188 protein-coding genes (2 of these 188 cut by a window edge) are annotated in these 230,686 nt (G+C 51.7%); 119 read left to right on the plus strand and 69 right to left on the minus strand.

The genetic code is table 11. The features are described from left to right. From HW115_RS05520 to HW115_RS05645, 26 genes are all read right to left on the minus strand, one after another. A protein-coding gene (locus HW115_RS05520; protein WP_178931600.1) for a LamG-like jellyroll fold domain-containing protein crosses the window boundary here: on the minus strand, positions 1-1,053 show its 5' portion. 525 nt of this gene lie to the left of the window's left edge; only the first 1,053 of its 1,578 coding nucleotides appear in the window; the start codon lies at positions 1,051-1,053; its stop codon lies off the left edge, out of view. Between the two features lie 3 nt (positions 1,054-1,056). Further along, complete coding sequence (locus HW115_RS05525; protein WP_178931601.1) at positions 1,057-1,602, minus strand: sigma-70 family RNA polymerase sigma factor; 546 nt, start codon at positions 1,600-1,602, stop codon at positions 1,057-1,059. Between the two features lie 119 nt (positions 1,603-1,721). Further along, the gene (locus HW115_RS05530) at positions 1,722-3,236 is read right to left on the minus strand and encodes a sulfatase (RefSeq protein ID WP_178931602.1); all 1,515 of its coding nucleotides are present in this window, start codon (positions 3,234-3,236) and stop codon (positions 1,722-1,724) included. Positions 3,237-3,658: 422 nt separating this feature from the next. Next, a complete protein-coding gene (locus HW115_RS05535; RefSeq protein WP_178931603.1) occupies positions 3,659-6,118 on the minus strand; it encodes a family 20 glycosylhydrolase in 2,460 nt (819 codons plus the stop codon). Between the two features lie 86 nt (positions 6,119-6,204). Further along, on the minus strand, positions 6,205-7,569 hold the full coding sequence (locus HW115_RS05540) for a sulfatase family protein (protein WP_178931604.1): 1,365 nt from the start codon (positions 7,567-7,569) through the stop codon (positions 6,205-6,207). A 265-nt stretch (positions 7,570-7,834) separates the two neighbouring features. Continuing rightward, the gene (locus tag HW115_RS05545) at positions 7,835-8,614 is read right to left on the minus strand and encodes a LamG-like jellyroll fold domain-containing protein (protein ID WP_178931605.1); all 780 of its coding nucleotides are present in this window, start codon (positions 8,612-8,614) and stop codon (positions 7,835-7,837) included. A 66-nt stretch (positions 8,615-8,680) separates the two neighbouring features. After that, positions 8,681-13,291 carry a sulfatase-like hydrolase/transferase gene (locus tag HW115_RS05550; protein WP_178931606.1) on the minus strand — a complete coding sequence of 1,537 codons (4,611 nt, stop codon included), beginning with the start codon at positions 13,289-13,291 and terminating at the stop codon, positions 8,681-8,683. Between the two features lie 36 nt (positions 13,292-13,327). After that, positions 13,328-13,771, minus strand: a complete 444-nt coding sequence (locus tag HW115_RS05555) for a hypothetical protein (RefSeq protein WP_178931607.1) — start codon at positions 13,769-13,771, stop codon at positions 13,328-13,330. A gap of 444 nt (positions 13,772-14,215) precedes the next feature. Next, a complete protein-coding gene (locus tag HW115_RS05560; protein ID WP_178931608.1) occupies positions 14,216-14,866 on the minus strand; it encodes a PEP-CTERM sorting domain-containing protein in 651 nt (216 codons plus the stop codon). A gap of 25 nt (positions 14,867-14,891) precedes the next feature. Then, the gene (locus HW115_RS05565) at positions 14,892-16,409 is read right to left on the minus strand and encodes a LamG-like jellyroll fold domain-containing protein (protein WP_178931609.1); all 1,518 of its coding nucleotides are present in this window, start codon (positions 16,407-16,409) and stop codon (positions 14,892-14,894) included. Then, positions 16,406-16,993 (minus strand): sigma-70 family RNA polymerase sigma factor, encoded by a 588-nt coding sequence (locus tag HW115_RS05570; protein WP_178931610.1) that lies wholly within the window; start codon positions 16,991-16,993, stop codon positions 16,406-16,408. The genes HW115_RS05565 and HW115_RS05570 overlap by 4 nt, the downstream gene beginning before the upstream one ends. A 92-nt stretch (positions 16,994-17,085) precedes the next feature. After that, entirely contained in the window at positions 17,086-19,842 is a 2,757-nt protein-coding gene (locus tag HW115_RS05575; RefSeq protein WP_178931611.1) for a sulfatase-like hydrolase/transferase, read from the minus strand. Positions 19,843-19,948: 106 nt separating this feature from the next. Beyond that, positions 19,949-20,665 carry a PEP-CTERM sorting domain-containing protein gene (locus HW115_RS05580; RefSeq protein ID WP_178931612.1) on the minus strand — a complete coding sequence of 239 codons (717 nt, stop codon included), beginning with the start codon at positions 20,663-20,665 and terminating at the stop codon, positions 19,949-19,951. Positions 20,666-20,709: 44 nt separating this feature from the next. Then, entirely contained in the window at positions 20,710-22,221 is a 1,512-nt protein-coding gene (locus tag HW115_RS05585; RefSeq protein ID WP_178931613.1) for a LamG-like jellyroll fold domain-containing protein, read from the minus strand. After that, complete coding sequence (locus HW115_RS05590) at positions 22,218-22,760, minus strand: sigma-70 family RNA polymerase sigma factor (RefSeq protein ID WP_178931614.1); 543 nt, start codon at positions 22,758-22,760, stop codon at positions 22,218-22,220. The genes HW115_RS05585 and HW115_RS05590 overlap by 4 nt, the downstream gene beginning before the upstream one ends. A gap of 216 nt (positions 22,761-22,976) precedes the next feature. After that, positions 22,977-23,591 (minus strand): PEP-CTERM sorting domain-containing protein, encoded by a 615-nt coding sequence (locus HW115_RS05595; protein WP_178931615.1) that lies wholly within the window; start codon positions 23,589-23,591, stop codon positions 22,977-22,979. Beyond that, entirely contained in the window at positions 23,584-24,999 is a 1,416-nt protein-coding gene (locus HW115_RS05600; protein WP_178931616.1) for a FecR domain-containing protein, read from the minus strand. The genes HW115_RS05595 and HW115_RS05600 overlap by 8 nt, the downstream gene beginning before the upstream one ends. Then, positions 24,996-25,535, minus strand: a complete 540-nt coding sequence (locus HW115_RS05605; RefSeq protein ID WP_178931617.1) for a sigma-70 family RNA polymerase sigma factor — start codon at positions 25,533-25,535, stop codon at positions 24,996-24,998. The genes HW115_RS05600 and HW115_RS05605 overlap by 4 nt, the downstream gene beginning before the upstream one ends. Before the next feature lie 152 nt (positions 25,536-25,687). Further along, positions 25,688-26,608 carry a glycerophosphodiester phosphodiesterase family protein gene (locus HW115_RS05610; protein WP_178931618.1) on the minus strand — a complete coding sequence of 307 codons (921 nt, stop codon included), beginning with the start codon at positions 26,606-26,608 and terminating at the stop codon, positions 25,688-25,690. 43 nt (positions 26,609-26,651) lie between these two features. Beyond that, positions 26,652-28,028, minus strand: coding sequence for an MFS transporter (locus HW115_RS05615; protein WP_178931619.1), 1,377 nt, complete (start codon positions 28,026-28,028; stop codon positions 26,652-26,654). Between the two features lie 31 nt (positions 28,029-28,059). Next, on the minus strand, positions 28,060-29,556 hold the full coding sequence (locus HW115_RS05620; protein ID WP_178931620.1) for a hypothetical protein: 1,497 nt from the start codon (positions 29,554-29,556) through the stop codon (positions 28,060-28,062). A gap of 38 nt (positions 29,557-29,594) precedes the next feature. Further along, on the minus strand, positions 29,595-31,448 hold the full coding sequence (locus tag HW115_RS05625) for a glycerophosphodiester phosphodiesterase family protein (protein ID WP_178931621.1): 1,854 nt from the start codon (positions 31,446-31,448) through the stop codon (positions 29,595-29,597). A gap of 229 nt (positions 31,449-31,677) precedes the next feature. After that, positions 31,678-32,376 carry a PEP-CTERM sorting domain-containing protein gene (locus tag HW115_RS05630; RefSeq protein ID WP_178931622.1) on the minus strand — a complete coding sequence of 233 codons (699 nt, stop codon included), beginning with the start codon at positions 32,374-32,376 and terminating at the stop codon, positions 31,678-31,680. 54 nt (positions 32,377-32,430) lie between these two features. Continuing rightward, positions 32,431-33,132 (minus strand): PEP-CTERM sorting domain-containing protein, encoded by a 702-nt coding sequence (locus tag HW115_RS05635; RefSeq protein ID WP_227021301.1) that lies wholly within the window; start codon positions 33,130-33,132, stop codon positions 32,431-32,433. 23 nt (positions 33,133-33,155) lie between these two features. Further along, a complete protein-coding gene (locus HW115_RS05640) occupies positions 33,156-34,757 on the minus strand; it encodes a LamG-like jellyroll fold domain-containing protein (RefSeq protein WP_178931623.1) in 1,602 nt (533 codons plus the stop codon). Next, complete coding sequence (locus tag HW115_RS05645; protein ID WP_178931624.1) at positions 34,754-35,284, minus strand: sigma-70 family RNA polymerase sigma factor; 531 nt, start codon at positions 35,282-35,284, stop codon at positions 34,754-34,756. Before HW115_RS05645 ends, HW115_RS05640 begins: the two co-directional genes overlap by 4 nt. A 775-nt stretch (positions 35,285-36,059) precedes the next feature. On the opposite strand from HW115_RS05645, the gene HW115_RS05650 reads away from it, so the two are divergent. From HW115_RS05650 to HW115_RS05675, 6 genes are all read left to right on the plus strand, one after another. Then, on the plus strand, positions 36,060-39,530 hold the full coding sequence (locus HW115_RS05650) for a PA14 domain-containing protein (RefSeq protein ID WP_178931625.1): 3,471 nt from the start codon (positions 36,060-36,062) through the stop codon (positions 39,528-39,530). A gap of 55 nt (positions 39,531-39,585) precedes the next feature. Beyond that, positions 39,586-40,521 (plus strand): HEAT repeat domain-containing protein, encoded by a 936-nt coding sequence (locus HW115_RS05655; RefSeq protein WP_178931626.1) that lies wholly within the window; start codon positions 39,586-39,588, stop codon positions 40,519-40,521. A gap of 44 nt (positions 40,522-40,565) precedes the next feature. Next, positions 40,566-46,319 (plus strand): RHS repeat domain-containing protein, encoded by a 5,754-nt coding sequence (locus tag HW115_RS05660; RefSeq protein ID WP_178931627.1) that lies wholly within the window; start codon positions 40,566-40,568, stop codon positions 46,317-46,319. Further along, on the plus strand, positions 46,300-46,701 hold the full coding sequence (locus HW115_RS05665; protein WP_178931628.1) for a hypothetical protein: 402 nt from the start codon (positions 46,300-46,302) through the stop codon (positions 46,699-46,701). The genes HW115_RS05660 and HW115_RS05665 overlap by 20 nt, the downstream gene beginning before the upstream one ends. Positions 46,702-46,992: 291 nt before the next feature. Continuing rightward, a complete protein-coding gene (locus HW115_RS05670) occupies positions 46,993-47,259 on the plus strand; it encodes a hypothetical protein (protein WP_178931629.1) in 267 nt (88 codons plus the stop codon). A 244-nt stretch (positions 47,260-47,503) separates the two neighbouring features. Beyond that, complete coding sequence (locus tag HW115_RS05675; RefSeq protein ID WP_178931630.1) at positions 47,504-49,861, plus strand: X2-like carbohydrate binding domain-containing protein; 2,358 nt, start codon at positions 47,504-47,506, stop codon at positions 49,859-49,861. Between the two features lie 463 nt (positions 49,862-50,324). On the opposite strand, the gene HW115_RS05680 is transcribed toward HW115_RS05675, so the two are convergent. Both HW115_RS05680 and HW115_RS05685 read right to left on the minus strand, forming a co-directional pair. Next, entirely contained in the window at positions 50,325-51,227 is a 903-nt protein-coding gene (locus HW115_RS05680; RefSeq protein WP_178931631.1) for a hypothetical protein, read from the minus strand. A gap of 50 nt (positions 51,228-51,277) precedes the next feature. Next, a complete protein-coding gene (locus HW115_RS05685; protein WP_178931632.1) occupies positions 51,278-52,147 on the minus strand; it encodes a hypothetical protein in 870 nt (289 codons plus the stop codon). Positions 52,148-53,004: 857 nt separating this feature from the next. Between HW115_RS05685 and HW115_RS05690 the strand changes: the two genes are divergently transcribed. Together HW115_RS05690 and HW115_RS05695 are read left to right on the plus strand one after the other, a co-directional pair. Beyond that, positions 53,005-55,542, plus strand: a complete 2,538-nt coding sequence (locus tag HW115_RS05690) for a beta-galactosidase (protein WP_227021302.1) — start codon at positions 53,005-53,007, stop codon at positions 55,540-55,542. 53 nt (positions 55,543-55,595) lie between these two features. Next, entirely contained in the window at positions 55,596-56,864 is a 1,269-nt protein-coding gene (locus tag HW115_RS05695; protein ID WP_178931633.1) for a DNA polymerase Y family protein, read from the plus strand. Between the two features lie 222 nt (positions 56,865-57,086). Here the strand turns inward: HW115_RS05695 and HW115_RS05700 are convergent, their stop codons facing one another. The 5 genes from HW115_RS05700 to HW115_RS05720 form a co-directional block, all read right to left on the minus strand. Further along, entirely contained in the window at positions 57,087-57,296 is a 210-nt protein-coding gene (locus HW115_RS05700; protein ID WP_178931634.1) for a hypothetical protein, read from the minus strand. An 80-nt stretch (positions 57,297-57,376) separates the two neighbouring features. Next, positions 57,377-60,310, minus strand: coding sequence for a polysaccharide lyase family 8 super-sandwich domain-containing protein (locus tag HW115_RS05705; protein WP_178931635.1), 2,934 nt, complete (start codon positions 60,308-60,310; stop codon positions 57,377-57,379). Positions 60,311-60,705: 395 nt separating this feature from the next. Continuing rightward, a complete protein-coding gene (locus HW115_RS05710) occupies positions 60,706-61,680 on the minus strand; it encodes a hypothetical protein (RefSeq protein ID WP_178931636.1) in 975 nt (324 codons plus the stop codon). Positions 61,681-61,873: 193 nt separating this feature from the next. Further along, a complete protein-coding gene (locus HW115_RS05715; RefSeq protein ID WP_178931637.1) occupies positions 61,874-62,092 on the minus strand; it encodes a hypothetical protein in 219 nt (72 codons plus the stop codon). Between the two features lie 84 nt (positions 62,093-62,176). After that, the gene (locus HW115_RS05720) at positions 62,177-64,222 is read right to left on the minus strand and encodes a DNA gyrase/topoisomerase IV subunit A (protein ID WP_178931638.1); all 2,046 of its coding nucleotides are present in this window, start codon (positions 64,220-64,222) and stop codon (positions 62,177-62,179) included. Between the two features lie 162 nt (positions 64,223-64,384). Between HW115_RS05720 and HW115_RS05725 the strand changes: the two genes are divergently transcribed. Together HW115_RS05725 and HW115_RS05730 are read left to right on the plus strand one after the other, a co-directional pair. Then, positions 64,385-66,481, plus strand: coding sequence for a serine/threonine-protein kinase (locus HW115_RS05725; protein ID WP_178931639.1), 2,097 nt, complete (start codon positions 64,385-64,387; stop codon positions 66,479-66,481). A gap of 48 nt (positions 66,482-66,529) precedes the next feature. Continuing rightward, the gene (locus tag HW115_RS05730; RefSeq protein WP_178931640.1) at positions 66,530-68,947 is read left to right on the plus strand and encodes an alpha-galactosidase; all 2,418 of its coding nucleotides are present in this window, start codon (positions 66,530-66,532) and stop codon (positions 68,945-68,947) included. A gap of 775 nt (positions 68,948-69,722) precedes the next feature. Here the strand turns inward: HW115_RS05730 and HW115_RS05735 are convergent. Next, positions 69,723-70,355 carry an RNA polymerase sigma factor gene (locus HW115_RS05735; RefSeq protein ID WP_178931641.1) on the minus strand — a complete coding sequence of 211 codons (633 nt, stop codon included), beginning with the start codon at positions 70,353-70,355 and terminating at the stop codon, positions 69,723-69,725. A 129-nt stretch (positions 70,356-70,484) separates the two neighbouring features. On the opposite strand from HW115_RS05735, the gene trpS reads away from it, so the two are divergent. Then, a complete protein-coding gene (gene trpS / locus HW115_RS05740) occupies positions 70,485-71,450 on the plus strand; it encodes a tryptophan--tRNA ligase (protein WP_178931642.1) in 966 nt (321 codons plus the stop codon). A 134-nt stretch (positions 71,451-71,584) separates the two neighbouring features. Here trpS and HW115_RS05745 read toward each other — a convergent pair whose 3' ends face one another. Further along, complete coding sequence (locus HW115_RS05745; RefSeq protein ID WP_178931643.1) at positions 71,585-72,532, minus strand: hypothetical protein; 948 nt, start codon at positions 72,530-72,532, stop codon at positions 71,585-71,587. A gap of 3 nt (positions 72,533-72,535) precedes the next feature. Next, positions 72,536-73,150 (minus strand): hypothetical protein, encoded by a 615-nt coding sequence (locus HW115_RS05750; RefSeq protein WP_178931644.1) that lies wholly within the window; start codon positions 73,148-73,150, stop codon positions 72,536-72,538. A 155-nt stretch (positions 73,151-73,305) separates the two neighbouring features. Here HW115_RS05750 and HW115_RS05755 point away from each other — a divergent pair, with 155 nt between their 5' ends. From HW115_RS05755 to HW115_RS05770, 4 genes are read left to right on the plus strand one after another with little or no spacing between them, the layout of a single operon-like run. Next, a complete protein-coding gene (locus HW115_RS05755) occupies positions 73,306-73,848 on the plus strand; it encodes an RDD family protein (RefSeq protein ID WP_178931645.1) in 543 nt (180 codons plus the stop codon). 24 nt (positions 73,849-73,872) lie between these two features. Further along, positions 73,873-75,600 (plus strand): DUF3592 domain-containing protein, encoded by a 1,728-nt coding sequence (locus HW115_RS05760; protein WP_178931646.1) that lies wholly within the window; start codon positions 73,873-73,875, stop codon positions 75,598-75,600. Between the two features lie 8 nt (positions 75,601-75,608). Further along, positions 75,609-76,022 (plus strand): hypothetical protein, encoded by a 414-nt coding sequence (locus HW115_RS05765; protein ID WP_178931647.1) that lies wholly within the window; start codon positions 75,609-75,611, stop codon positions 76,020-76,022. A 23-nt stretch (positions 76,023-76,045) separates the two neighbouring features. Beyond that, a complete protein-coding gene (locus tag HW115_RS05770; RefSeq protein WP_227021303.1) occupies positions 76,046-76,642 on the plus strand; it encodes a hypothetical protein in 597 nt (198 codons plus the stop codon). Between the two features lie 357 nt (positions 76,643-76,999). On the opposite strand, the gene HW115_RS05775 is transcribed toward HW115_RS05770, so the two are convergent. Continuing rightward, positions 77,000-77,761, minus strand: coding sequence for a PspA/IM30 family protein (locus HW115_RS05775; protein ID WP_178931649.1), 762 nt, complete (start codon positions 77,759-77,761; stop codon positions 77,000-77,002). A gap of 249 nt (positions 77,762-78,010) precedes the next feature. On the opposite strand from HW115_RS05775, the gene typA reads away from it, so the two are divergent. From typA to galK, 4 genes are all read left to right on the plus strand, one after another. Beyond that, positions 78,011-79,840, plus strand: a complete 1,830-nt coding sequence (typA, locus tag HW115_RS05780; RefSeq protein WP_178931650.1) for a translational GTPase TypA — start codon at positions 78,011-78,013, stop codon at positions 79,838-79,840. 276 nt (positions 79,841-80,116) lie between these two features. Next, entirely contained in the window at positions 80,117-80,821 is a 705-nt protein-coding gene (locus tag HW115_RS05785; protein ID WP_178931651.1) for a PEP-CTERM sorting domain-containing protein, read from the plus strand. A 148-nt stretch (positions 80,822-80,969) separates the two neighbouring features. Continuing rightward, on the plus strand, positions 80,970-82,307 hold the full coding sequence (locus HW115_RS05790) for a PEP-CTERM sorting domain-containing protein (protein WP_178931652.1): 1,338 nt from the start codon (positions 80,970-80,972) through the stop codon (positions 82,305-82,307). Positions 82,308-82,452: 145 nt separating this feature from the next. Next, positions 82,453-83,670, plus strand: a complete 1,218-nt coding sequence (gene galK / locus HW115_RS05795; protein WP_178931653.1) for a galactokinase — start codon at positions 82,453-82,455, stop codon at positions 83,668-83,670. Here galK and HW115_RS05800 read toward each other — a convergent pair. From HW115_RS05800 to HW115_RS05815, 4 genes are read right to left on the minus strand one after another with little or no spacing between them, the layout of a single operon-like run. Continuing rightward, a complete protein-coding gene (locus HW115_RS05800) occupies positions 83,667-85,244 on the minus strand; it encodes a SpoIIE family protein phosphatase (protein WP_178931654.1) in 1,578 nt (525 codons plus the stop codon). The two genes, galK and HW115_RS05800, sit on opposite strands and share 4 nt — an antisense overlap. Positions 85,245-85,297: 53 nt before the next feature. Beyond that, positions 85,298-86,026, minus strand: coding sequence for an alpha/beta hydrolase (locus tag HW115_RS05805; RefSeq protein ID WP_178931655.1), 729 nt, complete (start codon positions 86,024-86,026; stop codon positions 85,298-85,300). A 16-nt stretch (positions 86,027-86,042) separates the two neighbouring features. Then, positions 86,043-86,927, minus strand: a complete 885-nt coding sequence (locus HW115_RS05810) for an NAD(P)-dependent oxidoreductase (protein ID WP_178931656.1) — start codon at positions 86,925-86,927, stop codon at positions 86,043-86,045. Positions 86,928-86,959: 32 nt separating this feature from the next. Further along, positions 86,960-87,589, minus strand: coding sequence for a DOMON domain-containing protein (locus HW115_RS05815; protein ID WP_178931657.1), 630 nt, complete (start codon positions 87,587-87,589; stop codon positions 86,960-86,962). A 487-nt stretch (positions 87,590-88,076) separates the two neighbouring features. Between HW115_RS05815 and HW115_RS05820 the strand changes: the two genes are divergently transcribed. From HW115_RS05820 to HW115_RS05830, 3 genes are read left to right on the plus strand one after another with little or no spacing between them, the layout of a single operon-like run. After that, complete coding sequence (locus tag HW115_RS05820) at positions 88,077-88,835, plus strand: DUF1287 domain-containing protein (RefSeq protein WP_227021304.1); 759 nt, start codon at positions 88,077-88,079, stop codon at positions 88,833-88,835. 42 nt (positions 88,836-88,877) lie between these two features. Further along, positions 88,878-89,966 (plus strand): DNA polymerase III subunit delta, encoded by a 1,089-nt coding sequence (gene holA / locus HW115_RS05825; protein WP_178931658.1) that lies wholly within the window; start codon positions 88,878-88,880, stop codon positions 89,964-89,966. A gap of 10 nt (positions 89,967-89,976) precedes the next feature. Continuing rightward, positions 89,977-90,339: a sulfite exporter TauE/SafE family protein gene (locus HW115_RS05830; RefSeq protein WP_178931659.1), complete on the plus strand. Its 363-nt coding sequence runs from the start codon at positions 89,977-89,979 to the stop codon at positions 90,337-90,339. 263 nt (positions 90,340-90,602) lie between these two features. Here HW115_RS05830 and tsf read toward each other — a convergent pair whose 3' ends face one another. Continuing rightward, positions 90,603-91,469: a translation elongation factor Ts gene (gene tsf / locus HW115_RS05835; protein ID WP_178931660.1), complete on the minus strand. Its 867-nt coding sequence runs from the start codon at positions 91,467-91,469 to the stop codon at positions 90,603-90,605. A gap of 75 nt (positions 91,470-91,544) precedes the next feature. After that, complete coding sequence (gene rpsB, locus HW115_RS05840; RefSeq protein WP_178931661.1) at positions 91,545-92,228, minus strand: 30S ribosomal protein S2; 684 nt, start codon at positions 92,226-92,228, stop codon at positions 91,545-91,547. Between the two features lie 453 nt (positions 92,229-92,681). On the opposite strand from rpsB, the gene HW115_RS05845 reads away from it, so the two are divergent. After that, on the plus strand, positions 92,682-93,296 hold the full coding sequence (locus HW115_RS05845) for a 3-keto-disaccharide hydrolase (protein WP_227021305.1): 615 nt from the start codon (positions 92,682-92,684) through the stop codon (positions 93,294-93,296). A gap of 297 nt (positions 93,297-93,593) precedes the next feature. Continuing rightward, positions 93,594-94,214 (plus strand): hypothetical protein, encoded by a 621-nt coding sequence (locus tag HW115_RS05850; RefSeq protein ID WP_227021306.1) that lies wholly within the window; start codon positions 93,594-93,596, stop codon positions 94,212-94,214. Between the two features lie 217 nt (positions 94,215-94,431). Here the strand turns inward: HW115_RS05850 and HW115_RS05855 are convergent, their stop codons facing one another. The 11 genes from HW115_RS05855 to HW115_RS05905 all read right to left on the minus strand — a co-directional run bounded on the left by HW115_RS05855 (position 94,432) and on the right by HW115_RS05905 (position 107,613). Next, on the minus strand, positions 94,432-95,424 hold the full coding sequence (locus HW115_RS05855) for an HAD family hydrolase (protein WP_178931663.1): 993 nt from the start codon (positions 95,422-95,424) through the stop codon (positions 94,432-94,434). Positions 95,425-95,523: 99 nt separating this feature from the next. Next, positions 95,524-97,086, minus strand: a complete 1,563-nt coding sequence (locus HW115_RS05860; protein WP_178931664.1) for an arylsulfatase — start codon at positions 97,084-97,086, stop codon at positions 95,524-95,526. 81 nt (positions 97,087-97,167) lie between these two features. Beyond that, the gene (locus HW115_RS05865) at positions 97,168-98,508 is read right to left on the minus strand and encodes a BatD family protein (RefSeq protein WP_178931665.1); all 1,341 of its coding nucleotides are present in this window, start codon (positions 98,506-98,508) and stop codon (positions 97,168-97,170) included. Continuing rightward, positions 98,505-99,173, minus strand: coding sequence for a tetratricopeptide repeat protein (locus HW115_RS05870; protein ID WP_227021307.1), 669 nt, complete (start codon positions 99,171-99,173; stop codon positions 98,505-98,507). Before HW115_RS05870 ends, HW115_RS05865 begins: the two co-directional genes overlap by 4 nt. Positions 99,174-99,197: 24 nt before the next feature. Continuing rightward, positions 99,198-100,088 carry a vWA domain-containing protein gene (locus HW115_RS05875; RefSeq protein ID WP_178931666.1) on the minus strand — a complete coding sequence of 297 codons (891 nt, stop codon included), beginning with the start codon at positions 100,086-100,088 and terminating at the stop codon, positions 99,198-99,200. Continuing rightward, positions 100,085-100,978 carry a vWA domain-containing protein gene (locus HW115_RS05880; RefSeq protein ID WP_227021308.1) on the minus strand — a complete coding sequence of 298 codons (894 nt, stop codon included), beginning with the start codon at positions 100,976-100,978 and terminating at the stop codon, positions 100,085-100,087. The genes HW115_RS05875 and HW115_RS05880 overlap by 4 nt, the downstream gene beginning before the upstream one ends. 434 nt (positions 100,979-101,412) lie before the next feature. Continuing rightward, positions 101,413-102,054 (minus strand): transposase, encoded by a 642-nt coding sequence (locus tag HW115_RS05885; protein WP_178931668.1) that lies wholly within the window; start codon positions 102,052-102,054, stop codon positions 101,413-101,415. Between the two features lie 270 nt (positions 102,055-102,324). Beyond that, positions 102,325-102,819: a DUF4381 domain-containing protein gene (locus tag HW115_RS05890; protein ID WP_178931669.1), complete on the minus strand. Its 495-nt coding sequence runs from the start codon at positions 102,817-102,819 to the stop codon at positions 102,325-102,327. After that, positions 102,809-103,753 (minus strand): DUF58 domain-containing protein, encoded by a 945-nt coding sequence (locus tag HW115_RS05895; RefSeq protein ID WP_178931670.1) that lies wholly within the window; start codon positions 103,751-103,753, stop codon positions 102,809-102,811. Before HW115_RS05895 ends, HW115_RS05890 begins: the two co-directional genes overlap by 11 nt. A gap of 12 nt (positions 103,754-103,765) precedes the next feature. Next, positions 103,766-104,734 (minus strand): AAA family ATPase, encoded by a 969-nt coding sequence (locus HW115_RS05900; RefSeq protein WP_178931671.1) that lies wholly within the window; start codon positions 104,732-104,734, stop codon positions 103,766-103,768. A gap of 347 nt (positions 104,735-105,081) precedes the next feature. Beyond that, entirely contained in the window at positions 105,082-107,613 is a 2,532-nt protein-coding gene (locus HW115_RS05905) for a family 20 glycosylhydrolase (protein ID WP_178931672.1), read from the minus strand. A gap of 101 nt (positions 107,614-107,714) precedes the next feature. Between HW115_RS05905 and HW115_RS05910 the strand changes: the two genes are divergently transcribed. The 5 genes from HW115_RS05910 to sufD are packed head-to-tail and all read left to right on the plus strand — an operon-like array spanning position 107,715 to position 112,189. After that, positions 107,715-108,257, plus strand: a complete 543-nt coding sequence (locus tag HW115_RS05910; RefSeq protein WP_227021309.1) for a Fur family transcriptional regulator — start codon at positions 107,715-107,717, stop codon at positions 108,255-108,257. Between the two features lie 37 nt (positions 108,258-108,294). Continuing rightward, the gene (gene sufC, locus HW115_RS05915; RefSeq protein WP_178931673.1) at positions 108,295-109,050 is read left to right on the plus strand and encodes a Fe-S cluster assembly ATPase SufC; all 756 of its coding nucleotides are present in this window, start codon (positions 108,295-108,297) and stop codon (positions 109,048-109,050) included. A 32-nt stretch (positions 109,051-109,082) separates the two neighbouring features. Next, positions 109,083-110,513, plus strand: coding sequence for a Fe-S cluster assembly protein SufB (gene sufB / locus HW115_RS05920; protein ID WP_178931674.1), 1,431 nt, complete (start codon positions 109,083-109,085; stop codon positions 110,511-110,513). Between the two features lie 48 nt (positions 110,514-110,561). After that, positions 110,562-110,957, plus strand: a complete 396-nt coding sequence (locus tag HW115_RS05925; protein ID WP_227021310.1) for a four helix bundle protein — start codon at positions 110,562-110,564, stop codon at positions 110,955-110,957. A 23-nt stretch (positions 110,958-110,980) separates the two neighbouring features. Beyond that, positions 110,981-112,189 (plus strand): Fe-S cluster assembly protein SufD, encoded by a 1,209-nt coding sequence (gene sufD / locus HW115_RS05930; RefSeq protein ID WP_178931676.1) that lies wholly within the window; start codon positions 110,981-110,983, stop codon positions 112,187-112,189. Here sufD and HW115_RS19720 read toward each other — a convergent pair. Further along, positions 112,186-112,359 (minus strand): hypothetical protein, encoded by a 174-nt coding sequence (locus HW115_RS19720; RefSeq protein ID WP_227021311.1) that lies wholly within the window; start codon positions 112,357-112,359, stop codon positions 112,186-112,188. The two genes, sufD and HW115_RS19720, sit on opposite strands and share 4 nt — an antisense overlap. A gap of 280 nt (positions 112,360-112,639) precedes the next feature. On the opposite strand from HW115_RS19720, the gene HW115_RS05935 reads away from it, so the two are divergent. The 4 genes from HW115_RS05935 (at position 112,640) to cysN (ending at position 115,837) form a co-directional block, all read left to right on the plus strand. Next, complete coding sequence (locus HW115_RS05935; protein WP_178931677.1) at positions 112,640-112,894, plus strand: DUF2061 domain-containing protein; 255 nt, start codon at positions 112,640-112,642, stop codon at positions 112,892-112,894. Positions 112,895-112,944: 50 nt separating this feature from the next. After that, positions 112,945-113,547, plus strand: coding sequence for an adenylyl-sulfate kinase (gene cysC, locus HW115_RS05940; protein WP_178931678.1), 603 nt, complete (start codon positions 112,945-112,947; stop codon positions 113,545-113,547). 23 nt (positions 113,548-113,570) lie between these two features. Further along, on the plus strand, positions 113,571-114,476 hold the full coding sequence (cysD, locus tag HW115_RS05945) for a sulfate adenylyltransferase subunit CysD (RefSeq protein ID WP_178931679.1): 906 nt from the start codon (positions 113,571-113,573) through the stop codon (positions 114,474-114,476). Between the two features lie 77 nt (positions 114,477-114,553). Then, positions 114,554-115,837 (plus strand): sulfate adenylyltransferase subunit CysN, encoded by a 1,284-nt coding sequence (cysN, locus tag HW115_RS05950; protein ID WP_227021312.1) that lies wholly within the window; start codon positions 114,554-114,556, stop codon positions 115,835-115,837. Between the two features lie 1,037 nt (positions 115,838-116,874). Here the strand turns inward: cysN and HW115_RS05955 are convergent. Continuing rightward, positions 116,875-117,054: a hypothetical protein gene (locus HW115_RS05955; RefSeq protein ID WP_178931680.1), complete on the minus strand. Its 180-nt coding sequence runs from the start codon at positions 117,052-117,054 to the stop codon at positions 116,875-116,877. On the opposite strand from HW115_RS05955, the gene HW115_RS05960 reads away from it, so the two are divergent. The 52 genes from HW115_RS05960 to ssb all read left to right on the plus strand — a co-directional run bounded on the left by HW115_RS05960 (position 117,042) and on the right by ssb (position 174,923). After that, positions 117,042-118,154 carry a DegT/DnrJ/EryC1/StrS family aminotransferase gene (locus HW115_RS05960; protein WP_178931681.1) on the plus strand — a complete coding sequence of 371 codons (1,113 nt, stop codon included), beginning with the start codon at positions 117,042-117,044 and terminating at the stop codon, positions 118,152-118,154. The two genes, HW115_RS05955 and HW115_RS05960, sit on opposite strands and share 13 nt — an antisense overlap. Positions 118,155-118,179: 25 nt before the next feature. Beyond that, entirely contained in the window at positions 118,180-119,565 is a 1,386-nt protein-coding gene (locus tag HW115_RS05965) for a UDP-glucose 6-dehydrogenase (protein WP_178931682.1), read from the plus strand. A 70-nt stretch (positions 119,566-119,635) separates the two neighbouring features. Next, on the plus strand, positions 119,636-120,565 hold the full coding sequence (locus HW115_RS05970) for a UDP-glucuronic acid decarboxylase family protein (protein WP_178931683.1): 930 nt from the start codon (positions 119,636-119,638) through the stop codon (positions 120,563-120,565). Between the two features lie 209 nt (positions 120,566-120,774). After that, positions 120,775-121,893 (plus strand): GDP-mannose 4,6-dehydratase, encoded by a 1,119-nt coding sequence (gene gmd, locus HW115_RS05975; RefSeq protein WP_178931684.1) that lies wholly within the window; start codon positions 120,775-120,777, stop codon positions 121,891-121,893. A gap of 160 nt (positions 121,894-122,053) precedes the next feature. Continuing rightward, a complete protein-coding gene (locus HW115_RS05980) occupies positions 122,054-122,986 on the plus strand; it encodes an NAD-dependent epimerase/dehydratase family protein (protein WP_178932127.1) in 933 nt (310 codons plus the stop codon). Between the two features lie 64 nt (positions 122,987-123,050). Further along, positions 123,051-123,413, plus strand: a complete 363-nt coding sequence (locus tag HW115_RS05985; protein ID WP_227021313.1) for a four helix bundle protein — start codon at positions 123,051-123,053, stop codon at positions 123,411-123,413. Between the two features lie 223 nt (positions 123,414-123,636). Then, positions 123,637-124,716: an adenylyltransferase/cytidyltransferase family protein gene (locus tag HW115_RS05990; RefSeq protein ID WP_178931685.1), complete on the plus strand. Its 1,080-nt coding sequence runs from the start codon at positions 123,637-123,639 to the stop codon at positions 124,714-124,716. 370 nt (positions 124,717-125,086) lie between these two features. Next, positions 125,087-125,737: a hypothetical protein gene (locus tag HW115_RS05995; protein WP_178931686.1), complete on the plus strand. Its 651-nt coding sequence runs from the start codon at positions 125,087-125,089 to the stop codon at positions 125,735-125,737. Positions 125,738-126,145: 408 nt separating this feature from the next. Beyond that, entirely contained in the window at positions 126,146-126,940 is a 795-nt protein-coding gene (locus HW115_RS06000; RefSeq protein WP_178931687.1) for a WecB/TagA/CpsF family glycosyltransferase, read from the plus strand. Positions 126,941-128,377: 1,437 nt separating this feature from the next. Then, positions 128,378-128,590, plus strand: a complete 213-nt coding sequence (locus HW115_RS06005; RefSeq protein WP_178931688.1) for an addiction module protein — start codon at positions 128,378-128,380, stop codon at positions 128,588-128,590. A gap of 184 nt (positions 128,591-128,774) precedes the next feature. Next, positions 128,775-130,070, plus strand: a complete 1,296-nt coding sequence (gene aepX, locus HW115_RS06010) for a phosphoenolpyruvate mutase (RefSeq protein WP_178931689.1) — start codon at positions 128,775-128,777, stop codon at positions 130,068-130,070. 220 nt (positions 130,071-130,290) lie between these two features. After that, entirely contained in the window at positions 130,291-130,716 is a 426-nt protein-coding gene (gene mntA, locus HW115_RS06015) for a type VII toxin-antitoxin system MntA family adenylyltransferase antitoxin (RefSeq protein WP_178931690.1), read from the plus strand. Beyond that, positions 130,709-131,122, plus strand: coding sequence for a type VII toxin-antitoxin system HepT family RNase toxin (hepT, locus tag HW115_RS06020; RefSeq protein WP_178931691.1), 414 nt, complete (start codon positions 130,709-130,711; stop codon positions 131,120-131,122). Before mntA ends, hepT begins: the two co-directional genes overlap by 8 nt. A 301-nt stretch (positions 131,123-131,423) precedes the next feature. Further along, a complete protein-coding gene (locus HW115_RS06025) occupies positions 131,424-132,536 on the plus strand; it encodes a phosphonoacetaldehyde reductase (protein WP_178931692.1) in 1,113 nt (370 codons plus the stop codon). An 8-nt stretch (positions 132,537-132,544) separates the two neighbouring features. After that, complete coding sequence (locus tag HW115_RS06030) at positions 132,545-134,008, plus strand: lipopolysaccharide biosynthesis protein (protein ID WP_178931693.1); 1,464 nt, start codon at positions 132,545-132,547, stop codon at positions 134,006-134,008. Further along, positions 134,005-134,700, plus strand: coding sequence for an SGNH/GDSL hydrolase family protein (locus HW115_RS06035; RefSeq protein WP_178931694.1), 696 nt, complete (start codon positions 134,005-134,007; stop codon positions 134,698-134,700). Before HW115_RS06030 ends, HW115_RS06035 begins: the two co-directional genes overlap by 4 nt. Before the next feature lie 2 nt (positions 134,701-134,702). After that, on the plus strand, positions 134,703-135,701 hold the full coding sequence (locus HW115_RS06040; RefSeq protein WP_178931695.1) for an N-acetylneuraminate synthase family protein: 999 nt from the start codon (positions 134,703-134,705) through the stop codon (positions 135,699-135,701). Then, positions 135,698-136,450, plus strand: coding sequence for a cytidylyltransferase domain-containing protein (locus HW115_RS06045; protein WP_178931696.1), 753 nt, complete (start codon positions 135,698-135,700; stop codon positions 136,448-136,450). Before HW115_RS06040 ends, HW115_RS06045 begins: the two co-directional genes overlap by 4 nt. Then, positions 136,440-137,474, plus strand: coding sequence for an N-acetylneuraminate synthase (gene neuB, locus HW115_RS06050; protein ID WP_178931697.1), 1,035 nt, complete (start codon positions 136,440-136,442; stop codon positions 137,472-137,474). The genes HW115_RS06045 and neuB overlap by 11 nt, the downstream gene beginning before the upstream one ends. A 1-nt stretch (position 137,475) precedes the next feature. After that, entirely contained in the window at positions 137,476-138,648 is a 1,173-nt protein-coding gene (gene neuC / locus HW115_RS06055; RefSeq protein ID WP_178931698.1) for a UDP-N-acetylglucosamine 2-epimerase, read from the plus strand. After that, positions 138,641-139,693 carry a GNAT family N-acetyltransferase gene (locus tag HW115_RS06060; protein ID WP_227021314.1) on the plus strand — a complete coding sequence of 351 codons (1,053 nt, stop codon included), beginning with the start codon at positions 138,641-138,643 and terminating at the stop codon, positions 139,691-139,693. Before neuC ends, HW115_RS06060 begins: the two co-directional genes overlap by 8 nt. A 1-nt stretch (position 139,694) precedes the next feature. Beyond that, positions 139,695-140,813 carry a nucleotidyltransferase family protein gene (locus HW115_RS06065; RefSeq protein ID WP_178931700.1) on the plus strand — a complete coding sequence of 373 codons (1,119 nt, stop codon included), beginning with the start codon at positions 139,695-139,697 and terminating at the stop codon, positions 140,811-140,813. A 15-nt stretch (positions 140,814-140,828) separates the two neighbouring features. Beyond that, positions 140,829-141,302, plus strand: coding sequence for a NanQ anomerase/TabA/YiaL family protein (locus HW115_RS06070; RefSeq protein ID WP_178931701.1), 474 nt, complete (start codon positions 140,829-140,831; stop codon positions 141,300-141,302). A 33-nt stretch (positions 141,303-141,335) separates the two neighbouring features. Next, positions 141,336-142,337, plus strand: coding sequence for an NAD-dependent 4,6-dehydratase LegB (locus HW115_RS06075; protein ID WP_178931702.1), 1,002 nt, complete (start codon positions 141,336-141,338; stop codon positions 142,335-142,337). 9 nt (positions 142,338-142,346) lie between these two features. Next, complete coding sequence (locus HW115_RS06080) at positions 142,347-143,528, plus strand: aminotransferase class I/II-fold pyridoxal phosphate-dependent enzyme (RefSeq protein WP_178931703.1); 1,182 nt, start codon at positions 142,347-142,349, stop codon at positions 143,526-143,528. Next, the gene (locus HW115_RS06085) at positions 143,521-144,918 is read left to right on the plus strand and encodes a hypothetical protein (RefSeq protein ID WP_178931704.1); all 1,398 of its coding nucleotides are present in this window, start codon (positions 143,521-143,523) and stop codon (positions 144,916-144,918) included. The genes HW115_RS06080 and HW115_RS06085 overlap by 8 nt, the downstream gene beginning before the upstream one ends. Before the next feature lie 6 nt (positions 144,919-144,924). Next, positions 144,925-146,010, plus strand: coding sequence for a hypothetical protein (locus HW115_RS06090; RefSeq protein WP_178931705.1), 1,086 nt, complete (start codon positions 144,925-144,927; stop codon positions 146,008-146,010). Positions 146,011-146,353: 343 nt separating this feature from the next. Next, complete coding sequence (locus tag HW115_RS20175; protein ID WP_343219696.1) at positions 146,354-146,602, plus strand: DapH/DapD/GlmU-related protein; 249 nt, start codon at positions 146,354-146,356, stop codon at positions 146,600-146,602. Then, complete coding sequence (locus tag HW115_RS20035; RefSeq protein ID WP_319609277.1) at positions 146,599-147,033, plus strand: serine O-acetyltransferase; 435 nt, start codon at positions 146,599-146,601, stop codon at positions 147,031-147,033. The genes HW115_RS20175 and HW115_RS20035 overlap by 4 nt, the downstream gene beginning before the upstream one ends. 5 nt (positions 147,034-147,038) lie before the next feature. Beyond that, complete coding sequence (locus tag HW115_RS06105) at positions 147,039-148,586, plus strand: O-antigen ligase family protein (RefSeq protein WP_178931707.1); 1,548 nt, start codon at positions 147,039-147,041, stop codon at positions 148,584-148,586. 86 nt (positions 148,587-148,672) lie between these two features. Beyond that, entirely contained in the window at positions 148,673-150,079 is a 1,407-nt protein-coding gene (locus tag HW115_RS06110; protein ID WP_178931708.1) for an MBOAT family O-acyltransferase, read from the plus strand. An 8-nt stretch (positions 150,080-150,087) separates the two neighbouring features. Then, positions 150,088-151,053: a hypothetical protein gene (locus tag HW115_RS06115; protein WP_178931709.1), complete on the plus strand. Its 966-nt coding sequence runs from the start codon at positions 150,088-150,090 to the stop codon at positions 151,051-151,053. Between the two features lie 46 nt (positions 151,054-151,099). Continuing rightward, the gene (locus HW115_RS06120) at positions 151,100-154,111 is read left to right on the plus strand and encodes a glycosyl hydrolase family 28-related protein (protein ID WP_178931710.1); all 3,012 of its coding nucleotides are present in this window, start codon (positions 151,100-151,102) and stop codon (positions 154,109-154,111) included. 208 nt (positions 154,112-154,319) lie between these two features. Then, a complete protein-coding gene (locus HW115_RS06125) occupies positions 154,320-155,663 on the plus strand; it encodes a hypothetical protein (protein WP_178931711.1) in 1,344 nt (447 codons plus the stop codon). Between the two features lie 189 nt (positions 155,664-155,852). After that, positions 155,853-156,899, plus strand: a complete 1,047-nt coding sequence (locus HW115_RS06130) for a glycosyltransferase family 4 protein (protein WP_227021315.1) — start codon at positions 155,853-155,855, stop codon at positions 156,897-156,899. Further along, positions 156,900-157,724, plus strand: coding sequence for a glycosyltransferase family 2 protein (locus tag HW115_RS06135; RefSeq protein ID WP_178931713.1), 825 nt, complete (start codon positions 156,900-156,902; stop codon positions 157,722-157,724). It abuts the gene before it with no gap. 221 nt (positions 157,725-157,945) lie between these two features. After that, a complete protein-coding gene (locus HW115_RS06140) occupies positions 157,946-158,788 on the plus strand; it encodes a hypothetical protein (RefSeq protein WP_178931714.1) in 843 nt (280 codons plus the stop codon). Beyond that, positions 158,785-159,891 (plus strand): glycosyltransferase family 4 protein, encoded by a 1,107-nt coding sequence (locus tag HW115_RS06145; protein WP_227021316.1) that lies wholly within the window; start codon positions 158,785-158,787, stop codon positions 159,889-159,891. The genes HW115_RS06140 and HW115_RS06145 overlap by 4 nt, the downstream gene beginning before the upstream one ends. Positions 159,892-160,070: 179 nt before the next feature. Further along, entirely contained in the window at positions 160,071-162,494 is a 2,424-nt protein-coding gene (locus HW115_RS06150) for an O-antigen ligase family protein (RefSeq protein ID WP_178931716.1), read from the plus strand. Positions 162,495-163,009: 515 nt separating this feature from the next. Next, positions 163,010-163,705, plus strand: coding sequence for a glycosyltransferase family 4 protein (locus tag HW115_RS06155; protein WP_178931717.1), 696 nt, complete (start codon positions 163,010-163,012; stop codon positions 163,703-163,705). Between the two features lie 42 nt (positions 163,706-163,747). Next, complete coding sequence (locus tag HW115_RS06160) at positions 163,748-164,491, plus strand: CDP-alcohol phosphatidyltransferase family protein (RefSeq protein ID WP_178931718.1); 744 nt, start codon at positions 163,748-163,750, stop codon at positions 164,489-164,491. A gap of 64 nt (positions 164,492-164,555) precedes the next feature. Then, positions 164,556-164,927, plus strand: coding sequence for a four helix bundle protein (locus HW115_RS06165; RefSeq protein WP_178931719.1), 372 nt, complete (start codon positions 164,556-164,558; stop codon positions 164,925-164,927). Positions 164,928-165,073: 146 nt separating this feature from the next. Continuing rightward, positions 165,074-165,979, plus strand: coding sequence for an exosortase/archaeosortase family protein (locus HW115_RS06170; protein ID WP_178931720.1), 906 nt, complete (start codon positions 165,074-165,076; stop codon positions 165,977-165,979). A 271-nt stretch (positions 165,980-166,250) separates the two neighbouring features. Beyond that, positions 166,251-166,778, plus strand: coding sequence for a hypothetical protein (locus HW115_RS06175; RefSeq protein ID WP_178931721.1), 528 nt, complete (start codon positions 166,251-166,253; stop codon positions 166,776-166,778). A 1,171-nt stretch (positions 166,779-167,949) separates the two neighbouring features. Further along, positions 167,950-168,447 (plus strand): hypothetical protein, encoded by a 498-nt coding sequence (locus tag HW115_RS06180; RefSeq protein WP_227021317.1) that lies wholly within the window; start codon positions 167,950-167,952, stop codon positions 168,445-168,447. Between the two features lie 214 nt (positions 168,448-168,661). Then, complete coding sequence (locus tag HW115_RS06185; protein WP_178931722.1) at positions 168,662-169,429, plus strand: exosortase-associated EpsI family protein; 768 nt, start codon at positions 168,662-168,664, stop codon at positions 169,427-169,429. Positions 169,430-169,763: 334 nt separating this feature from the next. Continuing rightward, a complete protein-coding gene (locus HW115_RS06190; protein ID WP_178931723.1) occupies positions 169,764-171,173 on the plus strand; it encodes a sugar transferase in 1,410 nt (469 codons plus the stop codon). A gap of 355 nt (positions 171,174-171,528) precedes the next feature. After that, a complete protein-coding gene (locus HW115_RS06195; protein ID WP_178931724.1) occupies positions 171,529-172,464 on the plus strand; it encodes a ribose-phosphate diphosphokinase in 936 nt (311 codons plus the stop codon). A gap of 117 nt (positions 172,465-172,581) precedes the next feature. Then, complete coding sequence (locus HW115_RS06200; RefSeq protein WP_178931725.1) at positions 172,582-173,199, plus strand: 50S ribosomal protein L25; 618 nt, start codon at positions 172,582-172,584, stop codon at positions 173,197-173,199. A 141-nt stretch (positions 173,200-173,340) separates the two neighbouring features. Beyond that, positions 173,341-173,967 (plus strand): aminoacyl-tRNA hydrolase, encoded by a 627-nt coding sequence (gene pth / locus HW115_RS06205; protein ID WP_178931726.1) that lies wholly within the window; start codon positions 173,341-173,343, stop codon positions 173,965-173,967. 68 nt (positions 173,968-174,035) lie between these two features. After that, positions 174,036-174,323 (plus strand): 30S ribosomal protein S6, encoded by a 288-nt coding sequence (locus HW115_RS06210; protein ID WP_178931727.1) that lies wholly within the window; start codon positions 174,036-174,038, stop codon positions 174,321-174,323. A 117-nt stretch (positions 174,324-174,440) separates the two neighbouring features. Beyond that, positions 174,441-174,923, plus strand: a complete 483-nt coding sequence (gene ssb, locus HW115_RS06215) for a single-stranded DNA-binding protein (protein ID WP_178931728.1) — start codon at positions 174,441-174,443, stop codon at positions 174,921-174,923. Positions 174,924-175,156: 233 nt separating this feature from the next. Here ssb and aroE read toward each other — a convergent pair whose 3' ends face one another. Together aroE and gltX are read right to left on the minus strand one after the other, a co-directional pair. After that, positions 175,157-176,086, minus strand: a complete 930-nt coding sequence (gene aroE / locus HW115_RS06220) for a shikimate dehydrogenase (protein WP_178931729.1) — start codon at positions 176,084-176,086, stop codon at positions 175,157-175,159. 74 nt (positions 176,087-176,160) lie between these two features. Further along, positions 176,161-177,495 carry a glutamate--tRNA ligase gene (gltX, locus tag HW115_RS06225; RefSeq protein ID WP_178931730.1) on the minus strand — a complete coding sequence of 445 codons (1,335 nt, stop codon included), beginning with the start codon at positions 177,493-177,495 and terminating at the stop codon, positions 176,161-176,163. 106 nt (positions 177,496-177,601) lie between these two features. Between gltX and HW115_RS06230 the strand changes: the two genes are divergently transcribed. The 6 genes from HW115_RS06230 to HW115_RS06255 all read left to right on the plus strand — a co-directional run bounded on the left by HW115_RS06230 (position 177,602) and on the right by HW115_RS06255 (position 181,380). After that, entirely contained in the window at positions 177,602-178,783 is a 1,182-nt protein-coding gene (locus HW115_RS06230; protein ID WP_178931731.1) for an alpha/beta hydrolase, read from the plus strand. Positions 178,784-178,870: 87 nt separating this feature from the next. Next, a complete protein-coding gene (locus HW115_RS06235) occupies positions 178,871-179,221 on the plus strand; it encodes a cupin domain-containing protein (RefSeq protein ID WP_178931732.1) in 351 nt (116 codons plus the stop codon). A 62-nt stretch (positions 179,222-179,283) separates the two neighbouring features. Further along, positions 179,284-179,478 carry a hypothetical protein gene (locus tag HW115_RS06240; protein ID WP_178931733.1) on the plus strand — a complete coding sequence of 65 codons (195 nt, stop codon included), beginning with the start codon at positions 179,284-179,286 and terminating at the stop codon, positions 179,476-179,478. Beyond that, a complete protein-coding gene (locus HW115_RS20180) occupies positions 179,459-179,725 on the plus strand; it encodes a type II toxin-antitoxin system RelE/ParE family toxin (protein ID WP_178931734.1) in 267 nt (88 codons plus the stop codon). The genes HW115_RS06240 and HW115_RS20180 overlap by 20 nt, the downstream gene beginning before the upstream one ends. 245 nt (positions 179,726-179,970) lie before the next feature. Beyond that, complete coding sequence (locus HW115_RS06250) at positions 179,971-180,411, plus strand: NfeD family protein (protein ID WP_178931735.1); 441 nt, start codon at positions 179,971-179,973, stop codon at positions 180,409-180,411. A gap of 48 nt (positions 180,412-180,459) precedes the next feature. Further along, positions 180,460-181,380: an SPFH domain-containing protein gene (locus tag HW115_RS06255; protein ID WP_178931736.1), complete on the plus strand. Its 921-nt coding sequence runs from the start codon at positions 180,460-180,462 to the stop codon at positions 181,378-181,380. Positions 181,381-181,783: 403 nt separating this feature from the next. Here HW115_RS06255 and HW115_RS06260 read toward each other — a convergent pair whose 3' ends face one another. Then, positions 181,784-182,065, minus strand: coding sequence for a hypothetical protein (locus tag HW115_RS06260; protein ID WP_178931737.1), 282 nt, complete (start codon positions 182,063-182,065; stop codon positions 181,784-181,786). A gap of 92 nt (positions 182,066-182,157) precedes the next feature. Between HW115_RS06260 and HW115_RS06265 the strand changes: the two genes are divergently transcribed. Next, the gene (locus HW115_RS06265) at positions 182,158-182,754 is read left to right on the plus strand and encodes a methyltransferase domain-containing protein (RefSeq protein WP_178931738.1); all 597 of its coding nucleotides are present in this window, start codon (positions 182,158-182,160) and stop codon (positions 182,752-182,754) included. 59 nt (positions 182,755-182,813) lie between these two features. Then, positions 182,814-184,013: a nucleoside/nucleotide kinase family protein gene (locus HW115_RS06270; protein WP_319609278.1), complete on the plus strand. Its 1,200-nt coding sequence runs from the start codon at positions 182,814-182,816 to the stop codon at positions 184,011-184,013. Between the two features lie 280 nt (positions 184,014-184,293). Here HW115_RS06270 and HW115_RS06275 read toward each other — a convergent pair whose 3' ends face one another. Next, positions 184,294-184,527, minus strand: coding sequence for a hypothetical protein (locus HW115_RS06275; RefSeq protein WP_178931739.1), 234 nt, complete (start codon positions 184,525-184,527; stop codon positions 184,294-184,296). A gap of 498 nt (positions 184,528-185,025) precedes the next feature. Between HW115_RS06275 and HW115_RS06280 the strand changes: the two genes are divergently transcribed. Then, a complete protein-coding gene (locus HW115_RS06280) occupies positions 185,026-185,790 on the plus strand; it encodes a hypothetical protein (protein ID WP_178931740.1) in 765 nt (254 codons plus the stop codon). Positions 185,791-185,828: 38 nt separating this feature from the next. On the opposite strand, the gene HW115_RS06285 is transcribed toward HW115_RS06280, so the two are convergent. Further along, a complete protein-coding gene (locus tag HW115_RS06285) occupies positions 185,829-186,356 on the minus strand; it encodes a hypothetical protein (protein ID WP_178931741.1) in 528 nt (175 codons plus the stop codon). A gap of 175 nt (positions 186,357-186,531) precedes the next feature. On the opposite strand from HW115_RS06285, the gene HW115_RS06290 reads away from it, so the two are divergent. The 14 genes from HW115_RS06290 to HW115_RS06355 all read left to right on the plus strand — a co-directional run bounded on the left by HW115_RS06290 (position 186,532) and on the right by HW115_RS06355 (position 203,203). Then, positions 186,532-187,263 (plus strand): cytochrome c3 family protein, encoded by a 732-nt coding sequence (locus tag HW115_RS06290; protein ID WP_178931742.1) that lies wholly within the window; start codon positions 186,532-186,534, stop codon positions 187,261-187,263. A 97-nt stretch (positions 187,264-187,360) separates the two neighbouring features. Further along, on the plus strand, positions 187,361-190,792 hold the full coding sequence (locus HW115_RS06295) for a TAT-variant-translocated molybdopterin oxidoreductase (protein WP_178931743.1): 3,432 nt from the start codon (positions 187,361-187,363) through the stop codon (positions 190,790-190,792). 104 nt (positions 190,793-190,896) lie between these two features. Further along, positions 190,897-192,363, plus strand: coding sequence for an NrfD/PsrC family molybdoenzyme membrane anchor subunit (gene nrfD / locus HW115_RS06300; protein WP_227021318.1), 1,467 nt, complete (start codon positions 190,897-190,899; stop codon positions 192,361-192,363). Between the two features lie 35 nt (positions 192,364-192,398). Then, on the plus strand, positions 192,399-192,950 hold the full coding sequence (locus HW115_RS06305; protein ID WP_178931744.1) for a DUF3341 domain-containing protein: 552 nt from the start codon (positions 192,399-192,401) through the stop codon (positions 192,948-192,950). 56 nt (positions 192,951-193,006) lie between these two features. Continuing rightward, positions 193,007-193,630 (plus strand): c-type cytochrome, encoded by a 624-nt coding sequence (locus HW115_RS06310; protein ID WP_178931745.1) that lies wholly within the window; start codon positions 193,007-193,009, stop codon positions 193,628-193,630. Between the two features lie 45 nt (positions 193,631-193,675). Continuing rightward, positions 193,676-195,031: a hypothetical protein gene (locus tag HW115_RS06315; protein ID WP_178931746.1), complete on the plus strand. Its 1,356-nt coding sequence runs from the start codon at positions 193,676-193,678 to the stop codon at positions 195,029-195,031. 21 nt (positions 195,032-195,052) lie between these two features. After that, positions 195,053-195,952 (plus strand): c-type cytochrome, encoded by a 900-nt coding sequence (locus HW115_RS06320; RefSeq protein WP_227021319.1) that lies wholly within the window; start codon positions 195,053-195,055, stop codon positions 195,950-195,952. Positions 195,953-196,008: 56 nt separating this feature from the next. Continuing rightward, positions 196,009-197,451: a cbb3-type cytochrome c oxidase subunit I gene (locus HW115_RS06325; protein ID WP_178931748.1), complete on the plus strand. Its 1,443-nt coding sequence runs from the start codon at positions 196,009-196,011 to the stop codon at positions 197,449-197,451. 35 nt (positions 197,452-197,486) lie between these two features. After that, positions 197,487-198,209: a cbb3-type cytochrome c oxidase subunit II gene (locus HW115_RS06330; RefSeq protein WP_178931749.1), complete on the plus strand. Its 723-nt coding sequence runs from the start codon at positions 197,487-197,489 to the stop codon at positions 198,207-198,209. 57 nt (positions 198,210-198,266) lie between these two features. Beyond that, positions 198,267-199,013 (plus strand): c-type cytochrome, encoded by a 747-nt coding sequence (locus HW115_RS06335; protein ID WP_178931750.1) that lies wholly within the window; start codon positions 198,267-198,269, stop codon positions 199,011-199,013. 374 nt (positions 199,014-199,387) lie between these two features. Continuing rightward, on the plus strand, positions 199,388-200,122 hold the full coding sequence (locus tag HW115_RS06340; protein WP_178931751.1) for a 5-oxoprolinase subunit PxpA: 735 nt from the start codon (positions 199,388-199,390) through the stop codon (positions 200,120-200,122). A 1-nt stretch (position 200,123) separates the two neighbouring features. Next, positions 200,124-200,828: a 5-oxoprolinase subunit PxpB gene (pxpB, locus tag HW115_RS06345; protein WP_227021320.1), complete on the plus strand. Its 705-nt coding sequence runs from the start codon at positions 200,124-200,126 to the stop codon at positions 200,826-200,828. After that, the gene (locus tag HW115_RS06350; RefSeq protein WP_178931752.1) at positions 200,788-201,783 is read left to right on the plus strand and encodes a 5-oxoprolinase subunit C family protein; all 996 of its coding nucleotides are present in this window, start codon (positions 200,788-200,790) and stop codon (positions 201,781-201,783) included. Before pxpB ends, HW115_RS06350 begins: the two co-directional genes overlap by 41 nt. A 43-nt stretch (positions 201,784-201,826) precedes the next feature. Beyond that, a complete protein-coding gene (locus HW115_RS06355) occupies positions 201,827-203,203 on the plus strand; it encodes a sulfatase family protein (RefSeq protein WP_227021321.1) in 1,377 nt (458 codons plus the stop codon). Here HW115_RS06355 and HW115_RS06360 read toward each other — a convergent pair. Then, positions 203,200-203,667 (minus strand): hypothetical protein, encoded by a 468-nt coding sequence (locus HW115_RS06360; RefSeq protein ID WP_178931753.1) that lies wholly within the window; start codon positions 203,665-203,667, stop codon positions 203,200-203,202. The two genes, HW115_RS06355 and HW115_RS06360, sit on opposite strands and share 4 nt — an antisense overlap. Before the next feature lie 264 nt (positions 203,668-203,931). On the opposite strand from HW115_RS06360, the gene HW115_RS06365 reads away from it, so the two are divergent. From HW115_RS06365 to HW115_RS06390, 6 genes are all read left to right on the plus strand, one after another. Next, entirely contained in the window at positions 203,932-205,428 is a 1,497-nt protein-coding gene (locus tag HW115_RS06365) for a sulfatase (protein WP_227021322.1), read from the plus strand. Between the two features lie 56 nt (positions 205,429-205,484). Further along, a complete protein-coding gene (locus HW115_RS06370) occupies positions 205,485-207,095 on the plus strand; it encodes a M60 family metallopeptidase (protein ID WP_178931755.1) in 1,611 nt (536 codons plus the stop codon). Between the two features lie 104 nt (positions 207,096-207,199). Then, the gene (locus HW115_RS06375; RefSeq protein ID WP_178931756.1) at positions 207,200-207,670 is read left to right on the plus strand and encodes a hypothetical protein; all 471 of its coding nucleotides are present in this window, start codon (positions 207,200-207,202) and stop codon (positions 207,668-207,670) included. Beyond that, on the plus strand, positions 207,667-208,809 hold the full coding sequence (gene dprA / locus HW115_RS06380) for a DNA-processing protein DprA (RefSeq protein ID WP_227021323.1): 1,143 nt from the start codon (positions 207,667-207,669) through the stop codon (positions 208,807-208,809). The genes HW115_RS06375 and dprA overlap by 4 nt, the downstream gene beginning before the upstream one ends. A gap of 163 nt (positions 208,810-208,972) precedes the next feature. Further along, a complete protein-coding gene (locus HW115_RS06385; protein WP_178931757.1) occupies positions 208,973-209,320 on the plus strand; it encodes a P-II family nitrogen regulator in 348 nt (115 codons plus the stop codon). A gap of 60 nt (positions 209,321-209,380) precedes the next feature. Beyond that, entirely contained in the window at positions 209,381-209,815 is a 435-nt protein-coding gene (locus HW115_RS06390) for a hypothetical protein (RefSeq protein ID WP_178931758.1), read from the plus strand. Here HW115_RS06390 and HW115_RS06395 read toward each other — a convergent pair. The 4 genes from HW115_RS06395 to HW115_RS06410 form a co-directional block, all read right to left on the minus strand. Beyond that, complete coding sequence (locus HW115_RS06395) at positions 209,812-210,396, minus strand: sugar O-acetyltransferase (protein WP_178931759.1); 585 nt, start codon at positions 210,394-210,396, stop codon at positions 209,812-209,814. The two genes, HW115_RS06390 and HW115_RS06395, sit on opposite strands and share 4 nt — an antisense overlap. Positions 210,397-210,428: 32 nt before the next feature. Further along, positions 210,429-212,699 carry a glycoside hydrolase family 31 protein gene (locus HW115_RS06400; protein ID WP_178931760.1) on the minus strand — a complete coding sequence of 757 codons (2,271 nt, stop codon included), beginning with the start codon at positions 212,697-212,699 and terminating at the stop codon, positions 210,429-210,431. Positions 212,700-212,867: 168 nt separating this feature from the next. Next, positions 212,868-213,662: a PEP-CTERM sorting domain-containing protein gene (locus tag HW115_RS06405; protein ID WP_178931761.1), complete on the minus strand. Its 795-nt coding sequence runs from the start codon at positions 213,660-213,662 to the stop codon at positions 212,868-212,870. A 214-nt stretch (positions 213,663-213,876) separates the two neighbouring features. Then, positions 213,877-214,698, minus strand: a complete 822-nt coding sequence (locus HW115_RS06410; protein WP_178931762.1) for a PEP-CTERM sorting domain-containing protein — start codon at positions 214,696-214,698, stop codon at positions 213,877-213,879. Positions 214,699-214,963: 265 nt separating this feature from the next. On the opposite strand from HW115_RS06410, the gene HW115_RS06415 reads away from it, so the two are divergent. Next, positions 214,964-215,851 (plus strand): helix-turn-helix domain-containing protein, encoded by an 888-nt coding sequence (locus HW115_RS06415; RefSeq protein ID WP_178931763.1) that lies wholly within the window; start codon positions 214,964-214,966, stop codon positions 215,849-215,851. 183 nt (positions 215,852-216,034) lie between these two features. On the opposite strand, the gene HW115_RS06420 is transcribed toward HW115_RS06415, so the two are convergent. The 3 genes from HW115_RS06420 to HW115_RS06430 form a co-directional block, all read right to left on the minus strand. Continuing rightward, a complete protein-coding gene (locus tag HW115_RS06420; protein ID WP_178931764.1) occupies positions 216,035-220,057 on the minus strand; it encodes a lamin tail domain-containing protein in 4,023 nt (1,340 codons plus the stop codon). Positions 220,058-220,159: 102 nt separating this feature from the next. After that, on the minus strand, positions 220,160-220,891 hold the full coding sequence (locus HW115_RS06425; RefSeq protein ID WP_178931765.1) for a DNRLRE domain-containing protein: 732 nt from the start codon (positions 220,889-220,891) through the stop codon (positions 220,160-220,162). A 341-nt stretch (positions 220,892-221,232) separates the two neighbouring features. Next, on the minus strand, positions 221,233-221,988 hold the full coding sequence (locus HW115_RS06430) for a PEP-CTERM sorting domain-containing protein (protein ID WP_178931766.1): 756 nt from the start codon (positions 221,986-221,988) through the stop codon (positions 221,233-221,235). A gap of 193 nt (positions 221,989-222,181) precedes the next feature. On the opposite strand from HW115_RS06430, the gene HW115_RS06435 reads away from it, so the two are divergent. From HW115_RS06435 to HW115_RS06450, 4 genes are all read left to right on the plus strand, one after another. Continuing rightward, positions 222,182-223,042 carry an AraC family transcriptional regulator gene (locus tag HW115_RS06435; RefSeq protein WP_178931767.1) on the plus strand — a complete coding sequence of 287 codons (861 nt, stop codon included), beginning with the start codon at positions 222,182-222,184 and terminating at the stop codon, positions 223,040-223,042. A gap of 121 nt (positions 223,043-223,163) precedes the next feature. After that, entirely contained in the window at positions 223,164-225,338 is a 2,175-nt protein-coding gene (locus tag HW115_RS06440; RefSeq protein ID WP_178931768.1) for a sodium:solute symporter family protein, read from the plus strand. Positions 225,339-225,406: 68 nt separating this feature from the next. After that, positions 225,407-228,553, plus strand: coding sequence for a glycoside hydrolase family 2 protein (locus tag HW115_RS06445; RefSeq protein WP_178931769.1), 3,147 nt, complete (start codon positions 225,407-225,409; stop codon positions 228,551-228,553). Positions 228,554-228,591: 38 nt separating this feature from the next. Next, on the plus strand, positions 228,592-230,686 hold the 5' portion of the coding sequence (locus tag HW115_RS06450; protein ID WP_178931770.1) for a DUF5703 domain-containing protein. Its footprint extends 179 nt past the window's final position; only the first 2,095 of its 2,274 coding nucleotides appear in the window; the start codon lies at positions 228,592-228,594; the stop codon falls past the right edge of the window.

Consider the following 230,686-nt stretch of genomic DNA (forward strand, 5'->3'; position numbering starts at 1 on the left):
CAGTAGCCGGTCTCCCTTGCCGTTGAACGAAAGTGCCTTACCGTGTTTTCCGGGCACTAATCTCTCGTTGGCTTCACGGGAATCATTTTGGACAGGCTTGGCAGTGATGGTCTCCCTTCCGGACAGTGACCCTTGCGGCAAAAACGGATGGTCTCCATCAAACGACCAGTGCAGATGGGGTAATGATTTCGGGAGCGTGGTATGGAAGGTTCGGGCTGCCACGGGGATGGTATTCAGGCGCCCGACGGGGTCGATACGGCGCGCTTGGCCGGCAGTGAGTGTGTCCGACTCCTTGCGGACGCGCAGGGCGGTGACCTGAACCTTTCCTTTCAGGACATGGACCTCATCGTGGTCGTTGGTTTTGGCCAGCACGCCAAATTCAGTTCCGAGATCAATGATGTTGAGGTCCCGGGTGGTGACTTGGAAGCCTTCCGCTCCCTTGGGAACGTGGAACCAGGCATGGCCTTGACCGAGGTAGAGTTGATCATCCGCGTGCAGGGTGAGATCCGCCGGCGCGGTGATGACGGATGTGACTCCGGAGGAGAAGGTCAGTTCGATGGCTCCCTGACTGAGTTGAAGTCGTGAGCCGGGGTGCATGGTTTGTCCCTCGGTTTGGTCTCCTGTGCTTGTGTGGCTTGAATCATGGGTGATGGTGAAGAGGCTTCCGGGGGAAGTTTGGAAAGCGAGCGACGGTGCTTGTTCCGAGTCGACAAAAAACAGCCGCATCAGCGCCAGAGAGAGCAGCAGAATGGCGGCAGCTGAGACCAGGGCAATCTTGAGGGATCTTTTTTTCTGGTCTCGCAGCAGTTCGTCGATGCTTTGGACTCGTTGGTCGAGGATGTTCGTGTCCTGCTCCCGTTCAAGCGGATGCTGTCGGGATGCCCAGCGGTGCAGTGCTGCGTGGATGCGTACCTGTTCGAGGTAATATTTCCGGGCTTCGGGGTTGTTTTGCAGGATGAGGTCGAGTTCATGCATTCCCTGCTCATTGATGGATTCATCGATGAGCTGGCGTATCCTTGTATTGAGGAGGGTATTTTTTTCCGGTGGGAGCATGAGCTATTTCAATGTGGTCGGGGCGCTTGTTTTGATTTGCACGCATTGTTTCAGTTTGTTGCGAATCAGGTAGAGTGCCTGGGAAATCGATGAGGCCGGGCGGTCCAGTTGTTCAGCCATAGAGTGGACGCTGATGTCATCGAAGTAGCGGGCCTTGACCAGCGCCTGTTGCTTCGGCGTGAGCAGGGCGATACACTCGGCGAGTGATTGTTCCCTCTGGTTCGGGAGGTAGACCTGACTCTGCTCGGATTCCTGGGCGAGTAGCTCCATGGTTTTTCGACTGAAGACCAGTCGGTCGCGAGAGGCATCCCGGCTGGCGGCGCGGACTTGGTTCCATGCAATGCCACGGGCCCAGGGGAGAAATGGGCGGGATAAGTCGTATTCCGATGCCTTACGCCAGAGCACGAGGTTGGTTTCCTGTAGGATGTCGTCTGCCAGTGTGGCGTCCTGAATCAGGGCAAAAATATAGTCGTGTAGCACCACCTGATGTTTAGAAATCAGGCCGATCATACGCTCCTCGGCGTCTGCTGCTATCGGTGGATTGGGCATGGCGAGAGATTGTCCTCACCTTGTATTACCACGTTTGGGTGCCTATCTCACTATGGAGGTGTAAAAAAATGATTTTTTTTGAAGCGATGAGCAGATGCGTGATGGGGGGTGTCGCGCTTTTACGGTTGTTGCTTCGGCAGGGTGAAGGGGTCTTCTTTTGGTGGTTTGGTGGCGTGGGTCGGCCACTGGGCGCCATGCGTTTTCAGGGCAGCTTGCATGTTGAGGGCCATTTGCATGACTCGCTCTGGTTGCTTGGCAGCCAGGTTGTTTTTTTCTCCGATGTCTTTGGTCAGGTGGTATAGCTCGTAGCTGTCATCGGCAAAATTGTAGATCAGTTTGTAGTCGCCTTCGTGGTAGGTGGTGAAGTAATCCGACCGGTGGTCGTGGGGGAAGTGGATCAAGAGTTGCTGGGGGCGGTGGTGGCCGGGTTTTCCGGAGAGGTAGGGGCTGAGGTCGTGGCCGTCGATGTTTTGGCGCGGGTTGATTCCGGCGACCTTTGAAATCGTCGGGAAGAGGTCGAAGCAGGTGACGAGATCGTTGGTGCTGCTGTTGGCCGGGATTGGCAGTGCTTGTTGCAGTTTGTTTTCTGAATTGGGTTTTGCCCAGGATGCAATCATCGGCACACGGATGCCGCCTTCGTATTTGTCTCCCTTTTGAGCCCGGAGCGGAGCACTGAGCATCGGGGAGTCGCTGCCGTTGTCCGAGATGAAGATAACGAGGGTGTTTTCTGCGACACCGAGCTCATCCAGGTGGGCGAGGATATCGCCGAGTGACTTGTCCATGCCTTCGATCATGGTGGCAAAGGCGAGAGAGTCACCTTTGAGCGATGGGTAGTTTTTGGTGAAGCGGGGATCCGGGTCAAAGGGGAAGTGGACCGCGTAGTGAGCCATGTAGGCAAAAAACGGTTGTTTGTCTTTTACCGATTGGGTGATGGCCTTGTTTATTTCCAGGGTGAGAGCCTCGGTGAGAAAGATGTCTTTGCCATGGTAGGCATCGAGGTGGGGAACCTGATACAGCCCTTTGCCGAAGTTTTTGGTGCCGTAGTAGCTGCCCGGGTGGCCGGTTTCCTTACCGGCAATATTGACATCGAAGCCGAAGCTGAGCGGATTTTTATTGGTATCGATGTTGCCAAAGTGGGCTTTGCCGGCGTGGATCGTTCGGTAGCCGGCATGGTTGAGCAGGCGGGGCAGTGGAGGCTCGGAGGTATCGAGGCCGCCACGTTGCCAGTTGCTGGGGGAGTTGTGAGATTTGGTCGTGTTGTTGCCGGTTTCGCCGTTTGGGTAGGGGCTGGTCCAGTTGGTGACGTGATGGCGGGCTGAGTTCAGGCCGGTCATCAAACAGACCCGGGTGGGGGAGCAGACGGGCATGGCATAGGCCCGGGTGAACTTGATTCCTGACTCGGTCAGTGACTTCATGTTCGGAGTGCGGAACAGTCGGTTGAGTGGTGTGGTGATATTGTTGCCATGGGCATCGATGGTGAAGGGAACCGAGGTGTCCTGGATCCCCATGTCATCAACGACAAAAAGCAGGATGTTGGCTTTGCTGGCAGTGGCGCTGGCTGCGGAGGATGATAGGGTAGCGAGACCTGTCAAACAGATCAGGCTAAGGTGGAGAATGAGTCGGAGACGGAGCATGGCGGAGCTGGATCAGGGTGAGTTCAGAAACGGCGCTATAATGTGTGCGCCGAGGCTGAGAGTAATGATTTTGCCTCAAGTCGCAATGCGTGAGATCCCGGGGTCGTGCCGTAATGCAAGTGGTCACTGCAGCTTTGCCATGCGGGGTGGGAGTTGCTTTGAGTTTTAAATCTTTAGCAGGTGTCGGAGTTTGGGGAAGTGGCCGGGGTGAGGCTGCCTGCAGGATGTTCGAACAGGTGAGCGAGATGAGGGTGAGTCAGTTTCCCGGCGAAGTCATGGAACCCATCTTGTAAATCGGTTAGAAGTTTTCAGGCATGTTCTCCGGCTCCGTCAGAAAGAGAGGGAGGGGTGTCGTTGGTTTTTAAAAACTAACAGCATCATGAATAGAGCTCATGCCTGTAAGCGCTGCATCAACCAAATGCTTAATCCTTTGGATCGGTTGAAAACTTGAGCCCTTCGACCTCAGTGAAACCTTTGCCGTCCAGCTGGATCGGGAGAAAGCTGACCGTCCAAGGTTCGAAAAGGTCGGTCGCTTTAAACATCACTTTGTTCCAACCTTTTTTCAGGGTGAGCGTCTGAGGCTGGCGGTAGATGTAGCTTTCCTCGGTCACGGGAGCTCGGTAGCGGCCAGGTTTCTCCCACTTCGGAGGTTTGACTTCCTTGTCGTTGATCCATACCCGGCTGCCTTCACAAGCCCAGTGCCCTTGTTCGGGGTTGCGGCCTTGTGGCCAAGCGAGGTATTTTCGGCTGAAGTTGATCCAGGCTTTTACTTTCATCGCTTTCGGGCTGTAGACATGGGTGAGTGCGTAGCCGGTGTGAGCGACTCCTTTGCCTCCTTCCGAGAAGAGGTCTGCCATGTTGACGGTGCCTCCCCATGTTTGTTGCCATTCCATGGTCTCGCCATTGACCGTGTAGGACTCATTGATTTCTTTTTCTGGACCAAAGACGGCATTGGCATCTCCGTTGTTAGCGAAGGGACCAATCACTTTCCATTGGATCTGGGCATTTTGGACATAGGGGAAATGTTCGGGGCGGAAGGGTTTGAAAAACTTCTCGCGGTGAACGATCAGGCGCTGCTCAAACTCGGTGAAGGCTTGGTGACGTCCGCCATTGATCGGGGTGTTTCCGTCATAAGCGAATTCTTTGTGCCCGGTCGGCCAGTCATTTGGGTTGCCCTGCCAGATACGCTCACCAAAGGCGACGATAGACGAATAGACGGGGGCTATGCGCATTTCTACGTCTTCGTTGACCACCGGTTCATCTGGCCAGTAGCAAAGGATACCGCCGAGGCTTTGGTCGTTTCCCTTTGCGACATCACAGTATTGAGTAAAAAAGTAGGCGCGTGCCTGCGTGATCGGATCATCGACGTTGACATAGCCACGGGAGTCGATGATTGGGTTTTGATCTCGGGGAGCATTCCAAAGCTGATGAATCGTTTCTCCATCGTAGGGGTGAAGGCCATGATGCCAGCTGAGCGTCTTTTTACCTTTGGCTCGAATGTATTTAGTCATCTCAGCGACGAAGGTGGGACGCGTCAGTCTCACTTCGTCCGTGCCGAGGTGGAACATCGGGGCATCAAAAATCTCGATCCACTCGTCAATGAGTTCTTTCAGGACGCGAACGCCGTCGTCGGATTGCATGCCAAAGCCGAAGACCTTGTTGAAGTAAGCGCTGTGACCAGGCATGTCCAGTTCAGGAAGAACCATCATTTCACGTTCTTTACAGTAGGCAACGAGGTCTTTGAGCTCTGCTGCGGTGTAGTATTTCCCTTGCCAACGCGACATGGCTTCTGGGGAGTTGAGTTTCGGATACTTTTTACTTTCCACACGATAACCTTCGTTTTCGGTGGGGTGAAAATGGAAGACGTTGAGTTTGTAGAGGACCATCATGTCGATCTGTTTCTTCAGCTCGTCGATGGAGATGAAGTTACGTCCCACATCGTGCATGAAACCGCGGATCTTGAAGGCGGGGTAGTCGACAATGGAGCAGAACGGCACGGCTACCTTGCCATGCTTCACGCTGGCGAGTTGTCTGAGTGTTTGCACTCCGTAGAAAAGGCCCGCTGAGTCATTGGCAACGATGCTGATTCCTTTGGGGGAAACGTTCAGGTGGTAGGCTTCCTTGCTTGAGCTTTCTTTGACCGTGCCAATTTTCAGGCTGACATTGGCAAATTTTCCGGTTTTGATAGAAATGCGATGCGCTTTGCCATAGCGCTTCAGAGCGTTGATAGCATTTTGGGCCTGCTCCTCTGTGGCGCTTGTGACGGTGAGCTGCCGGCTACTGAAAACTCCTTCTCCCCACCGGGCGTTGACCGGGTAAGGAATGAGGGCTGCTTTTGCTTTGGCGAGCTCTTCTTTGGGAGTGATCCACTGCCATTCGCCATAGAGTGAGACGGCCGGAGCCTCTCCTGTATAGAGAATTTTGGCATCACACCAGTTGGCGTGGTCGCTCCCGATGGTATTGCCGCCATCGGTGACGATGAGTTCCATCAGCTCAGCCCCTTTGAGCTCGAGGTCCACTTGTTTGCCAGTGTCTCCTTTTTTCAGGATGCCGCTTTCCCAAGCTACTTTGCCATCGAGTTTGATTTGAAATTCTACCTGACCTGTAGATCCGTCATCCACCCCGACAACAGCCTGAAAACGGCTGGCTGTTTGGTGGAGTCGGATTTTGCCATAGAACTCAGCATGTGTTCCGAGCCCCCTTTCGTAAACTTTACCATCAACACTGAGAGGTTTGCCGTTGATGTTTTTGTTTTTCTGCGTCTTGCCCCAACCGGAGTGAAAGCCACTTAGCTTTAAAGTATCGAGGTGTTTGGTCTGCTCTGCACTTTGGCCATGAAGCAGCATGATGAGGCCGAAGAGTGTGGATAAAATGGTTTTCATAGATCGTGTGTGTTTTTTGAGGGCGACTCACCGGATTTAAGATACGCACGTTAGAACATGCGGACGCCGGAAGCGGGAGCGGAGTGTTAGCTCTTGCTGAGAGGATCATCTTTGAGCGCTTTCATGCGAGAGTCCATGCGGGCCTGTAGCTTGCTGATCACCTTTGCGTGTTTCTTCTCATTGATAAGGTTGATCGTCTCACCGGGATCGTTTTTGAGGTCGTAGAGTTCATCTTTGTTCTCTACTTTGTAGTGACGAATGAGTTTCCAATCCTTGGTGCGGATCATGCGCATGGAGTGTTTTGCATCGTTGATCATCTGATACTGACCAAAGACTTCGGTGCGCCATTGAGCTGGTTTCTCGCCTTTGAGCAATGGGGTAAAGTCATAGCCGTGGTGTGGTGTTGCTGATTGGAGTCCTAGCATACCAGTGATCGATGGAAGCATGTCGATGTTGGCGGTCATGGCATCGACTCTGGTGCCTGGTTTGACGACTCCAGGCCAGCGAATCATAAGCGGCACGCTAATGGAAGTTTCGAACATGTTCGGTCGGCAGCCTTTCTTGTCTGTGGTGATCCAGTAGCCGTTTCCTTTGAACCGGAGTCCGTGGTGACCAATGTTGTAGCCGTGGTCACTGGTGAAGATGACGATGGTTTTTTCTTCCAGACCCTGTTCCTTGAGAGTCTCAAGAATACGTCCCAGGTTACGGTCCACAGCGCTCACCGCAGTGAGGTAGTTTCGCATAAGCTTGGCGGTGTTTTTATTGAGGTTCGGGTAGTCAGAGATGGCTGGCTTGAGGTCTTTTGTCTTCGCTTCATCAATGCTTGGCATTGGGCCATAAGGCGCGTGTGGCTCACGGTAGTGGACTAGGAGGGAAAAGGGCCTGGACTTGTTCTCTTTGATGAAATCAATGGCGATGTCCGTGCAGATATTGACCGAGTCTCCCGTGATCGGTTCGGTTTTATTTTGGTTGTCAGTGAAGATCGTTTTCTTAGGGTGCCAGCCACCAGCTGGGTTGCCCTTGAAGTAAGTGAACCCGTTGTTTTTAGGGAGTGAGGCTTCACGGCTACCTAGATGCCATTTACCGATGAGACCTGTGGTGTAGCCGTTTTGACGGAGGATTTCTGGCCAAGAGGTGAATTTATTACTGATTCCGTTTTTCTGTGATTGGCCACCTGTAAGCCAATCTGTGACGCCTAGTTCCGTGGAATGGCGTCCGGTCAAAAACGTGGCTCGGCTCGGGGAGCATACTGGGGAATTGACAAACGCGTTGGTGAAGATCGCTCCATCTTTGGCTAAGCTATCCATGTGGGGTGTCTGGATGTCGGATTGACCATAGCAGCCAACAGACCATTGAGATTGGTCGTCAGTCACCACGGTGATGACATTCCATTTTTTCTGAGAAGCCTGCGCAGAAGCGAGTAGTAAGAAGGTGAAGAGTATCGTTTTCATCGAGTTGTGATTCATGGGAATATCTTGGTGGCTTCAATCTGAATGGTTTGCAGTTGTTTTACAAATGTTTATTGCTCTGTGAAGCTTTGGCTTATGCCCACGTGGCATGGTGTGTGTGACCCTCCATTGATTTTTCTAACGATGTTGGACGAGAGAGTGTTGGGTGAACGAATGTCTATTGAATATTCTGAGCCAAGAAAAATCCCACCCAGCCGAAGCTGGATGGGATCAAATCAATACAAATGATGAATGAAGGCGGATTTATTTATCTGCGCCTACGAAGTATCAGTGAAAGTCCTGCGAGGCTGAGGAGTGCGGACGAAGAGGGCTCAGGGATAGTATTGAGCTGCGGGCCTTCAGCGAGCAAGGTATCGAGGGATATGCTGGCATCATCGTAGATTTTTACATTGGCCATATCCATGCGCAAGAAGGAGTCATCCCCACGATTCACCCCTAAACGAAATTGTTGAAGTCCGCCCGGAGTGGTGTCTATATCCTCGGCCACTTTAACAGCACTGCCGACGCCTTCTTCGGTGATCCAGAGTTCGGTGGCGGTACCTGTTTTTCTTACGATGAAATTATACCATTTGTCTGCTGTGAGATTGCTGGTCGCATAGGTAACCCCTGAGACGCTTGAATTCGAGACAACACGGATATTTCCTCCTGAGGAATCCAGTTGCCAAGAGAAGTCAGTGCCCGCCCCTCCCGTATTGTTGGAGAAAATCCCCTGATAGTTTCCTTGGGTCCAATCATCGGTTCGCACCCACAAGGAGACGGTAAAATTACTCGCTCCTCCCGGCCCTGCGGCCTCGAGGTGAGCCTCGTTTGTCCCGTCGTTGCCGGGGAAGGTGGCAAAGCCTTCGGCATCCAGGCCGACGTTGGCTGTGCCGTTGGTGGTTTCTGTGAGGTCATAGGTCCCTTGTTCGTCATCCAGTAGGTTACCATCGGCAAAGTCGTAATGGGCAATCAAGGCTGCTTGGGAAGGCAGGAAAAGGGCCGTCGACAGTGTGGCGATCAGGGTGTTTTTGGAGAAGGGGAATGTCATGGTGGATATAAGAATTTCAGATTGCTTTAAATCCTATCGGAAAGGATAAAGTGAAGGCAAGTACAATTATTCAAGCTCGACACGGAAGAATATTTTTGAGCTGGAGGTGATTCCCAGATTGTAGGTGGTCATTGATCCAGGGGAGGCCGAAATCGCATTCGCTACTATGGTAGTCCAATCCTCGAGGTCAGTGCTGGAGCGGATAAGAAAGGAGTTGCCGGGTGAAGATGGCCACGTAATTTGTAGGGAGCCGTCGGGTAAATTGGCGGGGTGACAGAAAAAGAAGCTATTGGAATCGAGAGGGTCGGTGCCGATTTTGGCTTCCTCGCCATCGTTGATGTTGTCGCCATCGGTGTTGTCATTGTCCGGATCGGTTTCGCCGGGGTCAACGAGGCCATTACGATTGGGGTCTTCGATGTTGTCGTCCAGTGAGTCGTTGTCGGAATCGACACCCGCAAGATCGGGCAGGATGACTGGATGAGTGTCGTTGGCAGCAGAAGGAAGTCCGAGTCCATCCAGGTCGGGGTCATAGGCTCTGAGAATTGGATAGGGGGCGCCGAGGCGCTGGAGTTCCTTGGCCATACCACGGGCCATGGTCATGACGCGTTCGGGATGGGTGGCTGCTAGGTTGTTGGCCTCATGGATGTCGGTAGCGAGGTTGTAGAGCTCGTAGGTGCCGAGAGGGACATTGGTGGAGGTGACGGGGGAACTGGTGGTGTAGTTGTAAATCAGCTTCCATGTTCCTTCGTGGTAGGTGGTGAAGAAGCTGCTGCGACTACTACATGGGGCGTGGGTGATGAGTTTTTGCGGGCGGTGGGTTCCTGCCACACTTTTGAGGTAAGGGCTGAGGTCGGTTCCATCGATCACCAATGGGGCGCCATCATCATCTGTGGTGGGTAGAGGGATTCCGCAGGTGGCAAGAATCGTTGGAAAAAGATCCTCCACGGAGACGATATCGTTTTCCCGGCTGGCTGCAGGGATGGTGAGTTTTTGTTGGTGGATGTTGGTCCCATCTCGTTTTGCCCATGAGATGATCAGGGGGACGCGGATACCGCCTTCATAACGCATGCCTTTTTCTCCACGCAGCGGGTTCGTCATGGTGAGGGTAGGCGGGTTATTTGGGCCGCGTGGTTTGGAGTCGCTACCATTGTCTCCGAGGAAAATGACGAGGGTGTTTTCGGCGACCCCCAGTTCGTTGAGTTTAGTAAGCACATCACCGAGTGATTGGTCCATACCTTCGATCATGGTGGCGAAGTCGAGCACGTCACCGCTCAGGCCCGGGTAGTTGGCGGTGAAGCGTGGGTCGGGGGTGTGGGGGTCGTGCACGGCAAAGTGGGAAAGATAGGCAAAGAAGGGTTTGCCTTGATTGACGCTGTCTTCGATCCGCTCGTTGAGTTCACGGGTGATCGCCTCTGTCACAAACACAGGCTCGTTGGCATGAGGGTGGCTGGTAGGGTAGGTGGTAGGATCAATATCGTTGTAGGTTTTGTTTTGATATTCGGCAATGAAGTGAGAGGGTGGGCCAGAGTTGGGTAGACCAAAGGCGGTGGAGTGGTTTGAGTAATTGCTTCCCTGCTGGCCGTTGGTGGAGGCAGAAATGTTGACTTGAAAGCCGTAGTAGTCGTCGGCGGGTGATGCTGGTGTGATGTAATTGCCGGCATTGGCATTGAATGCATTGCCGATGTGGCCCTTGCCGGAGATGATGGTTCGGTAGCCGGCATCGCGCATGACCTCGGCCAGGGTTTTGTTGAATGCCTTGAGTCCGGGGTTCGGTGGAGCTTTGAGGTTGTGCAGGTTGCCGCCTCCACTGATGTATTGGATGGTGCCGTGACGCGCCGAGTTTTGACCGGTGAGGAAGGTGACCCGTGTCGGTGAACACACCTGGCAGGCATAGGCACGGGAGAACTTCATTCCTTGCGAGGCCAGGGTTTCCATGTTCGGAGTGCGGAAGTGCCGATTGTCAGTGGTGAAGGCTGCAAGCCCGACCGAAGTGGGGTCGATGCGATCGATTTTATTTCCTGCGTCGTCATAGTTGAAATCCACCGAACAGTCCTCGGTTCCCATGTCATCGACAAGGACAACGAGAACATTCGGAACCGTCGGGTTCAAATAGATTGGGAGGTTTTCGACGATGCTACCATCGCTGTTGATTGCTGTTAAGCTATAGGTCGTGGCCTCATTGACGGTCACCGCGATTTGTTGGTCCGGGTCATTACTGACATCGATATTGCCCGGGTTGATGGTCAGAATATCGGCATCAGAGACGTTCCATGAGAGTGTGATCGTTTGGCCTGCGTCGATCAGGGTGTCACTTGCGCTGAAAGCATTAATGGTAGGCAAGGTGACGGTTGTTGTCCTCCCACTCAAGGTGAGATCGTCAATCGTATGAGCCCGTTGAGCCAGCGTGTTGGATCGACCATCCGGGTTACTGAATTTCCATTGTATCGTGAGTGTTTTGTTGGAAATGTTTTGAAGTGCTTGCTCTGCTGAGAGATCGAGGAACACATCTTCTGAGTAAAACAGATCCGTTCCCGAAGTGTGCTGGGGTAAGTTTCCTGTCGTACTATAAATGTCGTTGATCCCATCATTGATGGATAATGTATACGTAGGGGTTAGGCTATTGCTGCCTTTTTCATTGAAACCGTGTTCGAAGCTCAGCGAATTAAAATCAAAAGATTTTCCGGAAGGAATCGTGAGGGTGAACGACATGGCTTGTGCCCCGCTCGTAGCTATATCGGAGTCGTTTCGGGCGGCTACGCCAGCTCTTGTTTCTGATCCGAGGGAGCCTGAAGTTCCTTCATCTGGAGCATCGGGGAGCACCGTAATGTAGCCTGCACCTGCTGGGGCTGTGAGTGTAAAGTCGCTGACCACGAGCCCTGTGTCATTGCTGGTTGCGACTTCAGGAGAGGTAGGGTCTTCGAAATCCCATGACACCGATGACTCATTGGATCCTGCCGCAAAATCGGCACCAAGCTGAAGTTGCCCTGCGGTATCATAGTGAACGGTATCTGATTTGAGGCTATAGCTATCCGTGGAAATCATCCGGCAGGAGGGGATCGCGTTAGGCGACCCAGAATCCATATCGGCGGAGGCTTGCTGGGAACGGATCAAGTTGCGGTAAGCAAAGCGAGGGGCACTTGGGCTGTAGGGCAATACCTGACCAAAGACCATCGGCAAATCCGTGGGGTTAGCTAAACCCAAATCCTCAGCCAAGCGATCACGAAGACGTTTGAGGTTAGCGGCATTTCGTCCCGCAGAAAGTTCCATTTTACTGTCCTGCTCACCCTGCATCCAAAGAAATTTTCTAATCACCGGGGTGTAGCCTGTGGCTGTGATGTCAGCGATCCCTGCTTGAAAAATGGGTAACAACTTGTTTTTATACAAGGTTCCTTGATTGGGATCGGTTGAGCTTATTCCTGGATAAAAAGTGAGCCGACCAGGGCCAGGCGGATCACCCTTCCAGGTATTGGTATGATCATCATAACTACTGCCGCTCCATGCTGAGTCGAGAGGCATACCTGAAGAGGCATACTTGATAATATAACTCTTGCGCTTGGGGTTTGAGACGGCATGGGCGAAGGCGAGTTCGGGACCGAACTGGCCCGCAGAGGCCGTTACGGTAGTGCCCGGGATGAAAGGCTCGAAGCTGCTGCCATTCCAGTAATAAACGTTGGCGGGAGCGGTGAGTTGCTGGGGTGTCAGCTCGCTGATCTTGCCAAGCCCTTGCATGTTGGACTGGCCACCAAACAGATAGACGTCCACGTCCTGTCGCATGGTTACGGTGGCCGAAGCTGTGGCGGGCAGGGCTCCATTGAGGGCAGTGAGTGTGTAGGTAGTCGTATCTTCAGGTGAGAGAACCAACGAACCGGAAGCCGCGACTGAGCCGATTCCCTGGTCGATTGAAACAGAGGTGGACCCGGTCACATTCCATGAAAGGGTGATGGTTTCTCCTGAATCAAAAAGGGCGGGGGTGGCTGTGAACGATGAAACGACGGGTGGGGGAGTCCCAATGTAGCCGTCCAGGGTAATCCCATCGAAGGAGGCATAAGAGCCGCCGTCACTGCCGGTCTGATAGATTTCCAGAGTGTAGGCGCCGGCACCAAGTGTCGTTCCCGACAGGTCAAATCCGACGCTGTGGTATGCGGGGTTGCTGCCATAGTTTTCTGTCGAGCTAGCAGTGACGGGGGCACCCAAGGTGCCTCCGCTGAGCTTGTAAACAAGATCGGAAGAAAAAGATTGATCGCCGCCTGCTCCGTTGGCGTGTCCGGATAGCACGGTCAAGGTCGTGGGATGGCAAGTATCATTGAGGGTGAAAGTGAAGCTGAAACCGCGGTTCCTGGGGGTCGTTCCCGCGTTGTGGTTTTCATTGATAAAAACCGTGTTGGCGTTGGCCATGACGGCGGTGCCATTGCTTAGCTGGGCGAAACCTCCATCTGCGGCGACACCGCCGTTGCTGTTGATTTTGGTGAGATTCGAAATCGAGGTAACGATCGCATTATTTGTCCAATCTGTAATTGTTAGGGATGTGGAGCCGCTTGAGTTATCAGCATTGCCAGTGAGCACTGTGGCTCCTGTGTTGGCCGTAAAATCAGAGCTGAACAGAGTGGTCTGGGCTGCACCTTTCAGGCTGAGTGTCAGAAAAATAAGTAATGTGAAGAAGTGAGTTATTGATTTCATAGGAAAATGAGGAAGTTGGAAATGGCAGAGGGGCCTTTATCGACAAATGAGAGAAACGCCTCCAATACTCAGAAGGGTGGATGGTTTGAAATGGGATAACCTTGTTCCCGACAAAAGAATATGATCGACGATGTGAGAGCGGTTAAGTCCACCGTGTCGCTTTTCTTGGGTATGAAATGTCAGCGTGAAGGTGACCTCAGTGTTACTGAGATTTTTCAGGCCGTTGAGTTTTACTTTTTCTTTGCGGGAGCGATTTTCTATACGAGAAATCGTTGTCAGGGATCCGGTTGGCGGACGGGCTTGTCCCTGAGAAATCTGAAGTGACCAGGATGGAGTAATGTCATTGGGATGGAACTGCTCATCGAAGCCGTAATCGAAACTGATCTGGTCGAGTGATATTGAGGTAGCGGCATCGATACTGACCTTGAACGAAAGTGTATGATTGGGTTCACGAGCAGAGAGTTTGGCTTTATGGTTCATGAAAGACGCATACAGCGTGGGTGATGAGTCAGCCCCCCCGATGACCATTGGGGATATTTCGACACCAGATGAAAATGTGTGTTGACTGACTTTTCCGGTGTTAGAATTAAAGTCAAACAGAACGCTCGGCGGATTAGCCTTCAAAGCTGGAGAAGTGATGAGGGATAAGCTCAGGATGGATTTAAGCATAAGGACTAGTGCCGGATAAATTAGGTTTTCGAACAGGATGATAAAATAAAGCTAGGCAGCTCATGTGTTTCACACGAAGGCGCTAAGCCGCAAAGTGATCAACCCATTCTTTCCTTGGCGGCTTTGCGTGAGTTTTCTAACTGCGATGAGATCACCCCGACACGGTTGGAAATTTTACAGCCAAAGAGTAAATAAAAATCGGTGACCAACCAGAATGATTGACCACCGATTCAAAACAGTATGGTTATTGGGTTGTTACTTACGGCGACGCAAGATCAGTGCAATTCCACCGAGACCGAGAAGGGCTGTGGAGGATGGCTCTGGAACCGCAGTGTATGACACTGCTATATTATCAATTCTATAATCATTACCACCAATTGTGGATTGAAAACTGAGGTCTCCGGTTGTGACTCCGTCTGAAGTAATTACGAAATTAAATGACTGAGAGCTGATAGATTGAGTAACCCCACTGGCTGCTTGTGTGCCAAGCCCTGCGAAATTAATAAGTAAAGTGCTACCGTTACCAGCATTACCCCTCCATACATCAAATTCGACTGTGACAGTGTCTCCGGTATTCAGAATGAAGCCGCCGAGATTCTGACTAATGGTTTGATTCATGACCAAAGCAGCATTGTTCCCCTCTGTAGGTTGAGTGAAACCTGAGCCAGGGTTGATTACATAACCAAGTTGGGTAGTCGTATTGGATTCAGTCCATCCTGTGATCGTTCCATCACCGGAATTACTTGTAGTTGCGTCATAAAAACTAGTAGATGATTGAGAGTTATTTTGTCCATCAGCTACAGTTTGAGTTTCAAATCCAGCATTCAGCACAGTGATTGTGGTAGCTGCATTGACGAAGCTAGCACCCGCAAGGAGAGCCGCTGATAATAGTATGGTTTTTTTCATAATAGTAGTTTCTGTTTTGGTTTAATCACTGGGCGAATAGATGTTTGGCTTCTTTTTCAGACATATATCCATCAAAGATTTTCAGTTCATCGATTTCTCCGGTGAAGAATTTTCGTTTACCTATGTCGGGGTAGAGGTCGCAGCCGATCATGAGGGGCACGGCTTGATTCGTGATGATGGTGGTTTTTGGAGCGGTGGCTTCGCGTGCCCCCTGGGCGCCGGGGATAGTTTTGGCTTTGTGCCCATTGAGGTAGATATCCGCTTGGGGCAAGCCCTTGGCGTTGAGCTTGCCGGTAGAAGTGATGGTGATGTGTTGCCATTGATCCGGCTGAATCGGCTGGTTCGCTGTGATCCAGCTGTTCCCCCATGAAAGACGCATTTGGGTGGGTGTATGCGGGCCTTCGTTATCGAGAGTAACTTTCCATTTACCGTTCTTTTGAGTGCGGTCACCCCAGCCGACGATTCCGGGGTTTTTCCGGTAATCGGCATGAGCAGGGATTTTCAGCCAGAAGGCAACGGTGCGTGGGCGCTTGCCGGCAAAGCCTTGCCAATCGGTGATCACGTGTTGCCCCTTGCCGTTGAGGGATAGAGCTTCTTTGTTTTTCCCCGGAACGGGCAGAGGAGAGCCGATGGCTTTGGTGTGGATCTCACCCGCTGCCGGGTGGTTGCCCGATACTTGATAGCCACGTTGTTGATCAAACGACCAATGAAGGAAGGGCAATGACGAGGGTAATGAGGCGAGAAAATTTTCGCGTTTGGTGGGGATGGTGACTAGTCGGCCGACAGGGTCGATGCGGCGCGCCTCGCCGGCGATCAGAGTCGTTGATTCCTTCCGCAGCCGGAGTGCGGTGACTTCGATCTTCCCATCCAATACGTGCACTTCATCGTGGTCGTTGGCCTTGGCGAGAACCCCAAACTCCGTGCCGAGGTCGACGATGTCGAGCTCTCTGGTTTTCACCGTGAAGCCTTCGGCTCCTTTGGGGACGTGGAACCAGGCGGTGCCTTGCCCTAGGTAGAGTTGTTTATCGCTGTGTAGGGTGAGGTCGGCGGGCGCCATGACGATGGCTTTGACGCCGGAGCCGAAGTTGAGCTCGGTGCAGCCTTGGCTGAGCCGGAGTCGGGAGCCAGGCTGCATGCTCTGGCCGACGGGTTGATTGTTTGCCCCGTCATGGGTCAGGGTGAACTGGGTGCCGGGAGATGTCTGAAATGCCACTGATGGTGGCTGTTCGGAATCGACAAAAAACAGGCGCATGACGACCAGTGAGATGGCAAGGATGGCGGCGGCAGAGAGGATGGAAACCCTCGCCATTTTCTGCTTTTGAGAGCGCTGTGCGAGCTCGGCAAAGTTCTCAGCATCACTGCTCAGGCTGAGTTCCCCTTTGGCGAGACGGGAGAGGCCGGTGTCCATGGCCGAACTCAGGCAGTAGAGTCGCATGGCTTCGGGGTCTTGTTTCAGATAGCTGAAAAGTTCCCGTTGCTCGGTATCGCTGAGCCGGCCGTCCAGGCAGTCTTGAATTTGCTGTTCGAGCTGATGGCGGTTCATGCGGTTTCTCCTTTCGCTGCGAGTTTGGTTTCGATGCAATGACGCAGCGAGGTTCGGATTCTGAACAAGGTGACGCGGAGCGATCCGGAGCTACGACCGGTGATGCTCGAGCACTCTTTGATGGATTTTTCCTGTTGGTAGTAGTGCATCACCAGCGAGCGTTGTTTGTCATTCATGCCGGCCAGACAGAGTCGGAGGGCGCGAATCACGGAGCCATCGCCGTTGGTCTCCACATCGGGAAGCTGCTCTGACTGCTCGATGATGTGGTCGGTCAGCTCGTCATCGAAGACCAACCAGTTCTGGCGTTTCTGGGAGGTGAGCCAGGCCCGGGCTTCCCAGCGGGCAATGGCAAAGGCCCAGGCTTTGAAGTTGGTGCCGATTTCGAAGTCCTGGCGTTTTTTCCAGAGGGTCAGATTGGTGCGTTGCAGGACATCTTCCACACCAGGGTCACCGGGAAGCAGGCTGTGGAGAAAGGCGTGCACGGCCCCCTGATGGGCTGTCAACAAGACAACAAAATCATCACCATCCTGAGCCTGATTTTGGGCCGGTGGTGTGCTGCTTGTCTGTTTCTCGGAGATTTCCACTGCATAAGGATACAGCAGAAATGACGACGCCTGTTAACAAAGTGCAGAAATTTGGCAAAAAAAAATGATCAAGGCCCGTGTCGGGCTCCAGATCAGGAGTCGGTGGCGGCATCCAGTTCGACCCGAAAAAAGAGGGGCCCGCTAAGCGGTGGGCTGAGCCTATAGTTTGTGCTGCTGCCAGCGGAGGCCGGCAGACCGCTGGTGACAACGGTGGTCCAATCGACCAGGTCCGTTGAGCTCAGGATGGTGAAGCTGGTGCCGGCGGCGGACGGCCAGGTGAGGAGCAGCGAGCCGTCGGCTTGCTTGGTCGGAGTGCAGAAAAAATGGCTGTTGGCATCCAGGGGGTCGGTGCCGAGTCGGACCTCATCGCCGTCCGGAATGTTGTCGCCATCCGAATTGTCGTTGTCCGGGTTGGTTTCCCCCGGGTCTACCAGGCCGTTGAAGTTCGGGTCTTCGTTTGTATCGGGCAGGCCATCGTTGTCGCTGTCGACGGTAGGGTCATGGGGGATCGAGACCACGTTGCCGCTGGGGGCGGTGGTGCTGGTCGTCGGGATCAGCGCGCCACGGTCACCCCAGCGCTCGGCGAGCCCCTGGGCGAGAGCGCGGGACATTTGCATCAGGGTTTCGGGTTGGCTTCCGGCGAGGTTGTTGCTCTCAGTCGGGTCGGAGGCGAGATGGTAGAGTTGGTGACTGTTGTTTTGGAAGTTGTAGATCAGTTTCATGTCACCCTGACGGATCCACGAGAAAAAGTCGCTGCGGTGGTTGTGGGGGTAGTGGATGACGATCTCTTGGGGGCGGTGGGTGCCGGGTGTGGCGGAGAAATAGGGAACCAGGCTGTGGCTGTCCTCGCCAAAGTCATTGGCTGACGGGAGCCCGGCGGCATTGAGGAAGGTGGCGGGCAGGTCCCAGGAGGTCACGATATCGGTTTCGATGCTGTTGGCCGGGATCGGGATGGCTTGTTGGAAGCGGTTGGTGGCATCGGTTAGTGCCCAGCAGGCAATCATCGGAACCCGGCTGCCGCCTTCCCATTTGGAACCTTTTTTTCCCCGCATGGGAAAGTCACTGAAACTTCCAGATGGCAGGCCGTCGACGGTGACTGCCGGGCTGTCGCTACCGTTGTCTCCGAGAAAAACAATCAGGGTGTTTTTAGCAACATTCAGGTCGATGAGTTTCTGCCGGATTTCTCCCACCGCGATGTCCATGCCTTCGATCATCGTGGCAAACTTGGTGTGATTGGATCCGGTGGAGCCGCTGTAGTCACCACTGGCATCCGGGTTGGTGGTGAACGGGGCATGCACGGCGTAGAAGGACATGTTCAGGAAAAAGGGTTGGCCGCGGCCGACGGCTTCATCCAGTGCCTTGTTGGCTTCGATGGTGAGGGCTTTGGTGAGAAACATCGAGCCGTCATAGGCTTCAAGGCCGGGCATGCCGCCGTAGCCTGCGGTTCCGATGTAACCGCTGTATGGGTGCCCCCAGCGACTGCCGCCGATGTTGACATCAAAGCCGAGATTCAGCGGGTCAGCTCCGGTGGTGCCGGATTGGCCAAAGTGCCCCTTACCAACGTGGATGGTGCGGTAGCCGCCTTGTTGCAGCAGTTTGGGTAGGGTGACATCGGTGTGATCGAGCCCCTGGCTACGCCAGTTTGTCGGGGAACCGTTGCCTCCGCCGCCCACCCAGTCGGTGACGGCGTGGCGGGCGCTGTTTCTACCTGTCATCAAGCCGGTGCGGGTGGGACTACAGACCGACTGGGCGTAAGCATTGGTGAAACGCATCCCCTGGCTCGCGAGTGTCTCCATATTCGGGGTGATGTAGAAGTTGTTGAAGTTGTATTTTTTCGGGGCACCTTCGGCGTCAAGGTTGAAGGGGACGGAGGTGTCCTGGGGGCCCATGTCATCGACGAGGAAAAAGACGATGTTTGGTCGTGGCGGGCCAACGAAAATGCTTACGCTTTGTGTCACGGTTCCGTTGAGATTTTGTGCACTGATTGTGTAGGTTCCACTGGTGTTCACTGTTATGTCGGTGCTTCCGTCACCATTGGTTGAGAAGGGTAACAGACTGATGTTTCCTGGGTTAAGTGTGAGGTTGGTCGCGCCATCGGTGATCCAAGAGAATGTGACGCCGGAGCCCGGTGTTACGTAGGCTTTGCTTGAGCTAAAGGAGGTGATACTTGGTGTAGGGGGGAGCCCATTGTCACCCGAGAGTGTGATGCCGTCATAGATGGCATAGGCGCCGCCACTGGTCATGTCGCTTTGGTAGACTTCCACTGTGTAAGTTCCCGCTCCCAGAGTATGACCGCTCAGGTTGAAGGCAACGGAGTGATAGGCTGGAGCGGTTCCGTAGTCTTCGATGCTATTTGCCGTGATCGGGGTGATGAGATCTCCCCCTGAAATGGAGAGGTTGAGCTTGGATGAGTAACTCTGATTTGAGTTTCCTGTATTGTTGGTATGGCCGGAGAGAACGGTGAGGGTGGCCAGATCCCAGGAATCCGTGAGGGTAAAGGTGAAACTGTAGCCACGCTTGGTAGTGGATCTGTCGGAATCAAGATTGTGATTGCGGCTAAGAAAAATATTGTTGGCGTTGGCGTAAGTAGCCGATCCATTCTGAAGTCGAGCAAAACCACCTGCAGTTCCGCTGTCGCCCGTACTAATAGCTGTTAGGTTGGATAGATTCCCGACCGATGCATGTTTGCTCCATGTTACTCCAAGTGTTGGAGCTCCCGAGGTATTGTCTGTGTTGCCCGCCATCACCGTGGCTCCAGTATTGCCATCGAAATCTGATGAAAAGATTGTGGTCTGAGCGTGGCCCTCGAGGGGAAGTAGAAGAGAAACGAAAAAGGCTAACAGTTTCATAAAAAATGATGGGAAATGGTGATAGGTTCGTTGTGAAAAAATCGCCCGGTAGACGAAGTCCACCGAGCGATGTATAAGATGTGATAGCTCTCGCAAACGCCGGCAATTACTTGCGACGACGTAAAATGAGTGAGATGCCACCGAGGCCGAAAAGGGCTGCCGAGGTCGGTTCGGGAACGGCGGTTGCTTCTAGTGTGACGCCGTTATAAATGGCATAAGAGCCACTGGCATTATTATTTTGAAAGACCTGAAGAGTATAAGTCCCAGCGCCAAGTGTAGTTCCAGTCAGGTCGAAGTTCACAGAATGATAGGCCGGAGCAACTGAGTAATCTTCTGTCGATATACCTGTTACCGCCGCGCCAAGCGTTCCTCCGGAGATAGAGAAATTAAGATCGGATGTGTAACTCTGATCTTGAGTGCCAGTGTTAGTCGTATGCCCCGAGAGAACATTTAGATTAGTAGCGGCCCATGAAGTATCAATCGTGAACGTCAAACTGTATCCATGATCAGCGGTGCCTTGGTTATGATTCCTACTTAGATAAATATTATTAGGCCCAGCATAAGTTGCTGTGCCACCTCCGAGTTGGGCAAATCCACCACCACCTGTAGCAATGGCCGTAAGACCAGAAATAGAGGTTACCGAGGAATCCTGAGTCCAGTCCGTGATCGTGACGTTGGCACTACCACTGGTATTGTCGGTGTTTCCGGCAAAGACGTGAGCCCCGGTATTACCGTCAAAATCACTCGAAAAGAGTGTTGTCACGGCCGCATTGGCAAAGCCAGCACTCGCGATGAGGCTGGTTGTTAGTATGGTTTTTATCATATTCGTATTGGGTTGTATTTGGTTTTGGTTTCTTCTTTGTGTTTTCATGGTTTCAAAAGCTGCTTTACCTCTTTGGTGGTCATATGACCGTCAAAAATGTAAAGCTCGTCGATTTGACCACGGAAAAGATTTCGGTCTTTGGGGGCTACGAAGAGATCGGAGCCGATCATAAGTGGAGATGATTTGAGATTGGTTGTTGAGGTTTGTATCGGACTATCGAGAGGGCTCTGTCCTTGTTTTTCATAGGATGATTTTTGTTGGATTCCATTGATGTAAAGTTGAGCTTGGGGGAATCCGAAGTCATCGAGTAGGTCTGAGCTTGTCACTGTGATGTGTTGCCACTGATTTGTCGCTAGCGGAGATGTAGCCGTTAACCATATATTGCCCCAAGAAAGTCGAAGGCGGGGGGTGCCAGAGGTAGAGCTAGGAGCTAATGCGACTTTCCACTTTTTGTTTCCATGAGTGCGGTCACCCCAGCCAAGAATTCCCGGCGTTGCTCGGTAATCTTCATTGGCGGGTAGTTTTAACCAAAAGGAAACTGTCCGTGGACGATTTTTAGAAAAACCAGGCCAATCCGTAATGAGATGCTGGTTTTTTCCGTCAAAAGAGAGTGATGTGCCTAAGCGACCATCTACAAACTTGGTGGGTGCCTCGGCAGAGGTTGAAATGTGAGGAACGTCCGGATGGGTTCCCGAGACTTGCATATCGCGGTCGAACGACCAATGAAGGTAGGGCAGGGTGTTGGGAAGTTTGCTTGGGAAGCTTGCGTCTTGCGTGGCGATGGCGTGGAGCCGTCCAACGGGATCGATTCTGCGGGCTTCCCCTTTGCCGAGGGTGGTACTTTCTTTGCGCAGGCGTTTGGCGGTGACCTGGACATGGCCTTTGAGGACGTGGACTTCGTCGTGTTGGTCGGGGTCTGCCTTGACACCGAACTCGGTGCCGAGGTCGACGATGTGGAGGTCCGGAGTATCCACGGTGAATCCCTCGGCTCCTTGGGGCACCTGAAAGCGGGCAACGCCTCGACGCAGGTAAAGCTGCTCTTCGTCGTGTAATGTCAAGTCCGCCGGGCCGATGACGATGGATTGCACACCATTGGGAAATCGGAGTTGGGCACTCCCTTGTTTGATTTGCAGGCGAGACCCCGGAACCAGCCGTTGGCCCAGTGGTGCGTCGGCGGATTCATCGTGACTGATGGTGAACTGGGTGCCGGGCGAGGTCTGGAATGCCAGACTGGCGGGTTCCACCGGATCGACAAAAAACAGCCGCATGGTGACCAGCGAGATAATCAGAAGGGCTGCCGCAGAGGCGAGGGCGATGCTGAGATTGCGCCGTTTCTGACGTTGGATGATGCGATCGATGGGGATGATATTTTTTGCCAGCGGGTCAGGTGTCAGCGCCTGGAGCTCGATGATATTCTGCAGGTGGATGAAATCGCGGTAGAGGTCACGGGCCTCCGGGTTGTGGCGTAGTTCATGCTGCAGGGTCTCCAGTTTTTCCTCGGCGAGCGAACCGTCGAGAAAATCCTGGATCAGGTTTTCGAGTTCACGTGGTTTCATGAGGTGGTATTGATTTGGTAGGAGACGCATTTGCGCAGGCTGTTGCGGATGCGGTGCAGGGTGACGCGTAGTGAGCCTGCCGGGCGGCCCAGATTTTGAGCATATTGTTTCAGGCTGGTGTTTTTGGCGTAGCGCTGTTTGACGAGCTCGAGCTCTCCGGGGTTGAGTTTTTTCAAGCAGTGCTCAAGTGCCTGCATTCTGGATTCGGTGTCTTCAGCTGGAAGCTGGCAATAGGCGGCCAGGTCATCGTTGAGTTGCTCATCGAGACACAACATCGGTTGCTTCCGGAGCATTTTCCGTCGATGGGTTTTGACCTCGAAGCGCGCAATGGCAAAGGCCCAGGCTGCGAAGTGGCTGCCGGGCTCGAAAGATTTTCGTTTTTCCCAGAGGACCAGATTGGTTTCCTGGAGCACGTCGGAAACTCCGTCCATCCCCGGCATGAGGGAAATGATATAGGCACGCAAGGACACCTGATGCTGGGTGATCAGCCCGACAAATTCGCGTTGGAACTCAGGAGTATGTTCGTGGGTGGACGACATTGCTTAACACTAGCATACGTCACATTACCCATCGGCGTTAACAAGAAGATGTTTTTTTATACCAATGAGGAAAATACTACCAGTTACTTTTCCTCATTGGTTATAGGCAGGTTCTTCCCCATTTTTCCGTTTCCTGCACAAAAAACCCGGAGAAAGCAGGTCTTTCTCCGGGTTTGGTTTCCTGCTTATGCGCGAGGAAGATGAGTGGGTTGATGTTTATTTCCTGCGCCGCAAGATCAGGCTGAGACCTCCGAGGCCAAGGAGAGCCGCGGAGCTGGGCTCGGGGACTGCCTGCAAGGTCAGTTCATCGAAGCGGACAGCTGCGTAGTTATTGGATTTTTCATCGTAATTCAGATGGACCTCCCACTGGGTGGCATCGCCTTTTTCAATGGAAAGGTCAAAGGCTGTCCAATTATCGTTGCCAATGGTTGAACCGGAAAAGGTGAAGGATGTTTCCCGGTCACCAGCGGCGCCGCCGAGAGCCTTCAGTGTCACCGTGCCTACATCAGCTGGGCCGGAGTTGATGACGGCCCAGGCCCATCCCTTCAAGTTGATGGTGGGTTCGGTGATTCCGGTCAGTGTGCCTCTTTGGTAGATATAGGCATCTCCTGTTCCCCGGACGAGAACTCCGCGGCTGTTGTAGCCGTAGGAGTTATCAGCACGATACAGGTTGGTTCCTGTCCAATTGGCAGGGCGGTTAAGGTTGGCTTTGCCGGTGCCCGTATTCTGGAAGTCTCCATTGAGGAGAGGTAGAACGGTCGCAGCAGAGGCACTTTGGCACAGAGCGGCGAGGCTTATGGTCAGTGCCGTGGTTAATATGGTTTTATTCATGCGTTGTTTTGCTTGTTTTTTGTTGTGGGGGATTTTTGTTTTTTCCTTCAGAGGATGTTTTGGCCGGGCCGCTGCTTACGAGCACGCTGTCCAGCAGCAGGTCTGCGGCCTTGCCTCTTGAGCCTTCGTCATCGATGGTCAGTGTTGCAAGGCCAGAGGTTTTGGGGGTGAAAGAGAAGGATGCTGAGGCCCACAGTTGTTTGGGGGCTGGCATCAGACCGGTGCCGGAAGACTGGTCGCCGAGTGAGAAGGTCGCCTTGATCTGGTGGAGTGCATTGTGGCTGCCGGCGTATCGGAAATAGACCGTGTAGGTTCTGCCGGCAGATACTTCGATCTCCTGGGAGACGCTGTTGATGGGTCTGGCGTTTCCGCTGCCTATGGCGAGAAAGCTGTTGCCTTGGGCTGTGATTTCATGACCCTGGTGATCAAAATGGACGTCGGAGTGGTCATCTTGCCCCGTGGTATTGATGGCGCAGCCAGTGCCCTGATAATGACCTCTGACGACGGCGGCTCGGCCACGGATTTTCCAGTTCAATTTGTAAGCGTTAAACTGGTCTTCGAAGACGACCATGGGTGTCGAGTCGTCGGGAAGGGCGACTCGGAAACGTTGATGTTTTACGGGGATTTCCTTGAGCCTTCCCGCCGGATCTACCACCAGAGCCTCAGTGGAGGTAAGCAGCTTTTCTTGTTTGGCTGCACCGATGCTGGCAATCTGGACACGGCCTTCGAATACGTGCACTTCATCGAGGGCTTTCGGGGAACTCATGATACCAAATTCCGTGCCGAGGTCCGTGACGAGCATACTGCGAGTCTGGACTTGGAAGCCGGAAGCCTCAGGGGGAACATGAAACCATGCGGTGCCTTCGCTGAGTTTCAGCTTGTCCTCGTTGCTCAAGGTCAAGTCTGCGGGGGCTTCGATGATCGAGCGGACTCCGGAGGGGAAGCTCATTTCGACTACACCTCGCCGGAGTTGGAGCCGGGATCCTGGCAGCAGGGCTTGCTCATTGCTGAGTGTGGCATCGGATGGGAGCTCATCGTGGGTCAGCGTGAAAAGTGTATCAGGTGCGGTGCGGAAAGTGAGAGGACGGATCTCCGGTTCCGGGACAAAAAACAGGCGCATCAGGACGGCACAAAGCAGAAGCACGGCGGCGGCAGCGAAGGTGGCGATGCGGACCGATCGGCGTTTTTGTTTGGCAAGAATACGTTCGATGGGGATGACATGCTGATGTGCTGATGGGGGGATGGACTGGGATCGGCCCAGATAAGTGTGGATCTGAGCCATTTCCACGTAGAGGATGGCGGCCTCCTTGTTGTGTTCAAGCTCTTGCTCCAGCGTGCTTAAATCATCAGCCTGGATGGAGCCATCGAGCAGGTGTTGGATGAGTTCGGTCAATTGGTGTTCGTTCACGGGCTAGCTCCTTCCGTGGTGAGTCGTTTGTTGACACATTTGCGGAGCTTGTCACGGACACGGAAGAGTTCGACTCTCAGGCCATTGGCAGAGCGGCCGGTGCGCTTGGCGTGCTGTTCCAAGTTGTCGCCCTTGTTGTATCTGGCGCGGATCAACTCCTGATCAGCTGGTTTGAGCGATTCTACGCAGCGATCGAGTGCCCGCTGACGCTGCACCGTGCTCTGAGGTGTGTGTTCGTACCAGATGTCGCAGACGGCTTTGATGACTTTTTCGTTGAGCTTGGGTGAGAGGTTGCGACGGTTCGACTGAAACTGAGCTTTGGCTTTGTTCCGTGCGATGGCGAAGGCCCAGGCTTGAAAATCCGAGCCTGCCCGATAGCTATTCATCTTTTCCCATATCACCACATTGGTGTCCTGAAGCACATCCTCCACATCATCTGACCCTGGCATAAGGGATACGATGAAGGCGCGCAGAGCGTCCTGATGTTGAATCATCAGCTTGACAAACTCATGCAATTCTTTTGGAGGTGATTCCATGCTTCCCTAGGATATCAATCTCCGATGCAATGTCTTAGCAGACAATTTCTTTTTTTTTAGGGATTCTTTTATGTGGGCACAAAAAACCCGGAGAAAGCAGGTCTTTCTCCGGGTGAGCTTTGTTGTTGATGGTTCGATCGATATCGTGGGAGTTATTGATGGAGACCTTTTTTTCTCAGGTACTGGAGTAGAAACTCAGGTTCGTCGGTTTGGAAAATGCTTACGCCCATATCAATCATGGACCCCCAGACTTTTTCCGGGTCGCGCAGGGCATTGGCATCGGCATGGCCGGATGGGTGGCAAACTCGCAGCGTGTTAATCCAGACTCGAACCTTGCGTTTCTTGAATTCATCCATGAAGGCTTTGGAAAGTGCGGGTGAATGGATATCACGCACGATCACCTCCACCATACGGACGCGCTCGTTGATCGGGTAGACATCATCAAAACCAAGCTTTTCCCCTGCGGCAATGGCTTTGCCTTTTTTATCCACATTAAAAATGGGCATGTAGATGACTTTCCGGTCTTTGCCCAGCATTTGGTCGACTTTTTCCATGCTGTGTCCACCTTTGAGGACCACTTGGCTAGCTGTTCCGGTTTTTTCCAGAATCGGGTTGATCTCCGCCAGATGGCTGTGGATTTTGTCGAGGTTGACCAGAATCTTGCCTTTGCATACAGCGAGGGCCTCCTCAAGGGTGGGGATACGCTGGTCGCTTGCTTTGCCCTGATGTTTCAGTCGGAATTCACGAAGTTCGGCCAGCGTGTATTGCGAGACCTTGCCTTTGCCTGTGGTGGTGCGGTTGATGGTAGAATCGTGCATTAACACAAACCGGCCGTCCTTGGTTTTACGGACATCCACTTCGATCATGTCAACACGCATGGCAATGGCATCGAGGATTGATTGGATTGAGTTTTCCGGTGCTTTTTTCCATGCGGCACGATGGGCGACAACCAGAACGTTTTTATTGGCCGGGTCTTCGGCCATCCGGCGGATTTGCTCGGAGCTTTGCTCGGCGGCGTGTGTGATCGCGATGGACAGGGCTGCGATGGTCAGTGTTGTGAATTTGAGCTTCATGGTGAGTGTTGTTAACTTTGGATGGTGTCTGATGGTTTGCCGGTCAATCTCCGGCGATTGATGAATCGGAGGCTTGTTTCTTTTTTCGCATGGAAAGATAGAAGAAAAGGGAGGCCAGAATGATTGAGACCAGAGAGGCCCCGATCCAAAAAGTGATGACGGTGGTAAAATCGTAGATTTTGGTTTCGACGCCATCGACGACGGTGGGGGTTGACTTGATCAAGGCGCCACTGATGCCTTCCTGGCAGCCGGCACCGATGTAGCTGAAGATCCCGATGATGCCCATGGCGGCGCCTGCGGCTTTTTTACCGGCGATATCGACGGCGATCAGACCTCCGAGCAAGACGAGCAGGCCTCCCGTCGCGAAACCGAACAGCCCGAGCCCGAGTTTGTCCGCCCAGAACCAATGAGCGGGGGTCAGGAAAACCAGGCACATGCCGCCTGTTTGCAGCAGGCCATAGAAGATGGTCACGGGGCCGCGTCGGGAATGGAAAAACATGTCGGATATCCATCCCGCGCTGATCGAGCCGAAGATACCGACGATGGCGTAGATCGACATGGTGCCGCTGGCATCGAGCAGCGAGTATCCTTTCTGTTCCTGAAGGAAGAGAATACACCAGTTGTTGACGGCGTAGCGACTGACATACATGAGGGCGCTGCTGAGGCCGATGATCCAGACCAAGGGGTTGAGCAGGACTGCGAGTTGCTCTTTGCCAATGGTTTTGCCCTGGTGCTCTTTGCCCTGGTAGGTATTGACGGGCGGGAGTCTGTAGGTTTCCGGTTTATCCGATAGCATCCAGTAGAGGAAGACGGAGCCAATGACACCGGCGATGCCGGCGCCGATGAACCCCCAGCGCCAGCCCATGGCGCCGACGAGCAGGGCGGTGCAGACAAAGCTCAGCCCTTCTCCAATATTGTGGCTTACACTAAACCAGCCATAGACGGTCCCCATTTGTTTTCTTGGCACCCAGTTGGAAATGGAAGAGATGGCCGGAGCTGCACCCATCGATTGGAACCATCCGTTCAGCCCCCAGAGAACGACAAAGGTAAAGAAGCCGGAGGTGAAACCCAGAGCGAGATTGAGTAAGGCTGAGATCAGCAGGCCAAACGACATGAAGCGTTTGATATTCGCGTAGTCTGCTAGAAACCCGTTTGTGAATTTGCCTAAGGCGTAGGCAAAAAACAGGGCGGCTCCAATTTGCCCTAATTCATCAGTGGTCAGGATGCCCTCGTCCAGAATGGGCTTTTTGACTACGGACATACTGAGGCGTGCCACATAAAAAATGCCATAACCAAGGGTGGTTCCAATGATGATTTTCCACTTGCGCGTGGTGAGCTGACGCGAAATTTCTTTCGGATCCCTGTCCGTGCAGGGCAGAGGTGTGCCGGTCTTGAAGAAGGACAGAAGGGATCTGATCATATGATGTGCTCTCTATTGGACGGTTGCGTGTTTATTCCGTGATGATTCCGTTGAATTCATTTTCAAGAATGCGGCGGAGCTCGGTTTCGATGTCCTTGCCAAGGGTGTGATTGGCAGAAGAGATGTAGCTTCTGACAACACCTTTTTCGTTGGTTGCGATCCGGATGTATCCTGAATACCAATTTTCATTGAGCTTGATACCGCTATTGGTGATTTCCACACCATTGTAGATCACCACACCACCCAGATCGATGCCCTCCGGGGTTTCCGTCGCCATTGTCGAGCCGGTTTGTTCGAAGAAGCTGAGGATGGCGGCCATCGCCCGGTCTCTTATCTCATCGGTTTCGAAGGCATAGTTGAACTCGCCGGAGGTAAAGACTTGCTCTTGCATGGCTCTGACTTCCTTGATCCAGTCCGGGTTCTTTTTGACGGCATCCAAAAACAGCAGGATGGTTAGCAGCGAGTTTTCGCTCCATACGCGGATATCACCTAAATCGAGACGGTTGTAGAAGTGGCCGGACTCCTCGGCTCCGGCGATGGCATCGATTTCCCGCATGAAATCTTTGATCTGTGAGTGCCCGTTTCGGAATAAAACCGGCTCCACATTGAGTTTGCTCCATTGTTCCAATGCGAGTGGGTTGACCTTTGGATCATAGAGGACTTGGATGCGTTGGTTTGATGTTTCGCGGGATAGCAGGGCCTTGAGGATGGGAATCATCACAAAGCCCGCGCTGAATATCCCCTGTTGGTCTCCGAAGACGACCCGGTCACCGTCACCGTCGATGCCCATGACCAGCTGGGCATCCTGTGATTTTGCCACTTCAATCGCAGTGTCCATTTTGTTCTGGCTTGCCGGATTCGGGGAGCCGGTTGGGAATTCACCGTTGGGAACCAGCCGCTGGGGAATGACCTTGACCCCAGCGCGGGTCAGAGCGCGGAACAGTTCGGGGCCGGCCGAGCCGTTGAAGCAGTCGAGCACCAGGGAAAGGCCCTCTAACGATCCATCTTGAACTCCCGCGGTTTGCATGGAATAGCGGATGTATTGTTCGGCTGGGTTTTCAATGACGGACAGGCTGCCTCCTGGTTTGTTTTCGAGTGAGAACTCGGAGCGATAGAGTTCTTCGACTTTCGCCAGGCCGTTGAGCGGACCGCAGTCGTAACCAATCGATTGAACGGTGGGGACGGTAAATTTTACCCCGACGTACTGGGCGGGGTTGTGGGATGCCGTGATGGCCAGCCCCATGGTGTTCGGGTGTTGTGAGCTGAGTTGCATGGAGGCGAAATAGCTCATCGGTGTGCTGATCGGGTCAAAACATGTAAATACCTGGAAGCCGGCTTCCACTGCCAGTTCGATGCCGATGTCCATCACTCTGGCGCAGCCAAGCCGGGTGTCGCGGGTGATGCTGATGGTATCGACTCCGATCTGGGAGGCGTATCCCAGAGTGGCCTCGAACAGGCGCCTGACGGCCGCGTCGTCGAATTCGTTGACTTCCCATCGTGCGTCATAGACTTTTATCGGTGTGTTCATTGAGTTGATTGGACTTGTTGTAATGGAGTTAAACTTGCTTAGTTAGATGCGGGGGGGCTGGGCTCGACGAGGAGCCGCAGAAATAATCGTGGAGGTTGTTCACCGGTGGAGGAGTGAAAGGAGGTTTCGATGATTTGCGGGTTGTCGTCCTCGTTGGAAGTGACGGTTTCCTGCATGGTGATGGTGTGGTTGCCGTCACTTTCTCCGGAGGCATGCCAGGTGGTCATATCCGAGCTCCAGAGGATTTGGCCGCTGACGCCGGTCCGCTGAAGTGCCCGGAAGTGACGGGTGGTCGTGGTTCCGTCCGCAGAGGTGAGAATACTGAGTTGGATGTTATCTTGTGTATTTTGAAGATCTGCGCCGCAGTAGTAGCTGAGCATGTTGTCGGGTTTGGGGATGAGACCTTTGATCTCGATGCTGTCGAGCATCACCCATCCCCAGGAGCCATGGTTTTGATCGATGAAGTCGAGTTGGTAGGTTTCTGCCGGGTCATCGTCGGACAGGGCATCGGCAATTTCTTGTTGGCTCCAGCCACATGCTTGCCAGTCCGCGTTTTGAGCACTTGTGATACGGTGGTCGTAGAGAAGGTAGGCGCCATCGCTGACCCGGCGCAGGGCGACACCGGCAAAACCTTCAGATTCGCTTGCCGGGGCCAGCGTTTCCCGGGATGTGGGTGTGGTGCTTGTGTTTCCGGTTCCTCCGAGAAGATGGAAGGTAATGGCCCATTCAGCGGTCAGACTTTCATCGAAATCAAAGGCAGGGGAGGTGCAAACGAGAGTCGGGTGGGCAACATCACGGCCATCCAGCCAAGTGCCGTTGCCGCTGTGCATCAGGGCGTATGCGCTATTCTGGCCGCCGCCTCGGCCTTGATCGGTTTGAGGGGCGAAGCTTGCCGGATTGTCTGTGGCGTTTCCGGTCAGCGTGTTTGTCCAGCCCTGCAGGGATCCATCGTCAAAGTCGTAGCTGTGCTGGGTGAATGGATGAGTGGGTGTCGGTTCTTCCGGAGGGTCGCTTGTACGGTTTGCAAGGTAGTCGATGAGTTGCGGTGCGTTGTCCGTTTGAATGATGGTAGCCCCCTGGTCGATGAGCCATCCCCAGGATCCGTCCGGATTGCCACTCAAGGCAACGGCATCGTGGTGGCCGGCACAGAGGCTGGACCAGAGCGAGTTGATCCAGATGTGGGTATCGGTCTCGGTGGCCTTGCTGCGGGATGCGCTGCTCAGCATGCCGGTGCTGGAGTTGTTGAAAATGATTTCTGTGGCGTGCGGGCTGTGGGCAGTGAGCATGCTGATCATGCCGGACTCCGAGCTGTTGGATAGAATCGGCATGTAATGGATGCTGTGCCCGGGGTAGGTGGCCCGCATGGCGGCCACCTGACTGGCAGAGGCCCCTCCCTTGAAGATGGCATGATCGACAGTTCCGGTGGCGATCAGAACATCCATGATGGCATTGCGCAGAGAGAGATCGTTGATGTTGACCTTGTCGAGGTTGACCATCGCCCGACCTTTGACCAGAAGCATGAGCTCTTCCAGCGTCGGGACCGTCTCATCACTGAGGGCACCACCTGACCCCTTGAGCTTCAGGCTCGTGACTTGGTCCAAGGTCATATCACTGACGTTGCCGCTACCGTTGGTGGTGCGGTTCACGGAGCTGTCATGCATGAGGACGAGGCCGCCGTCCGAGGTCATGCGGATGTCGACTTCGAGAATCTCGACCCCGAGGTTCATGGTGAAGTCCGCCGCGGAGAGTGAGTTTTCCGGATGGGTGATCTGGCCGTTGGACATGTAGCCACAACGGTGGGCTGCAATCATGACGTGGTCCGGGTCGATATCGGTGTAGGCCGTGATGGCGCTGGTTTCCGCTTGGCACGGCAGGGGTGCAGAGAGTGCCACGCAGCATGCTGCCCTGAGTAAAGCGTATAGGGGTGTTACAGATGGCAGGTGCGAAAAAGTCATGGAAATAGAAAGGCAGAAGAAAGGCGGGCAGCGCGAATGCACGCAGTCCCCAATGGGGGTGGACGGAATTTTGGCGGTTAAAAAGCACCGGCGTGCGATGACACCGGTGCTCACTGAGTTGGATGGGGTTGCTGTTGGTATTACTGCAACCCCAGGTGTTGGAGAATTACTTGCGACGACGCATCATCAGACTGAGTCCACCAAGTCCGATCAAGACCGCGCTGGATGGCTCGGGCACGACTGTGACATTTTCCATGGTGACTGTATCCATGGAGACCCATCCCCAGCCATCGGAGAAGGTATCGATGAGATCGATTTGATACGTTTCATTAGCGGCATCTCCTGAGATTGCATTGGAGATTTCAGTTGTATTCCAGCCCACTTGTTGCCATCCGCCAGAATACTGCCCGTTAGTGGCTTTTCGGTCAAAGAGCAAATATTCTCCGTCACTTACGCGACGAAGGGCTACACCCAAGTAGCCTGAGTCAGTAGCTGAGCTGGGTAAGTTGGAGTAGTTGCTCCAGGTCGGAGTTGCTGTCGATCCCATTCCTCCGTTTAAGTAAAGGGAAATGGTAGAACTGTTATTCATCGTGAATAATTCAGAACTGATCACTTTGACGGTCGTGTCGGTGCCATCCCTGTCACTAAAATCAGATTCAAGAACAGAGTAGGATCCGCTTTGGCCAGGTGAACGGGTTACTGAATTTGATGAGATATAATCTTCACCAGTGGTTCCACTGGGAACATTATTGGTCCATCCCTGTAGTGTGCCATCATCAAAATTATAGTTGACTGTCGCAGCATAGCACGGCGATGCGGTGAGCATGCCGAGGGCGCTTAGTTTTGTTAGCATTCGTTTATTCATGTTGGTTGTGTGGTTATGTGGTTATGGTCTTGGGTTCTATTGTTTGGTTTTTTGTTATTTACGCCGGCGCAGGATGAGGGCAATTCCTCCGAGACCGATTAATGCGGTGCTGGATGGCTCAGGGACGGCTTCTGCTAGGGTTGTGGCGGCTGTCAGTTGACTGACAGAGATCGTATCATTGGTTCCAATACGAATCTGAGACCAGTCAGCGGAGTTCGGAGTGATATCGGTTCCGGACCATGCTTTGTCAGCAACTCCAAGCGCAGCGACACTGGAAGTGTCGCTGGGGTCAACCCACATATCGACGCTCGTGCCGGTAATGTGCAACACCAGACGAGCTTCGGTTCCTGTGAAACATGTAATGCTCGATGTTTGGTCGCTCATGCCGTCGGTATCGAACTCCCACTTGTTGGAAGCTCCGTCAGCTCCAAGAGCGAAATCTTCATTACTTCCGGCGTAGATGGAAATAGCACCCCATTTTGATGCGTTCGTGCCCAAGGTTACATCGGCAATGAGCCAGAAATCCATGGTTGTGGTATTAATCGGACTCGAAAGCTGACGGAATGAGGTGTCATTGTTGACTGCGATGCTTCCTCCGGAGATGGTGCCCTTCGTCCAATTATTAGAAAATCCCGATCCTGAAGTTGTGGATGAAAAATCATCCGTGAAGAGGACGGCGGCTTCTGTGTGCGTGGCCAGCAGGCATAAACTAGCACATGCCGTTGCCGTAATTTGTTTATGGGTTCGTTTAATCATAGTGAGTTATGTTTCTATTACTGTTATTTATGGTTCTCATTCATGAGAGGGGGGCGTTCAAAAAGTTCTGAGACTTCCTGTGCTGAGAGTTGGCCAAAAAAGACATAGACCTCATCGAGGTCGCCATGGAAGTAGGATGGCTTTTTGGGGTGGGGATGGAGGCTGCGTCCGAGGGTGAACGGGTGCGAATATCGGTTGTTGGTGCTGGTGTTGACCTTGCTTTGTCCGTTTTCCAACAGATCCAAAGGTTGATTGTGGACCCACTTACTGTTTTCCCGTTTGCCGTCGAGATAGACTTGAATATCGGGTTTGCCATCGGAGTCGTGTTTCCCTGAATAGGTTACACAGACTTGATGCCACTGGCCGTCGTTGACTGCTGTGGAGCCCTCGAGCCAGAGCCCTCCGAGGGTGCAGTTGATGATGCTTTTCTTAGGATCGCCGGATCGTTTTCTACCCAACTGGATGTTCCATTTGGTATTCTTGGTTTCCCGGCCTGGGAATCGGGTGCCCCATGCGACGACACCAGAATCATATTTTGGTGAGGCCTCATTTGGGATACGGAACCAGAAGGCGATGCTGCGGGGAGCGTCCCCATGGATACCGGGCCAGTTGCTGGTGACCGCTTCATTTTTTCCATTGAAGCGCAGGCCCTTACCCTGAGGGCCTGGAATAAAGCGTTGATCAACGGGTGTTGCTTCAGCCTGAATGAGCGTGGATTCGATTTCTCCGGCAATTGGATGGCTGCCCTCGCAAATCAGCTTGTCTCCGCTGTGTTGGTCGAAGGACCAGTGCAGATAGGGTAGGCTGGATGGAAGCCGGGAGAGGAAGGCTGCTGGCTTGGGCTCGAGAGGGACCAGACGCCCAATCGGGTCGATACGTCTGGCTTCACCAGTGTTGAGAATGGTGGACTCTTTACGAAGTCTTTGAGTGGTTACCTCCACCTTGCCTTTGATCACGTGGATTTCATCATGGTCGTCAGGGTTGGCAAGCACACCAAAGCGGGTGCCGAGGTCGACAATGCGCAGGTCACTGGTTTTGACTTCGAACCCAATGGCTTGTTTCGGCACGTGAAACCAGGCAGTCCCTTGGTGTAGGTGGATCTGGTCGTCGCTGTGCAAGGTGAGGTCGGCAGGGGCCAAGACGACGGATTTGACGCCCGACTTGAAGGTGAGTTCGGCCACTCCCTGGCTGATTTGCAGGCGGGAGCCAGGTTGCAGCATTTGTCCTTCGGGGGCGGTATCAGGTCCATCGTGAGTGATGGTGAAGAGGGTGCCGGGCGAGGTTTGAAAGGAGAGAGTCGGCGGGCTTGTGGGATCGACAAAAAACAGCCGCATGGCGATCAGGGAAAGGACGATCACGGCGGCGGCTGCCATCAAGGCGATGCGGCGTGTCCTGCGGCTTTGCAGTTGAATGACTTTATCGACGGGCACCACCGGGCTGTCACTCATAGAGATTGAGTGGCTGTGCTGGGTTTCGAGTGAGCTGGAGAGCCAGGCGTACTTCCGGTAGGAGGCAAGGGCCTCGGGATCCACGAGCAGGAGTTGTTCGAGTTCGGCAAAATCATCGGTGGAAATCTCACCGTCGATCGCTTGCTGGATCAGCCATTCGGTCCGGCGGGCACTCATGCGGGATCTCCTTCCACAAGTTGCCGATCGACACATTTTTTCAGGGCAGCCCGCACCCGGAACAGCGAGGCGCGCAGGGCACCGGCAGATTTCGATTGGTGCTGGGCAAGGTCTTCGAGGCTGCAGCCCTTGGTGTAGCGGTGGCGAATGAGCTCGCGTTCGGCTGCACGGAGCCGGTTCATGCAGTGTTCTAGTGCCCGCAGCTGTTGTTCATCGTCATGATCCTCCGTATCGGGTTCGGAGAGAGAATGCATTAATTCATCGCAGAAGACGAGGCGGCCGTCGCGCTTGGCCTTGTCCCGCTGCTGCATGACCTGGTAGCGTGCGATGGTAAATGCCCAAGCAAGGAACTTGGAGCCTTTCTCGAATTGTTCCCGTTTTTGCCAGAGCACGAGGTTGGTTTCCTGCAGGACATCGCCGACATCGGGGTTTCCTGGCATCAGCGACACAATAAACGCCCGCAACGCACCTTGGTGCTGCGTCATCAATTGGACGTATTGTTGTAAGGATTCCGAATTTTCGCTCATGGTCTACCTATACACCAAGAAGCGGAAGAAAACGTTACTCGATTTTTTGAATCTTTTTTCGATGCCTCGAAATTACCGGCAGCTCCGGATGCGCTGTATCGGTCCCCAGCCCTCGATTTGAGCACCTTTTGAGCACAGTTTGAGTGCCTCGTCACCCCAGCGAGGATGTGACTTTTCGTTTCTGTAGGCTGCTGGTGGTGCTCGGATCAGGTTCACCGTCAGCTGGAGCCTGGACAGTTCGACCAAGAATTTGGTGAGGGTTGGGTCAGGACCATGAGTCAAGCCGCCAATTGCCAACTCATGGGCACTGTTTGACCCTGCCTATGTTGTGATCATGGAATATGCCGACTGAGTATGCTCCAGGCTCGGCTGGTGAATAAGGAGAGGGGGGGATTTAGAATGTAGAATGCTGACCCGCTCTAGGTGGCTGCAGATACCTGATGACGAATTTTATTTTTTCAACCTGTATGATGGATTTATATGAAATGTTAGTATTCTGATAGATTAAATTTGACTAGACTTGTTAGTTTGCCTAGAACGCGATCAAGTTTCAGTTAGATTGTGCGCAGGCATGATGTGAATGGTTCCAGAAAATCTGGTTCTAAGGATCAACGGAAAACCCCGGATTGTTGTTATGGATCGTCTAGTTAAATTGAAGAGTGTGTCGATGAGTATGCTCGCTGCATCAGGTATGATGCTTCTCCCTGTTTTCTCACAGACCTCAGGTCATCTAAATTATGAACGGTGGGACGGTTTGCCGAAACATTGCTCGATATTGACACTACAGCAGGATGGCATCGCCGTGAGAGATGCGGATAGCTCCGGCTTGCTTGCCGGGGCAGCATGGGCGGCCAGGCAAGGTGATCATTACGGACTTCGTTTGCGAGGTTCATTAACGGCTCCAATCACAGGTGACTATACGCTTTTTGTTGCTGGCGACGACAATGCATCGCTCTACCTTTCTTCTGATCATTCGCGGTTTCATAAGCAGTTGATTGCTTGGTCACATCGATGGACTGCGCCCACCCAGTGGGATAAGTATTCGAGCCAAAGGAGTAAGACGATACGTTTGCAGGCGGGGGAAACCTACTACATTGAGGCCTTGATGAAGGAGCTCACCGGGGGGGATCACTTGTCCATTGGCTGGTCATATGAAGCTCCGCAGTCTTTGCAGGAGCTGGCAGTTGGAGGAACGGTGACTCAGACTTGGTCCGCGACCGACGGTGGCTATGCCTTGGAGGTTGAGGGGGGAGACATTTGGGGCACGTCGGATCGATTTGGTTTCAAGTATCGAACCTGGACGGGTGACGGGGAGTTTGTCGCCAGAGTAAAATCAATGAACAACCCCTATGGCTGGGCCAAGGTGGGCGTCATGCTCAGGGCATCGCTCGATGCCGATAGCGCACAGGCGTCGATGTTGCGATCAGGGTCGAACGGAATGGCTTTTCAACGTCGGGTGTCCGTTGGAGCGGGGTCGGCCCACACCGGATACGGTCAAACCTGGGAATGGGTGAAGCTCCGTCGTCAGGGAGATCAGATAAAAGGATACATATCCCAGGATGGAACGAACTGGGTGCAGGTGGGTAAGGATACATTGAGCGCTTTGCCGGATACCGTTTATGTGGGCATCGCAGCCACAGATAATGTGGGTGCCAATCCGGTGCTTGCAAACGTCGGCGCTTTGAGCTTTCAGCCACTAACGGCATCAGAGTTGATTCCCGCTTCCCATCTTCGTTCTTTGGTGGCAGATGCCAATGATTTGAACGACGATGGTTTACCAGACGACTGGGCCGAGCAGCATGGCATCACGGTGGCCTCCGGTGACAGCCCCCTGAACCAACTCGGCGAGTATGGTGATTTTGATCACGACGGAATCAGTAACTTCAGAGAGTATCAGCTCGATACAGATCCCACCCGGAAGGAAGCACTCATGGATGGGCTAAGCCGTGAGCGATGGGAAACGCTTAGCGGAACCAGAATTACGGATCTGACACATGGGGGGAGTCGGTTCCTGCTTCAGCCAGATGAACGCAAGCACGTTGCCCAGATTCATGAATTTGCTCACGGTGACCAGTATGCGAGCCGGTATCGAGGAACGGTGACAGCTCCAGTGAGTGGTGAATACACCTTTTGGATATCCGGTGATGACGAAGCGGAGTTGTGGCTGGCCGATGGCAGTGTGGAGCAAGAGGTCGAAGGTGTGGTTTCTCCCATGACGAATCGATACGGGAAACAAAAAATCGCCTGGATTCAGGATCAACGATTTGGTCAGGATTACACCTCGGACGAGGATTTTGACCGTTTTCCCAGCCAGCAGAGCCGCAGCGTTTCCTTGCAAGCCGGTCAGGCGTATTACATTGAGGTTCTACACAAGGAAAACCTCGGTGGTGATCACGTTGCCGTTGCCTGGCAGGTGCCGGGTCAGGGAAGGGAGCTGATACCATCGTCGGCCTTTTCCAGTGATGTTCCTGAGGATGATGATACGGATGACGACAATTTACCGGCAGCCTGGGAAATCCAGTATGGTCTCAACCCCGATGATAACGGCCTGACGGATGCCCGCGATGGTCAGTATGGCGATTGGGATGGTGACGGATTGACTAACTTTGAGGAATGCCAGCTTGGGACGGATCCCACGGTGGGGGATACCGATGGTGATGGCTTGAGTGATCGCGAGGAACGTGATTATTATGGCTCGGACCCACTTGTTTCTAACCAGATAAGCAGCACCCTGCACACCCGGGTGGAATTGGAACAATTTCAGGATACGAGTAATGCCTGGTCGCGGGATGATGAAGGGGCGTTGGTTTGTTCGGATTCCCGAGGCGTGATCGAATACCAGTTGATTGTCGCTCCTGGAGAAGAGGGCCTGTTTGAAGTAATGATTACCGGTGGGGCATCCGGTTCGGTTCGCAGCACTGAAACGCTGCCCCTCGACATACTGATCAACCAGGTATCGATTGGTAAGCTGGATTTGCTGAGTGAAAATGGTGGCTCATCCTCGGTGCAGTGTCTCACACCATGGCTGAAAGCCGGGAGCTATACCCTCGCCATTCACCATGTCAACTACCTCGCAGCTCTGCGTTTGAGGCTGGACGAGGTGACCGTTACCCGACTCGGCGGGATCGACTCGGACAGCAATGGCATTGCCGATTGGATGGATGCCAAGTTCCCACGTGAAAATCGTATCGTCCATTTGCCCCTGGAAAGTGCAACCTCACCACTCTGCGTTGAGGCGGCTACTTCCGCTCCAACGTTTGCTTCCTTGTCCCGCCTTGCTCTGGATACTCAGACGGGTCTGTTCGTCCAGCAGCCTCATGTCTGGCAGGAAGGAATCGACAATGGCTTGTTTGCTGATGTGCCTCTCCATGTGGATGGCCCCACAGAGATCCGTGTGGATTTTCAACATGGGGCAGTGAGTGAGTCCCGGCAGGTGACCTGGACGGCAACCAATATGTTGGAAGCAGATGGGATTACGATCCGCAAAGGGGACGCTCTTAAACTCACGGCATGGTCCGGTGATGCCGCTGAGGGAAGTTTCACCCTGAGTATGAACGGTCAACCGCTCGCAGATCAGAATGGTCATCTGAGCTATCAGTCAAACTCTCCGCTGGTGTTGTCCTTTGATACCGCCGGAACCGTCGAGTTTGAAGCCTCATGGCGGTCGGCTGATGGCAATATCAATCTAACCAGTCCTTTTACGGTGACTGTGCTTGAAGCTGACTTTGGCGGGGGGATTGATCTGATGGCATGGAACCAACGGCACTGGACGATTGCTGGCTTGGGGCCGGATGTGCTTGTGCAGGCGGATAGCAGGCTCGGCTGGTTGGAGACTTCCGCCCCTGGATCCTCTCCCCGTGAATTTGATGTGAATATCTACGACCCGGCGGACTATCATGTGCTTGCCCGATTGCCTGACGGCGGCGGCATCCTCGCGCGTGGAGAGGTGCGGGGAATGTATATCGCTTCTGTGGCTGAAACCGGAGATGCTTCGTTGAGTGCACAGTATGACGATGGGACTTGGTTGATGCGTATGAGTTATGTTGCTGAGAATTTACCGCCCAATGCGGTGATTCGTCTGCGATCCTACCATCAGGGCACGGTGTTTATGAACGGAGGCAACGTGCTCGATCTGACGGCTGAAGATTTCGATGAAAATGGGGTCGCCATCATTTTCATGGAGTGGGCCAATGGAACGAGTCAGCCGAAACTCTGCCACTATGTGGATGTGCTGCTTGTTGAGTAGGTGCTGTCTGCAGTCGTTTTGTTGTTAGTCCAAGCATTGATTGATACCGGTGAACTTGTCTCGTCCAGTTTCTGTTTTTCTCCTGACCTCCGCGATGCTGGGGGGAGGCCTCAGCCTGTTCTGGCATCGAACGAACAAGCAAGGTGGGGAATCTCAAATTCATGTAAATGAGCCGTTTGTTGATGCCTCTTCATCCGCACGAATAGAGGAGCCCAGGAAAAACCGCCTGCAGGTTTTAACTTCCGGTGTGAGTGGTGAGGCGCTCACTCGTGCTTTGGAGATTGCCGATACAATCGCCCGTGAGCATACAGCATTTTCAGATGCCGAGGCATCCCATCTGTTGGATTTTGTGAGCGGATCAAAACCGTCTGGTCTTACGCGCAGTGATTGGCAGCATCTGGTGAACTCTTTGTTCAACGCCTTGCGAACCCGTCCCGCAGCGCCAGCACGCGAACGCCTTTCACTGGTTTTTGCGAATATGGCTGAGAAGGATGCCGACCCGGTGATGCGTCTTTACGCTCTGCAGCATATTTCGTTCTGGCTGCCTCATGAGCAACACCCGGCTCGTAAACAACAGCTGGCCGACCTTCTGCTCCGCATGTCTCAGGCCGGTGACCAAGCGGGTTGCGCCACGATGGTGATGAGTGACCTCCAACGTGCAGGAAGCCTGCCACAGAACCAGGAAACGAATACGATGATCGATCAGGCAGCACTGCGCCTGGCCTCCGATCCAGACGCGGTAACCACCGCCCGGGTGTCGGCGATCCACACACTGGCCGACCGGGGGCAGACAGAATCCCTGCCGGAACTTCGGAGCATTGCCATGGCCCGCCACGAACACATCGTGTTACGCAAGGCTGCCATTTTTGCGATCGGCCGACTTGGAAACCTCTCCGACGACCGAGATCGTTTGAAGCGACTCGCTAGTGAACACCGCCGCTTGGCCCAAGCAGCAGAACCCGCAATCCAGTCTCTTGTTTCCCGCAAGTGACGTCAGACCATCACCACTATTTTTTCCACTATCCATTGATTATCATGTTCCAGAAATTGAAACCCGCCATCGTTGTTTTCCCTCTCGTGATTGCGGCTGCTTTGATGTTCGCCCTGACACAGCAAGGCTCGGCCGAATCCACAGAGGATATCCAAACCAACCCCACGGACTCGGTCCATAACCCGGGGCCTCAAAAGTGCTGTGCTTGTTTTGAGCCGGAACTTGAAATGGTTTATACCGGTACAACGCAGAACATCGATCCTCGCAGTGATTCAGAGAAATCGGCCAGCGAGTCCTGTATGGCCATGCCATACGCAAACGGTGGAAAATATAAGATCACCGTGAACGTGAAAAAGAAGTCGGGAGTCACAGGCTGCGATAGTGCGATGCCCAAAGTCTCGATCTACAAGGGAAAGGATAAAGATACGCCGATGGGGGCTCCCGTGTCAGGGCCATCAATAGGATGGTCGACCCAGCACGAGTTGAGCGGAGCCGAAGGCGATGTTTTTATCGTAAAAGTAGAGTGCGAAGGTGCTTCTCATTCGGATAGCTACAATTGCCCAAAGGCATGTATCAAAATTGGTTGTGGAGGATGTGGAGATGATAGCTGCAATACGGGAGTTTGTGGAAATACGGCAACCCCGGGCACTCCTAATGTGTCCGATACCATGGGGACATCCAATCATGGCGACAGCGCTGGCCTTGGGTTCACTTATGGTGCTGATCAAATAGCCAATGTGGGGGTTGCAGGACTCCGCTTCCGAGGACCCAACGACGGATCAGTAACGGTTACCCGTGATGCGCAGGGGAATCTGGCATCGGTCCGGACCGGTAATCTTGTGGCGACCATTGCAACGGTAGGCACAGCCGAGGACCCAATGGCATTTACCATTACAAAAAGCACCAACCTGGCGTCTCCTAACCAGGATGTCTTTCGCGTCACGAAGTTTGAAAATAAAACCATCGATGGTCAGTTAGTCTTTCATGTTTCGTCAACCTATAAAGGCGAGGTAACCAGTTTGTATTACGCCCAGCCAGTTACAGGAACCTGGGATCTGGTGACGGGTGTTTCGGGTGATTCTCCACAAGGCCTGCGGAAGCAACGCACGGTCATCAACGAAGTCGGCGATGTGCGCACCGAGCGCTTGACGACAAGTGATATTCCAACCGGCGATACCATCGGAGATGTTGAAACGACGTATACCACCTTCCCGTGGGGTGTGCGTAGGACCCGTCAGGTTGATTTCTCCGGTGCGGATGACTTGGTTTCTACCTGGGATTACTACGAGCCGGGAGAAGTGAGCGGACTCAACGGAGGAACCCATGGCTATGGCCGACTCCAGACATACAGCCGTTATGATGGATACGAGGAAACCCACCTCTACGATTTAAATACTCACACGATCTTCAAACCTTTTGCCGGAACGGATGGTGGCTTGGTCGAAACCCACGAGTATCATCCACAAAGCAAAACACAGACGATTAGTAAAAACGTCGGAGGCGTGCTGATCTCGAAAACCGAAACCGTGGATGAGTCCGAAACCTTGACCCGGACCCGGCGCTACACCCGCCCGGATGAGTTTCTCGAAACCGTCATCGAACGTTACCCCTACGGTCAGGATTTCGGAGGCCAGATGAAAAAAATCAGTCGCCCGGATGGCACCGTTACCATCTATGAATATGTTCGCGACACCGACAGCAAAACCACGACGACGTGGGAAGGTGTTGCCGAAGGAGATTCTATCAGTGAGGGAACCAAAACCCAACGCATCGTCAACCTCTCTGGGGAGTTGGTTTCATCGATCACCTGGGCCGTAGGCGGAAGCGGAGCCGGCTTGGTGCTGAATCATCAGGTGACCGAAACATATGACTTACACCGTCCGACCCGTATCGGCTATTTCCCCCAGGATGGTGGAGGCTATGCCTACTCCACATCCCGTCATTACGGTTGCTGTGGACTGGTGAACGAAACCGACCGCTATGGGATCACCACCCATTATGCGTATGATGCACTGCGCCGTGTGATCAAAACAAACCGACTGGGAGTAACGACAGAAACTCAGTACAAGGGACTCACCACCCACACCTTGCGCTTCCCTGAGGTTGGCTCGGTTGCTGAAGTTGGCAACCCGTCAACGTCCTTGCAGCATGAGGTTTCCCGCACGGTTCGCACCATGACCGGCCTGACCACGACCTGGACGGCTGACGCCGACAGCGATGGAGATATGGAAAAGACCACACGTCAGGTTCGCTATCAGGTAGCCCCTGAGAATATTCCTGCGAATTTGATGCCTGATACTCCTGAATACGACGCTTATATGAATCGGACGACCGGAGCTTCAGTTGTCACCACCACCTATCCAGACAATAGTGGCAGTATTACCCGCACTTGGTTGGACGGACGCACCCGTTCAACCACCAGCCAGGGTGGGGGGACAACGAGCTATACCTACGCAGCCCATTCGGAACATGGTGGTGGAATCAAAACCCGCACGACGCTTTCCGGTGGAAGCCAGTGGACGGATACCTATACCGACTTGGCAGGACGCAGGTTGAAAACGGAATACGCTGACGGCGCCCTGGCGAGCCATACCTACTATGGAAAATCGGCCACTCCGGCTGCCGCGATTGGTAAACTCGCCAGCAGCACCGACCCTGATGGCATCACGGTCAACTACACCTACAATAACAAAGGGGAGCGCATCGTGGCCCAAGCTATTGCCGGAAGTCAGACTCGGACATCCACTAGTGAATCATCCATTGTGAGTGACCCTGACCTCGGAACAGCCCACCAGTCGGTGACAATCGTCAATGGCAAGACCGTCAGTACGTCCTTGCGCTCGATCGATGGTATGTCGAGCAAGTCCATCACCCTTGGTGGCACCTCCACCTCGCAGCAAGTGCTTACTGGCTCAGGGGCATGGACGGTGACTTCCACTACCCCAGACGGGCAGAAATCCGTGCAAACTTACACGGGAGGGCGTCTCCAGCGCAGTGAATCATTCGACAACAGCCCAACACCTGTAAGCATTGCCTTCACAACCTACCATTACGATGCTCTTGGCCGGGCTTACAAAAGCACCGACTCCCGGACCGGGGATACGGAAGTAACGTCCTACACCGATACCGACGCCCCTCTGTCGGTTACTACAAACGGAGGCAATGACACAACATCTTATGCGTATGATTCCATGGGGCGCCGTATCGCCGTGACCCTGCCGGACAGCAGTGTCACTTCCACATCCTACACCGATGGCGGTCAGGTGCTCGCTACTTGGGGAAGCCAAACCTACGCCCGACTCTACCAGTATGACCTACAAGGAAGAATGGTCGAACTGCGAACGTATCAAAACCTGCCCGATGGAACCGAGCCAACGGTTGCCACGGCTGATTACGCCTCAACCGAGTGGGTCTATGATCCCCTGCGAGGCTGGCTTAGCGAGAAAAATTACGACGGGGAATCCAGCCCGGGCGACGGTGCTGCGCAGCAGGGTGGAGCGCAAGCGAATTCAACCGCCGACTACACATACACTGCCGCTGGCCGCCTGAAAACCCGCACTTGGGAGCGTGGTGTCACCACAACCTACACCTACGATGCGGGGATGCTCGCAAAAACCGATTACTCGGATAGCACACCCGACGTTGAGCAGGTCTATGATCATTTTGGACGTCAGAAGATCGTCACTCAGATCAAAACCATCGTGAAGAAAGATGATACGGGTATGCCCACGATAGGTGAGTATCCGATCTCCAAACACGTTTATGCCTATGATGACGCCACAATGGCGCTCGATACCGAAACGGTTTCCTACGATACCGATGATGACGGCATTCTGAACTTCACCCGCGTCATCGACCGCAAACAAGACACGTTCCTCCGCCCTATCGGATACGAACTTAAAAATGGAACCGGCACCGAAAGCTCCGTGACCTACGGTTTTGACTCAGCCAATCGTTTGTCACAAATCACAAACCATCAATCACAAATCTTCACCTACGGATACGTGGTCAACTCCTACGGGCTTGTCCACACGGTTACCGGTCCGGCGCATACTGTCACCAACACCTACGAGCCGAAGCGTAATGTCCTGACGAACAAAGAAAATGCCGTGCCATCTGTGTCTTCCGTGGTCAGTAACTTCGCCTATAACGTGAACAAGCTGGGTCAGCGCACGAACCTGACCACCAGCGGAACGGCATTCGGTACCGCGCCGGACTACACCTGGACATACAACGCCCGGGGAGAGTTGGTGGAAGCCATGGATGCCTCACAGGCTGACAACAACAGGGCCTACCTGTATGATGGCATAGGCAACCGAAAGGCAACAACTCACGGCTTACGTATTGACTTGCCAGAAGATTCTAACTACATTGCCAATGCTTTGAATCAGTATACCTCCATCGGCAGTGTTCTTCCTGCCTATGATTTGGATGGCAATGCCACCGCCTATCCGCTCCCCGCGGATACAAGCGCAAATGCCACCCTCGTCTGGGACGCTGAAAACCGCCTGACTGCAGTCACTCGACCCGATGCCGAGATCATTACCTTCAGTTACGATTACCTCTCCCGTCGCATCAGTAAGCAGGTCAATGCCCAGACGAAAACCCTCTACCTCTACGATGGCTGGAACCCGATCGCTGACTACACAAGTCAAAACTCACAGCCCAACATTCAAAACTCCTACACTTGGGGAATGGATCTCAGTGGCAGCATGCAAGGTGCGGGTGGAGTCGGAGGCCTGCTCGCCGTGCATCAAGGAGCATCGACCTACTACCCGACGCATGATGGTAATGGCAATGTTTCCGAATACCTTGATAGCACCGGCACCGTACAAGCCCACTACGAATACGATGCCTTTGGCAACACTCTGGAGACAAGCGGAGTCAAAGCCAACGACTTCGCCCACCGCTTCAGCACCAAGCCACTGGATACCGAGACCGGACTGTATTATTACGGATACCGGTATTATGATCCAGTGACGGGAAGGTGGCCCAGCAGGGATCCCCTTGGGGAACGTGGCGGTCTAAACGTTTATGGTTTCGTCAATAACGATGGAATTAATATTACTGATAGGTTAGGGCTTGAGGAAAGAGTTTCTGCGGAGTATAAGGGAGAAGCTTATTTTACAGCTTATTATAAACTTTATCAGCGCCAGCCGTTTAAACAGAAATTGATAGCCACGGGACACATCAACTCTGATCATTTAGCAACCTTACGAGGAAAATTATCTGGAACGTACATTGTGGATGATCTAGGCCAAGGTATTATTAAGAAAGGAGGAAGACGTTTTCAAGAAGTGTTTATTAATGCTCTAGGAACTGGCACAGTAAATTCTGAAGTATGGGCTGGTATATTTGATTCTCAGCACGCAGGGGTTGGTTATTCCATTTCGAAAGGCGATATTTACGCAATAAACAGTAGGTGTGACATGTGTGTAACCGGAACGATAACTTATTTAGTTAAGTTAACAGAGAGAAGTATGGCGTTAACTCCTGGAGGCGGAGGGAGCTTCTCCGAAAAGGGCGTAAGTTATTCGGTGGGGCTGTCACTCTCTTTATCAGAAGGGGGCTCGTTACTGGCACAGCGGACAAATGAGGTGAGTTTTAAAATATGCACCGATGGAACATCTGAAGTAACGGAGAATCATGGGCAATATGAGACCTATAATGATTTTAGTAGCACAACTCTTGCAAGAATTAGGGCTAGCAGTGCCGTCTTGGATCGACATATGGATGATTTGAATGGATTTGGTGCCACAGAGATAAAATTAGGTGGTTTTGAAATTACTTTTCAATAAAATGAGGCTATATAAATTTCTTTGTATTTTCTTGATCGTCTCTAGCTGTGAAAGAGCCAGCACAGATTATCGAGGAGAGGGTAGTACTATTGTCTTGGATGATGGAAGACGATTTACATATATGCCATGGAGAGATGGCAAGGTTACAACTCAGTTCATAATAAAAGCCGATAGCGTATTCTTCAATCTTAATGAGACCAGCATTACAGTTGAAGGTCAGCGTATTAGTGTAAATGAATATATTGGAAATAATGCCAAGGCAAAGTACGTAGTGATTAGTCGAAATTTGAAAGAGTCACATGATTTTCAAATTTTTGAGATAACAGAGGATCATTTTGAAGCTGAGTATCTTCCAATTATCCGCAAATTTTCAGATAAATGAACCCAGAGAGATAACAGGGAATGGTCTGTCCGAAAGGGGGTATGAACCGAGGACAGAAAAGGGGTCAACGAAAAGGGGTCAGGAAGAGATTTGTTGCATTACCTCAGAGATGTCATTCGGATAGGGATCGGTTTATGAAATATGCAGCCTGTTTTATATGCCTGTTCTGTATAACTGTAAGCTTCCCCGTCAAGCGGACAGTCCAAAGTGTAAATTTAAATGAGACAAAGGAAGGGGTCAGTCCGTGGATTGTGGATTGACTGATAAGGAAAGCCCTGGTTGATTGAACATGTGAAAGATTACTCGCTGTCTCTCGAGGAAGCTGAGGCTTCACTGAATGATTACTTACGAGAAAATAACAAAAAGTATGTTTACCACCCATGTCAGGTGATTGCAGCTTTTGACGGTGGGTATCTTTTTGTTCAAGGAGACTTTAAGCTGAATATTCAATTGCGAGGGTATTTTGTTGATGCCGAAGGTGTTGTTTTCATCGATACCGGGGATGCGATCAGTGTGGAGAAATACCACAAGAAAATCGGGAGGGAAGGGTGGCCTTGATGATGGGAACACGCGGTAGGAAAGACATCCTTTTTCTCTGATTTGACATCATTCGGTATGAGTTGGCAGTAGAAGTTGGCTGTAGAGCCTGATGTGGCACAAAGTGCGGGTGGGTATGCGGATTCGGCAGTGGCGAATCGCTTTGCTGGCGAGATGGGCATGCGGGGGCTCCGCTTGGGTTGACCTTGGGTCACTTTCCCGATAATTCCGGCCTTGAGGGGAAAATTAACGCCCTGATACGATTATGAACACGGGGAAAATCATGAAGAGTATGGTGCTCACGGCTGTTGTGGGTGCGGCTTGTCTTTCCAATTCAGCGATGGCCGACGGAAAAATCCGGGATAAACGCATCCGACCAGCAAGCGGGCTTGAAATCACATCCAGCAATCCCGAGTTGGATATCGCGCTCAAGAATTCGATCAATTACGTCTATGATTACCTGGTGGTCGGGCCGAAACAATACCCGACAACCGAAATTGAACCGCGGGTTCTTCAGTCGCCCAAGGCTGGAATTCCAGCTATTCCCGCGCTCTGGGGAAGTTACCATGGCACTCCTCACAAAAAGGCGCACGGATACCGGGAGCTCTTTTGTTTGCGCGATGTGCTGCACCAGGCGGAGGGGGCGGCACTTTTGAGCTTGAATGAAGAGAATATCAGCATGCTTCATCGTTTTGCTTATGATGCATTGCAGCCGAAGCGGGTATCGGTGAATGTGCGCGGCTTTGATCCGCTTGACCCATGGGCCAGCGCGCAAAAAAAGACCTTTTGGCAGGAATATTGGACCCTCTGGTCGTATGATTTTTACGGTAAGCCGCACTACATGGGGGCTGGCTTTCAGGAGCTTCCGGCACCTCTTGAGTGTCTGGAAAAAATCTACACCATGTATGAATACACCGGTGACGAGCGTTGGTTGTCGGATGAGTTCATGGCATTTGGAAAACAAATCCATGAGAAGTTCATCCCACGTTATGATTTCGACGGAAATGGGAACGTGGACAACCGGGGATCCGGGATTCTGCCAACGCTCTGGGAGTTCGAAGGTGCCAGCCACCTTGGCCCTGAGGAACTGAACTTTAAACTCAACGAGGATGGTGTGACGGGCAGCCTGACGATCAGCAAAGCTTACTTCAAACGTATTGGTGTTCAGGATCTCGCTCTGCAGGTTCGTTTTAAAAATGGTGGAGAAGACTACCTGACGGTGCGTGTGAATAATCTCGTTAGATCTGACGGATCCAAGCCTATCCTGAGCCGCGATTACGTGTTCACTGAAAACACCGAAGAGGCCCGGGACATTCCGGTGACATTTACGGTGCCTGCCGGCGTGACACTTCAATCAGTCAAGGACGGTGCGGCGGCACTGGTTGCTGGAACGGATTACTTGGTGGAGGGCAATACCGTGACTCTGAAGGGGGCTTACATTTCCAAACAACAAAAGACGAAGTCGAGGCGTTATAAGATGTCGTTTGGCTTTCACTTTTCGAATGGGCAGTCACCGCGGGTGGTGGTCGAATCGAACGACCGTGGCCATGCCAAAGACATATTGGCCCAAAAGGAGGTTACGTTGGATTGGGCGAATCTTGAAGATATTCATCTGAAGTTCAATTTGGCAGAAACCTCCGAGCAGCGCCGTGAGATCTATCGGATTCAAAACAACATGAACCGGGTGGCAGAAGCCGGGGACACCCTGGGGGTTCAGTACCAGGCGACACTTTCATACGAAGGCATGCTGCGGGCGAAGGCCAAGCTTGTTGGAGCAGAGCAAAAAGCCGCTCTTCTTGAAGAAGCCGATGTTTACCAAAAGAAGGCTGCGACGCTTCTGAAGAATTTCCGGGAGCAATGGTATAACCCAAGGACAAAAACCTATGCTCGTGCGTACGACGCCTATGGCAACGCGATTTATGGTTGGGGGCATGAAAATAGCTTTTTTATGCCGATGAAAGAACTTCTTGAGCCGGGTGAGAAAGCCAATGCTTACCTGCAGTTTATCCATGACCATTCGGAAGATCTGAACGAGGAAGCAAAAACCTATCTTCCCGAGGCGTTTTACAATTACGGGCAAGTGGAAAAAGGCTGGTATTGGATGCAAGCGGGCTTGGACCGTTTCACATCTAACCGCTCTCATGAGCAACAGATCCGGACTTACCCTGAAATCGCCTTCACCAATGTTTCCAACACAATCACGTACATGATGGGATACGATCCCAAGTTGAATGAAAACACGATCGAAACACTCTCCATGTTGCCAAAATCGATTGGCTTCGTGGAGGTGAAGAACATCCCGCTTGGCCAGAGTATCATGAGCACGGAGGACTATCAGCGTGACATTGAGAAAATGGTGAACCTCAGGCACGACGGTCAGTATCAATCCAGCTTCACGAATAGCGAAAAGTCGAAGGGGGCCATCACTTGGAGAGCCGAGTTTCTCGGCAAGTATGCATCACTCAAGGTGAATGGAGTCGACAAAAAAGCCACTGTGACCAGCGAAAATGGTGTGGAGTATTCCTACGTCAAGGTGGATGTTGCTCCCGGCCAGACTGTTGTTGTGACCACCGGGCAAGTGACCGAAAAATCAGCTGACGACTGGCCGAAGAAAAGGCGATAGGCTTTGTTTGTCTGGCGGATCATTTGCAAGGGGCGAGATTTTTTTTGTCTCAATCTCTGAGTTTGCTTGTTACTTATTGTGTAGTTGGTGGCTCTTTCTTACAATTTATACTGGCAACATACTGAGTAGATTCTTACTCTACGAATCTAGTGATGAAGATTTTGAGTAGGGCAGTTGTCGTTTTGTTCCTCGTGTGTAGCGTTGCCTATGCTGAAGGTAAAAATGAACTTTGGAAGGAACTGAAGGAGATTGCTTCCGCAATACAACACTTGTATGTGCTTATCTTTTGTAAAAGAACGTGTAAAGGAGTCAGGAAGAGATTTGTTGCCTACGTGTAAAGTGATAGTATTCACCTGACACGAACCGCTAGCATTGTTACCTGTCATAGGGGTGCAGCCATCAAAAAAGCCCCGCCAATTGGCGGGGCTTAGGCATTACTTGGTTCTAAACCACAGACCGATTGTTAACGGTTCGGCCTCTCTGGCTTAGCAGGTTTCTCGGGGCGCTCGGGCTTCTGTGGACGCTCGGGCTTTTGGGGACGCTCTGGTTTTTGAGGGCGTTCTGGCTTGGTTGGGCGCATTGGCTTCTCAGGCTTTGCAACCTTTTCTGGTCGTGCTCCCCTCTCGGGACGTTTGCTTTTTTCGGGACGCGTGATTTTTTCGGGACGTCCCGCACTGGCTAAATGCTCAGACTTCATCCCAACCTTTTCCTTGGGCAGACGAGCAGATTTATCCCGCAGACTTTTATTGTGACCAGACATTAACTCGCCCACCTTAACCCCGAGCAACTCCTTACTAATATCACCCCAGCCCGAACCTGCAGCTCGCATTTCAAGAATGCCATCAGCCAATGCTGGATCAAGCCCAAACAGCGCACCGGAAATGTTATCCATTGTGCCGTCCAGGCCTTTATCGGATAGCATCCGTTCCGCCATCAGCATACTCAGTTTGACATTTCCCACCCCCTGCGCACCTACCGTATTAGTCACCACGATATTCTCCACCACAGTCTGTTGTTCAATAGTGGTTTCAGGAATAGGGTTGCCATCCGCATCAAGTAATTGGACACCCTCGGCGTCGACTTTATAAACGGGGTTGCCATCAGAATCTAACACTGGAACTTCCACCTCGATTTGAGTTTCCACATCGTAGTTAAGATCCTGTCCCAAGCGCAGAGCTTCGACTAAAGGCAGTGCGTTTTCACCTGCAAAGTCCTCAAAACCTGAGGCCACTTTCTGTAAAACATGCTTTTCACCTAACGATTCTCCTGCGGCAGGATCTATGTTTTCAGTTTGCCCCATTGCTGTACCGTAACTGATTAGTCCGGTAAGCAGCATCCATCTATACTTTTTATATTTACAGTTCATTATATTCTTATGTTTATGGTTCCTGGGGAGAAATCTTCAGTCGCCAGCCCCTAAAAGGTAAAGCGAAGTTGTGCACCTCCACCAATATCAGGACTACCATTGGTAAATCCGGTGTAGCCGTAGCCGGTCACAAGAAAGCTGTCCGAAAAACGATATCCAAGATAAGCAAACAGCTCCAGTGCATCGTCGGACTGCGAACTACTGGCTTCCTGAAAGTCGAGAGTTGCACCAAAGTTAATCTCCTTATTGTAACGATAATCAGCTCCTACCGATAGATAGAATACGTTATCAATTTCATAGTCGTCCGGATCTCCCTTGATTTTATATGCAAGCGTAGCCATTGGGCTGAACTTCCCCAGGGATTTGAAGTAATCCACTTGCAAGGTGTAGTCCATTTCACCTGTACCAAGTCCTCTATCTTCATCGGCAGTTGGAAACTTCACTTTTCCTATCAGGTCCAAATACCCCCACTCTGTGGGAAAACTCTGTAGACTGTAACTAAGGGATGCCCATATATCCCCAAGCCCCGATTCTGTATTGACTTCGTCTTCTCCCCCTCCGATAACCACACCTCCATCACCTGCACCAATCACCGAACCCGGCCCCTTGATTTGAATCCATGGAACCGAAAGTTTGGCTACCCATTGATCGTGATGATAACTCAAGTTAAATGGAACATACATGATGTCTGTGTCCACAGAGTCACCATAATCTCCGGTGCTGTAATCAAAGCCGGTTCCCACCCGCCATTTACCATCGCCTTCTGGATAAAAGCGCTTCAATACAGGTGAGATAACCTCGACCGCACGGTCAAAGCCATTCATTTCCTCCTCGTTCATAGGCGCCGATTCTTTTCCACTTCCGGGAAGCATCATCAGCGTCCACGTCATTCCTGCCAGTATGGTGTTCGTACCTGTCATACTGGCTGAACTAACGATCCCAAGACCCTACGTCAACGTCTCTTTTTGCAAAAAAGAAAATATTTCCCGGTCTTATAAGTTAGATTCTAACCATCCTAGAATAATTGATTCTTTTCAAAAAACAGGCCTGATAAAACTTACAAAAAAACAAACAAGGAGAGGGGATTATGGATAACAATCTGAAACAAAGATCCGTTGCACCGACGATCGGCCGACACATCATGTAAAACGAATTTAAATTTTCACAGAAGGTAAAGCGAATCGCTTATCCATGACCCTCATAACATCACCATCTTACATAAATCACGCCCGGGGATGTGCAGGAGGAGGAAATTTTGAAAGGGCGTCACTTGAATGATTTCATCCATCTACTTTGAGCCTGGCAACAACAACCACAAGGAACGAGTCAAAAGAAAAAGGTCTGTCCCTCTATCAACGGTCTCAAGGAGGACGTTGCGTCCGGCCAGACTGTTGTTGTGACCACCGGGCAAGTGACCGAAAAATCAGCTGACGACTGGCCGAAGAAAAGGCGATAGGCTTTGTTTGCCTGGCGGATCATTTGCAAGGGGCGAGATTTTTTGTCTCAATCTCTGAGTTTGCTTGTTACTTATTGTGTAGTTGGTGGCTCTTTCTTACAATTTATACTGGCAACATACTGAGTAGATTCTTACTCTACGAATCTAGTGATGAAGATTTTGAGTAGGGCAGTTGTCGTTTTGTTCCTCGTGTGTAGCGTTGCCTATGCCTGACTCCTGTGAAAGGCTTCAGGGCTGTCTGCAGTAGATGTCAATACCGTGGAGCTTGTCGTTTGATGATTCGGGCGTAGCTTTCATTGGAAAACACACACATACAGAGACATGAGCACACAGAAATGGACGGCTTGGAGGAAACCCGTTGGCCTGATCTTGGCAATGGTTCAGATCGGGGGAGCAATGCTTGCGACAGCAGATGAGGCAAACAACACGCCGGAGCGGCCGGCGAAGCAGTTTAGTCACCCGGAGCGAATTCGCTACGACGGCGATTGTTTTCAGATCGAGGGCAAGGATACTTTTGTTTACAGTGCGGCTTTTCACTACTACCGCACGCCCAAGGAGCTTTGGCGCGAGCGCCTCGATAAGATCAAGCAGGCCGGGTTCAACACGATCGAGACCTATGTCCCGTGGAATTGGCACGAGCGGGAGCTGCCGAAGGGGCTGGATGATTATTCCCAGGTGGATGTCCGTGAGCTCGAGGCCTTTCTCAAGCTGGTTCACGAGGAGTATGAGATGTATTCAATCGTGCGCCCCGGACCGTTTATCTGTGCCGAATGGGCTGGTGGCGGCTACCCGCGTTGGCTGGCCAAATTTATCCCGGACATGAGCAAGGAGGGGATGCCAAAACTTTGGCTGCGCAGTGATGATCAGGCACACATCGATTGGTCGGTTCACTGGTATCGTGCAGTTTGCCCTTTGTTTGCAAAGCATCAACTGAGTCGGAAGAAGCCGGGTGAAAAAGGAATCATTCTGGTGCAGATTGAAAATGAATACAACCACCACGGGACGCCGGGTAAGGAGAAGGTGATGCGCGCCTTGTTCCAGGCTGTGGTCGATTCCGGTGTGGATGTGCCGATTTTTACTTGTCTGACCAATGAATGCCGCGGCAGCTCCGATCCGGTGTTGTCTCAGGTGTTCGACAGCGATAACTATTACATTGGCCACAGCAAGGCCGGGGACTGCGCCTATCGTATGGCCAGTTTGAAGAAGGCGCAGCCGGACGCACCCGGACTGGTGTGCGAACTGCAAGGGGGGTGGTTTTCGACTGTCGGCGGTGGCTTGAGCGAAGATCACTACTCGGATGCCAAGCATTATCAGGCGATCAATATCATGTCGATGCTCGGTGGGGCGACGTGTCTGAACCCCTACATGTTTGTCGGAGGCACCCACTTTGCCGGTTGGGGGGCACGTGGCCAGACGACCTCTTATGATTACAATGCGGCGATCCGTGAGTCGGGTGCCGTGGGGGACAAATATCTTGCCGCTAAAGCGCTTGGCGGATTTATCCGAGAGCACGAAGCTCGACTGGTCAGAGCCCACGGTGGTCCTTGCGAGATTGAATCGGCACCGAAGTCATTGACCGGAGGCGTGCGTGTGGCACCTGACGGGACTCGTTTTGTGTTTGTGCACAATGCTGATAGCAAGCAGAGCGTGAAGGGCACCTTTACGCTGAAGCCCGGAGCCGGAACCCGCCCACGTGGCCCGGTCTACAACATTGACCAGCACGGCAACAAGGTGCTGATCGAGGTGGACAAGGAGTCCGCACAGGCAACCGACATCGCATCGTTTGCGGTGGAGTTGTCGCTTGCGCCGATGGATTCGAAAATCCTGGTGATTGAGCCTGGGAAAAAAGCCGGGCAGGGAAGCTGGTATCCCAAGACACAGAAGGACATCGCGCGCCCTCAATCGCTACCGAAGTCGGTCCGAATCGCAACAGCCCTGAAACAGGAAGATCCGTCGTCCGGAGAATGGAAACCGTTTGTGGACGGAACCTCGCTGTCGGAGATGATGGTCAGCGACCACCGGTACGTGCGTTACAAGAGTCAGGTGACATTAAGCGCTGATGAAGTGAAGGCGTTGAGCCAACTTAATATTCGTTCGTTCAGTCGCGATATGATCAATGCCCGGGTGAATGGGAAAGTGGCCAAACGCCTGAGCCCGGACACCAAGGTGGCGGATATTGCAGGTCGGCATTTGAAGACCTCATTCGAACGGATTGGGGCCAAGGAATACGACAACCAGTTTAGCGTGGAGGGCCTGCTTCAGGCGGGAGAAAATACGATTGAGCTGGTGTATGAAAATATAGGTCACGAGCATGGTTATGTGCCGATGGAGCAGCTTTCCGGGGTGGATCACGCCGGCTTGTCGGCATCGTCTGATGACATTCAAAATCCGCTTTCTTTGCAGGTTTCCCTGGATCTGGGTGGCGTGCAGGCCGGTTGGACGGCTCCCGGTTTTGTTGCCAAAGGAAACGGTTGGCAGAAGGTGGCATTGGATACCGAAATGGAAATCCCACGGAAGGGGCGGGAGCTGCAGCCGAAGGATCAAACTCAGGATGGATTGCTGACATGGTACCGCCTGGAGTTCGAGTTGCCGGCGGAGGATCCCAAGGTCTGGGTGCCCTGGCTGCTGAGAATCAATGCCTCGGGCAATGGCTACATGTGGATCAACGGCCACAATATCGGTCGCCACTACCAGCACGGGCAGCAGCGCGATTACTTTTTACCCGGCTGCTGGCTGAAGTTCGGTCAGGGGCAGAAAAATGTGATGATGCTCGGTCTGCGCCAGACCTCACACGGTGCCCAGCTCAAGGCGGCTGAAATATGCCCCTACCCCGATGCGGCGGAAGTGATTGAAGATTGAAGATTGAACTTGCGTGGTCTGGGGTTAGCGATTAGCTGTTCATTAGAACAGTTATGAGTGAGCTACCCTTGACCGCCTTGTTTGTGGATTTTGATGCGTATTTTGCCTCTGCGGAGCAGCACATGCGGCCGGAATTGCGTGGGCAGGCGGTTGGTGTTGTGCCGGTAATGGCGGAGAGCTCATGCTGTATCGCGGCGAGTTATGAGGCGAAGGCTCAGGGAGTGAAGACGGGGACCCGGGTCAGTGATGCGCGGCGGATGTGTCCGGGGATTCGGATCGTGCAGGCACAACCGGCGCGTTATGTGGAGCTTCACCATCGACTTGTGGCGGCGGTGGAAACCTGCATTCATGTGGAGGCCGTGTTATCGATCGACGAGATGTGGTGTTGGTTGCCTTATAATTGGCGGGAACACGAGACGGTGTTGCGGGTGGGTCGAGAAATCAAAGAGGCGGTGTGCCGGGATGTCAGTCCATGGATTCGGGCCTCGGTAGGGGTAGCACCCAATCGTTGGCTCGCAAAAATGGCATCAAAGATGCGGAAGCCGGATGGTTTGCTGGTGATTGAAGAGAGAGACCTGCCGGAAATTTTATATGACCTTTCCCTGAGGGATTTGCATGGAGTGGGGCAGGCGATGGAACTGCGCCTGCATGCACATGGGATCCATGATGTACGGACGTTGTGTGGGCTCGATCGTCAACGCTTGCATACGGCCTGGGGGAGTGTGGAGGGAGACCGTTTGTGGCTTCAGCTTCGGGGGCAGGAAGTTCCGGATGATCCGTTGATTGGTCAGGTGCAGCGCAGTATTGGCCATAGCCATGTGTTGCCTCCCGACAAGCGGGGCCCCGACGGAGCTCTGGCGGTGTTGCACAAATTGACCCAGAAGGCGGCTCAGCGTTTGAGGCATCATGGTCGGCTTGCGGCCAAACTCGGTATTTCCCTGCGGTATGTACGTGGAGGGAAATGGGGGCGGGAGATGGGTTTTGAGCCTTGTGATGATTCCCTGGTTTTTGCCAAAGTTCTGGCTCACCTATGGAAGATGCGACCGGCGCACGAAGCGAAATTGTTGAAGGTGTCGGTGGTGTTGGACCGCTTGACCCATCAGGGTAATTATACGCCTTCTTTGTTTGGTATGGGGGATGGCGGAGGAGGGACCGTGGGGGAAGATGTTGAGTGCCGCAGTGATCTGAATGCCTCGATGGATGTTTTGGTAAGAAAATTCGGGAGACAGGCGATTTACCTTGGCGGAGCGCATGCTGCTATTGATGCGGCACCGATGCGGATTTCGTTCAGCCACGTGCCGGATCTGGATGTGGAGCAGTGAAGATGGAAGATGGAAGATGGAAGATGGAAGATGGAAGATGGAAGATGGAAGATGGAAGATGGAAGATGGAAGATGGAAGATGGAAGATGGAAGATGGAAGATGGAAGATGGAATTTAAATGTTAGGTTTTGAAGGCGGCAGGGACAGAGCTCCGAGCTGTCCGGCTGAGAGAGAGTGTTTGGGTAAGAGACGATCAATATGCTTAAACGGGTGCCATTTGGGTTAGACCCCATGAAGTAGGATCAACGCAAGAGGTGTGGGAATGCCACTTTTTGGATTGAAGCTCCCGGCTTCTCCATAGCCTTGATCATCAGCCAGAATGTAGACGATATTCGGGGCTTTTACATTTTCTTCTGCGGTGGCCGCATTGCAGGCGATCATCAATGCCGCAATACAGAATGTCGAAGCCGTTATTCGTCTCCTTAGAATCATGGCTGTATGAACGCATTTAATCGATCTTATCTTTCAATGCGTTTGGTGGTATGGCGAGGGATAGCCATGTTTTCTTTGGCTTAGCGCTTGTTGAGATATAAGGTATGGGACTCTCCGTGTAGCACCGGGACGGTGATGCTGGTGTGGTCGTTTTCATTCTGCACGATGCTATAGGATGCTTGCTCATCCGTTGTTCGAGAAAGGGTGCCACGCAGGGTAATACGGATGTTGGTTGGAGTCTTCTCTTTCGGTCGGATGTTTGGATCTGTTAGGCTAACGATGACTTGTTGTTCATTTTCCTCGATCATGACCAGACAGGTTTGGGAGACGCTGGCAAGCGGCCCTTTTGAGAGCCATGGTTCGGGTTGATCGGTGGTCGGGGTTTCGAAGATAGCGTAGCCGATGGTATTGCTGCTCCGGTGGTAAACGACATGGGCCTGTTGACTCTGGTGGAGGACTTGATAGGGGGCTGGATCCGACACCTTGAGTTGTTTGGCAAACGTTTGTAGTTCTTCCTCATTGGTTTGGGGGAGAATGACGTACTCGTATTGTGCGTTTTTGGGGTTGGGTCCATGGTCGATCCAGGCGGTGGCATAGGCCCCTTGGGTATCGACTTTGTCGTAGCCGCTGCGCGACTGCTGTTGGCCAACGGTGAGCTGGATGGGATCTGAGTTGCGGACGATGTAGCCGTTGCCATAAGGGTCGGTGAAGGTGGCGTGACCTTTGGGGAAGGAGCGGATGTTTGTTTTTTCACCAAGGGTAATGGTTTCAGCATTGGCGATGGTCGTTGTGTGTTCGCCGTTAAGATGTTTTTGAAACAAGGTGGTGCGGACAGGATATTGAATTTGATCTGTCTGGATTCCGGTGCCGAGGCAGATGATATGCTGATCGAAAAAGAACCATGATTTACGAGCTTTAAAGGGGCCACCCTTGCTTCCTTTTTCACGGCAGCGATGGGCCTGCATCGGGCTGTCGAGGTTGAGCACAAACAGACCGTTCCTTCCGTCGTGACTCAGTCCGCCGTTGAAGCTGCCCCCGCTGCGTTCGATCCGGGTACCGTTGCCGTTGGCAATGTTCGAGAGTGGAGCATGGATGCTGGTGGTCCCATCCAAGGCGCACCAATTCCATCCTTGATCAGGAAGCGTACCGCTCCCGTGAACCGATGGCAGCGGTCGGGGGTGGCTGTGGATTTCGAGGAAACCATTGGAGAGATACATGCCGAAGCGGTTGGCATTCGCATAGCTTTCACCAGCTGAAACATACTGACTGAAGCCTTTGACTCCGGCGAGCCAATGCGAACGTCGGTGCAGGCCGAGCCCCGCATAGGGCATGCTGACATGGCCATGAGGGTGACTCTCTTGTTGGTATCCATGGAAGCGTTTTTCCACGGCTTTTGCAGGTCGGAACCTGAGGTAGGCGGCGACCATTTCGGGATCCCATTTTCCTTCCAGATAGGGAGCATAGGCCTGAGCCAACTTGAGGAACGCCTCGGCAGGGATCCGTTGGGTTCCACTGGGGTGACGACCGCAGAGGGCGAGCATGACGGTGTCGCCCCCGGAGTACCAGCGCATGCGCATGATACCGAGCTTGATGGCGTCGAGGGCGGGGCGGCTTACCGGGAGTCCTGCTTTGGAGAGTTCGAGGAGAGTGCCCGAGATGGAGTTCATCCCCATGGTGCCATAGGCAAAATAATGAAACCCGTGATGGAAGAGTGAACCGTCGGGTTTGATGCTGGCTGTGATTTGATTGGAGAGGACGGTTCTGAAGTGATTGACATGGTGGAAGCGCTCGGTGGTATCTCGATGCATGAGGGCGATTTGCAGCATGCGTCTGGCTTCGTTGTGAAGGTAATCCATGGAGACGACCTGCCCGATGCCGAAGTCGGATTCCTCTCCCTTCTTTCCCGGCCGGAAAAAGCGGTCGTCATAGTGGTAGGACCATTTGATGTAGGCGAGTGAGCGTTGCAAGGAGCCATCTTTAGCCAGGGCTTCTCGAGCTTTGGTGACGGCATCAACATAAGTGCGGCCGACATAGTTATTGGCTTTACCGCAGCTACCGTTGACGACGAGCCCTTGTTCCTGCATCCAGTGATTGATGGTGATGAACTGTTTGGCGAATTGGTTTTTGTATTCCGGGCTGGGGCAGGTGGCGTAGCGGTCGGCGATCAGGTTGAGGAAGCCGAAATAGTGACCGAGATTTTTGCTGATTGGGTTTCCATGGCCCAGGGATTCCTTTTCGATGCGCTGGTTGATGCGCTTGATTTCGTTCTGCCAGTGTTTTGCAGAGGCTCCGGTGTTGGGGCGTGGGGTAAAAAAGGTTTCCAGAGTCTGGAGTTTGGCCAGCTCCTCGGGTCCGGGATTGGGTTTGCCTGTGAAATTTGGTTTTTTGGGAGCCCAGGCTTGGAGGACCGGGTTGCGGGCATCACGAAAATCCCTCGGGTGATTGAAACGGATGGCATCGAAATAGGCATGGGTGCTACCTTCGATACCACTGGCACGGATGACGATGTTGTCGAGTTTGGAGCGAAGGTTTCCCTTGGTCCATTTGATCTTGGTATGCCATGTGTAATGGTGGACGAGTTGTTGCCAGCCGACGTGGGCGAAGGGGATGTCATAGTGGCCGGCCGCCTCGTCTCCAGCGCGAAATTCGACGGTGAGTTTTGCCGTCTTTGATAATCCAGTGAGTTTGACGGGCAGGGTGAGAGAGGACCGGGAATATCCGCCGTAGCCAGTGTAGACGTTGACGTTGCCGAGTGGACCGGTGGCAAATTTCAAGCTGGCCCCATTCTGAAGTGTCCATTTCAGCGACTGTTTGCCGTCTTGAATGTGTTCACTGCTGAGTTCGATACTACTTTTTTCCGACGTAACATAGGCAGGGAGGGATTTTCCCTCGAAGGATTCGACATCCGGCCATGATGTTTTTGGTTCAGCGGGGGGCGCCGCATTGCAGGGAAGTAGCGCGGGGATCGAGATGAGGCAGAGGGATACAATCGTGGGGATTTTGATATTGGACATGTTGAGCGTTCAACTAAAACGTGAAGCTCGAGCCGTCCTTTCATCAATGAACACCATGCGTTTCAAATATGAATGCAGGCCCATACCGTCTGTTTTACTACTTGGTCTAACTCAAAAAGATTACTGGCTTTCAATCGTGGGCTGAGCCTTCGAATCTTCAGGGGCAGTGTTATACCAAGTAGTAAAACAGACGGGACGATAGCCGAGATGAATAAGTTCTTTGGCAAGGCGCGACGAAGGAATGGTGCGGGCACCATGACTAAGGAGAAACAAAGCCAAAGGAGTCATTCATCCGGAACTCTCATGGATCACGCAGTGCTTTTCCAAATACCTCAACAACGATCAATCGTCTCGTCTGTTTTGCGGAGTGGTATTAGCCTGGCGGAATCCATGGTTTATTGTTCCATGCCCTGGATCATCATATTGAAGAGGCCTCCTTTGCTCTCAAGGTGGCTGCGGTATTGTTTGAGCTGGTTTTCGTTGAGGACCGGAGCCATCCGCTCGACCTTGGCATCGATTTTTTTGGTGCGGTCTTCTTTCATTTTGGCGATGACCGAAGATTGGTCGATCGGCTCGCCATTGTTTTGGGCCGGATCGAGTTGCATTAATCCATCGAAATCCATGTCGCCGAGGTCCATCTCCATTCCCATGCTTTTCATCATGCCATCCATCACAACCGTTGTGTCGCTTTGATTTTCAAGGTTTTTGGCGGCATCCTCAACGAGAATACCGTAGACGGCGTCCCGCTGCTCTTCGGAGAGATCGAGGGCTTGTTGGATTTTTGCCAAGTCTTTCATCGCCATCCCTTCGGTTTTGTTTTTCTTCTGTCGTGTTTCGAACGCTTCAAGCTTGTCGATCTGTTCTTCGGACAGGTGATTGGCCATGTGTTCGTTCAGGCCGTCACCGCGCATGGCAGCGGCAAGTTTTTTCATTGCCTCCGGATCACTGGCCATTTCCATGGGGTTGGATTCACTCAGGACATCAAGTTGTTGCTCGAAGAAATCACGCAAGGCTTTTTCCTGCTCGGCATCGAGCCCTAACTCTTCGACCATGGCTGCAATTTTGAGGTCGAATTTTTTCTTCAATTGATCGCGGACCATTTTTTGTTGGCGCGACTGTGCTTCATTGATTTGCTGTTTGGTTTCTTCGTCGAGCTCGTCATCGCTGCTGTAAACCTCGACGGAGGAGCGTGTTCGCGGACGGGTATCCGGCGTGGTGGCTACAGACTTGGGACTGGCTTTTTTGTTTGCTCTGGTGACCGGAGCGGGGTCCTCTTCAGGAGGAGCCGTGGTCGTTGCGGGTTTGGCGAGCCACCCGGCGGAAAAGCCGAGAGCGAGACAGAGAATGGCGAGGAGAATGGTGTTTTTCATAAGAGCGCTATGGGTGCTTCATAAGCGTGAGCGTCCTAGCCGGATTGATTTGTTTGAGCCATTCTGCAGGATGGGTTCTGCAGGATGGGTTCTGTTGGATCGGGCGATCCTCGGGCTCTCCCTCGTTGGATATCCTGTTCAAGGTCCTATTCAAGTCCCTGCCCAAGGTTATCCTGTTCACCCTGATGGCGTTCTAGCGGTTCCAGCGTTGGACCGGAGTGTGGGAGAGTGGCAATTCTAATTGTTGCCATCGGGGGGTGAGCCGTGGGCGGTAAGGTTTACGCCGCAATTTGCAAGTGACACGGGCAAGCCACTCGCCACAGGCGGGGCGGAATTGATCAAAGGCACGCCAGAAGATACGGCAGCAGGAGGTATAAGCACGGTCAATGTGAGCAATCAGCAATTTGTTCATGCGAACAGTATTGCAAAGATTGCAAATGACGTCAAGTCTCTGGCTGCGGAAAGTGATGTTATGATGGTTTCGCTCCAGTCCCGGCTATTCCAAGGTGAAGGAATCCGGGTCCTCTTTTGAGGCGTCCGTGGATTCTTTGGGCATACGGACAACGCGGTCGACGAGGTGTTTGGTGACAATGTTGCCTTTGACCCCTCTGCCTTTGATGGCGAGTTCGCCGAATTGGTATGGGCGGGAGATGTTACGCAGTCGCAGAGCAGGTTTCAGGTGGACCAGCACGGTATTGGCGGCGCTGTCTTCCTCACTGTCGTGGACAGCGAAGTAAAGTACGCGCGATCCTTTGGAGCCTTTGGTGAGGTTGTATTCCTTGCCGCGGGTGACTCCGCCGACGCGGAAGCGTTTGGCATAGACTGCGCCCTGGCGTCCGTCGCGGTAGATCATGGAATAAATCTTATCCTCATCCTTGCGGAATACGGCAATGTGTTGGACGCGTTTGCCGACAAAGACCTTGTCGGAGGCCTTGACCACACGCATCACCCCTTCGCCGTCAAAGGCGATGATATCGTCGATGGATGAGCATTTTTCGATGCTTTCATCCTTTTTCATCGAGCTGCCGTAGCCGGCGAATCCGTCCTTGCGGTTGACGTAGAGGGTTTCATTGGCGGCGACGACCTGAACGCGGTTGACCACGCCGAAACTGGCGATTTCGGTGCGTCGCTCGCGGCCTTTACCGTATTTTTTCAGCAGGTTTTTGTAGTAGGCGACGGCGTAGCGGGTCAAGTTGCGGAGGTTTTTTTCGACCTCGGCGATTTCCTCTTCGAGTTTATTGATTGCTTCGTCGGCTTTGAAGCTGTCGTATTTCGAGATCCGTTTGATTTTGATCTCGGTGAGGCGCACGATGTCCTCTGTGGTCACTTCGCGGTTGAGGAGTTTTTTGAAGGGGTCGAGGCCTTTGTCGATGGCTTCGATCACGGCCTCCCAAGTTTCACATTCTTCGATATCGCGGTAGATCCGGTTTTCGATGAAGATGCGTTCCAGCGAGCTGAAGTGCCATTTGTCCTCGAGTTCTCCGAGTCGGATTTCGAGTTCAAGTTGGAGCAAGTCCTTGGTTTGCTGGGCGCTGTGTTTGAGGATTTCGCTGACCCCCATGAAGCGAGGTTTACCTTGGTGAATGACACAGGCGTTGGGAGAGAGAGAGACTTCGCAATCGGTGAAGGCAAACAGGGAGTCTCGGGCGACCTCCGGATCGCTGCCTGCCGGAAGGTGGATGAGAATATCGGCTTCCGCCGCCGTGTTGTCCTCGATTTTGGAAATTTTGATTTTCCCTTTTTCATTGGCGGCGACGATGTTGTCCATCAGGCTGCCGGTGGTGACGCCAAAGGGAACCTCTCTGATACGCAGGACCCGTTTTTTCTCGATTTCGATTTTGGCTCGAACCCGGACCTTGCCCCCACGCAGGCCGTCATTGTAGTTGCTGGCATCCATGATGCCGCCGGTTTGGAAGTCGGGGACCAATTCGAACGGTTGCTTGCGCAGGGCACAGATGCTGGCCTCGATCAGTTCACAAAAATTGTGTGGCAACATTTTGCAGGCGAGGCCGACGGCGATGCCTTCGACTCCCTGGGCGAGCAGCAGGGGGAATTTAAGCGGAAGCGTGACGGGCTCTTTGTTGCGGCCATCGTAGGAGGATGTCCATTCGGTGGTTTTCGGATTGAAGGCGACGTCGAGAGCGAAGGGGGTGAGTCGGGCCTCGATGTATCGAGGGGCGGCGGCTTTGTCACCGGTCAGGACGTTGCCCCAGTTCCCCTGGGTGTCGATTAAAAGCTCTTTCTGACCGAGTTGGACCATGGCATCTCCGATGGAAGTGTCACCGTGCGGGTGGTACTTCATCGTGTTGCCGACGACGTTGGCTACCTTGTTGTAGCGCCCGTCTTCGAGTTCGCGCATCGAGTGCAGGATACGTCGTTGCACGGGTTTCAAGCCATCCCCGAGGTGGGGGACGGCCCGTTCCATAATGACGTAACTTGCGTAATCGAGGAAGTAGTCCTCGTACATGCTCGGTAAATTGGCATGTTCGTGCTGGGTATCCTCATCGGGGGTCAGCTCGGGTGATGTATCGGTATCGTCCATGGGGATGAAAGCTGCTGCGCAGGGGCTGCGGTCATTTATTTAAGCATTCCTAAACACCTATGCAAGGCCAGAGTTGTTCTAACCTTCGGCCTGGGACGCCTTGTCGGTGGAAGAAGAATGCTCCTGACAGCGTAAGGAGCTTCTGATATGGGAGAGGGGAGCATGGCAGAGCATGAATTATCCAGGCAGGCGTTGATCCAGGCGTTTCAGGATGCGGCGGAGCATTTTTCCGAGGTTCGCAGTTTGGAGCGCAAGTTGAGCGAGCCGCGGTACGAGGATCAGGACTTGCTCGGCGAGGGTGGGGCCAAGCTGGTGTATTTGACCTTGGACCGGGTAACCGGCCGGCGATTGGTCAGGGCGTATCCCAAGAATAAAGAGTTGGAGGATGATTTTCTGAGGGAGGCGACCTTGCATGCGCATCTGGAGCACCCGAACATTGTCCCCTTTTACGATATGGGCTTGGAAGATGGGCGGCCGTTTTTTTGTATGAAGCGTATTCAGGGGGATACCTTGCAGCGCGATGTGCAGAAACATCGACAGAATTTGAACCAGCCGGCGGTGCGCAATGATTTGTTGGATGCTTTTATCAAGGTGTGTGATGCGGTTTCTTATGCGCATGCGCACGAGGTGCTCCATTTGGATTTGAAACCGTCGAACATTCAGTTGAGTTCCTACGGGGAAGTGTTGGTGGGTGATTGGGGCTTGGCCCGCTTGTCGGGTGATGAAGTTGCGGGTGACGGGGCGGTTCCTCTTATCGAGCAGAGCACGGGGCAATTCACCCGTCATGGATATTTGTCTGGGACGCCTGGGTTTATGGCTCCGGAGCAATGCAAGAAAGGGACACGTAAAACGGCCCAGACGGATGTTTATGCCTTGGGGGCGATCCTTGTGTATATCATCACTGGAAAGCAGCCGATATCGGCAAAAACGAATGACGATGTGATGGCCGCCACGTTGGCGGGTGAGTGGAGCTTTTCTCTGGATGCCATTCCCGAGGGCCTGCGGGCGGTGGTGAGCAAGGCTCTTGAGGTTGATTGCTCGAATCGCTATGTGTCTGTTCAAGACCTGCGCAATGATATCAATGCTTACCGGGCGGGTTATCTGACCTCAGCGGAAGATTATAGCAGTCGACGGTTGTTGCAGTCGCTTTACCGGCGGAACAAGGCGGTTGTGCGTATTGTTGCCTCGGCGCTGGCGGTGTTATTGTCGATGACCGCTGTATTTATTTATCACCTGCGTTTATCCGAGCGGGCGGCTCAAGATGCCAAGGGAGAAGCGGTCAATGAACAGCACAACACCCAGAAAGCACTGGATTTACTTAAGCAGGCTCAAGCGGAAAAAGAGCAGCAGGGTGAGGTGTTTGCCAATGATTATTTAGAGGAAAGTATCAGCTACTATCAGGCGAATGAGAGAGGGCGCTATTTCTATTCGAGGAGGTATGATAAAAAAGCTTATCAGATGGTGAATAAGGCGTTGGAGTTGAATCCTGACGACCCGGAAGCCTGGGCCCTGAAGGGACGCTTGGCGATGTTGACGAATCGTTTGGGTGTAGCAATTCAGGCATTTCAGCGTGCGGGTGAAAAATACAGCATCCACAGTGAGGTTTGTGAGAAATACCGATCCAAGGATATTCAGGATCCGAGGGTTTTGAGTGCGATGCTTTGGCAGCTGTTACCCAGCAATGACTTGAGATTGGTCCATGACTTTATGTATAAGACGATCTATGATCGCAGCTTGCCAAAGGAGGATGTGATCTATTTCATCGAGGAAAGTCTGAACATGCGCAATCTGGGGCCCAAACCTCGATTGCATTTTGAATATGATACAGGGAAGCAGGCCCTGGACATGTCCGACAATAAGCAGTTGCAGTTTATCTTTATGATTAAGAACCTGCCGTTGCGTGAGGTGAATTTTTCCAACACTTCGATAGGACATGATTTCTATCACCTTGACCGCATGCCATTGGTGAAGGTGAATGTTGCCCATACTGGAATGAACAACAGGTTGTTGAGTTACTTTACCGGGCGTCCGATACGGGAATTGATTTTGACGGGTTGTAACGTTTCTGATTTGAGTGCGCTTCGGGATTTGCCTTTGGTGAAAATTGATGTGCGGGGTACGAAGGTGACTGATTTTTCTCCGATTGCAGCTTCGCCGGAATTACGTGAGGTTTGGTGTCATGAGGGCCAAAAAGAGAACTTGCTGCGATCGGGGATTTCGGTTGAGAAGCTGGTTATTCACGATGACGGGGGGCAATAGTTTATTTTTTTATCAAGTACAGCTGATTGTTGCTGTTTGAAGGGGCATATGAGACACACATTTCTTTTTTCAGCTTTTTCGGTCACGGCCCTGGGTCTTGTTTCGGCCGAGACCTTGACGCTTGAAAACCAGAGTATTCAGCGGGTATTGAATATTGATAAGGCGGGGGTGACGACTTCCGGGATTCACAACAAGCAGGCGAAACGGGAACTTCAACCGACGGCTTGCGCTGAGTTTTCTTTGCGACTCTCCGAGGGAACTGACAAGGAAGGGACGGATTTTACGCTGACATCGAAGGACTTTGCCTACAGCAAAACCCTGAAGAAAGACAAAGGGCACGTCGCAGTTGAGCTGCTGAACGAAAAACACGGGCTCAAAGTGGTCGCCCATTACACGCTGGAGGACGATGCGTTTTATATGCGTAAGTATCTGGAGATCACGAGCCGGAAAAAAGTGTGCCTCGAGCGGGTGGATGTGGAGGCCCTCTCATTGACGGATGCCTATCAACCGTATCAGGAAAAGAAAATCACGGCACGTGCACCCTGGCAGTGGAAACCTGGTTTGGGGCAGCCCTTGTTTACCACCAAAACGGGAACCTTCTGGGGTATCGAGTTTCCAGCATCCTATAACTATGTGGATGGCGAAAAGCTCCGCTGCGGTTACCTGCATGGACGTATGCTCGAGCCGGGGAAAACCTACACGAGCTACGCTGCCGTCATGGGTGTGAGTGATGATCCGGCATTTACATCGGATGCTTTTTACGAATACATCGATCAGGTGCGTGTGCGCCCGCTCCGATTGCAAACCCAATACAATTCATGGTTTGATTACCACGGTGGGGTAACACGTGAAGCCTTTGCCAAGAGTGTGAACAAGGTGAATGAGGAACTCTGTGTCAAACGGGGTGTGACACCCTTGAAGGCCTATGTGATTGATGACGGATGGCAGGATTCCAACAAAAAATCAGATTGGTCTGATCAGGTTTGGAAAGTGAATGGTAAATTTGATTCAGATTTTGGATCGAGTCAAAAAACGGTGAAGTCGGCTAAATCGACGCTTGGATTATGGTTGAGTCCGGGCTGCAACTTTGGTGCCCGTGGTGCGGTTCCTGCGATGCGGGAAAAAGGCTGGGGAGGCCTGACCAATTACATGTCTCTGGCCAATACCAAGTACATGGACATGCTGGAGAAGCGGATGGTACAGCTGGCCAAGGAGGAAACCACCTACTTCAAACTTGATGGATGTTTTGGTCACCTCAATATCCGGGATTTTGATATCGATGGCGCTGCCAATGGTGTGCCGACGATGCCCCAGCTCGGAACCAAGGGGTGGAGCAGCGATGATAAGCGGCTCAACGATCCAAAATACGATGAGCTGAAGTCGTATTATTTGGTCGTGGGCACTGAGCGGATGATGAAGATTTTCGAGGGCATGGGTAAAGCCAACCCTGATGTGTACATCGTGATTTCCAATGGAGCCTATCTCAGCCCTTGGTGGTTGATGCATGTGGATGCCGTCTGGATGATCAATGCCGGTGATGCCGCAGGAGGATCGAGCCGGACCAAGGAATTGGTCTATCGGGATGGAGTTTATCACAACATTTGGGCGAAGGAGCGAACCCACTATCCGATGAATTCGTTGTTTAATCACGAACCGAAAAAAACCAAATCACACGAACCCAAGGATGTGTTCCGCAAATACCTGTACATGAACATGTCACGGGGAACCGGCTTCGTGGAGCTTTACTTGAAAACCTTCAATCTCAAGGAATACGACTGGGATGTGCTCGCCGAAGGCATGCTCTGGGTGGAGGACGTTTTCCCCACGTTTAAGCGATCCCGAATGCACGGTGGGGACCCTAAAAAGGGTGAGGTCTATGGATTTACCGCTTGGCTGGAAAAGCGTGGATATATCAGCATTCATAACCCGTCGGATTCGGCACAAGACTACAAGATCACACTCAATCGTAAGTTTGGTTTGATCCCCGGGGCGCAGTCGTATGTGCTCAGTTCTCCGATCGATGATAGTTTGCAGGGGCTGAAAAAACAGTATGCCTATGGTGATGTGATTCAGCTCACACTCAAGCCGGGTGAAATCCGGATTCTAAACTTCGATCATGAGAAGCGTGATTGGAGCAAGCTCAAGGCCCTACAGACCCGGACGGCTGCGGACTTTGTTCCCGGTCCGAATGCTGGTAAGAAGAAAGTAGAAAATAAAAAGCATGTGGCGGTTAGTCTTGCTGGTCACCCCTTGCTGGGCCGTTGGTATTACGAGGCAGGAGGAAAGCACAGCCGCGAGTTCACGGCTGATGGTAAATGCATTCTGCGTAAGGGGAACAAGGAAATCTGGACCAAAACATGCACGTCCAAAGATGCGGACTCCGTGACCGTAGAGAATCGTTATCAACACCATCTGAAGGGTAACACCCTAGTGATCGAGGGGCGCTATCGGGCGAAGAAACGTTGATCAGATTTGTTGTTCATTGATGGAGGCGTTTTCCATCAAAGAGTGGTGTCTGTACAGGTTTATAACCACTCCGCAAAACAGACGAGACGATTGATCGTTGTTGAGGCATGTGGAAAAGCACTGCGTGATCCATGAGCGTTCCGGATGAATGACTCCTTTGGCTTTGTTTCTCCTTAGTCATGGTGCCCGCACCATTGCTTCGTCGCGCCTTACCAAAGAACTCATTCATCTCGGCAATCGTCCCGTCTGTTTTACTACTTGGTATTACGCATCCACGGCTGATTGAGGCCAATCAGCCCTACCGCTTGCCGTTGCCTATCTTTTCCTTTGTTTGTGGCGGCATCCTTCTAGCCCCAAAGGGGCGATTCATCTCAGCTCGGGGCAGAGCCCCGGGTTCGGTGTTGTTTTTTGGATTGAGCCCTGAAGGGGCGGGCTAACTCGAATAAGGTAAAAACAGGTGGTTTCTTTTGGATCGCCCTTACAGGGCTTTTGAACTTTTTGCTGGCTCAGGTTTCCCAGGGCGTTGCCCTGGGCTACGTTTGGCCGCCCCTTTGGGGCTTTATTCAGGTTGATCTGCCAGGGGAGGTATGTCGGTTGATCGCCTGTGATCGATTGATTACCTGGCAGGTTTTATGCTGATAAGATTACCAATGAACTTTGTTTTATCTGCCGATTTGTGGACTCGACCTTGCATGCCTTTGTTTGAGTGTGGGCAATGAATGTGACTCGTTTCTGAGTGAGCACTCAGCAAGGTCTCGCGTGCTTGAGACTTTCCCTAGGCGTCCAGTTCGGAGTTAAGGCGTTTGATGGTTTTTCCCATCTCATTTTGCACAGCCTTACGGTAGACGTAGGCTGTGTTCTCTTTGATGCCCAGGGCATTGGCTACCGCGGCTGCGGACTCGCCGGCGGCCATCCGGGAGTAAATGTCCAAGTGGAGTTGGTTAAACTTTTGTTGGGCTTGTTGCCAGGCTTTGCCGGCGATGAAGAGCTGCCATTCGATTTCTTCGTTTTCCTCGATTTTCGCCTGCTGGCAGAGTTGGATGACAGCGTTTTCGCCGTCATCGATGTGCATTGCTTTTTGGCGGGTGCTTTTTAACTTGAGAAAGTTAATCGAGGTATTTTTGCAGATCCGGGCAAGCCAGGTGCGGAATCGGCAGCGTTCGGGTTCGTAGAGAAAGTCACCGAGGGCTTTCCAGACCTTGACCATGACATCCTGGACGAGTTCTTCGGCATCCTCATGAGCGATCCCGCGTTTACGGATCAAGGCGTAGATGTAGCCGTGATAGGCTTTGGTGAATTCCTGCCAAGACGCGTCATTTCCCTGATCTTTGACCAGCATCAGCAGGGTGCGGCTTGTCATATCACTGCTCACGCTGCCAGAGTAGGCGGCACGCTTGGGGAGTTTCAAGTTTCAAGTTTTCAGCCTCATCGTTGTGCAGCAGTGATGGCTAGTGATGGCCATAGGCACCGTGAGAAAAGCCGATGGCGGAAATCTTGTCTCTTGACTCTTGGGCTGTGATTCTTAACGCTCCGCCCCATGCGAATTCTTACCGGACTTCAGCCCAGCGGCAAACTTCACATTGGCAATTACTTTGGAGCCATGGAGCCTGCTGTTCATCTTCAGGATCAGGGGGAAGCTTTTTATTTTATTGCGGATTATCATGCGATGACGACCACTGGGGATGCGGCCACCTTGCGTGGTAACATCCAGGATCTGGCGATTGATTTTCTCGCCTGCGGACTGGATCCGGAGAAGGCGACGATTTTCCGCCAGAGTGACATCCCCGAGGTGAACGAATTAGCTTGGGTGCTTTCCACGGTGTGTCCGATGGGTCTGCTGGAGCGGTGCCACTCCTACAAGGACAAGGTGGCCAAAGGCTTTGCTGCGAACCACGCCCTGTTTGCCTATCCGGCGCTGATGGCGGCTGATATTTTACTCTATGATGCGGATCTGGTGCCGGTGGGCAAGGATCAGAAGCAGCATCTGGAGGTGACGCGTGATCTGGCGGGAAAAATCAACGACCGCTACGGTGAGGGCACTTTGGTGATTCCCGAGGCTCAGATCAAGGAGCACACGGCAGTGGTGCCCGGGCTGGATGGCCAGAAGATGTCGAAGAGTTATAACAACACGATTCCACTGACCGGGGGCAAGAAAGCGATTCGTAAATCGATCATGCGGGTGGTGACGGACTCCACCGCGGTGGAAGACCCGAAGCCAACCGATGGCTCCACGGTGATTGCTTTATACAAGTTATTTGCGGATGACGAGCAGATGGCGCAAATGATTGCCGACCATGAAGCCGGTGGGTTTGGTTACGGAGATTTCAAACAGCGGGTCTTTGATGCCTACTGGGAGTACTTTGCTGAGGTGCGCTCCAAGCGTGAGGAACTGGAAAACAATCTCGACTACGTCAACGGTGTGATTGCCCAAGGTGCTGAAAAAGCCCGCCAAGAGGCCAGCAAGGTGCTCGATCGGGTGCGCCACGCGGTTGGCTTGAGATAGGTTTGGTTTTCTCTGTTTGTTTGGAAACCCGGCTGTTGCTTGATTGAGCCAGGTCCCGACGGAGGATTGAGGGCAATCCTCCTACCACTTGTATAGGTTTGAACAGTGGATGCGGTTCGTGGGCCTCGTTCAGATTAAAATCCGTATTTCCAGGCGATGCCTGCGAAGGCGGCGGTGTCGTGGTCGCTGCGGGAGAGACGCTTGCCCGAGGCATTTTCCAGTGTCATTTCACCCGAGAACTGGGCGCCGGCATAGACGGAAAGTTCAGAGAACCTTGAAGTGGCGTAGCTTGCTCCGAGATAGACCGGGATACCTCGGTGTTCGCCGATGCCATCGGGATTGGACGTATCATCATCCAGACGGAAGCGGAGTTTTTCATAGCGGCTGCCGAGAGTGATCTTCCAGTCAGCGGATGCTTGCCAGACCAGATTCAGTCCGGGGCCTCGGCTGGCACCAAAGCCACGCCCGGTTTCGAGCTGCAGGCTGTCGGTGATTTTCCAGTTGATGATCAGGATGGGAAAGACGGAGGTGGAGTCCTCGAGTTGGGAAAGTACCCCGATGCCGGGACCGAGGCGGAGGTGATCTCCGAAGGCATAACTGAACCCGCCAAAGAACCCGCCGGTGATGGAATCGGAAAATCCCGCACCGCTTTCTGCAGAACTTCGCACGGTTGGAATGGCAAACAGTTTCCATTGATCATCGATCGCCCAACGAATCGGAACCGAGAGGCTGAAGCGGTGGATGTCCGACCACGGTTCGGGGTGAAGGTCGGAAAAATCGTATGCGTCCAGTCCGTATCCCAGCGAGAGGCCAATGCTACGTTCGCGGTCGAACACCCGGTTGATGCCGAGGCGTAGGTTGATGCGGTCGACGGAAAAGGATCCTCCGTCGTCGAGATCGGTGTCGAATTGATGCAGGTAGCCGAGACGCACCGAGGGAACCCAATCCGGGATGGAGGCATCGGGGAGAATCGGGGCGGGGTCATCGCCGCCGAGCAGAGGGGTGGAAATAAGGCAGGTCAGAAGGGTGGATTGGAAGAGGCCGCGGGAGAATCGGAAGTGGGAGAACCGGATGGATGTCATGGGTTAGCGCATTTGTTTTTTGAGAAATTGGCGGAGTGAGGATTCATTTTCTTTCGAGTGTTTCCCCTGACAGCGCCAGACGACCTTGCCTTGTTTATCGACGAGGAATAGATGAATATCCTTTTCGTTGGGAATATGCAATGATTTACGGAACGGCCATTTATCGATGTAGATCGTGTAGGTGCGCTCCCTGGCGGCTTTGGTTTTGACACCCCTGCGCATCCCGCTGTTGAGCATGGAGCGCCGGATCGGCCCCATCGGATAGATGGTGGGGATTTCATAATAACGGAATGTTTTTCCCGTTTGTTTGTATTGCTGTTCGAGCAGGTCACCGGCGGGGAACCAGGTATCAACCAGTTCCTGATGCCAACGTTGGAAGGCAACAATCATGAGTTTGTAATCGCCATCGAGTTCGTTGGGGATGTTTCTCTTTTGTTTGGCGAGGTTGCGGAACTTGTGAACGGGAAAGGGCATGCCGGTTTTGCTAAGGTCGAGGGCGACGGCCTTATCGGTGGCAGGTTCTGCCGTGAGGGAGGGAGAGGCGATCAGTCCGATGATGCTGCACAACAACCAACAGAGGGAGCGAACCAGGGGTGGGGTATGGGTGGGGGTAACCATCCTGCACGGTGTACTTGAACTCGGGATACCGCAAGTGGGATTGTTTTTAAGCTGCGACTCTGCTTGGTGATGGCAGTGGTAATGAACATGGAAAACGATCGCTTTCCCGAGGTTTTTCGCTTGTTGTTGGAGCAGGGGCTTATCAGTCTGCGTCCATGTCAGAAAATCCGTATCTTGCGCCGCAGACAGATGTGCAAAATATCACCAATGAAGAAGCTCCCCGCTATGTCGAACTCGCATCCCGTTGGGCCAGATTGGGTGCCTTGATTTTGGACAATTTGATTCTTTCCGTGGTGTTTATTCCTGTAGTGTTTTTAGTGATTTATTTGGATGATATGTCGGGAAGCGGTACCATGCTGGACAAAATGATTGTCATGAGTGGGACGTGGACCTGGACTGTGCTGACTGCAGTTGTCGGGGTCGTGGCTTATGTGGCTTTGAATGGGTATCTTTTGGTGAATTCCGGCCAGAGCATCGGTAAAAAGGTCTTGGGGATTCAGATCGTCGATTATGAGACCTATCAGCTTCTTCCTTTTGGTAAGGTGATTGGATTACGCTATGTGCTGGCTCAGGCAATCATGCACCTTCCCTTCGTTGGTTGGCTCTTTGCCTTGATTGATGCCATCTGTATTTTCTCATCCGACAAGCGTTGTGTGCATGATATGTTTGCCGGTTCTTCGGTGATCAAGGCTCGCTAGTTTTTAATTCAACGCCCTTCACTTATGGCTCGCAATCAAAAGCAAATGTCCGGCAAAGGCGCTTTGGTCTTTGGCTTGATCTGGACGGCATTCAGTTCGATTTTCGTCGTGGTTGGTTTGGTATCCACCTATCAGGCGGTGCATCGATCGACTTGGCCGGCGGTGGATTGTGAGTTGACGCGTTTTGAAGTGAAGTCGGATCCGAAGCTGGATCCCGCATTCCAACCTCAGGTTGAGTTCACGTATGAATGGGAAGGGCAATCGTATCAGGGCGACAAGGTATGGGTGAGTCAGAAGGGGGAGGATGATTATGAAGATTTAGGGGAGTTGATCGAGCAATACCGCCGCGGGGATTTGTCCCGGTGTTATGTCAACCCGGACCAACCAGGCGAAGCCGTTCTGCTTGCCGAATCCGATGACCTTTGGGGTGGTTTGGTGTTTGCTTTGTTTGGCGGAGGTTTTGTAGCGATTGGTATTGGGATTATGTTTAGCAGTCGCTGGATGAAAAAGCAGGAGAATGCGCCGCTGTCATCCAAATCCAGTGGAGAGGAGGGGGCACCGAATGTGATCTTGGTTCCCTTTTTCTTGTTGTTTGGCTTGGCGGGGCTCGGTGTGCTGCTCTTTGTCGTGCTGCCCCAGGGGATGAAGTACCAGGATGCCCGGGGGTGGGATGAGACACCGGCGGTGGTGGAGTGGAGTCGGGTACAATCCCATAGCAGTGACGATGGCACAACCTACAGTGTGGATATTTTTTACCGCTATCAGTATCAGGAGAAGGAATATAAATCCAACACGGTGGACATTTTTTCGGGAAGTTCGAGCGGCCGCTCCGGCAAGCAGGAAAAAGTAAATCAACATCCTGCCGGAAAAGAGATTGTTTGTTATGTGAATCCGGAAAAACCCTGGCAGGCATTGTTGCATCGTGATCTCGGTTGGTGGGCGTTGTTTGCTCTGTTCCCGCTGCCTTTTCTTGCGGTTGGCTTTGGCGGGTTATGGTGGTTGTATAAAAAGCGGGCCAAGGCGTCGGTGGAGTTGAGTAGTAGTGATGCTTTGGGGCGCCGAACAAGTTCCTTGCGGCACGAAGCCGGAGTGAGGGATGCCTTTCATGGTGGTGGGAGCTCATCTGTGTCCGGCGAAAAAACCTTTAGCCCGTCGGGAAGCCGGGTGAAGGGGCTGCTGGGCATTTTGTTTTTTGCCCTGTTCTGGAACGGGATTGTTTCGGTGTTTGTCACGATCGCGGTCAAAGGATGGTTGGCTGGTAACCCGGAATGGTTTTTGATGGTGTTTCTGATTCCATTTGTATTGGTCGGTCTCGGGACCATGGTGTTCAGCATGTATTCGTTTCTTGCGCTGTTTAATCCGTCTCCGCGCATCACGCTTAAGCCGGGGGCGCTTACTTTGGGGGGGTCTGCCACCCTTCGTTGGAGGATTCCGAGTAAAGCCCAGCGCTTGAAACAATTCCGTCTCTATCTGGTGGGGGAGGAAGAAGCCCAGTACCGCCGGGGAACCAACACGGTAACGGACACCGAGGTGTTTTTTGAGCAATTGCTCTTTGAGACTGCGGATCCGAGGCAGGCGTCCCGGGGCGAGCTGCAGTGTGTGGTTCCCGTCAACACGATGCCGAGCTGGAAGAGTCAGCATCATGAGATCAAGTGGTCGCTGGTGGTCAAGGGGGACATTGCCCTCTGGCCGGATATCAACGACACCTATGCGCTTGAGGTCGTGGCCCCCGATTTTACTCCCCAACACTAACAAAAACGATGTCAGCCCATTTTCAAATCCAAGTTGATTATAACCACACTGCATTCACTCCGGGGGATACCATTTCCGGAAAACTGCAATGGACGCCGACCAGTGACGCTAAAACGGTGGGGTTTCGCTTGTTCTGGTATACCAGTGGCAAGGGGACCCAGGATATCGAGGTGATCGAAGAGCTCGAGTGGCCGGCAAACCAGGGTGAGGGGTCATTTGCGTTTACTCTGCCCAACAGCCCTTACAGTTTTTCCGGCACCTTGGTCTCCTTGATCTGGGCATTGGAGGCGGTGTTATTGCCTGACCAGGAATCCGAGAGTTATGTATTCCAATTGACGCCTGACGGGCGGGAAATACATTTGCAGCCAGTGGAGAATAGTCAGGTCGGTGGAGGAAAGAAAAAGTGGTTCCGTCAGCGGTAGCGAATCACGTACATAAAAGAGTGATGAGGGCGCATGATAACCCTTTTGCAACAGACCGGGTCGAGCAGTTGCTTGTCTTTCGTCCCGAGTGGTCGGGGACGAGTTGGTCGGCAATCGAGGATCGCTGGACGAAGCTGGGGCAACGTGGAGCTTTGATCGGGCCGCATGGTTCGGGTAAAACCACCTTTTTGGACGCCTGGGAAAAACGTCTGATGGAGCAGGGGGGCGAAGTGCTGCGTTTGTTTCTCAACCGGGAGTCGAGGGAGCTGGATGAGATCGCTTGGGAGGCGCTTGAGGACGCCTCGGGGAAGATCGTCATCCTCGATGGTGAAGAACAGCTTGGCTGGTTGCAGCGACGTCGGTTTTATCAGTGCACGGCCAGTGCGGCCGGTGTGCTTGTGGCTCGCCATCGTCGGGGGAAGTTGCCGGTTCTGTTGGAATTTGAACCCAACATGGAGCTGCTCATCCGCTGTGTGCATGAGTTGGCACCCCAACAAGTTGAGGCGCTCTCCGAGCATTTACCCAGCTGGTGGCGCGAGCACCATGGAAATATCCGGGAGGTGCTGCTGCGTTGTTACGATTATGGGGCGGGGACTTCCCAGTCCCCGGTTGGAGAATGATTGTAGGGCCGGTTTCTAACCTGCCGGCCCTTATACCACTCCGCAAAACAGATGAGACGATTGAAAGTTTTAAAGCTGTGAGGAAATGCACTTCGTGGTCTACCAGAGTTCCGGATAAATTTCTGTTCTGGCTGCGTTTCTCCTCAGTCATGGTGCCCGCACCATTCCATCGTCGCGCCTTGCCAAAACAGAAATTTATCTCGGCAATCGTCCCGTCTGTTTTGCTACTTGGTATTATGGGGTAAGGCGAGGAGACTTGTTTGTTCCTTGGCTTGTCGACAGGATGGAATCCTGTCCTACTTTGCTGGAAGCAGAGTTCGGGCTTCGCACGACAGGAAGCCGGGGACTGGGTAGGTTCTACTCACTGACACCTGGGCCCATCGTGCTTTTCGTGGTGCCGGTAGAGCTCTCTTTCTCGCTTGCTTTGGGCTCCGTGGATTCGAGCTCGATGCCTTCAGCTGCCGCAAAGTCGGCGAGGGCCATCTCGGCGAGGGCGTCCTGTTCGGCAGCCTTGATGTTGATATCATCCATGTCCATCGAGTCGCGGGCGACACGGGCGCGGCCGGCGGCCTTGTTGCGCTCGTCTTCGACCATTTCTTCGAGTCGGTTCAGGGTGTCGCCGGATCCTCCGATCTCGGTGACCATACCGGAAGCCATTTCGTTGAGTTCAGCCATGGCTTTCTGGACTTTCATATCGTCGATATTGCGGGAAAGCTCCTCGATTTTCTTTTTGGCCGTTTTGACACTGACGTCGCGGGCTCGGACGAGTTCTTTGTAACGGGCTTCGGCACCTTCGAGTTGCTTGACCATTTCGTCGTGTTCTTTATCGACGGTTTGCAGCTTCATGGCGAGTTCACCGGCTGCCTGGCGGTTGCCGGCTTTGAGGTTGGCGGTGGTTTTGGCGCGTAGTTCGGTTTCCTGTTTATCGAGCTTTTTAGTTTGGGAGATGAGTTTTTCGACCAGAGCGGCGTGGGTGGCCAGGCCTTTGTTGAACTCGGATATTTGTTTGCGCAGGTTTTCTTTTTCGACATCCAGAAGGGCTTCTGGATTGCGTTTTTCGATACCGCCGATGAACAGGCCGAGGAAGCCTTTGATGAGATTGCCGATGCGTTTGAACATGATAGGGTAGGTTGATTGGGCGAACTATGACGAAAAAATCAGATGACGACAAGTATAAGTGACCGGGGATATTGTAATTTGGTGCATTGCGGGCGGGTGTGGGATTTTGATTCCCGGACTGCTGGCGGTCTTTTTGAGATTCGGGATTGCAATTTCCTCGAAATCAAGGAGTCTCCGCGCTCGCCCACGGCCCTTCAGCGCTGCCGACCGGGTTTTTGTTGACCTTTTTACCACCCCCTTTTTTGTGCCATGACTAAGAATATTCGTAATATCGCCATTATTGCCCACGTCGACCACGGGAAAACGACCTTGGTGGATGAGCTGTTGAAGGCCGGAGGAGCCTACGGTGAACACCAGCAAGCCGGGGAGCGGGCGATGGACTCTATGGACCTTGAGCGTGAGAAGGGGATTACCATTAAATCGAAAAATACGTCGGTGAAGTGGAACGATTACACCATCAACATCGTGGACACCCCCGGACACGCCGACTTCGGTGGCGAGGTTGAGCGGGTGATGAAGATGGTCGATGGGGTGCTCTTATTGGTGGATGCCCATGACGGCCCTCAGGCCCAGACGCGTTTTGTATTGCGTAAAGCCCTGCAGCAGGGGCTTACCCCCATTGTGGTCGTGAATAAAATCGACCGCGAGCACAGCGTCCCGGAAATGGTGCATGACCGGGTGCTTGAACTGTTTCTGGAGCTTGAGGCATCGGAAGAGCAATTTGAAGCCCCCTTTGTTTACGGCTCCGCCAAAAACGGTTTTTTTGTCAAATCACTGGATGACGAGCAGAAGGATGTGTTGCCCTTGCTTGAAACGATCGTGGAGCATGTGGAGGCACCGGATTCCGACCCCGAGGCTCCATTCAAGATGTTGGCCTCCAATATTTCATGGGATGATTACGTCGGCCGTGTGGCACTGGGTAAGGTGCAATCCGGTTCCGTGAAGAAAGGGGACAGTATCTTCCTCATCCGCAAAGATGGCACCCAGGTCCGGGGCAAGGTGACCAAGGTCTTTGAATACAGCAGTTTGTCGAACCAGGAATCCGCCGAAGGGGAAGCCGGAAATATCGTGGGTGTTGCCGGATTCGAAGATATCGATATTGGTGAAACGCTTTCTGCTGACCCTGAGGCCGAAGCTCTTCCCTTCGTGGAAATTGATCCGCCAACGGTGAAAATGCAGTTTTCCATTAACGACGGCCCCTACGGTGGTCGCGAAGGTAAACACGTCACCTCCCGGGCGATTCGTGAGCGACTGTTGCGTGAGGTGAAAACCAACGTATCGATTGAAGTCAATGATACGGATGCGGCCGGGGTGTTTGAAGTGGCTGCCCGTGGCGCGATGCAAATTTCCGTTTTGGTGGAAACGATGCGCCGTGAAGGATACGAAGTCCTGGTTTCACGTCCGATGGTGATTACCCACAAGGGAGAAAACGGAGAGGTTGAGGAGCCGTTTGAAACGCTCTTTGTCGAGGTCCCGGATGAATACACCGGAGGCGTGATGAAAACTCTGGCCAATCGCAGGGCAAGGATCGAGGACATGGGAACCAATGCCCACGGCGCCACGATTGAAGCCACCATTTCTACCCGTGGACTGATTGGTTTTGAATTTGAGCTTCTGAACCTGACCAGTGGTCATGGGGTGATGTCGCACTTGTTTAAAGAATACGCACCTCACTGCGGGCATATCAATACCCGTAACACCGGAACACTGGTGAGTATGTCGACGGGAACCGCCATGGCGTATTCCTTGCTTCCACTTGAAGAGCGAGGGAAGCTTTTTGTCGCTCCTGGTGAGGAAGTGTATGAGGGGCAAATCATTGGAGAAAACCCACGTAAAGATGACCTTCCGGTCAACCCGGTGAAGGCGAAAAGTTTGACCAACCACCGATCGGCAACCAAGGGAATCACCGTTGGCCTGGCCCCTCCCATTAAGATGTCCCTCGAGCGGGCCATTGAGTATATCGCCCATGATGAACTGTTGGAGGCGACCCCGAGCCATTTGCGCCTACGGAAACGCATCCTCGACCCCCATGAGCGTAAGCGTGCGGTCAAAGCTGCCAAAGCCGAGGCCGGGGTGTAAGCGGAATCGGGCTCATTGAATCAACGTGTTTTACTAAAGAGGATCGCTGAGAGCCGATCCATTCTTCGGGCGTACTTCAAATCGGAGCGTTCTGCTTTGATATGGCTGTCGGTTATCAGGGGCTGATAATCCGTTCAAAGCTTACTTTTCGGACATGGCTTATATTGGGAGCAGGCAATGCCTCCTGTGTAAAATTGACGATGGGAGGTAAAATAATCAGTTGATTGTATTGTGCATGAGTGGGTTATGATCCCCTTGGTAAACCCATAGCGTATAATGAAAATGAAACAAATAATGACTTTGGCTGGTTGCGGTTGCTTGATGGTGGCGCCTACCCAGGCTGCGACTGTACAGTTCAACGTTATCAATCTCTTTGGACACAATCCGGGAAATGATCTTACATCGGCAGCTCAATTTTCATCTCAGGTTGATATCGGAGCGTTGTCGGGTGATTTGCTTTTATCTGGAACTTCTTTTGATCTGACCTTGAGGGGGGTAGAGAGTAATGGCTCTACTACAGATGTAACATGGAAAGATTCTACAGATTCGTATGCCCCTGGGGCTGGAACTGCTGGTTCACAGGAAAAAACGCGCTGGGCTACAGATGAAGAAATGAATTTTACATTCAGCAATTTTGATATACTTGCTGATAATCCAACGGTTCAGGTTACCGATATTTTAGTCGTAGAGACTTACTATACCCAGTCTAGTAACAGCGATGGCAAGCAAATGGATTATTGGTTAAATAATGGGACTGTGACCAATGGAATGATTCATGCATCTGATGGAACGATGGCATTAACAGGCTTGAGCATTGAAGAGGATGATGTTTTGAATTTTAAGTATAAGGGAACGAATTACGCCCGATTAGATTACAAGTTATTAAAATTCGAAGTTCAGTATGAAATCATCCCCGAGCCCTCTTCAGCCGCCTTGCTCGGTCTCGGTGCCATGGGCCTACTGATGCGTCGCCGCAAATAAACCACTCTTCATTGTGTTATCGTTTCCCGGTAGGTGGGCTTCGGCCTGCTTGCCGGGTTTTTTCTGGGTGTGATTTGAGTGAAAATGAACGATATGGCGGTAAAATGATCGCTTGCCTGACCGTCTGTGTCTGAATAGGTTGATAGCTATGAAATTGGCTTCCCCTCTTAGCTTCATCATCGGCATGCCTTTTGTTGCTCTTGCTCCTCTTTGCACAGGGGCAGTGCTAACTTTTGACAACTCTGCAGGTGATGGCAGCATTCAGAATAGTGGGAATTGGGCTCCAGGTTATGATGCCTTGCCTACCACGGGTGTGCATATCGGTGAGGTGATAGATCAGTCAGCGCAGCTGGAGGATCGTCAGGTGAATGATCTGGAAATCACGTTTAAAGGTTCGAGTGCTTTTATTGCCAACGTGAACTCTGCGGTGCGGCTTGATGATGTTCACTTTACCTTTCAAGATACCAGTTCCTGGACGAACAACAATGGCTCAGGGACGGAAAACTTGATCATTGGCCGGGTGAGTGGAGCCAACAGTTCATTAACCTGGAACAGCAGCGGGAGTTTGACCAATGTGAGCCAGCTTGACGTTGGCCAGACGGGAACTGGAACCTTGACTCAGTCGGCGGGCTCGATCAGTGCCTCGACATTCAATATCCATAATGGAACTTACACCTCGACGGGGGGGGGAACGTTAACTGCAGGAAAGGCTACGGTGACAGGAGGAACTGCATCCATCGGTGGAACATTGGAAACGACAGCCGCTTCCGGGGCGGCAATGAGCATCAGTGCGGGGAATTCGGTGGCAATCAAATCCGGTGGAGAGCTCAAAAACACCCAAAGTGGGGCATCTATGACGATTGATGGTGGCTTACATCTGGATCTAGACGGTAAACTCAATCACAATGGAACGATTAATGTGAATGCCGGAGGAACCTTGAGCGCTGATAGTAAATTGGATATCAGGGGTAGCACCCTCATCCATAATTCTGGAACGATCTCCGTTGTGACGACCTTGGACCTGGCTTCTGGAACTGACGCCTCCCTTTATTTTTCGGCAGAGGCTATCTTTGCGGGTAACACGCTGGAGGTCCTGCAATTGCGTAATGGGACGAGCCTTGGCTTTGAGATTGATGGGGCTGGTAATCACTCAACGATCACAGGAAATTCGTTACAAGTCCGGATGGGGAGTACCCCTGATTTGGTCGTGGATTTTCTTGTCGCTCCAACCATAGGTCAATCCTTCGACCTGATTACCGGAGTAGAGAAATTTTCCAATTACCAAGGTGTAGGCTCTGGCTATGAGTTTAACACGGTGACGGTCAATGGACTGGAAGCTGGTCAGGAATACGATTTAATTTATGATACAACGTTGGCGAATCAGGGCTTTCTGAGGTTGGAAATTATTGACTCTATCCCTGAGCCCTCTTCAGCCGCCATGCTTGGTCTCGGTGCCATGGGCCTGCTGATGCGTCGCCGCAAATAAACCACTCTTCATTGTGTTATCGTTTCCCGGTGGGTGGGCTTCGGCCTGCTTGCCGGGTTTTTTATTTCCGAGTGGGTCACGCTGTCGCGATTATTTGACTCATGGCACTCTTTTGGCTGGTGGTTGTGTGACGATCAGGTAAGTCATGGACGACCAACGAGGTAATCTAATGATTGAGCATAATGACGATGCTTTTCAGCAGCTACAATCAGTAGCCAAGGAAAAGTTTGTGGAAGAATTCGGGATCGACCCGTTTTGGATGGTATCCGCGCCGTCCAGGGTGAACCTGATCGGTGAGCATATCGATTATTGTGATGGTTTTGTTCTGCCCTTGGCAATCAACCGGCATATCGTGATTGCAGCCGCACCCAACGGCACTTCACAGGCGAATATGGTATCGACCTTATTTCCCGGGGAACCCGCTGTTGTGATGGTGGATGAAGACCCGGTGATGGGAGAGCCTCGCTGGGCCAATTACATCCGCGGGGTCTTGGACGGTTTTCGATTGAAGGATTTGTGGCCTTTGCCTGGCTTTGACGCAGTGGTGCATTCCAATATTCCGCTCGGAGCCGGACTGTCGAGCTCGGCGGCGATAGAAGTGGCCTTGGCGACGCTGGTGGAAGGTCTTTTGGGGATTGAGATTAATCCGAAAAACAAAGCCCTGCTTTGTCAGCGGGCCGAGCAAAAATTTGCCGGGGTTCCCTGTGGTATCATGGATCAGTTTGTTTCGGTGTTTGCCCAGCCTGATCACGTGGTGTTGATTGACTGCCGGTCACAGCAGGCGCAACCGATTCCACTGGCGGACACGTCGGTGGCGGTGATTATTGCCGATACGAAAATTCAGCATGAGCTCAGCGACGGCAGTTATGCCAATCGGCGAAAGCAAACGGAGATTGCCTTGATGATTTTGGGTAAGGACTCCTGGCGCGAGGTGTCGATGGCGGACCTGGAGGAAGCGAAAGGTGAGATGAGCGAAGTGGTGTTCCAACGTGCCAGACATGTGATCACGGAGATTGAGCGCACCCAGAAGGCGGCGATGGCGATTGCGCGTGGCAAAATGGATGAAGTGGGCGGCTTGATGCGCGCCAGTCACTTGTCGCTGCGTGATGATTTTGAAGTATCGTGCCGGGAGCTCGATATCATGGTTGAGGGTGCATGGCACATCGGCGAGGCCGGTGGTGTGCTCGGCAGCCGGATGACGGGAGCCGGATTCGGGGGTTCCACGGTTACTTTGGCCCGGGCTGAGCAAGCGGAGTCCGTGATGGAAGCGATGAGCCGCAATTATAAACAAGAGACCGGAATCGAGCCTCACATCTTTTCTACCAAGGCTGTGGGTGGGGCCGAGCTGAGCGATTTGCTTTAGTGCACATCCATCGCCAGCAGGCAGACGTCATCGTCAAATTCACCGTCTTTGGAGTGGAGCCGGGCAGAGGCGAGCAAGGTGTCGAGGCTGTTGCCGAGTTTCTCTGAGCTCGATGCCTGGAGGCTTTGGAGGATGTGTTCGATGCCAAAGGCTTCGTTATTTTCATTCTCCACTTCATAGAGCCCGTCGGTGAAGAGGAGCAGTCGGTCGAGTTCGTCGAGGGGGATCGTTTTGCTGGTATAAGGGGTTTTGGCGATCAGTCCGAGTGCGGGGTTTCCTTTGCCCGAGTTCATGGGAACCTGGCGGGCTTTACCGTCTTTGATGATGATTGGAGCCGGGTGCCCGGCACAGGAATAGGTGAGGGTTGCCTTTTTCAGATTAACCACACAGTAGATTGCGGTAGCGAAGAGCGTGACATTGGCACGCTCAAGGATGGAAACCAAGCCGTCATTGATGCCATAAAGAAACCATTCCGGGCTGGTTGCCGCGTCCCTCTCTTTTTCCATCAGCCCGCGCAACATGGAAACCACGAGTGAGGATCGGACACCGTGGCCCATGACATCGCAGATCAGGATGCCGGTTTTGTGTTGTGAAATGGGAATGATTTCGAAGAAGTCCCCTGCCAGATCGGATGCCGGGGCATACCGGCAATCAAAGGAAATTTCCCGGTCGTATCCACGCAAGGTGTGTTCATCCAGTCCGAGGGGGAGGAGCGCCTGTTGAATTTCTCTGGCGAGCTTGAGTTCCTCTTCGATCGCCTGGTTACGGTGGTGAAGTTCGTTGGCGACTCTGGCGAGTTTCCGTTGGGTCTTGACCAGTTTGGTGATGTCACTGGTGATGCCAAAGATCCCCTGGACATTGCCCTTGTGATCGAGCCACGGTAGTTTTGAAGTTTCCGCCCAAGTGTCATCTTTGCCTTCCCATGTTTCGCATTGAATCACATTGATCTGAGGCTCGAGGCTTTGCATGATCTCGAGTTCGTTCTGGCGAGCGATGTCCGCATGGGAGGCGTCAAAAAAATCGTAGTCGCTTTTTCCTAACAAATCTTGGACTGAAGCCGCTCCGAGTTTTTCCGCTGTGGAGCTGTTGGAAAGCACAAACCGTGAGTCTGTGTCCTTGTAGTAGATATTGACCGGAATGTTTTCAACCAGTTGTTTGAGCCGGTGTCGTTCTTCTTCCAGCGCGGTTTCCGCATTTTTGCGTTTGGAGATATCGATGACGGAACCAACAATCCGGATGGCTTTCTGGTTGTAGTCGCGGATGACGATCCCACGCACGCGGAACCATCGCCAGGATCCGTCCGGGTGGCGGTAGCGGAGGTCGACGGCTAACAGGTCGTTGTTGTTCGGGGTGAGGGCTTGCTCAAATGAGGTTTCGAAGCTTTCGAGGTCATCGGGGTGAAGGTATTTCTTGGCGTCGATGGCAAGATTGGGAGCCGCCTGGGCGTCGTAGCCGAGAAATTCAAGCGCACGATCCGAGTAATAAATGTCCTTGTCGCCAACGTACCAATCCCAGACACCCTCGTTCGAGGCACGGAGTGCCAGATTGAGTCGGTCCCTGGAATCTGTTTTCATCGTCTGGTATATAAACGTTGCTTGTTCTGAGAATCAACCTTGAAGCTGAAAATTTAGAAATGTTTTTCCAACCAGTCGAGAATCTTGGTGCAGACTTCATGGTGATATCCTTCAAACGAGTGGTCTGCACCGGGGATTTCGACCAGTTCGCGGGGGGCTCGTAGTTTTTGGTAGAGCTCCTGGCTGTCTCCGGGCAGGACCACATCGTCGTCGAGCCCGTGGATCAGTAGCCAGGGGAGGCGTAGTTCCTTGACGGCATCCAGAGTGGAATCAACCTGGCGAAGGTCGTTGACGTAGGTGGAGGACAGCGGACATGCGGCTTCGTCCCACATCAGGTCGTGGTCAGGTGTAAGTTCTCCAAATTCCCGTTCGACAAAGTTGGAGGTGTGAACCATGCCGGCAAGGTGGACCATGAGCTGGATGCGTTCGTCGCGAGCTGCGGTCAGGGTGCCGACTGCTCCTCCCATGCTATGGCCGATGTAAGCGATTTTTTTGCCTGGGCCGTGTTGGTCGATCACGGCGGTGAGGTCTTCGATTTCCTTGCTGATGTTGGAATCTGCGAATGCCCCTTCCGATTCTCCGTTGCCAGAAAACGAAAGCCGAAGACAAGGCCAGCCATTTGCGGCGAGGTGTTCGGCCACAGCGATGAGCAGTGGCCGGTCCTTGTTGCCGGTGACACCATGGCCAAGGATGACCAGATGATCGGGATGGCACGATGCCCCTTGCCCCGGGTGAAAGCTGAGGTCGAGGCGTTCGCCGTGGCGGTTGTGGGTGGGTGTCATAGGTGTCGGGGGTGGATTAGGAGCGGCCGGGGAAGGTGAGTTCGGCGATGCCGGATTTGTCGAGTTCTCCGAGACCGGCGTCGATCATGCGTTGATATTGATGTTCAGTGGCTTGGGAAAGAGGAACCTCGACTCCGGCCTCGGCCGCTAGGCTGTTGGCGATGCCGCTGTCTTTGGCCGCGTGAGACGCGGAGAACCAGCACTCGTGGTCGCGGTCGATCATGTCGTCGGCATCGGTTTCCAGCACTCTGGAGTTGGCTCCGGTCTGAGCAAAGACCTCACATAGCATTTTGGTGTCGAGTCCGAGGGCATCGCCCAGACCCAGCCCCTCGGCGAGGGCGGCGGTATTGATATTCATCACCATATTGACCAAAGCCTTGACCTTGGCTGCTTGACCGGCGGGGCCGATATAGCGCAGGTTGGTCGAGAGGGTTTCGAGCAGCGCTTGGTGTTGATCAAAGACAGCTCGCTCACCGCCGATCATCAGATAGAGTTTGCCTTCCCGGGCTTGGCTGATGCTGGATGCCATACAGGCTTCAAGCGAATGGGCTCCGGCGGCCTGGCATGCTGCTTCCACTTCCTGGTGAACCTCCGGACTGACGGTGGCACAGTTGATGAAGGTTTTTCCTGTTGCTTGTGTAAGCAATTGGTCGGGCGAGAAGAGCTCGCGCATCGATGTGTCATCGGTGACCACGGTCAGGATGACGTCGGCCTCCTCACATACCTGGGAGGGCGAGGTGGCGGCGGTGCTGCCAAGTTCGTTGGCGAGTTCCTGAGTGGTTTGCGGAAGAATATCGTAGACGCTGGTGATGGTATAGCCGCAGTCGGTGAGATGGCGGGCCATGTTGGCGCCCATACGGCCGAGACCGATGACGGCAATGCGGGAAGTGGTGGTGGACATGTTGGTTTTGAGTAGGAGGTTAATAAATCGGTTTAGACTGATGGAGTCTCATTGTGAAATGTCAAGCCGCCGTCGTGGATTTGTACAGGCTGGAGTAAGTCGGGGTGGTGAAAATCCGGTTCGATGCCTGCAGGCGCTGGTGAGGCCGTAAGAAAACGTTGTTGCGGGGATTCGACGATAAAGGTGACATTGATTTTGGTTTCCGAACCAAAGTCGAAACGCGCTTTTAGGATTTCGAGCGGGATGCAGGCTGCCGTCAGCCATGAGCCGTCCGGTGAAAGGTCGGCATAGGTCTTTACTCCGGGAACCGGAAGATCTTCCTCTTGCGCTCGCACACGAGGCGCCGTGAACTCGGCGCTCCACCAGGCACCATTGGGAGCCAAGTTGAACTCCAGATAGCGTCCGGACGCAGGGTGGCTCAGGAAAAACTCGGCGACGTCATACTTCCATAATTCAGGTGTGAATTGACCTGGCCGGGCGTCAGGGTGGATGTGTGCAGGAGAGCGCCGACTGGCGACAAACCAGAAGTTTTCCGTGTCCGTGGCCAGTCCAAAGGCGGCAGGCACGTCAAGTGGAGCCCCTTCCCAGTCTCGATCAATTCCAAATAAGGCGAGGTCTAAGGCGCCCCATTGCAGGGCTGTGTGTTTGTGTTCGATCAACATGATGCTGTAGAGTGATAGATGAATGCTGTAGCCTAGCGTGCCGAATCGCAAGCTCAAGTTCCCATCGACCCCCGGGAGCATGAGACAAATGCAACTAGTTAAGATGTCTTAAGTATTCAATATGCGTGACTTGTCTTTTTTTTATGGAAGTGGCTTGCCGGAAAAGTGGTGGGCAGAACGCACGTTTGTTTTTTAAGATTTTATTTCACCCCGGCGGAAGAGTTGGCGGATTGGGAGTCTAACATCAAAAATTAGAAGTGTGATTTTGCCGTGAGTCTTAAAGAATCTTAAAAACAATGAGAGGGGTGAAAAAAATCATAAAGACTGAGTTGGGTCTGATTGGGATAGGTTGGTGTATGGCGAGGTCATTTTTATTGAGATACTTGAAAAACACTCGTCAGGCGGACGCGTATTTGATAAAAATTCCACGCCCTTTAGAACATGAATCCCGAGCTGATTCCTCCGAGCTCGCACCTTTACATCAAGAATGCGCCGCAGGCAGAATAATAGGCATAACCTACATGCCATCGAATACATCGGACCGCGCCCCAAGAAGCCGGCCCGTAAGCCGTGGGGCGGCGGATGGTTGATGGTTTTATTGGTGATCGTCGGAGTGGGTTATGTTTCCCGTCCCTTTGTTGGCAAGATACTGGCTCAGGCTCAGCCGGTGACGGATTTGAAAGTGGAAAAGACGGTCGCTTGGTTGGACATCGGAGATACCTTTGGTCATGCCTTGGCGAAGGTCGCTTTGGAGCGAACGCATCAGGAAGTCCAATACGATGCGGCCTATTTTAAAATTGATTATCCGGGTGGGGATGTGCCGGGGAACCGTGGAACCAACACGGATGTGATAGTTCGAAGCTATCGGGCTCTGGGGATTGACCTGCAGCAGCTGGTGCACGAGGACATGAAAAAGAATTTTCGGATCTACCCGCAGCTATGGGGGGCTCAGAAACCGGACACCAACATCGACCACCGGCGGGTTGAGAACCTGCAGCGGTTTTTCACTCGCCATGGATCGGAGTTCGAAATCCCGGTTGAGGGAGTGAACATGCATGATGTTGCCTGGGGGGATGTGGTGGTCTGGTTGCTGCCCAATGGTGACTCCCATATTGGGATTGTGGTGCCGGGTCCGGAGGATCGACGCAATGAAATGTGGGTGGTTCACAACAATGGTGAAGGACCGAAGTGGGAGGATGTGTTATTGGAGTATCAGGTCATCGGCCATTACCGCTACGACGGGTAGATCCTCCTTGCCTAATGGTATTGCCCCAGTAGACTGCAGCGCGTGAGTCAATTACACGTCATTGTCGGCACGGATGAAGGCACGGTTTCAGAGGAGGCTTTGAAGACCTTTACCCGATTGAAGCCGGAGGGCGGTGATGAGTTTTCCACCGAAATCATCGATGGGGTTGCCGCGAATGCAGACGAAGCGTATTCAGCTTGTGGTAAGGCGATCGAGGCTCTGCAGACCTTGCCTTTTTTTGGAGGAGGTAAAACGGTGTGGCTTAAAAACGTGAATTTCCTCGGAGCAGACCGCACAAGTAAGGCGGAGGCTACCAAGGCAGGAACGGAAGCCTTGCTCGAGTGTTTGCAAGCCGGCATGCCCGATGATGTGCATTTTGTGTTCAGTTGCTCGAGTTTTAACAAAAGCCGGTCGCTGTGTAAATTTCTCGCCAAGGAAGGGGACTTTCGCAGTTTTGACAAACCGGATGTTTCCAGAGATGGCTGGCAGGAGCAGGTTGCCCAGTTGGTGCGTAGCTTGGCTGCGGAGAAAGAGATTCGATTCACAGCGGAAGCTCTGGATCTGTTTGTGATGCTCGCCGGTGAGGACACGCGTCAGATCCGGTCGGAGCTGGAGAAAATGGATATTTACTTGGGAGATCGGCGGGAGGTCAATGAGGAGGACGTGCGTTTGATGGTCCCCTTGAGTCGGGCTGGAGTGGTGTTTGAAATTGGCAATGCCCTGCAGAAAAAAAACGGGGCGAGGGCCTTGGAGCTCGTGGATCAGCAGATGGCGCGGAAGGAAAGTGCCGTTGCCATTTTGCGGGCATCGATTATTCCCACGGTACGCAATCTGTTTATGGCAGCAGCAGCGGGAGACGGGCGCAAGATTCCGAATAACAATTATAATCAATATGCGGCAGCACTCAATGCGATCCCTGAGCGGGAGCGTGCCTGGCTTCCGCAGAAAAAGGCCGGCGGAGTGAATGCCTATCCATTGTTTCTCGCAAGCCGGAGTGCCGCTGGGTTTGGTTTGGAGAAGCTTCGGAAGTCGATGCAGTCCTGCCTCGAAGCAGACCGTTGTCTGGTGACGACAGGTTTGGACGACCGGATGGTCTTGCATCGATTGATTGTTAGTATTTGTTCACCCTGATCGCGAAAATATGAAAACTTTTATCGTAGCCGCACTCATCGGTATGGCAGCTGGATTGCTGGGCGCCCTGTGTGGTGTTGGCGGTGGGATTGTTATGGTTCCCGCTTATGTCACCATTTTAAAATTGGAGCAAAAGCAAGCGGTAGCTACGTCCTTGGCCTGCATCGTGATCATTGCGATTATCAGCACGTTGAATAATGCACGTAAACCGGATTTGATTGATTGGCGCATGGTGGCGCTGACCGCAGGTGCTGCCGCCTTGGCTGCGTGGTTTGGTACTGATTTGATGCATAAACTCAGCAACCAGCATTTGACCCGTCTTTTTGGTGTCGTGTTGTTGGTTTTTGGTGTGAAAATGCTGATGGGTAAGTAATACCATTTAACCGGGAGAATGGTATAAGCTTGGGTTTCTGTCGGCAGGTAAATCGCGCATCGCCAGTGTGCACCTTCGATGGATCAGCCAGCCTGCCGACAGCTTAAAAAGCTGTCCTACCTTGGTTTGTGCCAAGTTGCAGGGCCAATCTGCCTTGGTTGTCTTAAGCTTGGGGCGCAAAAAACCCCGCCGTGCACTCTGGCAGGCGGGGTTGGAAATAAGGTGGTTGAAAACGCCCTTAGAGCGAATTCATCATTGGGCCCTTAGGCGCCGATGGTGTAGCGCTCGTAGCGGGCGATGCTCAGGCTGTCATCAAGCTCCTTGCCTTTGGCTGTGAGGAGTTCGGTGATGCTGACTTTGTCGTCCTTAACAAAGGCTTGGTCGACGAGGCAGACCTCGGAGTAGAACTTGTTGATTTTGCCAACCAGGATCTTCTCGATGATTTGCTCAGGCTTACCTTCGTCCAGTAGCTGCTTACGGCTGATTTCCTTCTCTTCCTCGATGGTCGAAGCGTCGATGTCATCGCGGTTCAGGCCGGCAGGGTTGGAGGCTGCGGTGTGCAGGCAGAGGTCGCGGGCGAGCTCTTGGAAGGTCTCGGTTGCAGCCGTTTCGGCTTTGCCGCAGGTGAGTTCGAGGATCACACCGACTTTGCCACCCATGTGGATGTAGCTTGCGATGGTTCCGTTGGCAGCAAGGCTGTAGCGGTTCAGGCGCTTGATCTTGATGACTTCACCGAGTTCGGCGAACTTGGCACCCATGGCGTCCTGGACAGTGCCGTCGCCGTGGGCGACTGCAGCGGCAGCTTCGGCGTCGGTGACGTCGGAGTTGGCGATGGTGTTGGTGATGTCTGCGACAAATGCCTGGAAGTTATCGTTTTTGGCGACGAAGTCGGTTTCGCAGTTGACTTCCACGATGACACCCTCGGTTCCACCGTTCACTTGAGCGGCGACGAGACCTTCGGAGGTTTCACGGCCGGCACGTTTGACGGCTTTGGTCATGCCTTTTTCGCGGAGAATCTTGGCAGCGGCGTCGAGATCGCCGTCGGATTCTTTGAGGGCTTCTTTACAGGCCATCATGCCTGCGTTGGTCATTTTGCGCAGCTTCTGCACAACAGATGCGGTAATTGCCATAATAAGTTAATCGTTAATGGTTAATGGTGGTCAGAAAAAGCATTGGGCGGCCGATGCCGCCCAATGAGATAAAAGTTAGTCTTGCTTGGCGAGGGCCACGGAGTCCACCAGATTCTGGAGAAGCAGACGGATGGAGCGGGTGGCGTCATCGTTACCTGGAACCGGGTAGTCCACAGCGCTCGGGTCGGCATTGGAGTCGACGATGGCGATGACCGGGATGTTCAAACGGCGGGCTTCAGCGACGGCGATGGTTTCGCGTGCGGAGTCGACGATGACCATGGCGGCAGGAAGCTTGTCCATTTCACGGATACCGCGAAGGTTACGAAGCAGCTTGGTGCGCTCACGTCCGAGTGCGGAGAGTTCCTTCTTGGACATTTTCTTGAAATCAGGGGATTTCTCGATGTCTTCGAGGTACTTCAGACGCTCGACTGAGCGACGGATGGTGGAAAGGTTGGTCAGGGTGCCACCGAGCCAGCGGTGGTTAACGTAGTACTGTCCGATTGCTTCAGCAGCTTCAGCGACGGCGTCCTGAGCTTGGCGTTTGCAGCCGACGAAAAGAATTTTTTTACCTTTGCCGGTGGTTTCGGCGAGGAAGTCCGAGGCCTTATCGAGGCACTTTACGGTTTCTTCCAGGTTGATGATGTAGATCCCGCCTTTGTCCTTCATGAGGAAGGGCTTCATTTTCGGGTTCCATTTGCGGGTCTGGTGTCCGTAGTGGACTCCAGCGTCGACCATTTCGTTGATGAGTTCGTTTACCATGGGTATAGGTTGTCCACCCTTGATTCAGGATGGCTCTGGGTATGTTGGAAAATCCGCCGCTCTCGGAGAGCTCAAGTTGAGCTAAGTCCTTCAATTTCCCGTAGTTGTTAAGGCGGCGTAGCGAAGGCTGGCGGGTTCCTAGGTGGTGGCGCCGACTTTGGCAAGCTAATTTTGGGTCTAGCGAAAAAAAAGAGTCGTTCTGTCTGTTGGCGGGGGCTGATAGTTTGGGTTGCCTAATAATTCAGTGGCTGTGGATGTCAGACCAGCTTCAGTGAGTAACAACGAATTGAGGGAAAATTGCTGGAGCTTCTGAAAAATGACCGTGGACATTGCCGTATGGAGGGAGAAGATTGGTGAGGCATTCGAAGTGTTTGACCAGGGGGGACCCCCGGTCGGATGCTTTTGCAGATGCCCACCACCATTGATGACAAAACCAAACCACTATATTTTTAGATGATGAAACGCACTTTATGGCTCTATGCTCTTACGTCACTGTCCTTGCTGGCAGAACCCGTCAGTTTGTTTAATGGCAAAGACCTGAGTGGTTGGAAAGGGGAAGGATATGTTGTGGAGAATGGCGTGATTGCTTGTACTCCCAAAGGTCGTAACCTGATGACCGAGAAGCAGTACACCAACTATGTGTTGGAGTTTGAGTTTAAGCTGCCTCCTGGTGGCAACAATGGTTTAGGTATCCACTACACTGGAAAAGGGAACCCCGCCCAGACCGGGATGGAGCTGCAAATTCTTGATGATACGCATCCGAAATATAAAAACCTGAAGCCTTACCAATTCCACGGGGGGGTGTATTTTATGCAGGCTGCCAAAAAGGGATTTCTCAAACCGGTTGGCGAGTGGAATCGTGAGAAGGTGACGGTCAATGGATCCATGGTAACGATTGAGCTCAATGGCACGGTGATCAACGAAGCCAATCTGGATGAATTGGCCAAAGCCCATCCCAAGCATCAAGGGGTGAAGCGCCGTAGCGGACATATTACTTTCTGTGGCCACGGTGACCGGGTGCAGTTCAAAAACATCCGGATCACGGAATTGCCGGCACCGGAGAAATAATCCAGGGGTGTTTAGTTCTGGCGGGGGGCAGGCGACCGTTGTTCGCGGAGGATTGAGGCCAATCCCCCCCCTGTTATACCATTCTCCCAGTTAAATTGGCAGAATGGTTTGAGTTTAAGATGATGAGTCAGTCAGCAAGCTGAATGGCAAGGGGGCACTGAATCTTATAGATTTTACCGTTGTTGCGCGTCAGTTGCATAGCCCGCTATGCGCCTTCCTTGTGCCTAGTTAAAATCGAAAACCTTCAGTGCCATTCAGCCAATTTAACTGATCAAATGGTATTACTTATGGTCTGTGATGGAGTCTTCCTTCTCGGGGGTTGCCTTTAGAGACGATGTGGGGCAGAACGTGGGGGAGACGATGGAAGCTGATGAATCATGGAGTGGGAAGGTGCGTCGGGCGGTGTTGCCGTCCGGGCCCAAAAAGCTAGCCGAACCTGAGAAGGAACTTCGCTTTACCCGGGCGGCTCAGGCACCTTTGTTTTATGCCGCCTCGGTGGTCTTCTTTGCTCTATCCGTGGCTCTGTTTATTCTTTCGACCCAGGATTGGGGGATGAAGGGGCCATTCTTGGATGGTTGGTGGTGGACTTGCATCCCCTGTTTGTTGGTGAGCTACGGCTTGTTACGCATTGGCTTGCGTTGCACTCGCCATGCTTATTTGATTGTCAGCCCATTGGGGGTGGAGATTTTCCCCTTTTTTAAACCTCAAAAAAACCTGCAAATCCTCTATTGGACTGAAATTGCCGATGCCGAATGCACCCCGGGGGCCAAACAGTTGATTTTCCATTTTACCGAAAAGAAAAACAGCGGAGTGGTGGTGTCGCTGCACCCGATCCCGGCCAGCCGGAGGCATTTGTTGGAAGAGGCGGTGCTGGGTGTGATCGAACAGCGTGAGCAGCAGGCAGCTTGCAACGCTTGATCTTATGCCATTTGATCAGTTTAGACTTCCCGATGGTGGTGACGCAACGGTAATGAAAGTAGGGCAGGATTGAATCCTGCCGACAACCCGAGGCATCATCAGGCCAAGAGGAGAGGTTCCCGTGTCAGGTCGTTCGTCGACGGCTGATTGAGACCAGCCAGCCTTGCCAACGATCATGTTGCGACCTGCAAATTGAGGGCACGGGTTCCCTCCGTTTTTACTTGGCCTTTGCAGGTTCGTCGGTCGAAGGGAAGATTTGGTTCCAGTCGTTTTTCATACTCAACACCAGCCAGTTGCGCTTTGGCGCTTCACTCAGTCCTCGTTTGAGCTGACCGATGTGTGATGGGTGATCGTATTGCCATTCTCGTTGGGCATCGTCGTGGTGGACGAAGGCTCCGAGTCGAGGGCCGTCTCCAGAGGTGGTCCATTCGATCATTTCGAAATCGCCATCTGAGTTACCAAAGGCGGCAACGGGGCGAATCCCGATATGTTGGTGAATACCTACAGGTTTACCGGCTTTGTCGTCGATGAAGTTGAGTTCGGGGATTTTGACGATCACGGGTTTTCCATTGCGGAGCTCGTATTTGGCTTTCAGGCTGCTGCCGATGACTTGTTCGGGTGGGATGCCGTAGGTTTCTTCGGCAAAGACGCGCATGAAATCGATGCCGCCACCAGAGACAATAAAGGTTTTGTAGCCCTTGGCCCGGAGGTGTTCGAGAAGCTCGAGCATTGGTTGATAGACCATTTCGTTATAGGCGCGTTTGGTTTTTGGGTGGCGGGCCGTGTTGAGCCAATCGCGGACGGATTGTTCAAATTGCTCAGTTGTGATGTTGGCATGGGTGGCGGCAGTCATTTTCAGCAAGGCCTTTTTACCACCAGCCAGAGCCTTTTTGGTATCGCCCTTGAGAACAGAGGCAAAGGGTTCCTGGGTTTTCCACTCAGGGTGTTGGGGGGCCCGTTTTTTGATTTGGTCGAAGATAAAGATCGCCTGAAAATAGAGTGGTTGCTCGGCCCAGAGGGTGCCGTCGTTATCAAAGACGGCAATCCGCTTGCTCGGCGCAATAAAATCGGGGGAGCCTTTGGTGGTGGTTTTTTTGATAAAAGAAAGAACGGCCTGTTTGTTACCGCCGTTGTTCCATGATGGCAGGGGGTCTACTGCGAACCCTTGAGAACAAAGAAGCAGGGAGCTGAGCGCGATGACGGTTTTCATAGGATGGGGCATATTGAGTGTGAGACGGGGGGAGAAAAAATGGCCGCGCTCCGATGGATACCAGAGCACGGCACTGTTGCGTTGGATTCACAGCACAAATTAACGTTCGCCGGAGGCTCCTTTGTTCATTGCTTCCATGACTTGGTCCAGGTTGAAGGATGCTGCTTTTTGGCGCGGCGGGTATTCCTGGAAGGTTTTCAGGAAATTGCCGACGTAGGCCTGAGCGGGAACGAGCATAAAGACACGGTCGATCATCCAGTCATAGTAAGTGTTCGACGTGAAGTAGGCCCGCTCGTAGGGGTCGCGGCGCAGGTTGAAGATCAAAGGTACGCGCAGCGGTGTCCAGGGTTCAATCCAGGCACGGAGTGTTTCTTTCTTTTTCTGCTCCATGAACATGATTTTCCAGTCCTGATAGCGCAGGGCGGTGAGATCGCCTTCGTCAGAGAAGTAGAAGATCTCCTTACGTGGGCTTTCTACCTTTTGTGGGTCCTTGAGGTGATCCATCAGATTGTATCCATCGAGGTGGATCTTGTAGTCGCGCTTCAGGGCGGAGGAAGTGTAGCCATCGAGCAGGTCTTCCTTGATGTCGGTTTTGCCAGCAGCGGCGACAAAGGTCGGCAACCAGTCCATGTGGTGTACGATGCCGTTACTGATGGATCCGGCTTTGACGACGCCAGGCCAGCGAACGGCACAGGGGACGCGCCAGCCGCCTTCCCAGTTGGTATTCTTTTCACCTTGGAAGGGCGTGGCGGCAGCATCGGGCCAGGTGTTGTAGTGCGGGCCGTTGTCGGTGGAGTAATGAACGATGGTATTGTCGGCAATCTTGAGCTCGTCGAGCACCTTGAGGAATTCTCCGATATGCATGTCGTGCTCGATCATACCGCAGGTGTATTCGTCAGCCTTTGGGTTATGCTTTTTAATCGCAGCCATTTTTTCTGCACTGACGTGGGTGCGGAAGTGCATGCGGGTGCCGCTCCACCAGACAAACCATGGTTTGCCGGCTTTATTGGCGCGGCGGATGAAGTCAATGGCTGCAGCCACTGTTTCGTCATCCACGGTTTCCATACGTTTTTTGGTCAGTGGGCCGGTGTCCTCGATTTTGCCGTCGGCAGAGGATTTGATCACACCCCGTGGGCCGAATTTTTTACGGAATTCAGGGTTTTTCGGGTAGTCTTCGTTTTCAGGCTCTTCCTCGGCATTGAGGTGATAAAGGTTGCCGAGGAACTCATCAAAGCCGTGGTTGGTAGGAAGATGTTCGTCGCGGTCGCCAAGGTGGTTTTTACCGAATTGACCTGTCATGTAGCCTTGATCCTTGAGTAGTCCGGCAATAGTGGGGTCTTCGACCATCATGCCTTCTTTGGCTCCCGGTAGTCCCACTTTCGAAAGGCCGGTGCGGAAGACGCTTTGTCCCATGATGAAGGAGGATCGACCGGCGGTGCAGCTCTGCTCACCGTAGTAGTCGGTAAAGAGAATGCCTTCGTTGGCAATTCGATCAATGTTAGGTGTTTGGTAGCCCATCAGTCCACGAGTGTAAGCGGAAATGTTGGATTGTCCGACATCGTCACCCCAGATGACCAAAATGTTGGGTTTTTTGTCCGCCGCAAAAAGGGCGGTGCAGCTGACGAGGCAGCTGAGTGCAGTAGTTAGTAGGGATCTTTTCATTGCGTCTATAATAGTTAGTAAGAGCATGCACTATGGACCTCGATTCCTTGTGTTGTCAAAAGAAAACTTCTATCGTTGCTGTCATTTTGGGTTTAAGGGTTTGAGTTTAAAAGGTTTCGATTTGTTAGTAGTTAAGCGATCTTGCTGTTTTATTTGTTTTCTGAGTAGAGAGAGCTCTTTGATGAGTTCGGTTTTATTCCAGTCTGATCCTGGATGGACAATCGCGTATTGCAGCTTTTGGAGTTCTTGGCTGAGATTGTCGTGCGCATGGGGCCGGCTCCATTGTTCGAGTGTTTGCCCGGGTGTTAACTTAGTCCATTTTTGCTGCCATTGTTGAATGGCTTGATGGGTGGTTGTGGCAGTGGGTGCCAGGGTGATGCGTTTGAAGTAGGCGGACTCCCGGTGTCGGTAGTGCTGGATTGGGCATTGAATCCATGAGGTGATCTTTGCTTGGAAGCGGATGAGGAAAAAGATCAAGACCAACAGCACGCCGGAGACCCAACTGAGGGTGAGCCATGGAACGGTCTTGGACTGGGGGGGCTTGGCATGGCTGCTGGCATGCTGTGGGGCCTGAACGACGGTTAAGTTGATCTCCGGCAGGGTGATGGTATTGAGCTTATTCTGTTCGATGTTCCACCAATGGATGGTGATTGCAGGCAGGGTGTAATCTCCAGCTTCCTGAAAGAGATAGGTCAGGCTGTCGGTCCGGTGTCCGGTGAGTGCCCCACGGTTAACGGAGTCGTCGATTTGTGCACGCTTGCGGTAGACGCGCAGGCCGGGGGGTTCCTCGATGGTGATATGCGGCAGCGCCATACCGGGAACATCCTCGGCTGAGATCCGGAGCGTACGTTTGATGCTGTTGCCAGTGGCCCATGTTGTTGTCTTTTTTGTTGGATCCGGGTTCCAGGTTTCTTTGATCTGGAGCTTGGTGGTTGAAATGAGTGAGTGTATTCCCTTTGCTTCGTCGGGAAGGTCAGCCTGGATTTCGAGAGGAAGTGTCTCGGATTGGTGATCGCTGGCTTTTTCTCCGGGACGACCCGCGATGCCATAGCGAACGGAAATGGGGGGAATGCGAAATGAGCCCGGACGAAGCGGATAGAAGTAAAATTCATGTCGTTGCACACTGTAGCTGGTGCCGTCGATGTTGCGGGACATGACCACGGCCCGTTGTTCGGCGCGGTAGCAGACAGCGCCATTGACATCGGGCAGGGAAAAGCGGGTGGGGCCGCTGAAATGAGTGGGTGCCAGAACCTCGACGATGAGCGGGATTTTTTGGCCGACCCAGTAGGTGTTTTCCTTCGGAGGCTTGGAGGACTCGGCGATGAACAGGCGAACGGGCTCGGGCGCAGCGTGGAGAGATAGCATTCCGAGGCCATGTAGGATCAGGATGATAAACCATCCGAGGTGTTTGATAGGGCTCATGGTTTGGCTTCTCCTCTCAGTTCTTGATCCCGTTGGGCTTGATAGGAAAATTTGGCACGCAAAAAGTCGCTGGGTTTGGTTTGCACCTTGCGTAGCCAGAGTGCCCGCATTTCCTCGTCGTTCATACTTTCTCCCCCTTCACCCGTTTCTGTGTTGTTCGCATTTTTCGCACGGTCATCGAAAACAATTTCGTCGGCTCCGAGTTTGCCACCAGTCCCCTCGGACGGGTTTTCCGGGGGGGCGAGTGCCGCTTTGCGGGCGATGGCAATTTTACGGTTGGTTTGGGCAGCCTCCCAGTCAGGGCGCTGCTCTAGTGTGCGGGTGTAGAGCTCGATGGCGGCATCATATTTTCCTAGCATCATCTGGCAATTGCCACGGTTGTAGATGGCCTCATTGGAGACCTGGGTGTTGTAGACGGCGAGTGCTTGTTTGAATTCGCCCGCTTTGAAGAGGGCCTCCCCGCGGCGCATGGGGTCGGTGAAGATCTCCGCGGCATCGAGGTAGCGTTTTTGCTCCATGAGCTTCTGTGCTTGTTGGTCCGGGGTCTGCCAGAGCCCTGCAAAGGATCGGTCTGCTTTCTGCCAAGCGATGAGGATGGATACGAGCAGCAGCATGGAGACAAACATGCTTGCCTTGCTGATAGGGAGTGATTTTCGGGTTTGCATGATTCTCGGTTCGTTATCCACATTTTACCATTCGATCACCCATCCTGGGCGGAACCACCAGAGTGCGAGCATGGCGATGATGGGAGTGAGCCACCAACCGTTGTCGAGCCAGTGTTGGCCGTGGTCAGAAGGGCGAGCGGCAAAGGATGTCTCGATCCGCTGATTGAGTTGTTTGACGTCCTGGTCGTCAATGCTGATCGGGGTAAAGTGGGCACCATTGGACTGGCAGTTGGTTTTGATGGTTTCCCGAGTTTCGGTGCCTGCCACAGCGAGAACCTCGACCGGAGTAGTCGTGGCTGGAAGTTGTGCCGGGATGGTGTCGCAGATAAAAAGGATGGTGCCGCTTGTCTGACTGCGTTGGAGTTCTTTTTCGGCAAGTTGAAGGGCCTCGAGAGCCGCATTTCCGTCACGGGGCATGATGGCAGGGCTCAGGTCGGCGGCAAAGGTATTGATGATGCCTGCATCCTTGGTGAGGGGTATCACGAGGTGGGCGGTGCCGGAGTAAGCGATGAGTGCGCTACGTGCTCCTGCCCGCTGCTTGAGTAAATCCTGGATTTTCTGGATCGCGCGTTCGGCCCGGGAGGGCTGCACGTCCTGTTCGTCCATGCTGGGGGTGACCTGGAGGATGATGACGAGGGCTGACTGGTCTTCTGAGAAGGGGGAGGGCTCGAGTTTCCAGCTGGGGCCGGCAAGGGCGATGGAGCCGAGGATCAGAATCATACCCAGCAAGGTGGCTGGGCGGAGGGTTTCTTTTTGCTCTTGTCCCGTTGAGAGGGCTTTGAGCAGATGGGGATCCATGATGCCTGACCACGCCCGTGAAGCATCCTGGCGACGGATAATCATCCAGACGGTGACGACGGACGGGATCAGAAGCAGCAACCACCAAGGGCGGATGAAATGGAAGTTTTCAATCATGGGGTGCTTGGATCGGGCAGTTTCGCGGTTCTGGCGCGGTGGCGCAGAGCCATGAAAATTTGGAAGAGAATGGCGAGGATGATGGCGGTGGCCAGAGGCCAGACGTAGAGGTCGCGACGTGGACGATAGCTGATTGTTTCCGCTTTGCGGGTATCGAGAGCGTCGATTTCCTGATAGATGTTTTCGAGTTGGTCGCGGTCAAGCGCTCGGTAGAAGGACCCATTGGTCGTTTGGGAAATTTCACGCAGGCTGTCCTCGTCGAGTTTTTCTTCCCCGGCAGCTTCCGGGTCCCCGATGGCGATGGTGTGGATGACAATTCCCTTATCGCGAGCGATCCGTGCGGCGTCAGTCGGGGGAACCTTGCTGCTGGTGTCATTGCCATCGGTGAGCAGAATGAGGACTTTGTTTTTTTGTTCACTGCGGTTGAAAACGTGGATGGAAAGACCGATGGCATCACCAATCGCCGTTTTGGGGCCGGCCATCCCAACCTGAGCTTCGGCGAGAAGTTCCCGGCAGACGTCCAGATCGTTAGTGAAGGGGGCTTGGACGAAGGCTGCCGAGCCAAACAGGATCAGCCCGACGCGATCGTTTTCGCGGTGCTCCAGAAAGGTATCCACGACTTGTTTAACCGCAGTTAGGCGATCCCGCATCTGGCCTTTTTCATCTTTAAAATCTTCGACTTGCATCGATCCGGAGAGATCGATGGCGAGGAGTAGATCCCGGGTGGGGAGGGTTCGTGAGATCGGTGGCTCGAAGAATTGGGGGCGTGCCATCGCGGTGATGATGAGAATCCATGAGAGCCAGGCGACGGTGTGTTGTGCCGTGCTGCGGCGGGTGATCGTGGAGCCTTCAGATGGTTTTTGACCTGTGATCCGGGACATTCGATTCATGAAGGGAACCATCACCGCGGTGCGCCTTTCCCGGTGAACGGGGAGCAGGAACCTCACTGCCAATGGAAGTACCAGCAGGATAAAGCACCAGGGATGGGCGAAGGTGAACATGGATGAAAGTTGGATGATAAGGGGATGTGCGGCTTGGGATGTGTGCTTGGCTTGTCGACAGGTTGGAAACCTGTCCTACCTTGCGAGTTGCTGTGGGTAAAAGTAGGACAGCTTTTCAAGCTGTCGGCAGGATGTGTGCTTAGTCAGGATGAGTGGCTTGGGTTGTGTGCTTGGCTAGTCGACAGGTTGAAAACCTGTCCTACCCTGCGAGTTTGTGTGGGTGAAAGTAGGACAGCTTTTTAAGCTGTCGGCAGGATGTGTGCTTAGTCAGGATGTGTGGCTTGGGATGGGTGCTTGGCTAGTCGACAGGTTGAAAACCTGTCCTACCTTGCTTTGTGGTAATGGTAGTGCTTGGGTTTGAGCCCTTTCGGGTTGTGTTTGATGTATTTTTTGATGCGTTCAAGCTGCACTTCGTTTCTGACGATGTGGTCATAAGATTCAGGCTGCCATAAGATACCGGTGCGTTGGTTTTGCTTGTTGATTTCGTGGGAGGAAAACCGTTTCCATGAATGGAGAAGTTGGGACAAGGACCAACCCACGGCGGGGCAGACCAGCAGATGGACATGGTTTGGCATCACGATGAAATCTCCCATGGTGTAACGCTCACGGTCAAAAAACAACAAGCTGTCGGCAACAATTTGGGAGTTGTTGGTTTGTTTCAAAAGGCAAGATCCGGAGCCGCTGTCGAGCAATGCGTGATAGTAGTGGATAAAGCGTTGATCGTATTCTTTTTGTTGTTGCGGGCTCAATTGCTTGGTGAGATCCGAGGATGGGGTTTCGGGGTCGAAATTCTGGCTGCGCAACCATAATTTTCTGCGCTGGTTCCAATCTTCTAATTTGGATTTCGGGATGGCATCATGGAGACGGAATGTCACAAAATAGGTGCAACCTGTCTGTTCCCAATGAGGTAGCTTCCTCTTGGTTTTTTCGGTAGACGAGGACAGGTTGTAGGGTTTGAACGGCATAGGTGAAAGGTAGGATGTGAGGCTAGGGATGTGTGCTTGGCTTGTCGACAGGTTGAAAACCTGTCCTACCTTGCGAGTTGGTGTTGGTGAAAGTAGGACAGCTTTTCAAGCTGTCGGCAGGATGAGTGGTTAGTCAGGATGAGTGGCTAGGGTTGGGTGCTTGGCTTGTCGACAGGTTGAAAACCTGTCCTACCTTGCGTGTTGGCGTGGGTGAAAGTAGGACAGCTTTTCAAGCTGTCGGCAGGATGTGTGCTTAGTCAGGATGTGTGGCTAGGGCTGGGTGTTTGGCTTGTCGACAGGTTGGAAACCTGTCCTACTTTGTTTGATCCAGAGGCTTAGGGTGTGGATGAGCTGTTGGTATTCGGGTTGATGTTGTTCGATCTCAGCATGAGGTTGGTACGAGAGCTGCAGAAGTAAGCGTCCGGGGCCCTGGCTGAAGGCTTTGGTGTTGCCGGTGTGGTCGAGAAAGCTCAGCCAGGCTTCACCGGAGAGTGAGGCGACCTCTTCCCTCGGTGCAAGATGAAGGGCGACCCGCTTGATCAATGCCGGCAAATCTTCAGGAGGGAGTTGCTGGAGTTCGCTGAGAGCGTCCCGCCGGAAGAGGTTCCGCCTCCGCTTTTGTATGGCTTTTGTGAGTTGATGGCTGGCAACAATGAGGATGGCCAAAACGACGACATACCACCCAGGGGCCGCGGGCCACCAGGAGACGGGGTCCGACACCACGATGTCATGCATGTCATCAAACCCGGGGGTGTTAGCGGCCATGGTTTCCCTTTCTACCTTGGCCGGTGCTGGCACCCATCAGGTCACGGACCTGTTCGGGAACCGGGCGGCTGGTTTCGATGGGTAAAACCGGGATCGAGCGACCCCGTGAGATGGATTGGATGCGGTTCAGCCGTTCATTGAATTCGCGGGCAAATGCGCTGCGGATCTTTTTTGATCCAGTATCCACCTCCATTTGTTTGTTTCCTTCGGCCATGGTGAGTTTGCCGGCATCCGGAAGATTGGCTTCGAGAGGATCATAAATGAAGGCGTTGATCACATCGTTGTGGGCACTGAGCAGGGTCAGCAGGCGTTTGGTCTCGGGGTTCATGCCATAAGCATCGCTGATCACGCAAATCAGGTAATCGTGTTTGGCCATTTGAAGCGCCTGCTTCAGCACTTCGTTGAATTTTTCCGGATTGGCTGGTGGCGAGTTACCATTCAACTGATGGTTCATCTCCACCATGGATCCTAACATTTGACGGACTCGGGTCCGGCTGCGATGTGGTTGGATATTGATCACCTCGCGGTCGTTGAAGATTAGAGCACCCACTCGATCCCCTTGCTTTAGCACTCGCCAGGCCCCGAGCGCGGCCACTTCACAGGCGGTTACGGATTTCATCGTTCGCCGACTTCCGAAAAACATGGAGGATCGCTGGTCGACGATGAAGAGAACCGGTCGGTCCCGTTCCTCGGTGTAGACCCGGATATGAGGTGAGCGTGTGCGGGCCGTCACTTTCCAATCCATGGTGCGGACGTCATCCCCGGGGAGGTAGTTGCGAATTTCTTCAAAGTTAAGGCCCCGCCCTCTAAGGCGCGATGCGTGGCGACCCGCGAGAATACTGTGGATCGGTTGACGCGGCAAAAAACTGAATCCCCGGGCCTTGGCCGAAAGACGAACCAATGCATCCAGATCGGCATGGATAAATGAGGACATGGAGGATGTGGGTTAGGCGACGGCGATTCGGGGGATCAGCTGTTGCAGAATATCGGTGGCTGTCATGCCGTCGGCCTGGGCTTCGTAGCTGGGCATGATCCGGTGGCGTAAGCAATCGTATGCCACGGCGGTGATGTCATCCGGTGTGACGTAGTCCCGTTCATGCAGCCAGGCATGGGCTCGGGCGCATTTGTCGATGGCGAGTGACCCCCGTGGGCTGGCGCCGACGTCGATCAGGCTGCCGAGTTCTTCGCCATAGCGATCCGGGTGGCGGGTGGCGGTGATGAGATCGACGATGTAGCGGTCCATATTTTCCGCCACGCTAACGGCATCAATTTCCTGTCGGGCATCGAAGACGCTTTGTTGGGGGATTTGTTTATCTTCGGAGGGCGTTCCGCCGTGGGTTTTCTCTCCCCGGACCAGGCGGATGATTTGTATTTCGTCATCTTCAGAAGTGTAGCTGATATTGACGTGCATCAGGAAACGGTCCATCTGGGCTTCGGGGAGAGGATAGGTGCCTTCCTGCTCCACCGGGTTCTGCGTGGCGAGAACCATAAACAGATCCGGCAGGTTATGGGTGTTGTCGCCAACGGTGACGGTGCGTTCTTCCATGGCTTCCAACAGAGCAGCCTGCACCTTGGCCGGGGCACGGTTGACTTCATCGGCGAGGATCAAATTGCCAAAAATAGGTCCGGGTTGGAATCGGAAGGATCCATGTCCGGACTCTTCGAAATACATATCGGATCCAGTGATGTCGGCGGGCAGTAGATCGGGGGTAAATTGGATCCGGCTGAAGTCGGATTCAAGGTTAGATGCCAGGGCTTTGATGGCTCGGGTCTTGGCCAAGCCTGGAAGGCCTTCCATCAGAACGTTGCCGTTAGCCAGCAAGGCAAGAACCAGGCGCTCGACGATGTGTTCCTGCCCAATGATGGATTGGTTGACGCGGGATTGGAGCTGTTGGATGGATTGGAGCGCAGACATAACAGATAGCACCATAAAAAGAAATGGTGTCTGCGCAATGAAAAAGGATCCCGGACTCTGCCAAGGAGGATACACCAGGGTATAACAGCCTGCGGCGCTGACAGGAGTCACATGATTAAAGAGGATTTATAGGATTTTTTTAGAAGATAGCGATAGGTTTTGGGCAAACTTTGATCTTTGAAAATTAAAAATCCTGACAATCCTGACAATCCTGTCAACACCGCAGGCATCACCGAGATAATCTCCCTAACGTAGGATCCCGGACTCCGCAGCTGCAGAATCCGGGATTTTTCCTACGAAGAGGAAACACTCTTGCGAATAAAAAAGGCGAGAGTGTTAGGTGATGGTTACTTCATCTCCAGATCGCGGACGATGATCCAGGTCTGGTGGTCGGCATCCAGAGTGACCCGCACGGCCTTGACTTCGGTCGGTCGGTCGAATTTGGCTTTGCCAGTGCCGTAGGCGAAGCTGCCGACGTTGCGGAAGGTCTTGCCGTCGGCCGAGACTTCGATGCTGGCATCGACGATGATGTCGTCGTTGCTGTTGGGTTTGCCGGTAGGCACGTGGATGCTGGTGACCTTGATGGGTTTGGCAAAGGTGTATTCCCAGCGGTCACCTTTTCTGCCGGGGCGGTCACTCCAGAACCAGTCTGATCGCACCCAGTTGGCGGCCTTGGCCGGGGTGTTGTTGCCGTAGTGGCTGACCTTGGTGCTGACCTGGGTGTCGGGTTCGATCCAGATGGAGCGGTCCAGCAGGATGGCCCCACGCGAGTCCTTGCCCTCGACACCTTCCAGGGTGAGCGCGAGCGTGTAGGTGGCTCCTTGCTGTAGGGATTTGACGGGTAATCGGAGCCGGGCATTGCGTTGTTTGCCGTGGATCGTTTGGCCGTTGGCCTCGCTGATGACTTTGCCATTGGCAAGCAGTTTCGCGGAGTGAATCCGGGTCGCTTGTTTCCCCCGTTGGTACTGGCAGTCGAGGATCCAGTTGCCGGCTGCGGTGACGGTGTTGGTGACATCGATGTCGAGGGTGGTTTTTCCTTTGGCGAGGATGGACGGATCCCACTTGCCAATGGGCTCGCGGATGGCGCCTTTCATGATTTTACTGCTGCGTCCGTTCGGTCGGAGCGTCAAGTAGCGGAGTTTGGATGCCTCGGAGGCATCAAAGGATTCGCCAGCGTAGGTTTTGGCTGAGCCGACCTGGGGATCGCTTCCGTCGGTGGTGTAGAGGATCTTGGCAGGGCCGTTAAACGGCTGGTTGATGGTGACTTTCCCTTGGGCAATCACAGCTTGGGGAGGTTTCACCCGGTAGCCAACCTTGAGGGCGTCAAGATAGTCGAGGTGTTGGTTGAGGCGGCCGCTGAAGGACGTCCATTCGCGTTGGTTTTGCTGGGTCCAGCCCACTTCCGCGGTGGCGCAGGCTCGTGGCCAGAGTTTGTAGTCGGCATTTTCCGGATCGGGCACGAATTCGGTCCAGAGTGCGCAGTGCACGCCGAGGATGTTTTTTTGTTGTTCGGGTTTGAGCTGATCTTCGAACAGAGGATTCCAAGAGTAGGCGCGTTGGGTGTCGACGATACCTGCCCACCAGTGGCCGGTTTCACTGTGCCCTGGGTATTTCATATCGAAATAGTTGTGGGGGCCGACGGCCATGACGGTCGGGTAGCCGTGTTTGGCGGCGTTGATGCCTGCGCCGATGCTGATCCAGGCCATGACTCCGGTGTCATTGGAGAGTTTGCCGCCGTGCATAATTTCGTTCCATCCCATCAGGGTTTTGCCGTGGGATTTGAGGATTTTTTCGAGTCGGAGCATAAACATGTTTTGCAGCTGGCTCGGGTGTTTCATCCCATGTTTTTCCATATATTTCCGGTGTTCCGGTGAGGCTTTCCAAGCATTGACGTTGACCTCGTCGCCACCGACGTGGATGTAGGGGCTTGGGAACAGAGCGGCAATTTCACCAAAAATATCATTCAACATGACGTAGTTCTTTTCATCAACTACGGAGAGCACGTTGCCTTTCAGTCCGTGTACGTCTTTGCCGGTTTGTCCATCTTGTTTCGGCAGCACCTGAGGGTAGGCGATGGCAATGGCCATGGCGTGGCCGGGGACATCGATTTCCGGCATGATTTCGATATGCAGCGAACTCGCGTAGGCGACGATCTCTTTGATATCCTCCTGGGTGTAGAATCCACCGTATTTTTTCTTGGCAAGCGGCGTGTCTTTATCCCACTTCGGCACGGGAGCGTTGGTTCCGGGGCCACGCCAAGCTCCGGTTTTGGTCAGGTACGGGTATTTTTTGATTTCAATTCGCCAGCCTTGGTCGTCGGTGAGATGCCAGTGGAAGCGATTCATTTTATGGGCGGCCATGGTCCGGAGCAGATGTTTGACGTAGTCTTTACCCATGAAGTGACGGGCTTCGTCGAGCATCAGCCCACGCCAGTTGAAGCGCGGGGCGTCTTCGATTCGGGCGCAGGGGCTTGAGCCGTTCCGGCTGAGTTGGAGCAAGGTTTGCACTCCGTAGAAGGCGCCCGCAGGGCTGCCGGCCTCAATGAGTGCCGAGCCACTGCTCGGAATTGTGAGGTGGTAGGCCTCCGGGTGCTTCAGATCGGCCCGGATAACCAAGGTGACCGGTAAGGCATGTTGTTTGCCCTTGAGTAGGCTGTTGGCAAGCGCTTGGCAGGTTTTGACGGTGGTTTGCAAGGGGGCTTCCTCACTGAGCAGCTGCAAGTGGTCGACACGTCTGGTTTGCCCGTCGGTTTCGTATTTTTCAGGCAGTGGAATCAGTGGTGATGGAAGAGGCTCAGGCTGGCTTGTTTCGGCTGAAACCATCGTGGAAGAAAGGCCGATAGCCATGACCGCAGTCAGGATCGATGTGGTGATGTTCATGTGTGTGTAATCGAGTTCGCTGTCATTACTGCATGGAGCTTGTCTGCCTTTCAAGTCTTGTTCTTGTTGAGATTAGAATCATTCTAAAAATAATGCTTGCCATGCGAATGATCCGAGCTAGTTTCCTGCGCCGTTCGACTGTTGTGGCGGCTGGAATCCGAGTGATGATGGCCGTCGGGATTTTCTCGACGAAATTTCCACCAGCTCGGGCATCGATTGATACCACGATGAAAAGTAACCTGTCAGAGACTCTGCATCATCCCAAGCTTGAAGGCTTGCGGATGACCCGTCAGCGCTCGGTGGTGTACGAGATTTTGATGGATCATCGTGACCACCCGACAGCAGGTGAGGTGTTTGAGCGCGCGAAGCGTAAAATGCCGAGTATTTCTCTGGCGACGGTCTACAACTGCCTTGAGGCGTTGGTGCAACACGGGGCCGTCAAGCAGGTTAATTTCGAGCGTGAGTCGTCCCGGTATTGCCCGAATCTTACGGAGCACGGGCATTTTCACGACGAGGAGTCGGGTTTGATCATCGATGTGCCATTGAAGCAAGGTGTTACGCTCTCGGACCTGCTCGAATTGCCCGAAGGGGCACAAATTGAAAACCTTGAAATCACCCTGCGGGGAAAACTTTCTAATCATTAATCACTAGTTATTCACCACTAATCACTAATCCAATATTATGAGCTTACTCATCAAAGACCTATACGCCAATGTTGAAGAAACTCCAATCCTCAAGGGAGTGAACCTCGAAATCCCGAAAGGGGAAGTGCACGCAATCATGGGACCCAACGGTTCCGGAAAGTCGACTTTGTCGAAAGTGATTGCCGGCCATGAAGATTACGAAGTCAAGGGAGGCAGCGTGACTCTGGATGGTGAGGACATCATGGAAATGGGAGTCGACGAGCGTAGCCGTGAGGGTGTTTTTCTCGCGTTCCAGTATCCTGCGGAAGTTCCCGGAGTCAGCAATGCCAACTTCATTCGTGCTGCATTGCAGGCGCGCCTTCCCGAAGGTGAGGAAATCGACGCCGTCGCTTACTACAAGAACCTTTACTCCAAGATGGACGTCCTGGAAATGGACCGCAAGTTCACCGGTCGTGCGGTGAATGAAGGGTTTTCCGGAGGTGAAAAGAAGCGCAATGAAATCCTGCAGATGATGATGCTGGAGCCGAAATACTGCATCATGGATGAAACCGATTCCGGGCTCGACATCGATGCTCTCAAAATCGTTGCCAAGGGGGTGAATGCCATGCGTTCCCCGGACCGTGGATTCCTCGTGATCACGCACTACCAGCGCTTGCTCGATTACATCCAGCCTGACCATGTGCATGTGATGCATGACGGCCAGATTGTAAAATCCGGTGGCAAGGAGTTGGCGCTCGAACTCGAGGAAAGCGGTTACGATTTCCTTAAAGAGGGCCAGTTGGCCAATGCCTAAGCGCTTAGCAATTTTAAAATAAGAGAAACGCCATGAGCAATGAATCTGTCATCGATCAGGAAACCCACGAGGCGATTTCGGTCGACCTCACCAAGGGGGATTTCCATTACCCTGAAAACCACAAGTATGATGCCGGTGTGGGGCTGACTGAAGCCACCATCGACTACATCAGTGATGTCAAGGATGACCCGGACTGGGTGCGTGCCTTTCGCCACAAAGGCTTGAAAACCTTCCTCGATAAGCCGATGCCTACCAACTGGGCATCCAAGGATCTGGAGAACATCAATTTCGATGAAATCCGCTACTACCTTTCCGACGGCCAGAAGCCGAAGCGGAGTTGGGACGAAGTTCCGCCTGAAGTGCTGGAAACATTCGAACGTCTGGGTGTGCCGGAGCAGGAGCGAGCCTTCCTCGCTGGAGTGGAAGCCCAGTATGATTCGGAAGCCGCCTACTCCAACGTTAAAGAGGAGCTTGAAAAAGACGGTGTGATTTTTGTGAACTCGACCGAGGGACTCAAGGAGCACGAGGAAATTTTCCGCCCGTGGTTTGGTAAGGTGATCCCTACGGGGGACAATAAGTTTTCCGCGCTCAACAGTGCGGTTTTCTCCGGTGGGTCCTTTATCTATATCCCGAAGGGGCTGAAGGTGAAGCATCCTCTACAAGCGTATTTCCGCATCAACTCCGAGAACTTCGGTCAGTTTGAACGGACCTTGATCATTGCCGACGAAGGCTCCGAGGTGATGTATATGGAAGGATGTACCGCACCAAAATTCGAGACCGCCACCCTGCACTCCGCCGTGGTGGAATTGGTTGCGATGAAGGGCGCCAAAATCCAGTATGTGACCGTGCAGAACTGGAGTAACAACGTCTTTAACCTAGTCACCAAGCGTGGCTTGGCCCACGAAGATGCCGAGGTGAAATGGATTGACTGCAACATCGGTTCGCGTCTTACCATGAAGTACCCCGGAGTGGTAATGAAGGGCAAGCGAGCCCGTGGTGAGGTGGTTTCCATCGCCCTGGCCAACAGCGGACAGGAACAGGACACCGGAGCCAAGATGATTCACGCTGCAGACGACACCACATCGAATGTGGTATCCAAGTCGATTTCCGTAGGCACGGGGGTTTCCACGTATCGTGGTCAGGTCCACATCCCGAAGAATTTAAAGGGGTGTAAAAACAACACCGAGTGTGACGCCTTGCTGATTAATGCCAATAGCCGGACCGATACCTACCCGGCAATTACCGTGCGTGGCAATCAACACGTGACCCAGCACGAAGCGAGTGTCAGTCAGGTGAGTGATGAAATGCTCTTTTACATGGAGCAGCGTGGCATCCCCGAGACTGCGGCCATGAGTCTGGCGGTGAACGGCTTTATCAATGATCTCGTTCAAGAATTTCCAATGGAATACAGCGTGGAGCTGAAACGCCTCATCGAACTCGAAATGGAAGGAAGCGTCGGCTAGCCGACGCATTCATGATGCATGATTTGTAATTTGTGATTCTCCGGAGCGATGACGTATGAGTGCTTTGAAGATGTCCCTGTTTGGCAAGACGCGATCAAGTTGGCCGAATTAGTAGATGACTTCATTAAGATGATCCCAGCACAACTCGTTTCGTATTCGAAGAAAGATCAGTTCGAACGAGCTTCATTATCCGTTTCCAACAACATTGCAGAGGGCTTTGACCGAGGCACGACCAAGGAAATGATTCATTTTCCTTACATTGCCCGGGGATCAGCGAGCGAAACATGCTCGATGGCTCTCTTTTTTCAAAAACGACCTTACCTCAATCCCTATAAGTCTCAGATTCAGGCGATTGAAACCCTGGCACGGAGCTGTTCGAAACAACTCAGAGCATGGGCAGGACACTTACAAAAAACAGACCATCAGGGTGCCAAATACCAATAACTCACAGTAACCATTCAACGATTATGACCGAACAATCACAAATCACAAATGACCCATCACTCATTCCTTCCGAATTTCCGGATTGGTTTAAGAGGGCTCAGACGGAAGCATTGGAGCAATACGAAACCCTTCCCATGCCTACGCGGAAGGACGAAACATGGCGGTTCAGCAACTTGAAGCAGTTGGATTTCTCCGATTTCCAACAAGCCGAAACCGAGACCATTGAGTACACGATCCCCGAACTCCCGGAGGGTGTGATATGTTTACCCTTTGAGCAGGCGCTGGCCCAGCATGGTGAACTCGTGCAGCAGCATTTTATGCAGCGTGAAACGCGTCTGGGCTCTGCCAAGTTTGCAGCCTTGCACAAAGCCCGGGTGAAGTCCGGCCTGTTTGTGTATGTGCCTGACGGCGTGGTGGTGGAGAAGCCGATCGAAGTGACCCACACCTTGAGTGGCCAGAATACTTCCATTTTTCCTCATACGCTGATCGTTACCGGTGTGAATGCCCAGGTGAGCGTCTTGGACCGCTTTGTCAGTACTAACGAGGATGACCCCGGCCTGTGTATTGCTGTGAATGACTTGATTGCCGGTGATGGTTCAACCTTGAAATACTGTGCCGTGCAGGAGCTGAATTTGAGTAGCCGCATGATCCAGGTCAATGCCACCACCGTTGGCCGCGATGCCAATGCGCTGGCCTTCACGCTGAATTCCGGTGCCCAGTGGGCTCGTAATGAGTCGTTGAGTCGGATGGAATGCGAAGGCGCACACTCCGACATGTTGGCTTGTTCGATTCCTGCCGGAACCCAGCAGTTTGACCAGCGCACCTATCAGCATCACGCGGCAGCACATACCAATAGTGACCTGCTTTATAAAAACACCTTGTATGGTAATTCGAAGACGGTGTTCTCAGGGCTCATCTTCGTTGATGAAGCGGCACATTACACCGATGCCTACCAGACATGCCGGAACTTGCTGATGGAGGATACCGTGGAAGCGAATTCCATGCCTGGACTTCAAATCAATGCCGACCAAGTGAAATGCTCTCACGGCAGCACAGCTTCGAGTATCGATGATGAAGAAATCTTTTACCTTTGTGCCCGGGGGATCACACCACGTCTGGCGCGCCGCCTGATTGCTGAAGGCTTCTCGGTGGAAGTGATTGAACGCATCAAAAATGAGCGACTCGAAGAAGTGGTGCTCGATGCCGTCAGTCGCAAGTTTGCTTCCCTCTAATATCTTGGATAAAGATACAAGCCGGGGCCTTCCGAGTCCCCGGCTTGATTGTGTACCGATGCTGCATGCCGAGACCTCCGTCCTCTGTAGTCCGACTTCCCGACTTCCCGACTTCCCGACTTCCCGACTTCCCGACTTCCCGACTTCCCGACTTCTGTCGCACAGTTCATTTTTATTTGAACAAACATCCGTTTTGTGTTCCCTTGCACGCACTGGAGTCCGATTGCATCTGATTTTGGTAATCAATACGCAGTTTGCCATAATGATTCGGATGGTTTTAGCTAAAATAACGCTAATCGACCAAGGGCGGCAGCTTTTCAACTCATTCAGAATAAACTTATTAGGGGTTAATCATTACTAAGTTGATAAACTTACCTTTGATTTTATTCTTGCAGAAGTTCCCGATTTCGCGCATCTCGCTGTCGCGCAGCACAAGCTGTGTTACGAATCATGAGTGCAGATCGAGAATCCAAGACCCGCAGTATCCTGAAAGGCCTGACTTGGCGTTTGCTCGCCACAGCCACGACCTTTCTATTAGCTTGGTTGTTTGCCAAGGATATGAGTGTTGCGGGCACGATTGCAGCCGCTGAGTTCTTTATTAAGTTCATCATTTATTACGCACACGAACGTGCCTGGCAGAAGGTGCCGCGTGGAACCTTCCAGCGTTCTGAAGCTAAGCTTGACGCCGGCAGAGTATCAGCGTAGGGGTGGAACTTCGTAGTCATCTCATCTTTAAAATATAAACCCGCCGACCCATGAGCCATTCAGCAAGTAATATCCACCCGGAATTCGACCGGCAAATCCCCCGCGAGGACAAAGAAAAATTGCTGGGCCAAAATGGACTTGTGATTTGGTTATACGGCATGTCCGGTTCGGGAAAGTCCACCATCGCCAACGCAGCGGAACGTGTCTTGCATAAACAAGGGCGTATGACCGCTATTTTGGACGGAGACAACCTGCGTTCGGGCATTAACAAAAATCTGGGTTTTTCAGATGACGACAGGCGTGAGAATATCCGCCGCACGGCCCATATGGCCAAGGTCTTTGCCCAACAGGGAGTCATCACCTTTGTTTCAGTCATTACTCCCCGGCATGAGCTGCGGGATATGGCCCGGGACATCATCGCAGACGATTATTACGAGGTCTATGTCAAGGCGAGCTATGAGCTCTGTGAGCAGCGCGACGTCAAAGGCCTCTATGCCAAGGCAGCCAAAGGTGAAATCAAGGATTTTACAGGTAAAGACAGCTCCTTTGAGCAGCCGGTAGCTCCGGATTTGATCATCGATACCGAAGATCAATCTGTTGAGGACAGCGTGCTTTCCCTGCTCGAAGAAGTTCGCCAGAGAATCAAAATTTAACCCAATTTTAAACCAACCATCCTATGTCAAATTATGCACTTAGTCACTTGGACCATTTGGAGTCCGAGGCCATTTTTATTCTTCGCGAGACAGCCGCCCAGTTCGAGAATCCGGTTCTCCTATTTTCTGGAGGCAAGGACTCGATTGTGATGGCTCATCTTGCTTATAAGGCATTTGCGCCAGCTAAGATCCCCTTTGCATTGATGCACGTCGATACCGGGCATAACTTCCCGGAAACCATGGTCTTCCGCGATGACTTTGTAGCTCAGATTGGAGCCCGCTTGGTGGTTGCCAGTGTGCAAAAATCCATTGATGAAGGTCGGGTGAAAGAAGAAACTGGTGCGAACGCTAGCCGGAATGGCCTGCAGACCGTGACCTTGCTCGATGCCATCGAAGACAACCAGTTTGATGCCGCTCTCGGTGGTGGCCGCCGCGATGAAGAAAAAGCCCGAGCCAAAGAACGTTTCTTCTCCCATCGTGACGATTTTGGCCAGTGGGACCCGAAGAACCAGCGACCCGAGCTGTGGAATATCTTTAATGGCCGCAAGCAGCATGGGGAGCATTTCCGTGTCTTCCCCTTGTCCAATTGGACCGAGATGGATGTATGGCAGTATATCAAAAAAGAGAACATTGCCTTGCCTCACATTTATTTTTCACATGAACGTGAAGTGTTTGAGCGCAATGGAGCTCTGCTTGCTGTGACGGACTTCGTGACGGTCCAGGAGCATGAAGTGGTAGAAAAGCGGATTGTTCGATTCCGGACCATCGGTGATGCCACTTGCACCGGAGCCGTGGAGTCAGAAGCTGCTGATCTGGATGCTGTCATTCAGGAGGTCGCTGCCGCTCGGCAGACCGAACGCGGCACACGTGCCGATGATAAACGCTCTGAAACCGCCATGGAAGACCGTAAGAAAGAAGGCTACTTTTAGGTCTTTCTCTAAGGCTCCCTAGAGCCGTTTTGCTTTTGATTAACTGATAACGATTAACTAATAACTTCTCTCTTTTTATGTCCGATTCCTATACAGACTCCGCTGGCTATCTCAATATGGATCTGCTTCGTTTTACGACGGCAGGCAGTGTTGATGACGGAAAATCCACCTTGATTGGCCGTCTTCTCTACGATTCAAAAAACACCTTTGAAGATCAAATGGAGGCTGTCGAGCAGTCTAGTAAGCAGCGCGGTGATGAAAATGTGAACCTGGCCTTGCTTACCGATGGCTTGAAAGCCGAACGGGAGCAGGGGATCACCATCGACGTTGCCTATCGCTATTTTGCAACGCCGAAGCGTAAGTTCATCATCGCCGATACTCCGGGCCACATTCAGTACACTCGGAACATGGTAACGGGAGCCTCGACAGCGAATCTGGCGATCATTCTCGTCGATGCCCGCAAGGGGGTGATTGAGCAGACATGCCGTCATTCGTTTATTGCGAGCTTGCTTCGTATCCAGCACATCGTTGTTTGTGTCAATAAGATGGATCTGGTCGATTACGATCAGGATGTTTACGATAAGATTGTCGAAGACTATAAAGACTTTGCGTCCCGCTTGGACAATGTGGTTGATATCAGTTTTATTCCCATCAGCGCCCTGAAGGGGGACAATGTGGTCGATCGCTCTGAGAATATGACTTGGTATGAAGGCTCATCGCTACTCTACCATCTGGAAACCGTCTACGTCGGAAATCAGGAGAACCACGTCGAAGCCCGTTTTCCCGTGCAGTGGGTGATCCGCCCCCAGTCCGACGAATGGCATGATTTCCGTGGTTATGCGGGGCGTGTTGCCGGTGGTGTCTTCAAACCAGGTGACGAAGTGACCGTTCAGCCGTCCGGATTTTCGACAAAAATCAAAACAATTCATGCAGATGGCAAGGAATTGGAGGAAGCGTTCAGCCCCTTATCGGTGGCGATCACTTTGGAAGATGAAATTGATATCTCCCGTGGTGATCTGATTGCGAAGGCGAATAACCCACCGAAAGTGGGTCAGGATATCAGCGCCATGATTTGTTGGTTCTCAGATCAACCGATGAATCCACGCGGGAAGTATATTCTGCGCCACACCTCACGTGAGGTCAAAGCGATGATCAAGGATGTGAATTACAAAGTGGATATCAACACCCTGCATAAGGAGGAAGAAGATTTGGAGTTCCGTTTGAACGATATCGGAAGAATTAGCCTGCGCACCTCCGCCCCATTGATTCACGATAGCTACAAGCGGAACCGGACCACCGGATCCTTTGTCTTGATCGACGCCTTGACCAATGAAACGGTTGCTGCGGGCATGATTGCTTAGTGGCGATAGCATACTGGCTTGGACGCTCTGTTGGTAGGACAGCTTTTCAAGCTGTCGGCAGGATGTGTGATTAGTCAGGATGTGAAGCCAGGGTTGCGTGCTTGGCTTGCTGACAGGTTGGGAAACCTGTCCTACCCCGCGAGTTGGTGGGTGAAAAGTGGGACAGCTTTTCAAGCTGTCGGCAGGATGAGTGGTGAATCAGGATGTGCGGCTAGGGTTGCGTGCTTGGCTTGTTGACAGGTTGGGAAACCTGTCCTACCCCGCGAGTTAGTGGGTGAAAAGTAGGACAGCTTTTCAAGCTCTGTCGGCATGATGAGTGGTTAATCAGGATGTGCGGTTAGGGTTGCGTGCTTGGCTTGTTGACAGGTTGGGAAACCTGTCCTACCCGCGAGTTGGTGGGTGAAAAGTGGGACAGCTTTTTAAGCTGTCGGCAGGATGAGTGGTTAATCAGGATGTGCGGTTAGGGTTGCGTGCTTGGCTTGTTGACAGGTTGGGAAACCTGTCCTACCCGCAAGTTGGTGGGTGAAAAGTAGGACAGCTTTTCAAGCTGTCGGCAGGATGAGTGGTGAATCAGGATGTNCCCGCGAGTTGGTGGGTGAAAAGTAGGACAGCTTTTCAAGCTGTCGGCAGGATGAGTGGTTAATCAGGATGTGAAGCCAGGGTTGCGTGCTTGGCTTGCTGACAGGTTGGGAAACCTGTCCTACCCCGCGAGTTGGTGGGTGAAAAGTAGGACAGCTTTTTAAGCTGTCGGCAGGATGAGTGGTGAATCAGGATGTGAAGCCAGAGTTGCGTGCTTGGCTTGCTGACAGGTTGGGAAACCTGTCCTACCCGCAAGTTGGTGGGTGAAAAGTAGGACAGCTTTTCAAGCTGTCGGCAGGCCTTGTATATAGGCAGCAAGCTTGAGTTTGCTGTTGCACGTCGACAGGGCTCAATCCTGCCCTACTTTGGCTGTATCCACGTTGAGGATTCATATCCTTTTTCGTTGTATCTGCGATATTTGCTATCGTGATGTGGAAATAGTTGTTTTTCTTCTCGGATTACATTAAACGCAAGTTCCCTAGACTTTCCCGACTTCCCGACTTCCCGACTTCCCGACTTCCCGACTTCCCGACTTCCCGACTTCCCGACTTCCCGACTTCCCGACTTCCCGACTTCCCGACTTCCCGACTTCCCGACTTCCCGACTTCCCGACTTCCCCAGCACCATGCCTGTTCCACTTTTAGACGTTAATGCCCAGAACCATGCCCTGAAAACCGAGCTGCGAGCAGCCTTCGATAAGGTTTTGGAATCGGGCCGCTTTATTATGGGGGAAGAGGTGGAAGCCTTCGAATCCGAAGTCGGTTCTTATGTCGGGGCGAAACATGCGATTGGAGTTTCCTCGGGAACCGATGCCATTTTGTTGGCTCTGATGGCATTGGGGATAGGTCCTGGGGACGAGGTGATTTGCCCGAGTTTTACTTTTTTTGCGACGGCGGGATGTATCGCCAGAACCGGGGCAACACCCGTGTTCTGTGACTGTCACCCCGATACCTTCAACCTGGATTTTACTTCTGCGGAAGCCTGTATCAGTGAGCAAACCAAGGCGATTATCCCGGTGCATTTATTCGGTCAATCGATTGATATGAAGACCTGCGATGCCTTTGCTCGCAAGCATGGGCTGAAGGTGATCGAAGACACTGCACAATCGCTCGGAGCAAGCTATCACGGAAAATACTGTGGAGCGATGAGCGACTTCGGCACGTATAGCTTTTTCCCATCCAAAAACCTTGGAGGCCTTGGTGACGGTGGCTTGTTGGTAACACAGGATGATCAATTGGCTGAAATTGCAGTCAAGATGAGAAACCACGGTATGCACCCTCGTTATTATCATGAAATGGTGGGTGGAAATTTTCGACTGGATGCCTTGCAGGCTGCATTGCTGCGCGTCAAATTTCAGCAGTATCCCGAATACACTCGGCTCCGGCAACATAACGCGGCCTATTATCATGAGGGACTTGCTGATGTAAATGGCCTGGTTCTCCCGGTTACGGATGAGGGAAATGAGCATATTTGGAATCAGTTTACGATCCGGGTGCTCGATGGCAAACGGGATGCCTTGAGGCAGGGCCTTCTGGACCTTGGGATTGGATGTGAAATTTACTATCCGGTCCCGATGCATCAGCAGCAGTGTTTTGCACATCTTGCGGATCAAGCCCGATCAGCTTTCAAGGTCACGGAACAACTGGCCGCTGAGGTGCTCAGCATTCCAGTCTACCCTGAATTAACTCAATCTCAAAAAGATGAAGTGATTGAGGCGATTCGGAGCCTGATGTCCTGATGGACATTTTTTACCCAAATACAACATGAAATCACCTAAACGAATTTGCTGCATCGGCGCTGGCTACGTCGGTGGCCCAACGATGGCGATGATCGCCGCCAAATGCCCGGACATCCGAGTGGATGTCGTCGATATCAATGAAGCACGAGTGGCTGCTTGGAATACCGATGAGTTACCGGTCTATGAACCCGGGCTGTTGGAAGTCGTGAAAGAAGCCAGAGGTCGGAACTTGTTTTTCTCAACGAAGACCGATGAGGCCATTGTTGACGCCGATATCATTTTTGTGTCGGTTGGCACGCCGACCAAAACCTATGGTATGGGAGCTGGTCGTGCTGCGGACCTCTGTTACATCGAAAGTGCCGCGCGCATGATTGCCCGGGTCGCCAGGGGGCCGAAAATCATCGTGGAAAAAAGTACCATTCCGGTGAGAACGGCCGTTGCGATGCGCGCGATTTTGAGTGCCAATTCGGAGGAAGGAAAATTTCAGGTCTTGTCTAATCCCGAGTTTTTGGCGGAGGGCACTGCTGTCGAGGATTTGGAAAACCCGGATCGGATCTTGATCGGAGGCGAGCGCACTCCGGAAGGGGACGCAGCTGTCGAGACCTTGGTCAGCGTCTATAACCGTTGGATTCCCCGTGAGAATATTCTTACCACCAACCTGTGGTCGTCCGAGTTGTCCAAGTTGGTGGCCAACGCCTTTCTTGCGCAGAGGATTTCGTCGATTAATTCGATCTCCGCGCTTTGCGAAGCTACCGAAGCGGATGTGGATGAAGTCGCCCGCGCGATTGGTGCGGATTCCCGCATTGGTCCAAAGTTCCTCAAAGCCTCAGTTGGATTTGGTGGCTCTTGCTTCCAAAAAGATATTCTCAACCTGACCTATCTGTGCGAGCACTTTGGTCTCCCCGAGGTGGCAGCCTATTGGGATCAGGTGATCAAGATGAACGACTGGCAGAAATCGAGATTTTCTGCGAACATTGTACAAACACTCTTTAACACCGTACGTGACAAGCGCATCGCCGTTTGGGGTTTTGCCTTTAAAAAGGACACCAACGATACCCGGGAGTCTGCAGCTATTTACGTGTGCCGAGACCTCTTGCTCGAAGGTGCTCAAATCGCTCTGTATGACCCGCGCGTCCCAGTGCAGTTGATTCATCAGGAGCTTCAGTACGCAGGCGTTAGCCAGGACATAATCGATCAGCAACTGACGATTTGTGCATCCTGCGAAGAGGCCGCTGACGGAGCCCATGCTGTGGCTATTCTTACTGAGTGGGACGAATTTCGGGATGTTGATTTCGAGCAGATGTATGCCTCCATGTTCAAGCCGGCCTTTGTGTTTGATGGTCGTGATCTTGTCGATCACAGTCAACTACGTGAAATCGGATTTGAGGTCTACGCCATCGGGAAAGGCTAGAAAAAAGACGTAAGACTTGAAGATAGAAGACTTCGGGACTTCTCAACTCCAGCACTTTAAAACTATTTCCATGAAACGTATTCTAGTTACCGGCGGCGCCGGATTTTTGGGTTCTCACCTCTGTGAACGATTGCTCCACGACGGCCATGAGGTTATCTGTTTGGACAACTACTTTACAGGTTTCAAGAAGAACGTCGCCCATTTGTTGGATCATCCTGGATTCGAACTGATGCGGCACGATGTCACCGATCCGTTCAAAGCAGAAGTCGATCAGATTTATAACTTGGCCTGCCCGGCCTCTCCGCCGCATTACCAATACAATGCGATTAAAACCATGAAAACCTCGGTGATGGGGGCAATCCATTGCCTTGGACTTGCAAAGCGTTGTAAAGCCCGAGTCTTCCAAGCCTCGACTTCAGAGGTCTATGGAGACCCTGCGGTGCACCCTCAACCCGAATCCTATTGGGGAAATGTCAACCCGATTGGAATTCGTTCCTGTTACGACGAAGGCAAGCGTGCTGCCGAAACCTTGTTCATGGATTATCACCGGCAGAATGGGGTGGATATTCGGATTGTCCGCATCTTTAATACCTACGGGCCACGAATGAACCCGGACGATGGACGGGTGGTTTCCAACTTTATTTGTCAGGCTCTTCGTGGTGAGGATATCACCATTTACGGTGATGGAACCCAAACGCGATCCTTTTGTTACGTCGATGATCTGATCGAAGGATTTGTCCGCTTGATGAACCAGGATCAGGTAACCGGCCCGATCAATATGGGAAACCCCGGTGAGTTTACCATGCTGGAACTAGCAGAAAAAGTTATCTCCAAAGTGGGCGGTAGCTCCAAACTGGTATTTGAACCCCTTCCGGGTGACGACCCCAAACAGCGGAAGCCGGATATCACACTTGCCAAACAGCACCTCGACTGGGAACCAACGATCAGTCTCGACGACGGCTTGGACCGCGCCATCGACTACTTCCGCTCCGTCGTCTAGTCCTGACATCTCCGTTGTCGGTTATCAGTTATCGGTTATTAGGTATCAGTTATTAGTAATTAGTAATTAGTTATCTGTCGTCTGATCTCTGTTGTCTGCCTTCCGTGTATTCAGTGCCTTCCGTGGTAAAAAATGAATGCTCAACCTAAGTTCATTCAACATTTTAAATTCAAACGTAGCGCCAAACTCTTTTCCAAAAAAAACACATTATGAAAAAAGCACTTATCACCGGTATCACCGGTCAAGATGGGTCCTATCTTGCAGAATTTCTTCTCGAGAAAGGATACGAAGTTCATGGAATCAAACGACGCGCATCCTCTTTGAATACCGAGCGCGTGGATCACATTTACCAAGACCCCCATATCGAAAATGCCCGCTTTTATTTACATTACGGCGATCTAACAGACTCATCGAACCTGACCCGAATCATCAGCGAGATTCAACCGGATGAGGTGTATAACCTCGGAGCGCAATCTCACGTTGCCGTGTCGTTTGAATCCCCTGAATACACCGCCGATGTGGATGCCTTGGGGACCTTGCGGCTATTGGAAGCGATTCGCTTCCTTGGTCTCGAAAAGAAAACCAAATTCTATCAGGCGTCCACGTCCGAGCTCTTTGGCGAGGTGCAGGAGATTCCGCAGAAAGAAACCACACCGTTCTATCCTCGGTCACCCTACGCCGTCGCCAAGATGTATGCCTACTGGATCACGGTGAACTACCGTGAATCTTATGGAATGTATGCATGTAATGGCATTTTGTTTAACCATGAGTCTCCACGCCGTGGTGAAACTTTTGTTACACGTAAGATTACCCGCGCGATTGCAAACATCGCCCAAGGGTTGGACCCTTGTTTGTATCTTGGCAACATGGATGCTTTGCGCGATTGGGGCCATGCCAAGGATTACGTCCGTATGCAGTGGATGATGTTGCAGCAAGATACGCCCGAGGATTTTGTGATTGCGACAGGGAAACAAATATCCGTCCGTGAGTTTGTAAGTATGTCGGCCCGCGAGGCTGGAATCGAACTTGCCTTTAGTGGGGAAGGGGTTGATGAAATCGCAACAGTTGTATCGGTGGACGTAGAAAAGGCTCCAGCCGTTGCTGTGGGCGATGTCGTGGTTAAAGTGGACCCTCGCTATTTCCGTCCTGCAGAGGTGGAAACCTTACTGGGTGACCCCGCAAAAGCAAAGCAGAAGTTAGGTTGGGTTCCGGAAATTACAGTCGAAGAAATGTGTTCCGAAATGGTAGCCAACGATCTCGATATCGCCAAACGCCACGCACTACTCAAATCACACGGTTACGACGTCTCAGTCTCCAAGGAATCATAAACTGCAGTTGAAAGTCAAAGGTCGAAAAGTCGCAAGCCCGACCATCGACCTTCGACCTTCGACCTTCCGACTTCCCGACTCCCCGACTCCCAGACTCCCAGACTCCCAGACTCCCAGACTCCCCGACTCCCCGACTCCCAGACTCCCAGACTTCCCTCCCATGACAAACAAACTACTTATCCTAGGTGCCCGTGGTATGGTGGGCTCGGCACTTGTGCGTGCTGCCGAACAGCGTGGCTACAGCGATATTCTGCAGCCCCGTAGTAAAGATTTGGATCTGACAAATCAAGCGGCCACCCATGACTATCTGGCAGAGCAAAAACCGGATGAGGTGATTGTAGCTGCCGCCAGAGTCGGCGGTATCCATGCCAACAGCACCTATCCTGCTGAGTTTATCTATCAAAATCTGATGATTGCGGCCAATGCCGTTGAAGGTGCATTCAAGGCTGGGGTTCCTCGCCTTTTATTCTTAGGCAGTTCGTGTATTTACCCCAAAATGGCGCCTCAGCCAATGCCAGAGGATTGCTTGCTCACCTCTCCCCTTGAACCCACCAATGAGGCCTATGCCGTGGCTAAGATCGCGGGCTTGAAGTTGTGTCAGTATTACCGACAGCAGTATGGTGTGCTCTATCACTCAGCCATGCCAACCAACCTTTACGGTCCCGGGGATAACTATCACCCGGAGAACTCCCACGTGATCCCGGCGATGATCCGACGCTTCCACGAGGCCGTGCAGGCAGGATCCGAATCCGTCACCATTTGGGGGACGGGAACGCCAAAGAGGGAATTCCTTTATGTCGATGACCTTGCCGATGCCTGTTTTCATCTTATGGCATTGGAGAACCCACCGGACTGGGTCAACGTCGGTTACGGTGATGATCTCTCGATCATGGACTTGGCCCGTGCCGTTGCAAACGCGGTAGGCTACCAAGGCATTATCGAGACCGACCCAAGCAAGCCCGACGGAACACCGCGGAAGTTGATGGATAACACCATTTTACAATCCCTCGACTGGAAACCCAGCGTGACGCTCGAACAAGGCCTCGCTACAGCCTATCAGTGTTTCCTCACCGAAGAGCGACGCGAGGTTTAGGAGTTTGGGAGTCTGGGAGTCTGGGAGTCTGGGAGTCTGGGAGTCTGGGAGTCTGGGAGTTGAAATGATGAAAACATTTGAAGATTGTCTGGTATGGCAAAAAGCTCGATTGCTAAACACGGCTGTTTATCGCGTGAGTAAAGGTGATGCTTTTTCCCAAGATTGGGCATTAGTTAATCAAATTAGGAGGGCTGCAGGTTCTGCGATGCATAATGTGGCAGAGGGTTTTGATGCGGGGAGCGATGCCGAATTTAAACGATTTTTAAGATATAGCTTTCGTTCGGCAGGTGAAGTTCAGAGTCAACTTTACGCAGCTCTAGATCTTGAGTATATCGATCAAATTCAGTTTGATGAAATATACTCATTGGCTATCGAAGTCAAAAGCACATCCGCAGGTCTTATCAAATATCTCCACTCGCCTCAATAAGCCGTCTAGCCTCCCGACTTCCTCGCTTCCTCGCCTTCTCGCCTTCTCGCCTTCTCGCCTTCTCGACTTCTCGCCTTCTCGACTTCTCGCCTTCTCGACTTCTCGACTTCTCGACTTCTCGACTTCTCGCCTTCTCGACTTCTCGACTTCTCGACTTCTCGACTTCTCGACTTCTCGACTTCTCGACTTCTCGACTTCCCAACTTCCCAACTTCCCAACTATCATGAAACGTATCTTTGTATCCGGATGTTACGACATCATTCACGCTGGCCATCTACAGTTTTTCGAAGAAGCCCGAGCTCTTGGGGATCATCTCACGGTGAGCTTCGCTTCTGAAGATGTCCTTTGGCACCATAAACAACGACGTTCATCCATCCCCGATGAACATAAAAAAGCCGTGCTCGAAGGCCTGCGCATGATCGACGAAGTGATCATCGGTACCGACCATGATCTTGGACTCGATTTTAAAACGTATTTTCTCGATGCCAAACCGGATGTGCTGGTCGTGACCGAGGACGATCAATATGCCGATATCAAACAGGCATTGTGTGATCAAGTGGGGGCCACGTACCAGCGCCTACCCAAAACACCACCCAAATTTAATCCGATATCAACCTCCGGGATCGTCAAGTGGGTCAAAGCACCAACCGAAGCTCCTCTGCGAGTCGATTTTGCCGGTGGTTGGCTGGATGTGCCACGCCATGCCAGAGACGATGGCTATATCGTAAACTGCGCCATTTCCCCACTGGTTAGTTTGCGCAGTTGGGACTACGAAAAACGATCCGGCCTTGGAGGGTCCGGTGCCTGGGCACTTTTGAATGGCGAGGATGGTGTGGATGCCGAACTCGATCTCGGAGTCGGCTGGCAAGACCCCGCTGTGATCCGTGAAACAGGTTTGTGTGTGTGGAAGAGTGGTCCGAAGCCGTTGCTCGACTTCAAACGCAATGGCAACATGCTGTCGGGTAAAATGGCTATCCTGTGGACAGGTTGCGAACACGATACCCCGGGTTTTGCCGATGATGCCAGGGACTATGATAAGATTGTGCAGTCCGGACAGTTGGCTCGTGAGGGTGTGCTCAACGAAGATATTCATCAACTTGCCGCAGGTGTGTATGTATACCATGAAATGCAGTTAGAAGAAGGGATGAAGCCGCTGCCGGAAATCGATGCGAGCATCGCGAAAAAATACTGCGGAGGTGGTCACGGTGGTTATGCTCTCTACTTATTTGAATCGCAGGAAATGTGCGACCTGGCTGTGCAAGGAAACGAACAGCTCCGTGCGATTGAACCTTATTGCCTGTAAGTGGTCGGAAAAGATAGAAGACTGCAAGACTACAAGACTGCAAGACTACAAGACTACAAGACTACAAGACTACAAGACTACAAGACTACAAGACTACAAGACTTCAAGACCTCTGTCCTCTTCTATCCTCTCTTACTCTACCTTTCGTGTATTCAGTGCCTTCCGTGGTAATACTGAATGCTCAACCCAAGTCCATCCAACATTCTCAATTAAGCGTGGAGTCTAACTTTCACCCGCGCCCATTTCGTTATAAAAAATAAAAACTATCATACAGGGTAAAAAACAAGAATTTAAATCTATCAGATTTTTCCATTTTTCACTTTTCAACATGTTAGTTTTAGTTAGGTTTCGTGCATAACTCAAACCTACCATGAAACTCCCATTGTTTTTTGCCTTTCTTTCCCTTTCTGCACCGGCGCATGCCGCTGTTATTTATGCGGCTGACTTTTCTGTTTCCGGTCAGGGTGCTACGCATGATTCGATAGGTGATGCCTTGGAGTCTTCTCCTGTCGCTGGTTCGAACTGGATGTTGACGTTTGGATCTCCTTCCTCTGATGGCACCACCAATGAGTTTGTAACAATCGGTGGACTGATGCGTGTCCAGGATTGGGGCGGGGATGGCACGTTGACCAGTCAGCAAATTCATATCACAGGAAACGGGACCGTTGACATCACCGGTGAGGCTTTGACCATTGGTACGGATGTATTCAGCGTCAGTACCGAAGGCATTACCTGGTTTTACCGTTTGAACGACGGAACGCCGGTCAGCCAATTTATTGGAGAAGCAGAATTAGGTATCGGTCCGGTGCCTGCCGGTGTTGATGTGGGTCATCATTTTACCTCTATTCCGGTGAGTGCGGGAGATGTTCTGGAAGTAGGCTTTACTGTTCGGGTGGATGGCGCCGATGATGGCGTTGAAATTTCTGCTCTCGAAGTTGACTTTACCCAGGCACCGGAACCGTCATCAGCTTCTTTATTCGCCGTGGCCCTGATGGGATTGATTTTTTACCGTAAAAAGTAAGCCTTTTGGGGCGACCTGCAGTATGGTTTCGTACTGAGTTGGATTCAAAACAAAACAGGTCGCCCCAATCGAGGCTATGAGATGGTCGGAAGATTTCTGATCCGACGATGACAATGTGAGTCTTGAAAGAGTTCTCTAATTTGAATCTTTGCGCCTTTGCGTGAAATAAAATTAGAGAAGCTCACGCTAAGCCGCTAAGCCGCTAAGCCGCAAAAGGCCAGAGAATAACCGATATCGAGGTATATCCAAACTTGCCATCCGATAAGGCAGACGATTTGATCCAAGAGGCAAAAGAAATCGGAGCGCGCCTCCAAGCAGTTCTTTGTCATCTATTGTCAATTCTCTGTAGTCTGTAGTCTGTAGTCTGTTGTCTGTTGTCTGTTGTCTGTTGTCTTCCCCTTCCCTCCTATGTCCACGCTCCCTCCCATTTCCACTGTCTCTGTCATCGGTTTACCTGTTGCTGTCACGACCTATGCTGATGCAATTGATTGGATTAAAGCCGCCGCACGGAAAGCAGATCAGGCCTACGCCGTTGAAGCCGCAAATACACACGTCGCTTCTCTGTCTCGACACGACAAGGATTTTGGTGAGGCGATGGCCCGCTTTGATCTCATCTGCCCGGATGGGATGCCGCTGGTTTGGTCGGTGAACCGACAGCTCCCCGCTCCTGACCAGCTTACGGACCGGGTTTACGGACCAACGCTCATGCTGAAATCCATTGAAGCGACCCAGGGAGAGCCCGACCTTAAACACTTCTTGTTTGGAGGTAAGGAAAGCACACTGGAGAAACTTCAGCTGCGGTTTTCCGAGGACTTTCCGGAAACATCCATCGCTGGCGCCTACTCTCCTCCATTTGGTGAGTGGCCGGAAGATGAATTCGACCGCATTTGTCAAAAGATCAGGCAATCCGGCGCGAACCTCGTATGGGTCGGGCTAGGGTGTCCAAAACAAGAACATTGGATCGCCAAGCATAAAGACAAGCTTCCACCCGCGGTCTACTTCGGTATCGGTGCCGCTTTTGCCTTTCATGCCGGCGAAGTCAAACAAGCACCTGCTTGGGTTCAAAAATACGGAATGGAGTGGCTCTACCGCCTCTGCGCCGAACCCCGCCGACTCTTTAAGCGATACTTTACCTACAATAGCCTGTTTGTTTGGTACTCTCTGAAGGAGAAAGTTTTGAAGAGGGCAGACAGCAGGCAATAGACAACAGAAGGTAGACAGCAGAGGGTGGGAGTATTCGCTTCGTTGAATGAAACTTCGTTTCGTTGAAGGATAGAGGATTTCTCTGGTTTTGTTTCACGCAAAGACGCCAAGGCGCAAAGATTCCAATAGATGATCTTTACCTCGGTTGGAGAGTTGAATTACAGAGGGCCGATAACCAGATCTTGATTCTTCGCTTGATAGGAGGTCGAAAGGAGGAAGGTCGGTATTTCGTTGATTAGCATTGGCTGCCCCTTATCGGTGTTTGTATTCGCGGCTTAGCGAGCCTCTGAGCTTTGACCTAGACTAGTCTAATACCACTCCGCAAAACAGATGAGACGATTGAAAGTTTTAAAGCTGTGAGGAAATGCACTTCGTGGTGTACCAGAGTTCCGGATAAATTTCTGTTCTGGCTGCGTTTCTCCTCAGTCATGGTGCCCGCACCATTCCATCGTCGCGCCTTGCCAAAACAGAAATTTATCTCGGCAATCGTCCCGTCTGCTTTGCTACTTGGTATAAATCCTATCGGCCTTGGTATTCGTGGTCTGTTTGCCCTGAAGGGGCATCCTATCATAGCCCAGGGCTCCGCCCTGGGAACAAGATCGTATGGTGGCATAGCCCTGAAAGGGCGATATAACCCCTATAAACCGCTCCTGCGGTCATAAGAGTCGGAAGGTCGACCATGGACGCCCCTGTGGGAACGGCAAAGTAGGACAGATTTTCAATCTGTCGACAAACTAGGCCCACTACCTTGTAAGCCGCCCTTGTGTATCCTGCCCTTTCAGGGCGTTCACCGAATAGCATTGCGTGACCCTTGCAGCTGTTTGTATTCGACGTCACCGGAACGAGAGATAGCGAGGCCTCTAAGAAACTCTACCTCATCTCCCTGATTGGTAAGATTCGTATGATTGGTGGTCCCTAATTAAGTTCATTTTTTATTGAACCAAAAATCAATTTACGCTTGGTTGGCATCCGCAGGCGGGAATTTTTTTCCTATTTGCGCATGATTCTTCATCTTTTTTCTTATTTTTCCCAAGGTTTTGGCTGTTTTTACGCCAATCGACCAAGGGCGGCAGCGTGAGAGGTGTTGTGGTGCGGGAGTGCGGGAGTGCGGGAGTGCTAAATTGCGGTAGTGTCGGTTCGTCGAACCGACAGCCGATGGCGAGGAGACCTTTACTCCGAAAAAGAGAACCCTGATAAAGCTCGAAATCCAAGACCGTATTGCCTACCAGAGCTTGTTTTCTGATCGAATCTTTGCGTCTTTGCGCCTTCGCGTGAAATAAAATCAACGAAATCCTCTGTCTTCTGTCGTCTGTCGTCTGTTCTCTGCCGTTCAACCAAACGCAGTTTCATTCAACTTTTCAACCTTCCCCAACTTCGTTTGAATAGAGGTGAATAAAACGACTGGCGGACGGCTACATCTACCCTTATACTGGCAGCATGAGTAAGGCCTTAGAAATTTATCATCAGGTTTTAGATTTGCCCGAAGATCAGCGAGCAAGTCTGGTTGCTGATATCCTTGATACGCTACCGGCCAGTCTTTCGGATGAGGATGAGGGACTTGCAGAAGCACGTAGGCGCTCTAAACAAATGGATGAAGACCCTAACATAGGGATGACTTGGGACGAGATTAAAGTTTCTTTGGGGCGATAAGTTATCGGTTATCGGTTATCGGTTATCGGTTATCTGTCCTCAGTTTTCTATCTTCACCCCTTCAACCAAACGAAGTTTCATTCAACCGGCCGCAGGTCGATTCAACGCTTGCGGCGCACTCCCGCACTCCAGCACTCCAGCACTCCAGCACTCCAGCACTTCCAAACTTCCAAACTTCCAACCCATGCCCAAGACCGTCTACGTAGGGATGAGTGCCGACCTCATTCATCCTGGCCACATCAATATCCTCAACACCGCTGCTGAGTACGGAGAGGTGGTGGTCGGGCTATTGACGGACAAGGCGATTGCCAGCTATAAGCGCCTTCCGAGCCTTCCGTACGAACACCGGAAACAAATCATTGAAAACATCAAGGGGGTCAGTCGCGTGATTGCCCAAGAAACCCTGGATTATGTTACGAACCTTGAGTTGATTCGACCCGACTACGTGGTGCATGGCGACGATTGGAAAACAGGACCCCAAAAAGAAACCAGAGCGCGTGTGATTGCCGCACTGAAAAGTTGGGGCGGCGAGCTCATCGAGCCGAAATACACCGAAGGACTCTCATCCACGGCACTCAACAAGGCGGTTAAAGAAATCGGGACCACCCCCGGAATCCGACTCGGCAAGTTACGCCGACTTATTGAATCCAAAGCCATTGTCCGCGCGCTAGAAGCGCACAATGGGCTTTCCGGACTGATTGTAGAACACGCCCAGGTGCGCGAAAATGGTATCCTGGATGAATTCGATGCCATTTGGCTCAGTAGTCTCACGGACTCCACCGCCAAAGGCCGACCCGATATCGAGTTCGTTGACCGCACCTCGCGGGCTCGCACCTTGAACGATGTGCTGGATGTCACCACCAAACCGATCATTTACGATGGTGACACAGGTGGCATCACCGAGCATTTTACCAAAATGGTTCGCTCTCTCGAACGACTCGGTGTTTCCGCTGTTATCATCGAGGACAAACAGGGGCTGAAGCAAAACTCACTGCACGGCACGGACCGACCACAGATCCTGCTCGAACAAGAGGCGATGTGCGACAAAATTCACGCGGGGAAACAAGCCCAAGTCACTTCTGAGTTCATGATCATCGCCCGGATTGAAAGCTTGATCGCCAAAGCGGGACTCGACGACGCTCTCGAGCGGGCCAAGGCTTACATTGTTGCTGGAGCCGATGCCTTGATGATTCATTCCAAGGAAAGCGATGCCCGGGAAATCCGCGCGTTTTGTGATGCATACGTCGAGTTTGAGCATCAGGTTCCTCTTGTCTGCGTCCCGTCCAGTTACGATGCCGTCTACGAGCAAGAGTTGATCGACATGGGATTTAATGTCGTGATCTACGCCAACCATCTATTACGGAGTGCCTACCCTGCGATGAAATCCACGGCAGAAAACATCCTTCGGCACAAACGTGCCCACGAGGCCTCCCAATCCTGCATGACGGTTCAAGATATCCTGAACGTGATCGAAGATTGATTCCTAGTCCTTAGTTTGGAAGTTTCTTAGTGCTGAAGTTAAGGAGTTCTTAGTTCTTAGTTCGACCTCCGCACTCCAGCACTCCAGCACTCCCCAACTCCCCAACTCCCCAACTCCCCAACTCCCCAACTCCCCAACTCCATCACTTCTATCCTTCGACCTTCGACCTTCGACCTTAGACCTTCGACCTTTGACCTTCGACCTTCGACCTTCGACTCCCATGACTCCCGAACCTCCAACGAATGAAATCGCTGAGCAGATTGCGGCGAGTGTTGAGAGCGTGCTGCATGGCGAACCCGAAATCAAACTCGTCATCTTGTATGGCTCGGTCGCTAGAGGGAAAATGCGCTGCAATAGTGATGTGGATCTTGCGGTTCTCTTTGATCATCCTTTGTCGGCTGAAGAGAAAATGAAGCTCGTTGAGAAACTAGCAGAAACTCTCGGTAAGGAAGTCGACTTGGTAGATCTGCACTCTCTGAATGGGACGATCCTCAGAAAAATCTTATGCGAGGGGAGGGTTATCTACAGGGATGGTTCCGGTAGTCTGGCCAGGCTTTTGCAGCGCATGATCTACAACCAGACAGATATGATGCCCTACACCCTACGTACACTCAAGGAACGCCAACGCACTTTTATTCATGGATAAAGCAGTGATTCTTAACAAGCTCGAAAGCCTTCGTCGCTGCGTGTTACGTGTCGAAGATAAGACTCCTCCCTCATTAGCCGGGCTTGTGAGTGACGCGGATCTTCAGGATATCATTGTGCTGAATCTCGAGCGCGCGGTTCAGACAAGTGTGGATATAGCCCTTCACGTGATCAGCCATCTGGATGTGACCCCGGCTGAGACGATGAGAGGCTCTTTTGAAACATTGCGCGATGCGGGATACATCGACGCCTCCACTTGTACACGTATGACCAAAGCGGTAGGCTTCAGAAATGTCGCCGTGCACGCATATCAGGAGATTGATTGGGAGATCGTTTATATGATGATCACCAAAAATATGAACGACTTTCGTATGTTCGCTCAACAAATGAATGCACTCGTTGATTAGTTTGGGAGTTTCTTAGTGCTGAAGTTAAGGAGTTCAAGGTTCTTAGTTCTTAGTTCTTAGTTCTTAGTTCTTAGTTCTAACCTTCGCACTCCTCAACGAAGAACCAAATTCAACAGCCCAAAGGGCTTTCAACGAAGCGAAGCTTCATTCAACCGGCCGCAGGTCGCTTCAACGCTTGCGAAAGCAAGCACCCAACTCCATCACTTCTACCCTCAGTTGTCTACTGTCTGTCATCTGTAGTCTGACCTTTACCCCTCTACTTATTTACCTTCCGTGTATTCGGTGTGTTTCGTGGTTAGTCATGAATTCTGAACTTCAGTCCTGGTCTCATCTCGCTGATTTCTTCGAGCGTTCGAAGATCCAGTCTGTTCTACTGGTAACCGGGACGAACCTCTATACGGCGTCCGGGGCTGACAAAAAGCTGGTTCATCTCCTTGAAGGAAAGAGGGTTCGTAAAATCGATGGCCTACAAATCAATCCCCAGGCGGATGAAGTGGTCGGTCTACTGCAGGGGTTACAAACAGACCCGCCCTACGATGCCATCCTAGCCATCGGTGGTGGCAGTGTGATCGATGTCGCCAAACTACTCAAAGCCTTCTGGCATCATCCTGAATTGCTGCTCCCGGGGCTTCATCACAGTGATTCATTACACCCGGCAAACATCCCACTCATTGCCATTCCGACCACGGCGGGCTCGGGTAGTGAAGCCACTCACTTTGCCGTTGTTTATCACAACAAGGAAAAGCATTCCATTGCCCACCCCGATCTTTTACCCGACCTGGCTATCATCGATTCGGAGCTATTGCATAGCCTGCCCCAACACATAGCAGCAGCCAGTGGCATGGATGCCCTCTGCCAAGGCATTGAATCCTACTGGTCGATCCACTCCACGGAGGCCTCACGCAGTTTGGCCAAAGAGGCGATCCAACTTGCTTGGTCTTCACTGAAACCGGCTGTGCTCGATAAAGATCCGGATGCCTTGGAGCAACTAGCCCGGGCCTCTCATCTCGCGGGCCAAGCGATCAACCTCACCAAAACCACGGCACCTCATGCGGTTTCTTACGCGCTGACCTCCTACTTCGGCCTGCAACACGGCCACGCCGTTGGCTTGCTGACTCCAGCCTTCTTGAAATTTAATGCCGAAGTCACTGACGCCGATTGCCTCGACCCACGTGGCGCAGCATGGGTGAAACAATCGATCCATGAAATTGTCGATCTGCTAGGCTATCAAACCGTCGCCCAAGCAGCCAATGGCATCACGCAACTCATACACGACCTCGGACTCGAAACCGATTTCAGCAAGCTAGGCATCCAAAGTGAATCCGACATCCAACTCATCCTCGATAACGGTTTCAACCCCGGCCGAGTGAATAATAATCCCAGAAAGGTCACTAAGGAGGCACTCGGGGAGTAGTGTTTAAAATGATTTCTAAAATCAAAAAAATAATATCTAGGCAGAGTGATGTTGCTAAAAATGGGAGTATTTATTTAGGTTCGCGTGTAGGCACTAAAATACTTAGTTTTTTGATGTTGCCTGTATGGACTACCTTTTTGTCTCCAGAGCAATATGGAGTCATTGGCTTGATCGTGGCGTATTCGGGAATGGTGGGGGCATTACTATTATTAGGCCTGCCATCTGCTATTGTTCGTCATTATCATGACTATGACGATCAGTGGTCTGGATACATAAAAACTATTTTTGGATATGCTTTAGGGATACTTTTTCTCGTCTACATGACTATGTGGATGACAGATATCATCTTGCAAGAAGCTGCACCTGATATAATTGGGCGATATAGGAATGTCTTTTGGATTACCCTGACGGGGGGAGTGTTGACTCAATTGTCGATTGCTGGTGTTCAGGCTGAGAGAGCAAGTAAGCAATTTATAATTGGTAACTTTATCTCATACTTAGTGGGGGTGACGTTGTCGTTGTTGTTCGTAATTTATTTTAGGATGGGAGCAGAGGGGTTCCTGTATGGCATGGGGACAGGCACTCTAGTCGGTGTGGCCTACATGGTGTCGAACCGCCGTGAAAAGTGGTTGTTTGGGGGTGGCGCAATTCATGCTCAATACCTCAAAAAAGGGATGAAATATGGAGCGCTATTACTTCCAACTGCTTTATCTGGATGGGCTATCAATTTTTTGGGGCGGATTATCGTAGAGCGGTATAGTGGTTTACAGGAAGTCGGCTTGTTTTCATTTGCCGGTAATCTAGCAATGGTGATGTCTTTCATTATGATCAGCTTGGTTCAGGCTTGGTCACCAGAGTATTTTGCTAGTCGAAAGAGAGGGTCAGAAAATGAAATTAAGGCCTCAGTGAGTCATATTGATGGCTTGGCTACAAAATTCTCGTTGATTGTTTTGATTGGTATTGCCAGTTTTGGGACTCCCATGCTGTCAGTGTTGATTTCGGATAGGTATCATTCAGCGTTGGGTATGATAACGCCTTTGTGTGTTGGCTATTTGTTTTTTGGCTTCACTAATATAGAAACCCGAGAGTGTATGTTTTTGGGAAAGAATTTTCAAGTCTCAGTAATTTACGTGATTGGTGCTTTTGTAGCCATTGTAGGTTCCTTGGCTCTTGTGCCAACCTACGGCGGCTATGGAGCTAGTATAGCAAGTATGGTTGCCATGTTTATTATGAGTTTGCTGCCATTGGTCATGAATAGGAGGCAAGGGGTTAAAATTTTAAACTTAAAGTCATATGGGTTATCTTTCGTATATGGATTGTGTTGTATCTTTGCTGATAAACTAATACCGACTGATGATGTAAATGCATGGTTAGTTAGGAGTTTTTTTGCGTTATTAATGGGGGGCATGTTATTTGTTGCACTAAATAGTTTCTGCAAATCAAACAAATCAAGAGTTTCGGGAGCTGTATGAAAGATCTGTATATTGTCGGCGACTCATTAGGTTTGGCTCGCCCTGCTACCCGTAAAGATATGGCTGTGAGTTATCGCGACACATATGTAGCACGTATCAGAGATCATTATGATGGTTCGGGTGTTCACGTGCATCATAATGGGCGCCGTGAACGTACCGTGGATGAGGTGTATTATTTAACGGATGAAATAATTTGGTCCAGGCCGGAGAGAGTTATAATACAGGTGGGCATTGTTGATTGTGCACCACGCGTTTTTTCTCGATGGCAAAGAGCTTGCTTGGCAAGGCTGCCGAAGCTAATTCGTGTGCCAATTTTAATGTTTGTAAATAAATATAAACTCTTGTTGTTGAGCTTTCGGCCATGGGTAGTTTATACCAGCAAAAAAGCATTCAAAAAAAATGTAGATAAAATATTACTAAAATTTCAGGAGCATAATATTAAAGTGATTTTCTGCAGTATAGCCCCAGCAGGAAAAGGAATGCTATCAAGGAATCCTCGGATTCAGAGTCAAATTAATAAATACAATGCCATTATAAACGAGGTGGTTAAAAGCAGAGGCGGTGTCATTGTGCCACTTTGCGATGTATTCAAGGATGATTGTGAGGCATGTTTGCTTAGCGATGGACATCATTTTAGTGCCCATGGTCATCATCGTTTAGCAGATACCTTGATTAATAGTTACATAGAATGAAGATGAAAAACAATACCTATATCATTGCGGAAATGGCCTGCTCACACGATGGGAAGGTGGATTTAGCAAAACAAATTATCGATGGCGCGGGCAAAGCAGGTGCAGACGCAATACAATTTCAAATATGGAAATTGTCGGAGTCGTTGGTCCCCAGCCATGCTGACTACGACTTTTGCTCTACGCTGGAATTGAGCCAGGACCAGTGGGGCGAACTAGTCGGCTATGTCCGTGAACATTATCCGGAAATGGAAATTATTGGATGTGTAGAGGAGCCGGCAAGTGTGCAATTTTGTGAGAAGGTGGCAATTGATGCATATAAACTGCATACTTCAGAACTATCCAATCCGGTTATGATTGATGAGGTCGCCAAAACCGGGAAGCGGATTGATCTCAGTGTAGGTGCTTCCACCTTGGATGAGATCCAGAAAGCACTGACGAGGATTCGTAGCCTGAGTGATGCCGACGTCTGGTTGATGTACGGGTATCAGAATTTTCCGACCGATCCTGAGAAAGTCAATTTGGACTGGCTGGTGACTCTCAAAAACTTGTTTGGGCTAAGGGTTGGATATCAGGATCATACGGACGCCGAAAGCGCGGGGGCTTTCTGGCTTCCAGCCGCATCGACAGGTATGGGGATTGATGTTCAAGAAAAACACATTACCCACAACCGCTCTAGAAAAGGCTGTGATCATCAGGCGGCCCTGAATCCGGATGAATTTGCCAGGTTTGTCGAGATGTGTAAGACTCTTGATTGTGCAAAGGGAGAATATAGACCACGGAGTTTTTCTGCTGACGAACAGAAATATCGTAAGTATGCGAAGAAGAGTCTGGTGGCCAATAAGGATCTTCTCGAAGGTAATGTGATCACTGGTTCTGATCTTGTGGCAATGCGTGCAAATGATCTGGGGTTACCACCTGATGAAGTGGAGATATTGCTTGGTAGAAAACTTCGCAAAGCCGTTGCGAAATATGAACTGGTGACAATCAAAGACACACTATGAAAAAGCGTATAGGAATCCTCATTACAGGGAGGTTGAAATCAACCCGACTAAAACTGAAGGCATTGAAGGAGATTCAAGGCCGGTCGATGTTCTCACACATGGTGGATCGGTTGAAGTTAGCCTCGCGCCCGGATATTATCGTGCTATGTACTTCGGATTTGAGTGGTGATGACAGGTTGGCGGATCTGGCCATAGAGGAAGGGATAGAGGTATACCGGGGGCATCCTGATGATGTTCTTGCTAGGTTAACTGGTGCAGCGGTAAAATTTGATCTGGATACCGTTATCAACTGCATGGCGGACAATCCTTTCTCGGACCCTGAAATCATTGACCAGCTTGCCGATTATCACATAGGCGCTAATTATGATTATACACGAACAGAGGGAGTACCCTTGGGCCTGTTTTCCTATGCGCTGGAGCGGAAGGCACTCGAAAAAGTATGCAGAATCAAGGATGATATTGATACTGAGATCTGGGGTGCCTACTTCACAGATACTGGTTGCTTTAATTGCGGTGTCATGAAGGTGGTCGATGAGCAGTGGAACTTCCCAGAGCTTCGTCTCACGGTGGACACGGCTCCAGATTTTGATGTCGTGACCCGTATATTTAATGCCCTTAATGTGGATGGCGAAGATTTTTCCGGACCTTCTATCATCCGGTATTCACGTGCACATCCTGAATTGATGGAGATTAATAAGGGCGTCGAACAGAAAAAGGGGCATTCAATAAAGTTGAAAGATGTTGACTAGATGGGACAGAAGTCGATGCTTTGTAATCGCAGAAGCTGGGGTGAACCACAACGGTGATATTGCGGTGGCCAAACGCCTCATCGACGCAGCAAAAGATGCGGGTGCAGATGCGGTTAAATTCCAAACATGGATCACCGAGCTTATAGTAACTGAAGACTCGGCGAGTGCGGATTACCAGCAACAGAACACTGGTAAGCAGAGCCAGTATGAGCTACTTAAAGCTCTCGAACTGAGCCATGATCAGTTTATCCAGCTCAAGGACTATGCTCATCAGGTGGGTATCTGGTTCCTTTCAACTCCGGACGAGGAAGTTAGCGCGGAGTTTCTCTTAAGTAATGGTATGGAATTAATCAAGGTCGGGAGTGGTGAGTTGACCAATCTTCCATTCCTTGATTTTCTGGCCAGAAAACGTCTGCCCATGATTGTGTCTACGGGCATGGCGACCATGCAGGAAGTTGAAAGCGCGGTGACAACCATTCAAGAGGCGGGTACCATAGACCTCAGCCTGCTGCATTGTGTTTCAAACTACCCAGCAGATCCGGCAGACTGTAATTTACGTGCGATGGCGACGATGCGGAAGGAATTTGGCCTACCGGTCGGTTATTCTGATCACACAATGGGTAATGAGATATGCTTGGCTGCGGTGGCACTCGGAGCTACTATCATCGAGAAACATCTCACTCTTGACCGCACGATGGACGGGCCTGATCATGGTTGTTCATCCGAGCCTGCCGAATTTGCAGAGTTGGTTAAAGGTATCAGGGATATTGAATCCGCAATGGGCGACGGGGTGAAGCAACCGGTATCCTGTGAGTTAGCAACCCGCAAAGTGGTCAGGAAGGAAATTGTTGCCAAAAGGGACATGCGGATTGGCGAGATTTTGCAGATATCCGACCTGACTCTTAAGAGAGGAAACGGGGAAGGGTTGGGCAGTGATCAGTTTGAAAATGTGATTGGGAAGTGTGTGATAGAGGCAATACCGGAGAACGCGCTTGTGTTGCCTAGCAAGTTGTCTGTAACGTGATATGATGGTGGAGAGTCGCAAGATTGCTGTATTTACCTCGGCTCGTTCTGAGTACGGGAGTTTTCGAGGGATGCTCGAAGCGATAGAGCAGCATCCGGGTTTGGAATTGTGCTTATTCGTAAGCGGGACACATCTTGCTGAGCAAGATGGCTATACTATCAGCGAAATTGAGGATGACGGATTCGAAGTTACCGCCCGGATACCCATGTTTGATGGGGACAGAAGCTCCGAAGGGTATGCCAGAGCCTTGGGCAGAGAGTGGCTTGGGTTGGTGGATGCCGTCAGCGAACATCGCCCCGATATCATCCTGATAAATGGCGACCGCGGCGAGTTATTGCCTGTAGCATCTGTAGCGTTAACTCTAGGCATTCCCGTCGCGCATATTGCCGGTGGTGAGATTACTGAAGGTGCGATTGACGACTCAGTGCGGCACGCTGTATCCAAGCTTAGCCATCTCCACTTTGTCACTAACGACCTCCATGCGCGGAGACTGTGCCAACTGGGAGAGGAAAGTTGGCGTATTGTCATTTCCGGTGAGCCCGCTCTCGATAGTATCAGCAAAATGACATTGCTCACAAAAAGTGAATTAGAGGAGTCGCTTGAAATCAAGTTGAACGATCCGATCGTATTGGTCACTTACCATCCTGAAACTCTGGGAGAAGCGGGTCTGGCTGAACTCGAGGCGACGCTGGAAGCGATGGTATCCGTGGACGCAACTTACGTGATTACTTATCCCAATGCGGATCCCGGAAGCGAACCAATACTCGAGCGTCTCAAACGGTTTGCTGGTGAAAATGAACAGGCCATGCTCGTGTCGTCTTTAGGACAAGTCCGATATTACAGCATGCTTGCATGTTGCGCGGCGATGTTAGGAAATTCTTCCAGTGGTCTTTGGGAGGCTCCCACCTTTAGGCTTCCAGTGGTCAACCTCGGTGGTAGGCAAGCAGGCAGATTACGTGCTGGTAACGTGATTGATATTTCGGATGTTAGTGCCCAGGCTGTTCGACGGGGCCTTGAACAGGCGATATCACAGGAGTTCAATAAGTCATTGGAATGTCTTGCAAACCCATATGGTAATGGGCATGCAGTGGACAAGATCATCAGTGTGCTCGAGTCTGTTCCGTTAGATATTAGATTGCTGCGCAAAAAGTTTGTAAATACCTGTGATGAGTGAGATCCATACCTATGATTCTGTGAGGAATGATATACGCTGGCGACAGGCACTCGGTGTATGGACGGACGTATATTTTCAACCAGAATGGCTTACATTGCATCTGTTCGATGAAGGAGCGGTAGGCCTGCTCTTTGAGTATAAAGAAGGAGATGCAGTTTGGCTCTATGCTTTTGTCAAACGACCAATTCCGACAGAATATGGGCAGTTGAATTGCTTCGACATCGAGAGTGCCTACGGCTATGGTGGCCCCTTGAGCTCGTCCGATGACGAGGAGTTTCTGAAACGGTCACGTGGGGCTTTTGAGAAATGGTGTATTGATCAGGGGATCGTGGCTGAGTTCTGCGCATTTCACCCGATGTTGAGCAATGAGAAGTGGATGTTGTCTGATAATCTCAAGATTTTGACAGACCGGGAAACAGTAGCACTCAATCTGGGTGGTGAAAATCCGCTGAGTGACAATTACTCTGCCGACGGGCGTTATATGTGTCGGCGTGGGCAGCGTGAGGGAATCCGAATTGAAGAAGTTCCAGTTGATCAGGGTTTTGATCGATTTGTGGAGATGTACCTTGAGGCAATGCAGCGGTTGAATGCATCCAAATTTTATTTATTCAACGGCAGATATTTTGAGCAGTTGGAGCAGCTAGTGCGCGCGCGCGGATGGCTCATGGCTGCTTTAAAGAATGAGGAATGGGTGGCAGCTTCGCTGTTTCTCCACGGAGATCAGTGGCTGCATTATCATCTTTCAGCTAACAATATGGATGTTAAGGCACCGGGAGCAACCAACATGCTGCTGGATGCAGCGGCACACAAGGGATGTTCCATGGGATTGACGGCATTTCATCTTGGCGGTGGCCGTACCAATGCGGAAAAAGATAGCCTCCTTAAATTCAAGGCTTCCATGGGAAAGGAAAAGCAGCAGTTTAAGATTGGTAAAGCAATTCATCATCCCGATGTATACCACGCAATCATCAAGCAGTGGGAAGCAAGGCAGCCTGAGCAGGTTGCCTCAATAGGACAACGCTTGTTGAGATATCGCAGTAGATAATATGAAGAGTGAACTTCTGAAAAAATATTTGGTATCCCAAAGCCAGTCTGTTCGGGAACTGATGCAAGTCATCGGAGAGAACGCGAGGGGCATTGCTTTGGCAGTGGATTCTGATGGGGTGCTCATTACCACTCTAACAGATGGAGATGTCCGCAGGGGGCTTTTAAATGGTCTGTGTTTGAAAAGTCAGATTGGAGAGTTGGTGGAAGATAAGGAAAGTCGGATTGCACACCCTGCACTCGTCGTTTCTCCTGATGTTGCTGATGACGAGTGTTTGCGAATCATGGAGGAGGCAGGGGTCAGACAGATCCCAGTAGTGGACGAATTTGGGCATGTTGTGGACCTGGTGTCTAAGGATTTATTACTGGATAAGGCGGCGTTACGGTTGAACTACGTCGCTGAGGAACCTAAGGCTTCATCTCAATACGAGGATATGGAGGCCAGCGGTGTGATTATGGCCGGGGGATTCGGCACTCGACTCCGACCATTGACCGATCATATGCCGAAACCCATGCTGCCAATCAATGACCGTCCTCTATTAGAGTACATCGTTGAGCGCTTCGAGAGGGCTGGAATTCGAAAGTTATATGTATCCACCCACTACAAACGGGAAGTCATCGAGAACCATTTTCGCGATGGGTCTGGACATAATGTGAGCATTGATTATCTGCATGAGGATGATCCCCTGGGGACGGCCGGCGCTCTAGGTCTGATTGAAAAAGTGAATCGCCCCTTGGTAATGACCAACGGTGACATTCTAACGGAAATTGATTTCAGATCTTTATTGTGTTTCCATCATGAGCATGACGCCATGCTTACAGTGGGTGTCAGGCAGTATGATATCAAGGTGCCATTTGGTGTGATGAACACGAAAGGATCAGATGTGATTTCCATCGACGAAAAGCCGGTGCTCGATTTCTTAGTCAACGCCGGAGTGTATGTGGTTTCTCCTGCTGCCTACGACCTCATACCAAAGAATAAACACTACAATATGACGGATCTGATCGAGGATATTCTCGCAGCTGAAGGCTCGGTAGCGGCGTTTCCTATCGTAGAATATTGGTTGGATATTGGCCAAATGTCTGACTATCAACAGGCTCAAAACGATCATCATGAATAACGACACACTCATAAAATGATAATATCCACACTTACAGAAGCGGATGCGCAAACCACTGGCTCTGCAGCCATGAAAACAGCCCTTGATTTTCTCAAAGCCAATTTCAATGGAGAGATAACTGAAGGCAGGTTCGAGGTGGATGACGGAGAGCTGTTTGGTTACTCACAAGTTTACCAAACGGAGTTGCCAGGCGAAAATGTTGTCTATGAAGTACACCGAAGATATATCGACGTTCAATACATTATTTCTGGGAGCGAAACGATGCGCTGGTTGCCTCTCGACGAATTGTCTGAGACGCAACCCTATGATGTAGAGGGTGATTATCTGCTTGGTATAGCAGGAGGCAGTCATTATAGTGAAATCAGTTTTAGAGAGGGACAAATAATGGTGATGTATCCCGGTGACGCCCATGCGGCATGTCTGGCAAGCCCCGAAGGTGTACAGGAGGTCAGGAAGCTGGTTGTGAAGGTGCCAATATGCGAAGAATAACATGATAGCCGTGTACAAATCCAAATAAATCATATGAAATCATTGACTAACAAAAAAGTATTAGTGACCGGAGCCGATGGGTTCATCGGGAGTCATTTGGTGGAGCAACTTCTCGGTGAGGGCTGTAAAGTGCGGGCTTTCGCATATTATAATTCGTTTAATTCTTGGGGGTGGATGGACTCGTTTGAGTCTGAAGTTCTCAAGCAGGTCGAAGTTGTAACCGGTGATATTCGTGACCGGGGTTCTGTTGCCATGGCGATGGATGGGGTAGATGTTGTCCTGCATCTGGCAGCGTTGATAGGTATCCCCTACAGCTATTACTCTCCAGAGAGTTACGTAGGCACTAACATCACTGGCACTCTGAATGTTCTGGAGGAGGCCAAGCGGTTGGGAACAGAGAGAGTTCTGGTTACTTCGACATCGGAAGTTTATGGAACAGCACAGTACGTGCCGATCGATGAACAACACCCCTATCAAGGGCAATCCCCTTATTCAGCAACCAAGATTGGAGCAGACCGGATGGCTGAGAGTTACTTCAGGAGTTTTGATCTGCCTGTGACGATTGTGCGCCCCTTCAACACTTATGGTCCTCGTCAGTCTGCAAGGGCGGTTATCCCTACTATTATCAGCCAGCTGTGTAATGGGATTGAGGAGATCAAGCTGGGTTCGTTAAGCCCTACCCGTGACTTGGTGTATGTCAAGGACACCGCACGAGGATTTATCGAACTGGCCAAGTGTGATGACGCCATTGGTGAGGAAGTCAATATTGCGACACAGCAGGAGATATCCATAGGTGATTTAGCCCAGACGCTGGTGAGTCAGATTAATCCGAGTGCTAAGATTGTCTGTGAAAATGAGCGCATTCGTCCGTCGAAAAGTGAGGTTGAGCGGCTTCTAGGTGCCAATGAGAAACTGAAATCACTGACTGGCTGGGCCCCTGCAACTACGCTTGAGCAAGGGCTTGCTGAAACAGTTGCCTGGTTTTCCGAGGCATCCAATTTGAGTAGATACAAGGCGGATATTTACAACGTATGATCAAGGTGTATGGATAAGGAAGATTTTATACCGCTTTCTGTACCGGTACTCGGTGGCAACGCGCTACCCTACGTGAGTGAGTGCGTGGAAACGGAATGGGTATCCTATGTCGGCGGATATGTGTCCCGTTTTGAGGATGACCTAGCGGTTTGCTCGGGGGCTCCCCATGTGGCGGCAATGAACTCGGGAACATCGGCATTGCACATCGCACTAATCCTCGCGGGAGTAGGAGAGGATGATGAGGTAGTGATGCCTGCTATCACGTTTGTATCACCTGCCAATGCCGTGCGCTACTGTGGTGCCTGGCCCGTGTTTGTGGATATCTCGTCGGATGATTGGCAGCTGGATGTTGACGAGGTAGAGCGGTTTCTTGAGCATAACTGCGAATCCAGGGACGGAGGGCTTTTTAATAAGATCACAGGAAGGAGGGTAGCCGCACTCCTCCCTGTGCATTTGCTGGGTGGTCTGGCCGATGTGGATCGTCTTGCTGCGCTTGCACAGAGATATGATCTTCCTCTGATAGAGGATGCCGCCGAGGCACTTGGTGCCGAATACAAAGGGCGGAAAGTGGCTGAACCACTGCCCTGTTATCCGGATGTCAGACGCTTTGTCGCCACCAGTTTTAATGGAAACAAGATCATTACCACTGGTGGCGGGGGAGCCTTGTTTACCTATTCTGAAGGCGATTCAACACGGGCCAAGCATTTGAGCACCACGGCCAAAACCGACCCTGTAGAGTTCATTCACGATGAGGTCGGGTATAATTACCGTATGACGAACATGGCAGCAGCCTTGGGGTGTGCTCAACTGGAACAACTCGATGAGCATATTGTTCGAAAAAGGGCTATTGCACGGCGATACGCTGAGCAACTTGGCAATCACAGCTGTATCAGGATTATGCCCGGTTCCACGGATGTTAAAGCGACATACTGGCTCTACACTGTGGAGCTTCTTGGACGGGAGGTTATGCCTGTGATTGAACAGCTGGGAAAGAAATGGATTCAGGCTCGCCCCCTATGGAAGCCAATGCCGCAGCTGACTTATTTAAGTAAGAAGTGCCATACAGAGGAATATGCCGTCGGGGCTGCCCTACAGCGGTGCGCCATTAGTCTTCCTTGTTCAGTCAGCCTTGGTGAGGACGCGCAACAACGGGTATCCGATTGCTTGGTGAGAATTCTAGATCATGAGTAAAGGGCACTCACTGGTGGGGTGGGATCGTGCGTGGAAGGGTTTCTGCACAGTTCTCAACGAACTTCATGGCAAATATCCGGAGTGGCTCGGGCTCACCAGATACCTCGTGGGTGTGGTTGGCACCAATCACCCGCAGAAAGCCAAGCCTATGGTTGCCGGTGAACGCATCCCTCGGGTTAGGGATGTTGCTGCTGAATCTGGCGGGATTCTGTTTATCCCTATCTACAGCAGGGATTATTGTTTGGGGGTTTGTTACCGGCTGGCGGAAGAGGTTCGCAAGAGTGATCCCACCGCCAATGTTCACATGCTCATGCCGGAAGGAAGGATTCCGGATAAGATTCTGGACGACAAGCAAATCTATTGGCATCCCAAATCCGACTTTAGAAAAATGCACTTTCGTCCCAAAGTCTGGGTTCGAGGTGCTTTGGCGGCTACACTCGCCATATATTTGTTAGCTTCCAATCAGACAACGCGCAAGGCGTTGAAGAAGACCTTCAAATTATGGCCTGTTCATATATTGAAGCATGCCATGCTTTTCTACTGGGAAATTGGTGCCGCCGAGCACTGCCTCAAAAAATGGCGTGTGCATACGGTAGCTACTATAAACGACGTTGTGAAGCCTGCAAGCGGTGCCATTGCTGCAGCCCGATTATCAGGGCTCCGCAGCATTGTGATGCAGCATGGGGCCCCTGGACCCCAAAGTTCCCCTTTCATCGCTGAGGAGGCTTGGGTATGGGGAGACAGTAGCAAGCAGATTCTGAAGAGCTTCGGTGCTGATCCTAACCGATTGAATGCCATAGGAAATTTCGAAACTGAGCGGGTGCAGTATCAACAACGTGGTCAGAGTAACGGCAAGGTGCTGTTGCTGCTCAGCCAGTGGAGGGCAAGCACCGGCTGGGGTGAGCCGGAATTCCAGCGCTTTTTCCACGAGGCTGCCGAGGCCGTGGCCAGACTAAAGGATCCTTCCTGGAGAATCCTCATTCGTTTGCACCCGAATGAAGGGGATGATGTTCGTGATGCGATTACAGCCCTCATTGAAGGGCTAGGAGTGCCATTTGGTTTTTGTAAGGAAGAAAACACCATTGAACAGGACATCATGGCATCAGATTTTTTGTGCACGGTGAACTCCTCCTCCATCATGCATGGAATAGCCGCGGACCTTCCCTGTGCTGCCTTGTTGTCAACAGAGCTGGAAAAAAGGGTCGGCCCGTCGTTGCTGCCACCTAATTGTGTCGCCAGAAACCGTGACGAATTGCTTAGCTTGCTCAGGGCGAGCAAAGCAAGCTCCCAGAGTGAGAAAGAATGGGTTCTTGCTAACTGTGGAAGTGTGTTCGGTGTAGCCGCGAAAAGCCTGTTGACGGAGCCTCATTCAGAGGCGCCAATAGAATAGAGAGTCATGAAATCATTTGAATCATTAATTCAGCGCCACCGGGACGAATTGACTTTCTATCATGAGTGCCGCATTCCGAAACACCCGTTTTTCGAGATTGATGCCAATCGTCGTGATGAGCAGTTGCTCGTGGTTTCCAGCCCTTCAAGAATGGGAAACCATTTGCTTATGTCGATGTTAGATAGTCATTCGGAGCTGCCACGTGTGCCCGGTGAGGATGGGTTTCATATGTTCAGCTTTACCAGGGCAAACTATGACATCCATGCATTCATGCAAGATATTCGCTCTGAATCCACTGCCGCGGCATTGATGAATATTGCGAGCAATGGGGGAGGGAGTAAATGGCGTAGGTTTGCAGAGGTAAATCGTACCGAAAGCCATGAATCCTGTGGATATTCCGGAGTAGGTCATCGTAAGCAGTCCGCAGTGGTCGATTTCGAAGGGGTAACGTTTCCTGTAGATTTTGATGCCTATAGTGCTTATCTCGAAAACAACAGCACACGGCTTCGATACAGTCAGTCGTACAATGAAGTGCTATGTGAGTATGTTGAGGCCCTTGGAAAACTGGATAAGAGTGCTTGTAGCAGCCAATACGACGGGTACATAGTGCACGGAGCTATGAGAACACAGCTGTTATGGCTTTGTGAAACAATGCCAAACGTAAAGATATTGAGTAGTGTGAGATCCTTCGATTCCTATGCAATCTCACAGATCAAGTCGAGGCATGGAGATGTGGAACCAACTCATGAAATGCTGCAAACTGCATGGGAACACTGGTTTCACAAAGTCGTGGATATGGTCTATCTACGTCTGTTTTATCCCGATCAGTTTGGCCTCGTCACTTTCGAGGATCTCGTTAGCGGAAAAATGTCTGTTAGGGATGCTCTCTGTCAGTTTATAGAGGTTAAAATAGACGAAAGTCTCAATACGGCTACAATTTTTGGACATCCGGTCCGGGGGAATTCATGGAAATCACGTGAAAAGCAGGATGAAGGAAAATTTTACAAACCAGCAAAACAATTGGCTCCAGAACTAGTTCCTGATCGGGCTGAAGAAATTTGGAGTCTGGTTGAACAGGTAAAGTTAACTTAGTATGAGCATAGGATCGTTGACTCAATCAATTAGGAAGTGTATTGGCCTGTACTGGGCGTCGCTTATCAGGATGCGTGGCGTCGAGTTGGGTGAGCATTGCGCTATCAATGGCAAGCCCATAGTTACCAAGTTCCGTGGGTCGCAATTCTCAATGGGCAATCACATCACCCTGAGCAGTTCTGAGAGGTGTAATCCTCTGGGTATGATTCAACCGTGTGTCATAAGGACACTGAGCCCGACTGCCTGTTTGATCATTGGTGATCGGGTTGGTATCAGTGGATCGACAATCTGTGCCGCATGTTCTGTTGAGATTGGTGAGGATACGATTATGGGAAGCGGTGCTATGATTTTAGATACGGATTTCCACATTCCGGGTGAAGGATACAGTTGGCTCAACGGAACAGAGCAAACATGTCAGCCAATTAATATAGGAAAGGGGGTATTTATAGGTGCAAGAGCTATGATTCTAAAGGGGGTCACCATTGGGGATCGCGCAGTTATAGGGGCAGGCTCCGTAGTCACGAAAGATATTCCAGAGAGGTCGATTGTGGCGGGAAACCCGGCACGCATAATTAGTAAAGAATGGATATGACAGTACACGGTAAAAACAAATGGATTAGAAACAGCCGACTAGCTAATACGCTGATTTTCTGTGTGAACCGCAACATTCCGGTAATCTCAAGAATGCTAATGATTGTATTACACTGTGATATATTCTGTAGACTCCCCAAGTCTACTTATTTGCCTCACCCATATGGTATTGTAATTCATAGTAATTCCCAAATTGGAGAAGGTGTTGTAATCAATCATCAGGTGACATTAGGTGGACGGGATTTGACCGCAGAGTCCCCCAATATTGGAGACAGAGTATACATAGGAGCTGGTGCAAAAATTCTAGGTGGCATTAGTATTGGAGAGGGGGCCTCCATTGGAGCCAATGCCGTGGTAACGAAAGACGTGCCAGCTGGTGTGACGGTTGTTGGCGCAAACAGGCATTTGAGTAAGGAAAGTTTTTACGTGTAGACTATATGAATATCTATAAACGCAAATCAAACAGGCTTGGAGCGGTAGACCTACGCTTGGTGCTGGCCTTGATAACAGGCTTGGGCTTTGCTGTATTTGTAGGCACAGTGGTTGGTAGTGGAGAGTACAAGGAAGCCTACATCTATGTATTGCTGCTTGTAGGAGTTGGCATTATGGCAACCATGAAGCGTAGCTTCTGGATGCTCATACCGTTTTCGATGGTGGGGGACTTTCCCGCAGTTCCGGTGGGGCCTGTAAGTATGAAACTTGGCGAAGCGTGGCTGTTTGTTTCGTTATTATTTGTTGTGCTGCAAGCTGTCAGTAGACGTAAATTGCCAATTTTATATGTTAGGGGGGCTCTGCCCGTGTATCTTTATTCTACTTGGGTTTTCATGATATATATATTAAACCCTGTAGGATTGAGCTCTATGGGAGCATCAGAGGGGGGGTTGCGTTTTTATATGATGATTGGTTTGTCCCTTCTATCTGTCGTAATTTTGATGAATCAAGTGATTGACAGCCAGAAGGCTAAAAAAGTTTTGATGTTGGTGCTAGTTGGTGCAATTATGGGCTCAGCTTGGAACATAGCTCAAGTATTCTTTCCTGCTATGGCTGTATTTTCTGGGCGTTCGGTAATGGAGTCAGGAGGCGGGTTTTATGGTTGGAATCAGCAACTATCAATTGTTCCGCATTTGATAGTAATTTTTATTGTGTCTAGGTATTCATTCAGGATGATGCTCATACCCACCAACTGGTGGGTGGTTGTTCTATACATACTATGTATTGGGCTTGGTTTTGCTTCTGGAAAAAGGTCATTCACAGTATTGATGCTGATATATCCAATTCTTGGAACTGTTCTCAGGAAGGAGTTCATTGCCGTGTTTTTATGTGGGGCCATGACTATATTAATAGTTAGTGTGGCATTGATAGGCCATGGATCCATCTTTCATCTACCTAAAACCGCACAGCGAGTTTTGTCTGTTTTGCCAGTGGGAGAATGGGATGGAGATGTTCAGGCGTCAGCAGACAACGATTTTAGAGAAACACTCAATAAATATGCGCTAAGAGATATAAGTGAGAGACCGATATTGGGTGAAGGCCTGCAAGCAGATTTCGATTTGTTGTGGCATTTACGCTATAATCCAGGCGATGTTTTGGAGGAAGGGGACCATATTTTAGGGCTCACGTATTCGGCCAACTCAGCTTGGCATAATACTTGGTTAGGAATATCTGCGGATTTTGGCATCCCTGCTGCAGTGATTTGGGCATCTGTGTGGATAACTCTCATAATTGGTTGTATGAAATCGATAAAGCAATTGAGTATTTATGATTGGAGATACACCCTATTGATGTTCATCTTATTGTTAACGTTAGGGGATTTACTAAGGTCATGGCAATTTGGACATTCTGCTGTGAATATGTGGCAGGTAGCCTGGCGTGTTGGCGTATGGCTAGCGGTCAAGCGAACTCTTACATCGGTTGATGCCGACAAGAAATGTCCCATAGTTGGATATGAAGTAAAGAGGCGTCACGAGGGCCTGTTGCAACATTAAACAATCAACGCTGAATTATTGCCTATTAATCTGTCTAAAAGGGCATTAGCAGGGTTGAGATTAATCAATACACTATTTATCTCGGGGTGAATTTTGCTTCAATACAATTTTGGCAAGTGCTGGCTTTAGGAGTTGTCGTCACATGGCTAGCCTATATGCTGTTGGTGCGCCTTATCCCGAGTAGCAAAAATTTATTAGAGAAGTGCTGTATAGCCGTCCTTTCCTTAACTCTTTTGGCGTCAGAAAGTTGGGAAACGCTTCTTGTGTTTCTATGGGTTGTGGTTGTTGGGTTTATGGGGTTGCGCACTATTTCGCCAACGGCTAATAGCCGTCGAAGACATCTACAGATTGCGCTGGTCGTGGCAATCCAGATTGCTCCATTATTCTATTATAAATATAGTAATTTCTTTTTGTCCGAGGTTTTGGGTTTAGACTGGGAAAGACACGGTTTGCTGATTCCGATGGGGCTGTCTTTTTATACATTTCAAATGATTGGTATGACGGTTGATACAGCTGTAATGAGAAAACCACTACCCAAATCATTGGATTTTATGAATTTTGCGAGTTTTTTTCCACAGATTGTAGCAGGTCCCATTGAACGTCGCTCAAGTTTATTGCCGCAGGTAAGAAATTTGGAGTATAGGGCGAGACCTGATAGACTTTCAGGTGCCGCATCATGGGTGGTAATGGGTTTTTTCTATAAGTTGGTTCTCGCTGATAATTTGGCTCTTGCATCAGACAGAATGATGATTAACAGTGAAAATGCCTTTCATGTCTGGTGTGAATGCTTGTGTTTTGGGTTTCGGATATATTTTGATTTTGCTGGATATAGTTTTATCGCCTTGGGATTAGCGCAGGTCTTCGGGATCGATCTTACACTAAATTTCAGGAGTCCTTACCTAGTTTATAATATCCAGGAATTTTGGCGACGATGGCACATAACATTGAGTCAGTGGTTTAGAGACTATGTATATATTCCAATGGGAGGGGGTAGATCCAGATACTGGGTTTTCAATGTGCTGGTTGTATTTTTGGTGTCAGGAATATGGCATGGTGCGGGCTGGAATTTTGTGGTGTGGGGACTATTGCACGGATGTGGTATCGTGATCATCAATACATTTAAAACTGCTTGGATCCCCCGACCCTTGGCATGGGGGTTCACAATGATTTTTGTATTTTTTACGTGGTTATTTTTCTATGAGAACCGAATGGATGTTCTCTGGCAAAAGGCGGCTTCCATCCTCTCAATATCGGGATATGCAGGTCACAATTTATCCGAATTGACACAACTCTATATATCCAAGGGGGAATATATAAATACTCTATTTCTTCTGATCCTTTCGACCATGTGCTTGGCTCTGGAGTGGTTATCTTATCGCAGGGGTGAGGCGTATTGTGTATTGCGTAATTATACTATCTCGATTGTCATGGTAATACTTATTGTGCTACTTTCACCATCCGAGAAGTCTGGATTTATCTACTTTAACTTTTAATAATCATAATGAAGAAGGTTCTTATTTTGGCTGCAGTTGCCGTAGTTTCTCTCTTAATCGCCAATTTTTTGATGGTGTGGGGAAATCCAGAAGTCGTATTCTGGAAAGAGTACATGGATCGAAATTCGGCTCGTCTAGAACAAATGAGGTCAAATAATCCTGACGTCCCAGTGATTTTAGTTACTGGCGGATCGAGTTGTTCGTTTTCTCTTGATCCCATCGTGATTGAGCAAAAGACGGGGATTCCGACATGTAACATGGGAGGGAGTGCGTCAATGGGGGCGAGTTATCTGGTAGCAAACACACTTGCCCATGCTAGAAGGGGGGACGTGGTCATCTTAGCAATTGAACCCGCTTTACTATCAAAGTTTACCGAACCCGAAGAGATTCCACTAGCTCTGGAAATGGCTATTATTCAAGGGCACCCGCTGCGTGCTGTGGGGAGGCCTGTGACCAACAGAGATATGCAGCTTAAAGATATCATTGCGACACTCAGGCCCGGAAGTCGTTATTTTTCAACGATGATTTCGAAACTGGCTACCGGGCGACCACTCTACCGCTACACTATGGATGATTGGCAAGATGGAGGCCGACTCTCGACGGATTACAAAGATTCACTCTTGAAGCCAAATGAGTTAATGACTAGGCCATTTCCCATCAATGGGATGGGAAACGACTTATTACAGCAAGCTGTATTATATTGTGAGCAAAAAGGGATTAAATTGTGCTACTCCATGCCATGGATTTTCACCCAGAAGGAAGTGGTAGACGCCAACCGTGGATATAATCTTGATTTTTTGGATGAGGTGTCGCGTATCATGCCAGTCTTAAGGGGAGGACACCTCGGTGTCTGCGCAGAAAGAAAGTTATACGCTGATACCAGTTATCATCTCTCGGAAGAGGGGGCTTATTTAAGATCCGTGGAGCTGGCTGAGGAGCTGAATAAATGGTTGATTAAAGAGTTGAATCAGTGATACTGGTTGGCTCATTGGTTAAATGTCCTAGGCTTGAAATGATTAAATGATGAATGACGACACTATAAGGAATGCTCTTGTACGCCTAGCGAATAAGAGAATAAACAATACGAGTCTCTGCGATGTTTGGTATCTGTTGATAATATTCTGCGTGTTGTTTTCATCGCTAATCACCGTTGAGGCTACGCTTGATCTGAACTCCAATGGAATGAGTGATGTTTGGGAGAGACGCTATAATGTGGTTGGTATAGATCCAACTTTTGATGCAGATAATGACGGGCAAAGCAATTTGCTCGAGAGTATTGCTGGGACAGACCCTCTATCAGATGCTTCCGTGCTGCAAATCACCAATACGCAATATAGAGCTCGTGCAGTGTTTGCATCTTGGAGCACAATTAAGGGAATTCGGTATCAACTGAAAAAATCGAATAGTCTTGATCTCGGGAATTGGACTAATTTGGGTGGTGTAGTGCTGGGGAATGGAGGGCCAGTCAGTATTGCTCTGGAAACACCAAGCCAGAATCGTCATTTTTATAAGATCGAGGTCATAGATGATTGGGGAAGTGTCGTGAATCAGGCATTGGCAACTCAAACACAAGACTCAGATAAAGACGGGCAGACGGATATGAGTGAATTCATTGCTGGGACTAATCCTTTTGATGTAGAATCGCAATTAAAACCTCCGGTTATTCAATTTGGTTCTGGGACAAGCCTGACTTGGAGCACAGAGCGAGGTAAGATGTATCAAGTTCGCAGTAGCAGTCTAACAGAAATTGAGTGGGTTGACGAGGGGCTTCCGTTTGTTGGTAGCGGTGAGGCAATGACTACATCGATCATTTCTGAAAGTGGTGTGCAGCGACAATATATGATTCACGTCTATGACATAGACACGGATGCCGATGGTCTTAATGACTGGGAAGAGGAGCAGGTTGGGTTGGATCGAAAATTAGAAAAGACCGATGTATATGGAATGGGAGATATGGATGCCTTGAAGACTATGCTGGCAAGCTCAAATGAGGTGTGTGTTGAAGCCTCTAATGCCGTTGCAAACATTAGTCGAATGGAGAATGGAGGCTTCAAAATAGTCAGGAAGGGCGGTGTGGATGAATTAACGGTTAATTACACAATTGGCGGCACGGCCGTGCCTAATTCTGATTACGAAGCGATTAATGGTTCTGTTACCGTTCCATTTGGGCAGAACTCAGTAGTGATCCCTGTTAAACCGATAGCTGGCTCGAGCTTGATTTTGTCAGAATCTGTTATTTTAACAATATTGAATGATGAAGACTACACGGTCGGTCCGCAGTCAGTGCAGCAGATCAATGTTCTCAAAGAGGTAGTTATCAATATAAAGGATTATGGAGCTGTCGGTGATGGCGTGACTGATGACACGTTGGCAATCCAGTCTGCGATTGACGCCCTTGAGGCTTCACCCAATCATAACACTTTATATGTACCGACCGGAACTTACAGATTAAATACCAAGAAAGCAACCCCTTATTACACAGCAACAAGTCGTTGGCGCATTCTCGAATTAGGAGGTGCGGATCTATCTGGGCGGGATCTGATAGTAAAGGGTGAGCCCGACGCTGTGTTCTATTCTACACTTAGTCCTACGCGAGTGCATATGATGATGACGGTTGGGAGCTTTAGATCTCTGACGTTTAGGGGGATGTCCTGGGAAAAAGATAGTGTTCCGTTAGAAGAGGTGATCGGTAGATCTCCAAATGGGGCAGATGGGGTGTCTATCGTGAATGTGGATGATAGAAAAATCGAGTCGGTTTCATTCTATGACTGCACCTTTAATAATTGTCACGGAGCGGTATGGATATATACAAGTGGCTACGATAATCGAGGTAAGCTGGCTCAGTTTAATTTTTGTCGAAACAAAGTGTTAAATCCCTACGGCAGCAATACTATAAACGGTCAACTTTCATGGGGCGGAGGGCTGCAGTTAAGGGTGTCATCTTGGGTCAACCACGCTCGATATGAAGATAATCTATTTGAAGGGGGGGGGGCTGATATGACGGATACCTCGACGAGTCCAGGAGGCAAGCTCAAGGATGCATCGCATTATGGAAGCCCGTTGAATCTGGAGTTTACTAATAATGTCGTGAGGTTCATGGGCTATGAATCCGTGTATCAGGTAAATGACAACACAGCCATGGGTGCGACAACTACGGCTTTCACAATGCCGCCGCCGGATGGAGTTTCAACTGCAGAGGTTATAATGAGCGCAGGGAATAACACCTTCAGACAAGGGGATATAATAAATCTTAGGGCACCTGCCGTTCCTGGATTGGCGTCACAAAACAACATCTTAGAGGTGAACTCTTTTGACGTCTCAACACGTGAGCTCTCCTTTAAAAATACAGGCCACATCACGAATGTAGCATTCGGAACAGAAATTACTAGGTCGAAGGCTGTATACCTTAATAATACAGCAGATCCCACACATGCTAATATATCACAGAATTTCTTTGATGGAGTTATACCTACCGGCGCCGAAGAACAAACAAACAACTATGGTATAGCGGTTATGGCGAAATCCACCATACGGAACAATATTATTGTTAGGTGGGGTATAGGTATACAGCTATATGAAGAAGTTCATACGCCATTGTTCCCAGCATCCAATGGGAGTATCATTCAAAATAATTATATTTTCTCTAGAGATACGACTGTGTATACAGATATCTATGCTCATGGAATACAGTCGTGGGGAAAAAACGAATATATTGCAGGCAATACCATCATCACACCAGTCGCAATAAGATTTGTAGGGATTACTCTTCGAGGTGAGGATTCATTGGCAGAGAACAACTCGGTATTGCCAATAGTGAAAAGAAATAATGGGTACTATAGTTCAGTGAGAGCTACTGGGTTAGGGGTCGGAAACGAGTCTTCAGGTTTGCTCCTAAGAGCAAACAGAACATATGGCTTAGATCTAGGGGTAGGCCAACTGCAACCCAATGGGTATATACCCCATTATGTCTCCCAACATCAGAGCTTTGATGACGTTGTAGGTGTAGATCCTAAGTCGACTATATTGCCATGATAAATAATCCTATCCCATATAATTAGCGAAGGTATGAAATAGACACTCTAAAGGCGTATCTATAAAATTGTAATTATATAGGGTAGCTCCATGGTAAAAAACAAGACAAGCTGGTAAGATACGGAAATCACCATAAGCTAAGAACTGTGCCTGGTGGTTATGCCAGTTGGCGATTATACGTCACCTATGGTTGAATAATTTCATAATAATGAATGAGACGATAACTCCAGAATCTCCCTTTTTAAGGAGTCTTTTTAAAGAGTTTTTTAAAAATTCTGTTAATTATTGCGTTCTCAGAAATTATGAAGAACTGCCTAATAGTTTGGGTAGTAGTGATCTAGATCTTTTGGTTGTTGCCGAGGAGCGAGATTCCGTGGCGGAGTTAGTTCGGAAGGTTGCTGAAAGATTTGGAGGAAATGTAATCGCCGATTACGCAACAACGGGAAGATTCATCAAATTGTTGGGCTTTTATGATGGTAACTGGTGGGGGTGTGCAGTGGATTTGCTGGCTGGAATTGACTACCGAGGTATGGTATACGTTTCGAGCTCTCCAATGATACTTCGGGCTGAAGATTACCGGGGTATCAGAGTGGCCTCTACCAGAGATGTCGAGGTGATGGCACTGCTCAAAGAGCTGGTTAATAATGGTAAATCTCGGAAGAATTATTTTTCAGAAGCTGCTAAATCGTATCAGATTTTTGGCGATCAGTCGTTGGAGATATTACATGAAACCTTTAGCCCAGAATTACTAAAGAGGTTTATAGCCATGCTTGAGGTAGACAATGAGCAGGTTGCCCCAATTGCTCAAATGGCTCGAGCAATGCGACGAGAGATTTGGCAGAAACACGGTACTGCTCAAGTTGGATCGTTAGTAAAAAACTTCTTTTGTCGCGTGAATCGGCTATGGCATCCCCCAGGTATTAGTTTGGGAGTAACAGGAACCGACGGGTCAGGAAAGACGACAGTGATCAAGGCGATTACGCCAATTTTGGAGCGAGCGATTCACACTGAGATTTACTATGAACACATGCGTCCCAACTGGATGAAAGCACTAGGTGTAGCGGCAGGTAAACGCTCTGCCGACAGCGGTGACACGGTGCAAGATCCTCATGCGCAGAGCCCAAGTGGCATTGTTGGATCATTAATTCGGTTAGGTTATTACACCACGGACTATTTGTTTGGATATTGGATTAAAATTTATCCTCTCTTGTTCAAGCGCGTAAATATTTGTTTATTCGATCGTTATTGTTACGATGTGATACTCGATCCACGTAGGATGCGTATGAAATTACCACCATGGCTAATCCGCTGCGTGTTCACGGTCGTCCCCAAGCCTAATCTCGTTTTGTGTTTGGGAGCCGACCCTGAAAGTATTTATGAACGTAAGCCGGAAACATCCTTGGAGGAGGTAACAAGGCAAGTCAAGGGGCTGAAAAGATTCTGTAGTGCTGATGCTCGTGCGAGATGGATAGATACCGGATGTGATATTAACGATTCTAAGAATCAGGCGTTATTCGAGATTATGGAGATGATGTCAGCTCGTTATCGATAGGAGATGAGAATACTAGTGTCAGCATATGCTTGTGAGCCCGATAAGGGTTCGGAGCCCGAAGTAGGGTGGCAGTGGGTAATCCACCTCGCAAAACATTGTGATGTCACCGTATTGACGCGCTCCAATAATAGGAAGGCAATTGAAGCGAAGCTTCAGAGCCTATCCCGCCCTTGTCCAAATTTTATGTATATGGATTTATCATCAACAATGAGGTCCATAAAAAAGAAAGTAAGACCAGATTTTTTGTCAGTGAGCTTATACTATTGGCTTTGGCAAAGGAAGGCATCAAAAAAAATCAGAGAGTTGTGCGCAAAGCAAGATTATGACCTTGTACATCATCTTACAATTGCGTCATTTAGATTGCCGTTTGCAGTAACGGGTCATGGACTTCCGTGTGTAGTTGGGCCTGTCGGAGGATGTGAAGAGTTTCCAGAAGCTCTTTTTCCCAATGGTGAGTTTTCAGTTAGATTTAAGGAGAGCCTCAGAAACTGGATGACCCGTCTACATATACGTGCCGGGTTTGGCATGAGGAGGTATAAAGAAGCAGATCAAGTACTTGCGTCAACTCAGGAAATGAGTGATGTTTTTAAAAAATGCGGTGTGGATAGTATAGTGGTTCCTCAGATAGGGATGCCTACACTGAGATGCCAGAAATGGAATACACAACCACGGAAGATTCGTAAGAAATTTAGGCTGCTTTTTGTAGGCGGACTTTTTTATTGGAAGGGGATTGAGTTAGCTCTGCAAGTTATGACTAAGCTCCCCCAATACGTCACTCTCGATTTACTGGGTGGAGGAGGCGAACAGAGTGCATTGGCGAAGGAGGTTTTACGTTTACATCTTGAAGATCGAGTCAAATTCTTAGGTAGGAAACCACGCAAAGAGGTTCTAGCATTGTATGAAGACTATGATACGTTTCTTTATCCAAGCTTACATGATTCTGGTGCATTTACTGTTCTTGAAGCAATGGCTTCTGGCTTACCTATTATTTGTTTAGATCGTGGTGGGCCGGCACTTTCAGTTACAAATGAATGCGGAAAGGTTGTGGTGACAAGAGGACGAGCAGATACGATAGATGGGTTAGTCACTGCGGTAAAATATTACCTCGATCACCCTAGCAAGGTGACTGAGCACGGTGCCAATGGGCGGATGCGGGTGGAGGAAGCTTATAATTGGAAACAAAAGGCTAAGCAAATGACTGAACTTTACAGTTCAATTATTAACAGAACAACTTAAATGGATATGCAAATTGATTTTACCATTGTAACGCCTAGCTATAACTATCATGAATATATTCGTGAGATGTTGGATAGTGTGGTAGCTCAGGAGGGAGTGACTTATGAGCATATTATTTATGATGCAGGGTCCACGGATGGGACCTTGGATATCATCAGGGAGTATGATCATGTTGACCTGGTCATTGAGCCTGACAAGGGGATGACGGATGCGATAAACAAGGGTTTTAAGAAGGCCCAGGGAAAATGGGTGATGTGGCTAAATACCGACGACCGACTTAAGCCGGGGGCACTGGCGGCGGTGAAGAAATTTGCTGAATCAAAACCTGATGCCGATGTTATCTATGGGGCATGGGATTTTATTGATGGCTCGGGAAAATTTCAGCGAACCATGGGGCTTTTTCCTTTTAAGAAATTAATGTTGGCGCATTACGGGTGTTATATTGGTTCTACCGCCACCTTCTTTAATCGCCAGACTGTGCTGGACCAAGGTTTTTTCTTGAATGACCGCTTCAAGTGTGTGATGGATGGCGAGTACTATAACAGGCTGGCTGCGGAGGAAAAAAACTTTGTCTATTTCCCGAAGGTGTTGGCGGATTTTCGTATGCATGGTGAAAATATTAGCCAGAGGCACTTTGGAAAAAATGATATTGATGATGTGTTGAGCCTGCAATTGCATTTGGCCGAGTCTCGAGCAATTCGTCGCTGCTATGGTCTAACCCTCTTTGAATCTGATCACCTTAATAGTGTAGTTGATTGTCTACTTAGTTATGCATTCAAGTTAACTAAGCTGCCGTTGAAATTAATGAATAAGCCTCGTAAGTAGAAATGGCTAAAGAGGTTGACATAGCCTTAATTAAGGCTCTAGAGGGAACTGGGGAAGTGCTTGGCACATGTTCTGTATACTGTGTAAAGAGGCAGGGGGCTTTGCTGCTTGCTTTGCCAGTTGAGCGTAGCGCGGCCTTGGTCACCACGAGTTTGTATCAACCCCAGACTTTTAAAGGGAAGGCTTTGGCTGCAAGTGTGAGGGTTTTGGTTAGGGTTGGCTTGCATAAATTGCTACCCCAACTTAAACTTAACATTGGTGAGAATGGCCCTCTTGCCGCATGGGTGGGGGATAAGGAGAAGATTGGATTTTTGCTGGGTAACCCGGAGGCGGATGCTCGTCGTGCCATGGTTGTTCATACCCATAATTCGGGATATGTTGTGGACAAAATAGGCGCCGGTGATCAGTCAATGACCTCTGTGATAGCTGAGCGGAAAGTGATTGTATCATTGCCTGCGAAGTTGAAAGGTATCCCCGAGTTGCGGGGAGAACAAGAGGGAGATGGTTGGGCGACATACTCGACAGGGTTTGTCCATGGATACTCTCCCGGGAGGAGTGATGATAACCGGGTGGTTGATTTGCTCAGTCAGTGGATGAAGGTTTCTGCTACGATTCCGCTGGGTGAGACCAAGCAGTGGAAGGCGACGGCGAGTAAGGTTTCCAAGCTCGATGGTTTTGATATCTGGCCTAGACTGAGTAATGCTGCATTGATGCCGATTAAGATCGGTGTGTTCCATGGGGATTTTGCTCCATGGAATATTAAAATTTCGAGAGTCCTTGAAATTTCAGTTCTCGATTGGGAACATGGCTGTAGTGATGGACCTGCGGGGTGGGACTGGCTACATTATATGATTCAGCGAGCGACCTTGGTGGATGGTATGTCAGCATCCGAAGCTTTGAATGTGTGTCGTGTCTGGGCTGAAACAGATAGGGGTAAGAGGTTTCTTGATGCTGCCGGTTGGGGCGCTCAGGTCGAATTATGGATCGGTACTTATCTTGTTTATTCGTCCTGGGTCGCAGGATTCGACCGTGATGAATTAATAACAGCTTGGTTGATGAAATGAGTGAACGTTCGGATATGTTATTGGTAGGGCAGACCCCGCCACCGTACCACGGGCAGGCCGTTGTTACAGCGATGCTGTTTGACCATGATTGGGGAGATCTCAAGGTGGAGCGCTTACGGATGTCATACAGTGATACGATTGATGCGGTGGGGAAAGCTGGCATTACAAAAATTATCCATTTGCTGTCTCTGATCCATAAGACGTGGTGGATCGCCTTGACCAAGCAGCCCCGGATTCTTTACTATCTTCCTGCGAGTGCGAATAGAGTGCCGGTAATACGGGATATTATTTATCTTGGTTTAGTAAGGTGGCTGTTTCCTAGGATTGTGTTTCATTATCATGCGGGAGGACTGCCGGAGTATGTGGCGTCAGCTGGTCTGTTAGGTAGGGTCGCTCAAAGGTTATATTACGATGCAGACCTGAGTGTTGAAATTTGCCGGACAAAGTATTCGCCGGGGCGGATTTTCAACGCGAAGAGAACAGAATACGTCGCTAATGGTTTAGATGTTGAGTTCGTTCCCCGTTCTCGCTTGGATAATGCAGAATTGCGGGTTCTTTTTCTCGGTGCATTGAATGAGGGCAAGGGGGTATTGGATGTTATTCGTGCCACAAGATTGGCTCGGGACGAAGGGGCACGTTTTCACGTGCACTTTATTGGAGCCTGGGCATCTGAAGACTTTCGGAGAGAGGCTGAGGCGTTGGTTGCCGCGAAATGTCTTGAAGAGGTGATTCACTTTCCCGGAGTCAAAAAAGGGAGCGATAAGTGGCAAGCTTACGCGGATGCAGACCTCTTTATTTTCCCTTCCCATTACCAGTCGGAGAATTTTCCTCTGGTCTTGATTGAAGCAATGGCGTTCGGGTTGCCTGTGATTAGCACGACCTGGCGGGGTATTCCTCAGTTGGTAGGGGATAGTGGTGCTGCGATTCTTGCGGATGTGAATGCCCCCGAGCAATATGCGGAGGCGCTGTTACAGGTTACTCGAAACCTAGATCAAAGACAAGAGATGGGGACGGCGGCTCGAAAGCACTATGAAGCTAATTATACGAGGGGGAAATTTGTGGAGAAGATGGAACAGGTTTTTAGGGAAGTCTTGAAGTCTTGAAGTCTGGGAGTCTGGGAGTCTGGGAGTCTGGGAGTCTGGGAGTCTGTTGGATGCGCTGAATGACCTTCGGGCGTGAATATTCGCTGTGCTAAAGTTGCACAAGACCTTCAACCCTTCAACGAGGCGTAGCCTCATTCAACCAGGCCTTTCGGCCAATTCAACGATTTAACCATTCAACGATGCAAAGCATCATCATTATTCTAGCTTGCTTAGGCATGTTGCTTGCGGGCTCTCTTGGCATAACCTTGAGTGTACCTCTGCAGGCGCCTGCCGTGATTTTGTTGGGATTAGCAGCCATTCTGGCTGCGATCCAAGTTCTGAAGCCTGGAAGTGCGGGAGTGTGGGAGTCGAAAGTCAAAAGACAGAAAGTCCAGAACCCTAGCACTCTTGACAGCGGAAGGAAAAGTTGGTTGTTGGGGTTATCTCTGGGTTCAATTTTTTATTTTGTTGGACGGGCATGGTTTTCTCCGGTTTTTGATCTAGGGGTGGAGGACTTGATGTTGATTTTGCCCGCGTCAATTTTGTATTTGGTCGCGGGTTATGGTATGAGGGGGAAATCCGGGGTGCACTTACGCATGGGCCTGGCGATTACCGTGATTGTTTTGTTACTGTTGCATATCGGTTCTTGTGTACTTCAGATAAAGGGAGGGGAGGGCTATTCTCTGACTCCCTTATTCACTGGAGCAGTGAGATCAAGTGATGGGCATGTCACGGGGATGTATGGCTACTATGGCAGTTTTGCTAATTTCGCGGTGATCGCGGGATTGCTCTCCCTGAGTTTGGGAATATGGGGTAGGGGGGGCTTTGCTTCTCGTGGGGCATTGTTTTTATTTGGAGCACTGGCTCTGTCTTTAGCTGCCTATTCCCAATCGAGATCAGCGGTTATTAGTTTGATTCCATCTCTTTTTGTATTTATTATTTTGCTAATGGTTTCGGTAGCAGGACAAACACCGAAAGTTAGAACAAGGGCGCGAATAGGAATGTGGGCTTTTGGTGGCGTTATCGCTTCAGTTTGTATAATTGGTGTAACATGGGTGTTCAGTGAACGAGCATTGCCGCAGGATCAGGATCAGGATTTGTTGGAATTGTTTTTTGCTGGAGGCGTTCGCGTGCCCTATTGGACCATGGCTGTAGAGCAGTGGGCAGATTACCCTGTATTTGGTGCGGGATCTCGCAGTTTTTCATATCTTAGCTTTGAGTATTGGAGCTCGAATTTACCGACCGGTGAGGCAAATCCTGAATTTGTGCATAACGAATATTTACAGTTGCTTGCTGATTATGGTTTTGTAGGTTTAATATTGGTTATAGCTTTGCTGGTATGGCACTGTTTCTCCGGGTGTAAGCAAGTGCGTTTACTTGCTGGCAAAATACCAAGTGATGGTTTGGTGAGAGGTTTCAATGCGATAGCTTTAACTGTTGCTGGAGTCAGTGGGATGACTGCGATGGCGATGCATGTGTGTTTTGATTTTCGCACACACTTATTGGCAAATTTACTCTTGCTTGTTTGTTGTGCGATCTGGACCTTACCTCTGGTAAGATCCAGAGTGCGGAAGTGCGGAAGTGCGGAAGTGCTAAAGTTGAATGGTGCAGAAGGCACTCAGCATGTCAAAGGTCAAAAGTCATCGTGTGGTCGCGATGGGAGAGCTTGGGGCCTAGGGGTGGTGTTATTGTGTTTAGGAGGTGGGGCAGTTGGTTTGGGGGGGCAGCAGCTTTGGACGGGGATGCCGTTGCTCAAAAATCAGATGGCGAAGGAAGATGGGGCCTGGGTTCCTCAGGATGTGGATCGCGATGTGTGGATTCCAGCCCTACAAGAATCGCTAGAGAGGGCTCCTCAGTGGCGGCGGTATCAGAGGCTGGCTACCTTGTATCGTTTAGAGGCAAGGGATGCTGCAGATGAAGATGAGAAGCTGCAAAACTTGTTGAGTGCGGAACAGGCGTATTTGGATTCGATTAGTCGTCATCCGTATAATCCGGTCTCCCGTATTAACTTGGCAGCAATCTACACTGAACAGAAACAGTGGCAGGAGGCTGATGCTATGTATGCATCAGCTTCAGACATGGCGAAAGCTCGTGAACGGTGGTTTAGGATGCATTCACAGTGGGGTGATATGCACGTACGCTGGGCTGTTGATTTATGGGAGAAAGAAGAAGTTCAGCAAGCAGAGGCTCAGTTCTTGCGAGCTAAAGAACGATATTTAAGTAGCTATGAATATGGGTATTTTTTCCAAAATAAGCAGTATGTCGTTGAGTATACTTCAGCTTTGCTGGTCTTCGCTCGTTTTCTCGATGCTCAGGAACGGTTCGATGATGCCGAGTTGCTGTTTCAGGAAGGAAAAAAGCAGGTGAACTGGTACAACTGGCAAACAGATACAGGCTTGCTTATGCACTATGCACAGCATTTGTATTTGAGAGGGCGTTATCTATGGGGACAGCGTAAGCCGGAAGAAGCTTACCAGCTAATGGTTAGAGCAGCTTCTTGTCTTAAACAATACCGTGGTGTGATGAAGGGAAATGTCGATCAACAATGGCATAATCAGTTAGCTGAAATTCAAGAAGTCATCACCTTTCTGCAAAAAGCGGGTATTGCAAATGAAGTGAAATAATGAGGGTCTTACTTACGGCATTTGCATGTAACCCGAATCAGGGGTCAGAGCCTGGTATTGGTTGGGGCTGGGTAGTGGCTTTGTCGCAGTCCTGTCAGTTGACCGTCTTAACAACGACATGCAATCGACCTGAGCTTGAACAAGCATTGCATGCATATCCTGAGTTAAGCATTGAATTTATCTACCTCGATGTGTGGCCTGGGGTGGCCCGGTTGAACCGGAGAGGTCGTGGGAAATTGGGCGTAGTATTTCGCCTTTTGTTATGGCAGTTTCGAGTGAAGCAGTTTTTGACTGATTTGGTTAAAAAGCAGAAGTTTGATATTTTACATCATTTGACATTGGGAGCTTTTCGTATGCCCTTTTCGGTTGCTGGGCATGGCGTCCCCTCAGTCGTAGGGCCCGTAGGAGGTTGTGAGGAGTTTCCTGAGCCATTGTTGCCAAAATCTCCAAAAGTCCGACAAAAAGAACGGCTGAGAAATTGGCTCAATCGATTGCATACACGGTATGGCATAGGCATGTCTCGTTATCGTAAGGTGGATTTGGTGGTTTCGTGTACGAAGGAAATGGCAGAGGCTTTTGCTCGCTGTCAGGTGTCCAGTCCGGTGATGCCCAATATTGGCTTGCCAGATCGTCAACCAGACCCTGTTTCTAAGAGGTTTGAAGGGGAGGCTTTGCGATTGCTCTTTGTTGGCAATCTGGTCTATTGGAAGGGGCTTGAATTAGCGCTTTTGGCCCTGCAGCAAATGCCTGAGCAGGTAACTCTGACCTTAGTAGGCGATGGTGGCGACCGCTTGGATGTCGAGGCCGATATCCATCGCCTTGGTTTGAACGACCGGGTGGATTTGAGAGGCGCTGTTCCGCGTGTCGATTTACTCGAGATGTATGATCAGTTTGATGTGTTTTTGTTCCCTAGTTTACACGACTCTGGAGGTATGGCGGTCATTGAAGCAATGTGTGCAGGCCTACCCGTTGTTTGTTTGGATGCGGGAGGTCCTGGCATTTCTGTTAATAACGACTGTGGAACGGTGGTTTCTCTCGGGTCTAAAGATGAGGTTGTTCTGGGCCTGAGTAATGCGATTCAGAATTATTTAGATGACCCAGTATTGCGTGAGCGGCACGGGCGGGCTGCGGTTCAACGCGTGAACGAGGCCTACCTTTGGCCGAAAAATGCTCAAAAAATGGTGCAGTGGTATGAGGAGCTTCAGCGTTGAGGTGTTGAATCGAGCCGTGAACTGCCAATAATTTTTAAATGTATGGAAGATCATAAATCATTGACCTATCAGGATTTTTGGGAGATGCGTGCCCGCCAGTCGATTTGGGTGACACGGAATGTAAGCTATAGAGCTGGAGCATGGATAGCTTTGCTTGCTAATCGCCTTGGAGTATCCCCTAATATGATATCTTTGATATCGGGCGGCATTACTGTTGGGGCGGCTTTGATCGCTTTTGGCATGGGCCATGGAAACGTTATAGCAGGTCTGATATTGACTATTGGTTTGCAGCTTGGATACGCCTTTGACTGTGCGGATGGCCCACTTGCAAGAGCGACGGGAAAGGGAAGCAGTTTTGGTGCCTTATTAGACAAGTTGGTGGATTTGTCATCGGGTATGATCTTTCCCTGTATTTTGGCATATAGTGTGGGGCATTGTTATTTTTTTGGAATTCCTTTTACAGTGAGGGTTTTGATTCTCGTTCTTATTTTACGAGTCTTTTTGAATGTGATGTTATGGATTAAAGAGTTGGTCGTTTATAAAGCTGACCGTTTGAAGGTGGATCCGCGTATGCATAATGGTTGGTGGAAAGTAAAGAAGGCTGCCAGTATTTATATTGATGAACCTGTTTATAGACTGGCAATTGGTTTAGCATGGACATTTGGTTTTTTCTGGGAGTTTTTTGCTTTGTATCATGTGGGAGTTTTATTTCTAACGTTGGCATACTTACTATCATCTAAAAAAGAAATGGATGCGATGGATCGGGCGGCACGCCCTTCGGGTTAGGCCGCTGGAAGTTGAGGAAGTGCAGGGGTGCAGGGGTGCTTTAGTTCTTAGTTGGGAGGTTCTTATGAGTATCACAAAATTTGAGGACATTACAGCTTGGCAGAAGGCTCGTGAACTTACGGGCAAGATTTACGAACAAACCCAATCCCCTGAATTCAGAAAAGATTTCGGGTTGGTTGATCAGATTCGCAGGGCATCTGGTTCGATTATGCACAACATAGCCGAAGGATTTGATGCAGGTTCAAATAAAGAATTTGTTCGTTTTTTGCGCTATAGCTTCCGCTCTGCGAGTGAAGTTCAAAGTCAATTGTATATTGCACTGGACGCTGGTTTCATCTCTGCTGAAAATTTTGATCAGCTGTATCAACAAGTGGTGGAGGTCAAAAAATTACTTGGAGGCTTCATCAAGTATCTGATCAATAAGAATGTTACGTGATCCTCAACTCCCGCACTCCCGCACTCCCGACTCCCGCCCTTCCACACTTCCACACTTCCACACTTCCGCACTTCCACACTTCCGCACTTCCGCACTTCCGCACTTCCGCACTTCCGCACTTCCGCACTTCCCCGCCCTTTTTCCCCATGAAATCTTTATTACAAAAACATCCCTATGTGTTACCTGTGTCCTTGCTTGGTTTGGTGATGCTTGTGTTCTGGTTGCTGATTCCGATTTATCCGAATACATCGACGTCGAGTGATCGTTTGATTCTCTATATCGCGGATGCCTGGAAGAAGGATTTTGTGCATGGTTGGGCGGTGCCGTTTTTGTTTGTGGCTTTTATCGTCATGGCTTGGCCAAAGATGAAGCTCGAACCGGTGAAGGGCTCGCTTTGGGGGCTGTTCGGGGTTTTGTTTGCTGTGTTTTTGTATGTGGCATCGGTGCGAACCTTGCAGCCCCGATTGCCCCTGATTGGCTTGCCGTTTTTAATCGTTGGCGGTGTGATGTTTGTGTATGGCTGGAAGGTGGCCCGGCACATGTTGTTTCCCGCGTTTTTCTGGTACTTTGCGATCTCGGTGCCGGGACTGCAACAAGCGACCAATGCCTTGCAAATCATGGTGACTAAGTCCTGTTATGCAGTGGGCACCGCCTGCGGCATGGAGCTGGTGAATGCCGGCAATGAGATCCGATCGGCCAATGATAGCTGGAGTTCGTTGAACATTGCCGAGGGCTGCAGTGGGATTCGATCGTTGATGGCACTGGTGATGATCTCAGCAATTTATGCTTACTTCACTCAGAAGCAGGTGTGGAAAATGGCCTTTCTTTTTGCCTGCTCTCTACCCCTGGCCTTGATCGCTAACTTTTTCCGCATCTTTACCATCATCGTTTTAGCGGAGCTGGGGTATTCTGAATTTGCCGCCGGGATTTACCACGATTGGGCAGGCTTGTTGTTCTTTTTTCCCATTGCCTTGGCGGGGCTTTTCTTGATCGATCGCTTGCTCAACTGGAAGGTGAACAGACGTGTTATGCGTAAACGCATACAGTCTTGAGGTTAATTAGTTCTTAGTTTGGGAGTTCTTAGTTCTTAGTTATTAGTTATTGGTTATTGGTTATTGGTTATTGGTTATTAGTTATCAGAGCTTCGCTGCCTGTTGTCTGTCCTCTGTTGTCTGTTTTTCAACTCACACCACATTGACAAATAATAACGGAGGTCTAGTGTACGCACGGTAGTTATGAGTGACGTAGGCATAGTTCGCAAAACGGTGGGAAGAAGCTTGGATTCGCTTTCTCCTTTTCTGCGTCTTGAGCGGTTAAGGCAAAATGCGAAACCTTTTATTCAACAATCCAAATACAATGGCAAATCCTCTGGAGTCATCATTCGAAAAATTGTTGGCCCTGCTCGTTCAAAGTGAGGTTGAATTTATCACGGTTGGAGGGATTGCTGTTTGTTTAAACGGCTATGTTCGCTTGACCGAGGGTGTGGATATTTTAGTGAGCAGAGACTTTGAAAATATTCGGAGACTGATTCAGTCTCTGTCTTCGTATGGTGAAGGGTTTGCTGCTGAGTTGAGCCAAGAGGATTTTACCGATGAGGAGGGGGCCATCCGCGTGATTGAAGCGGTTGAAAATTGCCAGATTGATATTTTTGTAAAAATGCAGGGGCTCTATCTCGAAGATTTTGCATCAGATCTCAAGTTCTTTCAAACCGCAAGCGGCTTGAAAATTCCTTTCCTAGGTCCAAGGAGCCTTATACGATTAAAATCAGCCTCACTGAGGGAAAAAGACCGAGTGGATGTCAGTGTATTAAGAGGTATGAACGGCTGGCAGGAAGGTAGGACGGATTTGTAATCTGTCGACAGGCTTGGGCATCATCAACCTTAGCCCTATTGAGCCCTTGGCTTGTTGAAAGCCCTTCGGGCGTTGAATATTTGCTGCGCAAATGTTGAATGCTAGTCTTCAACCTTTCATCTCTCATGCCCGCAGGGGCAATGTGTAGGAGTTATTACGCCCTTTCAGGGCTCCTTTACCATGCAATCTCGTCCCCAGGGCGATGCCCCGGGCTACGATAGGATGCCCTTTCAGGGCTGACTAGGTCTTCATTTTTCGTCTTTCTTCTGTTGTCTGCATAGCTGGACACGCTTGGACCTTCCTATCTCCCTTTAGCTCAGACGAGGTGCCAGGATGCAAGGTAAGACCATCTATTTATACCACTCCGCAAAACAGACGAGACGATTGATCGTTGTTGAGGTATTTGGAAAAGCACTGCGTGATCCATGAGAGTTCCGGATGAATGACTCCTTTGGCTTTGTTTCTCCTTAGTCATGGTGCCCGCACCATTCCTTCGTCGCGCCTTGCCAAAGAACTTATTCATCTCGGCTATCGTCCCGTCTGTTTTACTACTTGGTATTAAATCTTCGCGGCTTGGCGGCTTGGCGTGAAATAAATCAGAGAAGCTCCTGATTTCCTGTCGAACGAAGCATCAAGATCCGGTTATCAGTTATTGGTTTGTCTGTCCTCTGTTTTCCCGAAACAAAGTTTCATTCAACCTGCCATCTCTCATTCCCGCACTGGTTTGTCCTTTGCCCGTGGTCTTCGCCTTGTCTTGAAAAGTTCTTCCCTGCTGGCTATGGGAATACCATCGTAAACAACCGAGACCAGCGCTTGAAGCCTTTTGGCAACCCGGGATTTTGGATTCCATTGATACAATAGTGTTCGTCCTTGTCTTTTTGATACGATAACCCCAGACCGTTCGAATTTATCGAGTTGCCGCTGGACGGAATCGAGCGAAATACTGAGATCTGCTGATATGGCCCTGCCATACGACTCTCCATAGTGATGGAGGTGTAACAGTACTGCTTCTGCTGCACGGCTTCCAAATAATTCTGCCAAAACACCTGAGTTCATGACCTGACATTAGGGTCATATGACCGTAGTTTCAAGTCATTAATTGATGTTTGTAGATGAGCCAAACTGGAGCAGTTGCACAGAGGAGGAGCTCTGATCTTATATAGCGTGGCATTTGGATGACGCGGGTATTTATTCTGTTCTTGTTGGTGGGGCGGTGGTCGCGATTTATACGGAAGGTTTGTATCGGTCTGGCGACTTGGATATTGTGCCTGACGACTTTCAAAGAAAAAAGCTTGGGCATACCCTTGAAGGTTTGGGTTTTCGAACAGGCAAAGGCAGATACTACGAGCATCCCTTATGTAAGCACTTGGTCGTGGAGTTTCCCAAAGGGCCTGTTGAGTTAGGTGAGGAACATCCGGTTATTGCTGATGAGATCGAATACCAAGGGAAGACGATCAGGTTGTTGTCCCCGACAGATTGTGTCAAAGATCGATTAGCATCTTATATTCATTGGGGAACTCGAGATTGTTTTGACCAAGCAGTGTTGGTTTGCCAGAGACAGTCAGAGCGGGTTGATCTAGAGAATCTTCGCAAGTGGTGTGATTCCGAAGGCGGGAGCTATGCATACGAAGAGCTACTTAAGCAATTGGCAGGTCTCGAATCTGAGTAAATCTTCGCGGCTTGGCGGCTTTGCGTGAAATAAATCAGAGAAGCTCCTGATTTCCTGTCGAACGAAGCATCAAGATCCGGTTATCAGTTATCAGTTATCAGTTGTCCGTCTCCTATTGTCTGTTGTCTGTCCTCTATTTTTCGACTCTTAAGCCTTTCAACGAAACGAAGTTTCATTCAACTTCCCGACTTCCCGACTTCCCGACTTCCACAGCATGAATACCGAGCCTTCCAACTCCTGCACTCCCGAACTCCAGCACTCCCGAACTCCCGCCGTCGTTCGGCGGCTGTATATCTTAGCTTGCCTTTTGGCGCTTGGTTTTTCGATGATCTGGCTGCTACCGAAGTCGGGGGAAATGAAACCATCCCGCTTGAAACGCCCTTTGCCGATGCAGTTTGGTTCGATCTGGGGTAAATCAACCGAGGTAACCGGAGAGGAGTTAAAAATTCTGGCGAAGGATACGGAGTTTGAGCGGGCGCAGTACATGAATCGTGATTTTCCGACCCGACCACCGGTTGAGGCATCGGTTGTGTTTTCCGGTAAGGATCTGAATAACAGCATTCACCGACCGGAGCGTTGTTTGAGGTCACAGGGATGGAATTTTACCAAGGAGCGCAAGGTGATGGTGAAGGGGGCGATGCCTGATGGGGCGGATATGCCGTTCCGGGAAATTGTCTGCGCAAAGCCGGTTCAGCTGAAAAACGGAGAGGTCGTTGAAGTGATGCGGGTACAGTATTATACCTTCTTTGGCCATACAGCTGTAACAGAAGATCACTACGGGAGGACTCTTCAGGATATGAAAGACCGTTTGTTTAAGGGATATGATCAGCAGTGGGCATACGCCACATTTTCCATGCCTGTATACAATCAATCCCATGTGGACCTGGGTATGGTTCACCCATCCAATGTGTATACGCTTGAGGAATCGGAAGCGATTTTGGCCGAGTTTATTCAAAAGCTCGCACCGCTTGTTGTGGAGTAGGTTTTATAGGGGACAGGCAGCAGAGGACAGAAGATGGGAAGGTTGAAAAACAGACAGCAGAAACAAGCCCTTGGATGACCAATTACAAATAACGAATCACTCATTCCGAAGAATCCGTCATTGCGGATTCTGAGTGCAACTTCTTCTTGCTTAAACCCCCGTTTGACTTTATGGCTGCCCGTGAGGCAGCTTTTTTTGTATCTACAAGATGAGTTGGTGGAGTTGGGAAGTGAAGTTGTGAGGTTGACCCGCACTCCCGCACTCCCGCACTCCCGCACTCCCGCACTCCCGCACTCCCGCACTCCCGCACTCCCGCACTCCCGCACTCCCCACCATGTTCGGTTCCAAACAACGAGAGCAATTTTCCATCCAAGCATTGCAGCTGAGTGATGCCTTTTTGGTGTGGTTGTCCTTTTGGTTGGCCGATGAATTTCGACCTCAATTGAGGGCTCTCTTCGGGATGGAGGATGCCGGTAAAATCGGTCTGTATGAGATTTCCTGGCTCTTGTTTATTGTGGTCCCTTTTACACCACTGATTCTTGAGTTGCTTGGATTTTACCGCAATATGATGCGGAAGACGGTGGCGAAATCCGTCAACCAGATGTTGCGCTGTCTAGCTCTGATTGGTGTGATTGTAGCCGTTGCGGTGGTTTTCTTCCAGATGGCTCCATCGAGTCGGATTGTATTGACGGCGGCTTTTTTGATCTCGGGTGTATTGCTTTTGATTCGTGATGCCGTGGTGCGTTCGGCCTTGAGGAAATCGGCTCGTGATGAAGGGTATCGGGAACGGGTGGTGATTGCAGGTGCTCCGGATGAGATCAAGGAGTTGATCGAGTCGATGCCTGAGGAAGTAACTGATTACTGGGAGGTGGTGAAGGAGTTTGACCTGACCGCTTGGAATTTGGATGCCTTGGAGGAGGTGTTAATTGAGCACTCGGTGCATCGGGTGATTATTGCTGCGCGGGGGGCGGTGTTTCGTCAGATTTCCCGCACTGTGGAGCTTTGTGAAAAGCAGGGGATCGAAGCCTGGGTTTCCGCTGGGTTCATCCGCACTCAGGTATCGCGTCCAACCTTCGACAACTTGGGCGGGCAGCCGATGCTCGTGTTACGTGCGACGCCCGAACTTTCCTGGGCCTTGCTTCTGAAGGGGGCGATGGATCGGGTCGGGGCGTTTTTCTTTATTCTATGCACCTCTCCGCTCTGGCTATTTGCCATGATTGGTATTCGGCTTGCCAGCCCTGGGGCTCCGGTGTTTTTCCGTCAGGATCGTGCCGGTAAATATGGCAAGACCTTTAAAATGTGGAAGTTCAGGACGATGGTTCCAGATGCTGAGGCAAAATTGGCTGAGGTGAAGGAAGAGGTTGGGAATGAGATGAGCGGGCCGGTGTTTAAATTGGAGAATGACCCCCGGGTATTTCCTTTCGCCCGATTCTTGAGAAAGTGGAGTATTGATGAACTTCCGCAAATGTTGAATGTTCTGACCGGAGACATGAGCTTGGTCGGGCCGCGTCCCTTACCGGTGTATGAGGTGAAGGAGTTTGAGAAATCCGAGCATCGGCGACGCCTTAGTGTGAAACCTGGAATTACCTGTACCTGGCAAGCCGGTGGACGTAATACCATCACCGAGTGGGAAGACTGGGTGAAGATGGACCTGGAATACATTGATAATTGGTCATTGTGGCTGGATATCAAGTTGCTGCTTATGACGGTTCCCGCCGTGCTCTTTGGGAAAGGCGCGAAGTAGCCTAAAATCCACGGTAGTGGATTTTAGGAGTTCTTGGTTCTTGGTTCTGAAGTTAAGGAGTTAAGGAGTTAAGGAGTTAAGGAGTTAAGGAGTTCAAGGAGTTCAAGCAGTTCAAGGAGTTCAAGGAGTTCAAGGAGTTCAAGGAGTTCAAGGAGTTCAAGGAGTTCAAGGTTCTGAAGTTCTTTGTTCGTCCTTCGCACTTCCCAACTTCCCAACTTCCCAACTTCCCGACTTCCCGACTTCCCGACTTCCCGACTTCCCGACTTCCCGACTTCCCGACTTTTTACACTTTAGCATTGTCATTGGCAGATCTTGTTTCACATTTGGGTTTCCACCACTGTAGGCACCACATACCATGAAAATATTCAGCGGAAAGGCTCACCAAGAGCTCGCAGAGAAGATCGCGGCCCACTTGGGCACCACCCTGGCCGATGTTAATGTCACCTCTTTCCCAGACGGTGAATCCTTCGTCCAGATCAACGAAAATATCCGGGGAGAGGACGTGTATCTCATCCAGCCAACCTGTCCGGCGACCAATCATAATTTAATGGAAATGTTGATTATGGTGGATGCTGCCAAGCGCGCGAGTGCAGGGCGGATCACTGCAGTGATGCCGTTTTTTGGATATGCCCGGCAGGATCGGAAAGATCAGCCTCGTGTGCCGATCACAGCCAAGCTGGTTGCGAACCTGATTGAAGCGGCAGGTGTCGATCGCGTCCTGACCATGGATCTGCATGCTGCACAGATTCAGGGATTTTTCGATATTCCGGTCGATCATCTGTATGCCAAGCCGGTATTTATTAAGCACCTGCGTGAGCAGCACGGCGATGATGCCAGCAATTTGACCGTTGTTTCTCCGGACGTGGGAGGTGTCAAAATGGCTCGCTCGTATGCAGACAAATTGGGTGCGGAGTTGGCGATTGTTGCCAAGCACCGGGTCAGCGCGACCAAGGTCGAAGCGATGAACGTCATCGGAGATGTTGATGGCCGGAATGTGTTACTGGTCGACGACATGACGGAAACTGCCGGAACCTTGTGTGCGGCGGCGAAGATCCTCAAGGACCACGGAGCCCAGAAAATCTACGCCGGTGTTTCCCACGGGGTTCTTGGCGACATGGGGCGCCAGCGCATTTTGGAGTCGGCGATTGAGCAAGTCATTACAACGGATTCCGTGCCTCAGGCGTATGGAGAAAAGGTTGAGGTGGTTTCTGTTGCCGGTCTCTTTGGGGATGCGATTTCCCGAATTCATGACGGAAAATCAGTAACCTCACTCTTTGACATTGACGAATAGGCTGAAGCTGCTAAACACCGCGGCCCGAGACGTACCGGCAACTCACTCACTACTACCACCTGCCTACGTTTTTGGATCTGCTCATTCATCGATTAATCATTCAACCATCTTAAGAAAATGGCTAAACCACAAACTTTAAAAGCAAGCGAGCGCGCCCGGACCGGGTCTGGCGTTCTTAAGCAAATGCGCCGCGAAGGATTCATTCCTTCTGTCATTTATGGCGGTGGATTTGAAAACAAAAACATCAAGGTTCACGCAAAAACCCTGACGGACATGCTCAGTCATGCCGCATCCGAAAGTATCTTGTTCAACCTCGATGTTGAAGGATCCGACACCCAGTTGGCCTTCCTTCAGGATGTGCAACACAACGCATTGACGGGTGAGATCGTTCACGTTGACTTCCGCGCTGTGGACAACAAAACGGAGATTCACGCGAACCTGCCACTTGAACTCGTCGGCGAAGCCGCCGGAGCCAAGGCTGGTGGATACCTTGACCAGATGCTTCACAGCCTCGAGGTCAGCTGTTTGCCGCAGGATCTTCCTGAAGGGATTGAAGCCAGCGTCGAGCACCTCGAAATTGGAGATGCTCTGCACATCGGTGAGATCACTTACCCTGAAGGTGTGAAGCCAGTTCAGAATGCGGACGTCGTGGTTGCCCTGGTGATCAAGACCCGTGTTGCTAAGAGTGCTGGAGCGGAAGCTACGGATGAAGCAGCTCCTGCCGAGGCTGAGTAAACCACTTTGTTTTTCTAATCATCAACAGCCCGGTGCCTTCATTGGCTCCGGGCTGTTTTGCGTTTGGGAGTGGAGGAGTTTTGAGTGGTGAGTTTCGCGCTTCCGGGTTGCAATTGTGGATCAGACTTTTAGTTTGCTTGCGTGTCTGACATCAAATTGGTTGTAGGTCTGGGAAACCCAGGGGCAAAATACGAACAAACGCGCCATAACATCGGGTTTTTGGTTGTGGACCGCTTGGTTGGCGACTCCGGATGTTCGATGTCGAACCACCTTCGCTGGCGGGCCCATGTGGCGAAATTACCGGGGCTTGGGACGATTTTGATGAAGCCCCAGACGTTTATGAATGAAAGCGGCCAATCCGTCGGTGCGGCGGTGAGGTTCTACAAGCTGGAGCCCGAGCAGGTTCTGGTGGTTTACGATGATGTTTCACTGCCTTTTGGTGCGCGTCGGTTCCGGATGTCAGGGTCGGCAGGTGGGCACAACGGGATGAAATCGATTATCAGCCACCTGGGAAGTGATCGGTTTCCGAGGTTGAAACTGGGAATTGGAATGGACAGTCGACCGGCGGAACTTGCTGGCGCGGAGGGGGAGGCTGCGAAAAATAAGCCTGGAGGAAGTCTGGTAGGGCATGTTTTGGGTAAATTTTCTGTCGAAGAACGTAATGAATTGGAAAACACGCTTGCAACTGCAGCAGAAGCTGTTCAGTTTGCGCTCTCCGAAGGAGTAGAGGCAGCTGCCAACGCCTTCAACACGAAGAAAAAGGCATGACAGAAGGTCGGCATTTTTCTAAAACCAAGCAACCCAAGGTCAATTAACCTTTAACCAATAGTAAAGCGATGAGCAGAAAATACGAAGGACTGATCGTCCTCAACGCCCAAGGACAAGAAGACAGCCTCAACGATCTCGTTACCGCCGTGGCCAACGAAATGGAGGCAACCGGAGCCAAGATGGATGAGATCCAGCAACTTGGACGCAAGAAGTTTGCCTACAATGCACGTCACCTCGACGGCGGACATTACATCAACTACATTTTCGAAGCCGATCCTGAGGCGATTGAAAAAATTCAGGCGAAGTTGAGCCTGAACACCGGTGTTTACCTTCAGCACTACCAGCGTCTCGCCTAAGCGAGCAGCTGGAAACGAGGGTGGATGTCAGGAATGAAGTTCGGGTGATCATTGGGTCACCCGAATTGTTCATTTCCTGATTGCCATCTATCAGAAATTACGATAAGTCTCCGCATTATGGCTAATTTAAACAAAGTGATGCTCATGGGTAATGTCACCCGTGATATTGAGTTGCGTTATACCCCCAAAGGAACTGCGGTGGCTGATATCGGACTCGCGGTTAACCGTGTGCGATCCGGTGAAGGCGGTGAGCGTATTGAGGAGACCACTTTTGTCGATATCACCTTGTGGGGTAGGACCGCGGAGGTCGCTCACCAGTATTCGGGAAAGGGGCAGCCGCTTTTTGTCGAAGGACGATTGCACATGGATACCTGGGTGGATAAAGCCTCCGGGGGGAACCGTTCCAAACTCAAAGTTGTCGCCGATAACATTCAGTTGATGGGAACCCGCAGTGGTGGAGGCAGCGGTCAGCAGCAAGCTCCGCAGCAGTCACAACAAGCACCCCAGCAACAGGCAGCGCCTCAACAGCAGCAGCCACCTCAAGGCGGCTCCCCGGCCTACGGCGGACCGATTGAGGAGAACGAAGACATCCCGTTTTAGGGGCGTCCTGAGTGGACAACTCCAGTGTAGGACAGGATTGTATCCTGTCGGCATCCCGAGGAATAATCAGGCTGTGAGCTCCGCGTTCCCAAGCCTGTCGACAGCTTGAAAAGCTGTCCTACTTTTATGGGATCCAGAGGGTGTAGTGCGCTTTATCCTGTGGGTAACCCTTGGGGGATTGGCGGGTCTGGGGTTGAGCGTTCCCAAGCCTGCCGACAGCTTGAAAAGCTGTCCTACTTTTGGCCTGTCAGGCCTTGTTTCATGACGGTGGTATTGGCTTGGCCTGGGAACCAGAAATCAAAGGCGAGTGCGCCTTGGTGGAGGAGCATGCTCAGGCCGTTGGCACCGCGTGCTCCTGCAGCATTTGCTGCCGCCAGCAGAGCGGTTACGGGAGGGGTGTAAATGGCATCGTAGACCATGTGGTGTGGCTGAATACAGGAGCCGGAAAGCGGTAGGGGGTCCATGCGCTGCATCCCTAGCGGGGTTGCATTGATGATCAGGTCGGCGTGACCCGCGGCCTCTTCGATCCCCGGGTCATCCGGAGTCATCGCATACAGGGCATCTCCGGGGCCTGCGAGGTGATCAGATTGACGGTAATAATTCTGTAATTCCTCAGCCAACGATTGTGCTTTTTCCACCGTGCGATTGACCAGCCAGATCTGGTCGCACCCGAGACGGGCACATTGGGTGGCGATGGCGCGGCCGGCACCACCTCCCGTTCCGAGCACCATGACCCGAAGGTCGCCGAGATCGACTCCAAACTCCTCATGGATCGCCCGAGCCAGCCCCGGGGCGTCGGTGTTGTGGCCGATGATGCTGCCGTTGTCGAACAAGATGGTGTTAATTGCTCCGATAGCCTGGGCGTCTTCGGTCAGTTGGTCACAGGCATCAATGGCTTCAAGTTTATGAGGAACGGTGATGTTGCAGCCGACAAACCCGAGCTCTTGCATTTTATTTAAGGTCTCTTTGATTTCTCCGGGTTCGACCTCGAGTCGAATGAAGCGCATGTCGAGCCCTGCGTGGTCGAGTGCTGCCTGGTGCATGCCGGGGGAAGCGGAATGTTTGATGGGTTTTCCCAGCACGGCGAGTCGGGCCGGTTGCGAAGCCCCCTGATCGAGAAGTTCGCGTGATGCAAGATCAGTTGTGGTGTAGACGGGTTTCATGGCAGCTTGGTGGAATGTGGGTGATGGTTGGCAGCGATGGGGTGGGCAGTGTCCCCGCTTCCTATTGGGGGTCTTTACCCTTGGCTCAGTTCTTGAACGGTGCGTTGGATACGGCGGATGGATTCTTCTTTGCCGAGGATGTTGAGGATGTCTCCGAGATCGGGACCTCCGCCTTGACCGCTGAGTGCGATCCGGGTGGGGAACATCAGCTGGCCGGGTTTGGCGCCGTTGGCCTTGGCCGTGGCTCCGATACAGGCTTTGGCCTCGGTCCAGTCATCGAGGGAGCCGAGGCTGTCAGCAAGTTGGCCGAGTAAACCAGCCGCCGCTTCATTGTTGCGCACTTTGTTCAAGGCATCGGTGTCGTAAGCATACGCGGGATCGAGGAAAAAGGCGATGGCGGATGGGACCTCGGTGAGGAGCCTGACCTTTTCCTGAACGGAAGCTGCTATTTGAGAATAGTTCTCCGGTAGAGTGAAGCCGGCTTTCTCTACGAAGGGGGCGGCGTCCGAGGCGAAGGCGTCCGGTGAGAGTTGCATCAAGTGCTGTTGGTTGATCCAAGCGCATTTTTCGACGTCGAATTTTGCCGGGGAGCGAACGATGGCTTCGAGGCTGAAGCGCTCGATGATTTCGGCCACCGTCATGACTTCGGATTCGTCTTTTGGTGACCAGCCGAGCAGGCTGAGGAAATTGAACACGGCCTCGGGTAGGTAGCCGTCCTCATTGTAGCTGCCGACAGCTGCTCCGGTATCCCGTTTGCTCATTTTCGATCCATCACTGTTGAGGATTAGCGGGATGTGACCGTATTGTGGGGGCTCGACGCCGAAGGCTTCAAATAATTGCAAGTGCTTAGGCGTATTCATCAGGTGGTCCTCACCGCGGATCACGTGACTGATTTTCATTTCCAGGTCATCGACAACGTTGACGAAGTGGAAGACGTAGGAGCCGTCCGAGCGGCGGATGACCATATCCGGAGTGTTGTCGACGTTAGTGTAATCGATGGTGACCTCACCGCAGATGAGGTCTTGCATCGTGACGGGTTTGCGCTCGAAGCGGAAGCGCCAGGCTCCATCATCTTCGTAGACCCGGTCATCGGCTTGAAGTTTTTCAAACCACTTGTCGTAGAGTGCTTTGCGCTGGCTTTGGAAATACGGGCCAAATTCTCCGGTGGTTTGCCCGTTGGCCTGGGGGCCCTCATCCCAATCGAGTCCGAGCCAGCTCATGCCGTCGAAAATGGCCTGTCGGGCTTCGTCGGTGTTACGTTCTTCATCGGTGTCTTCGACACGGAGGACAAAGCTGCCACCGTGTTTGCGGGCGTAGAGCCAGTTGAACAGTGCGGTCCGGGCGCCTCCGACGTGGAGGTAGCCGGTGGGGGACGGGGCAAATCGGGTGCGGATGGAAGAATCGTTCATGCCGTTGGTTTACCGTCAGCCCTGCCAATACGCAAGAGTGGAAGGTGGGAGTTTTGAAGTTCGACTTTCGGCTTTCGCCTTCCGAATAATGCATTAGGCTCGGGCTATGAGATGGTTGATTACGTTGATGGTGCTGGTGACGGCGGGTGTGTTGTCTGCCCGGCAAGTGGAGCTGGGCTTTCCTGGGTTGGAGCACCGGGTGAAGGTGTTTTTACCGGAGGGACATGATCAGTCGAAAAAGTATCCCACTGTGTTTTACTACCATGGAGCCGGGGGAGCGCCTGACACCTCTTATTTGCGGCTTCATACCCGGGACAAGCATTGGATCATTGTAGGCATGGCCTATTACCGTTTGGGCTCGGTGAGTTACGATGCCAAATCGTTGGAAAATGCCCGGCACTTGTTCAGGTCGGTGCAGAATCACCTCAAGGTCAAACATGGCTTGGATCCGCAGCGTTGTTACGTCGCCGGTTTTTCCAAAGGAGGCTGGCTGGCCGACATGATGCTGCAATCGGAGCCAGGTCTCGCGGGTGGAGTTATTCTCGGAGCGGGTCATTTGGATAAGGTTAAAGCTAATCCGGCCCGCTACCGGAACAAAAAGCCGGTTTTTGTTGGGATTGGCCGCAAGGATCCCAATTACCCATTCGCTTTGCAGTCGGTGATGTTTCACCGCAAGCAGGGGGCTGCCAGCACGCTGGAAATCTGGAATGAGCTTGGGCACACGGTTCCGGAGGACGGCTCCCATGGACTGCATCAATGGTTGGCGATACAGGGGCAGGGAGCGACTGCACTTCGTGCTGTGGCCAAACGGGAGATGCAATTGGCCTACGACGAGGCCCTTGAACGGAAGCCTCTGGCCCGCTGGGATCGATTGCGGCAGCTGCAGAAATTACCCTATGCTGCACTGATGGGTAAAGCGTGGGTGGCTGATTTGGAGCGGCGTTTGGCCGAGTTGGAGCAGTCCGACCCGGTGCGGCAGGAGGTGAAGGTGCTGGCCCTGCATCGCAAATGGGTATTGCAAGAGATCAAGGTGAATACGATGGAGAATATGATGAAGGTGCATCCTGAATATCAAAAGCTGGCCGACCAATATTCAGGCACTCGACAGGCAACTCTGGCACAACATGATGCCGAGCGGACGGCCGTCCGGATTGAGCAGTTTGCCAAGCAGGCATCAGCGAGGAAGGACAAAACGGAGCATAAGAGAGACTCAAAGCGACCAGCGAAGTCGGATGTGGATTTGCCAACGGATCAACGGCGAATACCGAGGAATCCGTTGATCAGGTGATGCCGGCTGCTTGATAGCTTTACTTGGTAGGATGTTTGCAGGCCAATGAGGGGTCGACAAGCAGAGTGCTTGATTTAGAGTGGAGGTATGATCATTCAGCAGCTAGACCAACAGGAAGCATTTACCACCGCTGACGGTTCAACGATCCGGAGCATTTTGGATGCGACCAATGCTCCGGTGAAAAATCAAAGTCTGGCAGAGGCCAGTTTAGCTTTGGGTGGAAAAACCGATAGGCACTATCACAAGCTCAGTGAGGAAATTTATTTTATTCTTGAGGGGCGGGCTTCGATGGAAGTGGGTGGTGTCTTTCAGACGGTCGGGCCGGGAGATGCCATTTTAATTCCACCCGGTGCCTGGCATCAGATCGAAGCCTTGAGCGAGCTACGCTTCCTTTGCTGTTGTGCTCCCGTGTATTCCCACGAGGATACGTATTTTTAAGTTGAGGCGTTGAGGGGAAAAGAGCGCCTAGACAGACCGGTCCAATGTGATACAGTTGCTACATGGAAAGTGCGCTACAATACGTCACAGATGGCTCAGGGGCAAAGACCGCTGTGTTGCTGCCTATTCATGAGTATGAGGCATTAATGGAAGACCTTAGTGACCTTGCTGTTATCGCTGACCGACGTGGTGAAGAGACGATTGCACACGATGAATTTTTAGCTGAATTACGTAAAGATGGAATCCTTTCCGATTAAGTGGCGTAAATCCACTAAGAAAGATTTGCGTCGCATATCACAAGTTGAGGTCAGCAAAATCGTAGCTGCTGTCTCATCTCTTTCTGATGATCCCAGACCTGAGGGGTGCAAAAAGATGCAGGGTAGTGATTGTGCCTATCGAATTCGAGTGGGGGACTATCGGGTTATCTACGAGGTCTATGAGGATCAGATCATTATTGAAATTATTAGGGTGCGGCACCGCAGGGAGGTATACCGCAAGAAATAAGTGCCACGCTTGCGGTCTCATTAAGAACGGCTTGCCAGTTTTTTCTGCTGCTTGTCAGCTCAGGAGCGTTAAATCTTGAATGAGCGCGTCATCGTGACCGATGTGCTTTTCGAAGTTCTGGAGTTGAGTTTGCGAGGGGGCTTCGTTCTACGGGTGGTGTTGCTCTACAAATCTTTATCGGCTTTGTAATGGTCATACTTTGATTTTTGGTAGATGGTCTGATCGTCAACTTAAACACTCTCAGCATGATGGAATATGAAGCAACAATTCTTTGGTTTATTGCCGGTCTGGTATTGATTTTGTTGGAGTTTGTTATCCCCGGCGTGGTGATTATCTTTTTTGGTCTGGGTGCCTGGATGGTATCGATCGGACTGTGGCTCGGCTTGATTGATTCGGTGGCTGCGCAGTGTATGGTTTTTTCCACTTCCTCTTTGTTGATGCTGTTTGTGTTACGGCGTTATGTTTCCTCGTGGTTTGTTGGAGGGTCTTGGAACGGGGGATCGAATGTGGATGAAGAATTTGTTGGGAAAAGTGTCCGGGTTGTTCACGCCATCGGTGGTGGGGACAATCCGGGAAAAGTGGAGCTCAAAGGCGCCGAGTGGGTGGCTTTTGCTGATCAGGCCATGGACGTGGGAACTCACGCCACGGTCGTTAAACGAGATGGTATTCATTTGATGGTTGAATGAGTTGCATCACCCCAACAATAAAAACAGAGAAACCCAAATACGACTATTATGTTACCCTATATTGTATCCTTCGGACTGGTTGTCCTCGTTGTTATTACCTTGCTGAAAACGGCAAAAATCGTTCCACAGCGCAAAGCCTTTGTGATTGAGCGGCTTGGAAAATATAACCGAACTCTCGGTGCGGGATTTCATATCCTGCTGCCATTTATTGATCGGATTTCCTATAAGCATTCCTTAAAGGAAACGGCTATTGATGTCCCATCACAGATGTGTATCACCAAAGATAACATCGCGATTGAAATCGACGGTGTGCTTTACATGCAAGTGCTCGATGCCAAAAAAGCCAGTTACGGTATTGAGAATTATTATTTTGCTTCCAGTCAGCTCGCCCAGACGACGCTTCGTTCGGAAATAGGTAAGTTGGAGTTGGACAAGACCTTTGAAGAACGGGAGACGATCAACGCCAACATCATTGATGCTCTTGATAAAGCCAGTGAGCCATGGGGTTTGAAGATTACCCGATATGAAATTGCCAACATCACCCCTCCTCGGTCCGTGCAGGATGCATTGGAGAAGCAGATGCGCGCGGAGCGTGAGCGTCGTGCCCAGATTGCTCATTCCGAAGGTGAACGGGAGGCGGCCATCAACGTTGCCGAAGGTCAGAAACAACAAGTCATCAAGGAGTCCGAAGCCGAAAAAATGCGTCAGATCAATGAGGCTGAAGGTAAGGCCAAGGAGATTACCTTGTTGGCTGATGCCACCTCGGAAGGATTGCGCAGGATTTCCGAATCCATCATTGCCCCGGGTGGTAAAGAAGCGGTGAACCTTAAGATTGCCGAACAGTATGTGAAGGAATTCGGAAACCTGGCCAAGGAGAACAACACCATGATTCTGCCCAGTAACGTTGCTGATATCGGAGGCACCGTGGCCGCTCTTGGTAAGGTCTTGAGTGATAGCAAAGCAAGTTAGCCGCGCGCATGCAAAGTAGGACAGCTTTTTAAGCTGTCGGCATCCCAAGGGGAGTTGATAGGGGCTGGGGTTGATGACGCCAAAGCCAGTCGACAGGTTGAAAAACCTGTCCTACTTTCCAGAGCAGAAGATACGGAACAATGGATTGGGGATCGTGTGCTTGGACGAGCGCAAGGTAGGACGGCTTTTTAAGCTGTCGGCATCCCAAGGGGAGTTGATAGGGCTGGGCTTGATGATGCCAAAGCCAGTCGACAGGTTGAAAACCTGTCCTACTTTCCAGAGCAGAAGATGCGGAACAATGGATTGGGGATCGTGTGCTTGGACGAGCGCAAGGTAGGACAGCTTTTTAAGCTGTCGGCATCCCAAGGGGAGTTGATAGGGGTAGGGCTTGATGATGCCAAAGTCAGTCGACAGGTTGAAAACCCTGTCCTACTTTCCAGAGCAGAAGATACGGAACAATGGATTGGCTGTCGTGTGCTTGGACGAGCGCAAGGTAGGACAGCTTTTTAAGCTGTCGGCATTCCATGGGGAGTTGATAGGGCTGGGGTTGATGATGCCAAAGCCAGTCGACAGGTTGAAAAACCTGTCCTACTTTCTGGAGCAGAAGATGCGAAACAATGGATTGGCTGTCGTGTGCTTGGACGAGCGCAAGGTAGGACGGCTTTTTAAGCTGTCGGCATTCCATGGGGAGTTGATAGGAGCTGGGCTTGATGACGCCAAAGCCAGTCGACAGGTTGAAAAACCTGTCCTACTTTCCAGAGCAGAAGATACGGAACAATGGATTGGGAACAACGCTATCTGGACGATGATATACCATGGGACCATGGTGAGGCGGCCCCTGCCATCGTGGAAGTTGTGAGTCGGCAGATCGTGCCAGAGGGTGCACGGGTGTTGGTTCCGGGCTGTGGATTGGGGCACGATGTGCGTGCTTGGTCGGATGCAGGCTTTGCGGCCACTGGCTTGGACATAGCATCAACGGCCTTGGAGCGGGCGCGTTGTCGATATGGCACGGACGGGATGTCGTGGCTTCAGGCAGATCTTTTTGACCCGGAACTGCCTCGTCGTGGCCTCTATGATGTGGTGTGGGAGCACACCTGTTATTGTACGCTGCCCTTGGAGCTTCGCTCCGCTTATGTGGATGCCGTTGCTCGGTTGCTGAAGCCGGGGGGCTTGTTTTGTGCCTTGTTTTTTACGGATACGGGGAACGGGCCGGGCGAGGGACCTCCCTACAGTGCGGACCGGGATGAGGTGTTTGAGCTGTTTAGCCCGATGTTCGACTTGGCGTGGGAAAAGCGTCCAGATCAGGCCTATACTTCACGTGTTGGGCGGGAGTGGCTGATGGTTTGGACTCGCCGGATGCATGACAATATCTGAGCAAGGATTCCGAGCAAATTGACTAGACGCTCTGGCTTCGCTGGCTTAGCTTGCGCCGCGTGAGCACAAGTGAAAACATGCCGGAGCAGCAGACGTCTGACCTTGAGGTCAAGGACGCCCAGGTTATTTTCAGTTCCCTCTGGCAGGAGCTGGAGCATGAATTAGGACGCAAGAATATGCGTTTCCCCAAGGAGATGATCCTGCTGGGAGGTGCTCCTGGCGCGGGTAAGGGAACCAATACCGATTACATCCGAAAAGTTCGCGATATCGTTGCCGAGCCGATTGTCATGAGCTCTTTGCTCAATACTCCGGAAATGGAGGCTCTCAAGGCTGGAGGCAACATGGTCGGTGACCGTGAGGTCGTGAATATTTTGTTCCGTGAAATGCTGAACTCACGCTATCGCGAAGGCGTGGTGCTCGATGGATTTCCCCGGACCAAGGTGCAGGTGGAGGTTATCAAGATGCTCTATGATGCCATGATCGAGCTTCGCACCGAGTTTGCGAATACGAAATATGCCGTCCATTTCAAGCAGCCGATTTACCACATCATGATCCTTTTTGTTGATGAAAAGGAGAGTATCAACCGTCAGATGCACCGTGGGCGTGAAATCATCGAACACAATAAACGGGTGCGCGAGTCCGGGAAAGGGGAGCTGCTAGAGGAACGCCCTACCGATACCGATGAAAACTTGGCGCGAAATCGGTACACGATTTTCAAGGAGAAGACCTACGATGCCCTGCTATCTCTGAAGCAGTTTTTCCACTACCATTTGATTGACGCCCATCCTCCGCTGGATGAGGTAAAGGCAAATATCCTTTCGGAAATGGAATACCAGAGCTCGCTTGAGCTCGACCCCCGGACCTACGATGCTCTGAGCCCATTGCCGTTAGCCAGTGACATCACAACGCATGCCCGCCGTGATCTGGTGTATCGCTTGGATCGTTATGAAATTGGCAATCAGGATTTATTCCACAAGGTCATCGCCTTGATTGAAAACAAGATCATGCCGATTATCAAGCCGCACGCGATCTCAGGTCGGGCGCTGATCAATATCGAAGATGCCTTGTTATCCGAGCCGCTGGCTTTGTCGATGTTGATCGATATTTTCTCCGAGCGTGGCTTTTTTGCCAGTGTCGATGTGCACTTGCTTGAGGTTCCGGAGCACTTTGATGTGACCACTGGTAAAATCCACTGCAGGCATAAGAAGATTTACCGAATTAACATCCGCTTCAAAGGTTCTGAGATCCGGATCGGCTGATACCATTCCGTCGTCGCGCCTTGCCGGAATAGCAATCCGTCTCGGCAATCGACCCATCGGTTTTGCGACCTGGTATGGGCTGTGGACGATGATCCGCCAACGAAATCGATGCTTTGGCCACGGGCCGTGGCTGATTGACGGCGTGTTGATGGTTTTTCTAAAGACATCACCCTTGACCTGCGCTTACGCTCATCCCACCAGCAAGAGGGACAAAAAAATGCTGGTGGAGTAGATCGTGATCGCAGCAGATCAAGGGTAAAAGGGTCTGAGGCGTCGTGGTTTAGCCCGCTTTATCGAGGGTTTTGTTGAGGTGATCCTTGATGTCTCGAAAAATGTTATTGCGGCGTGTCCGGGCAATGTGGACGTCGCCTGTTTGAAGGGAAAACCGGTGACGTTGTGATGTTCCGTCAGCGTTGTGTGTGGTGAAGCTGCACCACCAGATGTCCTGGTTTTTCCAGATGTGGTGATTTGGGTTTTTGGGATCGAGCTGCGAGATGAGTTTAATGGCAGACATGGTGTTTTTTGGTTCAGGTTGTTGCTCACGTTCTGTGATTCACAAGTTGCTTCATCCGCTTGTGATCGGAATGCAATGTAAGCACCAGTGGTGGAAATTGTAAGATGCGATCTGTTCTTTTTTTTATGATATCGGGTCAAATGAGGATTTTGAAGGTTTTGAGAGTTTGGTTTTGAAGGCAGATGCGGGGCACTGGATAGAAGGTGGTGTCGATGGCGTTAAAATATCCTTGCCTCATGTTGACAGATTAAGGCAGCGTGGACTTATACCACTCCGCAAAACAGACGAGACGATTGATCGTTGTTGAGGTATTTGGAGCACTGTGGAAAAGCACTGCGTGATCCATGAGAGTTCCGGATGAATGACTCCTTTGGCTTTGTTTCTCCTTAGTCATGGTGCCCGCACCATTGCTTCGTCGCGCCTTACCAAAGAACTCATTCATCTCGGCTATCGTTCCGTCTGTTTTACTACTTGGTATTATTCAGCGTTTGAGAAGAGATGAAACAAAAGGGATTAAAAGCAGAATGGGGGTTTTTTATTTATATGGGAGCCTTGATCGTGGGGTCGGCTCTGCAGGCGCATGAGCCGGAAGTGCAGCGGGTGTTTGGCTATCCCCACGCCCATGAGAACTTGGAGGTACAAGTCCATACCACCTGGGAGAGTCGATATTTTTCCGAGGGTAGGGATGCCTTGGATGGTGATAGTTTATGGGCTACCGGGTTCGACGCCGGTTGGAATCATCTGACTGCCGGGGTGTGGTATGGGGTATCGCCCGAGCAGTCTTACAATGAGCTTCAGCTATCGCTTGGGATGACTCAGAGTTTCGGCGATTTCAGTGTGTCTGCGGGGTATACCCACCTGCGGTTTCCATCGGACGGGGCTTATGACAATGAGCTCGGGCTCGGGCTCGGATGGTCGAATCTGCCGCTGGATCTCGAATTGGCGCTGGATGTCTACTACTCCTTTGATGCGCAGGGGGCATTTTCGGAGGTAGTGTTGATCAAGCCTGTGGAACTGACAGATGGCTGTGACCTCTATCTCAGTGGTGTGTTTGGAATGAACCACGGCTATGTTTCGGACGGGCACGACGGAGCGAACCATCTCGCGTTACGGGCGGAGTTTGATTGTTCTCTCAGTGAGGATTGTTCACTCGTGTTACACGGATCCTATAGTTGGGCGCTTGACGAGGACTCCGGCGCACCGGGTGATGAGCTCTTGAGGGATTTCTTCCACGGTGGTGTTGGTCTGCGTTGGTCGTTTTAGCCCGCGCTGTGGAGTGCGGAGGGCGGCCTGCCAGGTTCTTACTTGGAGCTTTTTTGGGGAGTGGCTCTTTTTTTCAGGAGCAGTGCCTCGAGTTCTTTCAGCAGGGGCTCCGGCATGCGCATGTTGAGTGTGATCGGGGCTTCGTCGTCGAACTCCTTGAGCCGTTGTCGGGCTCCGACGTCCATCATTTCACGGACGACGTAATAACCATAGGTTTTTGAGGCTTTGTCGATAAAGCCGCCGACGGCCATAAATAAGGATTCTTCGAGATCGAGCAGGGGTTTGAGTTTAAAGGTTTGTTTTTTGAGCACACCTTTGGCGACCAAGTCATCGAGCAAGGAGTCGATTTCACGAATCTCTTGGACGAAAGCGTCCGGTTGCTCATCATCTCCGTTATCCACGCCGAGCATATGAATTTTATGGCCTGCATTCTGGCTCACAACCGAGAGCTTAAGCCAGGTATCTTTTTCTGTTAGTTTGCCCGGATTTGAATCGCTCATTTCGGCGTTTGCGAGTAAGTTGAGTGAGCAAAAGATGGCGAGTAGGTGGATTGGCAGGGTCTTCATGCTTGGTGTGGGTAAAGGTTGAAATATCAGGGTGTTTCCTTGGTATTCATAGAGCTTTTATTGAGGCGTGGCGAATCAAAATGTGCATAGTGGAAAAAAAAGTGCGTCATCTGGGGGTTGGGGCCAAAATTTCCTTGCGCTTTTTTAAAAACAGATTAGACCCCGCGGGGACGACATGGCTAATTTTTTTCCGAGATGGTCCAATTTACTACCGCTTAAGATTGCGGTATGTGTAGTTTTTGTAGTGATGGGGCTGGTAGCAGCCTTTGCATATTATGGCACGCCGAAGGCCCAGCGTGTTGGATACCAGCCTGATCAGCCGATTGATTATGATCATGATCTGCATGCGAACCAGTTGGGGATCGATTGCCGGTATTGCCACAGTTCGGTCGATAAGTCCGCGAGTGCCGGGGTGCCGACGGCGAATACCTGTTGGAATTGCCACCAGCACGTGCAGAAAGGGAATCCCAAATTAGCCCCCCTGCGTGCTGCGATGGGCGTGGATGAAAACCATACGCCGATTGAAGGAGCTGAGAAGAAGCCCATCAAGTGGGTCCGGATTCACAAAACCCCTGACTATGCGTATTTCGATCACTCGGCCCACGTCAACCGCGGTGTTTCCTGTAAGAGCTGCCACGGTGACATTCACAAGATGCGTAAGGTGCATCACGTCGAGCCGCTGAGCATGGATTTCTGTTTGAACTGTCACCGCAAACCCGAGCTTCACCTCCGCCCACTCGAAGAGGTTTATAACTTGGACTACGATGCCGAAGAGTATCTGGAGGAAAACAAAATCATCGACCCGGAGACGGATAAACGCATTACAACCCAAGAGGAGTTCGGCAAACTGCTGAAGAAAAACTGGAACATCCAGCCGAAAGAAAGCTGCGCGACCTGTCACCGATAAACGGTAGGCCAATCCGAGCCGCTAGAGCTCCCTCGGCCCCTCACGACCTGTCCTTCTCAATCTATTTCCCAATTTTCCCAACTTTCCAATCAAGCACATGAGCAATCGGAAGACCACACCGCCCGCCGACACTCCCGTTAATGAGTCCGGCACCAAGATTTGGCGCAGCCTTGGCGAACTCGAACAGACACCACGATTCCAGAATGCTCTGGAGCGCGAATTTGTCGAAGGATCATCACACATGGAGACTGAGGAAGAACGTGAGATCTCTCGACGTTCATTTGTCAAACTCATGGGGGCATCCTCCGCATTGGCCGGATTTGGCCTGGCGGCCTGCCGCCGTCCGGAAAAACTGATTGTGCCCTTTGCTGAATCCCCCGAGTGGAGCATTCCAGGCAAGCCGGTCTATTATGCCTCATCGATGCCGCGGGCCAATGGTGCGGTGCCGATTGTCGTGACCACCCATGAGAATCGTCCGACGAAGATCGAGCCCAACAAGCGCTTTGATTCACTCACCGGAACCGATTCCTTTACTCAGGCTTCGGTCTTGGATATGTATGACCCGGCGCGCTCCCGCGAATTCTTGCAGCAAGGGGAGAAGTCGAGCCGTGATGCCTTTGTCAAAGCTCTGGCAGCAATCAAGCCGGATGCCAAGATTGGCTTTGTCTTTGGTGAAGATGAGTCACCGACCCGGAGTCGTCTGGCCAAGGAGCTGCAGGCGAAGTTTGCTGGAGCGAAGTTTTACAGTTACGAGCCCTTGACCGGGGAAGCCCGCAAGCAGGCGAATGTCGATGCCTTTGGTTCCGGTGCGGACGTGGTGGCGGATTATTCCGATGCCAAGGTGGTGCTGTCTCTCGACAGTGATTTTCTTGAGCTTGACCAGCAGGGGCCGGTAAGTGGTTTCTATAAGAACCGTTTTGTGGAAGGTGCCGGATATGACAAGGCGCCAAACAAAGATGATTTGAACCGTCTCTATGTGGTTGAAGGTGGCTTCAGCCTGACCGGGGGCATGGCGGATCACCGTTTGCGGATCGCGCCCAGCCAGGTGCTTGGGATTGCGGCAGAAATTGCCAAGCATCTCGGTGTTTCGGTGAGCGTCACTGGCTCCAAGCTCGATGCGCATCAGCAGAAGTGGGCACTCGAATGCGCCAATGACCTGAAAGCCAACAAAGGAAAGAGTGTGGTTCTTGCCGGCAGCCGCCAGAGCAAGGAACTGCAGCAGGTCGTGATTGCGATCAACACCGCCCTTGAAAACTACGGCAAGACGCTGAAGCCTGTCGTGACCGAGCGTGCAGGCTATGGCGATATCTCCGGCCTGATCAAGGACCTTGGAGCGAAGCAGCTCGATACCGTTTTTCTGCTGACCCCGGCAAACCCCTATTACGATGCCGATGGATTTGCCGCCGTCGCCGGCAACGCCCAAATCATTCACCTCGGATGCCGCAAGCATGCCACGGCCAATGCCGCTGACTGGCACGTGCCGGCTGCCCATTACCTCGAAAGCTGGGGTGACTCCCGCACCGCACTTGGTGCGTATACCGTGGTGCAACCTTTGATTCTGCCCCTTTACGGTGGCGTTTCCGAGCTGGATCTCCTTGATGCCTTGTTGACCGGCAGCTTGTTCAACTCCGACAAGGATGGCGAAACGGCCTCACCAGCATACGCTGCCGTGCGTAAGACCTTTGCCTCGCTCGCCGATGATTCGGATACCAGCTGGATGAAACTCCTGCGCGATGGATTCTGGAAGGAGTCGACGTATGCGGCAGCGGCACCCGTGGCTGTGGCTCCTGTTTCGGTAACGGTTCCAGCCGCACCGGCGGTGGGCTCCTACGAAGTGATTTTCTCGACCGACGGATCGATTTACGACGGACGTTATATCAACAACGCCTGGCTGCAGGAAGCACCGGACCCGATCAGCAAACTGACTTGGGACAACGTCGCCATGGTTTCGCCCCAGACCGCCAAGGATATGGGCTTGTATGAGAAGATTCTCAGGCTTGAACCGGACGGTAAGATTTACGGAGTGATCCCGGTGAAGAAAAATGCCGGCGTCGGTCCTGATGGTGAGGCGGAAAACCACACCAACCCGATGGTTAAACTGACGGTGAATGGACGCGAGCTCGACCTGCCGATCATGATTGGTTTTGGCCATGCGGATAACGTGATTTCGGTTTCTCTTGGATACGGACAAGGGTTTGACCAACACGATGAACTGGAACGAGGGCCTGAAAATGAGGCCGACGTCTCTCTGGTGAGTGTGAACCGTGGCTTCAATGCCTACACCTTGCGCAGTGCGGAAACGCCCTACTTGGTTGCCGGTGGCACGATCCAGGACCTGGACAAACGCTATCACACGGCGATGACCCAGGAGCACCATGCGATGTATGGGCGGGCGCTTGCACGTGAGATCTCCACGGTTCCCACCGAAGGGGGCCACGGTCAGGGAGCGAAAGACTTTGATGCCCAGCTGAAAAATGTGCGCAAGCAGGGGATGGATTCCCACGCTCCGGAAAATATTTCTCTCTACAAACCCAAGGGGTCGACGACCTGGCACGATGAGGCCAAGGCGAACAAGCACCTCTTCGATGAGCGCCAGCAGTGGGCGATGACCATCGACCTGAGCAACTGCATCGGATGTAACGCCTGTCTGGTGGCTTGCCAGGCAGAAAACAACATCCCGGTCGTAGGTAAAGAACAGGTGGCCAAAGGCCGCGAGATGCACTGGATCCGGATGGACCGCTATTTTGCAGCAACGCCGGTAATCGGTGAAGATGGGCACCTCAAGAAGGATGATCACGGACATCTGGTGGTGGACGAATCCAACCCCGAGATGATTCCCCAGCCGGTTGCCTGTGTGCAGTGCGAGTCCGCTCCCTGTGAAACCGTCTGCCCGGTGAACGCCACGGTGCACTCCGAGGACGGCCTGAATACCATGGCTTACAACCGTTGTATCGGAACCCGCTACTGCGCCAACAACTGCCCATACAAGGCGCGTCGATTCAATTTCTTTGATTACAACAAGCGCAACCCGCTGATCCACAAGAACCTTTACAAGGGACCCGCCGGTAAGAAGGCCGTGGGCGAAGCCCCGCACCTGCAGCGTAACCCGAACGTTTCCGTCCGGATGCGTGGTGTGATGGAGAAATGCACCTACTGTGTGCAGCGGATCCAGGCTGCCAAGGGTAAGGTGAAATCCAACCTCAAGAAGAAGGCAATTGCCGCCGGTATACCATCCGAACAGGTCACGATCGAGGACAAGGAGCTCCGGATTAAAACCGACTCCGTCACGGTGGCGTGTCAGGACGCCTGTCCTGCCAATGCAATCACCTTCGGAAACTTGCTCGACCCCAAGGCGAAAATCAGCCGGATCAAGAACAAGGACAACAGCATCAAGATCGACCGAGCTTACGACCTCTTGCACTACATCGGAACCCTGCCCCGGACATCTTATCTTGCCCGGGTGAAGAATCCGAACCCGAAGATGCCCGACGGTAAGACGGTTGGTCGTGCCACGGTCAACATGCACTAGGGAGGCAATCACGAATTATACGAAACCATTCACCAACCACGGAAGACACTGAAGACACGGAACAGGAATTCGATTCAGCTCATTCTGTAACCAACTAACCAATCATGTCGCACGAAACGACTATCCAAAAAGACCCGAACAAGCCGGTGATCCCGGTGATGGAGCGTGAACAGCTCGTTCTCAATAACCGCTCCTACAACTGGATCACGGAGCGTATCTGTGGCATTCTGGAAAACAAGCAGCCTGCCATCTGGTGGATGCTGTTTATCCCGAGTGTGCTGATTGCCATCATCGGTGTTGGTGGCGGGCTGTTTTACCTGGTATCCACCGGTGTGGGTGTCTGGGGTAACAACAACCGCGCGATGTGGGGCTGGCCGATTGTGAACTTTGTGTTCTGGATTGGTATCGGTCACGCCGGAACCTTGATTTCCGCGATTCTTTTCCTGACGCGCCAGAATTGGCGGACCTCGATTAACCGAGCGGCCGAGGCGATGACGATTTTTGCGGTTTGTTGCGCGGGTATTTACCCGATGTTCCACGTTGGTCGTCTTTGGATGGTGTGGTTCCTCGCCCCGATTCCGAATGCCAATGCGATCTGGCAGAACTTTAAATCGCCCCTGCTCTGGGACGTGTTTGCGGTTTCAACCTATTTTACCATCTCCCTGATCTTCTGGTACCTCGGCATGGTGCCCGACCTGGCCACCATCCGTGACCGTGCCAAACCAGGCCTGCGCAAACTGCTTTACGGGATTTTCTCCCTCGGCTGGCGCGGTGGTAACCGCCAGTGGAGTCACTATGAAGTGGCTTACCTTCTGCTCGCTGCCCTTTCCACCCCGCTTGTGCTTTCGGTGCACTCGATCGTGAGTTTTGACTTTGCGACCTCGGTGGTGCCCGGCTGGCATACTACGATTTTCCCACCTTACTTTGTGGCGGGTGCTGTGTTTGGTGGATTTGCCATGGTGCTGACCATCATGATCCCGGCCCGTTATATCTACGGCTTGCACGACATGATCACGATGAAGCACATCGAAAACATGTCGAAGATCATCCTGCTGACCGGAACGATCGTGGGATACGCATACCTGATGGAGCTCTTTGTCGCATTCTACTCAGGGGCAAAATACGAGGGCGCCGCATTCTATTTCCGTCTCGCGGGCCCCTACTGGTGGTCGTACATCGCGATGATGGGATGTAACGTGATTGCTCCGCAGCTTTTCTGGTTCAAATTCTGCCGTGAAAACCTCTGGGTGGTCATGGGCGTCTGTATGGCGGTGAACGCCGGTATGTGGTTTGAGCGATTTGTGATCATTGTGACCACCCTGCCACGGATGTGGCTGCCAGGTGACTGGAAATACTACAACCCGAGTTGGGTCGACATCATGACCTACGTCGGAACCATCGGTATGTTCCTCACCTTGTTCCTTCTTTTCCTGAAGTTCCTCCCGTGCATCAACATCGCCGAGGTGAAATGGACACTGCCGAAGAGTGATCCGCACTTCGACGACAAGGAGGCCATCGATGACCAGGGCACCGAGGCGGTTGCTCCTTACCAGCACGAATTGCAGAACTAAGCTCCATCTCCCAACATCCATCTTCCATATTTCCTATGACTCCTAAACGTGTTTACGGCTACCTCGCCGAGTTCGAAAGCGCCTCTGCCCTCTACAAGGCAGCGGAGAAGGTGCGTGATGCAGGCCACAAGAAGTGGGACTGCTACTCACCCTATCCGATTCACGGCCTGGACAAAGCGATGGGTATGAAAAAATCGATTCTCCCATGGTTGGTCTTCTGTGGTGGATCGCTGGGATTTTTGACGGCGATCACGCTGGCCTACACCACTCAGGTGGTGATTTACCCGACGGTCGTCCAGGCGAAGCCTGCCAACATTTTTACGACGGCGGCATTTTTCCCGATCATGTTCGAGCTGACGGTTCTGCTATCTGGATTTACCACCTTGTTTGGATTGCTGGCCTTGATGGGGCTTCCCCGTCTCAACCACCCTTTGTTTGAGAGTGAGCAATTTGCCCGTGCGACCGACGACGGCTTTTTTATCGCGATCGAAGCCCGTGACCCACGGTTCTCCTCGGAAGAAACGAAAACCCTGCTGGAAGACGCCGGCGGTTCCAACATCGAACTTGTCGAGGAGCCCGAAGCCTAACCAGCCGACCCCGCCATCCCATTTCCTGATAACTAATAACAGATAACTATTCTCCCATGCGCTACTTCTTTTTAGCCTATGCCCTGATCATTGTAATGGTGATCGGTTTCTTCGGATTCCGTGGACAAATGTTCAGTGGAACGCCACTGCGCCTATTCCCGGATATGGATGATCAGGACAAAGTCAAAACCCAGACGGTGAGCAACTTCTTTGCCGACGGTATGAGTGCCCGTAAGCCGGTTGTGGGCACGGTGCCCCGCGGATTTGAAATCGACGGTTCGGGTATCAGTTTTGGCAACAGCACGGCTTACAGCCACACCGGTGTGATCGGTGATGCATACGGTGACGGCATTCCTTTCGAAGAGCTTGGCCTCGCCGATATCGATCCTCAGGCATTTCTCCGTCATGGCCAGGAGCGTTTCAATATCTCCTGCATGCCGTGCCACGGTGAGTCCGGCAATGGCAAGGGAGCCGCCGCAGTGAAGGGAAATATTCCAGCCACGGACCTGACCGGCTTTGCCAAACCCACCTACCCTGACGGTAAGATGTTTGAAACCATCACCAAAGGCAAAGGCCAGATGAGTGGCTATGGTTACAATATTCCGGTGCAAGACCGCTGGGCGATCATCGCTTACGTCCGAGCCCTGCAAGCCGCCCGCAGCGTTCCCGCTGACCAGTAATTCTTTTTATCCCCGAATTTCCACTTTCAACTTCCTACTTCTAAAATGGGTCACTTCGTAACATCCAAAGACATCCCAGCCGACGGCGAACATATCGCTCCGGGTAAACTTGCACTGCCGATGATGGTATGTGGCGTGATTGCCTTGCTTGGGATCATCCTCAGCGTGTACTTGTTGTTCATCCACGGTGATTCGACTGAGGTCAACCAACCGGCCGATACCGTGCAGGGGCAGTATGCTTACTCGTGGTTGTTTGCCTTTATCTTTTTCATCAGCATCACCTTGGGTGGCACGTTCTGGATGTTGCTCCACCACGTTTCCAACTCTGGTTGGGGAATCGCCGTGCGTCGCTTGATGGAGAATCTGGCGTCTGTTTTTCCATGGTTTGCCATCCTTGCCATTCCCTTCTTTTTCCCCGAGGTGCAGAAGCACTTGTATGAGTGGATGAACGAACACCGGATCGCAGGAACCGGCACCTATGGCAGTGTGACTCCAGAGGTCAAAGAAACCCTGTATGCCAACCATCAGGCATTGCTTGCCGCCAAGGAGTTCTACATGAACCTGCCGTTCTGGTTTGGCCGGATGGTGTTCTACTTCGTCGCCCTCGGTGGTGGGATCATTTGGTTGAAGAAAATTTCCGTTGCCCAAGACCACGACCCGAACCCGGGCGTTGAGCGTCTGATTTTCTCCCGCAAACTCAGTATGTTTTTCCTCGTGGTGTTTGGTTTGACTGCGACCTTCCTCGTGTTTGACCTGGTCAAGGCACTTGATTTCAAATGGTTCTCGACGATGTACGGCGTTTATTTCTTTGCGGGTTGCGTGCTCAATGGCATGGCCTTGCTGATTTTGACTTCCATCCTGCTGCGTCGTGCCGGATACCTGCAGACGGTGATGAGCCCTGAGCACCATCACGTCATGGGTAAACTGACCTTTGCCTTTGTGGTCTTCTGGGGATACGTCACCTTCTCCCAGTTTTTCCTGATCTGGTATGCCAACATTACCGAGGAAACGAGCTACTTCCTATTGCGTAACACCGGCAACTGGAACACCGCGAGTGTCTGCCTCGTCTTCGGCCACTTCGCCTTGCCTTTCCTCTTCCTGCTGCGCTCCGATGTGAAGAAAAAGCCGGGTCTGATGATTCCGATCACGATCTACTTGTTCACCCTTCATGCGCTCGACCACTACATCATGGTCACGCCGGAACGTGGACCCTCCCTGACGATGTTCAGCGAAGGAGGACCACAGCTGTTTTCCACTGGGAACGTCTTCTGGCTCGACCTGATTGCCTTTGTTACGATCGGTTGTTTCTTCGCCTATTTCTATATGCGGGCACTGACCAAGAGCAGCCTGTTCCCACACCGCGACCCGCGCATTCTCGAATCCGCCAACTTGTTCAACTAAGTGACTAATTTCCCTCAGGATATGACTACCCAGTATTCCAACCATCGCGACACACCGATCCGCAGATTCAGCAGTTTTTGCTGGGGACTAGCAGCCTTTGGCTCCTTCGGTCTGGTGTCGGTCATTGCCTATTACTCGACTTCCGGAAATGCCGGTGATGTCGAAACCTTGCGCGCGACCGAACGCCTGGCCTTGAAAGCCGAAGTGGAAGCCGCCCAATCGGCACTTCTGGTCGAAAAAGATGTCGAAGCGGGAAAAAGCAAGCAGGTGCCACCGGCCAAGGTGTTTGATCGCCTCGGCAATGAGATTAAAAGCAAGCCCGGCAAGTCGGACACCTTTGTCCCCGGAAGTGAAGCTCACAAAAAGCAGCTGGAAGCCCTGAGCCAAGGCCCTGGCGACGGTGAGGGCTTGAAACTGTTCCAGGAAAAAACCTGCGCAACCTGTCACGGCATGGATGGCAATCGTCCGATCGCCCCGATGTATCCAAAACTTGGTGGCCAGAATGTCGATTATGTGCTCGCCCAGATGAAGGATTTTAAGGATGGCAAACGCACCAACGGCCAGGCTGTGGTGATGAAGCCGCTGATGGAAGCCCTGAGCGACGACGAAATGCAGAAGCTGGCGAAGTGGATTTCCGAGCAAAAGCTTGAGATCGAACTCAAGGAAGATCACCCCGGTGCAGCCGCCTACATCGCCAAAGGATGTGTCGCTTGTCACGGCCCGGATGCCAAGACCCCGCTTGCACCGAACTATCCGAACCTGCGCGGGCAGAGCAAGGATTACATTGTCAACCAGATGAAGGACATCAAGTCAGGTGCCCGGAACAATGGCACCAGTGCTGCCATGCAAGCGATTATGACCGGCGTCAGCGATGACGAAATCGAGGTCATTGCCGAGTGGTTGAGCACCCCGGCGAAATAGCCCCACCTCTTGTCAGGAATTACCTAACGAACATTACCTTTCCAAACCATTTCATCATGTCCACTCAAAGTCACGAATCAACCGTTGAGGATACCCAACTGCGATCAGAGATTGATCGTTCGTTGCGGCATCCTGTGATGTTTTTCTTCACCAGTGGAGCGGCCTGGCTTGCCGTTGCGCTTTTCCTTGCGATTGTTTCCATGGCGAAGCTTTACGCTCCCGGGTTTTTGGGTGAGTGCTCCGGGTTGCAATACGGCCGGGTGTTTCCTGCGCACTTGAATGTGTTGGTTTACGGATGGGGTGCCCAGGCAGGATTTGGTGTGCTGATTTGGTTGATGGCCCGTCTGTCACGCCAGCCCAGCAAAAATGCTGGTACGATTTTGGTTGCCGGACATATTTGGAATTTTGCCGTTGCCGTGGGAACGATTGGAATTCTCTGCGGTCACGGAACCGGTAAACATTGGATGCAGTTCCCGACCTTCGTCTGGCCGGTGCTTCTCGGCGCCTACGCTGCGATTGCGATCTGGGTGGTGATCAGCTTCCGTATCCGCCGTGGTGATTCGACCTATATCTCCCAGTGGTACTTGCTTGGCGCGACCATTTGGTTCCCTTGGATTTATTTGACGGCCAACCTTTACGTCAATGTGTTTGATGTGCAGCCATTGATGGCCGCCGCGATCAACGCCTGGTTCCGCTTTGCCCTGATCTTCTTGTTCTTCACGCCGATTGCGATTGCATCGATCTATTACATCGTGGCGAAGATTACCGCCCGCCCAATCTATAACTCGACCTATTCGATGGCTGGGTTCTGGGCGCTTGCCGTGATTGCCCCTTGGGCAGGAATGCAGGCACTGATGGGTGCTCCCATCCCGGTCTTTGTCCAGTATGCCGGAGCTGCCGCAACCATTCTCATCGCCGTGCCTTTGCTGCTCAGTGGAGTGAATATTTTGAAAACAACCTCGGGACAGACCGAGGCCATCGCTAACAGCCCATCGCTGCGGTTCAGTATTGCCGCTACGGTTGGCATGTTGATCCTTGCCCTGATGAGTGTGATCCTCGCTCACCCCGCCGCCCTGAAGTTCACCCAGTTTACCATCGCCGGTTACGGCTATGAGCTGCTTGCTCTGTATGGCTTTTTCAGCATGGCGATGTTTGGTGCGATTTATTTCATTGTCCCCCGGATCACACGACGTGAGTGGCTTTCAGCCCGGATGATCCGAACCCACTTCTGGTTCTCCATCTATGGCATTCTTTTTGTTGTGATCTTCTGTGCCTTGCTTGGTGGCTTCCAGCAGGGTGCCGCCCAGGAAAATCACGTTCATCCGTGGAGGCAAGCAGTGGAGGCGGTTTCTCCCTTTGCCATTGGTATGACCGTCGCCTGGTGCTTTATCCTGATCTCCAACATGTTCTTCTTCCTTCACCTCACGCTGATGTGGTTGCGTCTCGGCCGCCGCAGTGCGCACCCGACCCTGCTGCGTCGTGAAAGTGCCAGCGCCTAAACCCATTCTGAAATCTATCCGCTCCTATTTTCATCATGACCTTTAAAACTTTTCTCATTGGAATGTTCGCCAGCTTCGGTCTGGCGTGGACGTGCATTATTGCCATCCCGGTGGCGAGTACGGACGCTCGTCCGCCTGTGAAAATGAACGACGATGAAGACGCCGCCTATTACCAGCATGGTGTCGCCGGACGGAAACTCAATGGAGGTGAAATCTATAAGGCAAATGGATGTTATACCTGCCACACCCAGTTGGTTCGCCCAACCTATGCCGGATCGGAAATTCACCGCGAAGGCATTGCCGGAGTAAAAAATGACGATGGCGATACCCGCCGTGAGACGAGCTACGCCGACTTCACAGGTGAGGACTTTGCCCAGATCGGTCTGATGCGGATGGGGCCGGACCTGAGTAACTTTGCCTATCGTGCTGAGGCATATGGAAGCAAAGTTGGCATGACTGCCGAAGCCTGGATTTTCGAGCACCTTTACAACCCGCGTAACAATGAGATCCGCCTTGGGAAGCACGGAGAGAAACTCGACATGAGTTGGTCAAATTGTCCGTCGCAGAAGCAGATGTTTGAAACCGTTGATGCCGTTGGGCAGGATGGTGTTTTTGCCCTGACTGCTGATGCGGGTGAGGGTCGTGTGATTCGTCCGAAGCAAGATGCCAGAGTGCTGGCCAGCTATTTGTTATCTTTCAAGCGTGATGACAAGATGCCCAAATCACTGGATTACAGTGGCAAGGATGAAGAAGAGTAAGCCTCTCGTTTCAAAACCCTCTCTGATTTTTTCAACAACCCTTTACAGTTAATCAACATGTCCCAGCAACCTACCAGCCAACCGGATCTTGACGATCGTTCGAGTGTGCTAACAGACGCCGCTGCAGCGCAACGTGAAAACCATATGTTTACCGAAGGTGCCGAGCCCTTATCGATTTGGTTTATCCTCGGTAGTGCCATTGTGGTTTTGATCGGTGGTGGTGTGCTCTTCGGCGGTGGTAATCTGTTTAATTACACCAAGACGGTCAAACCGGGATATGAGCGTGCTGCAGCCGAAGGTGAGGAGAATTCAGGACCTAAACCCAAACCTGCCATGGTCGCCTATAACAAGGTGGGAGGGAAAATTTATTCTTCCTGCGCCGGTTGCCACGGCAACGATGGCATCGGAACGGATGCCTATCCTCCACTGGCCAACTCGGAGTGGGTGAATGGTCCGAGTTTGCGTCCGGCGATGATTATTCTCAACGGATGTAAAGACCCGATCACGGTTGCTGGTAAAACCTACAACGGTGTGATGCCTGCTCAGGGATCCGGGATGGGTGCGAAGGAGCTTGCCGGTATCCTCAACTATATCCGGAATAACTTTGGCAATAAAAACGATCAGCTGATTACATTGGAAATGGCACAGGATGCCCTCGATGCCAGCAAGGAGCGGAATGGTGGTGCAATGACTGCTACAGAGCTCGATGCCGACTACAAGCGGGATCTCAAAGGTGAACCGCTGGATCCGGCCACCATGGTCAACCCCAAGACCCTTCAACCGGTAGCTCCCGCTTCCGAGTAGGAGGTTTACCTAATACCACTCCGCAAAACAGACGAGACGATTGATCGTTGTTGAGGTATTTGGAAAAGCACTGCGTGATCCATGAGAGTTCCGGATGAATGACTCCTTTGGCTTTGTTTCTCCTTAGTCATGGTGCCCGCACCATACCTTCGTCGCGCCTTACCAAAGAACTCATTCATCTCGGCTATCGTCCCGTCTGTTTTACTACTTGGTATAAGTGCTTTTAGGAGGATGGCAGTAGGACAGCTTTTCAAGCTGTCGGCAGGCTTGGGAACAAGATCTTGTAGCTTGGGTTCACCAAGGTTGCCGACAGGATGCAATCCTGTCCTACTTTGGTGCTTCACCCGGATAGTTGTTTGGGGCATGATCCGACCATGAAACTGAATGCAGACGTGGGCGAGGGCTTTGGTCCGTGGTCGGTAGGGGACGACGCCGCATTGATGCCATACTTGGACATGGCGAACATCGCTTGTGGCTTCCATGCCTCGGACCCGGATGGCATGGACCGGACGGTTTGTTTGGCTTTGGATCACGGAGTGATGGTCGGCGCACATCCGGGGTACCGCGACCTTGAAGGTTTCGGACGTCGATCAATCCCTCACGAAGCGGAATCGATCACCCGCCTGGTGGCTTATCAAGTTGGCGCACTACAGGCGATATGCGACTTGCATGGTGCTCAAGTTGAATACGTCAAACCGCACGGGGCACTCTATCACGATATGATGCGATGTGAGGCAACGTTTGAAGCTGTTCTTACTGCGGTGGCAGCCATGCCCGGTCATCCGGCATTGATGATTTTAGCCGGAGCACAAAACGAGAAGCGAAAACAAATGGCGGAATGTCATCAGGTGCCCTTGTTGATGGAGGCTTTTGCTGACCGGGCCTACTCCGATGGGGGATCTTTGCTGCCTCGCGGTCAACCAGGTGCGGTTTATGCATCGACCCAACAGATGGTGGATCAGGTGATGCAGATAAAAACTTCCGGGACGGTGACGAGTGTAAATGGCAGGGAGTTTCCTCTATCCGCCGATACGGTGTGCGTGCATGGGGACAATGCAGAATCGATTGCCGCCGTAGCCCGCATCCGCAAGGCATTGCAGACTGGGTAAAATGATGAAGGAAACGAAGCTGCGGATCGAACCGGTGTCGGAAACGAGTTGGATTCTCTACCTCGGTGAAGAGATAGATGTTCATCTGGCGCCGTTGATTGGTCAGTTTTCTGAGCGTATCGCGAATCGATGCCCGGAAGTGATCGAGGTGACGCCATCTTATACATCGATTTTGGTCGAGTTGGATGTGCTGCACGCCGATTTCGATAAATTTCCTAACCGGGTTCGGCGATTGCACTCCGAACTGGTGCAGGGTAAGAGCGATGACTCCAGTCGTTTACATCTCTTGCCGGTGTATTATTCTCCCGAGGTGGCCCCTGATTTGATAGAACTTGCCGACCACTGCGGGGTGCCGGTCGAGGAGGTGATTCGATTGCATAGCTCCTGTGAGTATCATGTTTGTGCGATTGGTTTTGCTCCTGGCTTTGCTTTTTTAGCTGAGCTTGACGAGCGGATTGCACATCCGAGGAAGACCACTCCGCGGAAGAAAGTGGCCGCCGGCAGTGTGGGTATTGCCGATCGGCAAACGGCGGTTTATCCGTCGGAGTCGCCTGGTGGTTGGCAGATCATTGGCCGTTGTCCGGAGCTCTTGTTTGATCGCATGAAGGATCCGGTTTCTCCCTTTGTTGTTGGTGATCGGGTGAAGTTTGAACCCATTTCAAAGGATGAATATCTGCGTGCGGGAGGGGAGATCGGGAATGGTTAAGGGGCTCAGGGTGGTCAGGCCGGGAATTCGGTCGGAGCTTCAAGATTGGGGGCGATACGGTTTTGCTCCCCAGGGGATGAGTCAAGGGGGACCGATTGATGTGCATGCGTATGCCTGGGCGAATAAGCTGCTAGAGAACAGGATGGAAGCTCCGCTTATTGAGTTGACGGTGGGTAGAGCTACCTTTCAAGCGGAGCAGGAGCTATGCCTCGCCTTGACGGGGGCGGATATGCAGGCACGGCTTGACGCTTGCCCGATCGAACACTGGCGAACGTTCAGGATGAAGCCGGGGCAGATCTTGACCCTGGGCGCTGCGCGGGATGGCATGCGGGCATATCTGGCGGTGAGAGGTGGTTTTCAAGTGCCTTCGAGCCAGGAGAGTGTCTCCACGGTTGCAAGAAATAGGATGGGCGGGCTGGAAGGTGATGGACGTTCCCTGCAAGCGGGGGATCGTTTACCCTGTCTGTCTGACCACGGATCGAAGTGTGGTTCAGCAGGTCATGGCTTGGCATCGCTTGGAAATGTCAGGGTTCCGCCACGAATGATCCCTGAGTATCGGCAATCGGTTTGTTTACGCGTGGTGGAGTCGTATCAATCGAGTCTTTTTTCTAGCTCCGAGATGGACGCCTTTTACCGGCAGACCTATTCCTTGAGTGCACTGGGTGATCGGATGGGGGCCCGCTTGGAGGGGGCTGAAATAAGGGTTCCGTCATCAGGGGTGATCTCGGAAGGTTTGGCATTGGGCTCGGTCCAGATTCCGCCTGACGGGCAGCCGATTATTTTACTCAATGACCGTCAAACCTTGGGAGGTTACCCGAAGTTAGGGTGTGTGGCTCGGGTGGATTTGCCAAAATTGGCTCAATTGCGCCCCGGAGCACAGGTTTCCTTTGTCCCTGTAGCGCTGGAGGATGCTAGGGCTGCATGGTTGGGCTTTTGTCGGTTTTTTGTAAGGTAAGTCCATGGACCCACGTTAAGCATTACAGCAATTTTTACCTACTATGATGAAACGAAATTTGATGGTCCTACTAGCGGCCAGTTTGTTGTTGCCGGCGGTGGCCGAGCAAAAAAAACCGAACATTGTGTTTATTTTTGCCGATGATCAAACCTTTGAAAGCGTCGGGGCTTATGGTTTAACCGATTGTAAAACGCCGAACCTGGACCGCCTGGTGCATGAGGGAGCTACCTTTTCCCAAGCGTTTAACATGGGGGCATGGAATGGGGCGGTCTGTCTGGCCAGTCGCGCTATGCTCAACAGCGGTGCGTTTGTGAACCGGGCACAAAAAATCATTCGCTCCCAACCGCATTGGTCTGAGATGATGCGGGATGCCGGCTATAAAACCTACATGACGGGTAAATGGCATGTGCCTGGTAAGCCCCGTTTTGATGTGGTCCAGGATGTGCGCCCGGGGATGCCGAAGGGCTCCGGATACAATCGTCCAACCAGTAAGGAGGATTACGAAAAGGGATGGAAACCTTGGGATAAAAGCCATGGTGGTTACTGGGCTGGTGGCACACACTGGTCGGAGGTGGTCGCCAATCACGGCGTGGATTTTCTCGAACAAGCGAAGAAGGATGACAAACCATTCTTCATGTACCTCGCCTTTAATGCACCACATGATCCGAGGCAGGCACCAAAGGAATACGTGGATATGTATCCGCTGGATACAATCAAGGTGCCGAAGAACTATTTAGAGGTTTACCCATACCACAAAGAGATCGGTTGTGGGCCCGGGCTCAGGGATGAGAAGCTGGCGCCCTTTCCTCGTACTGAGTTTGCCGTGAAGGTCCACCGACAGGAGTATTTTGCCTGCGTCACCCACATGGATGCTCAGATCGGAAGGATTTTGGAGGCCTTGGAAAAGACAGGCAAGGCGGACAATACCTATATTATTTTCACTGCGGACCATGGATTGGCCGTTGGGCATCATGGATTGATCGGAAAACAAAACATGTATGAGCACAGCATGCGTGTTCCCTTTATGATCGTTGGTCCGGGGATCAAAGCGGGCAGCCAATTTGAGATGCCTATTTATTTACAGGATGCGATGGCAACCTCACTCGATTTGGCAGGGGTGGAAAAACCGGCCCATGTTGAGTTCAATAGCCTGATGCCATTGATCAAGGGGGAGCGCAAGGTGCAGTATGATCGAATCTATGGAAAATACGTCAACTCACAGCGGATGATTTCGATGGGTGGCTGGAAGATGATTTATTATCCAAAGATCAAGAAGTTCCGACTCTACAACGTAAAGAAGGACCCGGATGAGATGGTCGATCAGGCTGATAACCCGGAGTATGCGGGGAAACTCAAGGAGCTGAAAAAAGCATTCAAAGAACTCCAGAAAGAAATGGATGACTCTTTGCAGATCGATTAGGCCGGAGGTGCTGCAACTGGCATTTTCGGAGGTTGGCCGCGCTCAAGCTTCCGTGCTAAGAGGGCGAAGAGCGCTGAGCAAAACAGGCAGAGGCCAATGAGCAGGCCGATGATCATTCCGAATCCCAAGATGATGTGCATCAGGCTGCCAAGGCCGGTGAAATCCGGGGGCGGGCCATCCTCGCCACTGGCATCAAACGCAACTCTGGCTGCTTGGATTTGTTGGTAGCTGGTCACGATGGAGACGGTGCCTGCCAAGCCAACCAGCATGGCGGGAATGGATAAACACAGCGTGACAATGTGAAAGGTTCGCTGCCGTTGATACCAGGAATGAAGCAGTGACATCAGATAGAGCCCTGCAAGAAAAGCCGCCCCAAGACAGATATAAAACAAATAGTTCATGGACTGATTGTCGGTATCTATCGAAAAGACAATGGTCATCAAGGTGAATAGAAAGATCGCCATGGCGATACATAATAAACCGAGCAGTGGAGCAAAGCTGCAGGATGAGATTATACGGTAGAGGCTCGGTTTTGTGATTGTCGGGGGCATGACATCAGCGACCCTAGTGTCTCGGGACGGTGACTGTCAAGATGCTGATGGCTAACAGAAAGGTCATTCAAGCCTTTCTAGCGGAATGTAGGCAGATTGGTAGCCATCAGATGGAGATGCTGGCATAGTGGGATTTTCTGCTTGTCACTCGAGGGCATAGCTTGTCAGTTCATGGATATGAGATTGGTGATTTGTACTTTGCTGACGGCCTTGCTTGTTCCTTTGAGTGCCAAGCCGATGAATGTGGTGTTTATTCTGGCGGATGATTTGGGGTTTATGGATATCACACCGAACAATCCGGAGAGTTTTTATGAAACCCCACATTTGGAAAAACTGGCCAAGTCCGGGATGCGTTTTACCCAAGGCTACGCCGCCTGTCCGGTGTGCTCTCCCACCAGGGCGTCGATCATGACGGGACAGTATCCTGCCCGGACTCGCAACACCGACTTTTTTGGAGGCCCCAATGAGTTTCACAAAACCATTCCGACGGATTACGACGCACTGAAGAGCGACAAGTTGGGGCGTTTCACCAAGCGCCCGGTGTTGCCGGCACCGTATGAAGGTTTCCTTGCCAAAGAGCACACCAGCTTGGCTGAGGCTTTTAAAAAACATGGTTACGCCACCATGTTTGCCGGTAAATGGCATTTGGGAGGGAAAGGTTCGTGGCCAGAAGACCATGGATTTGATGTCAACAAGGGAGGCTGGACCCGGGGTGGTCCTTACGGTGGAAAAAAATACTTTTCTCCTTACGGAAACCCGAGGCTGGAAGATGGGCCGGAGGGCGAGCATTTACCCGACCGTCTGGCGAGTGAGACGGTGAAATTTATCAAGGCGAACAAGGAGAAGCCTTTTCTCGCCTATCTCTCGTTTTATTCGGTGCACACGCCCCTGATCGGACGCGAGGATCTGGTGGAGAAATACAAAAAGAAAAAGCAGGCATTGGGGGCCAAGGATAGCGAGATCTGGGGTTATGATAAACCGCGACGCGTCCGCGAGGTTCAGGAACATGCTATTTATGGTGCGATGGTTGAGGCCATGGACCTGGCAATCGGCAAGGTGATGCAGGCGCTCGACGAGGAGGGACTTGCCGACAATACGATTGTGGTGTTTTTCTCTGACAATGGTGGTTTGTCGACATCCGAGGGGTCGCCAACATCCAATAAACCCTATCGCGCTGGCAAGGGCTGGCTCTATGAAGGTGGTGTGCGGGAACCGATGCTGGTTCGCTGGCCCGGGAAAACCGGCCCCGGCAGTGTGTGTAAGACTCCGGTGATCTCGACCGATTTTTACCCGACCTTGCTTGAAGCCTGTGGATTGCCCGCGCTTCCTGAACAGCATGTGGATGGGGTGAGTTTGGTTCCCCTGCTGAAGGACCCGGCCGCCCCATTGGGACGTAAGGCGATCTATTGGCATTACCCACACTGGGGGAATCAGGGAGGGATTCCCGGCTCCGTGATTCGTCGGGGAGATTGGAAGTTGATTGAGTTTGCCTGGGGAAAAGAACCAGAGCTCTACAACATGGCCGAAGATATTGGTGAAGAAAAGAATCTAGCCGAAAAACATCCGGAGAAGGTGAAGCAGTTGCTGGAGGAATTGAAACAGTGGAAGAGTGAAACCAAGGCACTTCCGGCTGTCGCAAATCCTCGATTCAAGGGAACGTTTGAGAAGTGGTAGGCGTGGTCGACCACCGGTGATTGGAAAGATCGCCGGAGCCAACGCGTATCAGGGGTATGCGTTTATCATACTTATGGATGGCCGGTTGGACCTTGGCCGGAGTGTTGGGGGTTCAGGCGGCACTTTCCGAGGATGCACAGGCATTGGGTCAGGATATTTTAGGGTATGGTAAGCTCACCGGCGAACAGCGTGAGCAATTGGTCGAGCGCTTGTCGAAGAAGTCGCTCAAGCCGCTGAGTTCGGAACAACGTGAGCAAATCCAGCGTGCTTGTGTGGATGCGTCGGCGACGATGATCGGGCACAATGCCAAAGGGCAACTCAAGGTGGTGAAGGACCCGGGTGCCAAAGCTATTATGAAACTTGCCGGGGATTACCTGAACCGGCTGCCCGCCGCAACAACGCCAGCCCACCCGGCAGCGGAAGACTTGTTTGGTCAAATCCCGGAGAAAGCCCCCCGGGTAAAACAATCCGTCAAGATTGATCCCGCGGTGGTGCGTTGGCAGGCCACGGGGCTATACGCTGCCCCCGGCGAACTGGTGACTCTGGTGTTTCCGGACGCCTGGGTGGGCAAGGGCTTGCAGGTGCACGTGTCCGGTCACCGTGACAACATTTCGGTGAAAAAAAACCTGATGCGTTTACCCACCAAACCGTCCCGCAGCTTTCCCGTCGACAGTAAAGAAGTGAAGGTTGCCGCTGCATTTGGTGGTGCCCTGTATATCGACACCGGCAACAAAGTTCGGGCAGGGAAATCTTTTCAGGTGCAGGTAAACCATGCTTTACAGGCACCGTATTTTGTTTTGGGGAAATCCGACCCCAAAGCGTGGCGTGAGCAGGGGCGCCTGGCTCCCGCCCCCTATGCCGAACTGGTGACCGATCGGATCGCCTTGTCGTTTCCCTCCGCTTGGATTCGTGATCTGGCCGACCCGACGGAGTTATTGAAATACTGGGACAAGGTGGTGGCATTACACGATGAGCTTGGAGGGATGGCGCACACCCGGTATGGCCCTGAGAGGGTGAATGTGGATGTGCAAATATCCGTGGGTTTGTTCCATGCCGGATACCCGATGCAGGGGCCGCAAAAGCAATGCCGGGGAGTGGTGGATTTGGAAAAACTCAAGATCCAGGGGAACTGGGGGTGGTTTCATGAGTTAGGGCACGAAGCCCAGCGACGCCCGGATAAAGCCTGGGGGTGGAATAACCCCTACACCTTTGATGGATCGGTGGAAGTGACGGTGAATTTGTTTTCCTCGCATGCCATGGATCGCTTGAAAATGGAGAACCGTGGTGGTTGGAGCTGGACGGCATCACCGGAAGAGGTCAGGCAACGTGCCCACAAGGCACTGTCGACCGGAAAAAGTTACTCGGAATTTGGTGCCGGAGAAAAGCTGGCGATGTATCTTTTGCTGCGGGATCAGTTTGGATGGGAAAGCATCGGCAAAGTCCTGGCTGGATACTGCAAAGACCAGGATGCAGGGAAAGCCATGCCAAAAGAAAATCAGGCAAAGCGGGATGCCTTTGTGCTCCGCATGTCTAAACAAACCGGACATAACCTGACACCCTATGTCGAAAAACTTTGGGGCGTGAAGATCAGTCCCGAGACAGCTGAACAATTGAAAGCATTACCTGTGTGGATCCCCAAAGGGTTCGACAAATATATGGAAGGGTAATAAATCTCAACTGTGTGAGGCTGTTACCTTGCAAGGCTGATTTTTAGATTCCGAATCGTCGGCTTATATGTTAGGTAGGGGATGTGACGACGCAACCTCCACCGATGCAAGCTCCCGTGACGCCCCCGACTGCCTACCCGGTGGATCCGAGGGTGAAAGATGACGAGCATTTGCGCCTGCTGGCGGTGTTTCATTATGTGTATGCCGGATTGACGGCCGCAGGTTTGATTTTTTTGGTGATCCACTTCCTGGTCATGAAATCTGTGATGATGACCGTGCAGGAGGTTGATGTTGCAACAACGGGGTCTACTCCCGCCGGTCCCTCACCGACCGCGTTGATGGGTGTGTTTGTTTGGTTTTATCTATTGTTTGGATTGCTGATGCTTGCGATGACTCTGGCTAACGCTTATTCGGGTGTTTGTTTGCGAAAGAAAAGCCGACGGACGTTTTCCTTGGTGATTGCCGGTGTCAACTGCCTGAACATGCCTCTCGGGACTGTGCTTGGAATCTTCACAATCATGGTCTTGGTCCGGGATTCGGTGGCGCGGGCGTATCAAGAGAGAGAGCAGCGATGATGACCGACCGTGAGTCATATGTGGCACTGAATATGTTGCCTAAAATCGGTCCCGTGCGGGTGCGCCGCCTGATCGAATCCTTGGGAGGTCCAGAGCAGGTTCTCTCGGCGACACACTCCCGCCTGCAGGTTGTGGACGGGATTGGCCCCGAAATTGCCAAAATTATTCACGATTGGGAAAGCCGGATTGATCTGGCTGAGGAAATACGCGAGGCGAATCAGCGTGGTATCGAGGTGGTGACACTCGCAGATGAAACGTATCCGGCGGCGTTGCGTCACTTGTATGACCCTCCCTTGGTTCTTTACGTCTGGGGTGATTTGCAGGAGAGGGACCGTCATGCGCTGGGTATCGTCGGTTCGAGAAAGTGCTCTCATTATGGCACCCAGTGTTCGCGGCAGTTTGCCTTTCAGTTGGCGGCCAGTGGTATGACGGTGGTATCGGGTTTGGCCAGAGGGATTGATACTCATGCGCACGAAGGGGCGATTGCGGCCAAGGGGCGGACGATCGCGGTGATTGGTTCAGGACTTGGTCAGGTTTACCCACCTGAAAACATGGGACTGGCAGAAAAAATTGCTTCTGGTTTTGGCGCTGTGGTTTCCGAGTTTCCCTTGCATACGGCCCCGAGTAAAAAAACATTCCCGATGCGCAACCGGATTGTCGCCGGTTGGTCTCAAGCGATGGTGGTTGTGGAGTGCCCGGCTTGGTCAGGCGCCTTGATCACGGCTAACCTCGCAGGAGAGATGGGAAAGCCGGTTTATGCCGTGCCCGGTCAAATTGACCGACCGAGCTCGGCTGGTTGCAATCGGCTGATCCGCGACGGGGCGATTCTCGTGACAGGCGGTCAGGATATTCTCGATGATTTTCAAATGCTGCCTGTGGCAGACAGCATCCAGGTTGGCTGCGGGAGCACTTCTGAAAAACCAGATCGATCCGGAGAGGCGACCAGTCGTGGTGCCGATCTACCGATGTCGGATGATGAGCAGGCGATTCTGCAGGTTCTCGACCAGGATCCGATGTTGATGGACCAGCTGTTGGAGGAGACCGGGTTGGCGTTACCCACTCTCAATGCCACGCTGTTGAAACTCGAAATGACAGGTCGTTTGCGCCAGTTCCCGGGTGGGCGAATTGGCAGAAAATAAGATTGGCCAGACTGAGAAACCTCGCTAGAGTATGATTTTCCATCCCTCGGAATCCTTGATTCTACTGATAAAAATAACCTGTTATCTTCATCCTGTTCAAAATTGGCACGATGCTTGCTTGCCATCATAGACACGGAGGATAAACTAGCCACCACCAACCATCATGAAAAAGATCGAAGCCATTATCAAACCCTTCAAACTGGAAGAAGTGAAAGAAGCCCTTGCCGAAGTCGGCGTACAGGGGATGACCGTGACCGAAGTCAAAGGATTTGGCCGTCAAAAAGGCCACACTGAAATTTACCGCGGAAGTGAATACACCGTGGATTTTCTTCCCAAAGTGAAGCTTGAAATCATCGTGGATGATGAGAACGCCGCTACCGTTGCTGAGGCAATTGTTAAAAGTGCGAACACAGGCAAGATCGGTGACGGCAAGGTCTTCATTTCTCCTGTTGAAGATGCTATCCGCATTCGGACCGGTGAGACCGGCAGCGATGCTGTGGCCGTCAATTAATGATTCATTTTCGCCAGTTGCGGTTGATCCTCTGGCGATTCCCGTTATTCTGACCGGGTCATGGTATCCATTGAGCCGGTCAATATTCACTTCTCCATACCTGCCACCGATCCCCTTGGGCGCGAGGCAGTGCTGGGGAAGTTGCGTTTTATGCCCGATCGTGTTGCCTTGAGTTGGCGACTAAAGGGAAATGTGTTTCGCGGGGGGAAGAGTGAGATGTTGACCATCGACCTTCCCTACGGACAAATTGACCATGTGGAATTGGTCAAAAAGTGGTTTCGGATCCGTAGCTTGGTCTTACGCATTGCGGACCCCTCCTTGGTCAAGGACATCCCCGGAGTGGATATGGGAAAAATGGTGCTCGAAATCGATGACCGCTCCCGTCAGGAAGCGAAGAAGCTGGCTGGACTGATTGATTTCAAGCGCTCGATGTTCATATTGGACGAACACGAGACCCGATTGGCGTCGATGCGCGATTCTCTGGATGACTCCTAGATTGATCGAAGCACCCGGCAGGGGTTGCCGACTGCGACGCAATTGTCCGGGATATTTTTGGTGACCACGCTGCCTGCTCCGATGGTGGTGTTTTTTCCGATGCTGATGCCAGAGAGGATTGTGGCACTGGATCCAACCCAGGCACCCTCTCCAATCCGGACGGGTGCTGAAGTCGTGGCGTAGCCCTGATGTTTGCCGTCATGTTCAAGGATCCGTTGGCTGGCCTCGACTGGATGGCTCGCGGTGCTGATATTTACCCCGGATCCAATCAGGGCATTGTCGCCGATGTGGATGTGGTTATTATCCACAAAGGTGCAGTTCAGGCCAATGTAGACATGGTCGCCGATGAAGATGTGTTTGCCGTAGTCGCAGTAGAACGGGGTGTCGATGTAGACCTGATCTCCCAGTCCGCCGAGAAGCTGCTGAAGAATGTGAGTTCGTGCTGTCAGGTCATCGGCGGCAAGTTGGTTATACTGTCCGGTGAGCTTCCGCGCTTGCACAATCATTTCAATGAGCTCGGGGGCCGATGACTCAAAGGGTTCACCTACCAGGCATTTTTCCAATTCACTTCGTTCCGTCATGCGAGCACCCTAGCGTGTTTTAGTTGGGTGCGCTAGTGGGCATTTGAATGTTGCGGGGGGGAAGGTTGGGCGTTCCATAATTCCCGGCAAACGGGTAGTCCTCCGAATCCTTCATTGACGGTGATTTGGATTATTTTGGATGGATGCATGTCGTCGGAACAGGAGACGGGTTCGGGATAGATGGGCAGGCTTGCTCCTTCGCGGACAAAAACGGGTAGGTGACTAAGGTCATGGTGCAGCTTGCGTAGCCACTGGCCGCCAGTGATGTGTTCCCCTGTCCAGAAATCAATCCACGAACCGGCGGGTAGGTAAACATCTCTCAGTCCTTCGTCATTCATGATCGGGGCGACGATAAAATCGTTCCCAAAGAGGTATTGGTCGTCGATGTGCCAGCAGCTGGTATCGGGTTCATCGGCGAGGATGAGGGCTCTGAAGACGGGCAGGCCGGCAGAGGCCGAGAGATTGGCCTGTTCCATGATATAGGGGATCAGAGCGTAGCGGAGTTTCCACCATGTGCGGATGCGGTTTGCGATGGCCGGGTATTCGTAGGGTTCGCGTGGACTGCAGCCGTGGTAACGGATATGGGAAGAAAACACCGCCAGCTGGGTCCAGCGCATGTAAAGGTTGTCCGAAGGCCAACTATTCATAAAATCGGGTGTCCCGTGGAACCCGGGAACGTCGTGGGACCAGTAAGTGAAGCCGCTGAGCCCCAGATGGAGACCTCCTCGAATGGTGGCGGCCATGCCCTCCCATGAGCATTCAGCGTCGCCTCCCCAATGAACCGGATAGCGCTGGCAGCCAGCCCATGCGGCGCGAGCCCAAATCAGCGATTGACCTTCACCGAAAACGGATCGTGTGCACTCGAATGCTGATTTCTGGTAGAGCAGTGCATAGCGGTTACGCAGTTTGTTTGCTGTTAATCCGTGATACTCGGCTTGCATCGGGATGTTTTCGCCGAAGTCTGTTTTGATCGCTGATGCCCCCAGTTTGAGAAGGGGCAGGATGAGGTCATTTTGGTACCATTGCACGGCGCCGGGGTGGCTGAAGTCGATAGGGCCGAGAATCCCCTGCCGGCTGAAATCGGAGCCTGCATCTTGTTTCTCTTTGACGCGGGGAAGGTAGCCCATGAACTGGGCATGCTCTGAGACTCTGCTTTGTTCCGAGATGTCCGGGGTTTGCCAGAGCGTGATACGAAATCCTTGCTGGCGCATCCCGGCCATCCATGAAGCGGGCTCGGGAAAGCTCTCGGGGCTAAATTGCCAATCGCAGACCCAGTCGGTTGGAAACCAACCGGTGTCGAGATGCAGGACATCGCATGGATAATCCTCATCGCGCAGCCGTTGAGCGACTTGCTGCACTTCTTCTGCCGAATAATAGGTCATCCGGGACATCCAGATGCCATAACTCCAGGTTGGAAGATCTGGAGCTAATCCGGTCAGGCTGACGTAGTTGTGTAGAATGGATGCGCTTGAACCTCCGCCACACAGAAAAAGATCCAGTGAGTCATCTTCGACGAGCCCCTGCGCGGCCCGGGTGGAGAGGTCGGCGAGCGAGAGGTGGATGCGATTACTGCTGTGAACGAAGAGACCGTAGGGGCGGCTGGAAAGGAAGAATGGAATGTTTTTGTAGGTGCGCCGGGAGTTGACTCCCAGTCCGTCGTCATTTTCAAGTGTGATGGTTTTTCCCGACAGATCCATTTTGGCAAAGCGCTCACCTGTGCCGGCAAACCGTTCGTCACTCGATGCCTGGAATGAAAAGAGGGTGTGTTCAATCCGGCCATTCTGTTCGAGATAGCCCAATGCCACTGAATCTGTGATGCCGTGAGCAAAACGGTCGTAGGATGCCATGGGAACCTTGGTGACGGCATCGGGAAACCACTCGGCCTCGAAGAGTTTCTCGCCGGGAGGAAGGAGGTCGCTCCATTGTCGGGTCGGAATGGAAGCCAGATTGAAGCGTGCTCTTACCCGCTTGCTCGGGTCGCGCAGTTCTATCTGGTCGCCGGTCTGTCGGATGCTCAGAGCTTGGGGCTTCGGCATCGTTTCCGGGTTGAGCATTTCACTCTCCAGCTCGGCATGATCGACTGGGTCGAAGCTGATGCGCAGGATGTGGTCGCCGTAGGCGCGAACCCGCAGGATGTGATGAACCAAGGGCGTAGATGTTTGCCTGATCAGGCCGGGTTGGCCGGCGTAGGCGGCAAAAGGAATTGTCAGCCGGGCTTCACCATTGACAATTTCCATATCGGAAGTGGGCAAGGGAAGGCGCAGGACCGCGCCTGCCGGGACGTGGGTGAAGGAATGATTCATGTTGAGAAGAAGAACGCGAGGAGCATTAATACAGCGTATTTTGTCACCTCCTCTTTTGCGATGAAAAGCGAAAGAGGCAGGGGTGAGGCATGATGATCTTCATAGGTGAGTCGTCAGACGAACCTTTCGAGTTGTGCAAGTTGGACGTATTCCGTGAGGGGTGTCGGATTACCTCTTGCGGCGCAGGACCAGAGCGAGTCCACTCAAGCCGAGTAATGTAGCGGAAGAGGGTTCGGGAACAGCCGTGAAGGAAAGGTTGTCAACGGTGTCACCTGAGAGGGCGTTACGAATATAGAGGCTGTCCCAATTGAGTGGGTTTTTGCCGTCTGAGGCATTCGTATCCAAAGCTGAGAAATCAAAATCGGTCATGCCTGTGGGTGTTTGCCAGGTGCCGCCGCTGTCTTTGTATTCAAAGGTGCCGGTTTCGTTGGTCAGATCGATGGTGAGACGAAGGTCAACACCGTCTGCCGTATAATACCCATCCGTAGAGGAGGCAATTTCAATACCGCCGCCTGTGCCGCTTCCCAAATAAACGGCCCATCCTTTTTCCCGTCCTGCACCGAAATAAAAACCAGGGTTGATCGAGGTTCCGTCAAAATAGGCGAGGCCTGCCCGGGAGAACCGGGTGCCGATTCTGGCAGAAAGTTCAAAGGTGAGGGTTGTCGTTGCTGATGTTAGGTAGGCGTTGCCATCGTGGCGGTAGGCATGTCCTGAGCTATTTTTAGAATAGGCCACATTTCCGTCGAAGCTGCCAGTAGTGAAGTCGTTTCTGACATTGACCGATCCGAGATTCTTAACCCAACCGCCTTGACCGTCGATGCTGGTCCCAGGATTGTATCCGCTGCCGGTGAGTCCGTCGAAGTTTTCACTGACAACAACGCTGGCCGCCTGTGCAGAGATGCCACTGCAGAGGAGTCCACCTGTGAGCAGAAGGGCGCCTGCTGAGAATGATTGTTTTTTCATGTGATTGTTGGTTGGCTTGTTATGCGTTTTCTAAAAAGCATCTGTGGGTGAGCTACACGCCTTTTGACGCTTCTTTTTAGAGAGCTTAGTTGAAGTTGTTTCCCGGCTGCGTCAACCTTTAAACGAGAGGTGGAGCGATTGTATAAAAATACAGATTAAAAAGGTAAAAGTTGTGGCAGGGTGTATAGGCTGAGCTTGGGAGAAAAGCTTTTGTTTACCTCTTTCGGCGCAGGATCAGAGCGAGTCCACTCAAGCCGAGTAATGTAGCGGAAGAGGGTTCGGGAACAGCCGTGATACTGATGTTATCCATGCCTCCGAAACCTCCCATGCTTGCATAGAGTCCCGTCATGTCTGAGCCGTTTATCGTTCCGAGGTTCATGTTGATGTTCTGAAGGCCTGCAATCGCGGTTCCTGATTCACTTCCTATATCGGCCAAGGAGATGGAGATCGCTCCGTTACCTCCATTGGCAGCCAGGTCTACACTGGCCAGTAGGTTTTTGTATGTGCTGGCTGATCCTACCGAGGTCCCGCTTGTAGTGGTTCCGTTGAGATCCGTGAAAGACCACTGGCCTCCTGTGACACCAAAGCCAAAAAGGAGCTTGTTGAAGCTGTCTGTTAAACCGAATCTGGAAAACCTGGAGGTTCCGGCTCTTACGTCTATCGAAAGCGTAAAACTCGAACTGTCGGCAATAAGATAGGAAAAGCCGGCATTGTTTTGTCGTGTCGAGGTGCTTGTGCTGTTTGCCAAGAGGCTGTTATTGCCACCGAAACTCGCATCTCCTGATCTTACACGTAGGGAGGTGGAAGCTCCTGATTCGTTGATCCACCCATCTTGGCCATTGAGTAAGGTTCCGTAATTGTTCGTTGAAAGGAACCCCGAGCCATTCAAGCTTTCAAAGTCATAGGTGTAGGTTGTGGCGGCTTCAAGCTGTGGTAAAGACCATAGGCAGGTCAGTGACAGTAATGAGCCATACAGCTTCACTTTCGAGTGGCGGGCGGTGGAAGATGTGGTCGTTGAGGTGCAATGTTTTTTCATGCCAATGTCAGGGAGAAATGGATGTCTGAGCTTCAGAGATGGTGACTACTGAAATAGGGGCTTGGGTAGGGGTGGATCAAGCTCGCAATGCGAAACGAAATCGATGGACAACAATACGCGACAATATGACAAATGAACGTTTGTGAAGAATGAGCATTTGGGGGCGCGAACACCTTTAGGTGTATCTATTCTTGTCTTGTTTTCTTGTTTTGAAGGCTAGATTCAAAATGACCAATCGTCGGATAAGGGCGATTGACAGATGACCTTGGAGGAATTATCAACATCATCGCTTATGAACGACATGGTGACACCCTATGAACCGGCTTTGCGTTTGCGAGTTGGATTCGGCCATACGGTTCCTGTCGAGGGTGCATCGGGAGGTTCTCCTCGTCGCCGGCGGACCCTGCGTCCTCAAGGAACTCCTGACTGGTGTCTCTTGATTATCTTAAAAGGTCACTATGTTGTTTCTCCCGAAAGTGAGCATGCCATCGATCTTCATCCTGGTAGCGCGGTGCTTTTTCCTCCTCATCGCACACAGGATCACATTTTACATGAAAGTTGTGACGAAGGTAAAATGTTTTGGGCTCACTTTTTTCCAGAGGCCTCGATGCTCCCCTACTTGGATTGGCCGAAACCACCGAAGCAAGATGCGCGGGTGATGCGTTGGGATTCTGCCTCGTTTCTCAATGAGCAGATTCATGAGGCTTGCAGGCATTGTGCGCAATACATGGATTCAAATTACGACAGAAAACGTTCTTTGGCCTTGCTAAGGTTAGAGGAAGTTCTGGGGCTGATTTACCAGTCGCATCCGGACAAAAAAATCAAGCAAATGGATGACAGGGTGGTTCAGTCGCTGCAGCATATTTCCGACGGTATTGGATCACCTCTTAGTGCACAAATGCTCGCGGCAAAAGCGGGTTTGTCTGTTTCGAGGTTTTCCCTTTTGTTTCGGCAAAACATGAAGTGTTCGATCATGGAGTACGTGGAAGGGCAGCGTTTGTCCATAGCGAGGCGTATGCTGGCCGATACTACCCTTCCGGTTTCTCTTATCGCAGAAACATGCGGTTTTTCATCCGTCTATTATTTTTCAAAACGGTTTCGTAAGTTCCATGAAATGAGTCCTTCGGAACACCGGCATCAGTCTAATCTTTGAACTTTGTCATAGATGCGGTTTGTTGGCTTCTGCATTTGTTTGGGTGAGGGCATCAGTTAGGGGGGGCTTGACAATGGTTGCTCACTGCCGTGCCCGTATCGGATGGTCCTATTTTCTTCCGCCTGAAAATATGCAGGTGAGCAAGTGGACGTGGATTTCTGATAGAAGAAGGGGAGCCCGATTCTATCGCAGTTGGACGTGGTAGCGGAGGAACATACGTTCACCGTGCAAGGGAGAGTCGGATTCAAAAATCATTTCGGCGTATCCATCCGATGTAGGGGTGATCTGGATCGGAGAAAAGCGATCATCCACAGCTTCCCAATCGATGAGATTGCTGGACTGTTCGATGCTTCCAACAAGGTCTTCCGCCGCATAGTTCCGTTCCAAAACCAATGCGGTGTTTCCGTTGGGAAGAATATGGTTTTTTTGTGCGCGGACGGCATAAGTGAGTAAACTGCCGTGATACTGGTTATCATAGGTTGAGCCGTCGGTGTACCCCGGAGTTCCGGCTATGGCTGTGCTGGATCGCCAGTTGAAGGCGTCGCTATGATCGGGTAGCCCGATCGGGTCAATGAGCACAAGGCTCGCACCTTCACCATCCGGCGGTGTCGGCCAGGGAGAAACATCATCATAGGTGAAATCGTGAATTGCCTCTCCGGCACCAAAGGAGAGTTTGAGTCGTTCCCCGCCGTTATCGAGTTTGCCGCTCCATTGGCCCGCAACTCGGGAGTTGTTGCCATACCGATAGCTAAAGGCGCCCGCGTCTTCGACAAGCAGCACATACTCACCGGGGGCGAGCGAGGTGATGCCGCTGCCAGCAAAGTCAAAATCAACCCCTTTGGTGAAACGCAGTTCTGTTAGGTTGATGCTTTGATCGCTGACGTTGCGGATTTCAACAAATTCGAAATCGTCGGCATCGATGAATCCTGCTGCCCGTTCCGAGGAGGTAGGTGGTGGTGGGTGGTACATGATCTCGCTGATGACGAGACTTTCTTTGAATCGACTCAGATTGGATGCAGTGGTGGTAAATTCAATGGGGGCGGACCAGTGGCTCCAGCGACCTGACTGATCGGCATGGCGCACGCGGGCGCGATAGGTATGTCCCGGGCGGGTGGCCACGGCAGGCAGGCTGAGGGAGTTTTGAAAGGTGGTTATTTCACCGGATTCCCATGGATGGTTCCATTCGAAGGTGGCAGGCAGGAACGATGGTTGCCAGTGTGCGGTGAGTTCGAAGTCGAAGCTCATGTCGCCACTGCCGGGGTCATGTTGGTGGATGGAGACAGCGATGGTGTTGAGACCTTCTACAAAGGCACTGGGGGGAATGCTGAATGGATGGGCTACGGATTCATCGCTTCCTGATGCCGCGGCCGAGGCGAGGGTGAGATGGTTGATGGGTCCGTCGGGCATCTGGTTGCGCCAGACTTCGGCGCCGTTGACATAGACCACGGCGCCATCGTCGCGGATGATGGCGGCATCGATGTGGGAGAGGGATTCTGCGTCGGTGATGTTGAGTGTTGTGCGGAAAAATGTGGCTGCTCGGGACGGGCCGCTTACTGTGGTTTTTTGGTCGGATTCGCCGTAGCCGATTTGTGTCTGACCTTCGGCCCATGTGGAGTCATCGAAGCTGCTCTCTGTCCAACCGGTGCCCGGGTCGCCGCCGATGTCGTGGTATTTCCAGGTGTCGCCGCTGGTGATAAGCTTGCTGGATCCCTGGGCATTGGTGTCGAGATTGGCCACCTCGGCGACGCGCCATTGCATTTTGCCGAAGGTGTTGGCTCCCTGGCTGTCAGAGAATGCGGAGCAGTTGAACTGGAGGCTGTCGGTGGGGTAGTCCGCTTCTCCTGTGTAGCTGATGCTTGGCGTGTCCGGGATCTGCTCGTCACTGGCGATTTGATCTAAAAAGGCGGCCCGCCCACCTGCCAGTTCAGAGCCGTAAACCGTATCGCTTGCAAAGGCCACGTCCTTCATCGGGTCGGTGATGTCACTGAGGTTCACCATGGATTCGCTGCCCGCCTCGGCGGGAGCACCATCCCAACGGTCGCGGTCGGCCAGGCAGAATGCTTCGATGGCGTTGGCATGTTCGTCGATCATGCGGTTGACGGTTTCTTTTTGCCAGAGCAGATCGCGGAACTCGCGGATGAAGTTGCGGTAGGCGATGGTGAAGGTTTCTTTTTCCTGGCTGCTTGGCGGGCGGGTGGTGTCATTGAAGATCGAGGCCCAGGGAAAGCCGATGCCGATGGCGATGCCTGTGGCGTTATACTGGTCGTGGTAGCCTTTGATCCAGGTGGCGTCATGGTCATGCGGGATTAGCCGGAGCAGGCCGTGGATGCTTGCGCTGTCCGGCTTGAAGTACCAGGTGCGGTTTTTCAGATGGCTGGCGGTGGTGCCGAAGTCGTAATGGCGGACGGCTTCCACCACGGCGTGGTAGCGCATCCACTGGTCCCAATCGACGTGTGACTCGAGCCAGGAATCGCTTCGCGATGCGTTCAGGTTGTTTCTGATGTTAGTGAAGTCCGAGCCGTCCGTTACGCCTTGACGGCTTTGGTTGCGTTGCAGGTCGAGCGGGTTGCTGACGCCGTCCTTGAGTTTATAGATATTTCCGTTGGGTAGATCTCTCTCGTCGAGCAGGCGGCCGTCGATATCCTGGATGACGGTGGCGAGACCGAAAAAATCCCCGTTGTACTGGTCGGGGGCTTCTTCGGCGTCATCGATCATGCGGAAGTGGACTGGGAAGAATCTGGGACATTCCACGCCAACCATGCGCCAAAGTTTGGAATTGATGGTTTCCGGGATGCCGTAGGTGTTGGTGCCGCTGAAGCGGGCCATTTTTCCCGTGTTGAGGCTGCGCCATTTTTCCTTGAGTAAGTTCCCGTTTTCATCCCGGGCCTGGAAGTAGTGGCCGCGGTTGAAGCGGAAACGCATCGAGCGTTTGCCGTTGCCGGTGTAGCGGTCGTTGCGCTGCCGCAGCCGCCACAGGACGTGGTCGTAAACGACGCCGTCATAAACGAGAGTGCATTCCCAGTTGAATGCCTTGGTGGCGGCGACATTGTTCTTCGGGATTTGCAGGCCTCCGTCTCCGGTCGAGCTGTAGGCGTAGGCGTAGCGCCGGTCGGCGTCGCGGGTGATCATGGTGTAAACCGGCAGGGTGTTGAGTATGTCGGCGGAATACGTATGGCCGGCTCCCTCCGGGTGGACGGAGTTCGAGGAGGCGGTGTAGGCTGGCAGGCCGTCGTAGACGAAATAGGCAAAATTCCTGGAGCCATCATCTGCGTAGGGCACCCTGATTTGCCCCGCGAGCGTGTCCACGGCGGTGATCCGGTAACGGACCAAGGTTCGGTGTGCCTGTGCCGGCACCTGGCAGGTGTAGATGCTGTCACCTGCGATGGCATCCCCCTGGCTGCCGTCATCGACCATGGGAAGACTCGTCCAGTTAGCAGCCGCTTCAAACTCCGGGTTGTCTTGTAGGGGTGAGGTGGGGGCTCCCGTGAGTGTGGAATAGTCCCGGGGGAGGTAGGCTGGAAGATAGGCGCCAGGAGTAACGATCTGGACCAGCAGCTGCACCTGGTTGACCCCGTCACTGTCCGTGATTTTGGCTGTGACTGTGGTGTGCTCTTGCGAGTTTGGGGCATGCGGTGTGTGTGTGACCTGACGAATCAACGGAGGGGCATTCGCTACTACGACGGAGTTGTCCTGGCTTGGTGTGGGAGGCGCACCACGCCAGGCACCACCGAGGTCGTTATCCAGTCCGGTCTGGACTAATTGCATGGAGTCTCCTTCACCGCCCGGACTAACCGGCCATGGGAAACCGACACGGTAGTCCACGCTGTCCATGAGGGCACCGGTGGCGTCGAGTAATTCCAGTTTTTCGCCGTCGTTGGACAATGAGCCGCTGTATTCCAGGACCTGTGTCTCTGGGGGGATTTGACTGAATTGAGCTGTCAGGGCGGCGGGGTCTTCTGCCAGCAGCAGAAAGGAACCGGGAGCCAGAAAGGTGCCAGTGGGGATGGTCAGCGAGACGCCATCGGCAAAGGTCCATCCGCTCAGGTCCAGTGGAGTCTCGCCTGTGTTCTTAAGCTCGATGAACTCAACAAATTCTGTTTTGGGTTCGGCGTCGTAGTGAATTTCGTTAATGACGATGCCAGCGCTGCTGTTCAGGCTGCTGAGCAGGGAGCAGAGTAGGGCAGCAGAGCAGCGGAGCATCTTCATGGATGAGGAAATGCCCGCCCTGATCGAATAAAGCTCAAGGCGGGCATTTTTTTAAATCGTTTTCTATGCACGGCCTTTGGCCATGTGGGCTAAGCCGTTTGTTTACTTCCTACGGCGAAGGATCAAGGCCATTCCACCGAGGCCGAGCAGTGCTGCGGATGTCGGCTCGGGAACTGTTTCAACCACCAAGCGGGGTCTGAACGCAGCATTGGTGGCTTCGCTGCTGTAGAAGCTCTGCACTCCTGATGGCAGGGGGCTTACATCTGCATTATAAATGACCAAGCCATTGTTGCTACCGTCATTCCATTCGGCGAATAGCTGGCTAAAATCGGCATAGCTCGTTCCCGATACACTCAAAGGAATGCTGATCACGGTGTCGTTGAGAGCGTCGCTTGCAGTCAAAGCAAATGATGAGTTGAGTGTTTCGCTGTCGCCGGGGCGGGATCGGGCTCCAGCGGCTCCTGTCCAAGCGTTTGTGCCGTTCCTGGTATTCCATGTTGCTCCGGAATTTGTCCAATCGGCATTGCCGTCAACGAGGGCTCCCACAAATCCTCTGCGTGAGCCTGTTGAGTCCTGAAGTGTCAGTTCCAGAGTAACGGAAAGAATGTCAGCGGCGGGAATGGACGCGATCGTGCTGGCATCAAACCGGAACAGCATGGAACGCGCTTGATTGTTTCCAGGCGCGCCAAAGCTGAAGGTGCTCTCTGTTGAGTAGTTGGTGTTGGATGAATTTTGCTGGGTATAGGTATCTTCGGTTGTCGTGAGGACAGTGGTTGCGGCTTGAGCTCCTAGAACAGAAAGCGTGGAGCCAAGCAGATAAGGTAATAGTTTCATTTCAGTTGTTGTTGGATTGTGTTTGTTTATGCCGAAGCATCAGAAACCAGTGTTGGCTGGTTCGATGTCAGGTATTGAAACTCAGGTTGTTACCTCTCGGGAATGTGTTCAATTACATTTTGATCTCACAGATCTAGAAGGAAAGTATTCAGTGTGAAAAGGCAAGATGCAGGATCTTGGGTGGATGATCATGTGTTTGTTTGTGTGTCGCTTGTTCAGGGCGACCTATGGATGTGCCTTTCCTTCTTGAATTGGAATACCCGCCTTGGCGCTGGGAGCATCAAGGCGGGCATGGGTTGTTTTCGTGTATGGCCAGTGGCCATGATGCACGAGCCGTTTGTTTATTTCCTGCGGCGCAGGATGAGGGCCACTCCGCCGAGGCCGAGCAGTGCAGAAGCGGATGGTTCGGGGACCGATTCCAGTTGGACACCACTGAGTGTCAGAAATTGGCTGGTGCTGGCACTGGTAAGGAGCACCGTGGCATTCCCGGAGCCATCCGGCGTGAAACTAATGATGGAATTGTTAAAGTCGGCAGCCGTGGCAGTGGACCCTTTTTTGATATTGCTTGCCTGTCCATTGGTGGCGGTGCCAACCAGAGATCCGGTGGTGATGCTGGGTGTAATGGTGTAGCTACCCGAGGAAAAAGAGGAGCTGTCCGTTGCTGACACGTTGTGCCATGCGGTGAGTTGGTGCTCAGTATTGAGGGCGAGGCCGGAAAAGGTGATGATCACTGTGCCATTACCGTTTCGTGCAGCGGCGGTGTCACCGACGAGGTTGTTCCAGTCCGCATCTGTCACATTGACGGCTCCCCATGTGCCACCTGCACGTCCTTGAAAGTATCCACTTCCTCCGGCAGTGATGGTGACGCCAGCTGGAGTGGGCATTGAAGTTGCCGCGGAACCTCCGTTTGGAGCCACGCTTGCGGTCCAGCCGGTTTGGGTTGTTGACTGGGAGTCTTTCTGAAGGTCGAGCTGGTAGACGATGGCGGCACTCGCCGAGTGCGCCGCCATGACGGAGGCCGCGGCGATGCTTACTAATTTTTTGGTTCTCATGGTTATCTTGCTTGGTTTGATGCCGGTCATGACGTGTAGCGTCATGGCATTACCATGCGTAAGAACATGCTCGTTGCAGCGTATGCAAGTGGATTTCAGCGGCTCAGCTTTGGGGGAATCGGATTTAGCAAGATATGGCAGATTGACGGATGATTTTCGTAAAAAGCTGTCCGTTGATTTGTGTGGAATTGCGTCTTTGTTTGACAAAGGGTAGGTTTGTTTCTAGCGGTAATATCAGATGATGCAGTACACTCCCACGCCCTATGAGTCAGCGTTACGACTCCAGGCTGATTACGGCAAGGCCAGGCCCAAAGAGGGCGAGGGCGGGACCTCTGTTTATCGTCGCCGCACCTTGCGACCTGAGGGAACACCTGACTGGCATCTCATGGTGATTTTGGAGAGTGAGTATGTGATTTGCCCGTATTCGGAGCATCAAATAACCGTAGCTCCAGGTCAGGCGGTTTTGTATCCACCGCATATGGCGCAAGATAATATGCTGCATCATGATTACCAAACAGGGAAGACATTTTGGGCTCATTTTTTTCCGGAAGTGACCATGATGCCTTTTTTGAAATGGCCCAAATCAAAGGTCGGTCCGGGTATTCTCAAATGGGATGTTGATGGAGTCTTGCATCATAAGATTCAAGAAGCGTGCGGACGATGTGTTGCTTATCTCGAATCCGATTACGATCGACGCAGGTCACTTGCTTTATTGGCACTGGAAGAAATATTGAGGCTGATCTACCAAGTGCATCCAGGAAAGGACTTGAAGCGTTTGGATGACCGGGTTGCGTTGGCTCTTCAATATATGGCCGAGAATATTCGTGAGCCTCTCAAGATAAAACATGTTGCGGGTGTGACCGGTCTATCTGCTTCCCGGTTTTCTCATATTTTTAGTGACAATATGAAGTGCGGAGTGATGGAGTATATTGAGAATCAACGTATGAATATGGCATGCAGTATGCTGACTCATACGGAGCTACCCGTGTCCGTTATCTCAGGGAAGTGTGGTTTTTCTTCGGCTGATTATTTTGCGAAGCGTTTCCGAAAATTGAATGATCTGAGCCCGTCAGAGTACCGGCAACAATCAACTGAGTGATTCGGATCATTCAGGGGATGCTGTTGGATTTCTATCCACAGCGCTATAAGGCAAGGATATATGTCAATATGCCATTCCAATGTGGGAAAGGGCACGGTAGGGTGCTACCGAATCAAACGTTATGTTTTGGGGTTTACACGTATTGGATATTGTTGCGATCATTGTTTATTTTTCAGTGACCGTCTGGATTGGTTATCGCGCGGCTAAGAAAGTAAAGAATCAAGAGGACTATTTCCTGGGGGGGCGGAATTTTGGTAAGTGGATTCAAACGTTTGCTGCATTTGGTCAGGGTACGAGTGCCGAGAGTGTGGTGACGACCACAGCGGGTACGGGTAAGAATGGAGCGGCAGGGGGTTGGCTGGTGATGGCGCCCGGGGTGCTGTGTTTGCCCTTTTTATGGTTTACGCCACTCATTCTCCGAAGGATGCGGTTATTAAATATGGCGGACTTTTTTGTGGACCGCTATCAATCCAAAGGAATGGCTGCCTTTTACGCGGTGACGCAGGCCATTTTCTTTATGTTGGTCGCTGCAATGGGCTTTAAGGCTATGACTGCGACCATTTCGGCGATTGCGGTGAAGCCCGCGACGGAGTTAAGCCAAGTGGAGCGTGTCGAGCACGACCGGGCCGTCAAGTGGATGGAATTGGAACAATCTCCGGCGTCTGCATTGAACCAAGCGGAGCTTGAACTGCTTGATCAATTGCGGATGGAAAAACCCCAGCGTGAGTTCAGCTATATTAATTCGAACTGGCTGATGATCGGCGTCGCGATCGTTGTTTTGCTGTATGCTGTGGCGGGCGGTTTGGAAGCCGCATTTGTCACGGATATGATTCAGGGGATCTTTATTCTTCTACTGACGATTATTCTCATTCCCTTTGCCTGGACAAAAATCGTTGCTCAAACCGGGGTTTCACCATTCACGGCAATGCACACGCACTTGCCGAATTCGATGCTGGAGTTGTTCGGTTCACCTCGTTTGGCTGATCTGACTTGGTATTACCTGCTGGTGTTTTCGATTGTCGCGGGATTGAACATCATTGCTCCGGCGAACCAGATGACGGCATGCGGATCAGCCAAGGATGACACCACAGCGCGGGTTGGATTTTTTACCGGGATTGTGATCAAGCGTTTTTGTAATGTGATTTGGATTTTTATCGGGATGTTGACGGTGATTCTGTATGGAACCACGGTTCAGGACCCTGATTTTATTTGGGGGCATACAACCAGAGATTTGCTTGGTGGCTTGGGGATTGGCTTGGTCGGCTTGATGATTGCTTGTCTGATGGCAGCGCTGATGAGCACGGCAGACGCCTTGATGCTGACCACTTCTTCCTTGCTGACCAATAATGTTTACAGGCTGTTTGTGCCAAACAAGGAGGATGCACATTATTTGTTTGTGGGTCGGATTTTATGTGCCCTCTACATCGTGGGTGGGGTGGCGATTGCGATGGTGTCGGGCGGCATTATGGAAATGTTCCTCTACATGGCCGTTTTTAATGCCGTGGTGGCTGCTGCCATCTGGATGGGGCTTTTATGGCGACGCGCAAATGCACCTGCTGCGTGGGGTTCGATGGTGGTTACTTTTATGATGATTCTCGCCTTGCCTGCCGGACTGGGAATGTTGCCTGGAGTTCGCAGTTGCGAGGCATTTCATCTGCAGACAGACGCCGCCGAAATTACCAGCCAATACACAGCTTCAGAAGGTGATGTGAAGAGAAGACAAGCGCAAATCGAGGAGTGGCATAAACAGGATGGTCTCGGGAAAGCCTCCGGTGTGTGTCTCGAACCTTTAAAGAATGGGGAGTCGTTTGAAGATGTCCATGTCATTCCGGCGAGTCCCATCTTTTGGGGTGAGTTGGTCAAGGGTGAGGACGGTGAAGTGTTAGGAGATGGGTTTTTCAATATTGAGCTTCTGGCGATTCATTCGTTAGGCTTTGATTTGAGTAAGAATACATCATCACAGAATAAAACTCTGGCGATGTCCCTCAAGTTTTTTGTGCCATTCGGAGTGCTTATTCTGATAGGGTTGCTGACCAAACCTCAAGATTCGCGAGTTCTCGACCTCTTTTATGCCAAGTTGCGCACCCCCGTATCCAGCGATCATGAGGAAGACGCGAGGCGGATGGCTCTCACAACCGAAAACCCGGCACGTTTTGATCACGATCGTTTGTTCCCTTCAGGTAACTGGGAAATGCGCCGCTGGAACAAGGAAGACTGGATCGGGATCGCTTACTCGGTTCTTGCGATCGTTGGTGTGATCGGCTTGCTCTGGGGTATGCTGAGTATCGGCCAATAGACACATGGAGTGGCGGATTTGATGCCGCGCTTGAGCCCTTTTACGATAATTTTAAAACCAAGATATAAATGACCACGGACAATAATGATTTTTTTGCTCATGTCGCCAGCCGCGATAATCAGAGGGTAACTCAGGATTTGTATGAGCCTCAACCTCCTGTGTTAGATCGAGTGGGTATCCCTGCACATCCTTCGCCAAGTGCGGCCCCAGCTTATGAAACTATTCAGGATGAATTCCAGCTCAAGCATGAGCTCAAGCTTCTCCGAGCCAAAATGCTTCCTTTTATGCAGAATCATGCGCCGGAGTTGCCTCGCTACAGAAAGTCGCTGAATCTTTCCGCGTTCGACTGGCGTGAAGAGTGTGAGGCTGACAAGGCTGACTTCGTTGATCAGGTGATCAATGGTCAGGGTGAGTGGGAGAAAGTGACCATTCCCCATTATGGTCCTCCAATGGGTAAGGCCACAACCTTCTACCGGACAACCGTAGAGATGGATGCCGAGGATCTTGCCATTGGCAGCACCTTTCTGTGTTTTAAGGGAGTGGATTATGAAGCCCATGTCTATCTGAATGGTGCCTATGTCGGTAGCCATGAGGGATTTTTCGCACCGTTTGAGTTGGATGTCAGTAAATGGGCGCGTGCGGGTGAGAATGTGCTGCTTGTTCGGGTCGACAACGATGCGATTAACATGGGGAACCGATCATGGGGAAATCCCGAGTGGGAAGGTGATAAAATTTACGGCGCGACAGGTCCGGGGTGGGACGATCCAAACGGAGGCTGGCACCACTGCCCTCCGGGGATGGGGATCTATCAGGATGTAAAGGTGGAGTTTCGTCCGACGGTATTTATCCATGATCTTTACGTGCGGCCGCTCGTCGAGCAGAGCAGCGTGGAGCTGTGGGTTGAGGTTTATAATACAGAGTCGACAGCAAGGCATCTGGATCTGCAATACAGCATTCACGGCAAGAACTTCAAGCAGGAGAACATCGCCGAGGGAACGTATGCCCCGGTGGTTCGGAATCAGCCTGGCTTCGGAGACATGGTGAAGCCAAACGACCACAAGCTGTTGCCGATGATGTGTGGTTCCGGGGTGAACTATTTCAAGATTGAAGTTTCCTTGCCGGACGTTCGTAGGTGGACCTTGGAGCAGCCGTGGCTGTATCAATTACACCTTACACTCACAGACCAGCAGGGAGAGACTGCCGTGGACAGTGCAAGCCAGCATTTTGGGATGCGTACTTTTTGTTCAGATGAGGAACAGGAGCCCAAAGGCCGTATGTTCTTTAATGACGAGGAGATTCGTCTCAGGGGAACCAACACCATGGGGCACCTTCAACAATGTGTCATCAAAAAGGATTGGGATCAGTTGATCGACGATATTCTGCTCGCAAAACTGTGTAACATGAACTTCTTCCGGATGACGCAGCGTCCTGTGCAGCCGGAGATCTATGAGCATTTTGATCAACTGGGTATTTTGTCTCAGAGTGATTTTCCGATGTTTGGAAATTTGCGTAGAAACCAATATGACGAGGCTCTACGTCAGGTCCGCGAGATGGAGCGATTGCTTCGTTCCCATCCTTCTTGTGTGATCATCAGCTATATGAATGAGCCGTTTCCGAACGGGGACTCCAAACCCCACCGTAATCTTGATTTTGAGGAGATGCGAGCATGGTATGACATGGCGGATCAGGTGGTTCGCCAGGCCAATCCGGACCGGGTGATCAAAGCGGTGGACGGGGATTATGATCCACCGTCGCCGGGGATTGCCGACCGCCATTGCTACAATATGTGGTATGGCAATCATGGGATTGATTTTGGCAAGATGCATCGTGGATTTTGGCAGGTGAGTAAAAAAGGTTGGGCCCATGGATGTGGAGAGTTTGGTGTCGAGGGACTGGACTCCGAAGAAGTCATGAATGCCCATTATCCCGCTGCATGGATGGAGGCTGTTGATGGCGATGGCAACTGGGTGCCTGACCCTATTCCTTATAATCAGACACACAAGTTTCACCATCTCTGGTATGAAACACCGAAAGGTGGGGCTCCGGCGTGGGTGGCAAAAAGCCATGATTTCCAAGCAATGGCGTTACGCCATATCGGGGAGTCGTTCCGGCGTGATAACCTCTGTGTGACTTGTGCTGTGCACTTATTTATTGATGCCTTCCCGTCGAATTGGATGAAGACCATCATGGACTATCACCGTAAACCCAAAGGCGGGTATTTTGGTATCAGAGAAGCTTTTTCTCCTTTGGCCGTCAGCCTGCGCACGGATCGATTCTCGTTCTATGCTGGAGAAGCATGTTCTATGGAAGCTTGGGTTGCCAATGATACGGCACTGAATGGTGATGGCTATCGCCTGCACTATCAAGTCGTCAATGTTGATGGTGAATTGTTAGCCTCAGGTGGTCAGCCGCTATGCCTGCAAGCTTGCAAGGCAAACTATGAGGGTGATGTGCAATTTGAGGTGCCAAGTGAGATCGGCGAGCGTGCTGAAGTTCGGGTTCTGTTGACCTTGGTTGACCCGGATGGCAAGGCCGTGCATCAGTGTTCTCAACCATTGGTGGTCATGCCTAAGCCAAGTTTGGAAACATTGAATTTGTATTATCTCTCCGGTGGCGAGGACCTTGAAGGACAGCGTATTCTTGAGGCTCTCGGTGTTCAGTCTACCAAATCTATCAGCGAAGCTGAAACCATCTTGGTCGATTCGCTTGAGGTGTATCAGGCTCATGAGGAGTCGTTGCTTAAGGAAGCGCATTCTGGGAAGCGGCTGGTTCTATTGTCGCTTCCCTCAGGAGAACACCAGATCGCAGGGCTAGATATCGAAATTATGTCCGCCGGCATGGCGGAGCGTCACACGGTTTCCAGAGACACGGGGCATTCGGTGGTTGCAGGGCTTGCGGAAAACGATATGCGATTCTGGTATGATGAGGACAAGGGCTACATCACGCCATTCTGCCGGAACGTGATCAGCCCTCATGCCGGGATCAAACCCATGTTGGTTTCAGCTACGGGAACGAGTGGGCATGGCGGTGTCGAAGAATGGACATCGGTGTTGGTTGCCGGTGAAATCGAATATGGCGAAGGATCGATCTATTTGAATCAGATCGACCTAGGCAATCGACTGAAAACCAATTGTGCCGCAGGAACATTCGCTGCCGCACTTTTATCCATACGTCAGGTGAAAAAGAGCCCCGATCCTCAAGGGTGCCTTGTATAGAAGGTTTTATTATTAGTTAGAAATTAATTCTTAAGAAGATGATCAAATCAGAAAATCCAGGAGCCAAGTGGTTTCTACGTTTGGCCGCCGCGTTTGTGTTTCAGACGGTAGCGCTTGGTGTCGATGCCTCACCGGAGGAACTCGACCGTTTTACGGTGCATTGGCAAAGCCCGAGTAAGAATGACAGTGGGACGATGCCGATCGGTAATGGGGATCTTGCCGCCAACGTGTGGGTTGAGCCGAGTGGTGACTTGCTCTTTTACCTGAGTAAGTCGGACGCATGGAGTGGTAATGGGCGCTTGCTCAAATTAGGCAAGGTGCGTTTGAAGCTGGAGCCGGGGCTGATTGCCAAAGATGCCGTGTTTTCCCAGAAGCTGGATTTGGCGACGGGCACGATCCGCATTCAGACAAGGGGCGTGAACATTGCTTTTTGGATCGATGCACACCGTCCCCTTGTGCATGTTGAAGTCGATAGCGAGAAAGAGCATCATGCTGCCGTTACCTTTGAACCGTGGAGAACCAAACAGCGAGTCCTCAAGGGGAAGGAAACCCATAGTGCTTATGGTCTTCTCAAAGGGCCTCCCGTAACCGTGGAACCCGACAAGGTCCTGCCATCGAAGAACCATAGCATCCGCTGGTTTCACCGGAATCAAAAGTCTTGTTATGATGTGACATTGAAAAATCAGCATCTGGGTCATCTGATAGAAAAGTATCCGGATCCGCTGATGGGCCGCACCTTTGGAGGTATGATTCACGCGAGAGGCATGGTGCAGAGGGATGATCGGACGCTGGCGACAAAAAATCCGGTGAAACAACTCCATCTGCAGATTCATGCTCTGACGGCCCAGACAGAAACCGAACAAGAGTGGCTGGATCAGTTGACCAAGCGTAAATCTGAACACGACGCGAAACCCTTGGCTGAGGCTCGCCAAGCGCATCAGGCGTGGTGGAAGCAGTTTTGGAATCGTAGCTGGATCTACATTTCTGAGACGGGAGCTGAGGAAAAACAGCCAAACCCATCCAGTGATGCTTACCGGGTGACACAGGCGTATGTGTTGCAGCGGTGGATCAATGCCTGTGCGGGTAGGGGCAAGTTTCCGATCAAGTTCAATGGTTCGCTCTTTACGGTCACAGGTAAGGACGGAGGAACCTGGGATCCTGATTACCGGCGGTGGGGTGGATGCTACTGGTGGCAGAATACCCGCTTGCCGTATTGGTCGATGTTGAGCTCCGGAGACTTTGACATGATGCAACCACTTTGGCAGCAATACACGAGGGTTTTGCCACTACTCAAAGACAGGGTGAAGGCCTATTACAAACATGACGGTGCTTATTTTTCAGAAACCATGTATTTCTGGGGGACGTTCAACAACGCCAATTTTGGTTGGGGCAACCCAGATGTTCATACGGAGAACAAATACGTTCGGCGCTATTGGCAGAGTGGGATTGAATTGACCATGATGATGCTCGATTATTACGACCACACAAGGGACGATGCCTTTGTTAAACAGGCGATCATTCCTGTGGGTGAGGCCGTAACCACTTTTTATGATGAGCACTACAAACGGGGTGAAGACGGGAAAATTCTGTTTGATCCGGCTCAGAGTTTGGAAACCTGGCAAAAGTCAAAAAATCCAACGCCGGTCATCGTTGGTCTGAAAGTGGTCATCGGTCGGTTGTTAGCCTTGGACCATGGGCTGACTTCTGTCGATCAGCGAAAGAGGTGGGAAAGTATTTTGAATGCCCTTCCTGAGATTCCTACCAAGAAGCAGGGCGGCAAGGAATGGATCCTTCCCGGGGAAACCTATTCACATAAGCAGAACACGGAAAACACCGAACTCTACGCAATTTTCCCTTATCGATATTATGGGTTGCATCAAAAGGATTTGGATGTCGCCAAAGAAACGTGGCGCCGCCGTCAGATCAAACGGACCGGCGGGTGGTCACAGGATGCGATCAAAGCCGGATTGCTTGGACTGTCTAAGGAGGCGAAAGGGTATATTGTGAGCAATGCGAAAAGAAAGCATTCGGGGAGCCGTTTCCCCGCATTCTGGGGGCCGAACTTCGATTGGATCCCGGACCAGGATCATGGCACGGTGACGATGACGGCCATTCAGCGTATGCTATTACAGA

The sequence above is a fragment of the Oceaniferula marina genome, assembly GCF_013391475.1.
Classification (GTDB): Bacteria; Verrucomicrobiota; Verrucomicrobiia; order Verrucomicrobiales; family Akkermansiaceae; genus Oceaniferula; species Oceaniferula marina.

What these genes read in the sequence shown, in the direction of transcription:
- HW115_RS05715 (WP_178931637.1), bottom strand. Translation starts at nt 62,092, where the DNA reads ATGAACAAATTGCTGATTGCTCACATTGACCGTGCTTATACCTCCTGC.
- HW115_RS06240 (WP_178931733.1), top strand. Translation starts at nt 179,284, where the DNA reads ATGGAAAGTGCGCTACAATACGTCACAGATGGCTCAGGGGCAAAGACC.
- HW115_RS06230 (WP_178931731.1), top strand. Translation starts at nt 177,602, where the DNA reads ATGAGATGGTTGATTACGTTGATGGTGCTGGTGACGGCGGGTGTGTTG.
- HW115_RS05675 (WP_178931630.1), top strand. Translation starts at nt 47,504, where the DNA reads ATGAACACGGGGAAAATCATGAAGAGTATGGTGCTCACGGCTGTTGTG.
- HW115_RS06210 (WP_178931727.1), top strand. Translation starts at nt 174,036, where the DNA reads ATGAGCAGAAAATACGAAGGACTGATCGTCCTCAACGCCCAAGGACAA.
- HW115_RS05610 (WP_178931618.1), bottom strand. Translation starts at nt 26,608, where the DNA reads ATGAAGCTCAAATTCACAACACTGACCATCGCAGCCCTGTCCATCGCG.
- HW115_RS06410 (WP_178931762.1), bottom strand. Translation starts at nt 214,698, where the DNA reads ATGAAAAAACATTGCACCTCAACGACCACATCTTCCACCGCCCGCCAC.
- HW115_RS06355 (WP_227021321.1), top strand. Translation starts at nt 201,827, where the DNA reads ATGATGAAACGAAATTTGATGGTCCTACTAGCGGCCAGTTTGTTGTTG.
- HW115_RS06085 (WP_178931704.1), top strand. Translation starts at nt 143,521, where the DNA reads ATGAGTAAAGGGCACTCACTGGTGGGGTGGGATCGTGCGTGGAAGGGT.
- HW115_RS06335 (WP_178931750.1), top strand. Translation starts at nt 198,267, where the DNA reads ATGTCCCAGCAACCTACCAGCCAACCGGATCTTGACGATCGTTCGAGT.
- trpS (WP_178931642.1), top strand. Translation starts at nt 70,485, where the DNA reads ATGCGAATTCTTACCGGACTTCAGCCCAGCGGCAAACTTCACATTGGC.
- HW115_RS05605 (WP_178931617.1), bottom strand. Translation starts at nt 25,535, where the DNA reads ATGGAATCACCTCCAAAAGAATTGCATGAGTTTGTCAAGCTGATGATT.
- HW115_RS06075 (WP_178931702.1), top strand. Translation starts at nt 141,336, where the DNA reads ATGAAATCATTGACTAACAAAAAAGTATTAGTGACCGGAGCCGATGGG.
- HW115_RS06315 (WP_178931746.1), top strand. Translation starts at nt 193,676, where the DNA reads ATGGGTCACTTCGTAACATCCAAAGACATCCCAGCCGACGGCGAACAT.
- HW115_RS05770 (WP_227021303.1), top strand. Translation starts at nt 76,046, where the DNA reads ATGAGGGCGCATGATAACCCTTTTGCAACAGACCGGGTCGAGCAGTTG.
- sufD (WP_178931676.1), top strand. Translation starts at nt 110,981, where the DNA reads ATGACCGAACAATCACAAATCACAAATGACCCATCACTCATTCCTTCC.
- HW115_RS06340 (WP_178931751.1), top strand. Translation starts at nt 199,388, where the DNA reads ATGAAACTGAATGCAGACGTGGGCGAGGGCTTTGGTCCGTGGTCGGTA.
- HW115_RS06430 (WP_178931766.1), bottom strand. Translation starts at nt 221,988, where the DNA reads ATGACGCTACACGTCATGACCGGCATCAAACCAAGCAAGATAACCATG.
- ssb (WP_178931728.1), top strand. Translation starts at nt 174,441, where the DNA reads ATGGCTAATTTAAACAAAGTGATGCTCATGGGTAATGTCACCCGTGAT.
- HW115_RS05850 (WP_227021306.1), top strand. Translation starts at nt 93,594, where the DNA reads ATGGAGTCTTCCTTCTCGGGGGTTGCCTTTAGAGACGATGTGGGGCAG.
- HW115_RS05745 (WP_178931643.1), bottom strand. Translation starts at nt 72,532, where the DNA reads ATGACATCCATCCGGTTCTCCCACTTCCGATTCTCCCGCGGCCTCTTC.
- HW115_RS06115 (WP_178931709.1), top strand. Translation starts at nt 150,088, where the DNA reads ATGAAGAAGGTTCTTATTTTGGCTGCAGTTGCCGTAGTTTCTCTCTTA.
- HW115_RS05705 (WP_178931635.1), bottom strand. Translation starts at nt 60,310, where the DNA reads ATGTCCAATATCAAAATCCCCACGATTGTATCCCTCTGCCTCATCTCG.
- HW115_RS06145 (WP_227021316.1), top strand. Translation starts at nt 158,785, where the DNA reads ATGAGTGAACGTTCGGATATGTTATTGGTAGGGCAGACCCCGCCACCG.
- HW115_RS05790 (WP_178931652.1), top strand. Translation starts at nt 80,970, where the DNA reads ATGAAATTGGCTTCCCCTCTTAGCTTCATCATCGGCATGCCTTTTGTT.
- HW115_RS05810 (WP_178931656.1), bottom strand. Translation starts at nt 86,927, where the DNA reads ATGTCCACCACCACTTCCCGCATTGCCGTCATCGGTCTCGGCCGTATG.
- HW115_RS05575 (WP_178931611.1), bottom strand. Translation starts at nt 19,842, where the DNA reads ATGAAACTGTTAGCCTTTTTCGTTTCTCTTCTACTTCCCCTCGAGGGC.
- HW115_RS05880 (WP_227021308.1), bottom strand. Translation starts at nt 100,978, where the DNA reads ATGAATCGAATGTCCCGGATCACAGGTCAAAAACCATCTGAAGGCTCC.
- HW115_RS05535 (WP_178931603.1), bottom strand. Translation starts at nt 6,118, where the DNA reads ATGAAAACCATTTTATCCACACTCTTCGGCCTCATCATGCTGCTTCAT.
- galK (WP_178931653.1), top strand. Translation starts at nt 82,453, where the DNA reads ATGGACGACCAACGAGGTAATCTAATGATTGAGCATAATGACGATGCT.
- HW115_RS05965 (WP_178931682.1), top strand. Translation starts at nt 118,180, where the DNA reads ATGAAATCACCTAAACGAATTTGCTGCATCGGCGCTGGCTACGTCGGT.
- HW115_RS05580 (WP_178931612.1), bottom strand. Translation starts at nt 20,665, where the DNA reads ATGATAAAAACCATACTAACAACCAGCCTCATCGCGAGTGCTGGCTTT.
- HW115_RS05870 (WP_227021307.1), bottom strand. Translation starts at nt 99,173, where the DNA reads ATGCAAACCCGAAAATCACTCCCTATCAGCAAGGCAAGCATGTTTGTC.
- gltX (WP_178931730.1), bottom strand. Translation starts at nt 177,495, where the DNA reads ATGAACGATTCTTCCATCCGCACCCGATTTGCCCCGTCCCCCACCGGC.
- HW115_RS06420 (WP_178931764.1), bottom strand. Translation starts at nt 220,057, where the DNA reads ATGAAGATGCTCCGCTGCTCTGCTGCCCTACTCTGCTCCCTGCTCAGC.
- HW115_RS05630 (WP_178931622.1), bottom strand. Translation starts at nt 32,376, where the DNA reads ATGAATAAACGAATGCTAACAAAACTAAGCGCCCTCGGCATGCTCACC.
- HW115_RS06125 (WP_178931711.1), top strand. Translation starts at nt 154,320, where the DNA reads ATGAATGAGACGATAACTCCAGAATCTCCCTTTTTAAGGAGTCTTTTT.
- HW115_RS06160 (WP_178931718.1), top strand. Translation starts at nt 163,748, where the DNA reads ATGGAAGATCATAAATCATTGACCTATCAGGATTTTTGGGAGATGCGT.
- HW115_RS06120 (WP_178931710.1), top strand. Translation starts at nt 151,100, where the DNA reads ATGATGAATGACGACACTATAAGGAATGCTCTTGTACGCCTAGCGAAT.
- HW115_RS20175 (WP_343219696.1), top strand. Translation starts at nt 146,354, where the DNA reads ATGATTTTAGATACGGATTTCCACATTCCGGGTGAAGGATACAGTTGG.
- HW115_RS06435 (WP_178931767.1), top strand. Translation starts at nt 222,182, where the DNA reads ATGATGCAGTACACTCCCACGCCCTATGAGTCAGCGTTACGACTCCAG.
- HW115_RS06255 (WP_178931736.1), top strand. Translation starts at nt 180,460, where the DNA reads ATGTTACCCTATATTGTATCCTTCGGACTGGTTGTCCTCGTTGTTATT.
- HW115_RS20035 (WP_319609277.1), top strand. Translation starts at nt 146,599, where the DNA reads ATGACAGTACACGGTAAAAACAAATGGATTAGAAACAGCCGACTAGCT.
- HW115_RS06195 (WP_178931724.1), top strand. Translation starts at nt 171,529, where the DNA reads ATGAAAATATTCAGCGGAAAGGCTCACCAAGAGCTCGCAGAGAAGATC.
- HW115_RS06320 (WP_227021319.1), top strand. Translation starts at nt 195,053, where the DNA reads ATGACTACCCAGTATTCCAACCATCGCGACACACCGATCCGCAGATTC.
- HW115_RS06175 (WP_178931721.1), top strand. Translation starts at nt 166,251, where the DNA reads ATGCGAAACCTTTTATTCAACAATCCAAATACAATGGCAAATCCTCTG.
- hepT (WP_178931691.1), top strand. Translation starts at nt 130,709, where the DNA reads ATGGATAAAGCAGTGATTCTTAACAAGCTCGAAAGCCTTCGTCGCTGC.
- pxpB (WP_227021320.1), top strand. Translation starts at nt 200,124, where the DNA reads ATGATGAAGGAAACGAAGCTGCGGATCGAACCGGTGTCGGAAACGAGT.
- HW115_RS06285 (WP_178931741.1), bottom strand. Translation starts at nt 186,356, where the DNA reads ATGAAGACCCTGCCAATCCACCTACTCGCCATCTTTTGCTCACTCAAC.
- HW115_RS06165 (WP_178931719.1), top strand. Translation starts at nt 164,556, where the DNA reads ATGAGTATCACAAAATTTGAGGACATTACAGCTTGGCAGAAGGCTCGT.
- HW115_RS06040 (WP_178931695.1), top strand. Translation starts at nt 134,703, where the DNA reads ATGAAAAACAATACCTATATCATTGCGGAAATGGCCTGCTCACACGAT.
- HW115_RS05935 (WP_178931677.1), top strand. Translation starts at nt 112,640, where the DNA reads ATGAGTGCAGATCGAGAATCCAAGACCCGCAGTATCCTGAAAGGCCTG.
- HW115_RS06370 (WP_178931755.1), top strand. Translation starts at nt 205,485, where the DNA reads ATGCGTTTATCATACTTATGGATGGCCGGTTGGACCTTGGCCGGAGTG.
- HW115_RS06325 (WP_178931748.1), top strand. Translation starts at nt 196,009, where the DNA reads ATGTCCACTCAAAGTCACGAATCAACCGTTGAGGATACCCAACTGCGA.
- HW115_RS05530 (WP_178931602.1), bottom strand. Translation starts at nt 3,236, where the DNA reads ATGCTCCGTCTCCGACTCATTCTCCACCTTAGCCTGATCTGTTTGACA.
- HW115_RS05755 (WP_178931645.1), top strand. Translation starts at nt 73,306, where the DNA reads ATGTCAGAAAATCCGTATCTTGCGCCGCAGACAGATGTGCAAAATATC.
- HW115_RS05635 (WP_227021301.1), bottom strand. Translation starts at nt 33,132, where the DNA reads ATGATTAAACGAACCCATAAACAAATTACGGCAACGGCATGTGCTAGT.
- HW115_RS05905 (WP_178931672.1), bottom strand. Translation starts at nt 107,613, where the DNA reads ATGAACATCACCACATCGATCCTGACTGCGGTCATGGCTATCGGCCTT.
- cysN (WP_227021312.1), top strand. Translation starts at nt 114,554, where the DNA reads ATGTCCGATTCCTATACAGACTCCGCTGGCTATCTCAATATGGATCTG.
- HW115_RS05590 (WP_178931614.1), bottom strand. Translation starts at nt 22,760, where the DNA reads ATGTCGTCCACCCACGAACATACTCCTGAGTTCCAACGCGAATTTGTC.
- gmd (WP_178931684.1), top strand. Translation starts at nt 120,775, where the DNA reads ATGAAAAAAGCACTTATCACCGGTATCACCGGTCAAGATGGGTCCTAT.
- HW115_RS05925 (WP_227021310.1), top strand. Translation starts at nt 110,562, where the DNA reads ATGACGTATGAGTGCTTTGAAGATGTCCCTGTTTGGCAAGACGCGATC.
- HW115_RS20180 (WP_178931734.1), top strand. Translation starts at nt 179,459, where the DNA reads ATGGAATCCTTTCCGATTAAGTGGCGTAAATCCACTAAGAAAGATTTG.
- HW115_RS06305 (WP_178931744.1), top strand. Translation starts at nt 192,399, where the DNA reads ATGACTCCTAAACGTGTTTACGGCTACCTCGCCGAGTTCGAAAGCGCC.
- HW115_RS06235 (WP_178931732.1), top strand. Translation starts at nt 178,871, where the DNA reads ATGATCATTCAGCAGCTAGACCAACAGGAAGCATTTACCACCGCTGAC.
- HW115_RS06330 (WP_178931749.1), top strand. Translation starts at nt 197,487, where the DNA reads ATGACCTTTAAAACTTTTCTCATTGGAATGTTCGCCAGCTTCGGTCTG.
- neuB (WP_178931697.1), top strand. Translation starts at nt 136,440, where the DNA reads ATGTTGACTAGATGGGACAGAAGTCGATGCTTTGTAATCGCAGAAGCT.
- HW115_RS05845 (WP_227021305.1), top strand. Translation starts at nt 92,682, where the DNA reads ATGATGAAACGCACTTTATGGCTCTATGCTCTTACGTCACTGTCCTTG.
- HW115_RS06265 (WP_178931738.1), top strand. Translation starts at nt 182,158, where the DNA reads ATGGATTGGGAACAACGCTATCTGGACGATGATATACCATGGGACCAT.
- HW115_RS05900 (WP_178931671.1), bottom strand. Translation starts at nt 104,734, where the DNA reads ATGTCTGCGCTCCAATCCATCCAACAGCTCCAATCCCGCGTCAACCAA.
- HW115_RS06360 (WP_178931753.1), bottom strand. Translation starts at nt 203,667, where the DNA reads ATGGCGATCTTTCTATTCACCTTGATGACCATTGTCTTTTCGATAGAT.
- HW115_RS05750 (WP_178931644.1), bottom strand. Translation starts at nt 73,150, where the DNA reads ATGGTTACCCCCACCCATACCCCACCCCTGGTTCGCTCCCTCTGTTGG.
- HW115_RS06375 (WP_178931756.1), top strand. Translation starts at nt 207,200, where the DNA reads ATGCAAGCTCCCGTGACGCCCCCGACTGCCTACCCGGTGGATCCGAGG.
- aroE (WP_178931729.1), bottom strand. Translation starts at nt 176,086, where the DNA reads ATGAAACCCGTCTACACCACAACTGATCTTGCATCACGCGAACTTCTC.
- HW115_RS05765 (WP_178931647.1), top strand. Translation starts at nt 75,609, where the DNA reads ATGTCAGCCCATTTTCAAATCCAAGTTGATTATAACCACACTGCATTC.
- HW115_RS06080 (WP_178931703.1), top strand. Translation starts at nt 142,347, where the DNA reads ATGGATAAGGAAGATTTTATACCGCTTTCTGTACCGGTACTCGGTGGC.
- HW115_RS05875 (WP_178931666.1), bottom strand. Translation starts at nt 100,088, where the DNA reads ATGATTGAAAACTTCCATTTCATCCGCCCTTGGTGGTTGCTGCTTCTG.
- HW115_RS05525 (WP_178931601.1), bottom strand. Translation starts at nt 1,602, where the DNA reads ATGCCCAATCCACCGATAGCAGCAGACGCCGAGGAGCGTATGATCGGC.
- HW115_RS06005 (WP_178931688.1), top strand. Translation starts at nt 128,378, where the DNA reads ATGAGTAAGGCCTTAGAAATTTATCATCAGGTTTTAGATTTGCCCGAA.
- HW115_RS06170 (WP_178931720.1), top strand. Translation starts at nt 165,074, where the DNA reads ATGAAATCTTTATTACAAAAACATCCCTATGTGTTACCTGTGTCCTTG.
- HW115_RS06440 (WP_178931768.1), top strand. Translation starts at nt 223,164, where the DNA reads ATGTTTTGGGGTTTACACGTATTGGATATTGTTGCGATCATTGTTTAT.
- HW115_RS05645 (WP_178931624.1), bottom strand. Translation starts at nt 35,284, where the DNA reads ATGAGCGAAAATTCGGAATCCTTACAACAATACGTCCAATTGATGACG.
- HW115_RS06275 (WP_178931739.1), bottom strand. Translation starts at nt 184,527, where the DNA reads ATGTCTGCCATTAAACTCATCTCGCAGCTCGATCCCAAAAACCCAAAT.
- HW115_RS05985 (WP_227021313.1), top strand. Translation starts at nt 123,051, where the DNA reads ATGATGAAAACATTTGAAGATTGTCTGGTATGGCAAAAAGCTCGATTG.
- sufC (WP_178931673.1), top strand. Translation starts at nt 108,295, where the DNA reads ATGAGCTTACTCATCAAAGACCTATACGCCAATGTTGAAGAAACTCCA.
- HW115_RS06290 (WP_178931742.1), top strand. Translation starts at nt 186,532, where the DNA reads ATGGCTAATTTTTTTCCGAGATGGTCCAATTTACTACCGCTTAAGATT.
- HW115_RS05540 (WP_178931604.1), bottom strand. Translation starts at nt 7,569, where the DNA reads ATGAAAACGATACTCTTCACCTTCTTACTACTCGCTTCTGCGCAGGCT.
- HW115_RS06385 (WP_178931757.1), top strand. Translation starts at nt 208,973, where the DNA reads ATGAAAAAGATCGAAGCCATTATCAAACCCTTCAAACTGGAAGAAGTG.
- HW115_RS05585 (WP_178931613.1), bottom strand. Translation starts at nt 22,221, where the DNA reads ATGAAACCACGTGAACTCGAAAACCTGATCCAGGATTTTCTCGACGGT.
- HW115_RS06190 (WP_178931723.1), top strand. Translation starts at nt 169,764, where the DNA reads ATGTTCGGTTCCAAACAACGAGAGCAATTTTCCATCCAAGCATTGCAG.
- tsf (WP_178931660.1), bottom strand. Translation starts at nt 91,469, where the DNA reads ATGGCAATTACCGCATCTGTTGTGCAGAAGCTGCGCAAAATGACCAAC.
- HW115_RS05685 (WP_178931632.1), bottom strand. Translation starts at nt 52,147, where the DNA reads ATGACAGGTACGAACACCATACTGGCAGGAATGACGTGGACGCTGATG.
- HW115_RS05815 (WP_178931657.1), bottom strand. Translation starts at nt 87,589, where the DNA reads ATGTTGATCGAACACAAACACACAGCCCTGCAATGGGGCGCCTTAGAC.
- HW115_RS06135 (WP_178931713.1), top strand. Translation starts at nt 156,900, where the DNA reads ATGGATATGCAAATTGATTTTACCATTGTAACGCCTAGCTATAACTAT.
- neuC (WP_178931698.1), top strand. Translation starts at nt 137,476, where the DNA reads ATGATGGTGGAGAGTCGCAAGATTGCTGTATTTACCTCGGCTCGTTCT.
- HW115_RS05550 (WP_178931606.1), bottom strand. Translation starts at nt 13,291, where the DNA reads ATGAAATCAATAACTCACTTCTTCACATTACTTATTTTTCTGACACTC.
- HW115_RS05560 (WP_178931608.1), bottom strand. Translation starts at nt 14,866, where the DNA reads ATGAAAAAAACCATACTATTATCAGCGGCTCTCCTTGCGGGTGCTAGC.
- nrfD (WP_227021318.1), top strand. Translation starts at nt 190,897, where the DNA reads ATGTCGCACGAAACGACTATCCAAAAAGACCCGAACAAGCCGGTGATC.
- HW115_RS05615 (WP_178931619.1), bottom strand. Translation starts at nt 28,028, where the DNA reads ATGATCAGATCCCTTCTGTCCTTCTTCAAGACCGGCACACCTCTGCCC.
- HW115_RS05640 (WP_178931623.1), bottom strand. Translation starts at nt 34,757, where the DNA reads ATGAGTGCCCGCCGGACCGAATGGCTGATCCAGCAAGCGATCGACGGT.
- HW115_RS06105 (WP_178931707.1), top strand. Translation starts at nt 147,039, where the DNA reads ATGAATATCTATAAACGCAAATCAAACAGGCTTGGAGCGGTAGACCTA.
- HW115_RS05860 (WP_178931664.1), bottom strand. Translation starts at nt 97,086, where the DNA reads ATGAAAAGATCCCTACTAACTACTGCACTCAGCTGCCTCGTCAGCTGC.
- HW115_RS05700 (WP_178931634.1), bottom strand. Translation starts at nt 57,296, where the DNA reads ATGATTCTAAGGAGACGAATAACGGCTTCGACATTCTGTATTGCGGCA.
- HW115_RS05545 (WP_178931605.1), bottom strand. Translation starts at nt 8,614, where the DNA reads ATGACATTCCCCTTCTCCAAAAACACCCTGATCGCCACACTGTCGACG.
- HW115_RS05910 (WP_227021309.1), top strand. Translation starts at nt 107,715, where the DNA reads ATGCGAATGATCCGAGCTAGTTTCCTGCGCCGTTCGACTGTTGTGGCG.
- HW115_RS06185 (WP_178931722.1), top strand. Translation starts at nt 168,662, where the DNA reads ATGAATACCGAGCCTTCCAACTCCTGCACTCCCGAACTCCAGCACTCC.
- typA (WP_178931650.1), top strand. Translation starts at nt 78,011, where the DNA reads ATGACTAAGAATATTCGTAATATCGCCATTATTGCCCACGTCGACCAC.
- HW115_RS06390 (WP_178931758.1), top strand. Translation starts at nt 209,381, where the DNA reads ATGGTATCCATTGAGCCGGTCAATATTCACTTCTCCATACCTGCCACC.
- HW115_RS05720 (WP_178931638.1), bottom strand. Translation starts at nt 64,222, where the DNA reads ATGGACGATACCGATACATCACCCGAGCTGACCCCCGATGAGGATACC.
- HW115_RS06025 (WP_178931692.1), top strand. Translation starts at nt 131,424, where the DNA reads ATGAATTCTGAACTTCAGTCCTGGTCTCATCTCGCTGATTTCTTCGAG.
- HW115_RS06035 (WP_178931694.1), top strand. Translation starts at nt 134,005, where the DNA reads ATGAAAGATCTGTATATTGTCGGCGACTCATTAGGTTTGGCTCGCCCT.
- HW115_RS05830 (WP_178931659.1), top strand. Translation starts at nt 89,977, where the DNA reads ATGAAAACTTTTATCGTAGCCGCACTCATCGGTATGGCAGCTGGATTG.
- HW115_RS05760 (WP_178931646.1), top strand. Translation starts at nt 73,873, where the DNA reads ATGGCTCGCAATCAAAAGCAAATGTCCGGCAAAGGCGCTTTGGTCTTT.
- HW115_RS05865 (WP_178931665.1), bottom strand. Translation starts at nt 98,508, where the DNA reads ATGAGCCCTATCAAACACCTCGGATGGTTTATCATCCTGATCCTACAT.
- HW115_RS05855 (WP_178931663.1), bottom strand. Translation starts at nt 95,424, where the DNA reads ATGAAAACCGTCATCGCGCTCAGCTCCCTGCTTCTTTGTTCTCAAGGG.
- HW115_RS06365 (WP_227021322.1), top strand. Translation starts at nt 203,932, where the DNA reads ATGAGATTGGTGATTTGTACTTTGCTGACGGCCTTGCTTGTTCCTTTG.
- HW115_RS06200 (WP_178931725.1), top strand. Translation starts at nt 172,582, where the DNA reads ATGGCTAAACCACAAACTTTAAAAGCAAGCGAGCGCGCCCGGACCGGG.
- HW115_RS05885 (WP_178931668.1), bottom strand. Translation starts at nt 102,054, where the DNA reads ATGCCGTTCAAACCCTACAACCTGTCCTCGTCTACCGAAAAAACCAAG.
- HW115_RS05800 (WP_178931654.1), bottom strand. Translation starts at nt 85,244, where the DNA reads ATGAAAACAGATTCCAGGGACCGACTCAATCTGGCACTCCGTGCCTCG.
- HW115_RS06295 (WP_178931743.1), top strand. Translation starts at nt 187,361, where the DNA reads ATGAGCAATCGGAAGACCACACCGCCCGCCGACACTCCCGTTAATGAG.
- HW115_RS05680 (WP_178931631.1), bottom strand. Translation starts at nt 51,227, where the DNA reads ATGAACTGTAAATATAAAAAGTATAGATGGATGCTGCTTACCGGACTA.
- HW115_RS06350 (WP_178931752.1), top strand. Translation starts at nt 200,788, where the DNA reads ATGAATATCTGCGTGCGGGAGGGGAGATCGGGAATGGTTAAGGGGCTC.
- HW115_RS05820 (WP_227021304.1), top strand. Translation starts at nt 88,077, where the DNA reads ATGCGCCGCAGGCAGAATAATAGGCATAACCTACATGCCATCGAATAC.
- HW115_RS05805 (WP_178931655.1), bottom strand. Translation starts at nt 86,026, where the DNA reads ATGACACCCACCCACAACCGCCACGGCGAACGCCTCGACCTCAGCTTT.
- HW115_RS06045 (WP_178931696.1), top strand. Translation starts at nt 135,698, where the DNA reads ATGAAAAAGCGTATAGGAATCCTCATTACAGGGAGGTTGAAATCAACC.
- HW115_RS06070 (WP_178931701.1), top strand. Translation starts at nt 140,829, where the DNA reads ATGATAATATCCACACTTACAGAAGCGGATGCGCAAACCACTGGCTCT.
- HW115_RS05995 (WP_178931686.1), top strand. Translation starts at nt 125,087, where the DNA reads ATGAAACTCCCATTGTTTTTTGCCTTTCTTTCCCTTTCTGCACCGGCG.
- HW115_RS19720 (WP_227021311.1), bottom strand. Translation starts at nt 112,359, where the DNA reads ATGAACTGTGCGACAGAAGTCGGGAAGTCGGGAAGTCGGGAAGTCGGG.
- HW115_RS06405 (WP_178931761.1), bottom strand. Translation starts at nt 213,662, where the DNA reads ATGAAAAAACAATCATTCTCAGCAGGCGCCCTTCTGCTCACAGGTGGA.
- cysD (WP_178931679.1), top strand. Translation starts at nt 113,571, where the DNA reads ATGTCAAATTATGCACTTAGTCACTTGGACCATTTGGAGTCCGAGGCC.
- HW115_RS06065 (WP_178931700.1), top strand. Translation starts at nt 139,695, where the DNA reads ATGAAGAGTGAACTTCTGAAAAAATATTTGGTATCCCAAAGCCAGTCT.
- HW115_RS06000 (WP_178931687.1), top strand. Translation starts at nt 126,146, where the DNA reads ATGTCCACGCTCCCTCCCATTTCCACTGTCTCTGTCATCGGTTTACCT.
- HW115_RS06425 (WP_178931765.1), bottom strand. Translation starts at nt 220,891, where the DNA reads ATGAAACTATTACCTTATCTGCTTGGCTCCACGCTTTCTGTTCTAGGA.
- HW115_RS05555 (WP_178931607.1), bottom strand. Translation starts at nt 13,771, where the DNA reads ATGAACCATAAAGCCAAACTCTCTGCTCGTGAACCCAATCATACACTT.
- HW115_RS06155 (WP_178931717.1), top strand. Translation starts at nt 163,010, where the DNA reads ATGTCTCGTTATCGTAAGGTGGATTTGGTGGTTTCGTGTACGAAGGAA.
- HW115_RS06150 (WP_178931716.1), top strand. Translation starts at nt 160,071, where the DNA reads ATGCAAAGCATCATCATTATTCTAGCTTGCTTAGGCATGTTGCTTGCG.
- HW115_RS05980 (WP_178932127.1), top strand. Translation starts at nt 122,054, where the DNA reads ATGACAAACAAACTACTTATCCTAGGTGCCCGTGGTATGGTGGGCTCG.
- sufB (WP_178931674.1), top strand. Translation starts at nt 109,083, where the DNA reads ATGAGCAATGAATCTGTCATCGATCAGGAAACCCACGAGGCGATTTCG.
- HW115_RS06310 (WP_178931745.1), top strand. Translation starts at nt 193,007, where the DNA reads ATGCGCTACTTCTTTTTAGCCTATGCCCTGATCATTGTAATGGTGATC.
- aepX (WP_178931689.1), top strand. Translation starts at nt 128,775, where the DNA reads ATGCCCAAGACCGTCTACGTAGGGATGAGTGCCGACCTCATTCATCCT.
- HW115_RS05695 (WP_178931633.1), top strand. Translation starts at nt 55,596, where the DNA reads ATGAGTGAGCTACCCTTGACCGCCTTGTTTGTGGATTTTGATGCGTAT.
- HW115_RS05660 (WP_178931627.1), top strand. Translation starts at nt 40,566, where the DNA reads ATGTTCCAGAAATTGAAACCCGCCATCGTTGTTTTCCCTCTCGTGATT.
- HW115_RS05595 (WP_178931615.1), bottom strand. Translation starts at nt 23,591, where the DNA reads ATGAATAAAACCATATTAACCACGGCACTGACCATAAGCCTCGCCGCT.
- HW115_RS06400 (WP_178931760.1), bottom strand. Translation starts at nt 212,699, where the DNA reads ATGAATCATTCCTTCACCCACGTCCCGGCAGGCGCGGTCCTGCGCCTT.
- HW115_RS05785 (WP_178931651.1), top strand. Translation starts at nt 80,117, where the DNA reads ATGAAAATGAAACAAATAATGACTTTGGCTGGTTGCGGTTGCTTGATG.
- HW115_RS06030 (WP_178931693.1), top strand. Translation starts at nt 132,545, where the DNA reads ATGATTTCTAAAATCAAAAAAATAATATCTAGGCAGAGTGATGTTGCT.
- HW115_RS06260 (WP_178931737.1), bottom strand. Translation starts at nt 182,065, where the DNA reads ATGGAATGCCGACAGCTTAAAAAGCCGTCCTACCTTGCGCTCGTCCAA.
- cysC (WP_178931678.1), top strand. Translation starts at nt 112,945, where the DNA reads ATGAGCCATTCAGCAAGTAATATCCACCCGGAATTCGACCGGCAAATC.
- HW115_RS05970 (WP_178931683.1), top strand. Translation starts at nt 119,636, where the DNA reads ATGAAACGTATTCTAGTTACCGGCGGCGCCGGATTTTTGGGTTCTCAC.
- HW115_RS06395 (WP_178931759.1), bottom strand. Translation starts at nt 210,396, where the DNA reads ATGACGGAACGAAGTGAATTGGAAAAATGCCTGGTAGGTGAACCCTTT.
- HW115_RS06280 (WP_178931740.1), top strand. Translation starts at nt 185,026, where the DNA reads ATGAAACAAAAGGGATTAAAAGCAGAATGGGGGTTTTTTATTTATATG.
- HW115_RS05565 (WP_178931609.1), bottom strand. Translation starts at nt 16,409, where the DNA reads ATGAACCGCCATCAGCTCGAACAGCAAATTCAAGACTGCCTGGACGGC.
- HW115_RS05690 (WP_227021302.1), top strand. Translation starts at nt 53,005, where the DNA reads ATGAGCACACAGAAATGGACGGCTTGGAGGAAACCCGTTGGCCTGATC.
- HW115_RS05890 (WP_178931669.1), bottom strand. Translation starts at nt 102,819, where the DNA reads ATGGCCGCTAACACCCCCGGGTTTGATGACATGCATGACATCGTGGTG.
- HW115_RS05895 (WP_178931670.1), bottom strand. Translation starts at nt 103,753, where the DNA reads ATGTCCTCATTTATCCATGCCGATCTGGATGCATTGGTTCGTCTTTCG.
- HW115_RS06090 (WP_178931705.1), top strand. Translation starts at nt 144,925, where the DNA reads ATGAAATCATTTGAATCATTAATTCAGCGCCACCGGGACGAATTGACT.
- HW115_RS06060 (WP_227021314.1), top strand. Translation starts at nt 138,641, where the DNA reads ATGAGTGAGATCCATACCTATGATTCTGTGAGGAATGATATACGCTGG.
- HW115_RS06445 (WP_178931769.1), top strand. Translation starts at nt 225,407, where the DNA reads ATGACCACGGACAATAATGATTTTTTTGCTCATGTCGCCAGCCGCGAT.
- HW115_RS05960 (WP_178931681.1), top strand. Translation starts at nt 117,042, where the DNA reads ATGCCTGTTCCACTTTTAGACGTTAATGCCCAGAACCATGCCCTGAAA.
- HW115_RS05990 (WP_178931685.1), top strand. Translation starts at nt 123,637, where the DNA reads ATGAAACGTATCTTTGTATCCGGATGTTACGACATCATTCACGCTGGC.
- dprA (WP_227021323.1), top strand. Translation starts at nt 207,667, where the DNA reads ATGATGACCGACCGTGAGTCATATGTGGCACTGAATATGTTGCCTAAA.
- HW115_RS05725 (WP_178931639.1), top strand. Translation starts at nt 64,385, where the DNA reads ATGGCAGAGCATGAATTATCCAGGCAGGCGTTGATCCAGGCGTTTCAG.
- HW115_RS05710 (WP_178931636.1), bottom strand. Translation starts at nt 61,680, where the DNA reads ATGAAAAACACCATTCTCCTCGCCATTCTCTGTCTCGCTCTCGGCTTT.
- mntA (WP_178931690.1), top strand. Translation starts at nt 130,291, where the DNA reads ATGACTCCCGAACCTCCAACGAATGAAATCGCTGAGCAGATTGCGGCG.
- HW115_RS05775 (WP_178931649.1), bottom strand. Translation starts at nt 77,761, where the DNA reads ATGTTCAAACGCATCGGCAATCTCATCAAAGGCTTCCTCGGCCTGTTC.
- HW115_RS05620 (WP_178931620.1), bottom strand. Translation starts at nt 29,556, where the DNA reads ATGAACACACCGATAAAAGTCTATGACGCACGATGGGAAGTCAACGAA.
- HW115_RS06250 (WP_178931735.1), top strand. Translation starts at nt 179,971, where the DNA reads ATGATGGAATATGAAGCAACAATTCTTTGGTTTATTGCCGGTCTGGTA.
- rpsB (WP_178931661.1), bottom strand. Translation starts at nt 92,228, where the DNA reads ATGGTAAACGAACTCATCAACGAAATGGTCGACGCTGGAGTCCACTAC.
- HW115_RS06130 (WP_227021315.1), top strand. Translation starts at nt 155,853, where the DNA reads ATGGATTTATCATCAACAATGAGGTCCATAAAAAAGAAAGTAAGACCA.
- HW115_RS05730 (WP_178931640.1), top strand. Translation starts at nt 66,530, where the DNA reads ATGAGACACACATTTCTTTTTTCAGCTTTTTCGGTCACGGCCCTGGGT.